The organism is Schumannella sp. GW821-FHT10F01 (genome assembly GCF_058809295.1).
On sequence record NZ_JBXASM010000003.1, the window covers coordinates 1 to 225964 of the forward strand.

At 72.8% G+C, this 225964-nt stretch carries 203 protein-coding genes, 6 tRNA genes, 1 other RNA gene and 1 pseudogene (1 of these 211 cut by a window edge); 77 read left to right on the forward strand and 134 right to left on the reverse strand.

Going from position 1 to position 225964, the window contains the following annotated elements; all coding sequences use genetic code 11:
- Window positions 1–240 precede the first annotated feature (240 nt).
- Window positions 241–1341, reverse strand: a complete 1101-nt coding sequence (locus AC1RSJ_RS04860) for a TadA family conjugal transfer-associated ATPase (protein WP_493117219.1) — start codon at window positions 1339–1341, stop codon at window positions 241–243.
- Between the two features lie 498 nt (window positions 1342–1839).
- On the opposite strand from AC1RSJ_RS04860, the gene acs reads away from it, so the two are divergent.
- On the forward strand, window positions 1840–3801 hold the full coding sequence (gene acs / locus AC1RSJ_RS04865) for an acetate--CoA ligase (protein ID WP_493117220.1): 1962 nt from the start codon (window positions 1840–1842) through the stop codon (window positions 3799–3801).
- Window positions 3802–3920: 119 nt separating this feature from the next.
- Here the strand turns inward: acs and AC1RSJ_RS04870 are convergent, their stop codons facing one another.
- Window positions 3921–4382 (reverse strand): RidA family protein, encoded by a 462-nt coding sequence (locus AC1RSJ_RS04870; RefSeq protein WP_493117221.1) that lies wholly within the window; start codon window positions 4380–4382, stop codon window positions 3921–3923.
- Window positions 4379–4543, reverse strand: coding sequence for a Sp36 family protein (gene sp36, locus AC1RSJ_RS04875; RefSeq protein WP_493117222.1), 165 nt, complete (start codon window positions 4541–4543; stop codon window positions 4379–4381). Before sp36 ends, AC1RSJ_RS04870 begins: the two co-directional genes overlap by 4 nt.
- Before the next feature lie 49 nt (window positions 4544–4592).
- Here sp36 and AC1RSJ_RS04880 point away from each other — a divergent pair, with 49 nt between their 5' ends.
- The 4 genes from AC1RSJ_RS04880 to AC1RSJ_RS04895 all read left to right on the forward strand — a co-directional run bounded on the left by AC1RSJ_RS04880 (window position 4593) and on the right by AC1RSJ_RS04895 (window position 9043).
- Window positions 4593–7163, forward strand: coding sequence for a transglycosylase domain-containing protein (locus tag AC1RSJ_RS04880; RefSeq protein WP_493117223.1), 2571 nt, complete (start codon window positions 4593–4595; stop codon window positions 7161–7163).
- A gap of 31 nt (window positions 7164–7194) precedes the next feature.
- A complete protein-coding gene (locus tag AC1RSJ_RS04885; protein WP_493117224.1) occupies window positions 7195–8157 on the forward strand; it encodes a metallophosphoesterase in 963 nt (320 codons plus the stop codon).
- A 23-nt stretch (window positions 8158–8180) separates the two neighbouring features.
- Window positions 8181–8257: transfer RNA gene (locus AC1RSJ_RS04890), tRNA-Pro, on the forward strand.
- A 108-nt stretch (window positions 8258–8365) separates the two neighbouring features.
- On the forward strand, window positions 8366–9043 hold the full coding sequence (locus tag AC1RSJ_RS04895) for a Type 1 glutamine amidotransferase-like domain-containing protein (protein ID WP_493117225.1): 678 nt from the start codon (window positions 8366–8368) through the stop codon (window positions 9041–9043).
- Between the two features lie 26 nt (window positions 9044–9069).
- Here the strand turns inward: AC1RSJ_RS04895 and AC1RSJ_RS04900 are convergent, their stop codons facing one another.
- The 8 genes from AC1RSJ_RS04900 to AC1RSJ_RS04935 all read right to left on the reverse strand — a co-directional run bounded on the left by AC1RSJ_RS04900 (window position 9070) and on the right by AC1RSJ_RS04935 (window position 17754).
- A complete protein-coding gene (locus AC1RSJ_RS04900) occupies window positions 9070–9735 on the reverse strand; it encodes a thymidine kinase (RefSeq protein ID WP_493117226.1) in 666 nt (221 codons plus the stop codon).
- 2 nt (window positions 9736–9737) lie between these two features.
- Window positions 9738–10421, reverse strand: a complete 684-nt coding sequence (locus AC1RSJ_RS04905; RefSeq protein ID WP_493117227.1) for a response regulator transcription factor — start codon at window positions 10419–10421, stop codon at window positions 9738–9740.
- A 38-nt stretch (window positions 10422–10459) separates the two neighbouring features.
- On the reverse strand, window positions 10460–11560 hold the full coding sequence (locus AC1RSJ_RS04910) for an Rv2578c family radical SAM protein (protein ID WP_493117228.1): 1101 nt from the start codon (window positions 11558–11560) through the stop codon (window positions 10460–10462).
- A 185-nt stretch (window positions 11561–11745) separates the two neighbouring features.
- Entirely contained in the window at window positions 11746–12000 is a 255-nt protein-coding gene (locus AC1RSJ_RS04915) for a hypothetical protein (protein ID WP_493117229.1), read from the reverse strand.
- The gene (locus AC1RSJ_RS04920; RefSeq protein WP_493117230.1) at window positions 11997–13652 is read right to left on the reverse strand and encodes an ATP-binding cassette domain-containing protein; all 1656 of its coding nucleotides are present in this window, start codon (window positions 13650–13652) and stop codon (window positions 11997–11999) included. Before AC1RSJ_RS04920 ends, AC1RSJ_RS04915 begins: the two co-directional genes overlap by 4 nt.
- 170 nt (window positions 13653–13822) lie before the next feature.
- Window positions 13823–15328, reverse strand: coding sequence for a malate:quinone oxidoreductase (locus tag AC1RSJ_RS04925; RefSeq protein ID WP_493117231.1), 1506 nt, complete (start codon window positions 15326–15328; stop codon window positions 13823–13825).
- A 66-nt stretch (window positions 15329–15394) separates the two neighbouring features.
- Window positions 15395–16459, reverse strand: coding sequence for an aspartate-semialdehyde dehydrogenase (locus AC1RSJ_RS04930; RefSeq protein ID WP_493117232.1), 1065 nt, complete (start codon window positions 16457–16459; stop codon window positions 15395–15397).
- A gap of 29 nt (window positions 16460–16488) precedes the next feature.
- Window positions 16489–17754, reverse strand: a complete 1266-nt coding sequence (locus AC1RSJ_RS04935) for an aspartate kinase (protein ID WP_493117233.1) — start codon at window positions 17752–17754, stop codon at window positions 16489–16491.
- A 129-nt stretch (window positions 17755–17883) separates the two neighbouring features.
- On the opposite strand from AC1RSJ_RS04935, the gene AC1RSJ_RS04940 reads away from it, so the two are divergent.
- The gene (locus tag AC1RSJ_RS04940) at window positions 17884–18393 is read left to right on the forward strand and encodes a PaaI family thioesterase (protein WP_493117234.1); all 510 of its coding nucleotides are present in this window, start codon (window positions 17884–17886) and stop codon (window positions 18391–18393) included.
- 90 nt (window positions 18394–18483) lie between these two features.
- Here AC1RSJ_RS04940 and recR read toward each other — a convergent pair whose 3' ends face one another.
- From recR to pta, 6 genes are all read right to left on the reverse strand, one after another.
- Window positions 18484–19080, reverse strand: a complete 597-nt coding sequence (recR, locus tag AC1RSJ_RS04945; protein WP_493117235.1) for a recombination mediator RecR — start codon at window positions 19078–19080, stop codon at window positions 18484–18486.
- The gene (locus tag AC1RSJ_RS04950; protein ID WP_493117236.1) at window positions 19080–21452 is read right to left on the reverse strand and encodes a DNA polymerase III subunit gamma and tau; all 2373 of its coding nucleotides are present in this window, start codon (window positions 21450–21452) and stop codon (window positions 19080–19082) included. Before AC1RSJ_RS04950 ends, recR begins: the two co-directional genes overlap by 1 nt.
- 160 nt (window positions 21453–21612) lie before the next feature.
- Window positions 21613–27639, reverse strand: coding sequence for an IPT/TIG domain-containing protein (locus AC1RSJ_RS04955; RefSeq protein WP_493117237.1), 6027 nt, complete (start codon window positions 27637–27639; stop codon window positions 21613–21615).
- Between the two features lie 383 nt (window positions 27640–28022).
- Window positions 28023–28119, reverse strand: an RNA gene (gene ffs, locus AC1RSJ_RS04960) — signal recognition particle sRNA small type.
- Between the two features lie 2 nt (window positions 28120–28121).
- Window positions 28122–29243: an acetate/propionate family kinase gene (locus tag AC1RSJ_RS04965; RefSeq protein ID WP_493117484.1), complete on the reverse strand. Its 1122-nt coding sequence runs from the start codon at window positions 29241–29243 to the stop codon at window positions 28122–28124.
- Entirely contained in the window at window positions 29240–31396 is a 2157-nt protein-coding gene (gene pta, locus AC1RSJ_RS04970) for a phosphate acetyltransferase (protein WP_493117238.1), read from the reverse strand. Before pta ends, AC1RSJ_RS04965 begins: the two co-directional genes overlap by 4 nt.
- A gap of 110 nt (window positions 31397–31506) precedes the next feature.
- Here pta and AC1RSJ_RS04975 point away from each other — a divergent pair.
- A tRNA-Ser gene (locus AC1RSJ_RS04975) sits at window positions 31507–31591 on the forward strand.
- Window positions 31592–31617: 26 nt separating this feature from the next.
- On the opposite strand, the gene AC1RSJ_RS04980 is transcribed toward AC1RSJ_RS04975, so the two are convergent.
- A complete protein-coding gene (locus tag AC1RSJ_RS04980; RefSeq protein WP_493117239.1) occupies window positions 31618–32511 on the reverse strand; it encodes a GNAT family N-acetyltransferase in 894 nt (297 codons plus the stop codon).
- Between the two features lie 113 nt (window positions 32512–32624).
- Between AC1RSJ_RS04980 and AC1RSJ_RS04985 the strand changes: the two genes are divergently transcribed.
- On the forward strand, window positions 32625–33242 hold the full coding sequence (locus tag AC1RSJ_RS04985) for a hypothetical protein (RefSeq protein ID WP_493117240.1): 618 nt from the start codon (window positions 32625–32627) through the stop codon (window positions 33240–33242).
- Between the two features lie 27 nt (window positions 33243–33269).
- Here the strand turns inward: AC1RSJ_RS04985 and AC1RSJ_RS04990 are convergent, their stop codons facing one another.
- Window positions 33270–35198 (reverse strand): helicase HerA-like domain-containing protein, encoded by a 1929-nt coding sequence (locus tag AC1RSJ_RS04990; RefSeq protein WP_493117241.1) that lies wholly within the window; start codon window positions 35196–35198, stop codon window positions 33270–33272.
- A 263-nt stretch (window positions 35199–35461) separates the two neighbouring features.
- Here AC1RSJ_RS04990 and AC1RSJ_RS04995 point away from each other — a divergent pair, with 263 nt between their 5' ends.
- Window positions 35462–36244 (forward strand): endonuclease domain-containing protein, encoded by a 783-nt coding sequence (locus AC1RSJ_RS04995; protein ID WP_493117242.1) that lies wholly within the window; start codon window positions 35462–35464, stop codon window positions 36242–36244.
- A gap of 68 nt (window positions 36245–36312) precedes the next feature.
- On the opposite strand, the gene AC1RSJ_RS05000 is transcribed toward AC1RSJ_RS04995, so the two are convergent.
- The 13 genes from AC1RSJ_RS05000 to AC1RSJ_RS05060 all read right to left on the reverse strand — a co-directional run bounded on the left by AC1RSJ_RS05000 (window position 36313) and on the right by AC1RSJ_RS05060 (window position 56276).
- On the reverse strand, window positions 36313–37608 hold the full coding sequence (locus AC1RSJ_RS05000) for a saccharopine dehydrogenase family protein (RefSeq protein WP_493117243.1): 1296 nt from the start codon (window positions 37606–37608) through the stop codon (window positions 36313–36315).
- A 49-nt stretch (window positions 37609–37657) separates the two neighbouring features.
- Window positions 37658–38884, reverse strand: coding sequence for a multidrug effflux MFS transporter (locus AC1RSJ_RS05005; RefSeq protein ID WP_493117244.1), 1227 nt, complete (start codon window positions 38882–38884; stop codon window positions 37658–37660).
- Window positions 38885–39062: 178 nt separating this feature from the next.
- Window positions 39063–40361: an APC family permease gene (locus AC1RSJ_RS05010; RefSeq protein WP_493117245.1), complete on the reverse strand. Its 1299-nt coding sequence runs from the start codon at window positions 40359–40361 to the stop codon at window positions 39063–39065.
- A 198-nt stretch (window positions 40362–40559) separates the two neighbouring features.
- Window positions 40560–42671: an ArnT family glycosyltransferase gene (locus tag AC1RSJ_RS05015; protein ID WP_493117246.1), complete on the reverse strand. Its 2112-nt coding sequence runs from the start codon at window positions 42669–42671 to the stop codon at window positions 40560–40562.
- Window positions 42668–43930, reverse strand: a complete 1263-nt coding sequence (locus AC1RSJ_RS05020) for a bifunctional glycosyltransferase family 2/GtrA family protein (RefSeq protein WP_493117247.1) — start codon at window positions 43928–43930, stop codon at window positions 42668–42670. Before AC1RSJ_RS05020 ends, AC1RSJ_RS05015 begins: the two co-directional genes overlap by 4 nt.
- A 160-nt stretch (window positions 43931–44090) precedes the next feature.
- Window positions 44091–45185: a substrate-binding domain-containing protein gene (locus tag AC1RSJ_RS05025; protein ID WP_493117248.1), complete on the reverse strand. Its 1095-nt coding sequence runs from the start codon at window positions 45183–45185 to the stop codon at window positions 44091–44093.
- 50 nt (window positions 45186–45235) lie between these two features.
- The gene (gene mmsB, locus AC1RSJ_RS05030; RefSeq protein ID WP_493117249.1) at window positions 45236–46579 is read right to left on the reverse strand and encodes a multiple monosaccharide ABC transporter permease; all 1344 of its coding nucleotides are present in this window, start codon (window positions 46577–46579) and stop codon (window positions 45236–45238) included.
- Complete coding sequence (gene mmsA, locus AC1RSJ_RS05035) at window positions 46576–48123, reverse strand: multiple monosaccharide ABC transporter ATP-binding protein (RefSeq protein WP_493117250.1); 1548 nt, start codon at window positions 48121–48123, stop codon at window positions 46576–46578. Before mmsA ends, mmsB begins: the two co-directional genes overlap by 4 nt.
- A gap of 184 nt (window positions 48124–48307) precedes the next feature.
- Window positions 48308–49327 carry a LacI family DNA-binding transcriptional regulator gene (locus AC1RSJ_RS05040; protein WP_493117251.1) on the reverse strand — a complete coding sequence of 340 codons (1020 nt, stop codon included), beginning with the start codon at window positions 49325–49327 and terminating at the stop codon, window positions 48308–48310.
- A gap of 84 nt (window positions 49328–49411) precedes the next feature.
- Window positions 49412–50572, reverse strand: coding sequence for a cystathionine gamma-synthase (locus tag AC1RSJ_RS05045; RefSeq protein ID WP_493117252.1), 1161 nt, complete (start codon window positions 50570–50572; stop codon window positions 49412–49414).
- Between the two features lie 34 nt (window positions 50573–50606).
- Window positions 50607–51968 carry a cystathionine beta-synthase gene (locus AC1RSJ_RS05050; protein ID WP_493117253.1) on the reverse strand — a complete coding sequence of 454 codons (1362 nt, stop codon included), beginning with the start codon at window positions 51966–51968 and terminating at the stop codon, window positions 50607–50609.
- Between the two features lie 41 nt (window positions 51969–52009).
- A complete protein-coding gene (locus tag AC1RSJ_RS05055) occupies window positions 52010–53896 on the reverse strand; it encodes an ABC transporter ATP-binding protein (protein WP_493117485.1) in 1887 nt (628 codons plus the stop codon).
- A gap of 337 nt (window positions 53897–54233) precedes the next feature.
- Entirely contained in the window at window positions 54234–56276 is a 2043-nt protein-coding gene (locus AC1RSJ_RS05060) for a hypothetical protein (RefSeq protein WP_493117254.1), read from the reverse strand.
- 389 nt (window positions 56277–56665) lie between these two features.
- On the opposite strand from AC1RSJ_RS05060, the gene AC1RSJ_RS05065 reads away from it, so the two are divergent.
- Window positions 56666–58294 carry a helix-turn-helix transcriptional regulator gene (locus AC1RSJ_RS05065; RefSeq protein ID WP_493117255.1) on the forward strand — a complete coding sequence of 543 codons (1629 nt, stop codon included), beginning with the start codon at window positions 56666–56668 and terminating at the stop codon, window positions 58292–58294.
- A gap of 163 nt (window positions 58295–58457) precedes the next feature.
- Here AC1RSJ_RS05065 and rplL read toward each other — a convergent pair whose 3' ends face one another.
- The 3 genes from rplL to AC1RSJ_RS05080 form a co-directional block, all read right to left on the reverse strand.
- Window positions 58458–58844: a 50S ribosomal protein L7/L12 gene (gene rplL / locus AC1RSJ_RS05070; RefSeq protein WP_493117256.1), complete on the reverse strand. Its 387-nt coding sequence runs from the start codon at window positions 58842–58844 to the stop codon at window positions 58458–58460.
- 41 nt (window positions 58845–58885) lie between these two features.
- On the reverse strand, window positions 58886–59401 hold the full coding sequence (rplJ, locus tag AC1RSJ_RS05075) for a 50S ribosomal protein L10 (RefSeq protein WP_493117257.1): 516 nt from the start codon (window positions 59399–59401) through the stop codon (window positions 58886–58888).
- A 254-nt stretch (window positions 59402–59655) separates the two neighbouring features.
- Window positions 59656–60498: an NAD-dependent epimerase/dehydratase family protein gene (locus AC1RSJ_RS05080; protein ID WP_493117258.1), complete on the reverse strand. Its 843-nt coding sequence runs from the start codon at window positions 60496–60498 to the stop codon at window positions 59656–59658.
- A gap of 105 nt (window positions 60499–60603) precedes the next feature.
- Between AC1RSJ_RS05080 and AC1RSJ_RS05085 the strand changes: the two genes are divergently transcribed.
- Window positions 60604–61215, forward strand: a complete 612-nt coding sequence (locus AC1RSJ_RS05085; protein WP_493117259.1) for a YqaJ viral recombinase family protein — start codon at window positions 60604–60606, stop codon at window positions 61213–61215.
- A gap of 51 nt (window positions 61216–61266) precedes the next feature.
- Here AC1RSJ_RS05085 and AC1RSJ_RS05090 read toward each other — a convergent pair.
- Window positions 61267–61875, reverse strand: a pseudogene (locus tag AC1RSJ_RS05090) (DUF998 domain-containing protein); the annotation flags it as partial.
- On the reverse strand, window positions 61872–62561 hold the full coding sequence (locus AC1RSJ_RS05095; RefSeq protein WP_493117260.1) for a Pr6Pr family membrane protein: 690 nt from the start codon (window positions 62559–62561) through the stop codon (window positions 61872–61874). The gene AC1RSJ_RS05095 and the pseudogene AC1RSJ_RS05090, both read right to left, overlap by 4 nt.
- Before the next feature lie 165 nt (window positions 62562–62726).
- On the opposite strand from AC1RSJ_RS05095, the gene AC1RSJ_RS05100 reads away from it, so the two are divergent.
- From AC1RSJ_RS05100 to AC1RSJ_RS05110, 3 genes are all read left to right on the forward strand, one after another.
- Window positions 62727–63692: an NADP-dependent oxidoreductase gene (locus AC1RSJ_RS05100; RefSeq protein ID WP_493117261.1), complete on the forward strand. Its 966-nt coding sequence runs from the start codon at window positions 62727–62729 to the stop codon at window positions 63690–63692.
- Window positions 63693–63823: 131 nt separating this feature from the next.
- Entirely contained in the window at window positions 63824–64180 is a 357-nt protein-coding gene (locus AC1RSJ_RS05105) for an ArsR/SmtB family transcription factor (RefSeq protein ID WP_493117262.1), read from the forward strand.
- Complete coding sequence (locus AC1RSJ_RS05110; RefSeq protein WP_493117263.1) at window positions 64177–64611, forward strand: SRPBCC family protein; 435 nt, start codon at window positions 64177–64179, stop codon at window positions 64609–64611. The genes AC1RSJ_RS05105 and AC1RSJ_RS05110 overlap by 4 nt, the downstream gene beginning before the upstream one ends.
- 143 nt (window positions 64612–64754) lie before the next feature.
- Here AC1RSJ_RS05110 and AC1RSJ_RS05115 read toward each other — a convergent pair whose 3' ends face one another.
- The 9 genes from AC1RSJ_RS05115 to AC1RSJ_RS05155 form a co-directional block, all read right to left on the reverse strand.
- On the reverse strand, window positions 64755–65768 hold the full coding sequence (locus AC1RSJ_RS05115; RefSeq protein WP_493117264.1) for a sugar phosphate isomerase/epimerase family protein: 1014 nt from the start codon (window positions 65766–65768) through the stop codon (window positions 64755–64757).
- A complete protein-coding gene (locus AC1RSJ_RS05120) occupies window positions 65765–66868 on the reverse strand; it encodes an ABC transporter ATP-binding protein (RefSeq protein WP_493117265.1) in 1104 nt (367 codons plus the stop codon). Before AC1RSJ_RS05120 ends, AC1RSJ_RS05115 begins: the two co-directional genes overlap by 4 nt.
- A complete protein-coding gene (locus AC1RSJ_RS05125; protein WP_493117266.1) occupies window positions 66865–67908 on the reverse strand; it encodes an ABC transporter permease in 1044 nt (347 codons plus the stop codon). Before AC1RSJ_RS05125 ends, AC1RSJ_RS05120 begins: the two co-directional genes overlap by 4 nt.
- Before the next feature lie 3 nt (window positions 67909–67911).
- Window positions 67912–68892: an ABC transporter permease gene (locus tag AC1RSJ_RS05130; protein ID WP_493117267.1), complete on the reverse strand. Its 981-nt coding sequence runs from the start codon at window positions 68890–68892 to the stop codon at window positions 67912–67914.
- Window positions 68889–69938, reverse strand: a complete 1050-nt coding sequence (locus AC1RSJ_RS05135) for an ABC transporter ATP-binding protein (protein ID WP_493117268.1) — start codon at window positions 69936–69938, stop codon at window positions 68889–68891. The genes AC1RSJ_RS05130 and AC1RSJ_RS05135 overlap by 4 nt, the downstream gene beginning before the upstream one ends.
- A 107-nt stretch (window positions 69939–70045) precedes the next feature.
- On the reverse strand, window positions 70046–71698 hold the full coding sequence (locus AC1RSJ_RS05140; RefSeq protein WP_493117269.1) for an ABC transporter substrate-binding protein: 1653 nt from the start codon (window positions 71696–71698) through the stop codon (window positions 70046–70048).
- Window positions 71699–71832: 134 nt separating this feature from the next.
- A complete protein-coding gene (locus AC1RSJ_RS05145) occupies window positions 71833–73011 on the reverse strand; it encodes a Gfo/Idh/MocA family protein (protein ID WP_493117270.1) in 1179 nt (392 codons plus the stop codon).
- A gap of 12 nt (window positions 73012–73023) precedes the next feature.
- Window positions 73024–74130 (reverse strand): Gfo/Idh/MocA family protein, encoded by a 1107-nt coding sequence (locus AC1RSJ_RS05150; RefSeq protein WP_493117486.1) that lies wholly within the window; start codon window positions 74128–74130, stop codon window positions 73024–73026.
- Window positions 74131–74132: 2 nt separating this feature from the next.
- Window positions 74133–74885: a sugar phosphate isomerase/epimerase family protein gene (locus AC1RSJ_RS05155; protein ID WP_493117271.1), complete on the reverse strand. Its 753-nt coding sequence runs from the start codon at window positions 74883–74885 to the stop codon at window positions 74133–74135.
- A gap of 158 nt (window positions 74886–75043) precedes the next feature.
- On the opposite strand from AC1RSJ_RS05155, the gene AC1RSJ_RS05160 reads away from it, so the two are divergent.
- On the forward strand, window positions 75044–76246 hold the full coding sequence (locus tag AC1RSJ_RS05160; protein WP_493117272.1) for an ROK family protein: 1203 nt from the start codon (window positions 75044–75046) through the stop codon (window positions 76244–76246).
- Here AC1RSJ_RS05160 and AC1RSJ_RS05165 read toward each other — a convergent pair.
- Both AC1RSJ_RS05165 and AC1RSJ_RS05170 read right to left on the reverse strand, forming a co-directional pair.
- Complete coding sequence (locus AC1RSJ_RS05165; RefSeq protein WP_493117273.1) at window positions 76243–76437, reverse strand: hypothetical protein; 195 nt, start codon at window positions 76435–76437, stop codon at window positions 76243–76245. The genes AC1RSJ_RS05160 and AC1RSJ_RS05165 overlap by 4 nt on opposite strands.
- Before the next feature lie 52 nt (window positions 76438–76489).
- Window positions 76490–77023: a GNAT family N-acetyltransferase gene (locus tag AC1RSJ_RS05170; protein ID WP_493117274.1), complete on the reverse strand. Its 534-nt coding sequence runs from the start codon at window positions 77021–77023 to the stop codon at window positions 76490–76492.
- A gap of 75 nt (window positions 77024–77098) precedes the next feature.
- On the opposite strand from AC1RSJ_RS05170, the gene AC1RSJ_RS05175 reads away from it, so the two are divergent.
- Entirely contained in the window at window positions 77099–78532 is a 1434-nt protein-coding gene (locus tag AC1RSJ_RS05175) for an NAD(P)/FAD-dependent oxidoreductase (RefSeq protein WP_493117275.1), read from the forward strand.
- A 55-nt stretch (window positions 78533–78587) separates the two neighbouring features.
- Here AC1RSJ_RS05175 and rplA read toward each other — a convergent pair whose 3' ends face one another.
- The 5 genes from rplA to AC1RSJ_RS05200 form a co-directional block, all read right to left on the reverse strand.
- A complete protein-coding gene (gene rplA, locus AC1RSJ_RS05180; protein WP_493117276.1) occupies window positions 78588–79277 on the reverse strand; it encodes a 50S ribosomal protein L1 in 690 nt (229 codons plus the stop codon).
- Between the two features lie 2 nt (window positions 79278–79279).
- The gene (gene rplK, locus AC1RSJ_RS05185; protein WP_493117277.1) at window positions 79280–79711 is read right to left on the reverse strand and encodes a 50S ribosomal protein L11; all 432 of its coding nucleotides are present in this window, start codon (window positions 79709–79711) and stop codon (window positions 79280–79282) included.
- Between the two features lie 266 nt (window positions 79712–79977).
- Window positions 79978–81129 carry a transcription termination/antitermination protein NusG gene (gene nusG, locus AC1RSJ_RS05190; RefSeq protein ID WP_493117278.1) on the reverse strand — a complete coding sequence of 384 codons (1152 nt, stop codon included), beginning with the start codon at window positions 81127–81129 and terminating at the stop codon, window positions 79978–79980.
- A gap of 44 nt (window positions 81130–81173) precedes the next feature.
- Complete coding sequence (secE, locus tag AC1RSJ_RS05195) at window positions 81174–81461, reverse strand: preprotein translocase subunit SecE (protein ID WP_493117279.1); 288 nt, start codon at window positions 81459–81461, stop codon at window positions 81174–81176.
- Between the two features lie 48 nt (window positions 81462–81509).
- Window positions 81510–81582 (reverse strand) — tRNA-Trp (locus tag AC1RSJ_RS05200).
- 186 nt (window positions 81583–81768) lie between these two features.
- Here AC1RSJ_RS05200 and AC1RSJ_RS05205 point away from each other — a divergent pair.
- Window positions 81769–82959 carry a pyridoxal phosphate-dependent aminotransferase gene (locus AC1RSJ_RS05205; RefSeq protein WP_493117280.1) on the forward strand — a complete coding sequence of 397 codons (1191 nt, stop codon included), beginning with the start codon at window positions 81769–81771 and terminating at the stop codon, window positions 82957–82959.
- A gap of 104 nt (window positions 82960–83063) precedes the next feature.
- On the opposite strand, the gene AC1RSJ_RS05210 is transcribed toward AC1RSJ_RS05205, so the two are convergent.
- The 5 genes from AC1RSJ_RS05210 to AC1RSJ_RS05230 form a co-directional block, all read right to left on the reverse strand.
- Window positions 83064–83975 carry a ribokinase gene (locus AC1RSJ_RS05210; RefSeq protein WP_493117281.1) on the reverse strand — a complete coding sequence of 304 codons (912 nt, stop codon included), beginning with the start codon at window positions 83973–83975 and terminating at the stop codon, window positions 83064–83066.
- A gap of 83 nt (window positions 83976–84058) precedes the next feature.
- On the reverse strand, window positions 84059–85159 hold the full coding sequence (locus AC1RSJ_RS05215; RefSeq protein WP_493117282.1) for a UDP-N-acetylmuramate dehydrogenase: 1101 nt from the start codon (window positions 85157–85159) through the stop codon (window positions 84059–84061).
- A gap of 11 nt (window positions 85160–85170) precedes the next feature.
- Window positions 85171–85596: a MaoC/PaaZ C-terminal domain-containing protein gene (locus tag AC1RSJ_RS05220; RefSeq protein ID WP_493117283.1), complete on the reverse strand. Its 426-nt coding sequence runs from the start codon at window positions 85594–85596 to the stop codon at window positions 85171–85173.
- Window positions 85593–86039 (reverse strand): FAS1-like dehydratase domain-containing protein, encoded by a 447-nt coding sequence (locus AC1RSJ_RS05225; protein WP_493117284.1) that lies wholly within the window; start codon window positions 86037–86039, stop codon window positions 85593–85595. The genes AC1RSJ_RS05220 and AC1RSJ_RS05225 overlap by 4 nt, the downstream gene beginning before the upstream one ends.
- 454 nt (window positions 86040–86493) lie before the next feature.
- Entirely contained in the window at window positions 86494–87186 is a 693-nt protein-coding gene (locus AC1RSJ_RS05230; RefSeq protein ID WP_493117285.1) for an HAD family hydrolase, read from the reverse strand.
- A 75-nt stretch (window positions 87187–87261) separates the two neighbouring features.
- Here AC1RSJ_RS05230 and AC1RSJ_RS05235 point away from each other — a divergent pair, with 75 nt between their 5' ends.
- The 8 genes from AC1RSJ_RS05235 to AC1RSJ_RS05270 all read left to right on the forward strand — a co-directional run bounded on the left by AC1RSJ_RS05235 (window position 87262) and on the right by AC1RSJ_RS05270 (window position 94853).
- Entirely contained in the window at window positions 87262–88497 is a 1236-nt protein-coding gene (locus AC1RSJ_RS05235; RefSeq protein WP_493117286.1) for an amidohydrolase family protein, read from the forward strand.
- 74 nt (window positions 88498–88571) lie between these two features.
- Window positions 88572–90134, forward strand: a complete 1563-nt coding sequence (locus AC1RSJ_RS05240; protein ID WP_493117287.1) for an ABC transporter substrate-binding protein — start codon at window positions 88572–88574, stop codon at window positions 90132–90134.
- Window positions 90135–90209: 75 nt separating this feature from the next.
- A complete protein-coding gene (locus AC1RSJ_RS05245) occupies window positions 90210–91082 on the forward strand; it encodes an ABC transporter permease (RefSeq protein WP_493117288.1) in 873 nt (290 codons plus the stop codon).
- Window positions 91079–91960 (forward strand): ABC transporter permease, encoded by an 882-nt coding sequence (locus AC1RSJ_RS05250; RefSeq protein ID WP_493117289.1) that lies wholly within the window; start codon window positions 91079–91081, stop codon window positions 91958–91960. Before AC1RSJ_RS05245 ends, AC1RSJ_RS05250 begins: the two co-directional genes overlap by 4 nt.
- On the forward strand, window positions 91957–92733 hold the full coding sequence (locus AC1RSJ_RS05255) for an ATP-binding cassette domain-containing protein (protein WP_493117290.1): 777 nt from the start codon (window positions 91957–91959) through the stop codon (window positions 92731–92733). Before AC1RSJ_RS05250 ends, AC1RSJ_RS05255 begins: the two co-directional genes overlap by 4 nt.
- Entirely contained in the window at window positions 92730–93515 is a 786-nt protein-coding gene (locus AC1RSJ_RS05260) for an ABC transporter ATP-binding protein (RefSeq protein WP_493117291.1), read from the forward strand. Before AC1RSJ_RS05255 ends, AC1RSJ_RS05260 begins: the two co-directional genes overlap by 4 nt.
- A complete protein-coding gene (locus AC1RSJ_RS05265) occupies window positions 93512–94564 on the forward strand; it encodes an aminotransferase class V-fold PLP-dependent enzyme (RefSeq protein ID WP_493117292.1) in 1053 nt (350 codons plus the stop codon). Before AC1RSJ_RS05260 ends, AC1RSJ_RS05265 begins: the two co-directional genes overlap by 4 nt.
- A gap of 34 nt (window positions 94565–94598) precedes the next feature.
- On the forward strand, window positions 94599–94853 hold the full coding sequence (locus tag AC1RSJ_RS05270; protein WP_493117293.1) for a hypothetical protein: 255 nt from the start codon (window positions 94599–94601) through the stop codon (window positions 94851–94853).
- On the opposite strand, the gene AC1RSJ_RS05275 is transcribed toward AC1RSJ_RS05270, so the two are convergent.
- A complete protein-coding gene (locus AC1RSJ_RS05275) occupies window positions 94850–96256 on the reverse strand; it encodes an APC family permease (RefSeq protein WP_493117294.1) in 1407 nt (468 codons plus the stop codon). The two genes, AC1RSJ_RS05270 and AC1RSJ_RS05275, sit on opposite strands and share 4 nt — an antisense overlap.
- Before the next feature lie 100 nt (window positions 96257–96356).
- Window positions 96357–97175 (reverse strand): phytanoyl-CoA dioxygenase family protein, encoded by an 819-nt coding sequence (locus AC1RSJ_RS05280; RefSeq protein ID WP_493117295.1) that lies wholly within the window; start codon window positions 97173–97175, stop codon window positions 96357–96359.
- Between the two features lie 136 nt (window positions 97176–97311).
- On the opposite strand from AC1RSJ_RS05280, the gene AC1RSJ_RS05285 reads away from it, so the two are divergent.
- Together AC1RSJ_RS05285 and AC1RSJ_RS05290 are read left to right on the forward strand one after the other, a co-directional pair.
- Window positions 97312–98091, forward strand: coding sequence for a helix-turn-helix domain-containing protein (locus tag AC1RSJ_RS05285; RefSeq protein WP_493117296.1), 780 nt, complete (start codon window positions 97312–97314; stop codon window positions 98089–98091).
- Between the two features lie 103 nt (window positions 98092–98194).
- Entirely contained in the window at window positions 98195–99304 is a 1110-nt protein-coding gene (locus AC1RSJ_RS05290) for a fatty acid desaturase family protein (RefSeq protein WP_493117297.1), read from the forward strand.
- Window positions 99305–99336: 32 nt separating this feature from the next.
- On the opposite strand, the gene ppk2 is transcribed toward AC1RSJ_RS05290, so the two are convergent.
- Window positions 99337–100248: a polyphosphate kinase 2 gene (ppk2, locus tag AC1RSJ_RS05295; RefSeq protein ID WP_493117298.1), complete on the reverse strand. Its 912-nt coding sequence runs from the start codon at window positions 100246–100248 to the stop codon at window positions 99337–99339.
- Window positions 100249–100561: 313 nt separating this feature from the next.
- Between ppk2 and AC1RSJ_RS05300 the strand changes: the two genes are divergently transcribed.
- From AC1RSJ_RS05300 to AC1RSJ_RS05310, 3 genes are read left to right on the forward strand one after another with little or no spacing between them, the layout of a single operon-like run.
- On the forward strand, window positions 100562–101236 hold the full coding sequence (locus AC1RSJ_RS05300) for a response regulator transcription factor (RefSeq protein WP_493117299.1): 675 nt from the start codon (window positions 100562–100564) through the stop codon (window positions 101234–101236).
- Window positions 101229–102533 carry a sensor histidine kinase gene (locus AC1RSJ_RS05305; protein ID WP_493117300.1) on the forward strand — a complete coding sequence of 435 codons (1305 nt, stop codon included), beginning with the start codon at window positions 101229–101231 and terminating at the stop codon, window positions 102531–102533. The genes AC1RSJ_RS05300 and AC1RSJ_RS05305 overlap by 8 nt, the downstream gene beginning before the upstream one ends.
- Window positions 102534–102590: 57 nt before the next feature.
- Window positions 102591–103193 carry a PepSY domain-containing protein gene (locus tag AC1RSJ_RS05310; protein ID WP_493117301.1) on the forward strand — a complete coding sequence of 201 codons (603 nt, stop codon included), beginning with the start codon at window positions 102591–102593 and terminating at the stop codon, window positions 103191–103193.
- A gap of 18 nt (window positions 103194–103211) precedes the next feature.
- Here AC1RSJ_RS05310 and AC1RSJ_RS05315 read toward each other — a convergent pair whose 3' ends face one another.
- Window positions 103212–103568, reverse strand: a complete 357-nt coding sequence (locus tag AC1RSJ_RS05315) for a hypothetical protein (RefSeq protein ID WP_493117302.1) — start codon at window positions 103566–103568, stop codon at window positions 103212–103214.
- A 102-nt stretch (window positions 103569–103670) separates the two neighbouring features.
- Window positions 103671–104126: a MarR family winged helix-turn-helix transcriptional regulator gene (locus AC1RSJ_RS05320; protein WP_493117303.1), complete on the reverse strand. Its 456-nt coding sequence runs from the start codon at window positions 104124–104126 to the stop codon at window positions 103671–103673.
- A 123-nt stretch (window positions 104127–104249) separates the two neighbouring features.
- Here AC1RSJ_RS05320 and AC1RSJ_RS05325 point away from each other — a divergent pair, with 123 nt between their 5' ends.
- Window positions 104250–105206 carry a serine/threonine-protein kinase gene (locus AC1RSJ_RS05325; RefSeq protein WP_493117304.1) on the forward strand — a complete coding sequence of 319 codons (957 nt, stop codon included), beginning with the start codon at window positions 104250–104252 and terminating at the stop codon, window positions 105204–105206.
- A 61-nt stretch (window positions 105207–105267) separates the two neighbouring features.
- Here the strand turns inward: AC1RSJ_RS05325 and AC1RSJ_RS05330 are convergent, their stop codons facing one another.
- The gene (locus AC1RSJ_RS05330; protein WP_493117305.1) at window positions 105268–106671 is read right to left on the reverse strand and encodes a sensor domain-containing protein; all 1404 of its coding nucleotides are present in this window, start codon (window positions 106669–106671) and stop codon (window positions 105268–105270) included.
- The gene (locus tag AC1RSJ_RS05335) at window positions 106668–107477 is read right to left on the reverse strand and encodes an alpha/beta fold hydrolase (RefSeq protein ID WP_493117306.1); all 810 of its coding nucleotides are present in this window, start codon (window positions 107475–107477) and stop codon (window positions 106668–106670) included. The genes AC1RSJ_RS05330 and AC1RSJ_RS05335 overlap by 4 nt, the downstream gene beginning before the upstream one ends.
- A gap of 137 nt (window positions 107478–107614) precedes the next feature.
- On the opposite strand from AC1RSJ_RS05335, the gene AC1RSJ_RS05340 reads away from it, so the two are divergent.
- Complete coding sequence (locus tag AC1RSJ_RS05340; RefSeq protein ID WP_493117307.1) at window positions 107615–108409, forward strand: EAL domain-containing protein; 795 nt, start codon at window positions 107615–107617, stop codon at window positions 108407–108409.
- A gap of 14 nt (window positions 108410–108423) precedes the next feature.
- On the opposite strand, the gene AC1RSJ_RS05345 is transcribed toward AC1RSJ_RS05340, so the two are convergent.
- Together AC1RSJ_RS05345 and AC1RSJ_RS05350 are read right to left on the reverse strand one after the other, a co-directional pair.
- Window positions 108424–108500 (reverse strand) — tRNA-Met (locus tag AC1RSJ_RS05345).
- 24 nt (window positions 108501–108524) lie between these two features.
- Window positions 108525–108596: transfer RNA gene (locus tag AC1RSJ_RS05350), tRNA-Thr, on the reverse strand.
- 214 nt (window positions 108597–108810) lie between these two features.
- Here AC1RSJ_RS05350 and glgX point away from each other — a divergent pair.
- From glgX to treZ, 3 genes are read left to right on the forward strand one after another with little or no spacing between them, the layout of a single operon-like run.
- A complete protein-coding gene (glgX, locus tag AC1RSJ_RS05355) occupies window positions 108811–111021 on the forward strand; it encodes a glycogen debranching protein GlgX (protein WP_493117308.1) in 2211 nt (736 codons plus the stop codon).
- A gap of 4 nt (window positions 111022–111025) precedes the next feature.
- The gene (gene treY / locus AC1RSJ_RS05360) at window positions 111026–113359 is read left to right on the forward strand and encodes a malto-oligosyltrehalose synthase (protein WP_493117309.1); all 2334 of its coding nucleotides are present in this window, start codon (window positions 111026–111028) and stop codon (window positions 113357–113359) included.
- A gap of 47 nt (window positions 113360–113406) precedes the next feature.
- Window positions 113407–115158: a malto-oligosyltrehalose trehalohydrolase gene (gene treZ / locus AC1RSJ_RS05365; RefSeq protein ID WP_493117310.1), complete on the forward strand. Its 1752-nt coding sequence runs from the start codon at window positions 113407–113409 to the stop codon at window positions 115156–115158.
- Window positions 115159–115243: 85 nt separating this feature from the next.
- Here the strand turns inward: treZ and AC1RSJ_RS05370 are convergent, their stop codons facing one another.
- The 9 genes from AC1RSJ_RS05370 to AC1RSJ_RS05410 all read right to left on the reverse strand — a co-directional run bounded on the left by AC1RSJ_RS05370 (window position 115244) and on the right by AC1RSJ_RS05410 (window position 123036).
- Window positions 115244–115525, reverse strand: coding sequence for a GIY-YIG nuclease family protein (locus AC1RSJ_RS05370; RefSeq protein WP_493117311.1), 282 nt, complete (start codon window positions 115523–115525; stop codon window positions 115244–115246).
- A gap of 210 nt (window positions 115526–115735) precedes the next feature.
- Complete coding sequence (locus AC1RSJ_RS05375) at window positions 115736–116428, reverse strand: alpha/beta hydrolase (protein ID WP_493117312.1); 693 nt, start codon at window positions 116426–116428, stop codon at window positions 115736–115738.
- A complete protein-coding gene (locus AC1RSJ_RS05380; protein WP_493117313.1) occupies window positions 116425–118383 on the reverse strand; it encodes a glycoside hydrolase family 13 protein in 1959 nt (652 codons plus the stop codon). Before AC1RSJ_RS05380 ends, AC1RSJ_RS05375 begins: the two co-directional genes overlap by 4 nt.
- Window positions 118384–118440: 57 nt before the next feature.
- Complete coding sequence (locus AC1RSJ_RS05385) at window positions 118441–119136, reverse strand: M23 family metallopeptidase (protein ID WP_493117314.1); 696 nt, start codon at window positions 119134–119136, stop codon at window positions 118441–118443.
- A 417-nt stretch (window positions 119137–119553) separates the two neighbouring features.
- The gene (locus AC1RSJ_RS05390; protein ID WP_493117315.1) at window positions 119554–120354 is read right to left on the reverse strand and encodes an inositol monophosphatase family protein; all 801 of its coding nucleotides are present in this window, start codon (window positions 120352–120354) and stop codon (window positions 119554–119556) included.
- Window positions 120355–120371: 17 nt separating this feature from the next.
- On the reverse strand, window positions 120372–121262 hold the full coding sequence (locus tag AC1RSJ_RS05395; protein WP_493117316.1) for a M23 family metallopeptidase: 891 nt from the start codon (window positions 121260–121262) through the stop codon (window positions 120372–120374).
- 126 nt (window positions 121263–121388) lie between these two features.
- Entirely contained in the window at window positions 121389–122009 is a 621-nt protein-coding gene (locus AC1RSJ_RS05400) for a GrpB family protein (protein WP_493117317.1), read from the reverse strand.
- Between the two features lie 41 nt (window positions 122010–122050).
- Window positions 122051–122623, reverse strand: a complete 573-nt coding sequence (locus tag AC1RSJ_RS05405; RefSeq protein WP_493117318.1) for a GNAT family N-acetyltransferase — start codon at window positions 122621–122623, stop codon at window positions 122051–122053.
- Window positions 122620–123036, reverse strand: a complete 417-nt coding sequence (locus AC1RSJ_RS05410; RefSeq protein ID WP_493117319.1) for an arsenate reductase ArsC — start codon at window positions 123034–123036, stop codon at window positions 122620–122622. The genes AC1RSJ_RS05405 and AC1RSJ_RS05410 overlap by 4 nt, the downstream gene beginning before the upstream one ends.
- A 263-nt stretch (window positions 123037–123299) precedes the next feature.
- On the opposite strand from AC1RSJ_RS05410, the gene AC1RSJ_RS05415 reads away from it, so the two are divergent.
- Complete coding sequence (locus tag AC1RSJ_RS05415; RefSeq protein ID WP_493117320.1) at window positions 123300–123650, forward strand: metalloregulator ArsR/SmtB family transcription factor; 351 nt, start codon at window positions 123300–123302, stop codon at window positions 123648–123650.
- 80 nt (window positions 123651–123730) lie between these two features.
- Here AC1RSJ_RS05415 and AC1RSJ_RS05420 read toward each other — a convergent pair.
- Window positions 123731–123812: transfer RNA gene (locus AC1RSJ_RS05420), tRNA-Tyr, on the reverse strand.
- Window positions 123813–123910: 98 nt separating this feature from the next.
- Here AC1RSJ_RS05420 and AC1RSJ_RS05425 point away from each other — a divergent pair.
- The 3 genes from AC1RSJ_RS05425 to cls all read left to right on the forward strand — a co-directional run bounded on the left by AC1RSJ_RS05425 (window position 123911) and on the right by cls (window position 126947).
- On the forward strand, window positions 123911–124402 hold the full coding sequence (locus AC1RSJ_RS05425) for a YajQ family cyclic di-GMP-binding protein (protein ID WP_493117321.1): 492 nt from the start codon (window positions 123911–123913) through the stop codon (window positions 124400–124402).
- A 100-nt stretch (window positions 124403–124502) separates the two neighbouring features.
- Window positions 124503–125450, forward strand: a complete 948-nt coding sequence (locus tag AC1RSJ_RS05430; RefSeq protein ID WP_493117322.1) for an N-acetylglucosamine kinase — start codon at window positions 124503–124505, stop codon at window positions 125448–125450.
- Between the two features lie 27 nt (window positions 125451–125477).
- Window positions 125478–126947 carry a cardiolipin synthase gene (gene cls / locus AC1RSJ_RS05435; protein ID WP_493117323.1) on the forward strand — a complete coding sequence of 490 codons (1470 nt, stop codon included), beginning with the start codon at window positions 125478–125480 and terminating at the stop codon, window positions 126945–126947.
- A gap of 46 nt (window positions 126948–126993) precedes the next feature.
- Here cls and AC1RSJ_RS05440 read toward each other — a convergent pair whose 3' ends face one another.
- Complete coding sequence (locus tag AC1RSJ_RS05440) at window positions 126994–127497, reverse strand: DUF4240 domain-containing protein (protein WP_493117324.1); 504 nt, start codon at window positions 127495–127497, stop codon at window positions 126994–126996.
- A gap of 79 nt (window positions 127498–127576) precedes the next feature.
- Window positions 127577–127783, reverse strand: a complete 207-nt coding sequence (locus AC1RSJ_RS05445) for a DUF3072 domain-containing protein (RefSeq protein WP_493117487.1) — start codon at window positions 127781–127783, stop codon at window positions 127577–127579.
- A 205-nt stretch (window positions 127784–127988) separates the two neighbouring features.
- Between AC1RSJ_RS05445 and AC1RSJ_RS05450 the strand changes: the two genes are divergently transcribed.
- Window positions 127989–128765, forward strand: a complete 777-nt coding sequence (locus tag AC1RSJ_RS05450) for an endonuclease/exonuclease/phosphatase family protein (protein ID WP_493117325.1) — start codon at window positions 127989–127991, stop codon at window positions 128763–128765.
- A 188-nt stretch (window positions 128766–128953) separates the two neighbouring features.
- Here the strand turns inward: AC1RSJ_RS05450 and AC1RSJ_RS05455 are convergent, their stop codons facing one another.
- The 3 genes from AC1RSJ_RS05455 to ubiE all read right to left on the reverse strand — a co-directional run bounded on the left by AC1RSJ_RS05455 (window position 128954) and on the right by ubiE (window position 132382).
- Window positions 128954–130321: an FAD-dependent oxidoreductase gene (locus AC1RSJ_RS05455; RefSeq protein WP_493117326.1), complete on the reverse strand. Its 1368-nt coding sequence runs from the start codon at window positions 130319–130321 to the stop codon at window positions 128954–128956.
- A 79-nt stretch (window positions 130322–130400) separates the two neighbouring features.
- The gene (locus tag AC1RSJ_RS05460) at window positions 130401–131465 is read right to left on the reverse strand and encodes a polyprenyl synthetase family protein (RefSeq protein WP_493117327.1); all 1065 of its coding nucleotides are present in this window, start codon (window positions 131463–131465) and stop codon (window positions 130401–130403) included.
- Window positions 131466–131506: 41 nt separating this feature from the next.
- Window positions 131507–132382: a bifunctional demethylmenaquinone methyltransferase/2-methoxy-6-polyprenyl-1,4-benzoquinol methylase UbiE gene (gene ubiE / locus AC1RSJ_RS05465; protein ID WP_493117328.1), complete on the reverse strand. Its 876-nt coding sequence runs from the start codon at window positions 132380–132382 to the stop codon at window positions 131507–131509.
- 60 nt (window positions 132383–132442) lie between these two features.
- On the opposite strand from ubiE, the gene AC1RSJ_RS05470 reads away from it, so the two are divergent.
- Entirely contained in the window at window positions 132443–133768 is a 1326-nt protein-coding gene (locus tag AC1RSJ_RS05470; protein WP_493117329.1) for an isochorismate synthase, read from the forward strand.
- Window positions 133769–133961: 193 nt separating this feature from the next.
- Here AC1RSJ_RS05470 and AC1RSJ_RS05475 read toward each other — a convergent pair whose 3' ends face one another.
- From AC1RSJ_RS05475 to AC1RSJ_RS05495, 5 genes are all read right to left on the reverse strand, one after another.
- Window positions 133962–134861, reverse strand: a complete 900-nt coding sequence (locus AC1RSJ_RS05475; protein WP_493117330.1) for a polyphosphate kinase 2 family protein — start codon at window positions 134859–134861, stop codon at window positions 133962–133964.
- Window positions 134862–134871: 10 nt separating this feature from the next.
- Window positions 134872–135390 carry a GNAT family N-acetyltransferase gene (locus AC1RSJ_RS05480; protein WP_493117331.1) on the reverse strand — a complete coding sequence of 173 codons (519 nt, stop codon included), beginning with the start codon at window positions 135388–135390 and terminating at the stop codon, window positions 134872–134874.
- Window positions 135391–135658: 268 nt separating this feature from the next.
- Window positions 135659–142753: an Ig-like domain-containing protein gene (locus tag AC1RSJ_RS05485; RefSeq protein ID WP_493117332.1), complete on the reverse strand. Its 7095-nt coding sequence runs from the start codon at window positions 142751–142753 to the stop codon at window positions 135659–135661.
- Window positions 142754–143055: 302 nt separating this feature from the next.
- On the reverse strand, window positions 143056–144972 hold the full coding sequence (locus AC1RSJ_RS05490; RefSeq protein ID WP_493117333.1) for a thiamine pyrophosphate-binding protein: 1917 nt from the start codon (window positions 144970–144972) through the stop codon (window positions 143056–143058).
- Window positions 144969–145493, reverse strand: a complete 525-nt coding sequence (locus AC1RSJ_RS05495; protein WP_493117334.1) for a PLD nuclease N-terminal domain-containing protein — start codon at window positions 145491–145493, stop codon at window positions 144969–144971. The genes AC1RSJ_RS05490 and AC1RSJ_RS05495 overlap by 4 nt, the downstream gene beginning before the upstream one ends.
- Window positions 145494–145568: 75 nt before the next feature.
- Between AC1RSJ_RS05495 and AC1RSJ_RS05500 the strand changes: the two genes are divergently transcribed.
- Window positions 145569–146054, forward strand: coding sequence for a DUF4229 domain-containing protein (locus AC1RSJ_RS05500; RefSeq protein ID WP_493117335.1), 486 nt, complete (start codon window positions 145569–145571; stop codon window positions 146052–146054).
- Here AC1RSJ_RS05500 and AC1RSJ_RS05505 read toward each other — a convergent pair.
- From AC1RSJ_RS05505 to AC1RSJ_RS05515, 3 genes are all read right to left on the reverse strand, one after another.
- On the reverse strand, window positions 146007–147056 hold the full coding sequence (locus AC1RSJ_RS05505; protein ID WP_493117488.1) for a 1,4-dihydroxy-2-naphthoate polyprenyltransferase: 1050 nt from the start codon (window positions 147054–147056) through the stop codon (window positions 146007–146009). The genes AC1RSJ_RS05500 and AC1RSJ_RS05505 overlap by 48 nt on opposite strands.
- A 191-nt stretch (window positions 147057–147247) precedes the next feature.
- A complete protein-coding gene (locus AC1RSJ_RS05510; protein ID WP_493117336.1) occupies window positions 147248–148390 on the reverse strand; it encodes an AMP-binding protein in 1143 nt (380 codons plus the stop codon).
- A 25-nt stretch (window positions 148391–148415) separates the two neighbouring features.
- Window positions 148416–149351: a 1,4-dihydroxy-2-naphthoyl-CoA synthase gene (locus AC1RSJ_RS05515; RefSeq protein WP_493117337.1), complete on the reverse strand. Its 936-nt coding sequence runs from the start codon at window positions 149349–149351 to the stop codon at window positions 148416–148418.
- Between AC1RSJ_RS05515 and AC1RSJ_RS05520 the strand changes: the two genes are divergently transcribed.
- A complete protein-coding gene (locus tag AC1RSJ_RS05520) occupies window positions 149350–150354 on the forward strand; it encodes an o-succinylbenzoate synthase (RefSeq protein WP_493117338.1) in 1005 nt (334 codons plus the stop codon). The genes AC1RSJ_RS05515 and AC1RSJ_RS05520 overlap by 2 nt on opposite strands.
- A gap of 24 nt (window positions 150355–150378) precedes the next feature.
- Entirely contained in the window at window positions 150379–151281 is a 903-nt protein-coding gene (locus tag AC1RSJ_RS05525) for a GNAT family N-acetyltransferase (RefSeq protein WP_493117339.1), read from the forward strand.
- Between the two features lie 85 nt (window positions 151282–151366).
- On the opposite strand, the gene ccsB is transcribed toward AC1RSJ_RS05525, so the two are convergent.
- From ccsB to AC1RSJ_RS05550, 5 genes are read right to left on the reverse strand one after another with little or no spacing between them, the layout of a single operon-like run.
- Window positions 151367–152359 (reverse strand): c-type cytochrome biogenesis protein CcsB, encoded by a 993-nt coding sequence (gene ccsB / locus AC1RSJ_RS05530; protein ID WP_493117340.1) that lies wholly within the window; start codon window positions 152357–152359, stop codon window positions 151367–151369.
- 56 nt (window positions 152360–152415) lie between these two features.
- On the reverse strand, window positions 152416–154206 hold the full coding sequence (resB, locus tag AC1RSJ_RS05535) for a cytochrome c biogenesis protein ResB (RefSeq protein WP_493117341.1): 1791 nt from the start codon (window positions 154204–154206) through the stop codon (window positions 152416–152418).
- Window positions 154187–154921, reverse strand: coding sequence for a cytochrome c biogenesis CcdA family protein (locus AC1RSJ_RS05540; protein WP_493117342.1), 735 nt, complete (start codon window positions 154919–154921; stop codon window positions 154187–154189). The genes resB and AC1RSJ_RS05540 overlap by 20 nt, the downstream gene beginning before the upstream one ends.
- Before the next feature lie 49 nt (window positions 154922–154970).
- Window positions 154971–155585: a TlpA family protein disulfide reductase gene (locus AC1RSJ_RS05545; RefSeq protein ID WP_493117343.1), complete on the reverse strand. Its 615-nt coding sequence runs from the start codon at window positions 155583–155585 to the stop codon at window positions 154971–154973.
- Between the two features lie 29 nt (window positions 155586–155614).
- Window positions 155615–156244, reverse strand: coding sequence for a histidine phosphatase family protein (locus AC1RSJ_RS05550; protein WP_493117344.1), 630 nt, complete (start codon window positions 156242–156244; stop codon window positions 155615–155617).
- A 59-nt stretch (window positions 156245–156303) separates the two neighbouring features.
- Between AC1RSJ_RS05550 and aspS the strand changes: the two genes are divergently transcribed.
- A complete protein-coding gene (gene aspS, locus AC1RSJ_RS05555; RefSeq protein ID WP_493117345.1) occupies window positions 156304–157635 on the forward strand; it encodes an aspartate--tRNA(Asn) ligase in 1332 nt (443 codons plus the stop codon).
- Window positions 157636–157661: 26 nt separating this feature from the next.
- Here the strand turns inward: aspS and AC1RSJ_RS05560 are convergent, their stop codons facing one another.
- Both AC1RSJ_RS05560 and AC1RSJ_RS05565 read right to left on the reverse strand, forming a co-directional pair.
- Window positions 157662–157961 carry a Dabb family protein gene (locus tag AC1RSJ_RS05560; protein WP_493117346.1) on the reverse strand — a complete coding sequence of 100 codons (300 nt, stop codon included), beginning with the start codon at window positions 157959–157961 and terminating at the stop codon, window positions 157662–157664.
- Window positions 157958–158221 (reverse strand): glutaredoxin family protein, encoded by a 264-nt coding sequence (locus AC1RSJ_RS05565; RefSeq protein ID WP_493117347.1) that lies wholly within the window; start codon window positions 158219–158221, stop codon window positions 157958–157960. Before AC1RSJ_RS05565 ends, AC1RSJ_RS05560 begins: the two co-directional genes overlap by 4 nt.
- 25 nt (window positions 158222–158246) lie before the next feature.
- Here AC1RSJ_RS05565 and AC1RSJ_RS05570 point away from each other — a divergent pair, with 25 nt between their 5' ends.
- Entirely contained in the window at window positions 158247–159062 is an 816-nt protein-coding gene (locus AC1RSJ_RS05570) for an HAD family hydrolase (protein ID WP_493117348.1), read from the forward strand.
- A 30-nt stretch (window positions 159063–159092) separates the two neighbouring features.
- Here the strand turns inward: AC1RSJ_RS05570 and AC1RSJ_RS05575 are convergent, their stop codons facing one another.
- The 3 genes from AC1RSJ_RS05575 to AC1RSJ_RS05585 form a co-directional block, all read right to left on the reverse strand.
- Window positions 159093–159191, reverse strand: a complete 99-nt coding sequence (locus AC1RSJ_RS05575) for a 30S ribosomal protein bS22 (protein ID WP_003792170.1) — start codon at window positions 159189–159191, stop codon at window positions 159093–159095.
- A 119-nt stretch (window positions 159192–159310) separates the two neighbouring features.
- The gene (locus tag AC1RSJ_RS05580) at window positions 159311–159505 is read right to left on the reverse strand and encodes a helix-turn-helix domain-containing protein (RefSeq protein WP_493117349.1); all 195 of its coding nucleotides are present in this window, start codon (window positions 159503–159505) and stop codon (window positions 159311–159313) included.
- A 248-nt stretch (window positions 159506–159753) separates the two neighbouring features.
- Entirely contained in the window at window positions 159754–160182 is a 429-nt protein-coding gene (locus AC1RSJ_RS05585; RefSeq protein ID WP_493117350.1) for an ArsR/SmtB family transcription factor, read from the reverse strand.
- Between the two features lie 105 nt (window positions 160183–160287).
- Between AC1RSJ_RS05585 and AC1RSJ_RS05590 the strand changes: the two genes are divergently transcribed.
- Both AC1RSJ_RS05590 and AC1RSJ_RS05595 read left to right on the forward strand, forming a co-directional pair.
- A complete protein-coding gene (locus AC1RSJ_RS05590) occupies window positions 160288–161736 on the forward strand; it encodes a TrkH family potassium uptake protein (protein WP_493117351.1) in 1449 nt (482 codons plus the stop codon).
- Window positions 161729–162394, forward strand: coding sequence for a potassium channel family protein (locus AC1RSJ_RS05595; RefSeq protein WP_493117352.1), 666 nt, complete (start codon window positions 161729–161731; stop codon window positions 162392–162394). Before AC1RSJ_RS05590 ends, AC1RSJ_RS05595 begins: the two co-directional genes overlap by 8 nt.
- Window positions 162395–162593: 199 nt before the next feature.
- Here the strand turns inward: AC1RSJ_RS05595 and AC1RSJ_RS05600 are convergent, their stop codons facing one another.
- Together AC1RSJ_RS05600 and proC are read right to left on the reverse strand one after the other, a co-directional pair.
- On the reverse strand, window positions 162594–164297 hold the full coding sequence (locus tag AC1RSJ_RS05600; protein ID WP_493117353.1) for a beta-N-acetylhexosaminidase: 1704 nt from the start codon (window positions 164295–164297) through the stop codon (window positions 162594–162596).
- Window positions 164298–164445: 148 nt separating this feature from the next.
- Window positions 164446–165312 (reverse strand): pyrroline-5-carboxylate reductase, encoded by an 867-nt coding sequence (proC, locus tag AC1RSJ_RS05605; RefSeq protein WP_493117354.1) that lies wholly within the window; start codon window positions 165310–165312, stop codon window positions 164446–164448.
- Window positions 165313–165386: 74 nt separating this feature from the next.
- Between proC and AC1RSJ_RS05610 the strand changes: the two genes are divergently transcribed.
- Both AC1RSJ_RS05610 and AC1RSJ_RS05615 read left to right on the forward strand, forming a co-directional pair.
- Window positions 165387–166349 carry a cation diffusion facilitator family transporter gene (locus AC1RSJ_RS05610; RefSeq protein ID WP_493117355.1) on the forward strand — a complete coding sequence of 321 codons (963 nt, stop codon included), beginning with the start codon at window positions 165387–165389 and terminating at the stop codon, window positions 166347–166349.
- A 160-nt stretch (window positions 166350–166509) separates the two neighbouring features.
- Window positions 166510–167775 carry an LCP family protein gene (locus tag AC1RSJ_RS05615; protein WP_493117356.1) on the forward strand — a complete coding sequence of 422 codons (1266 nt, stop codon included), beginning with the start codon at window positions 166510–166512 and terminating at the stop codon, window positions 167773–167775.
- Here the strand turns inward: AC1RSJ_RS05615 and AC1RSJ_RS05620 are convergent.
- The 6 genes from AC1RSJ_RS05620 to tadA form a co-directional block, all read right to left on the reverse strand.
- A complete protein-coding gene (locus AC1RSJ_RS05620) occupies window positions 167745–168473 on the reverse strand; it encodes a hypothetical protein (RefSeq protein WP_493117357.1) in 729 nt (242 codons plus the stop codon). The two genes, AC1RSJ_RS05615 and AC1RSJ_RS05620, sit on opposite strands and share 31 nt — an antisense overlap.
- Complete coding sequence (locus AC1RSJ_RS05625) at window positions 168451–170127, reverse strand: hypothetical protein (RefSeq protein ID WP_493117358.1); 1677 nt, start codon at window positions 170125–170127, stop codon at window positions 168451–168453. The genes AC1RSJ_RS05620 and AC1RSJ_RS05625 overlap by 23 nt, the downstream gene beginning before the upstream one ends.
- On the reverse strand, window positions 170120–170461 hold the full coding sequence (locus tag AC1RSJ_RS05630; RefSeq protein ID WP_493117359.1) for a hypothetical protein: 342 nt from the start codon (window positions 170459–170461) through the stop codon (window positions 170120–170122). Before AC1RSJ_RS05630 ends, AC1RSJ_RS05625 begins: the two co-directional genes overlap by 8 nt.
- A complete protein-coding gene (locus AC1RSJ_RS05635) occupies window positions 170458–171237 on the reverse strand; it encodes an ABC transporter ATP-binding protein (RefSeq protein WP_493117360.1) in 780 nt (259 codons plus the stop codon). The genes AC1RSJ_RS05630 and AC1RSJ_RS05635 overlap by 4 nt, the downstream gene beginning before the upstream one ends.
- Window positions 171238–171241: 4 nt before the next feature.
- On the reverse strand, window positions 171242–171652 hold the full coding sequence (locus tag AC1RSJ_RS05640) for a hypothetical protein (protein ID WP_493117361.1): 411 nt from the start codon (window positions 171650–171652) through the stop codon (window positions 171242–171244).
- Window positions 171653–171798: 146 nt separating this feature from the next.
- Window positions 171799–172251, reverse strand: a complete 453-nt coding sequence (gene tadA, locus AC1RSJ_RS05645) for a tRNA adenosine(34) deaminase TadA (RefSeq protein ID WP_493117362.1) — start codon at window positions 172249–172251, stop codon at window positions 171799–171801.
- 11 nt (window positions 172252–172262) lie between these two features.
- Here tadA and upp point away from each other — a divergent pair, with 11 nt between their 5' ends.
- From upp to AC1RSJ_RS05670, 5 genes are all read left to right on the forward strand, one after another.
- Window positions 172263–172895 (forward strand): uracil phosphoribosyltransferase, encoded by a 633-nt coding sequence (upp, locus tag AC1RSJ_RS05650; protein WP_493117363.1) that lies wholly within the window; start codon window positions 172263–172265, stop codon window positions 172893–172895.
- Window positions 172896–173227: 332 nt separating this feature from the next.
- Complete coding sequence (locus AC1RSJ_RS05655; protein WP_493117364.1) at window positions 173228–173983, forward strand: winged helix-turn-helix domain-containing protein; 756 nt, start codon at window positions 173228–173230, stop codon at window positions 173981–173983.
- A 76-nt stretch (window positions 173984–174059) separates the two neighbouring features.
- Window positions 174060–174311: a glutaredoxin domain-containing protein gene (locus AC1RSJ_RS05660; RefSeq protein ID WP_493117365.1), complete on the forward strand. Its 252-nt coding sequence runs from the start codon at window positions 174060–174062 to the stop codon at window positions 174309–174311.
- Between the two features lie 382 nt (window positions 174312–174693).
- Complete coding sequence (locus tag AC1RSJ_RS05665) at window positions 174694–175155, forward strand: MarR family winged helix-turn-helix transcriptional regulator (protein ID WP_493117366.1); 462 nt, start codon at window positions 174694–174696, stop codon at window positions 175153–175155.
- Between the two features lie 64 nt (window positions 175156–175219).
- On the forward strand, window positions 175220–176575 hold the full coding sequence (locus tag AC1RSJ_RS05670; protein WP_493117367.1) for a cryptochrome/photolyase family protein: 1356 nt from the start codon (window positions 175220–175222) through the stop codon (window positions 176573–176575).
- 71 nt (window positions 176576–176646) lie between these two features.
- On the opposite strand, the gene AC1RSJ_RS05675 is transcribed toward AC1RSJ_RS05670, so the two are convergent.
- The 5 genes from AC1RSJ_RS05675 to AC1RSJ_RS05695 all read right to left on the reverse strand — a co-directional run bounded on the left by AC1RSJ_RS05675 (window position 176647) and on the right by AC1RSJ_RS05695 (window position 181866).
- On the reverse strand, window positions 176647–177537 hold the full coding sequence (locus tag AC1RSJ_RS05675) for a carbohydrate kinase family protein (RefSeq protein WP_493117368.1): 891 nt from the start codon (window positions 177535–177537) through the stop codon (window positions 176647–176649).
- Complete coding sequence (locus tag AC1RSJ_RS05680) at window positions 177534–178439, reverse strand: pseudouridine-5'-phosphate glycosidase (RefSeq protein ID WP_493117369.1); 906 nt, start codon at window positions 178437–178439, stop codon at window positions 177534–177536. The genes AC1RSJ_RS05675 and AC1RSJ_RS05680 overlap by 4 nt, the downstream gene beginning before the upstream one ends.
- 205 nt (window positions 178440–178644) lie before the next feature.
- Window positions 178645–180309, reverse strand: a complete 1665-nt coding sequence (locus AC1RSJ_RS05685) for an FAD-binding oxidoreductase (RefSeq protein ID WP_493117370.1) — start codon at window positions 180307–180309, stop codon at window positions 178645–178647.
- The gene (locus AC1RSJ_RS05690) at window positions 180306–181052 is read right to left on the reverse strand and encodes a lysophospholipid acyltransferase family protein (protein ID WP_493117371.1); all 747 of its coding nucleotides are present in this window, start codon (window positions 181050–181052) and stop codon (window positions 180306–180308) included. Before AC1RSJ_RS05690 ends, AC1RSJ_RS05685 begins: the two co-directional genes overlap by 4 nt.
- 34 nt (window positions 181053–181086) lie before the next feature.
- Window positions 181087–181866, reverse strand: coding sequence for an SDR family NAD(P)-dependent oxidoreductase (locus AC1RSJ_RS05695; protein ID WP_493117372.1), 780 nt, complete (start codon window positions 181864–181866; stop codon window positions 181087–181089).
- A gap of 77 nt (window positions 181867–181943) precedes the next feature.
- On the opposite strand from AC1RSJ_RS05695, the gene AC1RSJ_RS05700 reads away from it, so the two are divergent.
- From AC1RSJ_RS05700 to AC1RSJ_RS05710, 3 genes are read left to right on the forward strand one after another with little or no spacing between them, the layout of a single operon-like run.
- Complete coding sequence (locus AC1RSJ_RS05700) at window positions 181944–182855, forward strand: hypothetical protein (RefSeq protein WP_493117373.1); 912 nt, start codon at window positions 181944–181946, stop codon at window positions 182853–182855.
- On the forward strand, window positions 182852–185185 hold the full coding sequence (locus AC1RSJ_RS05705; protein ID WP_493117374.1) for an HAD-IB family phosphatase: 2334 nt from the start codon (window positions 182852–182854) through the stop codon (window positions 185183–185185). Before AC1RSJ_RS05700 ends, AC1RSJ_RS05705 begins: the two co-directional genes overlap by 4 nt.
- 1 nt (window position 185186) lies before the next feature.
- The gene (locus tag AC1RSJ_RS05710) at window positions 185187–185984 is read left to right on the forward strand and encodes a ferritin-like domain-containing protein (RefSeq protein WP_493117375.1); all 798 of its coding nucleotides are present in this window, start codon (window positions 185187–185189) and stop codon (window positions 185982–185984) included.
- Window positions 185985–185987: 3 nt separating this feature from the next.
- Here AC1RSJ_RS05710 and AC1RSJ_RS05715 read toward each other — a convergent pair whose 3' ends face one another.
- The 3 genes from AC1RSJ_RS05715 to AC1RSJ_RS05725 form a co-directional block, all read right to left on the reverse strand.
- Window positions 185988–186530: a DUF2087 domain-containing protein gene (locus AC1RSJ_RS05715; RefSeq protein WP_493117376.1), complete on the reverse strand. Its 543-nt coding sequence runs from the start codon at window positions 186528–186530 to the stop codon at window positions 185988–185990.
- Between the two features lie 14 nt (window positions 186531–186544).
- Window positions 186545–186997: a hypothetical protein gene (locus tag AC1RSJ_RS05720; RefSeq protein WP_493117377.1), complete on the reverse strand. Its 453-nt coding sequence runs from the start codon at window positions 186995–186997 to the stop codon at window positions 186545–186547.
- A 375-nt stretch (window positions 186998–187372) separates the two neighbouring features.
- Entirely contained in the window at window positions 187373–188344 is a 972-nt protein-coding gene (locus AC1RSJ_RS05725; protein WP_493117378.1) for a quinone oxidoreductase family protein, read from the reverse strand.
- Between the two features lie 74 nt (window positions 188345–188418).
- Between AC1RSJ_RS05725 and AC1RSJ_RS05730 the strand changes: the two genes are divergently transcribed.
- The 3 genes from AC1RSJ_RS05730 to AC1RSJ_RS05740 are packed head-to-tail and all read left to right on the forward strand — an operon-like array spanning window position 188419 to window position 192308.
- Window positions 188419–189150, forward strand: a complete 732-nt coding sequence (locus AC1RSJ_RS05730; protein WP_493117379.1) for a glutamine amidotransferase — start codon at window positions 188419–188421, stop codon at window positions 189148–189150.
- Window positions 189151–189209: 59 nt separating this feature from the next.
- Entirely contained in the window at window positions 189210–190076 is an 867-nt protein-coding gene (locus tag AC1RSJ_RS05735) for an NADPH-dependent F420 reductase (protein ID WP_493117380.1), read from the forward strand.
- A 57-nt stretch (window positions 190077–190133) separates the two neighbouring features.
- A complete protein-coding gene (locus tag AC1RSJ_RS05740; protein WP_493117381.1) occupies window positions 190134–192308 on the forward strand; it encodes an APC family permease in 2175 nt (724 codons plus the stop codon).
- A gap of 192 nt (window positions 192309–192500) precedes the next feature.
- Here AC1RSJ_RS05740 and AC1RSJ_RS05745 read toward each other — a convergent pair whose 3' ends face one another.
- A complete protein-coding gene (locus AC1RSJ_RS05745; protein WP_493117382.1) occupies window positions 192501–192986 on the reverse strand; it encodes an ATP-dependent zinc protease family protein in 486 nt (161 codons plus the stop codon).
- Between the two features lie 38 nt (window positions 192987–193024).
- Between AC1RSJ_RS05745 and AC1RSJ_RS05750 the strand changes: the two genes are divergently transcribed.
- A complete protein-coding gene (locus AC1RSJ_RS05750; RefSeq protein WP_493117383.1) occupies window positions 193025–194218 on the forward strand; it encodes a RimK family alpha-L-glutamate ligase in 1194 nt (397 codons plus the stop codon).
- A gap of 84 nt (window positions 194219–194302) precedes the next feature.
- Here AC1RSJ_RS05750 and AC1RSJ_RS05755 read toward each other — a convergent pair whose 3' ends face one another.
- The 8 genes from AC1RSJ_RS05755 to AC1RSJ_RS05790 form a co-directional block, all read right to left on the reverse strand.
- On the reverse strand, window positions 194303–195922 hold the full coding sequence (locus AC1RSJ_RS05755) for an HNH endonuclease signature motif containing protein (RefSeq protein WP_493117384.1): 1620 nt from the start codon (window positions 195920–195922) through the stop codon (window positions 194303–194305).
- A 63-nt stretch (window positions 195923–195985) separates the two neighbouring features.
- Window positions 195986–197095, reverse strand: coding sequence for a methyltransferase family protein (locus AC1RSJ_RS05760; protein WP_493117385.1), 1110 nt, complete (start codon window positions 197093–197095; stop codon window positions 195986–195988).
- Window positions 197096–197120: 25 nt separating this feature from the next.
- Window positions 197121–197480, reverse strand: coding sequence for a TraR/DksA family transcriptional regulator (locus AC1RSJ_RS05765; protein WP_493117386.1), 360 nt, complete (start codon window positions 197478–197480; stop codon window positions 197121–197123).
- A gap of 95 nt (window positions 197481–197575) precedes the next feature.
- Window positions 197576–197971, reverse strand: a complete 396-nt coding sequence (locus AC1RSJ_RS05770; protein WP_493117387.1) for a PPOX class F420-dependent oxidoreductase — start codon at window positions 197969–197971, stop codon at window positions 197576–197578.
- 98 nt (window positions 197972–198069) lie between these two features.
- Window positions 198070–198843: an ABC transporter permease gene (locus tag AC1RSJ_RS05775; RefSeq protein ID WP_493117388.1), complete on the reverse strand. Its 774-nt coding sequence runs from the start codon at window positions 198841–198843 to the stop codon at window positions 198070–198072.
- Window positions 198840–199661 carry an ABC transporter ATP-binding protein gene (locus AC1RSJ_RS05780; RefSeq protein ID WP_493117389.1) on the reverse strand — a complete coding sequence of 274 codons (822 nt, stop codon included), beginning with the start codon at window positions 199659–199661 and terminating at the stop codon, window positions 198840–198842. Before AC1RSJ_RS05780 ends, AC1RSJ_RS05775 begins: the two co-directional genes overlap by 4 nt.
- Entirely contained in the window at window positions 199658–200023 is a 366-nt protein-coding gene (locus tag AC1RSJ_RS05785; protein WP_493117390.1) for a DUF1048 domain-containing protein, read from the reverse strand. Before AC1RSJ_RS05785 ends, AC1RSJ_RS05780 begins: the two co-directional genes overlap by 4 nt.
- A gap of 2 nt (window positions 200024–200025) precedes the next feature.
- Entirely contained in the window at window positions 200026–200355 is a 330-nt protein-coding gene (locus AC1RSJ_RS05790) for a PadR family transcriptional regulator (RefSeq protein WP_493117391.1), read from the reverse strand.
- A 137-nt stretch (window positions 200356–200492) separates the two neighbouring features.
- Between AC1RSJ_RS05790 and AC1RSJ_RS05795 the strand changes: the two genes are divergently transcribed.
- Complete coding sequence (locus AC1RSJ_RS05795) at window positions 200493–201491, forward strand: glycoside hydrolase family 43 protein (RefSeq protein WP_493117392.1); 999 nt, start codon at window positions 200493–200495, stop codon at window positions 201489–201491.
- 51 nt (window positions 201492–201542) lie between these two features.
- On the opposite strand, the gene AC1RSJ_RS05800 is transcribed toward AC1RSJ_RS05795, so the two are convergent.
- The gene (locus AC1RSJ_RS05800; protein WP_493117393.1) at window positions 201543–202496 is read right to left on the reverse strand and encodes a family 43 glycosylhydrolase; all 954 of its coding nucleotides are present in this window, start codon (window positions 202494–202496) and stop codon (window positions 201543–201545) included.
- 66 nt (window positions 202497–202562) lie between these two features.
- Here AC1RSJ_RS05800 and AC1RSJ_RS05805 point away from each other — a divergent pair, with 66 nt between their 5' ends.
- The 3 genes from AC1RSJ_RS05805 to AC1RSJ_RS05815 all read left to right on the forward strand — a co-directional run bounded on the left by AC1RSJ_RS05805 (window position 202563) and on the right by AC1RSJ_RS05815 (window position 204970).
- The gene (locus AC1RSJ_RS05805) at window positions 202563–203225 is read left to right on the forward strand and encodes a dihydrofolate reductase family protein (protein ID WP_493117394.1); all 663 of its coding nucleotides are present in this window, start codon (window positions 202563–202565) and stop codon (window positions 203223–203225) included.
- Between the two features lie 229 nt (window positions 203226–203454).
- A complete protein-coding gene (locus AC1RSJ_RS05810) occupies window positions 203455–204477 on the forward strand; it encodes a TerC family protein (protein WP_493117395.1) in 1023 nt (340 codons plus the stop codon).
- Between the two features lie 31 nt (window positions 204478–204508).
- On the forward strand, window positions 204509–204970 hold the full coding sequence (locus tag AC1RSJ_RS05815) for a DUF8821 family protein (RefSeq protein WP_493117396.1): 462 nt from the start codon (window positions 204509–204511) through the stop codon (window positions 204968–204970).
- A 29-nt stretch (window positions 204971–204999) separates the two neighbouring features.
- Here AC1RSJ_RS05815 and AC1RSJ_RS05820 read toward each other — a convergent pair whose 3' ends face one another.
- Window positions 205000–206037, reverse strand: a complete 1038-nt coding sequence (locus AC1RSJ_RS05820) for an SDR family oxidoreductase (RefSeq protein ID WP_493117397.1) — start codon at window positions 206035–206037, stop codon at window positions 205000–205002.
- A gap of 88 nt (window positions 206038–206125) precedes the next feature.
- On the opposite strand from AC1RSJ_RS05820, the gene AC1RSJ_RS05825 reads away from it, so the two are divergent.
- Together AC1RSJ_RS05825 and AC1RSJ_RS05830 are read left to right on the forward strand one after the other, a co-directional pair.
- Window positions 206126–206686: a TetR/AcrR family transcriptional regulator gene (locus AC1RSJ_RS05825; protein WP_493117398.1), complete on the forward strand. Its 561-nt coding sequence runs from the start codon at window positions 206126–206128 to the stop codon at window positions 206684–206686.
- A gap of 48 nt (window positions 206687–206734) precedes the next feature.
- Window positions 206735–207382 (forward strand): DUF1345 domain-containing protein, encoded by a 648-nt coding sequence (locus AC1RSJ_RS05830; protein ID WP_493117399.1) that lies wholly within the window; start codon window positions 206735–206737, stop codon window positions 207380–207382.
- 52 nt (window positions 207383–207434) lie between these two features.
- Here AC1RSJ_RS05830 and AC1RSJ_RS05835 read toward each other — a convergent pair whose 3' ends face one another.
- The 7 genes from AC1RSJ_RS05835 to AC1RSJ_RS05865 all read right to left on the reverse strand — a co-directional run bounded on the left by AC1RSJ_RS05835 (window position 207435) and on the right by AC1RSJ_RS05865 (window position 213680).
- Window positions 207435–208217: a glucose 1-dehydrogenase gene (locus AC1RSJ_RS05835; RefSeq protein WP_493117400.1), complete on the reverse strand. Its 783-nt coding sequence runs from the start codon at window positions 208215–208217 to the stop codon at window positions 207435–207437.
- Window positions 208218–208336: 119 nt separating this feature from the next.
- On the reverse strand, window positions 208337–210277 hold the full coding sequence (locus tag AC1RSJ_RS05840) for a DUF2264 domain-containing protein (RefSeq protein WP_493117401.1): 1941 nt from the start codon (window positions 210275–210277) through the stop codon (window positions 208337–208339).
- Window positions 210274–210615: a YciI family protein gene (locus AC1RSJ_RS05845; RefSeq protein ID WP_493117402.1), complete on the reverse strand. Its 342-nt coding sequence runs from the start codon at window positions 210613–210615 to the stop codon at window positions 210274–210276. Before AC1RSJ_RS05845 ends, AC1RSJ_RS05840 begins: the two co-directional genes overlap by 4 nt.
- 121 nt (window positions 210616–210736) lie before the next feature.
- Window positions 210737–211393, reverse strand: a complete 657-nt coding sequence (locus AC1RSJ_RS05850; RefSeq protein WP_493117403.1) for a winged helix-turn-helix transcriptional regulator — start codon at window positions 211391–211393, stop codon at window positions 210737–210739.
- 24 nt (window positions 211394–211417) lie between these two features.
- Window positions 211418–211852 carry a VOC family protein gene (locus AC1RSJ_RS05855; RefSeq protein ID WP_493117404.1) on the reverse strand — a complete coding sequence of 145 codons (435 nt, stop codon included), beginning with the start codon at window positions 211850–211852 and terminating at the stop codon, window positions 211418–211420.
- 199 nt (window positions 211853–212051) lie between these two features.
- Complete coding sequence (locus AC1RSJ_RS05860; protein WP_493117405.1) at window positions 212052–212438, reverse strand: hypothetical protein; 387 nt, start codon at window positions 212436–212438, stop codon at window positions 212052–212054.
- A gap of 114 nt (window positions 212439–212552) precedes the next feature.
- The gene (locus AC1RSJ_RS05865; RefSeq protein ID WP_493117406.1) at window positions 212553–213680 is read right to left on the reverse strand and encodes an epoxide hydrolase family protein; all 1128 of its coding nucleotides are present in this window, start codon (window positions 213678–213680) and stop codon (window positions 212553–212555) included.
- Window positions 213681–213971: 291 nt separating this feature from the next.
- On the opposite strand from AC1RSJ_RS05865, the gene AC1RSJ_RS05870 reads away from it, so the two are divergent.
- The 9 genes from AC1RSJ_RS05870 to AC1RSJ_RS05910 form a co-directional block, all read left to right on the forward strand.
- Complete coding sequence (locus tag AC1RSJ_RS05870; protein ID WP_493117407.1) at window positions 213972–215762, forward strand: alkaline phosphatase family protein; 1791 nt, start codon at window positions 213972–213974, stop codon at window positions 215760–215762.
- 42 nt (window positions 215763–215804) lie between these two features.
- Window positions 215805–216917 carry a glycerate kinase gene (locus tag AC1RSJ_RS05875; RefSeq protein ID WP_493117408.1) on the forward strand — a complete coding sequence of 371 codons (1113 nt, stop codon included), beginning with the start codon at window positions 215805–215807 and terminating at the stop codon, window positions 216915–216917.
- A 93-nt stretch (window positions 216918–217010) separates the two neighbouring features.
- Window positions 217011–218483, forward strand: a complete 1473-nt coding sequence (locus AC1RSJ_RS05880) for an MATE family efflux transporter (protein ID WP_493117409.1) — start codon at window positions 217011–217013, stop codon at window positions 218481–218483.
- A gap of 69 nt (window positions 218484–218552) precedes the next feature.
- Complete coding sequence (locus AC1RSJ_RS05885) at window positions 218553–219743, forward strand: FAD-dependent monooxygenase (RefSeq protein WP_493117410.1); 1191 nt, start codon at window positions 218553–218555, stop codon at window positions 219741–219743.
- Window positions 219744–219880: 137 nt separating this feature from the next.
- Entirely contained in the window at window positions 219881–220393 is a 513-nt protein-coding gene (locus AC1RSJ_RS05890) for a YciE/YciF ferroxidase family protein (protein WP_493117411.1), read from the forward strand.
- 323 nt (window positions 220394–220716) lie between these two features.
- On the forward strand, window positions 220717–221331 hold the full coding sequence (locus AC1RSJ_RS05895; RefSeq protein ID WP_493117412.1) for a hypothetical protein: 615 nt from the start codon (window positions 220717–220719) through the stop codon (window positions 221329–221331).
- 189 nt (window positions 221332–221520) lie between these two features.
- Window positions 221521–222297, forward strand: a complete 777-nt coding sequence (locus AC1RSJ_RS05900; protein ID WP_493117413.1) for a DUF6602 domain-containing protein — start codon at window positions 221521–221523, stop codon at window positions 222295–222297.
- A 27-nt stretch (window positions 222298–222324) separates the two neighbouring features.
- Entirely contained in the window at window positions 222325–223581 is a 1257-nt protein-coding gene (locus tag AC1RSJ_RS05905; RefSeq protein ID WP_493117414.1) for a HamA C-terminal domain-containing protein, read from the forward strand.
- Window positions 223582–225964, forward strand: partial view of a DEAD/DEAH box helicase gene (locus AC1RSJ_RS05910; RefSeq protein WP_493117415.1) — the 5' portion only. It continues 293 nt past the right edge of the window; 2383 of the gene's 2676 nt are visible here — the first part of the coding sequence; its start codon is at window positions 223582–223584; its stop codon lies beyond the right edge, outside the window.

Below are 225964 nucleotides of genomic sequence, written 5' to 3' on the forward strand. Positions count from 1 at the left end.
CCGCGCGGCGCAGCGCGGCGGGCGGCTCGTGCGCGGTGGGAGCGTGGAGCGAGGCGACGACCGCGGGCGCCCCGGGCGCGGTCGCGACCGCGGACCACGCGGCCGCCGGGCTCAGGCCCGCGTCGAGCAGCACCGCAAGCCGCTGCACCGTGGACGGGATGCGCGGGTCGCCGCCGTCGCGTCGGCTCCCGTCACGGCCCCTGCCGCGACGGCGGCGGCCTGCGGCTCGGCCGACGGCGCTCACACCGGACCGGCCGCCGGCCGGGACCCGGTGCGCGGGTCCGCCACGTCGGGTCGCGTCACCCGTGAGGCTTCGCTCCCCGGCGGCGCGGCGCCGGACCGCCTGTCTGCGTCGAGCACGAGCCGCTCGACCCCGAGCCGACCGGCGTCGTCGAGCACGAGTCGGCCGAGGGCGCCGAGCCGGCGTCCCGTCGGGGTGCGCTCGACGTGCGCGATCGCATGGAGCGCGCTGACCGCCTGCCTGCCCAGCGCCTCCGGCCCGAGCCCGGCGGAGGCGGCGAGCGCCTCCAGGCGCGCGGGCACGTCCTCGAGCGAGTTGGCGTGGAGCGTGCCGGCACCGCCGTCGTGCCCGGTGTTCAGGGCGGCGAGCAGCTCCCGCAGCTCTGGTCCGCGGCACTCCCCCACGACGAGCCGGTCGGGCCGCATCCGCAGGGCCTCCCGCACCAGCCGCTCGAGTCCGACGCCGCCCGCGCCCTCGAGGTTGGGCTGGCGAGCCTCGAGCGCGACGACATGCGGATGCGCGACGCGCAGCTCGCCGACGTCCTCGAGCACGACGATGCGCTCGGTCGGCGGCGCGAGCGCGAGCAGCGCGCCGAGGAGGGTCGTCTTGCCGCTGCCGCCGGCGCCGGTGATGAGCAGGTTCCGGCGGGCCAGCACGAGCTCGCGGAGCGCGGAAGCCGGCACCGCGGCGAAGAACCCGGCCGCCTCGAGCGCCGCGAGGTCCAGCGGATCCCGCCGCGCCACCCGGACCGAGAGCAGAGCACCGCCGGGCGAGATCGGCGGCAGCACGGCGTGGACGCGGAGCCCGCCGGGCAGCCGGACGTCCATGCACGGCGTCGCCTCGTCGACGTGCCGTCCGCCGGCCGAGACGAGCCGCACGGCGAGGTCGCGCGCCGCCTCCGGGCTGAGCGGTCCGCCCGGCACCCGCTCGACCCCGCCGCCGCGGTCGAGCCAGACGGCGCCGTCGCCGGTGACGAAGACGTCGGTCGTGCGGGCGTCGGCGAGCAGCGGCGCGAGGGGCCCGGTGTCGACCGGCGGGGGCGCCGGGCCGCGACGGAGGGTGCCCGGCGGGCGGGCGACGAACGGCACCTCGGACGACATGCGCCGATGGTGGCGCCGGATCGGTCCGCGCCGCGGCGCCGGGCGAGGATCCGTGGACGGGCGCGCCCGACCGTCGGCTGGGGAGGAGCGGACGTGGTGGGCCGGACCACCCTTCGACAGGCTCAGGGATCCGGAAGTGCGGCTCGGGGATCCGGACGTGGAGCTCAGGGATCCGGAAGTGGCGGCTCAGGATCCGGACGCGCCACGGCACATCCATTAAAGAGAGGGGCGGCGCCCATTGGGGGGAACGGGCGCCGCCACTGCAGATGCGGTGATTGGGGGGAATCGCGCGCACTGCGAGCCGAGATCGCGCTCGGCTGGTCCCGAGTGTACTCCAAAAGGGGGGTCCCGCAAGGCGCTCAGGGCGTGGCGTGGGGGTGGATCCGCGGCGGTCCCGCACCCGCCGTCCGGCCTCCGGCACGGGCATAGGATCGGGGCATCGACCACCCCTCGCGGCGAACCAGGCACGCCGCGATCGAACTGAGGATGACGACGTCCATGACCTCGATTGACAGCCTGCTGCACGAAGACCGCCGCTTCCCGCCGACCCCCGGTTTCACGGCCGGGGCGGTCGCCGGACCGGAGCTCGCGGAGGCGGCCGCGGCCGACCGGCTCGGCTTCTGGGCCGACCAGGCCCGCGGCCTGCTGCACTGGCACACCCCGTTCACGCAGACCCTCGACTGGTCGAACCCGCCGTTCGCGACCTGGTTCGCCGACGGCCGGCTCAACGTGGCCTACAACTGCCTCGACCGCCACGTGGAGGCGGGCAATGGCGACCGCGTCGCCTACCACTGGGAGGGCGAGCCCGGCGACCGCCGCAGCATCACCTACGCCGAGCTCACCGCGTCGGTGAAGCAGGCCGCGAACGCGCTCGCGGACCTCGGCGTCGGCCAGGGCGACCGCGTCGCCATCTACATGCCGATGGTGCCGGAGGCCATCGTGGCGATGCTCGCCACGGCGCGGCTCGGAGCCATCCACTCGGTCGTGTTCGGCGGCTTCAGCGCCGACAGCCTGCGCTCCCGCATCGACGACGCGGAGGCGAAGGTCGTGATCACGGCCGACGGCGGCTGGCGCAAGGGCCGGGTCTTCCCGCTCAAGCCGACCGTCGACGCCGCTCTCGCCGACGGGGCGAGCACGGTCGAGCACGTGCTCGTCGTGCGCCGCGGTGAGAACGAGGTGGAGTGGGCCGACGGCCGCGACCTCTGGTGGCACGAGAGCGTCGAGACCGCGTCGGCCGAGCACGAGGCGGAGGCGTTCGAGGCGGAGAACCCGCTCTTCATCCTCTACACCTCGGGTACGACGGGGAAGCCGAAGGGCATCCTGCACACGTCCGGCGGCTACCTGACGCAGACCGCGTACACGCACCGCAACGTGTTCGACCTGCACCCCGAGACGGACGTCTACTGGTCGACGGCGGACGTCGGCTGGATCACCGGCCACAGCTACGTCGTCTACGGCCCGCTCGCGAACGGCGCGACGAGCGTCATCTACGAGGGCACCCCCGACACCCCGCACCCCGGGCGCTGGTGGGAGATCGTGCAGCAGTACGGCGTGAGCCTGCTCTACGCGGCGCCGACGGCCATCCGCTCCTTCATGAAGGTGGGACGCCAGGAGCCGCAGAAGTGGGACCTGTCCAGCCTCCGCCTGCTCGGCAGCGTCGGGGAGCCCATCAACCCGGAGGCCTGGGTCTGGTACCGCGAGATCATCGGCGGCGGCGCGACGCCGATCGTCGACACCTGGTGGCAGACCGAGACCGGCGCGATCATGATCAGCGCGCTGCCGGGCATCACGACGCTGAAGCCGGGCTCGGCGCAGGTGCCCCTGCCCGGCATCTCCGTCGACGTGCTCGGCGACGACGGCACGCCGGTCGAGAACGGGCAGGGCGGCCTGCTCGTCGTCACCGAGCCCTGGCCGAGCATGCTCCGCGGCATCTGGGGCGACCCGGAGCGGTTCAAGGAGACCTATTGGGAGCGCTTCCAGGACGCGGAGGGCGGCCCGAAGTACTTCGCCGGCGACGGCGCCCGGAAGGACGAGGACGGCGACATCTGGCTGCTGGGCCGCGTCGACGACGTGATGAACGTGTCGGGTCACCGCCTCTCGACGGCCGAGATCGAGTCGTCGCTCGTCTCGCACCCCTACGTCGCGGAGGCCGCCGTGGTCGGCGCGTCCGACGAGACCACGGGGCAGGCGGTCGTCGCATTCGTGATCGTGAAGGCCAGCCAGGCGGATGTCGCCACCGCCGCAGAGGCGTCCGAGGCGCTGCGCCGCCACGTGGCCACCCAGATCGGCGCGATCGCGCGGCCGCGGCAGGTGTTCATCGTCAACGAGCTGCCCAAGACGCGCTCCGGCAAGATCATGCGACGACTGCTGCGCGACGTCGCGGAGGGCCGCGAGGTGGGCGATACCACGACCCTCGCCGACACGAGCGTGATGCAGATCATCACCGACCAGCTGCGCTGAGCGCGTCCGGTTCCTGAGCCTGCCGAAGACCCTTCGACGGGCTCAGGGATCCGGCGCGGCCGGAGGAGCCTTCGACAGGCTCAGGGATCCGGGGCGCGGGTCGGGGATCCGCGCGGCGGTCAGGCGAAGCGGAGGATGAGCTCCACCTCGACGGGCGAGTCGAGCGGCAGCACCGCCACGCCGACGGCGCTGCGGGCGTGCTTCCCGGCGTCGCCGAAGACCTCGCCGAGCAGCTCGGAGGCGCCGTTGAGCACACCGGGCTGGCCGCTGAACGACGGGTCGGACGCCACGAAGCCGGTGACCTTGACGACGCCGGTCACGCGGTCGAGCGATCCGATCGCCGACTCGGCGGCGGCGAGGGCGTTGAGCGCGCACTGGCGCGCCCAGTCCTTCGCGGCCTCCGCGGACACCTCCGCGCCGACCTTGCCGGTCTCGGGGAGGGCGCCGTCGACGAAGGGCAGCTGGCCGGCGGTGAAGACGAGGTCGCCGCTGACGACGGCCGGAACGTAGGCGCCGGCGGGCGCGGCGACGGCGGGGAGCACGAGGCCGAGCTCGGCGAGGCGGTCGGCGACGGCGCTCACGAGGCGGCCTCGTCGCTGCGGCGCTTCAGGTAGGCCACGAGCCCGCCCTCCGGCCCCTGCACGATCTGGACGAGCTCCCAGCCCTGCGCGCCCCAGTTGTTCAGGATCGCGGTCGTGTTGTGGATGATGAGCGGGGTCGTCATGTACTCCCACGTCGGCATAGGGGGTCCTTACAGCTAGGCGGGAACGGTCTTCGCGTACCCTATCGGCATGTCTGCCCAGAGAAAGTCGCCGGGTTCCAAGCTCGGCGCCCTCGTCGGGACCCTGGGCTTCTCGGCCCTCGCCGGTGTCCTCGTGACCGTCATGGCCGCGCCGGCGATCGCCGTCACCGGCATGACCGCCAACAACTCGATCAGCCTCTTCGAGAGCCTCCCGAGCTACATCACGCTCGGCCAGCAGAAGCAGGCGAACGAGATCTACCTCACCGACGCCGCCGGCACGCCGGTCAAGATCGCCACCGTGTTCGACCAGAACCGGCAGGAGATCCCGCTCGACTCCATGAGCAAGTACTTCAAGGAGGCGGCGATCGCGGGCGAGGACCGCCGCTTCTACGACCACGGCGGCGTCGACCTGCAGTCCGTCATCCGCGCCGCGATCGGCCAGGCCGGCGGCAGCAGCGACTCGGGCGGCGCGTCCACGATCTCGATGCAGACCGTGCGCAACATCAAGGTCCAGCAGATCTACAACGACAAGACGAAGACCGCGGCGGAGAAGAAGAAGCTCCTCGCCGAGCAGTACTCGCCGGACCTCGGCCGCAAGGTGCAGGAGATGCGCCTCGCGATCAGCCTCGAGAAGAAGTACACCAAGAACCAGATCCTCCAGGGCTACCTGAACATCGCGAACTTCGGGCGCAACACCTACGGCGTGCAGGCCGCGTCGATGCAGTACTTCTCGGTGAACGCCGCGGATGTGACGCCCGCCCAGGCCGCGAGCATCATGGCGATCGTGCAGAACCCGTCGACGCAGTCGCTGCTGACGGAGAAGAACTTCAAGGCGAACCAGACCCGCCGCGACCAGATCCTCCGCGACATGTACTCGCAGGGCTATCTGACGAAGGCCGAGTACGACCAGAACGTCGCCATCCCGGTCGACGCGAACTTCCTCAAGCCGACGCCGCCGAAGAACGGCTGCCGCCTGGCCGACCCGAGCGTCTCGCTGTTCTGCGACTACATGGTCAACTCCGTGCAGGACATCGCGGCCCTCGGCTCGACCGCCTCCGAGCGCAAGGCGAACTTCGCCGTCGGCGGCTACAAGCTCTACGGCACGCTCGACATGGCCGCGAACGCCGCGGCGCGCACGGCGCTGCAGAACTACGCGCCGCCGACCGAGACGCGCTTCGATCTCGGCGCCGCCGCCTCGACCGTCGAGCCGGGCACCGGCCGCATCCTCGTGATGGCGCAGAACAAGGACTTCGACGACGGCCAGGATCCGAACGCCGTCAACCCGGCCCTCACCGCGATCAACTACAACTCCGACATCTCGCACGGCGGCGCCCGCGGCTTCCAGCCCGGATCGACGTACAAGCCGTTCACCCTCATCAACTACCTGGAGCAGGGCAACGGCCTGAACCAGACGTTCGACGCGGGCGTGCGATCGCTGCCGGTGAGCAAGTTCAAGAACAGCTGCACCGGCGCCGGCGGCGGCACCTACAAGTTCAAGAACGACGCGAACGAGCAGGGCGGCTACAACGTCATCCGCGCCACGGCGCGCTCCGTCAACGCGGTGTTCCTGCAGATGGCCACGAAGGTCGACCAGTGCCGCACGGCGGAGATCGCGAAGAGCCTCGGCATCTTCCCGGCCAACGACCCGACGGCCGACCTCTCGATGTACCCCTCCTGCGTCATCGGCGGCTGCGGCAACAACGTCAGCCCGCTGATGCTCGCCGGCGCCTACGCCGCGATCGCCGACCACGGCACGTTCTGCAAGCCGATCGCGGTCGACAAGATCGTCGGACCGGACAACACCGAGCTCCCGGGCCAGCAGCAGGAGTGCACGCAGGCGATCGACTCGAAGGTGGCCGACGCCACCTCCTACGCGATGCAGGCGGTCTTCTCCTCCGGCGGCACCGCGCAGGTCGGCGGGTCGAACCCGAACGACGGCACCGACTACCTCGGCAAGACGGGTACCACCGACGACGCGATCCACACCTGGACCGTCGGCTCGTCCTCGGCCGCGTCGACCGCGGTCTGGGTCGGCAACATCCAGGGCACCCAGAACCTGCGCAAGATCTCCGTCAAGGGCACGCAGGCCGCGCTGATCCGCCACAAGCTCTTCAAGGCGGTCGGCACGGCGGTCGACAAGACGCACAAGGGCGTCGCGCTGGCAAAGGCCGACCCGTCGATGCTGACCGGCAAGCCGACGATCGTGCCGGATGTCTCCGGGCTCTCGCTCGCGGACGCCCAGTCGAAGATCGAGGCGGCCGACCTCACCTACGCGGACGGCGGCACGGTGCCCTCGACGAAGCCCGCGGGCTCCATCGTGTCGACGGACCCGCCGTCCGGCAGCTCGGTGGCGAAGGGCACGACGGTGACCGTCTTCACCAGCGACGGGCAGGGCGTCAGCGTGCCCGACGTGTCGAGCGGCAAGAACCTCTCGTACCAGGACGCGCAGTCCCAGCTGCAGACGGCCGGCTTCAGCAGCATCCAGCAGACCTGCCAGGAGGCCGGCGCGCCCACGGATGCCGCCAACAACAAGGTGGTAGCCCAAGATCCGGCGGGCGGTGTGATCACGAGCAAGTCGCAGCAGATCACGCTGACCGTGCAGAAGTTCAAGTGCAATTGAGCCGCGCCGTGACGAGCGACGGAGTCTCCGCGTGAGCCCCGCGCTCGGCCGCGCGGCCGGCGCCGCGCTCGCCACCACCGCGGTGGCGGGCGCCGCCGCGCTCGCCTACGGCGTGCTCGTCGAGCGCACCCGCTGGACCGTGCGTCACGAGGTGCTGCCGGTGCTCGAGCCCGGGTCGCGCGACATCACCATCCTGCACCTCAGTGATCTGCACATGGCGCCGTGGCAGCGGAGCAAGCAGGAGTTCATCCGCTCGCTCGCGATCTACGAGCCGGACCTCGTGGTCGACACCGGCGACAACTTCGGCCAGCGCGACGCGCTCGACGCGATCCGCTACGCGCTCGAGCCGTTCTCGGGTGCCGCCGGCGTCTTCGCGCACGGCTCGAACGACTACTACGGCCCGGTGCCGAAGAACCCGTTCGCCTACTTCGACACGAGACGGGCCCGCACGGTGCGGCCGAAGGACCTCGACACCGCGGGCCTCGACCGCTTCCTCACCGAGCGGCTCGGCTGGCTCGACCTCAACAACGCCGCCCGCGCGATGGAGGTGCGCGGCACGCGCATCGAGTTCTTCGGCACCGGCGACGCGCACGCGGGGTGGGCCCGGCTCGACCGCCTGCCGGGCGCCGTCGAGGAGCTCCGCGAGGGCGTCGAGTGGTCGGACGACGACGGCCCGGTGCTGAGCATCGGCGTCACCCACGCCCCGTACCGCCGGGTGCTCGACGCGCTCGTCACCCAGGGCGCCGAGCTGATCTTCGCCGGCCACACCCACGGCGGCCAGGTAACGATCCCCGGCCGTCCCGCCCTCGTGGCGAACTGCGACCTGCCGCTGTCGCAGGCCAGCGGGCTCAGCGTGTGGGCGCACGGACGCGCGAGCGCCTTCCTCGAGGTCTCCGCGGGGCTCGGCACGTCGATCTACGCGCCCGTCCGCTTCGGGGTGCCGCCGGAGGCGGTGGTCGTGACCCTGACCGCCGCCGACATCGGCTATCCTTGACAGGTTGCCGTCCGCGGCAGCACCGGGGTATGGCGCAGTTTGGTAGCGCGCGTCGTTCGGGACGACGAGGCCGCAGGTTCAAATCCTGTTACCCCGACCAGCACAGAGGGATCGCCGGCAGCGGCGGTCCCTCTTCCCGTTCCCGGGGCGTGTCGCCTCGCCGACCGCGGGCGCCGGCGCGTCAGGGCTCCTCGGTAGCATCCCGGGCATGAGACTCCTGCTCACCTCCGGCGGCATCCAGAACGACACGATCCGCGACGCCCTGGTCCGGCTGCTCGGCAAGCCGATCGACGAGGCCACGGCGCTGTACATCCCGACCGCCGGCCATCCGCAGCCGAACGGCGTCGAGCAGGGCTACCTCAACGTGGTCGGGCAGCCCGACGGACCGCTGACCCAGGTGGGCTGGAAGTCGATCGGCCTGCTCGAGCTCACCGCGCTGCCCTCGATCGAGCGCGAGCACTGGGTGGAGGCCGTGCGGAGCGCCGACGCGCTGCTCTCGCACGGCGGCGACGCGATCTACCTCGCCTACTGGATGCGGCGCTCCGGCCTCGCCGACCTGCTCCCCGAGCTCGACGACACGGTCTGGGTCGGCGTCAGCGCCGGCAGCATGGTGATGACGCCGCGGATCGGGCGTCCTTTCATGAGCTGGATACCGCCCGAGGACGGCGGAATCGAGCGCGACGCGACGCTCGGGCTGATCGACGAGGCGATCTTCCCGCACCTCGACAACCCCCACCTGCCCTCGAACACGATGGCCACCGCCGAGCGCTGGTTCCAGCTCATCGACGTGCCCGCGTACGTGATCGACGACGCGACGGCCCTCAGCGTGGTCGGCGGCGAGGTCGAGGTGGTCTCCGAGGGCACCTGGCGGCGGCTCGACCGCTGAGGGCGGGGTGGCGGGATCGGCCGGGCCTACATGAAGTCGGCGTCGGGAGCCGACCGGTACGAGAAGTCGATGCGCGGGCGCCAGCCGTTGTTGAGCACGCCGTCGCTCTCGTCGAGGTAGCACTGGCCGCAGAGCGACTGGTAGGTGACCGAGCCCTGGTCGATCGCGACCTGGTCGCCGTCGAACACGAACCGGCCGTCGACGACGCGGGCGTTGAAGATCGCCTTGCGGCCGCAGCGGCAGATCGTCTTGAGCTCCTCGAGCGAGTGCGACACCTCGAGCAGGCGCCGGCTGCCCGGGAAGGCGACCGTCTGGAAGTCGGTGCGGATGCCGTAGGCGAGCACCGGCACGCCCTCGAGGATCGCGATGCGCAGCAGGTCGTCCACCTGCTCCTCGCTGAGGAACTGCGCCTCGTCCACGAGCAGGCAGCTGAGGTCGCGGCCGGTGCTCGTGATGATGTCGCGCCGGCGGGCGGCGAACTCCTCGAGCACGACGGCGTCCGGCGAGATCACGAAGTCGACCGGGCGCGACACCCCGAGGCGGGAGACGATCGACGACTCCCCCTTCGTGTCGACCTCCGGCTTCGCGAGCAGCACCTGCTGCCCGCGCTCCTCGTAGTTGAACGCCGCCTGGAGCAGCGCCGTCGACTTGCCGCTGTTCATCGCCCCGTAGCGGAAGTAGAGCTTCGCCATCGTTACTGGAGATATCCGTCCTCGGCGGCCCGGCGGATGAGCTCCGCCTTCTTTCCCGCCGGTCGATTCACGCGGGCGTACTTCTCGCGCACGCGCCGCAGGTAGGTCTTCGCCGTCTCGTACTGCACGTTCATGTGGCGCGCCACCTCGGCCGTGCTGTTGCCGGCGACGTAGAGGCGCAGCGCCTCCTCCTCGCCCGGACTCAGCTTCGGGCGGGCGTCGACGACCGCGCCGGTCGGCAGCGGACGCCACTGCTTCTGCGCCAGGCCCCCGGACTCGATGCCCATGACCCGGCGCGCGGCGTTCATCACCTCGGCCATCGGCATGGCCTTCGTGAGGAACTCGGCGGCGCCGGCCGCGAGGGAGCGCTCGCGCGCCTCGCGGGTGTCGATGCTGGTCAGCACCACGACCTTCGCCCCGGCCGCGCGGCAGGTGCGCACGCGCGCCTCGATCGACACCGGCTCGCTGAGCTGGAGGTCGAGGAACACGAGGTCGGTCGGGAAGTGCGGGCTGTGCACGAGCTGCAGCCAGGTCGGCGCGCACACCACGACGTCGAAGTCCGGGGCGTTCGTCTCGATCCAGCTGGTGAGGGCGTCGAGCAGCACCTCGTGGTCGTCGAGGATGGCCAGGCGGACGGGAGCACGCGGGGCGAGCCCGCCCGCGGTCCTGCCGTCCACCGCTGTCATGGATCAACTGTATTGGGCATCGGGCCGCAGCGGACGGGTCAGAACAGCGTCGGCTGCAGGGCGCCCGCCGCCGCGGGGGTGAGCTCGGCGGCGAGCAGTCCGTCGCCGGTGAGCCGGGCCCCCGCGCGGCCCGTCGTCGCGGCATCGTGCCCGCGGCTCCGGATGGCCCCGGTCGCGGGCTCCGTGCGGGTGCGGTCGAGCCCGTGCCGGCGCAGCAGCGGGCGGATGCGCTCGGCCAGCCAGCGCCGGTAGTCCTTCGGCGCGTACGCGGTGCCGCGGTACATGTCCGCGTACCGGCCGACGAGGTCCGGATGCTCCCGCTCCAGCCAGGAGAGGTACCACTCGCGGGCGCCGGGGCGCAGGTGCAGCGCGGAGTAGGCGACGCTCGCGGCGCCGGCCTCCGCGATCCGGGCCAGCGCCGCGTCGAGGTGGGCGCGGCTGTCGGTGAGGTAGGGCAGCACCGGCATGAGGAACACGGCGGGCGCGAAGCCCGCCTCCCGGGCCGCGGAGATCGTGGCGAGCCGGGCGTCGGCGCTCGGCGCCCCCGGCTCGACGGACTTCTGCAGCTCCGGGTCGAAGACGGCGATCGACATGGCGAGATCGACCGGCACGTGCTCGGCCGCGGCCTGCAGGATCGGCAGGTCCCGGCGCAGCAGGGTGCCCTTCGTGAGGATGCTGAACGGCGTGCCCGACGCGGCGAGCGCCGCGGTGATGCCGGGCATGAGGCGGTAGCGGCCCTCCGCGCGCTGGTACGGGTCGGTGTTGGTGCCGAGCGCGACGGGCGGGCGGGCCCACGACGGCCGGGCGAGCTCACGCTGGAGCACCTCGGCGATGTTCACCTTGACCACGATCTGGTTGTCGAAATCGGCGCCCGCGTCGAGGTCGAGATAGGTGTGGGTGTTGCGGGCGAAGCAGAACGTGCACGCGTGCGTGCAGCCCCGGTAGGGATTGATCGTCCAGCCGAACGGCAGCGCCTCCGCGGTCGGCACGTGGTTGAGCGCGCTCTTCGCGAGCACCTCGTGGAACACGACGCCCGCGAATTCCGGCGTCGTCGTGGATCGCACGAGATTGCTCAGCCGGGCGAGCCCGGGCAGGGCGGCATCCGATTCGGACGTCAGCTCCTGTCCGCTCCACCGCATGCCGACATTCGAACACACGTTCGATCCGCACGCAAGGCAGCATGCCCTTCTCCGAACAATGCTGCGCATCGTCACGGATGACGCGGAACATCGTCTCGCACTCGTGCCGATGCGCAGCATTGGAACAGGTCGGGCGGACCCTGCCGGACCGCGCCGGGCCCGGAGCGGGCCCGGCGCCAGGGCGGTCAGCGAGGGCGCGGGGCGACGATCCGACGCGGCGGGGGCGCCGACTTCTGCGGACGGATGTCGTGGGCCGGCTGCGCCGGACCGGTCGCGCTCACCGAGGGCGGGGCGCCGTCGGCGCCAGGGAGCCGCACGGCCTCCTCGCCCCCGAGGCGGCGCCGAGCCGTGAGGTCCTGCTCCGGGTCCGGGGCCTTCCTTCCGAGCCCGAAGCCCTGACCCGCGCCCGATCCGCCCGTGCTGTTCTCTGCCGCGGTCATGCCGCCACCTCCTGGATGATGCGCCCGCGCTCCAGCGCGAGCTCCTGTCCGTGCCAGCGGGCCCGGAGCCAGCGGTCGTGGCTGGCGATCACGACCGCTCCGGGGTAGGTGCCGAGCGCGTCCTCGAGCTCCGAGGCGAGACGCAGCGACAGGTGGTTGGTCGGCTCGTCGAGCAGGAACACGTGCGGCGGCTTCGCCACCACGAGCGCGAGCGCCATGCGGCGCTGCTGCCCGATCGACAGGGTCCCGACGGCTCGGTCGAGGTCCGGCTCGGCGAGCAGGCCGAGATCGGCCAGGGGCAGCGTCGCGGCCCGCGCCGAGCCGACGCGGCGCTCCCACAGCGCCCGGGGCGTGGCATCCGGGCGCTCCCAGCGCACGTCCTGGCTGAGCAGCCCGACCCGGAGGCCGCGGCGGCGCCGCACGGTGCCGTCTGCGGGGAGCGTGCCCGCGAGCACCGACAGCAGGGTGGACTTGCCCGCGCCGTTCGCGCCGGTCACGAGCAGGCGATCCTCCGGCCCGATCGCGAGCGAGGGCACCTCGAGCCGCCCCGCGACGCGCACGCCGTCGAGACGGAGCAGCGCCTCCTCGTCCTCGAGCACCTGCGCGCCGGACGGGATGCCGGCGAACGCGAGCACCGGCGGCGGGGCGTCCACGCGCGACTCGAGCAGCTCGTCGCGCCGCCCCTCCGCGTTGCGGACGCGCCGCGACACCTGCTTCGCGATCCGGCCGCCCTTGAAGTCGTGCAGGAACTTGTCGTTGTCGCGCGGCGGGCGGTCGTTCTCGATCGCCCGCGCCGTGACGGCGACCGAGCGGTCGAGCCGTGCCAGCTCGGCGCCCTCCTCGGCGAAGCGCTGCTCCCAGCGGGCGCGTTCGGCGGCCTTCGCGGCGAGGTACTCCGTGAAGGCGCCGGTCCCGGCCGCTCCGGCGCCGTAGCGGGTCGCCCCGCCGCGTGCCGACGGGTCGATGTCGAGCAGCTCGGTCGCCACCTCGTCGAGGAGCGCGCGGTCGTGGCTGGCGAAGATCATCGCCCCGCGCCAGGCGCGGAGCTGCGTCGTCAGGAAGGCGACCGCGGCATCGTCGAGGTGGTTGGTCGGCTCGTCGAGCAGCAGCGCGTCCGGGCGGGCGAGCAGCAGCGCCGCCAGCGCGACCCGGGAGCGCTGGCCGCCGGAGACCTCCGTGACCGGGCGGTCGAGCGGCAGCCCGCCGACCCCCAGCCCGTCGAGCAGCTCGTCGCGGCGCGCGTCGATGCTCCAGAGATCGACCCGTTCGGCCTCGTCGAGCGCCCGGGCGTACCGGTCGTCGGCGGACGGGTCCGACCCGATCGCGAGTGCTGAGGCCTTCAGCTCGCGCTCGAGCGCCCGCAGCGGCGCGAGCTCGCGCTCGACGATGTCGCCGAGCACGGCGTCCGGCGCGACCTGCACCTCCTGCCAGAGCAGCCCGGTGCGCGTCGGCGCGGTGACGGCACCGCTGTCCGGCGACTCGACGCCGGCGAGCAGGCGCAGCAGCGTCGACTTGCCGGCCCCGTTCTCGCCGATCAGGCCGACGCGGCGGCCCGGTGAGACCGTGAGGGAGAGATCGCGGAGCACGCGGCGATCTCCGTAGGAATGGCTGATGGCGTCGGCGCGCACGACGACCGTGGTCGTTTCTCGCAATGCAGGGGTGTCCTTCGATCCGCAGAAGACCCCGCCGGGCTACGCCTCGGACGCGGGGAGGGAGAAGGAGTCAGATCCACACGGGGAGTGACTCTAGGCACCGCTCGTCGGAGGAGTCAACCCCCGGCGCCGGATCGGTTCGTATTCCGCGTGCGGAATACCGGCCCTGATCAGGCGTTCTCGGGAGCCGAGATCGCCTGTGACCCGATGCCGAGCACGCGGGCGGTCTCGCCCTGCACCCGCGCCGCGACGGCCGGGTCGTCCGAGAGCTGCGTGCCGTAGGTCGGCACCATCTCGAGGATGCGCGGGCGCCAGGCGTCCATGCGGTCCGGGAAGCAGCGCTCGACGAGCGAGAGCATGATCGGCACGGCCGTCGACGCTCCGGGCGAGGCGCCGAGCAGGCCGGCGATGGAGCCGTCGGCCCCGCTGACGACCTCGGTGCCGAACTGGATGACGGCCTTGCCGTCCGGGCCCTTCTTCATGACCTGCACGCGCTGGCCGGCCGTGATGAGCCGCCAGTCCGCGGGCTCGATGTGCGGAGCGAACTCGCGCAGCGCGTCGAGCTTGTCCTCGCGGCTCGCGAGCAGCTGGCTGACCAGGTACTTCACGAGGTCGAGGTTCTTCAGTCCCGCACCGAGGAACGTGGAGATGTTGCCGGGACGCAGCGCCTGGAACAGGTCGAGCAGCGACCCGTGCTTGAGGTACTTGGTCGAGAACCCGGCGTAGGGCCCGAACAGCAGGCTCGGGGTGCCGTCGACGACGCGGGTGTCGAGGTGGGGCACCGACATCGGGGGCGAGCCGACGGCCGCCTTGCCGTAGACCTTCGCCGAGTGCTTCGCCACGACCTCCGGGTCGTCGGTGCGCAGGAACTCGCCGCTGATCGGGAAGCCCCCGTAGCCGCGGATCTCGGGGATGCCGGCCTTCTGCAGCAGGTTGAGCGCGCCGCCGCCGGCGCCCACGAACACGAACCGCGCCGCCACGGTGACCGGCGTGCCGCCGATCTCGTGGCGGAGGCGGAGGTGCCAGAGCCCGTTCCGCCGCTTCAGCCCGATCACGCGGTGCTCGGTCTTCAGCTTCGCGCCGCGGTCGGTGAGGCCGCCGAGCAGGATGCGGGTGAGCGATCCGAAGTCGACATCCGTGCCGTCGGCGAAGCGGGTGGCGGCGATCGGCTGGCTCTTCGCCCGGCCGGGGATGAGCAGCGGCGCCCAGGAGCGGATGACGCGGGCGTCGTCGCTGAACTCCATGCCGGCGAACAGCGGGTGGTCGCGCAGCGCCTCGAACCGCTTGCGGAGGTATTCGACGTTGTCGGCGCCCCAGACGAAGCTCATGTGCGGCACGGTGCTGAGGAAGCGCGACGGGTCCGGCAGCAGACCCTGGTCGACGAGGTGCGCCCAGAACTGGCGGGACACCTGGAACTGCTCATTGACCTTGACGGCCTGCGCGATGTCGATCGAGCCGTCGGCCTTCTGCGGCGTGTAGTTCAGCTCGCAGAGGGCGGAGTGGCCGGTGCCCGCGTTGTTCCACGGGTTCGAGCTCTCGACCGCGACGTCGCCGAGCGCCTCGTAGACGGAGATGCTCCAGCCGGGCTCGAGCTGCTTCAGCAGGGTTCCGAGCGTGGCGCTCATGATCCCCCCGCCGATCAGGGCGACGTCGATCGGCTCACTCACGTCCCCCATCCTATTCCGGACGGCGGCGCGGAGCCGACGGCCCTTCGACCGGCTCAGGGACCCGGGCCGGGCGGCTCAGGCGACGGGCGCGCCGAGCCGCTGCGCGACGAGTTCCGCGATCTGCACCGCGTTGAGCGCGGCGCCCTTGCGGAGGTTGTCGTTGCTGATGAACAGCGCGAGGCCACGGCCCTCGGGGGCGCCCTCATCGCGGCGGATGCGGCCCACCAGGCTCGGGTCGGCGCCGGCCGCCTTGAGCGGCGTCGGCACGTCCTCGAGCTGCACGCCCGGCGCCGACGCGAGCAGCTCGCGCGCGCGTTCCGGGCTGAGCTCGCGGGCGAACTCGGCGTTGATCGAGAGCGAGTGGCCCGTGAAGACGGGCACGCGCACGCACGTGCCGCTCACCGGCAGGTCCGGCAGCTCGAGGATCTTGCGCGACTCGTTGCGCAGCTTCGCCTCCTCGACCGTCTCGGCGTCCGGCTCGTCGCCGAGGAAGTCGCCGGCGTGCGGGATGACGTTGAACGCGATGGTCTCCGGGAACGCCTCGGCGGCCGGGAAGTCGACGGCCGAACCGTCCTGCACGAGCGCGAGCGCGTCCTGCGCGACCGCGGCCTCCGCCTCGGCGAGCAGCTCGCGGCCGCCGGCGAGGCCGGCGCCGGAGACCGCCTGGTAGGTGCTCACGATGAGGCGGGTCAGTCCGGCCTCGGCGTCGAGCACCTTGAGCACCGGCATCGCGGCCATCGTGGTGCAGTTCGGGTTCGCGACGATGCCCTTGACGGCCTCGTCGAGCGCGTGCGGGTTCACCTCGCTGACGACGAGCGGCACGTCGGGGTCCATCCGCCAGGCGCTCGAGTTGTCGACGACGAGCACGCCCGCCTCGGCGAAGCGGGGCGCCTGCACCTTCGACATCGTGGCGCCCGCCGAGAAGATGGCGACGTCGAGTCCGGACGGGTCGGCGGTGGCGGCGTCCTCGACGACGATCTCGCCGCCCTTCCAGGGCAGCGTCGTGCCGGCGCTGCGGGCCGACGCGAAGAAGCGGATCTCGGCGACCGGGAAGTCGCGCTCCTCGAGGAGGCGGCGCACGACTGCGCCGACCTGGCCGGTGGCGCCGACGACGCCGAGGCGGATGCCGTTCGAACTCATGGCCGGAGTCTACCGGCGCGTGCGGAGGGCTACCGGCCGGTGCCGGCGTGGACGACGGCGACGTCGTCCGCGTCGAGCCCGAATGCCGTGTGCACGACCCGCGAGGCCTGCGCGAGCGTGTCGGCCCGCGTGACGACGGAGATGCGGATCTCGCTGGTGGAGATCATCTCGATGTTGATGCCGGCATCCGAGAGGGCCGTGAACAGCTGCGCGCTCACGCCGGCGTTCGTGCGCATGCCGGCGCCGACCACGCTGAGCTTGCCGATCTGGTCGTCGTACTGCAGCGACTCGAAGCCGACCACGCCCTTCTCGCCGGTCAGGGCGGTGAGCACCTTCTGGCCGTCGGACTTCGGCAGCGTGAAGGAGATGTCGGTGCGGCCGGTGGCGGCGGCCGACACGTTCTGCACGATCATGTCGATGTTCGCGCCGGTCTTCGCCACGATCGTGAAGATCTCGGCGGCCTTGCCGGGCACGTCGGGCACGCCGACGACGGTGATCTTCGCCTCGGTGAGGTCGCCGGCCACGCCGGTGATGATCGGCTCTTCCACGTTGTCTCCTTCGGGGCCGTTCCTGACGATCGTGCCCTCGTGGTTGTTGAAGCTGCTGCGCACGTGCAGTGTCACGCCGTGCCGGCGGGCGTACTCGACGGCGCGGATGTAGAGCACCTTCGCGCCGGCCGCCGCGAGCTCGAGCATCTCCTCGCTCGTGATCGCGGAGATCTTGTGAGCCCGCGGCACGATGCGCGGGTCGGCGGTGTAGACGCCGTCGACGTCCGTGTAGATCTCGCAGACGTCCGCGCCGAGCGCCGCGGCGAGCGCGACGGCGGTGGTGTCCGATCCGCCGCGGCCGAGCGTGGTGATGTCGCGGGAGTCGCGGTTGAAGCCCTGGAAGCCGGCGACGATCGCGATCGCGCCCTCATCGAGCGCCTCGCGCACGCGCACCGGGGTGACGTCGACGATGCGGGCGGCGCCGTGCTGGGCGTCGGTGATCATTCCGGCCTGACTGCCGGTGTAGCTGCGCGCCTCGTGGCCCATGCTCTTGATAGCCATCGCGAGCAGCGCCATCGAGATGCGCTCGCCGGTGGTGAGCAGCATGTCCATCTCGCGCGGATCCGGCAGCGGCGTCACCTCGTGGGCGAGATCGATGAGCTCGTCGGTCGTGTCGCCCATCGCGCTGACCGCGACGACGACGTCGTTGCCCGCACGGCGCGTCTCGACGATGCGCTTCGCGACGCGCTTGATGCTCTCGGCGTTCGCGACGGACGAGCCGCCGAACTTCTGCACGATGAGGGCCACGGCGGTACTCCGATGGTGCGGGACGGGATGGGTCGATCCTATCGAGCGGCGGAGGCCCCTCCGTGCGCCGCCGTTGGAGGGTTCGTGCAGATCCGCGCGCACGGCGCGCCGGCGTCGCAGGATCGGCGCATGACCGATCCGCTCCGCACGCGCACCTTCGACTGGGAGGATCCCGCTCCCCCGCTCGCGGCCTCCCGCGGGATGACCGGACTCGAGTTCCTGCTGGCGATGAGCCGCGGCGAGCTGCCCCCGCCGCCGATCGTGCGGCTCATGGACTTCGAGCTCGGCGAGGTCGCCGAGGGCACGGCGGTCTTCACCGTGCGGCCCCAGGAGTTCCATCTCAATCCGATCGGCGCCGTGCACGGCGGGGTGCTCTGCACGATCCTCGACTCGGCGACCGGCTGCGCCGTGCAGTCGCTGCTGCCGGCCGGGGTCGGCTACACCTCGATCGACCTCTCGGTGCAGTACCTCCGCGGCGCGCAACCGGGGATGGGCCGGCTGACCTGCCGCGGCCGGGTCGTGAAGCCCGGGCGCCGCGTCATGTTCGCCGAGGCGACGGTCGAGGACGAGGCCGGCCGGCTCATCGCGACGGCCACGAGCTCGCTGCTCGTCATCCCCCTGGACGGCGCCGCGGGCTGAGGCTCGATCCGGAAGGGAGCGCGGGTCAGTCGACTGCCGGGACGGACGTGCGGGTCAGTCGGCCGCGCTGCGGCTCTCGAAGGAGCGGGGTCAGTCGACCGCGCGGCGGCCCTCGAAGGCTCGGCCGAGCGTGACCTCGTCGGCGTACTCGAGGTCGCCGCCGACCGGCAGCCCCGACGCGAGCCGCGACACCGTCAGCCCCGGGGCGATGAGCAGCCGGCTCAGGTACGTGGCGGTCGCCTCCCCCTCGAGGTTCGGGTCGGTGGCGAGGATGACCTCGGTCACCTCGCCGTCGGCGAGCCGCTTCACGAGCTGGGTGATGCGCAGCTCGTCGGGCCCGATGCCGTCGATCGGGCTGATCGCGCCGCCGAGCACGTGGTACAGCCCCCGGAACTCGCGGGTGCGCTCGATGGCGACGACGTCCTTCGCCTCCTCGACGACGCAGATGACGTCCTGCCGGCGGCGCGGATCGCGGCAGATCGAGCACAGCTCGCCCTCGGCGACGTTGCCGCAGCGCTGGCAGAAGCGCACCTTGTCGCGCACGTCGGCGAGCACGGTGCTGAGCCGCGTCGGGTCGTAGGTCTCCGTCTGCACGATGTAGAACGCGATGCGCTGCGCGGACTTCGGGCCGACGCCGGGCAGGCGCCCGAGCTCGTCGATGAGCTCCTGCACGATCCCCTCGTACATCAGCCCTCCGACTCGGGGCTCGAGGGCTCAGGGCGCACGCGGGGCGCGACTGTCGTCTCCTCGAGGAAGCTCGCATTGAGCAGCTCGCGCACGACGGCCTCGCCGTAGCGGCTGGACGCGGGCGCGGCGGAGCGTGAGGGTCGCGTGGTCGGCGCGGGGGCGGTGCGGGCGGCCGGTGCCGGACGGGTCGTCGGCGCGGCGGCCGCGGCGCTCGGCGCGGTGCGGGCCGGGGAGCCGGTCGGCACAGCGGCGGGCGCCGCGGGGGCGCCGTCCGGGTCGTCCGGCGGGTACTCGTCGTCCGGCGGCTCCTCGTCGTCGGCGACGTCGGGCTCGGGCGCAGCGGAGGAAGCCGCCGCACCGGCCTGCGGTGTCGCGGTCGCCGGGGCAGGCGTCGCCGCGGCCGGCGCGGGATCCGAGAGCGGGGCCTTCCAGGCGGCGGGGCCGTCATCCGGGGCGCTCGCGGAGCCCCCGTCGGGCGTGGCCCCGGACGCCGAGTCGGCGGAGGCGGACGCGCCGTCCGGGATCGGCGCGACGTACCAGCCGCCGGCGTCCGACGCCGCGGGCTCGGGAGGCGCCGCGGGTGCGGGCGCCGCGGCCGCACGGGCCGCGGCCGGGCCGTCGGGCCGGGCGATGAACTTCACGCGGGTGCCGAGCACCTCGAGGATCGCGGCGCGGAGGTGCTCGCTCGCGCTGTCGGAGCCGGGCTGCGCGGTCTTGAACGCGGACACGTCGGCGGCGCTCGGGAACGTCACGGTGAGCACGTCCTCGCGCAGCTCGCGGGCCTGCGAGGTCGAGACGGCCATCCACGACTTGCGGCTCGTGCGCGAGACGGCCTCGATGACCTCGGGCCAGGCGTCGCGCACCTGCTGCAGGCTCAGCGGTCCGACGGCGGCGGGCGCCTCGGGACGCTCCGCACGGCGCGGCTCGGCGGCGGGCGCTGCCGCGGGCGGGGCGGGTGCGTCCGGGGCGGATGCGGCGGGTGCCGCCGAGTCCTCGGGTGCCGCCTTCGTCGCACTCGCCGGTGCCGCGGGCGACCGCTCGAGACGGCTCTGGCGGGCCTCCTCGGGGAGCGGAGCCGGTGCCGGAGCCGGTGCCGGTGCGGACGACGCCGTCGCGGCGGGCGCCGGAGGTGCGCTCCGACCCGGCGCCGATGCGCCGGACGCCGGAGCGGGCGCCCCGGACGGCGGCGCGGATGCACCGGCGGGCGCATCGATACCGACACGGCGCTCGAGCCGCTCCACGCGCGCGAGGGCGCCGCGGCCGGTCGCGTCCGCGGCGGGCACGAGCAGGCGGGCGAGCATGAGCTCGAGGTGGAGCCGCGGCGAGGTCGCGCCGGTCATCTCGGTCAGCGCGGCGTTGACGGCGTCGGCGGCGCGGGAGAGCTCCGCCTGGCCGAAGGAGGTCGCCTGCTGCGACATCCGGTCGAGCTCGTCCTGCGGCACACCGCGGAGCACCGCACCCGCGTCGCCGCCCGTCGCGCCGACCACGATGAGATCGCGGAGCCGCTCGAGCAGGTCCTCCACGAAGCGGCGCGGGTCCTGGCCGGTCTGCACGACGCGGTCGACGGCGGCGAAGGCGGCCGGGGCGTCGGCGGCACCGACGGCGTCCACCACCTCGTCGAGCAGGGCGGCGGGCGTGTAGCCGAGCAGGGCGACGGCGCGCTCGTAGCCGACGACGCCGTCCTCCGAGCCCGCGATGAGCTGGTCGAGCAGCGACAGCGTGTCGCGCACCGATCCGCCGCCGGCGCGCACGACGAGCGGCAGCACGCCCGGCTGCACCGAGACGCCCTCCTGCTCGCAGAGCTCCTGCAGGTAGTCGAGCATCGTCGCGGGCGGCACGAGCCGGAACGGGTAGTGGTGCGTGCGCGAGCGGATCGTGCCGATGACCTTCTCGGGCTCTGTCGTCGCGAAGATGAACTTCACGTGCTCCGGCGGCTCCTCGACGAGCTTGAGCAGCGCGTTGAAGCCCTGCGAGGTCACCATGTGGGCCTCGTCGAGGATGAAGATCTTGTAGCGGTCGCGCGCCGGGGCGAAGGCGGCGCGGTCGCGCAGGTCGCGGGCGTCGTCGACGCCGTTGTGGCTGGCCGCGTCGATCTCGATCACGTCGAGCGAGCCGCCGCCGTCGCGGGCGAGCTCGACGCACGAGGCGCACTCGCCGCACGGGGTGTCGGTGGGGCCGGTCGCGCAGTTGAGACAGCGGGCGAGGATCCGCGCCGACGTCGTCTTGCCGCAGCCGCGCGGACCGCTGAAGAGATAGGCGTGGTTCACCCGGTCGGTGCGGAGCGCCGTCCGGAGCGGATCGGTCACCTGCGACTGGCCGATCAGCTCGGAGAACGTCTCCGGCCGGTAGCGGCGGTAGAGGGCGGTGACCACCCGCTCAGACTACGCGACCCCGCCGACGCCGGCCGGGCCCCGACGGCGCCGGTGGAGAGCCCGCGCGACCACCCGTCGGGCACCCGCGCCGGACCGCGCGGAGGGCATGATGGGGCCGGGGGAGGCGCACCCGAAGCGCCGCCCCCGGCCGGGCGCCGGGCTACGAGAGCCGGCGGCGCCGAACGCCGATCATCACGGCGGCTGCACCCACGACGATGGCCGTGAGCGCCCCGAATATCCCGCCGGACGGATCGACGCCGGTGGACGCGAGTCCACCGACCGAGGTGGACGACGGACCCGAACCGCCGCCCGGAACCCCGGAGCCTGTGTAGAGGTAGGTGAGCGGAGCAGCGTCGCCGGCCGCGGTCGTGACGACCACGTCGACGGCGCCGACCGCATGCGCCGGCGCGACGACCCGGATCGTGGTGTCGTCCACGATCTCGAGGTCGGTGCCCGCGACGCCGCCGAACGTCACGCCGGTCGTGGCGAGCAGCCCGGTACCGGTGATCGTGACGAGGGTGCCGCCGGTCGCAGGACCGTTGTACGGCGAGAGCGCCGTCGCCGTGGGGGCGGGATCCGCCAGCGCGACGAAGCGGAACGCCGCGAACCGGAGCACGGGTCCCCGCGGAGTCGTGACCCGCAGATCGACGACGCCGCTGTCGTGCTCGGGCACCATCACGCTGATGGTGTCGTCGTCGATGCGCTCGATGTCGGTGCCGAGCTCGCCGCCGAAGTCGACCTCGGTCGCGTCGCCGAGCGCCTGGCCGCCGATCCGGATGCGGATGCCGCCCGTCTCCCAGGCCCAGGTCGGATCCGTCCAGTCGATGGCCGGCGGCTCGTCCCCGTCGTACGTGTAGGCGTCGGTCGCGACCACGGGACCGGTCGACAGCAGCACGCGGATCGGGACGACGCCGGGGCCGCCCGCGGGCGCGGTGACGGTCACCGCATCCGGTCCGGCCGGCGTCACGGCCGTGCCCGGCGTGCCGCCGAACTCGACGCCCGTCGCTGCCCCGAGGCCCGGTCCGCTGATGGTCACGATGTTGCCGCCGTCCTGCGGGCCGTGGTCGGGGTCGACCGCGGTGATCGCCGGCGCGGCCGGGTCGTAGGTGAAGCCGTCGGTCAGGCTCGCGTCGCCGTTCGGGTGCTGCACGGTCACGTCGACCGCCCCGGCCGCATGCGGCGGGGTGATGGCGACGATCGCGGTCGGCGACACCGACACGATGGTGCCCGCGACGCCGCCGAAGTCGATGCCGGTGGCGCCCGTGAGCCCGGTGCCGGTGACGGTGACCTCGGTGCCGCCGCCGATGCCCCCGTTCGCCGGCTGCACGCCGGTCACGGTCGGCGCCTCGGTGCCGACGTAGGCGTACGCGGCCGAGAGCGTGGAGCTGCCCGCCGGCTGGTCGACGCGGACGTCGACGGCGCCGGGTGCGTGCGCCGGGCTGATCACGGTGAGCCGGGTCGGCGAGTCCACCGTGACCGAGGTCGCGGCGACGCCGTCGAAGGTGACGATCGGGGCGCCGGAGAACCCGCTGCCCGTCAGCGTCACGGTCGTGCCGCCGGCGGCCGGCCCCGAAGCCGGAGTCACGCCGCTGAGCTGCGGCGGCGCGACGTAGGTGAACGGGGTCGCCACGGGCGCCGAGCCGGTCGGTCCGGAGACCGCGACCGCTGTCGGACCGGCCGCATGTGCCGGCGTGCTGACGGTGATGGACGTCGCCGAGGTCGACAGGATCGTCGCCGGCGTGCCGTCGAACGTGACGGTGTCGACGCGGTCGAGGTTCGATCCGCTGAGCACGACCTGCGTGCCGCCCGCGGTGGTGCCGGTCGTCGGCGCCAGACCGGTCACGGCCGGGGCCGCGAGGTAGGTGTACGCGCCGGCCAGCATGCCCGCGCCCGCCGGGGTCGTGATGTCGACGCCGACCGTGCCCGGTGCGCCGGCGGCGGTGACCGCCGTGATGAGGGTGTCGGAGACCACGGTGAAGGAGGCCACGGGAGCCCCGATCGAGACCGCGGTCGCGCCGGTGAGGTGCTCGCCGGTGATCGTGACGGTCTGGCCGCCGCTCGCCGGTCCGGAGACGGGGCTGAGGCCGGAGATCACGGGCGTCGGCGCGGGCGCGGCGAACGTGTAGCCGTCCGTCCTGGTGACCGTGCCGCCGCGGGCGGTGACGACCACGTCGACCGTGGCGGCCGCGTGCGGCGGGGTCACGACCGTGATCTCGGCGTCGCTCACCACCGTCGGCACGACGATCGCGCCGCCGAACGACACCGCGGTGGCGCCGGTGAGGCCGGAGCCGGTGATGGTCACGATCTGGCCGCCGGCCGTCGGGCCCTGGGCGGGATCGATCCCGGCCACGACCGGAGCCGGCGGCAGGTAGTCGAAGGGCGCGGTCGCCGCTCCGCCGGGCGAGACCATCCTCACCGCGACCCGGCCGGGGGCGTGCGCGGGCGATCGGACCTGCAGGTGCGTGGGATCGACCAGCAGCAGCCCGGTCGCCGGGGTGCCGTCGAAGGTGACGGAGGTGACATCGGCGAGCCCCGAACCGGCGATCGTGACCAGGGTGCCGCCGGCAGCGGGACCCTGCGAGGGGTCGAGCGTGCCGATGACGGGCACCGACGGGTCCGCGTAGTCGAAGGCCGAGGGGAGCGTCACGTCGTCGCCCGCCCAGTGCACGACGACATCCACGGGTCCGGCGGCATGCGGCGGCGTGGTCACCGTGAGCGAGGTCGCGGTGCCGCCGAGCGCGATGGCCGCCGGGACGCCGCCGAAGTCGACGCCGGTGATGCGGTCGAGCGCGGTGCCCGAGAGCACGACGGTCGTGCCGCCGGCCGTGGGGCCGGAGCGCGGCGTCAGCGCGGCGATCGCGGGAGCGCCGTCCGGCGTGAACGTGAACGCCTGCGTCAGCGTGATGTCGCCACCGGGGTTCTGCACGATCACGTCGACCGGCCCGATGGCGTGCACGGGCGTGCGGACGACGACCTGGGTGGCCGTCGCCGACACGAGGATGCCCGCGACGCCGCCGAAGGTGACGCCGGTGCTCGCCGCGAGCGCGGTGCCGGAGATGGTGACGACCGTGCCGCCCAGCTCGCTGCCGCTCTGCGGTGCGACGCCCGAGGCGCTCGGCACCGGCGGTGCGACGTAGGCGTAGCCGTTCGCCAGAGTGCCGTCGCCCTGTGCCGTCGGCTTCTGCACGACGACGTCGACGGGGCCGGCTCCGTGAGCCGGGGTGACGGCGGAGATCTGCGTGTCGCTGACGGCGGTGAAGCTCTGCGCCGGCGTGCCGTCGAAGCTGACGCCGTTCGAGCCGGTGAAGCCGGAGCCGGTGATGGTCACCGTCTCGCCGCCGGCCGTGCTGCCCGAGGGCGGCGCGACCGACGCCACGACCGGCGCGGGGGGTGCGAGGTACGTGTAGGCGCCGGGTCGCGTCGCGGTCTCGGTTCCGCGCGTCAGCACCACGTCGACGGTGCCGGCGGTGCGGGCGGCGGTGCGGGCGATCAGCTGCGTGTCGCTGAGCACCTGCACGGTCTGGGCCGGGACGCCGCCGAACGCGACGGCCGTCGTGCCGGTGAGGCCGGTGCCCGTGATGGTGACGTCGGTGCCGCCGGCCGTCGGTCCGGAGACCGGCGCGAGGGAGGCGATCGCCGGCGGAGCCGGGGCGACGTAGGAGTAGATGCCGGTGCCGGTCGCGCTGCCGAAGCAGGCGGCCGTGCCGGTGACGGTCACGTCGGCGGGGCCGGCCGAGCCGGCCGGCGTCGTGCCGGTGATGGTGCGGTCGTCGACGACCGCGAAGCCGCCCAGGGCCGCGCCGCCGACGGTCGCGCCGGTCGCGCCGGTGAAGCAGGAGCCGGTGATCGTGACGGCGGTGCCGCCCGCGGTCGGTCCGGTGGCGGGGGCGATCGAGGTCACCCGGATCACGGGCTGGTACGTGTACAGCGCGCCCGTCGACGTGCCGCCGGGCGACGCGACGACGACCGGGACGGTCGCCGGCGCGTGCGGCGGGGTGACGAAGGTGAGCATGGTGTCGGAGGAGACCTGCACGCCGGTGGCGGCGACGCCGTCCACCGTCACCGCGGTGGTGCCCGTGAAGCGCTGGCCGGTGAGGGTGACGGTCTGGCCGCCGGTCTCCGGTCCGGCCGCCGGGGCGACCGTGGTGATCGTCGGGGCGGTGGGCTGCGGGGCGACGTAGGTGAAGCCGCCGGGCAGCGGGGCCGCGTTCGTGCCGCAGGCGAGCGAGCCGCCCGCGACGGTGACCGCGACGTTGCCGGCAGCGTGCGGCGGGGTGACGACCGTGAGCTCGCTGTCGTCGACGTGCGTGAGGGCGGTGCCGGCCACGCCGTCGAAGCGGACCGCGGTGACCGTGTCCAGGCAGGAGCCCGTCAGGTGGACGGTGGTGCCGCCGGTCGTCGGACCGTCGGCGGGTGCCGCCGAGGTCACGGCGAGGCCGCGGACGTAGGTGTAGGTCAGCGGACCGGACGGCCCGGTGAGGTTGCGCACCACGACCGGCACGGCGCCGGCCGCGTGATAGGGCGTGACCACCGTCAGGGTCGTGTCGTTCACCACGGTCAGACCGGTGCCCGGGACGCCGTCGAACTCGACGGAGGTGGGCGGGTTCGAGCCGGTGAAGCCGCTGCCGGTGACGGTGACGGTCGTGCCGCCGGCCTCCGGGCCGGTGGCGGGCGAGATCGCGGATGCGGCGGGCACGGTGCCGACGGAGTTCGCCCCTACCTCGCCGACCGCGAGATCGAGCGAGGACAGCGTGGTGATCGGGCCGCGCTGCAGCAGGCTGAGCCGCAGCGCCGTCTCGCGGAAGGCGCGTCCCGCCGTCGGAGCCGGATCCTGGTTGTTGACGGTGAGGTCGATGACGCCGCGGATCGCCTGGAGGGCCGGCGCGGTGATGGTCGTGACGGGCGTGATCACCGCGGTCTGGAGCGTCGAGGTCAGCGTCGTGAGGTCGGCGGTGAGCCCCGTGGAGAGCGTCGTCAGCAGCGGCTTCAGCGCCAGCAGCAGCGCGCCGGGCGTGAGGCCGACCGAGATGCCGCCGAGGGCGGTGATGGTGACGGTCGGCGATCCCGACCCGGCGGTGCCGAGCAGCTGGGCGAGGGTGCCCGCGATCGTGACCTTCACGCTGGGCTGGATGCCGAGCACCGACGGGAGCAGCAGCTCGGCGTTGATCGAGATGGCGGTGCCCTGGAGCGCGGTGTTCAGGCGGGTCTGCAGGTCGGTGACGAGCCCGGTGACGAGGCTCGTGACGGTGTTCGAGACGCCCTGCAGCGTCGCTGCGCTGAGCAGCGAGCTGTTCGGCGCGCGGCCGTTGAGCCCGCCGGCGAGCTTGCTGAGGTCGACCGAGATGACGCCGGACGCGAGGTCGATGCTGACGCTGCCGTCCTGCGAGGTCAGCGCCGTGGGCAGCTGCGCCGCGACGGCGAGGTTCGTCGTGATCGACACCGAGTTGCCGGAGGCGGGGAACGTTCCGCCGAGACCGAGGCCGAGCCCGTTCAGGGTGCTCTGCACACCGGAGAGGAGCGTCGGCCCGGTCGCCGCGTTGCGGGCGTTGGCGGAGGCCTGGAGGGTGGCCACCGCGTTCGTCACGGACGGGGTGATCGCCTTGACCGCGTTGCTCGTGATGAGCAGCTTGCCGCCGGCGATCTCGTACGAGCCGGTCGGAACTCCGCCCTGCACGCTGCTGGCAGCGGCGCTGACCGCGCCGAGCTGGAGCTGCAGGTCGGCGAGCTCGGAGGTGAGCTGCGTGCCGAGCACGTCGTGCAGGCCGATGGTGAGCGGACCGGGCTGCCGGGCGGGCGGGACGGCGCCGACGCCGATGGCCCCGTTATCGCCGACGACGCCCGCGGCGCCGAGGCTCGAGGCGTTCGGCTGGGCCTGCGCGTAGCTGCCGAGCACGCCGACGCTCGCGCCGCCGAGCCGCAGCGGCACCTGCACGCCGTTGTCGAGCTGGAACAGCATCGTGTTGAGCAGCGACACGTCGACGTCGTCGCGGTCCGCGATCGTGCCGGTCGTGCCGTTGTTCGCCGCGGCGCTCTCGTTGAGCAGCGCGAGCTGACCGGCCGGGAGCCGCGTCAGCAGCGAGCCGCCGAAGAAGGCGCCCCGCGCACTCGACGCGTCACCCGGAGCGGCCTGGGCGGCCCCTCCGACGGCGACAGCACCCATCGCGACGACCGCTCCGGCCGCGAGCACCCGAATGGCCCACGACCGGACGCGAGCGCGCCCGAAATTCCCCTGATCCCCCACGGCACATCCTCTTCGCGTGTCGGGCTACCGTCCGGGTCCGGCGGGTGATGCGGGTGGTTGGGCCGCGGGCCGGTCCATCGGGTAGCTGACTCGAAGGTAGGCCGGTCCTGTCGGATCCTCAACCCCCCCGATCTGTCCCCCTTCTGGGGCGGAGATGTTGCGGCATCGGACATTCACGGTCCGATCCGGGCGGAATATCACGATCGAATACGGCGAAATCAACATCCGAATCGCCCGTATGCGGAGGGCATGCATCCAGCGGGGTACAGACCTGCGGTCGACTCGGCGGCCGGGGGATATCCGCGATCCGACACTCACAGCCGATTAACGAAGAAGACCCCCCGCGCACCCGCCAGAGCCCGGTTGCCCTTGCTGCGTTTCCGCCCTGGGGGAGTTGGCCTGGATGGCGCCACGCGGGGAGCCGGCACTCATAGTAGCGCGCTCGCCTGCCTGGCGATCTCGCGCTCCTCGTCGGTCGGGATGACGAGCACCTGCACCGCGGACGAGTCGGCGGAGATCCTCCGCTCGTCCCGGCTGTCCAGCTCGTTGCGGTCGCCGTCGATGCGGATGCCGAGGTGCTCGAGGCCCGCCATGGTGCGCCGCCGCAGCAGGGCGTTGTTCTCGCCGACCCCGGCCGTGAAGACGATCGCGTCGATGCCGCCGAGCTCGGCGATGTAGGCGCCGACGTAGTGGCGGATGCGGTGCCGCCAGACGGCGAGCGCCTCCTCCGCCTTCGCGTCGCCCTCGAGCGCCGCGCGCTGCACGTCGCGCATGTCGCCGCTGCCGGTGAGGCCGAGCAGGCCGCTCCGCCGGTTGAGCAGGGTGTCGAGGTCGTCGAGCGAGAGCCCGGCGACGCGGCCGAGGTGCGGGAGGATCGCCGGATCCAGATCGCCGGACCGCGTGCCCATCACGAGCCCCTCGAGCGGCGTGAGGCCCATCGAGGTGTCGATGCTGCGGCCGCCGTCGATCGCGCACATCGACGCGCCGTTCCCGAGGTGCAGGACGATCTGCTTCAGACCCGACAGGCGGCGGCCGAGGAAGGCCGCCGCGCGCTCGGAGACGTACTTGTGGCTCGTGCCGTGGAAGCCGTAGCGGCGGATGCCGTGCCGGTCAGCCAGCTCGCGGTCGATCGCGTACCGCCAGGCCGCCGGCGGCATGGTCTGGTGGAAGGCGGTGTCGAACACGGCGACCTGCGGCACGTCCGGCAGCGCCCGACGCGCGGCGCGGATGCCGAGCAGGTTGGCCGGGTTGTGCAGCGGGGCGAGCGCGGCGAGGTCGTCGATGGCGGCCTCGACCGCGTCGTCCACGATCACGGCCGATGAGAACAGCGAGCCGCCGTGCACGACGCGGTGGCCGACGACGGCGATCTCGTGCTCGGAGCCGAGCCGGCCCAGCACGTCGCTGAGGCCGGCGTCGTGATCGGGCGCGTCGCCGCCGGGCTCGCCGATCCGCTCGACGGTGCCGCTGAGCGCGACCTCGCCGGTGGCCGGATCGAGGAGGCGGTACTTGATGGAGGAGGAGCCGGAGTTGACGACGAAGGCGAGCATCAGGCCTCCCCTCCCCCGACGGTGGCCGGCGCGCCGGCCGCCGACGCGGCGGACGCGGGTGCCGTGCCCTGGGCCTGCACCGCCGTGATCGCGATCGTGTTGACGATGTCGCGCACCAGCGCGCCGCGCGAGAGGTCGTTGATCGGCTTGTTCAGGCCCTGCAGCACGGGGCCGATCGCGACGGCGTTCGCACTGCGCTGCACCGCCTTGTAGGTGTTGTTGCCCGTGTTGAGATCGGGGAACACGAACACCGTCGCACGCCCGGCGACGGGCGAGCCCGGCATCTTCGCGGCGGCGACCGTGGCATCCGCCGCGGCGTCGTACTGGATGGGCCCCTCGACCAGCAGCTCGGGCGCGCGCTCGCGCACCAGCGCCGTGGCCGCCCGCACCTTCTCGACGTCGGCGCCCGAGCCGGACTCGCCGGTCGAGTAGCTCAGCATGGCGATGCGCGGCTCGATGCCGAAGCGCTCGGCCGTGCCCGCGGAGGAGACCGCGATGTCGGCGAGCTGCTCGCTCGTGGGGTCGGGGATGACGGCGCAGTCCCCGTAGACGAGCACGCGGTCGGCGAGCGCCATGAGGAACACGCTCGACACGACCGCCACGCCCGGTGCCGTCTTGATGATCTCGAACGACGGGCGGATGGTGTGCGCCGTCGTGTGCTTCGCACCCGAGACCATGCCGTCGGCGAGGCCGGCGTGCACCATCATCGTGCCGAAGTAGCTGACGTCGGTGACGATGTCGGCGGCCTGGGCGAGGGCGATGCCCTTGTGCGCCCGCAGCTGCGCGTACTCCTCGGCGAACCGGCCGCGAAGCTCCTCGTCGAAGGGGCTGATCACCTTCGCCCCCGAGATGTCGAGTCCGAGCTCGGCGGCGCGGCCGCGCACCTCCTGCTCCTCGCCGAGGATCACCAGATCGGCGACGCCGCGCGCGAGCACGGTGCCGGCGGCGCGGAGGATCCGGTCGTCGTCGCCTTCCGGCAGCACGATCCGCTTGCGGTCCTGCCGCGCCCGGTCGAGCAGCAGGTGCTCGAACATCAGCGGCGTCACGACCGCGCTCGGCGCCACGTCGAGGCGGCGCAGCAGCTCCGCGCCGTCGACCCGCGCCTCGAACAGCGCCATCGCGGCATCGCGCTTGCGGGTCGAGTCGGCCGCCAGCCGGCCGCGGGTGCGGGTGATCCGCACCGCCGTGTCGAACGTGCCCGTCTCGCAGCGGGCGATCGGCAGGGGCGAGCCGAGTCCGTCGAGCAGCTTCTCGATGGAGGCCGGCACCTCGAAGCCGCCGTTGAGGATGATGCCCGCCAGCGACGGGAAGGTGTCGGACGCGTGCGCGAGCAGCATCCCGACCAGCACGTCGGCGCGGTCGCCCGGCACGACGACGGCGGCGCCCTCGGTGAGCCGCGGCAGCGCGTTCTCGAACGTCATCGCCGCGATCACGGTGCCGAGCACCTCGCGGTCGAGCAGCTCCGGGTCGCCGCGCAGCACCTCGCCGTCGAGCGCCTCCACCACGGCGCGGAAGCTCGGCGCGACCAGGGTCGGGTCCTCGGGGATCGCCCAGACCGGCACGCGCTGCGACTCGTCGTCGGCCGCGGCGTCGACGGCCGCGATCGCGGCGTCCTCCGTGCCCGGTTCGGCGCGGTTCACGACGATCGCGAGCAGGCCGGCGTGCTGGCCGCGCAGCTCGGCGGTCGTCACCTCGGCGACCTGTCGCAGCTCGTCGGGCGTGCGGGCGGCCGAGCCGTCCGCGGTACGTCCGCCGAGCACGAGCAGCACGGGCGCGCCGAGGTTGGCGGCGACGCGGGCGTTGAAGCTCAGCTCGGTCGGGCTGCCGATGTCGGTGTAGTCGGAGCCGACGATGACGATCGCGTCGCAGCGCCGCTCCACCGCCGAGAAGCGCTGCAGGATCTGCGCCAGCGCGGCCTCCTGATCGGCGTGCACCTCCTCGTAGCTGGCGCCGATCGCCTCGTCGTAGGCGATCTCCACCTGGGTGGAGCCCAGCAGCAGCTCGAGCACGTAGTCGCGCTCGGACGTCGAGCGGGCGACCGGCCGGAACACCCCGACCCGGGTCGCGGAGCGCTGCAGCGTCTCCAGCACCCCCAGCGCGACCGTCGACTTGCCCGTGTGCCCCTCGGCCGAGGCGATGAAGATCCGCGTCGTCACGCCGCCAGCCTAGGGACGCCGAGTGGACGGGCGGCTGGGAATCCGGAGGCGGATCGAGGCCCTCCCGCGGGCCGCTATGATCTTCCAAGGCCTCCTGCGGGCGGCCTGCTGGAGGATTCGCCTAGTGGCCTATGGCGCACGCTTGGAAAGCGTGTTGGGTGAAAGCCCTCGGGGGTTCGAATCCCCCATCCTCCGCACCTGATCCCCCTGGTGGGCGCCGCTCAGCCGAGCAGCTTGCCCAGCTGCCAGAACGCGTCGCCGACGATCGCGCCGCTGACGCGCGCGTAGAAGGGGAGCGCGTCCTCCGCGATCCAGCCGATCTGCGCGGTGCGGATGCCGGCGTCCCGCATGGCGGCGAGCGAGGCGAGCGTGAGCAGCCCGCCGACGCCGGCACCGCGTGCGGCCGCCACCGTGCCGAGCGGGCCGAACGACACCGGGCGGTAGACCGAATGCCCGACGAAGCCGAGCACCTCGCCGTCCCGGACGGCCGCGAAGCCGCCGGAATCGGGCTGCGCGACGGCGAGTCCGATCTCCTCCCCCCACGCCGGGCTGAACGCCCGGGCCGCCGCGACGGCGGCCGCATCCACGTCGGCGTCGGAGCCGAAGGCGACCAGCTCGACACCAGGAGCCGGAGCGGGCACCGGTGGCAGCGCAGCGAGGTCCGAGGTCATGTTGAAGGCGATGCCGGTGCGCTCGAAGCCGTGCCGCAGCAGGAGCGAGAGCGCCGCGGTGCGCCGCGCGGCGACGCCGGGCCAGAGGTAGCGCCGTGTGCCGCCGCCGGCCGTGATCCGCTCGGCGCCGAGTCGGCGCGCGGCGGCCTCCGCCTCCGCGAGCAGCGCGCGTCCGACGCCGCGCCCATGGGCATCCGGCTCGACCGCGATCAGCTCGATCGCGAGGGTGCGGGGGGCCGCATTCTCGACGAGCCCGGCGACGAGCAGTCCGACCGGCCGTCCGTCGTCGTCGCGGGCGACGAGCCGCACGGCGGTCTTCCCGTCGACGTGCACCAGGATGGAGGCGAGCAGCGCCGCGCGATCCTCCTCGTCCGGGAGGGCGCGCTCCACCGTCTCCGACATCTCCGCGAGCACCGCGGCGGGCTCCTCGATCACGACCGTCACCCCTCGATCCTGCCCCGAACGGGGACGACCCGAAGGGGGATGACCCGAAATGGGACGCGTCGCGGCGCGGTCGGGATGCGAGCATCGAGGGGATCCCCGGGAAGGACGGTGGCATGTCGAGCGACACCCCGCTCGTCCGTGTGCGCCCGCGCCGGTCGGTCCTCGTCATGGCGATCGTGTCCCTGGCAGCGGCCCTCGTGCCCGTCACCGTCATGCTCGCCTTCCTCGCCTCGGCGAGCGGCAGCTGGGTCGCGGCCGGCATCGTCGAGGCCGCCGTGATCGTCGTCTGCGTGCTGCTCGGCGTCCGCCAGCTCTCGCTGTTCGCCCGGGTCACGCCGACCGCGATCGAGGGCAACGGCTTCATGACGCCGACCATCAGCGTGCCGCTCGACCGGATCGCCTCCGTGCACCTCGTCGACACCTGGGTCGGCCAGAGCGCCGAGGTCGTCACGCAGCTGCTCGCACTCGACGCGGCCGGCCGGCGCCTGTTCCGCCTCCGCGGCAACTTCTGGCCGGATGGCGCACTCGAGACGATCGCCGCGGCGCTGCCCGTGGCGGCGACCCGCTCCGAGGAGCCGGTCAGCGTGTCCCGCTTCTTCGCCGACTACCCGTCGAGCGAGTACTGGTTCGAGAACAAGCCGTGGGTCAAGGTGGTCGCGATCGCCGTCGGCTGCGCCGGCGCGATCGGCGTCGCGCTCTGGGTCATGACGGTCATCGGCACGAGCGCCTGAGCCGGCGCCGAGCGCTCAGCGGCCCGGTCAGCGGCGCTTGAGGGTGCCGAAGATGCCGCGCACGAGCTCCCGCACGATGGTGCGGCCGGTCGTCGAGCCGAGCACCTCCTCGACCACGGTCTTCTGCTTGCGCGTGGTCGTGCGGCTCGCAGTCGTGCGGGTCGTCGTCTGGGCCCGGCGCGCGGCCGCGACCTGGCGGTCGTACTCCTTCTGATCCCGCGCGCGCTGTGCGGCATCCGCCTTCGCCTGCGCGGCATCCGCCTTCGACTTCTCGGCGGCGGCCTTCTCGGCGGCCTCCCGCTCCTCGACCGCGCGGTCCGCGTCGGCCGCGGCCTGCATCTTCGCGGCGAGCATCTCGCGGGCGGACTCGCGGTCGATCGCGGTGCCGTACTGCGCGGTCAACGGCGAGGCGGCGACGGTCGCGGCCATCACGTCCGCCGGCGTCGGCGACATCGATCCGCGGGGCGCGCGGAGCCGCGTCCAGGCCACCGGCGAAGGCGCGCCCTTCTCGTTCATGACGGTGACGATCGCCTCGCCGGTCGCGAGCGACTGCAGCACCTCGGCGAGGTCGTAGCCGGAGTTCGGGTAGGTCGTCACGGTCGCCTTGAGCGCCTTCGCGTCCTCCGGGGTGAAGGCGCGCAGCTGGTGCTGCACCCGGCTGCCGAGCTGGGCGAGCACATCCGACGGCACGTCCTTCGGCGTCTGGGTGACGAAGAAGATGCCGACGCCCTTCGAGCGGATGAGGCGGACCGTCTGCGTGATCTGCGAGACGAAGTCCTTCGATGCGTCCTTGAACAGCAGGTGCGCCTCGTCGAAGAAGAACACGAGCTTCGGCTTGTCCTGGTCGCCGACCTCCGGCAGGTCGTTGTAGAGGTCGGCCAGCAGCCACATGAGGAACGTGGAGAACAGCTCCGGCTGGTTCGCGACGCTCGGGATCTCGAGCAGGCTCACGATGCCGCGGCCGTCCGCCGCCGTGCGGAGGAACTGCGCGGTGTCGATCTCGGGCTCGCCGAAGAAGACGTCGGCGCCGGCGTCCGCGAAGCCGACGAGCTCGCGGAGGATCACGCCCGCCGTCGCCTTGCTGAGCCCGCCGAGCTCGGCGAGCTCCTCCTTGCCGTCGTCGGAGGTGAGGAAGCTCAGCACCGCGCGGAGGTCCGAGAGGTCGAGCAGCGGCAGCCCCGCACGATCGGCGTAGTGGTAGACGAGCGCCAGGCTCGACTCCTGGGTGTCGTTGAGGCCCAGCACCTTGCTCATGAGCAGCGAGCCGAAGCTCGTCACGGTCGCGCGGATCGGGATGCCGGTGCCGAGCCCGCCGAGCGTGTAGTACTCGGTCGGCGCGGCCTGCGGCGTCCAGTCCTGGCCGATGCCCTTCGTGCGCGCGAGCAGCTTGTCGTTCGGCTCCCCCGCGCTGGCGATGCCCGACAGGTCGCCCTTGATGTCGGCCGCGAACACCGGCACGCCGGCCGCGCTGAGCTGCTCGGCGAGCACCTGCAGCGTCTTCGTCTTGCCGGTACCGGTCGCGCCGGCGACGAGACCGTGGCGGTTCGTCATGGCGAGCGGGATGCGCACCGGCACGTCGGCGAGCGCCTCGCCGTTCACGAGGGCGCCCATCTCGAGGGCGGGCGCGTCGAACGCGTACCCGGCCCGGATCGCGTCCACCTGGTCCGCGTTGAGCGGACCCGGCAGGGGGACGGAGGGGGCGGCGGGCGCTGCGGGTGCGGGCGGAGCTGCAGCGGGAGCGCTCGGCTGCACGGCGGGGGCGGCCGGCTCGGGGGCGGCGGGGGCGGCCGGTGCGGCGGCGGCCGGTGCGGCGGCGGCCGGTGCGGACTCGGGGGCGACGGCCTCGGACGGGCCGGACGGCGGGGGTGTGGCCTCCGCCTCTGCGGCGGCCAGCGCCGCCTGCGCGTCCTCGAGGGCCTTGCGCGCCGCAGCGACCTTGTCGTCGGAGTCACCCATGCCGGTCACTCTAGTGAGTCATCGATTCGTGCCATCCGGGCGTTCTGGGCTGCCCAGAACGCCCGGATGGCACGAATCGTCGAGCTCGCTGGGGACAGCCCCCGCGAGCGCGGACGCGATCCCGGCACACTGCGTCGATGCGGATGCCCAGGCCCTTGCCCGCGGGTGCTTCGGCCGGCCCGTTCCGCTCCCGCGATGCGGTCCAGCTCGGGCTCTCGCCGGACCGGCTCCGACGGGCTGACGTGCGGCATCCGTTCCACGGCGTGAGCACCCTGGACCGCGTCGCGGGGTCCGTACTCGATCGCTGTCGCGAGTTCGAGCCGACGATGCTCCCCGGTCAGGTGTTCAGCCATGTCACCGCGCTGGCCCTCCTCGGCGCGCCGGTCGCCCACGGCGATCGGCTTCACGTCTCGGTCGCGTTCCCCCGCACACCACCGCGCGGCGTCGGGCTCCACGGGCACTCGCTCCAGCTGATCGACCCGACGATGCTGCGGGCGCTGCCCGTCTCCCACCCGCGGGCGGCCTGGCTCGAGTCGGCCTCGCTCGTCTCCCGGGAGGAGCTGGTCGCGCTGGGCGACTTCATCCTGGAGCAGACCGCGGTGCCGACCTCGGCGGCGGATCTGCTCGCCGCGACGGAGCGGGTGGGCGTGCCAGGGGTCCGCCGGGCTGCGTGGGCGGCGACGCGGCTCCGACGCGGCGTCCGATCGCGGCCCGAGTCGCTGCTGCGGCTGGCGATCGTCGCGGCGCGGATGCCTGAGCCGCTGGTCGCGCATCCCGTCCCGGTGGGCGGCGGGCTGGTGCTCCATCCGGACCTCGCCTTCCCGGACGTGCGGGTCGCACTCGAATACGAGGGCGAGTTCCACCGCGTGGATCGCCGGACCTGGCAGCGCGACCTCGAACGACGGGAGCTGCTCGAGGCGGCGGGCTGGCGCGTCATCCGCGTCACCGCGTACGACCTGTTCGCCGGTCAGGCGGCGTTCCTCGCCCGACTCCGCGGGCTGCTGGTCGCCCGCAGGTCATCGATTCGTGCCATCAGGGCGCTCTGACATCGGCAGAGCGCCCGGTTGGCACGAATCGATGGAGGTGTGGTGCGGGAGGAGAGCGGGGAGGCGGCTCAGCGCGCGACGGGGGTGCGCTCCTCCTGGCCCCAGGCCTGGCCGTAGCCGCCCTCGGACTCCGGTCGCGCCATCAGCTCGAGGAACGGCTTCGCGTCGAACGCCTCGGGGCCGAGCACGCCGATGCCCTCCCACGCGCCGGTGGCGAGCAGCTCGAGCGCGATGACCGGGTTCAGCGCCGTCTGCCAGACGACGCACTGGCTCTCGTACTCGCGCATCGTCCACTCGTTGTCGGCCACGTGGTACAGGTACACGGCGCGCTCGCGGCCCTCGAACTCCGTGCCGTCCGCGCCGATGCCCGTCACCCACACGCCCGCGCAGGTCTTGCCCGTCATCCGGGGTCCGATGGTCGCCGGATCCGGGAGCGCGGCGGCGACGACGTCGCGCGGCGCGACCTCGACCGGGCCTGCCGCCGACCGCACGCGCAGCGGCGACGTCGAGTCGAGCCCGAGCGTGTGGAGGGTGCGCAGCACGCCGATGAACTGCTCGCCGAGGCCGTACTTGAAGGTCACGCGGCGCGCGTCGAGCCAGCGCGGCATGAGCAGCACCTCCTCGTGCTCCACGTTCACGCACTCGACCTCGCCGATGCCGTCCGGGAACAGGAACGTCTCGGGCTCGCTGAACGGCGGCGTCGTGAACCAGCCGCGGTCCCGCTCGAACACCACGGGCGGGTTCAGGCACTCCTCGATCGTCGTCCAGATGCTGAACGACGGCGCGAAGATCTCCTCGCCGCTCTCGTCGCGCACCACGAGGTTCGCGCCGTCGCGGGTGCCGAGCTCGTCGATCGAGGCGAACAGCTCGTCGGAGGCGTACCGGGCCAGCACGTCGGACAGTCCGGGCTCGACGCCCATGCCCACCAGCGCCAGGCGGCCCGCCGTCTCCCAGTCGGGTCCCTGCGCGAACTGGTCGTCGCCGAGCTTCACGCCCGTCTCGGAGTACGGATCGACGGGATGCGGCTCCGACAGGCTCATCGCCATGTCGAGGTAGTCGGCGCCGGCGTCGAGCGCGCCGCGGAACACGGTCGGCACGAAGCGCGGCTCGACCGCGTTCATCACGTGCGTGACCGCGTGCTCGCGGGCCACCCGCGCGACATCCGCGGGATCGGAGGCGTCGATCCGGGCCGTCGCGATGCGGTCGCCCTGCGCGCCGTGGTGCGCCTCGATCCAGTCCCGGGTGCGCTCCGCCCGCGCAAGGTCGTAGTCGCTGATGACGAGCGTCTCGAAGAAGCCGCGGCGGGCCGCGATCTTGGCGATTGCATCGCCGACGCCGCCGGCGCCGACCAGGAGGATCCTCATGCCCCGACGCTAGCGGTCGGATGCCGGCGGCGGCATCCCGGGGCCGGTGCTACTCGATCGGCGGCACCGACCGCGGACGCACGATGAGCCAGAGGGAGAGGTGGAGGACGATGAGGCAGCCGAGCATGACGCAGGCCATCGGCAGCGCGCTCGAGATGCCGATGAGCCCGACGATCGGCGAGATGAGCCCCGCCAGCCCGAAGTTGACCGCGCCGAGCAGCGAGGCCGCCGTGCCGGCCTCCGCGCCGTGGTGGGCGAGGGCGAGCACCTGCACGCAGGGGAACGCGAAGCCGCACGACGTGATGAAGAAGAACAGCCCGACGACGATCACCCACATCGATCCGCCCACGAGCGCGTCGATCGCGATCGTGGCGGCGGCGATCACCGTGACGCAGTGCACCACCGCGAGGATCCACTGCGGCCCGACCCTCCGCATCAGCCGCGCGGACACCTGGTTGCCGATCACCAGCCCGACGGAGTTGATGCCGAAGAGGATGCCGAACTCCTGCGCGCTGAGCCCGTAGATGTCCTGGAACAGGAACGACGACGAGGACAGGTACGCGAACAGCGCCGAGAACTGCATGCCGCCGATGAGCGCGACGCCCACGAACACCCGGTCGTGGAACAGGTGCGAGTAGCGCTCGCGCGCGGTCGTGCGCGGCGCGTCGATGTGATGGCCCTTCGGCCGCGTCTCCGTGACGAGGAACACGGCGGCGGCCAGCGCGACGGCGCCGTAGACGGCGAGCACGACGAAGATGCCGCGCCAGTCGATCACCGCGAGCAGCTGGGAGCCGATGACCGGCGCGATCACCGGCGCGAGGCCGGTGACGAGCGCGAGCCGCGAGAGCATCCGCACGAGGGAGTGGCCGGCGAAGAGGTCGCGCACCATCGCCATCGCGACGACGCCGCCGCCCGCCGCGCCGACGCCCTGCAGGATGCGGAAGACGCCCACCCACTCGACGGTCGGGGCGAGGGCGACGCCGACGCTCGCGGCGACGTGCACTGCGGTCGCGAGCAGCAGCGGGAAGCGGCGGCCGACGCGGTCGCTCCACGGCCCGACGATCAGCTGGCCGAGGCCGAACCCGATCGTCGTGGCGGTGAGGGTGAGCTGCACGGCGGCGTCGGTCGTGCGGAGCTCGTCGACGACGTTCGGGAACGCCGGCAGGTACAGGTCGATGGTGAACGGCCCGAGCCCCACGAGGGCGCCGAGCATGAGGATGACGGTGATGCGCTGGCTACGGGAGAGCGCATCGCCGGGGTGCACGACAGAGGTCACGAATGGGTCGTCCCAAGAAGGATCGCAGAGCGGGAAAGGGGTGATCCGGAGAGAACCGGCCCGACCATCGTATCGATTCGATCGGACCTCGGGTCGGCTTTCGAGGGCGGCCCGGCGGGTCGCACGTCGGGGCGCGCGGCGGGTCACACGGCTGGGCCCGGCGGTCGGCCCGCGACGGTCAGCCCGTGGCGCCGTCCCCGCGCCGGCGGGTGCGGCGCACGATCGTGACGGCCAGTGCGACGGCGCCGAGCACCCCGGCGACGAGCAGGTGCACGCCGGCCAGCACGAGCAGCCCGACGCAGAGCACCAGGGCGACGACGCCCAGCCACCACGACAGGGAGCCGCGCGGCAGCAGCCGCACGGCCGCCAGCATGCCGACGACGTAGACCGACACCATCGACGCGGTGTGGATGAGGATGAAGCCCTCGAGCGGCAGTACCCCGACCGCGCCCGCGACCGTGAGCGACAGCGATACGACGGCCGTGAGCAGCAGGCCGCGGCGCGGCACCTCCCCGGCCGCGTGGCCGCGCGCGAACCAGCGCGGCAGATCGCCGTCGCGGCCGAGCGACGCGGCGAGCTTCGCGAACGCCGGCACGTAGACGTTGAGCACGCCGAGCACGAGCACGGCCGCGACGCCCGCGACGACGGGCGGGCCGAGCTCCGGCGCCCGGGCGGCGACCAGGTCGAGCAGCGGCACCGTGCCCGGGTGGTCGCCGAGCACGAGCACGGTGACGACCTGCAGCACGAGGTACGCGGCGCCGACCACCACCACGGCGACCGCCGTCGCGATCGGGATGGTGCGTCGCGGCCGCCGGAACTCCCCCGCGATGTGCGTCACGGCCTCCCAGCCGGCGAAGGCCCACACCATGAGGCTGATGGCCGTCGCGACGCCGCCCCAGCCGTGCGGCAGGAACGGCTCGAGGTGCTCCGGCCGACCCGCGGGGGCGGCGACCGCGAGCACGCCGACCACGACCGCGAGCAGCACGGCGGTGAGCACGAGCTGCACGCGGCCGCTGAGCCGCAGCCCGACCACGTTGAGCGCGAGCGCCGCCGCGACGAAGCCGAGGCCGAGCACGCCCTGGGCGGCGCGGTCGAGGCCGAGCACGGTGCCGAGGTAGCGGCCGCCGAGCAGCGCGACGACCGGGCAGCCGAACTGCACGCCGAACAGGAACCAGTACCCGGCCGCGCGGGCCGCCGTCGGGCCGAGCGCGAGGCGGGCGTAGTGCGCGACGCCGCCGGCATCCGGATGCCGTGCCGCCAGCGCCGCGAACGTGCCGGCGAGCGGCACGGACAGCGCGAACAGGATGACGACCGCCACGATCGAGGCCGGCCCCGCCGCGTCGGCCGCGAGGCCCGGCAGCACCAGCACGCCCGTGCCGAGCACGGCGGCGATGTACAGCGCCGACGCCTGCACGACGCCGAGCCGGCCCTCCGCCGCCGCGGCGACCGGGCCGGCCTCGGCGGGTGTCGTCGTCATGCGGACAGGATCCCGCGGCCATCCGACACCCGGCGATGCCGTTCCTGCCAGCGGAGGCCGGTGGACTGCCGAATGCCGGGGATCCGGCCCGGATCCCCTGCCGAATGCAGGAGATCGGGCCCGGAGCACAGCCGGATGCAGGAGATCACCGCGTCTCGCGTGCGATCTCCTGCATCCGGCAGCCGGGGCGTCCGCCGGTCAGCTCGACAGGTCGTAGAGCGTGGTGCCGTCGACCGTCGTCGCCTCGTAGGTGGCGGCGACCCAGGCGGAGATGCTGCTGGCGGCATCCGATCCGCCGTTCGACTGACCGGAGACCCCGCTGGCGATGAACCAGTGGATCTGACCCGACTTCACCAGGGCCTGGAACTCGGCGAGCGTCGGCGACGGATCGCTGCCGTTGAAGCCGCCGATCGCCATCACCGGCAGCTCGGTCGCGAGCTGGTAGCCGGCCGCGCTGTTCGAGCCGATCGTCGCGGCGGCCCAGGTGTAGCTGTCGGCGTCCTCGCTGAGGGCCGCCTCCACCTCGGTGCTGACGCTCGAGGAGCCGAGGAGGCCTCCCGCGCCGCCGCCACCGCGGGTGCCGGCGCCGGTCGTGCCGGTCGTCCCGCCGGGCGCGGCCTGCACGCCGGTGCCGGTCCCGGTCCCCGTGCCGGCTCCGGTCCCCGTGCCGGTCCCGGTCTGCCCGGTCCCGGTCTGCCCGGGCGCGCCCGTGCCGCCGCCCGGACCGCCGCCCCCGCCGGGACCGCCCTGGCCGCCGCCGCCGCCGAAGCCGCCCATGCCGCCCGAGACGCTCGGGCCGGCGGTGACGATCGAGCCGGTGTGGGCCGTGGTGACGGTCTGGATCGTGTACGCCGTCGGAGCGAGCAGCGCCGCGGTCAGCGACACCGCCGCGGTGATGGTCGACAGCCGCTTCCCGACCGGATCGACGAGCAGGAGCGCAGCGCCGACGACCGCGAGCCCGGCGACGACGAACTCGAGCCACGGCATCCAGTCGGACGCGCGCTCGAGCAGCACCCACGCCCAGGTCGCGCTGCCGAGCAGCGTCAGGGCGAGCACACCGCGGGCCCAGATGGCCGCACGCGCCTTCCACACCGTGACGGCGCCGATCGCGAGCACCCCGGCGAGCGGCGGGGCGAGGGCGACCGTGTAGTACGCGTGGAAGATGCCGGCCATGAAGCTGAACGCGAGCGCGGTGACGACGAGCCAGCCGCCGAAGAGCAGCAGCGCCGCGCGCTCCCCCGAGACCCGCGGCGCCCGCCGGAGCAGCCAGAGCGCGACGGCGCCGAGCACGAGCGCGGCCGGCAGCAGCCAGGTGATCTGCCCGCCGATCTCGTTCTCGAACAGCCGGGTGATCCCCGTCGAGCCCCACATGCCGCCGGCGGCATTCGCTCCGCCGCCGCCCGTCACGCTGCCGGTCTCATTCCCGGTGAGGCGGCCGAGGCCGTTGTAGCCGAAGGTCAGCTCGAGGAACGAGTTCGTCTGCGAGCCGCCGATGTAGGGCCGCATCGAGGCGGGCACCAGCTCCACGATCGCGACCCACCAGCCGGCCGAGACGATCACGGCGCCGAGCGCCGCGAGCGAATGCCAGATGCGCGTGAGGATCGGGCGGGGGGCGGCGATCAGGTAGACGATCGCGAGCGGCGGCAGGATGAGGAACGCCTGCAGCTGCTTCGTGAGGAAGCCGAAGCCGACCATCGCACCGGCGAGCAGCACCCATCGGACGCGGCCGTCCTCGATGCCACGCAGCGTGAAGTACACGGCGAGGGTGAGCAGCAGCACGAGCAGTGCGTCCGGGTTGTTGAACCGGAACATCAGCGCCGCGACCGGGGTCAGCGCGAGCACGCCGCCCGCGAGCAGCGCGGTCTGGGCCGAGAAGCGGCGGCGCACGGCGGCGTACAGCACGCCGACGGTGACGACGCCCATGATCGCCTCGGGCAGCAGGATGCTCCACGAGCTGAGCCCGAACAGGCGCACCGACAGCGCCATGAGCCACAGGCTCGCGGGCGGCTTGTCGACCGTGATCGAGTTGGCGGCGTCCGAGGAGCCGTAGAAGAAGGCCTCCCAGTTCTGGCTGCCGGCCTGCACCGCCGCGGAGTAGAAGGAGTTGGCCCAGCCGCTCGCGCCGAGATCCCAGATGTAGAGGGCGGCGGTGACGGCGAGCAGGCCGAGCAGGGCGGGACGCTCCCAGACGAGGGCGCCGCGGCGCCCGAGCACCAGGCTGCGCCCGGCCTCGCGGAGCCGGGTCCCGAGGTCGGGACGGGTGGAGCCGGCGGTGCCGGCGGGGATCCGGGTGGACGTGGTCGCGGTCATGCCGCCGCCTCCTCGTGGTCGCGCACCGCTGAGCGGTGCAGGTCGGTCGCAGCGGCGGGTGCCGCCAGGGTCGTGCGGGCGCGCCGGCGGTCGCGGAACACCCACCAGCGGAGGGCCACGAACCGCAGCGCGGTCGCGACGAGGTTCGCCGCGGTGAGGGCCACGAGCTGGGTGGTGGCCCCGGCGCCCGGGTCGAGCGCGTGCACCCCGGCGAGCGCGGCGGCGGTGAGCCCCCACGCGATGCCGAAGACGATGAGGCCGCGCACCTGGTGCCCGGCGAAGCCGGCGCTCCCCCGTACGCCGAACGTGAAGCGGCGGTTGGCCCAGGTGTTGGCGACGGCGGTGACGAGCAGCGCGAGGAAGTTCGCGACCTGCGCCTCGATCGCCGTCTGCAGCCCGAGGTAGAGCAGCGCGTAGGCGAGCGTGGACAGGACGCCCACGATCCCGAAGCGCAGCACCTGGCCGAAGAAGCCGGGACGTCGCGCCTGCTCGAACGGATGCCGCCCGAGCTCGGCGTAGATGGCCTCGACCGGGATGCGGCCGCGCATGATGCCGGTCGTCACGCGGACGACGCCGCGGAGGTCCGCCATCGCGGTCGCCACGATGTCGACCTTGCTGTCCGGATCGTCGACCCAGTCGACCGGCACCTCGTGGATGCGGAGGCCGGCGTGCTCGGCGATCATCAGCAGCTCCGTGTCGAAGAACCAGCCGGTGTCCTCGACGTGGGGCAGCACCCGCTGCGCGACGGCCCGGCGCATGGCCTTGAAGCCGCACTGCGCGTCGCTCGCCCGCACGCCGACGGCGCGGAGGATGACGTTGTACGAGCGCGACACGAACTCGCGCTTCGGGCCCCGCACGACCCGCGACGACGGCGCGAGGCGCGTGCCGATCGCGAGGTCGCTGTGCCCGCTGAGGAGCGGCGCGACGAGCACGGGGAGGGCCGCGAGCTCGGTGGAGAGGTCGACGTCGAGGTAGGCGACCACCTCGGCGGGCGAGTCGAGCCAGACGCGCTTGAGCGCGCGTCCCCGGCCCTTCGCCTGGAGGTGCACCGCGACGACGGAGGGCAGCTCGCGGGCGAGCCGGTCGGCGATCGCGGCCGTCGCATCGGTGGACGCGTTGTCGGCGATCGTGATCCGCCAGCTGAGGTCGAGGTTCTCGCTCAGGCTCGCGGACAGCGTGCGGATGCTGTGCTCGAGCGCCGCCGCCTCGTTGTAGACGGGGACGACCACGTCGAGCCGGAGGCTGTCGTGCTGTTCCATGCTCGACAGGATCGGCAGGGGCGCTATGCCGGACCGCTCCCGGTCCTGCGCCCCGCCCGGGAGTGCCTATGGGGCGGCTATGACGACGGCCCGTCGCCTCCCGGAGACGGCGGAGGCCCGCCCGCGCGATGCGCGGACGGGCCCCTCGTGCGGTGCTGGGTTACTTCTGGGTCAGCGGCTCGAGGTCGTCGTTGCCCTTATAGGCCTCGGCGGCGTTCGCGGCGGTGACGGCGACCGGGGCCAGGTAGTACGTCGGCACGTCGGTCTTGCCGTTGTTCTCCTTGTCCGTGGTCTCCGGGGTGTCGCCCTTCGACAGCGTGGTGATCATGTCGACGGTCTGCGCGATGAGCTTGCGCGTGTCCTTGTAGATCGTCATGTACTGCTCGCCGCTCATGATGAGCGGGATCGAGGCGGCCTCGGAGTCCTGACCGGTCACGACGATGCCGGGACGGCCGGCGTCGGAGACCGACTTGAGGACGGCGCGGGCGAGGTTGTCGTTCGGCGCGAGCACGCCGTCGAGGTCCTTGCCGCCGTAGTTGCCCTGCAGGAGGGTGTCCATGCGGCTCTGCGCGTTCTCAGCGGCCCAGTCGGCGGTCGCGGTCTGCTCGACCGAGGTCTGGCCGGACACGACGGTGAGGGTGCCGTCGTCGATCTTCGGCTTCAGCACCTCCATGGCGCCGTTGAAGAAGACCTTCGCGTTCGGGTCGCCCGGGTCGCCCGAGAAGAGCTCGATGTTGTACTTGCTCTTGTCCGGGAACTTCGCCTTCAGGCCGTCGAGCAGCGCCTGGCCCTGCAGCTGGCCGACCTTGAAGTTGTCGAACGCGACGTAGTAGTCGACGTACGGGCTGGCCTCGAGGAGACGGTCGTAGGCGATGACCTTGATGCCGTTCTCGTGCGCCTCCTTCAGCTGCGTGGTGAGCTGCGAGGCGTCCTTGGCGCCGATCACGATGACCTTCGCGCCGCTGGTGATCATCGACTCGATCTGGCTCTGCTGGTCGGCGACCGTGTTGGTCGCCGCCGCGCCGACGACGGTGCCGTCGAAGCCGGCGTCGTCGAGCGCGCCCTTGAACTGGTCGATCGCGATCTTCCAGTTCTCGCTCGTGGCGTCCGGGAGGGCCACGCCGATCTTGCTGCCCTTGTCGAAGCCCGCCTTGGCGTCGTCGCCGCTGTCGGAGCCGGACCGCTGCGAGCAGCCGGCCAGCACGAGTGCGGCGGTCGCTGCGACGGCCATCGTCGCGAGTGCGATCTTGCGCATGTGATTTCCTTCTCTGTTGGTGGTGGTGATGGGGATCTGTGGGGGTCGGATCAGCTCGGGGTGCGCTCGGCGTCCGCGGGACGCGAGCTGGCCTCCGCCGCGTCGGACGTCGGCGTGATGCGGGGCGCCTCCGGCGCCTCGGCGGTGCGCCGGGAGAAGCGCGACAGGATCGAGCGGCCGCCGGAGCGCTTGCTGATCACGTCGACGGCCACGGCGCCGAGGAGCACGAGGCCCTTGATGATCTGCACCTGGTCCTGACCGGCGCCGAGCAGCTGCAGGCCGTTGTTGAGCACCGCGATGACGAGGCCTCCGACGATGGAGCCGACCACGGTGCCGATGCCGCCGGAGACGGCCGCGCCGCCGATGAAGACCGCGGCGATCGCGTCGAGCTCCCAGCCGTTGCCGTCGAGCGGGCCGGAGGCCTGCGACCGCGAGACGAAGATCATGCCGGCCAGCGCCGCGAGCACCGACATGTTCATCATCACGAAGAAGTTGACGCGCTTGATCTTCACGCCGGACAGCTCGGCCGCATGCCAGTTGCCGCCGACCGAGTAGATGTGGCGGCCGAACACCGTGCGGTTCGTCACGAAGCCGTAGATGAGCACGGCGCCGATGAGGATGAGGCCGGAGACCGGCACGCTCGTGCCGACTCGGCCGCCGCCGAACAGGGTCGACGCGTAGCCGATCACGCCGACGAGCACGACGATCTTGAGGATGCTGACCCAGATCGGCGCCTGGTCGGCGCCGCTGCGGGCCTGCTTGCGGCGCAGGAGCACCTCGCGCACGACCACGGCGACCGCGGCGAGGAAGCCGAGGATGAGCGTCCAGTTGTTGAAGCCGGTGTCGGGTCCGATCTCCGGCAGGTAGCCGCCGCCGACCACGCCGAAGTCCTCGGGGGTGGTGCGGCTGGTGGAGTCGCCGAAGAACAGGTTGAGGCCGCGGAACAGCAGCATGCCGGCCAGGGTCACGATGAACGCGGGGATGCCGACGTAGGCGACCCAGAACCCCTGCCAGGCGCCGACCAGCGCTCCCAGCGCGAGGCCGATGATCATCGCGATCGGCCAGGGGAGGTTCCAGTCGGTCATCGCGATCGCCACGATGATGCCGACGAACGCCGCCACGGAGCCGACCGAGAGGTCGATGTGGCCGGCGATGATCACCATCACCATGCCGATCGAGAGGATCAGCACGTAGGAGTTCGCGTTGACGATGTTGATCACGTTGCCGGGGAGCAGCGTGCGCCCCTCGGTGAGGATCTGGAAGATGATGACGATCGCGACGAGCGCGCCGAGGATGCCGAACTGGCGCAGGCTCGACTGTCCGCCGCCGAACATCTTGCCGAGGTCGCGGAGGCCTCCGCGTCGCGTCGGGATCTGGGTGGTGTCGGTGCTCATCGGACCGGCTCCTTCGCTCGGGACGTCATGTTCTTCATGAGGGTCTCGGGGGTGGCGTCGGCGGCCGGGATGTCGGCCGTGATCTCACCCTCGAAGATCGTGTAGATGCGGTCGGAGATGCCCAGCAGCTCCGGCAGCTCGGAGGAGATCACCACGACGGCCTTGCCCTCGCTGGCGAGCCGCTGGATGATCCCGTAGATCTCGTACTTGGCGCCGACGTCGATGCCGCGGGTGGGCTCGTCGAGGATCAGCAGGTCGGGGTCGGTGAACATCCACTTCGCCAGCACGACCTTCTGCTGGTTGCCGCCGGACAGCTTGCCGACGCCCTCGTCGACCGTCGGGGTCTTGATGCGCAGGTCCTTGCGGTACGAGTCCGCCGCCGCGCGCTCCTTGTCCTCGTCGACGACGCCGAGCGGCGCGATCTTCGAGAGCTTCGCGCTGACGGTGGAGCGCTTGATGTCGTCGAGCAGGTTCAGGCCGAGCACCTTGCGGTCCTCGCTGACGTAGGCCATGCCGTGGTCGATCGCCTCGGAGACCGAGCGCACCTGGATCTCGCGCCCCTCCTTGAGGATCGTGCCGGAGAGCCACGTGCCGTACGACCGGCCGAACAGGCTCATCGCGAGCTCGGTGCGGCCGGCGCCCATGAGGCCGGCGAAGCCGACGATCTCGCCGCGGCGCACGGTGAAGCTCTCGTTCTTGCAGACCAGGCGATCGGGCACCTGCGGGTGCTGCACGTTCCAGTCGCGCACCTCGAAGAGCACCTCGCCGATGTTCGGCGTGTGGTCGGGGAAGCGGCTCTGGAGGCTGCGGCCCACCATCCCGCGGATGATGCGGTCCTCGTCGACGCCGTCGGCCTTCACGTTCAGCGACTCGACCGTGTGGCCGTCGCGGATGATCGTGATGGTGTCGGCGATCGCCTCGATCTCGTTGAGCTTGTGGCTGATCATGATGCTCGTGATGCCGCGGCCCTTGAGGCCCCGGAGCAGGTCGAGCAGGTGCTGCGAGTCGTTCTCGTTGAGCGCCGCGGTGGGCTCGTCGAGGATGAGCAGCTTCACGTTCTTGTTCAGCGCCTTGGCGATCTCGACGAGCTGCTGCTTGCCGACGCCGAGCGTCTTGATCGGGGTGTCCGGGTCGTCGCTGAGGCCGACGCGGGCGAGCAGCTCGATGGCGCGGAGGCGCGCGACGTCCCAGTTGATGATGCCGAAGCGCTTCGGCTCGTTGCCCAGGAAGATGTTCTCGGTGATCGAGAGCTCCGGGATGAGCGCGAGCTCCTGGTGGATGATCACGATGCCGGCGGCCTCGGACTGCTTGATGTCGCGGAAGCGCTGCTCCTCGCCCTGGAAGACGATGTCGCCCTCGTAGGTGCCGTGCGGGTAGACGCCGGAGAGCACCTTCATCAGCGTCGACTTGCCGGCGCCGTTCTCGCCGCAGATCGCGTGGATCTCGCCCGCGGAGACGGTGAGGTTGACGTCGTCGAGCGCGATCACGCCGGGGAAGCGCTTCGTGATGCCGCGCATCTCGAGGATGGTGCGGGGGTCAGACATGACGGCCCCCGATCCGGGCGGGGGCGACGCGGTGCGGGCTCACCTGGCTCCTTCGCTTCTCGACGGCGTTGTCGACGCGGTCGGATCGATCCGCGTTCGTGTGACCGTTCACACGGTCAATCGAAAAGTAGTGCCCGCTCCGGGGCATGTCAAACCGGACCATGCGTTCGTCACCGTCTCGTGATCATCGTCGTCCCGGCGCGCCGGTCGACGCGCGCAGCACGAGCTGGGGGCGGATGGAGGCCGTCTCGGCGACCGGCTCGCCGCCGAGCTGGGCGAGCACCAGCGCGACCGCGCGGCGCCCGATCTCCACGAAGTCCTGGCGGATCGTGGTGAGCGGCGGCGAGTAGTGGGCGGCATCGGGGATGTCGTCGAAGCCGACGACGCTGACGTCGGCCGGCACGCGGATGCCGGACTCGCGGAACGCGTGCAGCAGGCCGAGCGCCATCTGGTCGTTCGACGAGAACACCGCGGTGAAGTCGGCCCGGTTGAGCATCTCGCGGCCCGCGCGGTAGCCGAACTCGGCCGTCCAGTCGCCGAGCACGGGCGGGATGACGCCGAGGTCGTTCTCGTCCATCTCGCGCAGGAAGCCGCGCATCCGGGAGTCCGCCTCGATCCAGTCCTGCGGGCCGGCCAGGTGCACGACCCGGCGGTGCCCCAGCTCGATCAGGTGCCGGGTGGCCAGGCGGGCGCCCTCGAACTGGTCGACGGAGACGCTGTGCACCTCGTCGCGGCGCTCCGAGTCGAGCATCACGAACGGCACGCCCGTGGGGCTCGAGACGAGCGCGTCGAAGACCCGGGCCTGCGGCGCGACGACGACGATCGCCTCCGCCGCCTGGCCGACGAGCTGGTCGATCGACTCCCGCACGGAGGCCGCGTCGCTCTGGCAGCTGGCCACGGCGAGCCGGTAGCCGGCGGCGCGGGCGGCGTCCTCGATCTCGGTCAGCACGGTCTGCTGCCCGTAGGCGGCCATCCGGGAGGCCATGAGCACGCCGAGCAGGCCGGACCGGCTCGTGACCAGGGCGCGAGCAGCCTGGTTCGGCCGGTAGCCGAGCTCGTCGATCGCCTCGAGCACGCGCTGCCGGGTCTCCGGCCGCAGGCTCGGGGAGTCGTTGAGCACCCGGGAGACGGTCTGGTACGACACTCCGGCGGCGCGCGCGACGTCACGGATGTTCGGGGCACGGGTGCCCGGCTGTGTCGTCACGAGGTTCCCGACGTCATCGGCGGATGTGTACGTTCACATCTCGACAGCCATTATGCACGCTCGGACGCGCGCGACGACCCGCGATCAGACGCGGCCGAGGGCCTGCCGCAGGTCGGCGAGCAGGTCGTCCGGCGACTCGAGCCCGACCGACAGGCGCACGATCGAGTCCGGCACCTCGAGCTCGGTGCCGCGCACCGACGCGTGGGTCATCTCGGCCGGGTAGTTCACGAGCGACTCGACGCCGCCGAGCGACTCGGCGAGCGTGAACAGCTCGAGCGACTCCGCGAACGCGCGGGCCGCGGCGCCGCCGGCGGCCAGGTCGAGCGAGATCATGCCGCCGAAGCGCCGCATCTGCCGCGCCGCCAGCTCGTGGCCGGGGTGGCTCGGCAGCCCCGGGTACAGCACGGCGGCGAGGGCCGGGTGGCCGACGAGGGCCCCCGCGATCGCGGCCGCCGAGTCGGAGTGGCGCTCCATCCGCACGGCGAGGGTCTTGATGCCGCGCGTCGTGAGCCAGGCGTCGAACGGCGCGGACACGGCGCCGGCGGCGAACTGGATGAAGCCGATCCGCTCGGCCAGCTCGCCGTCGCGGAGCACCACGGCGCCGCCGAGCACGTCGCTGTGGCCGCCGAGGTACTTCGTCGCCGAGTGCACGACGACGTCGGCGCCGAGCGACAGCGGCTGCTGGAGGTACGGCGACGCGAAGGTGTTGTCGACGACGACCGTCGCCCCGGCCGCGTGCCCGAGCTCGGCCAGCGCCGCGATGTCGCTGATCTTCATGAGCGGGTTGCTCGGCGTCTCGACCCAGAGCACGGTCGTCGGCGTCGCCAGCGCGGCGCGCGCCGCGTCGAGGTCCGAGAGGTCGGCCGTGACGAGCTCGACGCCCCACGGCACGTGCAGGCGGTTCACCAGCCGGTGCGTGCCGCCGTAGACGTCGTTGCCCATGACCACCCGGGCGCCCGGCGACAGCAGCGCGCGCAGCACGGCGTCCTCGCCCGCGAGACCGGAGGCGAAGCTGAGGGCGCGGTCGGCGCCCTCGAGCGCGGCGAGCTGCGTCTGCAGCGAGTCGCGCGTCGGGTTCGTGCCGCGGATGTACTCGTAGCCCTGGCGGAGGTTGCCGATCCCGTCCTGCCGGTGCGTCGTCGACAGGTGCAGGGCCGGGATCACGTCGCCGGTGGCGGCATCCGGCTCCTGTCCGGCATGGACGGCGCGGGTGGCGAAGTCGTCGTTGGACGCGGTGGTGCTCATGGTGCTGGTCTCTTCCGGATCGTGGCGCCGAGGATCAGGCGCTGAGGTAGGCGAGCAGGTCGTGGCGCGTGATCACGGCCGCCGGCTTGCCGTCGCTGGTGACGAGGAGGGCGGGAGCGCGGGTCAGCGCCTCCTGCGCCGACTCGACGGTCTCCTGCATGCCGATCAGCGCGAGCGGCGGGCGGATGTAGGCGGCCAGCGCGTCGGTGAGCTGCGCGCGGCCGGAGAACACGGCCTCGATGAGGGTCTGCTCGTCGATCGAGCCGACGACCTCGCCCATGACGACGGGCGGCTCCGCCGAGAGGACCGGCATCTGCGAGATGTCGTACTGGCGCATCTTGTCGATCGTGTGGCGGACGGTGTCGCTCGGGTGCACGTGCACGAGGCCGGCGACGTCCGGCGACTTCGTGCCGACCATGTCGGCGATGGTGCGGTCGGCGCTCGGCGGGAGGAAGCCGTAGGAGCGCATCCACTGGTCGTTGAAGATCTTGCCGAGGTAGCCGCGGCCGCCGTCGGGCAGCAGGATGACCATGACATCGTCGGGCCCGAGGTCGCGGGCGGCCTTGAGCCCGGAGGCGACGGCGAGGCCGCTGGAGCCGCCGACGAGCAGTCCCTCCTCGCGCGCGAGGCGGCGGGTCGCCTCGAAGCTCTCGGCGTCGCTCGAGGCGATGATGTCGTCGACGACCGTCGCGTCGTAGGCGGTCGGCCAGAAGTCCTCGCCGACGCCCTCGACGAGGTACGGGCGGCCGGTGCCGCCGGAGTAGACGCTGCCCTCGGGGTCGGCGCCGATGATCCGCACCGCCGGGTTCTGCTCCTTGAGATACCGCCCGACGCCGCTGATCGTGCCGCCCGTGCCGACGCCGGCGACGAACTGCGTGATGCGCCCGTCGGTGTCGGCCCAGATCTCCGGCCCCGTGGTCTCGTAGTGGCTCAGCGGCCCGTTCGGGTTCGAGTACTGGTCGGGCTTGAACGCGCCCGGGATCTCGCGAGCCAGCCGGTCGCTGACGCTGTAGTAGGACTCCGGGCTCTCCGGCGGCACCGCGGTCGGGCACACCACGACCTCGGCGCCGTATGCGCGGAGGGTGTTGACCTTGTCGTCGCTGACCTTGTCCGGGCACACGAAGACGCAGCGGTAGCCGCGCTGCTGAGCCACCAGCGCGAGCCCGATGCCGGTGTTGCCGCTCGTCGGCTCGACGATCGTGCCGCCCGGCGCGAGCCTGCCCTCGCGCTCGGCCGCGTCGATGATCCGCACCGCGATGCGGTCCTTCGACGAGCCGCCGGGGTTGAGGTACTCCACCTTCACGAGCACGGTCGCGGCGATGCCCTCGGTCACCCGGTTGAGTCGGATGAGCGGCGTGCCGCCGATCACGTCGAGCACGGAGTCGGCGTAGTCCATGCTCGAAAGCGTACCCGCGGGCGGTGTCCGATGACCGGGCGTCAGACCGCCGGCGCCGGAGCCCCGTCGCCCGCGCTGGCCGCCGCCAGCTGCTCGGCGAACAGGCGCGCGTACACGCCGCCGGCGGCGAGCAGCTCCGCGTGCGTGCCGCGCTCCGCGATCCGCCCGCGGTCGACGACGAAGATCACGTCGGCCGCCACCACGGTCGAGAGCCGGTGCGCGATCGCGAGCGTCGTGCGGCCGCGCGACGCGGTGTCGAGGGCGCGCTGCACGATCCGCTCGCTCACCGTGTCGAGCGCGCTCGTCGCCTCGTCGAGGATCAGCACGGGCGGGTCCTTCAGCAGCACGCGCGCGATCGCGACGCGCTGCTTCTCGCCGCCGGAGAGCCGGTAGCCGCGCTCCCCCACGACGGTGTCGTAGCCGTCGGGGAACGACGCGATGGTGTCGTGGATGTTCGCCGCGCGCGACGCCGCCTCGAGCTCCGCCTGCGTGGCATCCGGCTTCGCGTAGCGGAGGTTCTCGGCGATGGTGGCGTGGAAGAGGTAGGTCTCCTGGCTGACGATGCCGATCGAGCCGACGAGCGAGTCGGCGCGCAGCTCCCGCACGTCGTCGCCCGCGAACAGCACGCGGCCGCCCGCCACGTCGTAGAGCCTCGGCACCAGGTACGACACCGTCGTCTTGCCGGCGCCGGACGGGCCCACGAACGCCGCGTACTGCCCGGGCTCCACGCGGAGGCTCACGCCGTCGAGCGTCGGCGGGGTGTCCGGTCCGGCGTCCGGGTAGCGGAACTCGATGGCGTCGAACTCGACCTCGCCGAGCCGGTCGGCGCGCACGTCGTGCGCGTCCGGCGCGTCCTCGATCGCCGGTACCAGGTCGAGGTACTCGAAGATGCGCGCGAACAGCGCCTGCGAGGTCTGCAGGTCGAGCGCGACGCGGAGCAGGCCGAGCAGCGGGAAGGTCAGCCGGGCGAGCACGGTCGTGAACGCGATGATCGTGCCCGCGGTGACGTCGACGCCGCCGGTGAGCAGCCAGGCCGCCACCAGGTAGATCACCGCCGGGATGACGGAGAGGATGACGTTGACGAGCCCGAAGAACCACTGCCCGCTCATCGCCTGACGGATCTGCAGCCCGATCTGGGTGCGGTTCTCGGCCTCGTAGCGCTCCACCTCGGCGTGCTGCCGGGTGAAGCTCTTCGTGAGCAGCACGCCGGAGACGCTGAGGGCCTCCTGCGTGATGGCGGTCATCTGCGACAGCGACTCCTGCGTCTGGGTCGCGATGCGGGCGCGCACCTGGCCGACCCGGCGCTGCGCGATCACGAGCAGCGGCAGCAGGATGACCGCCACGATCGTCATCTGCCAGCTCAGCACGATCATCGCGACGAGCGCCGCGAGCACCGTGACGGTGTTGCCGACGATGCTCTGCACCGTGTTGCTCAGCACGCCGGCGACGCCGCCGACGTCGTTCTGCAGGCGGGACTGGATGACGCCCGTCTTCGTGCGGGTGAAGAAGCCGAGCTCCATCGCCTCCAGGTGGCGGAACAGCTTCACGCGCAGCGCGCCCATGACGCTGTTGCCGACCCGGGCCGTGAGGTAGGTCTGCGCGACGCCGACCGCGGCCGAGGCGAGGGCCGCCGCGACCATGAAGCCGACGATCTCGACGAGCACCGGCACGTCGACCTTGCCGTCGGCGGGGAACAGCCCGCGGTCGAAGGCCTGCTGGGTCAGCAGCGGCGAGACCACGTTGATCGCGGCGCCGACCAGCACGAGCACGAGCGTGCCGGCGAGCGGCGCCCGGTACGGGGTGAACAGCTCGGCGATCCGGCCGACCAGGTTCGGGATGCGCGGTGCCTGCGCGTTCTCCGCGCGCTGCACGGCGGCGTCGGATGAGCCGATGCGGCCGCCGCCGCGACCTCCGCCTCCACCGCGCATGCTCATCTCGGTCAGCCTAGGGCCGCGGCGGGGACACCCGCCGGTGGCGGTGGGACGGGCCGGCGGCATCCGGAGGGGAACGGGTGAGCCGGTGGAGCGGGCCCGGGAACACGGAAGGCCGAGGGACCGGACGCCCTCCGCGACATCCGATCCCCCGGCCGGTCCGGGTGAGTCTGCCCGGAGCATAGCGTCTCCGGACGGACGTGGCACGGTGCGGGTGACGGGGCGGGCATCGGAGGTGCGGCCCGTGAGCCGCACCTCCGACCAGCTGATCGTCCCCGTCAGCTGCGGATCCTCACGCCGATCGTCCCTTTCGGCGTAGAGCGAGGATCCGGGTCTAGCCCCGCGCCTCCTTGCGTCGGCGGAGCACCGTCAGGACGGTGAGCAGTGCTCCCAGGGAGAGAAGGGAGACGCCGGCCGCGAGCGGCAGCGCCACGTCGGCGCCGGTCGTCGCGAGGGCCTCGATGGTCACGCCGCCGACCTCACCGGGGGTGGAGGGCGTGTTCGGCGTGGTGGGCGGGGTGACCGCGCAGTTCACGGGCACCTCCTCCTGGACCACGATGTTCGACGGGGTCGACGTCAGCGTCACCCGGTAGGTGTCGCCGTTCGTGACGTTCGCGAAGGTGAGGTCCGACGGGTTCACGGTCGCGACCGACCGGGTCGAGACGTTCGTGAAGGTGCCGTCGGCGTTGCGGTGGTCGAGGTCGATCCGCCACGACTGCTGACCGGGGGTCAGGTCGCTCAGGGTCACGACGATCGACGGCGAGGAGCCCGCGACGCAGGCGATGCTGACGCCGCCGACCTCGGGCTGCGGCGGGCAGTCGTCGACGACCACGGTCGTGGTCGCGGTGGCCCGCGACTCGAGCGTGTCCGTCACGACGATCGTGTAGTCGCCGCCCTTGGTCAGTCCGCTGAAGGTCAGGTTCTTCGAGACCGCGTCGGCCTGGAAGGTCTGCGCCGGCTGGCCGGTGACCGGCTCGCCGTCATCGGTGATCGTCACGGTGTACGAGCGGCCGGTGGTCAGGCCCGAGACGGTCGCGGTGATCTCGCCGGCGCCGTTCGGCACGGTGCACGGGTCGAGGTGCGTGGTGATCTTCGGCACGGAGGCGCAGGACTCGGCGACGAACGCCGCGGTCTGCGTGGAGGCCGACGACACCGTGTCGACGACCGTCAGCGTGTGGCTGCCGAACGCGAGGTTCTTCAGGCCCTCGGTGATCGACGCGGTGCCCGACTCGGCCACGAACGTGGTCAGGGCCCTGCCGTCGAGCGTCACGTCGTAGCTGCGTCCGGGCACGAGGCCGGAGAGGTTCGCGCTCACGGCGCGGGTGGTGTCGCCGATCGTGCAGGGTGCGGGCTGGATGGCGATCGCCAGGACGCCGCTCGGGCACGGCTGCACGAGCACCTTGGCGGTCTGCGTCGAGTCGGCGTTCGTGCCGAAGGCGACGGTCAGCGTGACCTCCTGCGCGGCGGTGCCGGTCGGGAGGACGTTCACGATGAGGGTCTTCGCGGCGGTCGCGGTGTAGCTGCTGCTCGTGTTGAGCGAGGTGGTCACCACGTACTGCTTGCCGGGCACGAAGGCGTCGGACTTGACCGTGATGGCGGCGGGGCCGCCGGGCGCGGTGCAGGCGCCGGCCTCGAGCGAGATCGTGCCGACGGTCGGGCAGGGCTCGGACTTGACCGTGGTGGTCGCCGTCAGCTTCGGCTTCTGCGTGTCGGTGACGGTCACCGTGTAGGTGCCGCCGGTCTTCGTGCCGGCGAAGGTCACGGTGTCCGTGGCGCCCTTGGCCGTGATGGCCTGCGCCGTCAGGCCCGTCGCCGTGACGGAGTAGGTGCGCCCGGCGGTGAGGTTGCCGAGCTTCACGGTCAGCGGGATCGTCGCGTCCGGGCTGGTCACCGTGCAGGTGTCGGCCGACGCGGAGATGGTCGGCGTCGTCGGCACGATGCAGCCCGTGGTGATGCCGCTCTTCGTGTAGTGCCAGCGCGGGTCATTGTCGCCGGCCTTGACCTCGACGGTCCAGTTGTAGTTCTTGGACGAGTCGGGGAACGTGATCGTCTTGCTCAGCGCGTTGCCGAACGAGAAGGTCTGGTCGAACGCCGCGACGGCGCCGGTCGTCTCCGTGTAGGAGATCCGCATCGTGTTGGTCTTCGAGCCGTCGTAGTTCTTGTAGTTGGCCAGGATCTGGGTGCAGTCGACCGTGACGGTGCCGTCGTGCGCTTCGGCCGGCGCCGCGGCGGACGTGACCGCGAGGACGCCTCCGGAGAGCAGGGCGACAGCGAGCGCTGCGGCGCCCGCGATCACGCGGTGGCGTCGCGAGAAGCGCGACAGGACGCCCTCTCGGGCGTCATCGGGCAGGGGTGACTTCTGGGACGAGAAGCGCATCGGGGGAGCGGGCTTCCTACTACTGCCGCGCGATCCCCTCGGGGGTTCACCTGCTCATCGTCCGGCTGGGTGGGCCAGACGCAATTCGGGCTTCGGGCTCGGCAGAGGGTAAGGCTGACGAGACCGGTGAACACGTCGGGGGAACGTGCGGTCATCGGGTCCGATCGTGGGGGGCGATCGGAATCCGGGAGCGCGGGGACGACCCGGATGTCCTCATTGTGGTGGACACTGCTCGTCCCGCGCAAGTACTGTGGAGAGAAGGACAGACTGTCCGCTCCGCGTGTGCTGGGATTCCGCGCGGAACGGCCTGCGAACCCGTCGCGCCGCCTGCCCTGACGTGATCCGGTCCCCGCCGGAGACCCGCCGCAGTCCACGAAAGAGTCCCTTCAGTGATCCGCCATCCGTCCCCGGATTCGCTCCGCACGCTCGTCGCCCGCGCCGTCGGCGAGGGCGATCATGCGAGCGCCCTCCGTGCCGTCGCCGAGTCGTGGCGGCCGCTCGCCGCGGCGCACGGCGCCGCCCTGCGCGACATCATCGCGCTGCTGCCCGAGGACGCCTGGGCGCGCGAGCCCGACGTCGCCGTCGCGCTCGGCGCAAGCTACCGCGCGGGCGGCGAGAGCGCCTCCCCCGCGCTCGCCTACCTCGCCGCCGCCCGGGCCGGCGCCCGCGAGCTCGGCGCCCCGGCGCCCGTCCGCGTCGACGCCGAGCTGCACTCCGCCGCCGCGCTGCGCCAGGTCGGCCGCATCGACGACGCGGCCGGGCACCTCGACGAGGCCGAGCGGCTCGTCGAGTCCGCGGCCGGTGAGAGCATGCCGTGGCGCGTCGGCGCGCAGGCGGCGATCGCGATGCAGCGCGGCATCGTCGCCATGCACCGCGGCGAGCTGGCGGATGCCGAGCGGCAGCTCCTCTTCGCCGACGGCCTCGCCGACCGCCATCTCCCCCTGGCCGAGCGGCTCGAGTGCCGTGGCGCCCTCGCGCTGTGCTCGATGAGCTCCGGCGACCTCGACGCGGCAGAACGCCGCGCCGACGCCGTGCGCGAGGAGGCCGGCGACAGCGGCCTGCTCGCGGGCGGGTACGGCGCCGCCGCCCTGCTCGCGGAGCTCAACACCGCGATCGACCGGTTCTCGACTCCGAGGGCGGCCGAGCTGCTGCCCGAGGCGCTGGCCGCCGCGGCCGGCACCGAGTGGGAGCCGTTCGCGCTCATGCTCGGCGGGCGGCTCGCCCTCGTCGAGACCCGCTACGTCGAGGCGCTCGACTTCCTCCGCCGCGCGGCCGTGCTGCTCGACGGCTGGCACGCGGAGCGGATGTGGTCGCTGCTCGGCGGCATGATGCGCGCGCAGGTGCTCATCCGGGTCGGGCAGGGCGACGAGGCCTGGCGCCTGCTCAGCCGGCTGCCCTCCACTCCGCAGCACGAGGCCTGCAGCGACCGGTTCGTGGCCGAGCTGCGGCTGCTCAACGGCGACGTCGAGGGCGCCTCCGCGGCCCTCGAGCCGTGCGAGGAGCTCGGCGACCTGCACTCGCCGCGGCCGCTCATCGAGGTGCAGCTGCTGCGCAGTGCGATCGAGCTCGAGCGCAGCGCCCTCGCCGCGTCCGACCACTGGGCCGACCGCGCCCTGCTGTCGATGTCGGAGAGCGGCTCGCTCATGCCGCTGCTGTTCCTGCCGGACGGGCTGCTCGACCGGGTGCGCGACCGCGCGCTCGCGCGACGCCAGCCGGAGGCCGTCCGCGCGCTGCTCGAGCGCGTGTCGCAGCATCCGCGCCCCGAGACCGGCCCGAAGCACGAGCAGCTGACCGCCCGCGAGACCGCCGTGCTCGACCGGCTGCGGCTCGGCGAGACGATCTCGGGCATCGCCGCCGCCCTGTACCTCTCCACGAACACGGTGAAGACGCACCTGCGCAACATCTACCGCAAGCTCGGCGTCGGCTCCCGCGAGGAGGCCGTGCGCAAGGCCTCGACGCTCGGGCTGTATCTCGGCTTCACCCCGGGATCACCCCCCGGCGGCCGACCGGCCGGCTGACGGACGTGGTCTCATGGTGCTCCGCGGAGCGCCGACCTGATCCGTCAGCCCCGCGGCGGCGGGGCGCGTCGAACGACGCGTCCCGCTCGCACGACGAAGGGCGCCGCCCCACCCGGAGGTGGAGCGGCGCCCCTCGTGTCTCCGGACGGATCCGGAAGCGGGATTACTTGAGGGTCACCGTGGCGCCGGCGGCCTCGAGGGCCTCCTTCGCCTTCTCGGCGGTCTCCTTGTTCGCACCCTCGAGCACGTTCGACGGCGCGCCGTCGACGAGCGCCTTCGCCTCGCTGAGGCCGAGGCTGGTGAGGGTGCGCACCTCCTTGATGACCTGGATCTTGGACGCGCCGGCGGCCTCGAGGACGACGTCGAAGGAGTCCTTCTCCTCGACCTCCTCGACCGGGGCGGCAGCGCCGCCACCAGCGGCGGCGACGGCGACCGGCGCCGCGGCGGTGACCTCGAAGGTCTCCTCGAACTTCTTGACGAAGTCGCTGAGCTCGATGAGCGAGAGCTCCTTGAAGGCGTCGAGCAGCTCGTCGGTGGTGAGCTTGGCCATGTCTTACTCCTTGTGGTTTCTGGTCTCGGCCGTCGCGTGGACTACGCGGCGGACTCCTGCTTGGCGCGGAGCGCGTCGACCGTGCGGACGGCCTGCGCGAGCGGCGCGTTGAACATGTACGCGGCACCGAACAGCGAGGCCTTGAAGGCGCCGGCCAGCTTCGCCAGCAGCACCTCCCGGGACTCGAGGTCGGCCAGCTTGGTGACCTCGTCGGCGGTGAGCGGGGCTCCGTCGAAGAAGCCGCCCTTCACCACGAGAAGAGGGTTCGCCTTGGCGAAGTCACGCAGGGCCTTGGCCACGGCCACGGTGTCACCGTGGACGAAGGCCATCGCGGACGGACCGGCGAGGTCCTCGTCGAAGGCGGAGATCCCCGCCTCGTTCGCCGCGATCTTGGTGAGCGTGTTCTTCACCACGGCATAGGTCGCGTCCTCACGGATCTTCTGGCGCAGCTCCTTGAGCTGCGCCACCGTGAGGCCGCGGTACTCGGTCAGCAGAACCGCGTTCGAGTCGCGGAAGTGATCCGCGAGCTCGGCGACGGTGGCTTCCTTGTTCGCCATGGCGCTCCTTGTGTGTGGATTCGATTGCTGAGAGACCGCGCCGACGGAAAAGGCTCCGGCACTGCTGTGACGACTGCACAGACGGGCGGAGCCTCTCATCGCGGTTCGCGACGAATCACTTCACACGCCTGCGCAGGCCCTCCCGAGGGAGTCTTGGTCCGTCGCGACGAGCACCTTGCGGTGCGGGCACGACGAAGACCGGCGGTCTTCGGCTCCGTCAGGGTACCCGAGACGCGCGTGCGGCGCAAAACCGGTCAGGCGCCGTCCCGCCAGCTGTGCCGCGGGTCGTAGCCGAGCAGCCGGCGGGCGCGGTCGATAGAGAGCAGCGTCTGCCGCCCCTCGACGGGCCGGAACTCCACCCCGGGGAACTGCTCCGCCACGAGCTCGGCGCTCGGGCGCTCCATCACGGTGTCGGCCGCGGCGATCACGAACGTGTCGTAGCCGGGCTCGGCCCGCTCGAGCGCGAGCCCGATCGCCTGGGCGCCGTCGCGGGCGTCGATGTAGCCCCAGAGGTTCCAGCGGCGCAGCGCCGCGTCGTGCTGCCAGTCCGCGAAGCCCTGGTAGTCGGCGGGCACCATGACGTTCGAGAAGCGGAGGCCCGTGATGCTGAGCTCGGGGTTCCAGCGCACGAGCTTGCGCGCCAGCTCCTCCTCGAGGTGCTTCACGACGGAGTACATGCTCTCCGGGCGCGAGGGGTAGTCCTCGTCGACCGGGATGTACGGCGGGTCGGCCGTGAACGGCAGGCCGAGCAGCGTCTCGCTCGACGCGTGCACGATGCGCCGGATGCCGGCGCGGCGGGCGGCCTGGAACACGTTGAAGGTGGCCGTCATGTTGTTGTGGAAGGTGGCGGAGTCGGGGCGGATGCCGCCCGCCGGCACCGCGCCGAGGTGCACGACCGCCTCGATGCCGGAGAGCCGGTCGTCGAGGCCGGACAGCACGTCGACCACCTGGCCGTAGTCGGTCAGCTCCACCTGCACGAAGTCGCCGCCCCGCTGCCCGACGGCGTCGAGCCGGAGGACGTCGTGGCCGGCGGCGGCGAGCTCCGCCGCGACGACCGTGCCGAGCTTGCCGGTGGCTCCCGTGACCGCGATGCGCATGCACCCATCCTGCTCCGCGTCTCGACCGCGCGCGCACGCGCTCGGCGGATGCGCACCTTCGGCGGGGCGTCGGCGGGTGTCGGCGCGGCGGCTCACAATGGAGGGGTGAACCGCCTGCAGCCGACGCTCTCCCTCTGGGATGCGCCGCCGGTGCCCTGGCGGGAGCGGATCGTCGCCGACTCCGACGACCGGGTCGCCTGGCTCCGGGCACGCGCCCACGGCGTGACGGCGACCGACGTCGCCCGGCTCTCGAGCGTGCGGGCGGTGCCCGCGCTCGCGACCGAGAAGCTGCTCGGCAGCCGGTTCTCGGGCAACGCCTTCACGGAGCACGGCCGCACCCGCGAGCCGGAGATCGGGCGCTGGGTCGGGCGCGTGCACGGCATGCGGCACAGCACGAAGCTGTTCCACGCGGACGGCGAGACCCGCCACCTCGCGACGCCGGACGGCCTCCGCGAGCGCGAGGGCCGCCTCGAGCTCTGCGAGATCAAGACCACGAAGTCAGCGTGGCGCAGCATTCCCCGGTCGTACCTGCGGCAGGTGTGGTGGCAGCAGTACGTCCTCGGCGCGGAGCGCACGCTCGTCGTCTGGGAGCAGCACCGCGACTTCGTGCCGGTCGCCACCGAGCCCCAGTGCAAGTGGGTCGACCGGGACGAGAACGAGATCCACGGGCTCGTCGTGCTCGCCGACCGGCTGCTCGACCTCATGGCCCGCCGCTGACCGGCCCGTCGCCGTTGTCCGAGCCGTCGCCGCGGTGACGATCCCGAGCGCCGCGATCCAGGCGATGCCCGCGGTGGTGGCGACGAGCTCGAGCCGGCTGCCCAGGTCGGAGTGGAATCCGAACGCCGACATGAGGCCGCCCGCGCCGGCGACGACCGCCACGAAGATCGCCGCCGCGAGCGAGATGCGCCGGAGCACCGGATGCCCGGCCGCGCGCGAGCACTGCAGCATCGCGACCGCGGCCGCGGCGAAGGCGAGGGTCGCGCAGAGGGTGTGCACGAAGTCCTGCAGGGTGAACGTCGCGCCCCACGGCACCGGGCAGCCCGACGTGCAGGTCACCCGCGAGGCCACCAGGAAGAACCCGCACGACACCGCGAGCGTCGCGCTCGGGGCGACCAGCCCCACGATCCGGCCGCGCGCCCGCAGCCCCCGGCAGGCCCAGGCGATCGCGAGCCCGCCGGCGACCAGCAGCGTCAGCGCGAGCTGGAACCAGCCCGCGGTCGGCATGCCGACGGCGCCGAGCTCCGACACGTAGAGGTCGCGCGGGATGCCGGCGCGCGCGATCCAGATGATCGCCAGCGCGGCGAGCGCGGCGAGGGCCCCGGCCGATGCGGCGACGGCGAGCGGCGCGGCGCCGGCGAGCGGGGTGCGGCCGGTCATCGACCGCGCAGCGGCCAGCGGCGGCCGCGCCGCGACACCCAGATCGCCGCGGCCCCCACCCCGCCGATGACGGCCGCGATGAGCACCATGTAGAAGAACACGGACACGTAGCCCTCGGGCGCGGTGTTCGGGTTGAGGAACGGGTACGGGTACCAGAACGGATTGCCGGAGACCTGGTCGTCCACGAGCGGACCGCGGATCATCGTGTAGACGGTCCACACCAGCGGGAAGGCCACGACCACCCCGATGTGCTTGAACTCGAGCCGGTTGCGGCCGGGAGCCAGCAGCCAGTCGAGCACGACGAGCAGCGGCGCGATCACGTGCAGCACCTCGTTCGACCAGGCGACCGTCGTGCCCTGGGGCAGCTCGATGCCGCGCAGCAGCGTGTTGTAGACGATGCCGGTCGTCGCCATGTAGGCGGTGACGCACGCCCGGAACACGGTCCAGTTCCGAGTCTCGCCGCCCCGCCCGCCGCGGAGCAGGATGACGGCGCCGGCCGCGAACGACACCGCGCTGAGCAGGTTCGAGTCGATCGTGAAGAAGCTGAAGAAGTTCGTCACCTGGGTGGCCGGATCGGTGATGCCGGCGGCCGCCCAGACCTCGAGGCTGCGGAGCAGCTGCGCCACCACCGCGGCCACGATGAGGACGAGTCCGCCGATCCGGATCGCGATCGCCAGCGCGCGCATGTCCACCCCTGCCTGCCGGCGCGAGGGCGCCGTCCCGATGCGGCGCGGAGCCGCCGTCGTCGCATCGTATCGGCGGGCGGCGCATCGTTTCCAGCGCGGTGACCTGCCCGAAACACCGGCGACTCACGGAGCCGGTTCACTGTGGGAGAGATACGGGGAGGGCCGATGACGACCGACATGCGGGCGATGACGATCGCGGGATCCGGTGACCCGGACGTGCTGACGCCGGCCCGGGTGCCGATGCCGATCCGCGCGAACGCCGAGGTGCTGGTCAAGGTGATCGCGGCGGGCGTGAACCCGGTCGATGCGAAGACGCGGTCGGGGGCCGGGGCGTTCGCCGCCATCGACGCGTTCCCGGCGATCCTCGGCAACGACTTCAGCGGCATCGTCGTGGAGGCGCCGTACGAGGCGCACGCGCTCCAGCCCGGCACCGAGGTGTTCGGCATGGGCATGGTGCCGCGCATGAGCGGCGCGTACGCGGAGTACCTGTCGGTCACCGAGCTCAGCGTCATCCGCAAGCCCGCCGTCCTGTCGCACGTGGAGGCGGCCGCCGTGCCGCTCGCCGCCCTGACGGCCTGGGGCATGGTCGTCGAGACCGCGAAGGCGCACGAGGGCCAGCGGATGCTCATCCACGCCGGCGCGGGCGGCGTCGGGCACTTCGCGGTGCAGTTCGCCGCGTACTTCGGCGCGCACGTGATCGCGACCGGCTCGACGCGCAACCTGCCCTGGCTGCGCGAGCTCGGCGCCGCCGAGACGATCGACTACACCGCCGCGCCGTTCGAGCAGCAGATCGCGGAGGCGGATGTGGTCATCGACCTCGTCGGCAACCTCGGCGACCGCACCTCGTCGCGCTCGCTCGCCGTGCTGCGCACCGGCGGCCTCATCGTGACCGGGCCGTCCGGCGGCTGGCCGACGATGCGGGCGGAGGCGGAGGAGGCCGGCGTCCGGGCGACCGGCTACCGCGTCGCGCCCGACGGGGCCACCCTCGCCGTGATCACCCGCCTGCTCGAGTCGGGCGCCGTGAAGGTCTTCGTCGATCAGGTCTTCGATCTCGCCCACGCCGCCGATGCGCATCGCGCGGTCGAGTCCGGGCACACGCGCGGCAAGATCGTGCTCACCGTCGCGGGCTGAGCGGGCCGCCGCGCCGCCGCGCCATCCTCGCGGATCGAGTCTTGACGCGCGCCGTCCGCCGTCCTATATTCAACTCATCGGTTCTGAACCGAAACGTTGAATACGATCAAGAGCAGGACGAGGAGGACGACATGGCCGACGACCGGCTCAGCCGCACCTTCGCCGCCCTCGCCGACCCCACCCGCCGGGCGATCCTCGCGCGGCTGTCCCGCGGCGAGGCGACCGTCGGGGAGCTCGCGGAGCCGTTCGACATGAGCTTCGCGGCGGTGTCGAAGCACCTCCGGGTGCTCGAGACCGCGGGTCTCGTGACCCGCGGGCGTGACGCGCAGTACCGCCCCGCCCGGATCGACGGCCGCCCGCTGCGGGAGGCCTCGCGCTGGATCACCGACTACGAGCGCTTCTGGGGCGACAGCCTCGGCGCGCTCGACACATACCTGTCGAGCATCTCGCCCGACATGCCCACCCCACCGGAAGGACAGGAACCATGACCGACCTCACCGTCACCCGCACGTTCGCCGCCCCGCGCCAGCTCGTCTGGGACGCCTGGACCCAGGCGGAGCACTTCTCCGTGTGGTTCGGCGGCGACGCCGTCGCCGTGCCGCTCGACAAGCTCGACTACGTCGCGGAGGCCGGCCGCGCCTGGGCCGCCACCATGGAGATCCCCGGCGGCCCGACCATCGACTGGGTCGGCGAGTTCCTCGAGGTCGAGGCGCCGGACCACCTGCGGCTCACCATCACCGACGACGCGTCGAGCCCCGAGCGGTCGCAGCTCATCGTCGACTTCGCCGACGTGGACGGCGGCACCGAGGTCACGATGACCCAGTCGCCCATCCCCGAGGGCCAGGAGGAGCCGCTGCGCCAGGGCTACGCGCACTTCTTCGACACGCTCGAGGCGGAGCTCGGCCGGATGGCGGCCTAGCCGCGGCATCCGATCGGGATGCGACGAAGGGCGGCGACCGGACGTTCGCCGCCCTTCTGCATCGAGTGCTGCAGGATGTCACGAGCGCGCCGGAACATCGCGACGCACTCGCACCGATGCGCAGCATCGGTGCAACAGGTCGGTCAGTCGGCGTTGTGCGAGAACGCCGCGTCGAAGCTCGCGGTCGGCAGGTCCCAGAGCAGGCTGCGGACGAACTTCTCGGCCTCGGCCGCACCGTGCAGGCGGTCCATGCCGGCGTCCTCCCACTCGACCGAGATCGGACCCGCGTAGCCGATGTGGCGCAGCGCGCGGAAGGCGTCCTCCCACGGCACGTCGCCGTGGCCGGTGGACACGAAGTCCCAGCCGCGTCGCGGGTCGCCCCACGGCAGGTGCGAGCCGAGGATGCCGGCGTGGCCGGTGTTCGGGCGGATGCGCGTGTCCTTGCAGTCCACGTGGTAGATCCGGTCGGCGAACTCGGTGATGAAGCCGACGACGTCGTTGCCCTGCCACATCATGTGCGACGGGTCCCAGTTGAAGCCGAAGGCTTCGCGGTGGCCGATCGCCTCGAGCGCACGCTGGCAGGTCCAGTAGTCGTAGGCGATCTCGGACGGGTGCACCTCGTGCGCGTAGCGCACGCCCTCGCCGTCGAACACGTCGAGAATAGGGTTCCAGCGGTTCGCGAAGTCCTCGTAGCCGGCGTCGATCACGTCGGCGCCGACCGGCGGGAACATGGCGACGTACTGCCAGATCGACGAGCCGGTGAAGCCGGTGATGACGTCGACGCCGAGCTTGCGGGCCACCTTCGCGGTGAGCTTGAGCTCCTCGGCGGCGCGCTGGCGCACGCCCTCGGCCTCGCCGTCGCCCCACACCTTCGAGCGGAGGATCGCCTGGTGGCGGAAGTCGATCGGGTCGTCGCAGACGGCCTGGCCGGTGAGGTGGTTCGAGAGCGCCCAGGTCTTCAGGCCGTGCTGCTCGAGCACCGCGCGGCGCCCGTCGAGGTAGGCGTCGTCCTCGGCGGCGCGCCAGACGTCGAGGTGCTCGCCCGAGCAGGCGATCTCCAGGCCGTCGTAGCCCCATCCGGCCGCGTGACCCGCGACCTCGTCGAGGGTCAGATCGGCCCACTGGCCCGTGAACAGCGTCACCGGGTTCGTCGTCATGCTCGTGTCTCTCCTCCCGGGCGCACGCCCAGCTCGAGCGGGACCGGACCCGGCGACACCGCCGGGTCGTTCAGCAGGCAGGCCACCTGCCGATGCGGCTCCGCATCCGCGAACGCCGTCGGTCCGAGCTCCGGATCGATCGTCGCGCACTGATCGAAAGCGTACGGACACCGCGGGTGGAACTTGCACCCGCTCGGCAGGTTCACCAGATCCGGCGGCGACCCGGGGATGCCCTTGAGCTCCCGCTTCGGGCCCCGCAGCGGCGGGAACGAGTGCAGCAGGCCGGCCGTGTACGGATGCCGCGGCATCCGGTACACCTCCTGGGCCGTGGCGTCCTCGACGATGCGGCCGGCGTACATGATCGCGATGCGGTCGGCGAGCTCGAGCAGCAGCGACACGTCGTGGGTGATGAAGATGACGCTGAAGCCGAGGTCGTCCTTGAGCTGCATGATCTGCTCGACGATCTGGCGCTGCATCACGACGTCGAGCGCGGTGGTCGGCTCGTCCATGATCACGATCTCCGGCTCGAGCGCGAGCGCCATCGCGATCATGACGCGCTGGCGCATGCCGCCGGAGAGCTGGTGCGGGAACGAGCTGAGCCGGTCCTTCGGGATGCCGACCATGTCGAGCAGCTCGAGCGAGCGCGCCTTCGCCGCGTCGCGGCTGCCCCGCGGCGAGTGCGCGAGGATGCCGTCCGTCAGCTGGCGGCCGATCGTGTAGACGGGGTTGAGCGAGTTCATCGCCCCCTGGAACACGATCGCCGTGTCGCGCCAGCGCTGGGCGCGCAGCTCGGCGTCGCCCATCCGCAGCAGGTCGCCGCCGTGGCCGTCGCGGGCGGAGGTGAAGAGCACCTCGCCGCCGGTGATCACGCCGGGCGGCGGCAGCAGCCGGGTGGCCGCGTAGGCGAGCGTCGACTTGCCGCAGCCGCTCTCCCCCGCCAGCCCGAGCACCTCGCCGGCGTGGAGGGTGAGGTCGATGCCCTGCAGCGCGTGCACCGCGGAGTCGTCGTAGCCGTAGTCGACGCTGAGGTCGCGGATCTGCAGCACGGGCTGCCGGTCGCTGCTGACCGGACGAGCGGGGGCCGGGTCGATCAGGGTCATCGGGTCGTCTCCTCGACGCGGGTGATGTCGACGGGGGTGGCGGCGGGGGCGCGGTAGACCGGCGTGAAGCCGATGCGCGCGCGGATCCGCTTGCGACGGAGCACGCCCGCGTTGGCGGCGGTGGACCGCAGCCGCGGGTTGACGAACTCGTCGATGCCGAAGTTGATGAGCGTGAGCGAGGTGCCGACGGCCGCGATGCAGAGGCCGGCCGGCACGAACCACCACCAGGCGCCCTGAACGAGCGCCTGCGAGCTCTGCGCCCAGAACAGCACGGTGCCCCAGTTCCAGGTGGAGATGCTCGTCACGCCGATGAAGGCGAGCGTGACCTCGGAGAGGATCGCGAACGTCACCGTGCCGATGAAGCTCGACGCGATGATCGCGGTGAGGTTCGGCATGATCTCGAAGAACACGATCCGCCAGAGCGGCTCGCCGTTCGCCCGGGCGGCCTCCACGAAGTCGCGTCGGCGCAGCGAGAGCGTCTGGGCGCGCATGACGCGCGCGCCCCAGGCCCATCCGGTCAGCGCGATGACGAACGCCACCGTCAGCCCGCCGGCCGAGGGGAGCAGTCCGGTGATGATGATGATGAGCGGCAGCGCCGGGATCACCAGGAAGATGTTCGCGACCAGTGACAGCACCTCGTCGCCGAGGCCGCCGACGAACCCGGAGACCACGCCGACCACCACGGAGATGAAGGTGGCGACGATCCCGGCCGTGAGGCCGACCAGCATGACGCCCTGGGTGCCGACGAGCAGCTGCGAGAAGATGTCCTGCCCGGTCGCCGTGGTGCCGAGCCAGTGCGCACCGGACGGCGGCAGCAGCCCGGCGTCGCGGTTCACCTGGCTGGGGTCGTAGGGCGCGATCCACGGCCCGATGATCGCCATGAGCACGAAGAACGCGAGGATGACGACGCCGACGAGCGCCTTGCGGTTGCCGAGGATGCCGAGGCGCACCCGGCGTCCGCGCTTCGAGGTGCGCGGCGCGGTCGCGAGCGTGACGGTGGCCTGCGGGTCCGCGGCGACGGGATCGATCTGCACGGACATCGCTCAGCCCTCCTGTCGGGTGCGCGGGTCGAGGAACGCGTAGGCGAAGTCGGCGACCATGTTGGCCACCAGCACGCTCAGCGTGATGATGAGGAAGATGCCCTGCATGAGCGGGTAGTCCTTCGAGCCGATCGCCTGGAACAGCGTCAGCCCGATGCCCGGGTAGGAGAACACCATCTCGGTGACGAGCGTGCCGCCGACGATGAAGCCGAGGCTCAGCGCGAAGCCGGAGATGCTCGGCAGCACCGCGTTGCGGGCGGCGTAGCCGAACATGACCTTCCGCTCGGGCAGGCCCTTCGCCTGCGCGACTGTGACGTAGTCCTCGCTCGAGACCGTCACCATCATGTTGCGCATGCCGAGGATCCAGCCCGCGATCGAGCTGATCACGATCGTGAGCGCCGGCAGCAGGCCGTGGTACAGCGCCGAGCCGATGAACTCGAGGGAGAAGTCCGGCAGCAGCCCGCCGTCGTAGCCGCCGCTCGAGGGGAACAGCGGGATCGCGACCGCGAAGATCGCGATCGCGATGAGGCCGAGCCAGAAGTACGGGATGGCGGAGAAGAAGTTGGCGACCGGGAGGAGCGCGTCCGCCCAGGTGCCGCGGCGCCAGCCGAGCCCGACGCCGGCCAGCGTGCCGAGCACGAAGCCGATGATCGTCGAGAGGCCGACGAGCACGAGCGTCCAGGGCAGCGACTGCGAGATGACCTCGGAGACCGGGGTCGGGAAGAACGTGAACGAGATGCCGAAGTCGCCCTTGAACAGGTTGATCCAGTACTGCCCGTAGTCCTCCCAGATGGTGGTCTTCTTGTCGAGCCCGAAGAGCACGTAGAGCGACTTGACCGCGTCGGTGGAGAGGCGCCCCTGGTACTTGTTGATGAGCGACTGCACCGGGTCGCCCGGCAGCAGGCGCGGCACGAGGAAGTTGATCGTGACGGCCGCCCAGGCGGTCACGATGTAGAAGACGAGGCGGCGGAGGAAGAACTTCATCGCGCGGCCTCCCCGAACGCCGCCTCGCGCTCGGCGGCGCGGTCGTCGTCGTAGAGCCAGCACGCCGCCTTGTGGCCGGAGTCGGTGTCGAACATCGGCGGCCGCTCCTGACGGCAGACGTCCATCGCGAACGGGCAGCGGGGGTTGAACCGGCACCCGGCCGGCGGATCGATGAGGCTCGGCGGCTCGCCCTGCGCGGGGCGGTCCTCGCGGCCGGTGAGCTGATCGGCATCCGGCGCGGAGGCGATGAGCAGCTGCGTGTAGGGATGCCGCGGCCGCTGCGTGACCTCCTCGCTCGGTCCGCGCTCGATGATCTGCCCGGCGTACATGACGACGGTCTCGTCGGCGAAGTACCGGGCCGACGCGATGTCGTGCGTGATGTAGAGGATCGCCAGGTTCAGGCGCTCCTTGAGGTCCTTGAGCAGGTTCAGCACGCCGATGCGGATCGACACGTCGAGCATCGAGACCGGCTCGTCGGCGAGCAGCGCCTTCGGACTCGCGCCGAGCGCACGGGCGATCGCGACGCGCTGCCGCTGGCCGCCGGACAGCTCGTGCGGGAACTTCGACAGATAGCGCTCGGCGGGGCGGAGCTCCACCTGCTCGAGCAGCTCGCGCACCTTCTGCTCGCGCGCCTCACCCCGGAGCGACGGCTGGTGGATCGAGACGGATCGCGTCAGCACGTAGCGCACGGTGTGGATCGGATTCAGCGAGGCGAACGGGTCCTGCAGGATCATCTGCACGTTGCGCACGTAGCGACGGAAGCCGCGCCCCATCCGCACCTTCACGGAGCGGCCCTCGAGGAGGACGTCGCCGGAGGTGCGGGGCAGCAGCTGCGCGATGAGCCGCGCGACGGTCGACTTGCCGGAGCCGGACTCGCCGACCAGGGCGACGACGGCGCCGGCTTCGAGTCGCAGGTCGACGCCCTCGACGGCGTGGACGACCCGGCCGCGGCCGCCGCGGACGGGGAAGTGCTTGGTGAGATCGACCGTCTCGATGACGACGGGGCGATCGGGGACGGCGGAGCCGTCCGGCGTGGTGGTGGTCATGGGTCCCTCGGGCACGACGTCGGGAACGGGGAGGAGAAGAAGGAGGGCGGGGCTTCGACAGGCTCAGCCAGCCGGGGCTGCTGAGCCTGCCGGAGCCCCGCGTCACATCACTTGACCGGCTTGAGCTTGATCAGGATCTGCGAGATGGAGGGCTGGGTCGGCTGCGACACCGCGTACGGATCGCTGTCGTCCGGCCATCCGGTGTAGTACTTCGTGCTGTACTCGGCGCCCATCGGCCCGGAGGCCAGCGGGATCGCGGGGGTCTGCTCCACGAAGATCTTCTGGAGCTGGTCCATCGCCGCGGTGCGGGCCGACTCGTCGGTCGTGTTCGCGTACTCGGACAGGGCGGCGGTGGCCTCGGGGCTGTCGAAGCGCCCGAAGTTCCAGCTCGCGTGCTCGCCGATCGGCTTCAGCTGCGCGCCGTCCATGATGTTCGAGTAGATGTCCCACGGGGTGGCGCCGGTGTTGGTCCAGTGCAGCGTGGCGTCGAAGTCGCCGTTGGCGACCGCGTCGTTCCAGGCGTCGACGGTCGGGGTGTCGACCTTGGTGTCGATGCCGAGGGCCTTCACGTTGTCGCCGATGATCTGCAGCGAGGCCAGGTAGTCGGACCAGCCGGCCGGGTCGATCATCGTGAAGCTGACCGCCTCGCCCTTCGGGCTGACCAGCTTGCCGTCCTTCAGCGTGTAGCCGGCCTCGGCGAGCACCTTCTTGGCGCCCTCGACGTCGATCTTCTGCTTCTTGCCCTTGTAGTCGGCGGAGGCGAAGGCGTCGCCGGCGGGCGACGGCAGGCCGTTCACCGTGTCGACCTCGCCCTTGAAGCCCGAGTAGCCCTGCTCGTGGATCGCGTCGCGGTCGATGACCATGTTGATCGCGGTGCGCACGGCGACGTCGTCGAACGGCGCCTTCGTGGTGTTGAGGAAGAGCGCGTCGATGCCGAGGCCGGTCGGGCCCCAGTACTTGTTCGTCGACGACTTCGAGACGTAGGTCTTCTCGATGTCGGGGATGAAGACGTAGCTCCACTGGGCCTGGCCGTTGAGCAGCGCGGTCAGCTGCGCGTTGTTGTCGGAGTACGACGTCCAGCGCACCTCGGGCACCTGCGGCTTGCCGCCCCAGTAGTCGTCGTTCGGCACGAACGAGATGGCCTGGTTCGTCCAGGTCTTCAGCGTGTACGGGCCGGTGCCGACGGGCTTCTGGTTGGTGTCGGTCTCCGGGTTCTTGATGTCCTTCCAGATGTGCTCCGGCACGATGATCTGGTTGATCACCTTCGTCTGGTTGGTGAACTCGGAGGTCGAGAACTTCAGTGTGACGGTGTCGCCGTCGCTGGAGATGTCCTCGAACGGCAGCGCGTTCGCGTTGAACGCGTCGTACTTCTCGAGCATCTCGAACGTGTAGGCGATGTCGCCGGCGGTGAACTTCTCGCCGTCCGACCACTTCACGCCGTCACGCGCGGTGATGGTGACCGACTTGTAGTCCGGCGCCCACTCCCACGACTTCGCGAGCCACGGGGTCGGGTCCTCGGCCGGACGCGTCGGGTTCACCTGCGCGAGGGGCTCGTACATCATGAACTTGTAGCCGAGCACCGTGGCCGACGAGGTCGGCGAGAACGGGTTCGAGTTGTTGGTCTGCGGTCCGTTCGGCATGCCGATCGTCAGCGGGTGGCTGCCCGATCCGCCGGCGCTCGAACAGCCGGTCAGCGCCACGGCGGTCGCGATCGCGGCCGTGATGCCGACGGCGATCTTCGCCATCATGCGTCTCTTCATGACTGGTGTGCCTCCTTGCACGTGTGGTGGTGGCGCGTGAGGTGCGCGAGTCCTGGTGCTGGTGATGCGGGTGGTGCTGCGCCGCCGGCGACGCGATGTGGTGGTGCGCTGCCGGCGGCGATGACGCCGTCTTGCTAGGTGCTCGCCCCGATCGAGTCGGGGACGCTGTCGGATGCGTTCTCGACCGCCGCGCCGCTCAGCTCCGAGCTGCGCACGATCGCGTCGAGGACGCGCTGGACGGCCAGGCCGTCGTCGAAGTCGGGCACGACCGGCCCGTGGTCCTGCACGGCGTGGAGCAGGTCGCGGATCTCGTGCACGAACGAGTGCTCCCAGCCGATGATGTGCCCCTGCGGCCACCAGGCGTGCACGTAGGGGTGCTCCGGCTCGGTGACGAGGATGGTGCGGAAGCCGCGGGTGGCGATGTCCTCGGTCGCGTCGAGGAACTCGAGCTCGTCGAGGCGCTCGAGGTCGAACCGCAGCGCGCCGAGCTCGCCGTAGACCTCGATCTGCAGGGCGTTCTTGCGGCCGGTCGCGGTGCGCGACACCTCGACGCTCGCGACGGCGCCGGAGGCGAAGGTCAGGTTCGCCCAGGCCGCGTCGTCGACCGTCACGGCCTCCGGGCCGTCCGGCCCCGGCCGCTCCGGCGTGAAGGTGGTCAGCCGGCCCGAGACGGTCGTGATCTCGTCGCCGGTGATCGCGCGGAGCTGGTCGACGGCGTGCGAGGCGAGGTCGCCGAGCGCGCCCGATCCGGCCGTCTCCTTGCGCAGGCGCCAGCTCATCGGCGACGTCGAGTCGACCAGCCAGTCCTGGAGGTAGCTCGCGCGGAGCTGGCGGATCGCGCCGAGCTTCCCGGCGCGCACCAGCTCGCGGGCGAGCGCGAGCGCCGGCACGCGGCGGTAGTTGAAGCCGACCATGGCCACCCGGCCCGAGGCACGCGCGGCGGCGGCCATCCGCTCCGCCTCCTCGAGCGTGTTCGCGAGCGGCTTCTCGACGAGCACGTGCTTGCCGGCCTCGAGCGCGGCGATCGCGATCTCCGCGTGGAGGTGGCCGGGGCCGCAGATGTCGACGATGTCGATGTCCGGACGCGCGATCACCTCGCGCCAGTCGGTCGCGGCCTCGGCCCAGCCGAGCTGCTCGGCGGCGGCCGCCACGCCGGCCGCGTCGCGGCCCACGATCACGGCGCGCTCGTACGCGGGCACGTCGAAGAACGAGGCGACCTGGCGCCAGGCGTTCGAGTGGGCCTTGCCCATGAAGGCGTAGCCGATCATCGCCACGCGCAGCGGACGGCCCTCGGGGCGGGGGGTCATGGTCATGGTGCGGTGCTCCTACAGGGTGGCGGCGGCCGGGTCCCAGTCCTCGGGGAGGGCCGGGATGCGGTCGACGGTGCTCTCGAGGGCGACGAACTCGTTCGTGTCGATCGACTCGGTGATCGACACCATCGCGTCGACGACGTGGAACGCCTGCTCGCCGGGTGCGCGGTGCGGACGGTCGGCGCGGATGGCGCGGGCCATCTCGAGCACGCCGGAGCCGCGGCCGAACGTCGAGCCGACCGAGTCGAACTCGCGCCACTCGTCGTCGCCGGCCGTGCGCAGGCCGATCTTCCCGTCGAACCCGTTCGGGTCCGGCACGCTGAGCACGCCCTCGGTCCCCGTGATCTCGACGAGCGGCGGGCGGCCGGAGTGCGAGTCGAAGCTCAGGATCGACTGCGAGGTCTGGCCGCTGCGGAAGCCGGCGATCGCGCTGACGTGCGTGGGCACGGTGACGTCGAAGACCTCGCCGGCCTTCGGGCCGGAGCCGATGGTGCGCTGGAGGCGCGAGCGCGAGCCGAACGCGGCCACCCGCTCGATCGCGCCGAAGAACTGCACGAGCGCGGTCAGGTAGTACGGGCCGATGTCGAACAGCGGGCCGGCGCCCTCCTGGAACAGGAACGCCGGGTTCGGGTGCCACGACTCCGGGCCGGGCGACTGCATGATCGTCAGCGCGCTCTGCGGCTCGCCGATGTCGCCGCGCTCGACCATGCGGCGCGCGGTCTGCAGGCCGGCGCCGAGGAACGTGTCGGGGGCGCAGCCGAGCCGCACGCCCTTCGCCGCCGCGTGCGCGAGCAGCGCCTGGCCGCTCGCCCGGTCCATCGAGAACGGCTTCTCGCTCCAGACGCTCTTGCCGGCGTCGACCGCCTGCGTGGCGACCTCGACGTGCGCCGTCGGGATGGTCAGGTTGATGACGATCTCGATGTCCGGGTGCGAGAGCACGGCATCCGGTCCGCCGGAGGTCCCGATCCCGAACTCCGCGGCGCGGGTCTTCGCCGCGTCCTCGAAGATGTCGCCGACGGCGTGCACCTGCACGTCGGGGAACTGCGTGAGGTTCTCGAGGTACTGCGTGCTGATGACGCCCGCGCCGATGATGCCGACGCCGACGGGGCCGCTGCCGGTCATGGTCACGCGCCCGTCGTGAGGTAGGCGTACGAGTCGGTCACGGCGTCCCACATGTCGCCGGCGAAGTCGTCGAGCTCGACGACCCCCACCTCGACCTGCGGCGCTGCGGCGAGGATGTCCCAGACGGGCATCTTCCCGGCGCCGACCGCGACCTGCGTCGCGGGCGTGTTCTCGATCGGGCCGTCCTTGATGTGGAGGAACCGGACCCGGTCGCCGAGCCGCGCGAGCAGCTCCGGCACGTCCTGGCCGCCCGCGGCGGCCCAGTAGGTGTCGAGCTCGAGCACGACGGCCGGGTCGAGCTGCCCGGCGAGCACCTCGAGCGCCGTGGTGCCGTCGATGAGGTTCGACAGCTCGTGCGCGTGGTTGTGGTAGCCGATCCGGATGCCGTGCTTGGCGGCGAGCTCCGCCGCGCGGTTCAGCTTCGCGGCGGTGCCGGCGACGCCGTCGACGGTCGTCCACTGCTCGTCGGCGATGTGCGGGTCGATCACGGTGGGGATGCCGAGCGAGACGGCGGTCTCGAACGCGGCGTCCCAGCCGGCCTCGGGGGTGTCGAGGAAGTTGAGGTGGGTGCTCTTCGCCGACAGGCCGTGGGCGGCGAATCCGGCGCGGAGCTGGTCCGCCTGGTTCACGAAGTCGAAGGGCTCCACGAGCGTGAAGCCGATGTCGGCGACGCGGCCGAGCGCCGCGTCGTAGTCCGCGGCGAGGGCCTCGCGGATCGTGTACAGCTGCAGTCCGAGCGGGGGCGTGGAAGGCACGTGCTTCTCCTGGTCGAGCGTCATCGGTCATTTCCGGATGCGTTTCCGGTCGCTGCCGGAAACGCTAGCGCACTTCTGACGGGAGTCAAGCAAAAGCCGCGCGCCGCCCGACGGGGTTGCGCTGGCGCGACGGCCGGAAGCGGTGCTATCCATGTCGGATGACCGTGACGAGCTCGAGCGCTCCGGCGCCGACCGTCGCTCCCGCCGGCACCGGTGAGCTGCTGCAGCTGCTGCTCGACGGGGTGCCGCGCACCCGTGCCGAGCTGGCGACGCAGTCCGGCCTCGCGCGCTCCACCGTGGCGGCCCGGGTCGACGCGCTGCTCGAGGCGGGCCTCATCGCGGGCGTCGGCGAGGCGGCCTCCTCGGGCGGGCGTCCGCCCTCGCGCTTCGCGTTCGAGCCCCGCGCCGCCGTCGTCGTCGCGATCGACCTCGGCGCGACGCACGGGGTCGTCGCGATCACCGACCTGACCGGCGACGTGCTCGAGTCGCAGCGCGCCGAGCTGACCATCGCCGACGGTCCCGAGCGCGTGCTCGACCGCTCGCTGGCCCTCGTGCTCGAGCTGCTCGGCCGCGCGGGTCGCGAGCCCGACGAGGTGCTCGGCATCGGGATCGGCCTGCCCGGCCCCGTGGCGCACGACACCGGCCGCCCCGCGAACCCGCCGATCATGCCGGGCTGGCACGACTTCGACGTGCCGGCCTACGTGCGCGCCGTGCTCGACGTGCCGACGTTCGTCGACAACGACGTCAACATCATGGCGCTGGGCGAGCAGCGCATCCACTGGCCGGATCGCGGCGACCTGCTGTTCGTGAAGATCGCCACCGGCATCGGCGCCGGGCTCATCTCCAACGGGCGCCTGCAGCGCGGCGCGGACGGCACGGCGGGCGACCTCGGCCACGTGCGCGTCGCACGCGGCTCCGACGTCGTATGCCGGTGCGGGAATGTCGGCTGTCTCGAGGCCCTCGCCGGCGGCCCCGCCCTCGTCGCCGAGCTGGCGGCGCAGGGGCTCGCGGTCACGAGGGCGGCGGATGTCGTGCGCCTGATGGCGGACGGCGACCCGGCCGCCGTGGCCGCGCTGCGCCAGGCCGGACGCGACCTCGGCGAGGTGCTGGCAACGTGCGTCAACCTGCTGAACCCGTCGGTCATCGTGCTCGGCGGCGTGCTCGGCGAGGCGGGCGACCAGCTGCTCGCCGGCGTGCGCGAGGTGGTCTACCTGCGCTCGCTGCCGCTGGCGACCCTCAACCTCGTCATCGTGCCGACGGTCGCCGGCGACGACGCAGGCGTGATCGGCGCGAGCATGCTCGTGCTGCAGAGCGAGCTCACCGCCGAGGCGATCGACGCCCGGCTCGCCGCCCGCAGCTAGCCGGGCTCGGTCTCCTCGAGTATCCACACCGCGAGCGCGCGGAGCTGGTCGTCCTCGAGCTCGAGCACCCCGGAGGCGACCGCGTCTCCGATCTCCTCGAGCTCGGCGGCGACGTCCTCAGGCTCGAACGAGCTGCGGCGATCGGGATCGCCGCGACGAAGGCCGCGACGGCCGGCACCATCAGCGCCCACCCGACGATCCGCGCTCGGCCGCGCGAGTCCGGCGCAGTCGTGGCGGTCGGCGTCAGAGCACCAGCTCGCGCACGAAGTCGTCCTCGAGGCGGTCGCCGACCTGGAAGTGCTTCGTGCCGACCTGCGCGAAGCCGTGCTTCGCGTAGAAGCGGTTCGCGCGCACGTTCTCCTCGTTGACACCGAGCCAGACCGCGGCCGACCCGCGCCGGCGGGCCGCGTCGAGACCGGCCGCCATGAGCAGCGACGCGACACCGCCGCCGTGGTGGTCCGGGTGCACGTAGCACTTGCTCAGCTCGGTCGTGGGGCGGGTGGTGATGGCCGCGGCGACGTCGGGGTCGGTCGGCTCGCCGTGCACGACCATCACGTAGCCGACCGGCACCCCCGTGCCCTCCTCCTCGGCGAGGAACAGATCCCGATCCGGGTCGGCGAGGTAGACCGCGAAGCTGTCCTGCCCGAGGTGGCGGGCGATGAAGTCGGCCTTCGCCGCGTCGGAGGTGTGCGGCGGGCAGGCGAGCGGGAACGTGATCGCGGCGATGCCGGCGAGGGCGCGGGCGTCGGCGGAGCCCGCGGGACGGATCGAGACCATGCGGCCAGGCTAGCGAGCACGGCGCGGCGCGCGGCGCCGGGCTCCTCCCGACGCACGTCGGCCTAGGCTCGTGCCATGGGCACGACGGTCTTCGAGCGCTACCCGCCCGCCGCGAGCGTCGTCGACCACGCGCTGCTCGAGACCCGCCAGTCCGTCTTCTGGATCGACTCCCTCCCGCACCGCCGGGCGCACCGCGCCCTGGCCGGCGACCACGCCTGCGATCTCGCCGTGGTCGGCGGCGGCTATACCGGGCTCTGGACCGCCGTCCAGGCGAAGCTGCGCGACCCCGACCGTCGTGTCGCGCTCGTCGAGGCGCGCCGGATCGGGTGGGCGGCCTCCGGTCGCAACGGCGGCTTCGTCGACGCGAGCCTCACCCACGGCGACGCGAACGGCCGCGCGCGCTGGCCGGAGGAGGCGCACCGGCTGGAGTCGCTCGGGCGGCAGAACCTCGACGCGTTCGAGCGGGATGTCGCCGACCTCCGCCTCGACGTGGAGTTCGAGCGCACCGGCGCGATCGACGTCGCGACCGAGCCGCACCAGCTCGCCTGGCTCGAGGGCGAGCCTCGCCGGCCCGACGGCAGCTGGCCGGACACCGTGCTGCTCGACACGGCCGGCATCCGCGAGCTCGTCGACTCCCCCGGCTTCCTCGCCGGCACCTGGCGGCGCCGCGACTCGGCGCTCGTGCACCCGGGTCGGCTCGCGCTCGAGCTGGCCGCCGCGGCGGAGCGGCTCGGTGTCGAGATCTTCGAGCAGTCGCCCGTGCGCACGCTGCTCGACACCGCGTCCGGCGTCGACGTCGTGACGACCGACGGCCGGCTGCGGGCCTCGAAGGCGGCGCTCGCGACCGGGCCGTTCCCGCCGCTGCTCGTGCGCGCGAAGCTGCTCGCCGTGCCGGTCTACGACTACGTGCTCATGACCGAGCCGCTCAGCGCCGCGCAGCTCGCGTCGATCGGCTGGGAGGGGCGCCAGGGCATCGGCGACCTCGCGAACCAGTTCCACTACTACCGCCGCACCGCCGACGACCGCATCCTGTTCGGCGGCTACGACGCCGTCTACCACTACGGCGGCCGCATCCGGTCGCACTACGAGGACCGCCCCGCCAGCTTCAGGATGCTCGCCGCCCACTTCTTCACGACATTCCCGCAGCTGGAGGGCCTCCGGTTCAGCCACAAGTGGGCGGGCGTCATCGACACCTCCACCCGCTTCAGCGTCTCCTTCGGCACGGCCCGGCGGGGTCGCGCCGCCTACGCGGTCGGCTACACCGGGCTCGGCGTCGGCGCGAGCCGCTTCGCCGCGGAGACCGTGCTCGACCTGCTCGAGGGCGAGCCGACCGAGCGCACGGAGCTGCGGATGGTGCGCGAGCGCCCGGTGCCGTTCCCGCCCGAGCCGGCGGCCTACGCGGGCATCCAGGCGACCCGCCGGGCGCTCGACCGCGCCGACCACGACGACGGGCGGCGCGGCCCGCTGCTGCGGAGCCTCGACGCGCTCGGCCTCGGCTTCGACAGCTGACGCAGAAACGGCCCCGCACCATCCGGTGCGGGGCCGTTCCGTCGATCGGGATCGATCAGAGCGAGGCGACGTCCAGCGGCACGCCGGGGCCGAACGTGGTCGACAGGCTGCCCTTCTGGATGTAGCGGCCCTTCGACGAGCTCGGCTTGAGGCGCTGGATCTCGTTCAGCGCCGCAGCGAAGTTCTCGCTCAGCTGGTCCGCGGTGAAGCCGGCCTTGCCGATGACGAAGTGCACGCTGTTGTGCTTGTCGACGCGGAACTCGATCTTGCCGCCCTTGATGTCGGACACGGCCTTGGCCGGGTCCGGGGTGACGGTGCCGGTCTTCGGGTTCGGCATGAGGCCGCGCGGGCCCAGCACCTTGCCGAGACGGCCGACCTGGCCCATGAGCTCCGGGGTGGAGACTGCGGAGTCGAAGGCGGTGTACCCGCCGGCGACCTTCTCGATGAGCTCGCTGCCGCCGACCTCGTCGGCGCCCGCGGCGATCGCGGCCTCGGCCGCGGCGCCCGTCGCGAAGACGATGACGCGAGCGGTCTTGCCCGTGCCGTGCGGCAGGATGACGGTGCCGCGCACCATCTGGTCCGCCTTGCGGGAGTCGACGCCGAGCTTCAGCGCGATCTCGACGGTCGAGTCGAACTTGGTCGACCCCGTCTCCTTCGCGAGCGCGACGGCCTCGTCGGCGTTGTAGTAGCGGCCGGCCTCGATCTTCTCGGCAGCGGCGCGGTAGGCCTTGGACTTCTGAGCCATGATTACGCCTCCACCGTGATTCCCATGGAGCGGGCGGTGCCCGCGATGATCTTCGACGCCGCCTCGATGTCGTTCGCGTTGAGGTCGGCCTGCTTCTGCTCCGCGATCTGGCGGACCTGCTCCTTGGTGAGCTTCGCCACCTTGAGCGACTGCGGCGTCGGGGAGCCCTTGGCCACACCGGCGGCCTTCTTGATGAGCTCGGCGGCCGGCGGGGTCTTGAGGATGAACGTGAACGAGCGGTCCTCGTACACGGTGATCTCGACCGGGATGACGTTGCCGCGCTGCGACTCGGTCGCGGCGTTGTACGCCTTGCAGAACTCCATGATGTTCACGCCGTGCTGACCCAGCGCCGGGCCGATCGGCGGGGCGGGGTTCGCGGCGCCGGCGTTGATCTGGAGCTTGATCAGGCCGGTCACTTTCTTCTTGGGCGCCATGCGGCATCCCCTTCCTGTCGTGCGCCGACCCTGACGGACCCTGACGCGCTTCCACGAACCGGGCGGTCCCCGGCAGTGGTGATTCGTCGTGGATCCCGGCGAGGGGATCGACACAACCGCTCTAGCTTACGCGATCGGGAGCGCCCGCGCGAGGTCGGGATGCCGAAGGCCCCGCCGGCGGACCGGCGGGGCCTTCGTGCGCCCTTCGACAGGCTCAGGGAGCCGAGACGGCCCGGGGAGCCGAGGGGCTCAGCGAGCCGAGGGGCTCAGAGCTTGGTGACCTGGTCGAACGAGAGCTCGACCGGGGTCTCGCGCTCGAACAGCGAGACGAGCACGGTGAGCTTGCCGCTCTCCGGCTTGATCTCGTTGATCGTGCCGGGCAGGCCCGCGAACGAGCCCTCCTTGATCGTGATGGTCTCGCCGATCTCGAAGTCGACCTCGGCCGGGATGACCCGGGCCGCGCCGCCGCCGCCGGAGGACTTGCCGCCCGCCGACTTGCTCGGGGCGACCTCGACCGGCTGCACGAGGCTCTTCAGCATGCTGAAGGCCTCCTCGAAGCGCAGCGGGGTCGGGTTGTGGGCGTTGCCCACGAAGCCCGTCACACCCGGGGTGTGGCGCACGACCGACCAGCTGTCCTCGTTGAGCTCCATGCGCACGAGCACGTAGCCCGGGATGCGCACGCGCGTCACCAGCTTGCGCTGGCCGTTCTTGATCTCGACGACGTCCTCCATCGGCACCTGGACCTCGTAGACGAAGTCCTCCATGCCCATCGACTGCCGGCGCGACTCGATGTTCTGCTTCACGCGCTTCTCGAAGCCGGCGTAGGAGTGGATGACGTACCACTTGCCCGGGCGGATGCGCAGGTCGAGGCGGAACTCCTCGTACGGGTCGACCTCGGCCTCCTCCGCGTCGTCGGGCAGCTCGCCGTCGGTCTCGACCGCGGCCTCCAGCTCGGCGGCGGCGGCCGCGTCGGCGTCCACCGGGGCGTCGGGAGCGGCGTCGTCGCCGAAGGCGAGACCCGACTCGCGGTCGTGCTCCTGGTCGGGCGAGCCCTCGTAGTCGGTCACGTCGTCCTCTCCGTCGTCGTCGCCGTCCTCGACCTCCTCGTCCGAGGTCGCGGCCACGGAGGCCTCGCTCTCGTCGGCCGAGTCGATGTCGAGCGCGTCGTCGACGATGCGGTCGGCCTCCGGGTCGGCGGCGGCATCGAGGGCGTCGAGCAGCCCGTCGAGGTCCGGGGTGTCGTCCCCGTCGTCCTCACCGGCCTCGTCGTCCTCCTCGATGTGGAGGGCGCGGTGCTCGGCGGGCTCGGAGGCGCGCTCGTCCCACTCGTTGACGTCGCCCGTCTGAGCCTCGTCGTCCTCTGACGACTGCTCGGCGGCGGTCGCGAGATCGATGTCGCGGCGCTCGGATTCAGACACTTCGAACCATTCCTTACGTTGAGATCCGGCCGATGGCCGGGGCGTCAGCCGGTGACGCCGGTGAGCGATCCGTCGCCGAAGACGAGCGACACCAGGTAGCCGAATCCGTAGTCGAGACCCGTGACGAGGGCCATCATGACGACGAGGAAGCCGAGCACGATCGCGGTGTAGCTGATCAGCTCGCGGCGGGTCGGCGTGACCACCTTGCGCAGCTCGCCGACGACCTGGCGGAGGAAGAGGGAGATGCGTCCGAACGGACCGCGCCGCGTGGCGCGCTCCCGCTTCGCGGTCGCGACGATGTCCTCACTCGGCTCGTCGACGATGTTCGCCATCCTGTTCCCTTCGACCGGATCATCCCGGCGCTTCCGCGCCGGGAATCGCAGGGCGGACAGGACTCGAACCTGCAACCTGCGGTTTTGGAGACCGCTGCTCTACCAATTGAGCCACCGCCCTAGGCGTGCTTCCCGCATCCTCGCGACCGTTCGACGGGCATGGCGAATGATGGCGGATGAGCCAACCGCGGACCAGTGTACGACATCGCCGAGGGCCGCCGTCGCGGCCGCGGGCCGACGCCGGTCGCGGTCCGCGACCCCCGCATCGGCCCTGAGCGGGGCGCGTCCGGCTGGCTAGGCTGGGCACGTGGCACGGATCTCCCAGCGGATCGGCGCGATCGCCGAGTCCGCCACCCTCAAGGTCGACGCGAAGGCGAAGGCGCTCAAGGCCGCCGGTCGCCCGGTGATCGGATTCGCCGCGGGCGAGCCCGACTTCCCCACCCCCGAGCACATCGTCGAGGCGGCCGTCGCGGCCGCCCGCGATCCGCGCAACCACCGCTACTCCCCCACCGCGGGACTGCCGGAGCTGCGCGAGGCGATCGCCGCGAAGACGCTCCGCGATTCGGGTCTCGAGGTCTCGCCGTCGCAGGTGCTCGTGACGAACGGCGGCAAGCAGGGCGTCTTCCAGTCGTTCGCGACGCTGCTCGACCCGGGCGACGAGGTGCTCGTGCCGGCGCCGTACTGGACGACCTATCCGGAGGCGATCGCGCTCGCCGGCGGCGTGCCCGTGCCGGTGCTCGCGGGCGCCGAGCAGGACTACCTCGTGACCGTCGAGCAGCTCGAGGCGAAGCGCACCGATCGCACGAAGGTGCTGCTGTTCGTCTCGCCGTCGAACCCGACCGGCGCGGTGTACCCGCCGGAGCAGGTCGCCGAGATCGGCGCCTGGGCGCAGGAGCACGGGCTGTGGGTGATCGCCGACGAGATCTACCAGAACCTGACCTACGACGGCGTGGTGGCCCGCTCGATCGTCGACGCGGTGCCCGAGCTGGCGGAGCGCACCCTCCTCGTCAACGGCGTCGCCAAGACGTACGCGATGACCGGCTGGCGCGTCGGGTGGATGGTCGGCCCGGCCGACGCGATCGCCGCCGCCTCGAACATGCAGTCGCACTCGACCGGCAACGTCGCGAACATCTCGCAGCGGGCCGCCGTGGCCGCGCTGACCGGCCCGCAGGATGCCGTCGCCGAGATGCGCACCGCCTTCGACCGGCGCCGCCGGCTCATCGTCGACGGGCTCAACTCGATCGACGGCTTCGTCACGCCGACGCCGACCGGCGCCTTCTACGTCTACCCCGACGTGCGCGCGCTGCTCGGCCGCGAGTGGCGCGGACGCACGCCGGAGTCGACCAACGAGCTCGCCGACCTCATGCTCGAGGAGGCGGAGGTCGCCCCCGTGCCCGGCGAGGCCTTCGGCCCGTCCGGCGCGCTGCGCTTCAGCTACGCGCTCGGCGACGACCAGATCACCGAGGGCGTCGAGCGCCTCCGGGCGCTGTTCTCGTAGGCGACTCGGGTCCCCGAGCCTGTCGAAGGGGCTTCGACAGGCTCAGCCATCCGCACGGCGGGCTTCGACGGACTCAGTCATCCGCACGGCGGGCTTCGACGAGCTCAGCCGGCCGCCGGCGCCGTGCCGCCCAGCACGGCCTCGATCTCGGCGAGCGTCGGCATCGAGCTGGTCGCGCCGTTGCGGGTGACCGCGATCGACGCCGCGGCGGAGGCCGTCGTCAGCGCGCGCTCGAGGTCGTCGCCGGCGGACAGCCGCGCCACCAGCACGCCGACGAACGTGTCGCCGGCGGCGGTCGTGTCGACGGCGCGCACCTCGCGGGCCGGGATGTCGAGCACGATCCCGCCGCCGCTGGCGACGATGGCGCCGCGCGCACCGCGGGTCACGATGACGGTGGCGCCGTGCTCGCTCAGGGCGCGCGCGGCGTCGACCGCGTCCTGGCGCCCGGCGAGCTCGCACGCCTCGGCGGCGTTCGGCACGAGGATGTCGACCTTCTGCAGCAGTCCGGGCTCGGGACGCTGCACCGGCGCCGGCGTCAGCACGGTCGTCGATCCGGCGGCCCGCGCCGCGCGGACGCCCTCGAGCAGCACGCGCTGCGGCAGCTCGAACTGCATGACGGTGTAGCGGGAGGCGGCGATCGCCGCGGCCCCGGCCTCCGTGAGCTCCAGCACGGTCGCGTTGGCGCCGGAGACGACGACGATGGCGTTCTCGCCGCCGTCGAGCACCGAGATGTGGGCGGTGCCGGTCGGCACGGGCACATCGGCGAGCGCGGCGGTGTCGATCCGCTCAGCGCGCATCAGGTGCCGGAGCTCCGCACCGTGCGCGTCCCGCCCGACCGCGCCGGCGAAGGCGACGGAGGCGCCCGCCCGGGCGGCGGCCACCGCCTGATTCAGGCCCTTGCCGCCGGGGAAGGTGGCATAGCCGGTGCCGAACATCGTCTCGCCCGGCCGCGGCAGCCGGGGCTGCGTGACCACGAGGTCCATGTTGGCGCTGCCGAGCACCACGATCTCGCTCATGCGGCCAGCCTAGGAGCCCGGAGGGCGTCGACCGACCGCTCCGCCCACCCGAATCCGGGGGCCAGCGCGCCGGCGGGATGCGCTCAGAGCGACGTGCCCACCACGACGGGCTCGGGCTGGAGCACGATGCCGAACTCGCTCGCCACGCGCGTCTGGATGAAGGTCGCCAGCTGCAGCACCTCGAGCGCCGTCGCGTCGCCGCGGTTCGTGATCGCGAGCGTGTGCTTGCTCGAGACGGCCGCGCGGGAGCCCGGCAGCGCGAAGCCGCGGCGGATGCCGGCGTGCTCGATGAGCCAGGCGGCGGAGAGCTTCACGAGGAACTCGCGCGGCGGCGCGGGCGAGCCCGGCTCGGAGCCGAGCGGCAGCACCTGCGGCGCCTCCTCCGGCTGCAGCGGCCAGCGCGGCAGCTCCGCCGGCAGCGCTCGCGCCGTGTTCTCGGTGACGATCGGGTTCGTGAAGAAGCTGCCGGCGCTCGTCGAGTCCGGATCGGCCGGGTCGAGCAGCATCCCCTTCGACGCGCGGAGGCGGAGCACCGCCTCGCGCACCTCGGCGAGCGGCGCACGATCGCCGATCGCGACCCCGAGCGCGTCCGCGAGCTGCGCGTACTGCACCGGGGCGCTGAGCTTGGTGCGGTCCACGGTGTCGACGAGGTCGAGCTCGACGGCGATCACGACGCCCAGCCGGCCCTGCTTGATCGAGCTGGTCCGGTAGCCGAGGCCGAGCTCGCCGGCGGGGATCCGGAGGCGGTGCCCCGTCTCCCAGTCGAGGAAGTCGACGGCGGCGAGCACGTCGGAGAGCTCCTGGCCGTACGCGCCGATGTTCTGGATCGGGGCCGCGCCGGTCGAGCCCGGGATGCCGCTCAACGCCTCGATCCCCGCCCAGCCGTTGTGCAGCGCGAGCTGCACGGTCGCGTCCCACGGCTCGCCGGCCTCGACGCGGATCCGGGCGCGCCCCTCGGGCGCGCCGTCGATGCGCCGAGCGCCGCGGGTCGCGACCCGCACCACCGTGCCGTCGAAGCCGTCGTCGGCCACGACGACGTTCGAGCCGCCGCCGAGCACCAGCCAGTCGTGGTCGGCCCAGGCGTCCTGCGCCGCGTGCACGAGGTCGAGCTCGGTGCGCGGCTCGAGGAGGCGCGCCGCCGGTCCGCCGACGCGGAGCGTGGTGAGCGTGGAGAGATCCGTCACGGGCCGCTCCGTCAGCGCAGGTCGACCACGACCTGCGCCTTGCCGAGCACGGTCTGGTCGGCGAAGGTCACGGTGAGGTCGATGCGGGCGCGGAGCTCGTCGGCGTCGAGCGTGCCGACCTTCGCGGTCACGGTCAGGTCGGCGCCGTCGCGCGGGTCGACGACGACGGGGCGGGTGAAGCGGGTCTGGTAGTCGATCACTCGGCCGCTGTCGCCGCCGAGCCAGTCGACGACCGGCTGCACCGCGACGCCCATCGTGAGCATGCCGTGGGCCAGCACGCCCGGCAGACCGGCGCCGGTCGCGACGTCGTCGCGGTAGTGGATCGGGTTGAAGTCGCCCGACGCCCCGGCGTAGCGGACGAGGCTGTCGCGGGTGAGGTGCACCGCGCGCTCGGCGACCACCTCGCCGACCGTGAGGTCGTCGACGCGGGGGCTCACTCGTCGCCTCGCACGACGAGCGTGGACGTGGCGGTCAGCACGAGCTGCCCGTCGAGGTCGACGACCTCGGTCTGCGCGGTGACCATGCTGTGCCCTCCGAGGGACTTGACCGCGGTGACGGTGAGCGCGGCGAGCAGCTCGTCGCCGGCCACCACCGGCCGCGTGAAGGTGAAGCGCTGGTCGCCGTGCACGACGCGCGAGAAGTCGATGCCGGTGTCCGGCGCGGCGAGCAGCTGCGCGAGCGTCGCCTCCTGGATCACGACGGGGAAGGTGGGCGGCGCCACGACATCCGCGTAGCCGGCCGCGACGGCCGCATCCCGGTCGGTGTTGAGGGCGCTGTGCGACTGCACCGCGCGAGCGAACTCGCGCACCTTCTCGCGCCCCACGAGGTACGGCCCGACCGGCGGGAGCCGGAGGCCCTGGATCTCGGGGTTCACTGCCACGGGTCGGAAGCCTATCCCGGCGGACGGTCGCGCTCCCGGCCGGGCCGCTCCCGGGCACGGGAAAGGCCCGCCCTCCCGGAACGGGAGGACGGGCCTTCGAAGTCGGCTATCGACCGAGGATCACTGGCAGCTGTCGCACTGCAGCATGTCCATCGGGTCCATGGGGATGTCGTAGCCGTCGATGCTGTCGTTGTCCATCTCAGGACTCCTTCCCGTGTCGTGGTCGCGGTGGTTCCGCCGCGAGAGTCATCACTATATAGCGGTAATCACACGGATGTCATTCCCCTAGATGTAGTGGTTCGGCGTGTCGCGGCCGATGCCCCCAGAATACGGGGCACCACCGACAGGCGAGCCCGCGACAGAGCGTCGGAAGCGCCGGTTCCGGCGCTTGCGGACCGGTGTGCGGCGCCGGAAGCGCCGGAACCGGCCGAGATGCCGTCGCCGGCGAACCGGATCAGGCCGAGAGGCGCGCGATGAGATCCGGGAGGTCGGCCATGTCGTCGAACGTGACGACGGCGCCGGCCGCCTCGAGGTGCGCCGGGGAGCTGTGCGCCGGATCGTCCGGCGTGTAGCCGAGCACGAGCGCGCCGGCCGCGACTCCGGCGGTCACGCCGGCGACGCTGTCCTCCACGACGACGCAGCGTGCGGGATCGACGCCCAGCGCCGCGGCGGCCGCGAGGTAGACGTCCGGCGCCGGCTTGCTGCGCGGGGTCTCCATGCCGCTGAAGATGCGGCCGGCGAAGGCGTCGAGCAGGCCGGTCTTCGTGAGCTGCAGCTCGACCTTGTGGCGGTCGGCGCCGCTCGCGCAGGCGACCCGGCCGTCGAAGCGCTCGGACAGCGTCCGCACCGCCGCCTCGGCGCCCGGCACCGCCTCCAGCTCGCGCAGCAGCGCCGCGTCGCGGCGCTCGCGGAACTCGAGCAGCCAGTCGTCCGTCATGCGGAAGCCGGTGTGCTGCTCGATCACGTCCGCCTCGTCGCGGAGCGCGCGGCCGACGAACCGGCTGAAGCACTCCTCCGGCTCGATCTGCCAGCCGAGCTCGATCAACATCTCGCGGAGCACGGTGTTCGTGATCCGCTCCGAGTCGACGAGCACGCCGTCGCAGTCGAAGAGCACGGCGTCGAGCGGGCGGGGAGCGATCGGAGGCACGTGCGCGAGGGTACCGGGCACGTCGGAACCGCCGGAGCGCGTCCGGTGCGAGAAGGGCGCTCGTAGGCTGTGGCCGTGGCGGATCCGGGATCGCTCGTGCTCACCGGAGCGGCCGTGCTCGACGAGCGCGGATCGTTCGCGGACGGGCTCGACGTCGTCGTGCGCGACGGGGTGGTCGTCGAGCTGGCGCGCCCCGCCCGCCGCGACCCGGACGCGACCCACGTCGACCTGACCGGCCGGTGGCTGATGCCCGGCGTCGTCGACTGCCACGACCACATCTCGTGGAACCAGTTCCACGCGGCCGACCGCGAGCGGCTGAGCCCGGCCGAGCGGCGCGAGGGCGCCGAGCGCGCGCTCGCGACGACGCTCGCCGCCGGGGTGACGCGCGTCCGCGACGCCGGCGGGGCGGATGCGGACCTCCAGGACGCCGTGCGGTCGGGCGCGATCCCCGGCCCCCGCCTCGCGATCTCGGTGCGGATCCTCGACGGCACGGGACTCGCGCCGGGCGACGCCGACGGCCTGCGGCGCCGCGTCCGAGCGGCCCTCGACGAGGGCGCCGAGTGGATCAAGCTCGCCGCGACGGGCGGGGTCACCGCGCCCGAGGGCGCCGAGCTGGAGCCGACGCTCGACGCCGGGCAGCTGCGGGCGGCGGTCGAGGAGGCCGCGCGCGGCGGCGCCCGGGTCATGGTGCACGCTTGGGGCGGCCCGGCGATCGACGACGCCATCGCGGCCGGCGCGGGCTCGATCGAGCACGCGATCTTCCTCACCGAGGAGCAGGCGCACGCGGCCGCGGCCGCCGGGGTGACGATCGTGCCGACGCTGACGATCTACGACGAGGTGCGCCGGCTCGCGCTCGCCGGCGAGCTGCCGACGATGGTCGCCGAGCGGACCGCGCGGGTCGCGGCCGCGCATCCGCTCGCCGTGCGGCGGGCGCGGGACGCGGGCGTGCGCATCGCGCTCGGCAGCGACTTCGGCACCCCCGGTCAGCACGGCAGGAACCTCGCGGAGATCGCCGCGCTCGCGGAGGCCGGGCTCGGGATCGAGGGGGCGCTGCTCGCGGCGACGAGCGCGGGGGCCGAGCTGCTCGACCCTTCGACAGTCTCAGGGATCCGAGGTGAGGGCTCAGGGATCCGAGGCGGGGGCTCAGGGATCCGAGGCGGGGGCGGCGGGATCCGACCGGGCGCCGTGTTCGACGCGATCGTGCTCGGTGCGGACCCGTCCGACCCGGCCGTCTTCCGCGACCCGGCCACGGTGACCGCGGTGTTCCAGGGCGGAATCGCCGTGGCCTCAGCAGGGTTGATTACGCGATGAGACTCCCCCGTACCGGCCGCCGCGAGCGCGGTCGTACCGTGGAGCCCATCCCGTCCGCCGTCCCGAGGTCTCCCGTGTCCGCACCGCGCATCCGCACCCGTCTCCTGCTCACCTCCGCGCTCGCGATCGGCGCGCTCGCCCTGGCGGGCTGCGCCGGCGCCACGCAGAGCGCGTCGGGATCCGCCACGCCGGTCTCCGGCGGCACGCTGACCTTCGCCCGCACGGCGGCGGTCACCTCGCTGAACCTGCACACCGAGATCACGGCGAACAACGCGTTCGCGATCGACAAGGTGTTCGAGCCGCTGCTCACGTTCGACGCGAAGGGCGCCCTGCAGCCCGCCGTCGCGTCGAAGTACACCGAGAGCGACGACGGCCTCACCTGGACCTTCACCATCCGGAAGGGGATCGAGTTCTCGGACGGCACGCCGGTCACGCCCGACGACGTCGTGTTCTCGCTGCAGACCCACCTCGACGCGGAGGACTCCCCGCTGCCGTTCTCGGCGCCGATCTCGTCGATCGCGGCCGCCGGCGACGACCAGGTCGTCGTCACGCTGTCGTCGCCGTACACGCCGTTCGCGGCCGAGATCGCCGAGTTCTCGAACGGGATCATCCCGAAGGACTACGCCGGGAAGACCGAGGAGGCGTTCTTCGAGAAGCCGATCGGCACCGGCCCGTTCACCGTGTCGTCGTGGAAGTCCGGCGGCGACATCACGTTCGCGAAGAACGCGAACTACTGGAAGCAGGGCGAGCCCTACGTCGACAAGGTCGTCTACACGACCGTCGACGACGACAACCAGCTCGTGTCGCAGCTGCGCGGCGGGCAGGTGCAGGTGATCGACGACGTGCCGCAGGCGAACGTCGCCGACCTGAAGGCCGACTCCTCGCTGACCGTGCACAGCACCGACTCCTGGAACGTCGAGGAGCTGTTCTTCAACACGCGCGACCCGCACTTCTCCGACCGCGGTGTGCGCCGCGCCGTCGCCTACGCGATCGACCGCGAGGGCATCGTGAAGGCGACCTCGTTCGGCACGGCGAAGGCGGCCGACTCGCTGCTGCCCCCGACCATCCCCGGCTACTCCTCCGACATCGACGCCCCCTCGTACGACGTCGCCACGGCGAAGGACGAGCTGGCGAAGTCGGGCTTCCCCACCGGCTTCGAGACGACGCTGCTCATCGCGAGCGACAGCGCGCTCGAGGCGCAGGAGGCCCAGGCCATCCAGGACCAGCTCGGCAAGATCGGCATCACGGTGAAGATCGAGTCGATCGACCGGGCGTCGTTCCGCGAGCGGTTCAAGGCGTTCGACTACTCGTTCATGCTGAACAGCGCGACGAGCGACTACGCCGACCCGAACAGCATCATCGAGTTCCAGGCCGACCCGGAGGGCTTCTCGCAGAGCTACTGGACCGGCTACTCGAACCCGGAGGTGACGACCCTGCTGACGGAGGGCCGGTCGCAGCCGGACGGCGCCGAGCGCGACGCGACCTACAAGCAGATCCAGACGCTCATCGCCGCCGACGCCCCGTACATCCCGCTCTCGTACCCGACGGCGCTCAAGGCGACCAGCTCGAAGGTGCACGGCCTCGTCGTGCTGCCGAACGGCAGCACCGACCTCTCGGGCGTGTGGATCGAGCAGTGATGCACTCTGTCTAGGCGGCCGCTGCTGCGGTGGACGGGGAGGACGCTCGCGCGCGTCCTCCCCGTCGCCGTCGGCGTGGTGCTCGCGACGTTCCTGCTGCTGCGGATCGTGCCGGGTGATCCGGCCCAGTCGATCCTCGGCGACCGAGCCACCGACGAGTCGGTCGAGGCGCTCCGCCGCAAGCTCGGCCTCGACCGGCCGTGGTGGGAGCAGCTCGGCGCGTTCGCCCTCCAGGTCGTGACGCGCTTCGACACCGGCGACTCGCTGCAGTACGGCGTCTCGACGCGCGACCTCGTGCTCTCGCGTGTGGGCCCGAGCCTCGCGATCGTCGGCCTCGCGATCATCGTGACGCTCGTGATCGCGGTGCCGCTCGCCCTCGCCGCGGCGACCCGCAAGGACGGCGTGATCGACCACATCGTGCGCATCATCCCCGCCGTCGGCTTCGCGATGCCGGTGTTCTGGCTCGGCCTGCTGCTCGTGCTCGTCTTCGCGGTGAACCTGCACTGGCTGCCGGTCGGCGGATCGGATCGGGGCCTCGCGTCGTTCCTGCTGCCGGCGATCGCGGTGTCGCTGGCGCTGGCGCCGCCGCTCATCCGCTCGCTGCGCGCCCAGCTGCTCGACGTGCTCGACTCCGACTTCGTGGTCACGGCCCGCGCGGCCGGGCTGGCGCGCGGTCGCGTGCTCGGCAACCACGTGCTGCGGAACGCCGCGCTGCCGACCCTCACGCTGTTCGGGCTCAACATCGCCTACCTCGTCGGCGGCACGCTCGTGGTCGAGAAGGTGTTCGCGATCCAGGGCGTCGGCGCGCTGCTGTTCCAGGCGATCAGCACCCGCGACTTCCCGGTCGTGCAGGGCGTCGCGCTGTACACGGCCGTGCTCGTCGTCATCGTCACCGTGCTGACCGACCTCGCCGTCACACGGCTCGACCCGAGGCTGCGGCGGCCGTGAGCGACCTCCACGCCGCCGCCGTCACCGCCGTCCGCACCGCGGACGCCGCGCCGTCGACCTCGCTCGGGCGGCGGATGCTGCGCTCCCCCGCCTTCGTGGCCGGCGCGGTCATCACCTTCGGCGTCGTGCTCGTCGCGGTGATCGCGCCGGTGATCGCCCCGGTCGGCCCGACCGCGCAGGACCTCGGCGCGAGCCTGCTCCCGCCGTTCTCGCCCGGGCATCCGCTCGGCACCGACCAGCTCGGCCGCGACATCCTCGCCCGGCTCGTCGTCGCCGCCCGCACCGACCTCCGCATCGCGGTGCTCGCCGTGATCGCGCCGTCGGTGGTCGGCACGCTCGTCGGCACGATCTCCGGCTACGTCGGCGGCCCCGTCGACTGGGTCATCGGCCGCATCACCGACACGGTCGTCGCGTTCCCCTTCTATGTCATCGTCATCGCCGTCGTGTTCGCGTTCGGGGCGGGCGAGCTCGGCATCCTCGCGGCCATGGCGCTCGTCGGCTGGGTCACCTACGCCCGGGTCATCCGGAGCACCACGGCCTCGCTCCGCGGCGCGGACTGGGTGCTCGCGGCGCGCGGCGGCGGGCTCTCGGCGCCGCGGGTGCTCGTGCGGCACGTGCTGCCGAACACGATCAGCCAGGCGATCGTGCTGCTCATGAACGACATCGTGTTCGTCATGGTCGCCGTCGTGACGCTGAGCTACCTCGGTCTCGGCATCCAGCCCCCGACGCCGGACTGGGGCACCATGATCCTCGACGGGCAGGCGTTCGTCGCCACCCGCTGGTGGATCTCGGCGATCCCGGGCGCCGCCGTGCTGCTCACGGGCATCGGGCTGTCGCTGCTCGCGGACGGCATCGCGGACGCGGGGCGGACCCGATGAGCGCGCCCCCGGCCTCCGCGCCCGTCGCCTCCGCGCCCCTGGCCTCCGTGTCCGGCCTCGTGCTCGAGGCCGGCGGTGCTCGCGTCGTCGACGGCGTGGACCTCGAGGTCGGCCGCGGCGAGGCGCTCGGCATCGTCGGCGAGTCCGGCTCCGGCAAGAGCCTGACGCTGCGCGCGCTGCTCGGCCTGCTGCCCCGCGGCGTCGTGCAGACGGGCGGGACGGCGGTGGCCGACGGGCGGATCGGGATGGTGTTCCAGGATCCGCTCAGCGCACTCGATCCGCTGCTGCCGGTCGGCGCCCAAGTCGGGGAGGTCTGCCGGCACGTGCGCGGCATGTCGCGGGCTGCGGCCCGTGCGCGGGTGCTGGAGCTGTTCGCCCAGGTCGGCCTCCCGGATCCCGTCGACCGCGCGCGCCGCTATCCGCACGAGCTCTCCGGCGGCCAGCGCCAGCGCGTCGTGATCGCCCTCGCGCTCGCGACGGAGCCCGACCTGCTGCTCTGCGACGAGCCGACGACCGCACTCGACGTGACCGTGCAGGCACAGGTGCTCGACCTGCTCGACCGGCTGCGCCGCGAGCTCGGACTCGGCCTCGTCCTCGTGAGCCACGACGTCGCCGTGGTCGCGCGGATGTGCCCGCGCCTGCTCGTGATGCGCTCCGGCCGGGTCGTCGAGCGCGGCGCCACGGCCGACGTGATCGCGGCGCCGCGGGAGGCGTACACGCGCGAGCTGCTCGACGCGGTGCTGCCGATCCCGGAGCCGGGAGGTGCCGCATGACCGGATCGTCCTCCGCCGCCCCGCCGGTGCTCGCCGTGCGCGACCTCGGCGTCCGCTTCGACGGACTCGACGCCGTGCGCGGCGTCACCCTCGGGCTCGCGGCGGGCGAGGTGCTCGGGCTGGTCGGCGAGTCCGGCTCCGGCAAGACGACCATCGCGCGGGTCGCGACCGGCTTCCAGGCGGCGACGTCCGGCGCCGTCGAGCTCGACGGCGTGCCGCTCGGCGTCCGCCGGGATCGGGAGCAGCGCCGCGCGGTGCAGATGGTGTTCCAGGACCCGTACGCATCGCTGAACCCGCGGCGCACCGTGGGCTCGACGCTCGCCGAGCTGCTGCGGGCACACGGCATCGCGCGCTCGAGGCAGGCGGTCGCGGCCCGCAGCGCCGAGCTGCTCGAGCTCGTCGGGCTGCCGGCATCGGCGCTCGACGCGTTCCCCGGCGGCTTCTCGGGCGGGCAGCGCCAGCGCATCGCCATCGCCCGTGCGCTCGCCGTCGAGCCGCGCGTCCTCGTCGCGGACGAGCCGACCAGCGCGCTCGACGTGTCGGTGCAGCGCCGCGTGCTCGACCTGCTCGACGACCTGCGCGAGCGCCTCGACCTCACCGTGCTGCTCATCACCCACGACCTCGGCGTCGTCGCCCGGCTCTGCGACCGCGTCGCCGTGCTGCGGGCGGGCGAGCTCGTCGAGCTCGCGCCGGCCGCGGCGTTCTTCGCCGGACCGGCCACCGACTACGGCCGCACGCTGCTCGACGCGGCGCCCCGACTCGACAGGAGCCCCGCCCCGTGACCGATCCCCTGCTCGACCCGGAGCCCCTGCGCGCGGAGGACGTCGCGCGCGCCGAGGACGGCGTCGCCCGCCTGCTCGGAGTCGATCGGCCCGGCGACGACGGGGCCGGGAGGCGCGACGTGCTCCTCGTGCAGGCCGAGGCCATCGCCGCGCTCGAGGCGGTCGCCCGCTCCGTCGCGGCCCCGGGCACGACCGCGGTCAATGTGGTGACCGGTCCCTACGGCGCGCTGTTCGGCGACTGGATGCGGGCCTCCGGCGCGCGGGTCGTCGACGTGCGCGTGCCGTTCGACCGGGTGGTGAGCGCCGACGCCGTGCGCGACGCGCTCGACGCGGAGCCCGCGGCGAGCGTGCTCGCCCTCGTCCACGCGGAGGCCGCGACCGGCGGCACGAACCCGGTCGCGCCGATCGCGGCGCTCGCCCGCGAACGCGGCCTGCTCACGGTGCTCGACGCGGTCGCCTCCGTCGGCGCGGAGCCGGTGCTGCCGGCGGACTGGGGCATCGACGTCACCGTCATCGGGCCGCAGAAGGCGCTCGCCGGACCGGCCGGCGTCAGCGCTGTCGCGGTCTCGGATGCCGCCTGGGCCGCGATGGACGCGAATCCCGCGGCCCCGCGCGCCTCGTTCCTGTCGCTGCTCGACCTCCGCGACGCCTGGATCCGGGGCGGTCGCGACATCGTGCCCGGCACGCCGAACGTGCTCGAGACGCGCGCTCTGCTCGCCGCGCTCGACCGGGTGGCCGCTGAGGGCCTCGACGCGGTGATCGCACGCCACGCGGCGGCGCGATCCGCCCTGCTGACGGGCCTCGGCGAGCTCGGACTCGCGCCCTGGCAGGCGGAGCCCGGCGCCCGCGCCGCCGTCGCCACCGCGGTCCGCCTCGAGCCGGGACTCGAGCGCGCGATCGGCGGGATCGTCGGCCCGGGGAACGGGCCGCTCGCCGCCGATCTGCTCCGGATCAACCACACCGGACGCGCGGCGACGCCCGCCGCGGTCGCCGACGCGCTCGCCCGGCTCGGCGCCGCCGTCGGGCGCGGGCCGGGCCGTTCCGCGTAGCGGGCCGTCGCGCGCGCCGCGTACGGTCGAGACCATGAGCCGCCGAGCCCCGACCGCCGTCACCGTGACCGGGCTCGTCGTCACCGTGGCGGGCATCGTGCTCGTGGCCCTGTTCCTGTTCCAGCCGTGGCGCGTCTGCCCCGGCGGCGCGGCGGTGTGCGGCGCGGGGGCGGGCGGCGCACTCGGCCTCGTGCTCGGCGTGGTGCTCGCCGTCGTCGGGCTGATCGTCGCGATCGCGGGGGCCCTGCGCGCGGCGGCCGCGCCGCGCGACGATCGGACCGGCCGCTAGCGCGACTCGGGCTCCGGCTCGGCCTCGACGACCTTGTTGAACCCGGTCACCGGCTGGGCCTCGTCGAAGCTCTGCGGCTGCCGGCGGAACCCGCGGGTGAGGATCAGCAGGTAGGCCAGGCCGACCGCCGCCCAGACGACGCCCGCGATGATCGCATCCGGCTGCAGCTGCGACCAGAGGATGCCGGTGAGCAGCATCGCGACGCCCGGGAGCACGATGTTGCGGGCGACATCCCGCACCGTCTCGCGCTCCCGCTGCCGCACGGCGTAGTACGCGATGACGGACGCGTTGACGAAGGTGAACGCGATGAGTGCGCCGAAGTTGATGAACGAGGAGATGAGCTCGAGCGAGAAGGCGCTCGCGAGCAGGGCGACGATGCCGACGATGACCACGTTGAACAGCGGCGTGCGGGTCTTCGGATGCACGTAGCCGAACACGCGCCGCGGCAGCACGCTGTTGCGGCCCATCACGAGCAGCATGCGCGCCACGCTCGCGTGCGAGGCGAGCCAGGACGCGAGCGTCGCGACGAACCCGGCCGCGACGAAGACGGCCTGGAAGACCGGGCCGCCGACGATGAGCCCGATCTGCGGCAGCGGGTCGTCGGTGAACTCGCCGAACGGCTCGTTGTCGGGGAAGCGCAGCTGGGTGAAGTACGACGCGACCAGGAAGATCATGCCGCCGAGCAGCACGGTGAGCAGGATCGCCCGCGGCATCGTCGAGGTGGACTTCGCCTCCTCGGTGTACATCGTCACCGCGTCGAAGCCGATGAACGAGAAGCACACCACGGTGGCGCCGGTGAGCAGCGCCGGGAGCGCCACCCCGCCGTGCACGAACGGGGTGATGCTCGCCACCGTGCCGGCGCCCGCGCCGCCGGCGAGCTGCACGACCACGATCACGACGAACACGGTCATGACGAGCAGCGCGCCGACCAGCAGCAGCATGTTGAGGTTCGAGGTGCCGCGCATCGTCAGCGCGATGAGCGTCGTCACCAGCGCGCTGAGCACGAGCACGGTCAGCCAGCCCGGGATGGCCGGGAACAGCTGCTCGATGTAGAGGCGCAGGATCAGCGCGTTCACCATCGGCAGCAGCAGGTAGTCGAGCAGCGACGCCCAGCCGACCATGAACCCGAGGTTCGGATGGATCGACTCCCGCACGTAGGTGTACGCCGAGCCCGCCGCCGGGAACACCCGCACGAGGCGGCCGTAGCTGATGGCCGTGAGCAGCATGATCACGAGCGCGATGCCGTACGAGGCCGGCACGGCGCCGTCGGTCTTGTCGGAGACGATCCCGAACGTGTCGAACACGACGGTCGGCGTCATGTAGCCGAGGCCGAGGCCGACGACCGCGGCGAGTCCGAGGCTGCGCTTGAGGCCGCCGCCGGCGGTCGCGGTCGATTCGGGCATCCGGACTCCGTCGGGTCGAGGGCTGGGGATGCCCCATCATGGCGGAGTCGGCGGCCGCGTCAACAGCCCCGGCGGCCGCCCCCGTCGACGGCCCGGGCGATCAGTGCGGACCGGCGGGCAGCCAGCCCTCCCCGCACGCGCCGCCGTCCTGTGCCTCGGCGATGACGACCTCGCGGCCGTCGAGGTCGAGCAGCGGGTTGTAGAACCGCGCCACCTCGAAGCTGTCGACAGGCACGTAGTGGAAGATCAGCGAGCGGCGGAAGCGGTCGGCGGAGCGGTTCGGCCCGGAGCCGTGCACCATGCTGCCGTGGAACAGGAGCACGTCGCCCGGGTCCATCTCCGACTGCACGACCTCCATGCCGTCGGGCAGCCGGATGCCGTTGCTCGTGAACGACTCCTCCGGATCCGCGTCCTCGGTGCACTGGATCTCGATGCGGTGCGAGCCGGGGACGACCTTGAGCCCGCCGTTCTCGCCGTCGACCCGGTCGATCGCGATCCAGGCCGCGATGCAGGTCTCCGGGTGGGCCTGCAGGAACAGGTTGTCCTGGTGCATGGCCTGGCCGCGGGCCGTCGGGGGCTTGAAGTAGAACATCGACTGCGCGGCGTAGACCGGGCCGACCGCGTCGACGACCGGACCGGTGATGCGCGGATCGAGCATCCACTGCCGGGCGAGGCGGCCGACCTCGAGCTCGGTGCGGCGGTGCGGATGGACGAACCGCGGATAGCGCGCGAGCACGTCATCGGCCGCGAGGTGGTCGTCGTGGCCGACGGAGCGGTCGCGCTCGACCTGCTCCATGAACACGTCGCGGATCGCGGACACCTCGTCCGGGGCGAGCAGGCCCCGGAGCTGGACGATGCCCTCGCGGGCGTAGTCGTCGGCGAGGGTCTCGGGCGTTGACGTCATCGTCGCGGTCTGCATGCGTCCATCGTCCGCTTCCGGCGCCGGGCCGACCATGGCATGATGCCGGACGATCATGGAAGATCCGACGACGGCGGCACGAGCCGCCTCCCCCGTCACCCCCCGGCGCGAGGCCGTCCATCCGCGCGTCGTCCGCGTGGCTGCCGGAGAGTTCCGCGCCCGCGCCGACTACGACACCTGGCGCGAGCGCGGCACGAGCGACTGGCTGCTGCTGTACACGATCGACGGAGCCGGCCGCATCGTCACCCGGTCCGGCCGGCTCGAGACGGCCCCGGGCGACGTCGTGCTGCTGCGGCCCGGCGCCCGGCACGACTACGGCACCGCCGGCGCGTCGTGGTCGCTCGCGTTCGCGCACTTCCATCCGCGGGCCGAGTGGACGCCGCTGCTCGAGTGGCCGGAGCCGGCGCCGGGCGCCTCGCGCGTGCCGGTCGCCGCGGCCGTGCGGCCGCGCGTGCTCGCGGCGCTGCGGGCTGCCGTCCGCGCCGCGAGCGGCTCGCTGCCCCGGTCGCAGCTGTTCGCCGTGAACGCGCTCGAGACGGCGCTGCTCTGGATCGACACCCAGAACCCGCTCCGTGGCGGCATGGACCCCCGGCTGCTGCGCGTGGTCGAGCACATCGGCGCCGAGCTCGCGGGCGACCTCTCGGTGCCGGCGCTGGCCCGGGTGGCGCACCTGTCGCCGTCGCGGCTCGGCGAGCTGTTCCGCGCCTCGCTCGGGGTGTCGCCCCAGCGCTACGTGGAGCGCGAGCGGCTCGCGCGGGCCGCCTCCATGCTCGCCTCGACCTCCCGCTCGATCGCCGATGTCGCGCGCGACGTCGGCTGGGACGACCCGCTGTACTTCTCCCGGCGGTTCCGCGGCCTGCACGGGCTGAGCCCCACCGCCTTCCGCGAGCGGGAGGCCACACGGGAGACCCCCTGACGGGGCAGGGCGGTATCACAGCAACGTCCTCTAGATTCGATGCAATCGCATCAGCGTGAACTCCAAGTTCGGCCGAAGGGCTGTTCCCCACGGAAGCAGCCGCATGTCGAGCACTGCCGTACCCGCATTCCGTCGCACCGGCCGCCGCGAGAACCTCCGCGACACCGGCACATCGAGCTACGCCGAGCTGCTGGAGCGCGTGCGGGCCGCCGGCCTCCTCGAGCGCCGCACCGGCTTCTACTGGAGCGTGTTCGGCGTGCTCGCGGCACTCACGATCGGCGCCGGCGCCGGTGTCGTGCTGTTGCACGACAACTGGCTCGTGCTGCTCGTCGCCGGCGGGCTCGGCGTGATCCTCACCCAGTTCGCCTTCCTCGCGCACGAGGCCGCGCACAGCCAGATCTTCGCCTCGCGCAAGTGGAACACCCGAGCGGCGCAGTGGCTCGCCACCTTCGTCGTCGGCATGAGCTACTCGTGGTGGCAGAACAAGCACACCCGCCACCACGGCAACCCGAACACGGTCGGCAAGGATCCCGACATCGAGCAGGACACCGTCTCCTTCCTCGAGGAGGACGCGGCCCAGCGCCGTGGTCCGCTGCGCTGGCTGACCCGGGTGCAGGGCTGGGCGTTCTTCCCGCTGCTCACGCTCGAGGGCGTCAACCTGCACTGGCACTCGGTGCGCGCGCTCGTGACCGGCCGCGGCCTCAAGGGCACCCGCCGCGACCGCGCCCTCGAGATCGCGCTCGTGCTCGTCCGCTTCGGCCTCTACGCCTGGGCGATCTTCACGTTCCTCCCGTTCGGGATGGCGTGGGCGTTCCTCGGCGTGCAGCTCGTCGTCTTCGGCATCATGATGGGCGGCTCGTTCGTGCCGAACCACACCGGCATGCCGATCATCGCGGCGACCGCCCGCATCGACTTCTTCTCCCGCCAGGTGCGCACCTCGCGCAACATCGGCGGCCCCGGCCGGTTCATGGAGTTCGCCATGGGCGGCCTGAACCACCAGACGGAGCACCACCTGTTCCCGAGCATGGCGCGCCCGAACCTCCGTGCCGCGTCGCACCACGTGCGCGAGCACGCGCTCGCACAGGGCGTGCCCTACACGGAGACCGGGCTGGCCGAGGCCCTCGGCATCGTCGTCCGGCACCTCAACAAGGTCGGCCTGGCCGCTCGCGACCCGTTCGCCTGCCCGGTCGTGGCCCAGTACCGCATCACCTGATCGGGCGCGGGGCGGCGACGCCCAGCGCGCGACTACTCGACGTCGGGCTCGGTCTTGCCGCGCCCGACGATGAGCGGATCCGGGATGCCGACCACGTCGTGGTCCTTGCCCGGGTACTCGAACTGCGTCAGGAAGTACCGCATCGCGTTGAGGCGGGCGCGCTTCTTGTCGTTCGAGCGGATGGTCACCCACGGCGCCGAGCGCTTGTCGGTGCGCGCGAACATCTCCAGCTTCGCGGCCGTGTAGTCGTCCCAGCGGTCGAGCGACTGCACGTCGATCGGCGACAGCTTCCAGCGCCGCACCGGGTCGAGCTGGCGGATCGCGAAGCGCGTGCGCTGCTCGCGCCGCGTCACCGAGAACCAGAACTTCGTCAGGTGGATGCCGGAGTCGATGAGCATCCGCTCGAACTGCGGCGCCTGGCTCATGAACGTCTCGTACTGCTCGTCGGTGCAGAAGCCCATCACGCGCTCGACCCCCGCCCGGTTGTACCAGGAGCGGTCGAACATGACGATCTCGCCGGCACCCGGCAGGTGCTCCACGTAGCGCTGGAAGTACCACTGGCCCTGCTCGCGCTCCGTCGGCCTGCTCAGCGCGACCACGCGCGAGGTGCGCGGGTTGAGGTGCTCGGTGAAGCGCTTGATCGTGCCGCCCTTGCCCGCCGCGTCGCGCCCCTCGAACAGCACCACGACCCGCTGGCCGGTGTCCTCGAGCCAGTACTGGCACTTCAGCAGCTCGATCTGCAGGTAGTACTTCGCGCGCTCGTAGCCCTCGCGGTCCATCCGCTCGTCGTAGGGGTAGTCGTCGCGCCAGGTCAGCACCGGATCGCCGTGCGGATCGATGAGGTCCGGGTCGGGCGTGTGCCCGTCCGACACCGAGTAGCCGGCCTGCCGGAGCTCCTCGATGTACTCCCGCATCGACTGCGAGTAGGGGTCCGTGACCGTCATGCTGGCGCTCCTCCGCTCGGCCCGGTCGTGCCGGGTCGAGCGGGATCGTAGCGACCCGCGGTGCACGGGAGGTTGCCGGGTACCGGCCGGCGGAGCCCGGCGACGGCGTCTCGCGCGTCGGCGTCCGGAAGCGGGTCGCCCGCGAGCCGACGCCGGTGTTCAGATCGACGACGGCTGCCCCCTTGGAGCAGATCACCGACCCGTGCACGCCCCCTGCCGCTCGGCCTCGGCCAGCGCCTGGCGCGTCCGAGCGCGAGACGACCATCCCGTGCGCTTCAGCACGGGTTCAGCACCCGCACGCCACACTGTCCGCATGCGGGTGCTGCTGGTCGACGACGAGGTGCGCCTCGCCGACGGCGTCCGTCGCGGCCTGGAGGCCGAGGGCTTCGGCGTCGACGTCGCGTCGAACGGCGTCGACGGGCTGTGGTTCGCGCGCGAGCACGACTACGACGCGATCATCCTCGACCTGATGATGCCCGGCATGAGCGGCTACGTCGTCTGCCGTACGCTCCGCGACGAGGGCGACTGGACGCCGATCCTCATGCTGACAGCGAAGGACGGCGAGTGGGACGAGGTCGGGGGCCTCGACACCGGCGCCGACGACTACCTTGTGAAGCCGGCGCGCTTCTCGGTGCTGCTGGCGCGGCTGCGCGCGCTGGTCCGCCGCGGGGCTCGGGAGCGCCCGGCAGTGCTGGAGGCCGGCGACCTCGCACTCGATCCCGCGACGCGGCGGGTGACGCGCGGGGAGCGACCCATCGAGCTCACCTCGCGCGAGTTCTCGGTGCTGGAGTTCCTGCTCCGCCACCGCGGCTCGGTGGTGTCGAAGCGCGAGGTGGTGGCCGGGGTCTGGGATGCCGCGTACGACGGCGATCTCAACATCGTCGAGGTCTACGTCGGCCGCCTGCGCGATCGTGTCGACCGACCGTTCGGACGTGCTTCGATCGAGACGGTCCGCGGGGCGGGCTACCGGATCGCGGACGATGGCTGACCGTCCTCGCCGCGGCGCGACGCTGCGCATCCGGGTCACGGCGGCGTCCGCCGGGGTGATGCTGGTGCTGCTCGCGCTCGGCGGCGCGCTGTTCGTGGTCGCGCTCGACGCACGACTCGCCGATTCGGAGCGCGCCGTCGCCGGGGATCTCGCCGACACGGTCGAGACGCGGATCGGCGACGGCGACGATCCGCTCCTCGGCGTGGACGATGACGCGATCGTCCAGCTGCAGCGCGACGGCGAGGTGACCGCGCAGACCGAGGAGGCGGCCGACGAGACGGACGGACCGCTGCCGGCGTCCGACGGCGCCCGTGTGGTCCTCGACGGCGAGCCCTATGTCGTCGCCGCCGAGGAGGAGGACGGCCGGCACGTCGTCGTCGCCCGATCGCTCGAGTCCGTGGCGGAGGCGACGCACGCCGCCGCCGGACTGCTCGCCATCGCCGTGCCGGCCGCGACGGCCCTCATCGCCGCGCTGGTCTGGATCGTGGCCGGGCGGGCGCTGCGGCCGGTCGAGCGCCTCCGCGCCGCGGTCGAGGGCATCCCGGCCGACGATCTCGCGGCGCGGGTCGAGCCGCCGGCGGGCGCGGCGGAGCTCGGCGCCCTGGCCGACACGCTCAACGGCCTGCTCGACCGGATCCGTTCGTCGCAGCACGCGCAGCGGCGTTTCGTCGCGGACGCGTCCCACGAGCTCCGGTCGCCGATCGCGAGCCTCCGCCAGCACGCCGAGCTCGCGGCCGACTACCCCGACGCCACGGACCTGGCGTCGTTGGCCGAGGTCGTCGATGCCGAGTCGTCGCGCCTGGCGGACCTGGTCGATGCCCTGCTCGTGCTCGCGCGCTCCGGGGAGGACGGCGGCGTCCGGCGCGAGCCGGTCGATCTCGACGACCTCGTGGTCGCGGAGGCCGCCCGCCTTCGCGTGCTGGGCGCGACCGTCGAGGCCGAGGTGGTCGCGGTCCGCGTCGTCGGCGATCCCGGGCTGCTCGCGCGAGCGCTGCGGAATCTCGGCGACAACGCCCGCCGACATGCGCGGGCCCGGATCCGCCTCGAGCTGACGGTCGGACACGGCGCGGCCCTCATCGTGGTGGAGGACGACGGCGACGGCATCCCCGCCGAGGAGCGACGCCGGGTGTTCGACCGCTTCGTTCGCCTCGACGAGGGGCGGTCGCGCGATGCCGGGGGCTCGGGGCTCGGCCTCGCCATCGTCGCGGAGGCCGCGGCACGGCACGGCGGCACGGCCTCCGCCGCGGAATCGACGCTCGGCGGGGCACGTCTCGAGCTCCGGCTGCCCGCTTCCTGACCGCCGGTTCAGGCCGATTCAGCGCGGCGACAGCATCGGCTGGGCAGTCTCGATGGCATGGACACCACCACCAGCACGATCGGCCGTCCCGCCCGCCGGATGCTCGCCGCCCTGCCCGTCATCGCCGTCGCCGGAGCGCTGCTCGCCGGCTGCAGCATCGCGCCGGGGACCGAGGGCGCGCCCTCCGGCTCCTCCTCCACGAGCTCCCGCTCATCAGGCTCGACGGCGGACGCGCTGCTCGACATCGGCGCCGCGGCGGAGCGGGCGGTGCCGGCCGGCACGATCATCTCGATCGAGCGCGAGGACTCCGGCACCTGGGAGGTGCTCCTCGCCGATGAGGCCGGAGCGGAGACCGAGGTGCATCTGACCTCGGACGGCGCCGTCACGACGGGCCCGACCGCGAAGCCCGATGACGAGGACGACGCCGTCGAGAACACGGCGTTCCTCGCCGCGGCGAAGGTCACCTACAAGGAAGCCGCCGGGAAGCTCACCGACGCGCAGGCCGGTGAGATCGTCGAGCTCAACCTCGATGACCACGCCGGCGCGATCGTGTGGGAGGGCGACGTGATCGACTCGTCCGGCACGAAGCACGGCCTGCGTCTCGACGCGGCATCCGGCTCCGTCGTGAGCCGGAGCACCGACAGCACCGACGAGGACTGAGGGCCGCGCCCCGCCGAGTCAGGCGGTGAGCAGCTCGTCGGCGACGATCGACTCGCCCACGCCGAGCGCGATGCCGACCTGGGCGTGGCGGCGCAGCTTCTCGGTGAGCTTGTCGACGTGGTCGACGTCGACCGCGACGCGCACGCCGTCGCGGAGGATCGAGATCGTGTTGCCGGGGAAGTGGCTGCCGCTCGCCCCGACGACGACCGCCTCGGCGCCCGACAGCAGGTGGTCGGCGAACTCGTTCCAGCCGTCGTGCGCGGCGGCGGGAGCGGGGGCGTCGCGGAGCATGCGGAGGTCGTGCGCGGCGAGCGTCATCGCGCCGATCGCGCGGAGGAAGACGCCGTTGACCCGGTCGTCGGAGTGCTTCTGCATCGGAGTTCCATTCGGCGAGGAGGGCGACGCGGGATCGCGGTTCGGCACCGCGTGCGTCTCGTCCCGACGCTAGCAGATCGCTAGAAGTTTTAGATAGTTCTTCTAGGCGTTCGGCCGGGCATCCGTGGAGGGGAACGCTCTGGACATCCGCCGGATCAGCGCGGTCGCCGCGGCGACCGCGTCCGGGTCCCAGCCCTCCGCCACCGCACCGGCCGCGCGGTCGAACGCGGCGAGCGACGACCACGGCTCGGTGTGCGGGTCGACCGTGGCGTGGACGAGCCGCGTGCGCCGGTCGGACTCCGACGACTCCCGCCGCAGCAGGCCCTTCGCCGCCAGCCGGTCGATGAGCACGGTCGTCGACGCGCTCGAGATGCCGAGGTGGCGGGAGATGTCGCCGGCCCGCGTTCCGGGATGCTCGAGCACGAAGCGGACGGCCTTGAGGTCCATCTCCCGGATCTTCAGGGCGACCAGCCCGGGCAGCGAGGCCTCGCGGGCGGCGGCCGCGTAGTCGCGCAGCGCGCCGAGCAGCTCGTGCGCCGGCGTCTCGTGGTCTGTCACCGATGTCCGCTTCCGTCGGGGCTGAAGGTGTGGCTCCCCGAGTCACGATAGGAGATGCCCGCTCGTCCGCCGTGCGCCCGCGCGTGTTCGGAGCGCGTTCCCGGTCTCGCTACGATCGCACTCGTGCAGTCGGAGGAGGGGCCCGGACCCGCGGATGGCGCCGCGCCGGCTCCGGATGGCGCAGCACCGGCCCCGGACGGCGCAGCACCCGCCCCGGACGGCGTCGCGGGAGCGCCGCTGCTGCTCGGCCGCTACCGGCCGCTCGCGCCCCTCGCGCAGGGCGGCATGTCGACGGTCTTCCGCGGGCGCGACGAGTCGATCGGGCGCATGGTCGCCATCAAGGTCTTCAGCGCCGGCGACAACGCCGATATCGTGCGCTTCCGCGACGAGCTGCGGGTGCTCGCGAGCCTGAGCCACCACGGCGTGGTCTCGATCGTCGACGCCGGGATCGACCAGTCCACGCCGGACGACAGCAGGCCGTTCCTCGTGATGGAGCTGGTGCAGGGGCAGACGCTGCGGTCGCTGCTCGATGCGCGTCCGCTCTCGGTGCCGGAGATCGGCGGGATCGTGTTCGAGATCGCCGAGGCGCTCGACTATGTGCACTCCCAGGGCGTCGTGCATCGCGACGTCGGGCCGGCGAACGTGATGATCACCGACTACGGGTCGCGCTCCGCCAGGCCGCGCGCGCGGCTCACCGACTTCGGGCTCGCGCTCGAGACGAGCGCCGCCACGGCCCGGGAGCCCGACGAGCCGCTCCTCGGCACGGCCGCCTACGTCAGCCCCGAGCAGGTCTACGGCGACGCGCTGACGTCCGCCTCCGACATCTACTCGCTCGGGCTCGTGCTGCTCGAGTGCTTCACCCGCACCGTCGAGTTCGAAGGCGATGCCGTCGAGTCGGCTCTGGGGCGGATCGAGCGCGACCCGCGCATCCCCGACTCGGTGCCCGCCGACTGGGCGGACCTGATCCAGGCGATGACCGATCACGAGCCCGGCTCGCGGCCGGCCGCGGCCGACGTGGTCGAGGCGGCCCGCGCCGCGCTCGCGCGCCCAGCGCCGCGGCACGCGTCCGACCCGGCGTGACAGCTGCGCCGCGGGGCGGATCCGCAGGCGTGCCGACCCTCGGGTAGTCGGTCACGGCCGCTCAGGCGGTCGCGCCGACCACGTCGAGTGTGATGCGGTCGCGACCCTCCCGCTTGGAGCGGTACATGGCGGTATCGGCGCGGATGAGCAGCTGCTCGGCGGTCAGGCCGTCGCGCGCCGCCGCGTCGGCGACGGCGACGCCGACGCTCGCGCTCACCGCGCGGCCGATGCCCGGCAGCGGACGGCGCACCGCATCGCGGATCCGCTCGGCGACGTCGCGCGCCGTCTCGGGCGACACCTCGTCGCAGAGCACCACGAACTCGTCGCCGCCGAGCCGGGCGATGGTGTCCGACGCGCGCACGACCTCGCGCACCCGGTCGGCGACCTCCCGCAGGGCGGCGTCCCCGGCTGCGTGGCCGAGCTCGTCGTTGATCGTCTTGAAGCCGTCGAGATCGAAGAAGATCACCGCGATCGTCGTCGCGGTGCCCGCGGCGCGCAGGTCGAGCTCGTCTCGGAACGCCGACCGGTTCGGCAGCCCGGTCAGCTGATCGTGCCGTGCGAGGCGCTCCAGTTCGTGCTGGAGACGAAGACGGCGGAGCGTCTGGGCGGCCTGCAGCGCGAGCAGCCGCTGCACCTCGCCGGTGCCGTCGTCGAGCTCGGGCCGTCGGCGGTGGAACAGCACCAGGACGCCCAACGCGGCGCTGCCGTCGGTGAGCGGCACGATGGTGACGGACTCGTACCGCGCGCGCCGCAGCGACGCCGCGATCCAGTCGAATCGGCCGTCCGTCGTCTCTGCCAGCACCTCGATCGGCTGCCCGGACACCATCGCCTCCGCGCCGGCACCCGAGGGCCGGGCCTCGATGTCGAGCGGGTTCGCCCCGCCGGCGAGCGTCAGAGATCCCGCGCCGTCGTCGAGGAACACCGCCGTCTCCGTCGCCGCGAACCCCCGCCGCGCGTGATCGGCGAGGCGCTGGGCGAGCTGCTGCTCCGAGGCGCTCGCCCCGAAGTCCGTCTCCGCCTCGTAGAGCACGCGGAGCCGCTCCGCGCCGGCCTCGGCGGCGCGGCGGGCGGCGACCAGCTCTCGCTCGAACTCGGTGCGCGCCGACGACTCGAACACCGACGTGCGGATGATCGGCCCGTCGCCCGCCGCTCCGCGGTCCTCGAGCACCGAGGTGACGAGCACGGGCACGTCGGCGCCATCCGGCCGGCGCAGGCTCAGCGCGACCTCGTCGATCCGCCCGGTGAGCGTGAGGACGGGCAGGTGCCGGGTCTCGTAGAAGAGCTGGCTCGGCGGGCTCAGCAGCGTGCGGAACAGGGCGCCGGGCAGTGCGGCAGCGTCGCGGCCGGAGAGATGGGCCAGGGCGCGGTTCGCGCGCACGATCCGGCCGGCGGCATCCGTCACGAGCAGTCCGCTCGGCGCGCGGTCGAACGGCCCGTCGTCGTCGGGCGAGGAGGACCCGGTCATCCGACGAAGCCGCGGATGGTCGAGGCCAGCTCGTCCGGGTCGGACAGGTTCGGCGTGTGCCCGCTCGTCTGGAGGACGACGAGCTCGCTGTCGGCGATGCGCTCGCTCACGAAGCGGCCGACCTGCTCCGGCGCGATGACGTCGTCGGTGCACTGGATCACGAGGGTCGGCACGCGCACCTGCTCGAGGTCGTCGCGGTTGTCCGACAGGAAGGTGACGTGGGCGAACTGGCGCGCGATCGCGGGGTCGGTGCGGCAGAAGCTCTCGGTGAGCTCCGCGCCGGCCTCCGGGTTGGCGTCACCGCCGGCGATCATCGGGGCCGCGACCTGAGCCCAGCCGAGGTAGTTGGCGTCGAGGGCGTCGAGCAGCCCGTCGATGTCGGAGCGCGACCATCCGCCGACGTAGGCGCCGTCGTCGACGTAGCGGGGCGACGGGCTCACGAGCACGAGCGACGTGATGCGCTCCGGCTCGCGCACCGACGCGAGCACCGCGATGATCGCCCCGACGGAGTGGCCGATCAGCACGACGTCGTGGAGGTCGAGCTCCGCGATCACCTCGACGGCGTCGTCGGCGTAGGCGTCGAGGGAGTCGTAGCGGCCGGGATCGTAGGCCGACAGGTCCGACCCGCCCGCGCCGACGTGATCGAAGAGGACGACCCGGAAGCGGTCGGCGAACTGGGCCGCGACGTGCGCCCAGACCTCCTGGCTGCACCCGAACCCGTGCGCGAACACGAGGGGGCGCCCCGTCGGATCGCCGGTGACGGTGACGTTGTTGCGCCGCAGCACACTCGAGGCGGTCGCATCCACCGGCACTCCCTTCCCTCGCAAGTATGAGTCACCTGGCGACACGGGGGGCAGGCCTTGGCATCCGGTCGGATGTGTGCATTCCCTGGACGTCCCCCGTCCGCGTTGACGGCCGCGGGACGGGGCCGCACCATGAGGCGGTGACCGGCACCGAGCAGACCTCCCTCGAGGCGCGCGATCGGTTCATCGACGAGCTGCGCCAGGCGGCCTCGTCGGGCGGGATCGTCGCGTGGTTCCAGCCGCAGGTGGACGCCCTGACGGGTCGACCGGTGGCCGTCGAGGCGCTGGCGCGCTGGCAGCACCCCCGTCTCGGGCTGCTCGGACCGGAGCGCTTCATCGCGCTGGCGGAGTCGACGGCCGCCATCCACGGGATCGGCGCCGCGATGATCGACAGCGCCTGCCGCGCGGTGCGCGGGCTCCGCGAGCTCGGCCTCGGCATCCAGGCCTCGGTCAACGTGTCCGCGGTGCAGCTGCGCTCGCGGACGCTGGCCGAGGAGCTGCGCTCGTCGATCGTCGGCTGCGAGCTGGAGCACGGCGACCTCACCATCGAGCTGACCGAGTCGCGGCCGATTCTCGATCTGCCGGCCGCGATCTCGCGTCTCAGCGACCTGGCCCGCGCCGGCATCGGCATCTCGCTCGACGACTTCGGGCGAGGGCACGCGGTGCGCGCGCTCTCCGACCAGCTGCCGCTGACCGAGCTCAAGCTCGACATGAGCCTGGTGATGGCCGATGACCGGGGCCCGCGCGAGCTGCCCGACCTCATCGCCCGGCTCCGCGAGCGCCACGTGCGCACGGTGGTCGAGGGTGTCGCGAGCCGGGAGCACGTGGAGCACGCGCGCCGGCTCGGCGTCGACCGGATGCAGGGCTTCCTCTTCGCGCGGCCCATGCCGCTCGCGGAGCTGACCGACTACCTGCGGAGCGCGGGCGCCGCCTGAGGCGGATCGCGTCGTGGTAGCTGAGGCGGGATTCGAACCCGCGACCTCACGATTATGAGTCGTGCGCTCTCACCAACTGAGCTACTCAGCCACGGCATCCGCGAGGCGGATGCGGAGCCCCCTGTGGGAATCGGACCCACTACCTCTTCCTTACCAAGGAAGTGCTCTACCAATGAGCTAAGGGGGCGCGCGACGAACCGATCCGGCCCGCGGCAACCGTAGAACTCTAGCATCCGGGATCGGCGTGCCCGAACGAGCGCGAGCCCCGTCTTCGGGGTCGGTCGCGACGCTCCCGGCACGGCGGCGACGCGGGGCTGGGAGGAGCCTGACCGGCATCAGCGCGACGGGCTAACCTCGTCAGGCAGCGTCGCACCGTCCCATCCCTCCTCGGAAAGGCGCCCATGCAGGCCTGGCCCGGCACCCCCTATCCCCTCGGCGCGACCTTCGACGGCAACGGCACGAACTTCGCGCTGTTCAGCGAGGCCGCCGAGCGCATCGAGCTCTGCCTCTTCGACGACGACGGCGCGGAGACGTGCGTCGAGCTGACCGAGGTCGACGCGTACGTGTGGCACGTCTACCTGCCGAGCGTGCAGCCCGGCCAGCGCTACGGCTACCGCGTGCACGGCCCGTGGGATCCGAAGAAGGGCCAGCGCGCGAACGCCGCGAAGCTCCTGCTCGACCCGTACGCGAAGGCGATCGCAGGCGACATCACCTGGGGACAGTCGATGTTCTCGTACACGTTCGGCACCGAGGACGAGATCGACGAGTCCGACTCGGCCGACGCCATGTTCCGCGGCGTCGTCGTCAACCCGTTCTTCGACTGGACCGGCGACCGCGCCCCGCGCATCCCGCTCGCCGAGTCGGTCATCTACGAGGCGCACGTGAAGGGCCTCACGGCGCTGCACCCGGAGGTGCCGGAGGAGCAGCGCGGCACGTACAGCGCGCTCGCGCATCCGGCGGTCATCGAGCACCTGCAGCACATCGGCGTCACCGCGATCGAGCTCATGCCGGTGCACCAGTTCGTCGACGACGACACCCTGCAGCAGAAGGGCCTGTCGAACTACTGGGGCTACAACACCATCGGCTTCTTCGCCCCGCACGCGCACTATGCGGCGGCCGGCGACCGCGGCCAGCAGGTGCAGGAGTTCAAGGGCATGGTGAAGGCCCTCCACGCCGCCGGCATCGAGGTCATCCTCGACGTGGTCTACAACCACACGGCCGAGGGCAACCACCAGGGCCCGACGATCTCGATGCGCGGCATCGACAACGCGGCGTACTACCGGCTGGTCGACAAGACCCCCGAGTACTACATGGACTACACCGGCACGGGCAACTCGCTCAACGTCGGCAACCCGCACTCGCTGCAGCTGATCATGGACTCGCTGCGCTACTGGGTCACCGAGATGCACGTCGACGGCTTCCGCTTCGACCTCGCCGCCACCCTCGCCCGCGAGTTCTACGAGGTCGACCGGCTGTCGGCCTTCTTCGAGCTCGTGCAGCAGGACCCGGTGGTGAGCCAGGTGAAGCTCATCGCGGAGCCGTGGGACGTCGGCCCCGGCGGCTACCAGGTGGGCAACTTCCCGCCGCAGTGGACGGAGTGGAACGGCAAGTACCGCGACACCATCCGCGACTTCTGGCGCGGCGAGCCGGGCACGCTCGGCGAGTTCGCGAGCCGGATCACCGGATCGGCCGACCTGTACCAGCAGGACGGCCGCCGCCCGGTGGCGAGCATCAACTTCCACACCGCGCACGACGGATTCACGCTGCGCGACCTGGTGTCGTACAACGAGAAGCACAACGACGCGAACGGCGAGGACGGCAAGGACGGCGCCGACGACAACCGCTCGTGGAACAGCGGTGCCGAGGGGCCGACCGACGATCCGGCCGTGCTCGAGCTCCGCGCGCGCCAGCAGCGCAACTTCCTCGCGACGCTGCTGCTCGCCCAGGGCGTGCCGATGATCCTCCACGGCGACGAGCTCGGCCGCACGCAGGACGGCAACAACAACGTCTACGCGCAGGACGCCCCGATCTCGTGGGTGCACTGGGACCAGGCCGACCGTCCGCTCATCGAGTTCACTGCGGCGCTGACGAGGCTGCGGCGCGAGCACCCGACGTTCCGCCGTGCGCGGTTCTTCGACGGACGGCCGGTCGAGCGCGGCGAGGGCGAGAGCCTGCCCGACATCGAGTGGCTGAAGCCGGACGGCACCGCCATGAAGCCCGCCGACTGGGACGCCGGCTTCGGCCGCACCATCGGCGTGTACCTCAACGGCCAGGGCATCGCCGGGCAGGACCGTCGCGGCCAGCGGATCGTCGACGACAGCTTCCTCGTCTACTTCTCCGGCAACGACCAGCCGGTGGAGATCACGCTCCCCGACGCGGACGAGGCGGCGGGCTGGGACGTGATGGTCGACACCTCGGGCGAGGAGACGGACGGCGGCGTGCTGCACGCGGGCCGCACCTTCCCGCTGAACCCGCACTCGCTCGTCGTGCTCCGCGAGCACCACGACGAGGTCGTCGCCGACGACTCCGTCAGCGCCTCGCTCAGCGCCTCCCTCTCCAACCAGATCGCCGCGGCGAAGACCACCCCGGAGGTGACCGGGCCCTCGGCCTGATGCCATGACCCGCATCCCCGCGTCGACCTACCGGCTGCAGATCTCGTCGGAGCTCCCGCTCGCGGACGCCGCCGCGCTCGCGGACTACCTCGTCGCCCTCGGCGCCGAGTGGTTCTACCTCTCCCCGCTGCTCGAGGCGACACCCGGGTCGATGCACGGCTACGACGTCGTCGACCACCGCCGGGTCGATCCGGCCCGCGGCGGCGCCGAGGGGCTCGACGAGCTGTCCCGGCGGGCCCGGGAGTCGGGACTCGGCGTGCTCGTCGACATCGTGCCGAACCACGTCGGCGTCGCGCTGCCGGAGGTCAACGCCTGGTGGTGGGACGTGCTGCGGCACGGCGAGGAGTCGATCAGGGCGCGCATGTTCGACATCGACTGGGAGTACGGCGAGGGCCGGCTCCGCATCCCGGTGCTCGGCGAGAGCGTCGCGGAGGCGGTCGACTCCGGCGCCCTGCGGGTCGTCGACGGCGAGCTGCGGTACTGGGACCACCGCTACCCGCTCGCACCGGGCACGGCCGACGACGGCGCGCCCGCCGACGTCGTCCACGGCCGCCAGCACTACGAGCTCATCGACTGGCGCCGGGCCGACGGCGAGCTCAACTACCGGCGCTTCTTCGCCGTGAACGAGCTCGCGGCGATCCGCGTCGAGGACGCCGAGGTGTTCGAGGCCAGCCACGTCGAGATCATCCGCTGGGTGCGCGAGGGGCTCGTCGACGGCATCCGCGTCGACCACCCGGACGGCGTGCTCGACCCGGGCGGCTACCTCGACCAGCTCGCGGCCGCCACCGGCGGCGCCTACGTGCTCGTCGAGAAGATCCTCGAGTCCGGCGAGCAGCTGCCGGCGTTCTGGGCAGCGGCCGGCACCACCGGCTACGACGCCCTCGCCGAGATCGACCGCGTGCTGGTCGACCCGGAGGGCCGTCAGGCGCTCGACCGCCTCGACGCCTCCATCCGCCGCGGCGGCCGCATCCTCTGGGCCGACCTGATCCACGGCACCAAGCGCGGCATCGCCGACGGCATCCTCGGCTCGGAGGTGCGCCGGCTCGTGCGCGACCACTTCGCCGAGACGACGAGCGACTTCGGCGAGTGGGAGGTCGGCGACGCGATCGCCGAGCTGCTGGCCTGCTTCCCCGTGTACCGCAGCTACCTGCCCTACGGGCACGAGCACCTCGACCGGGCGGCCGCGGAGGCGATCCTGCGCCGGCCCGACCTCGACGCGGTGATCGGGGAGCTGCACGCGGCCCTGAGCGACCCGTCGCGCGCGGTCGCCCGGCGGTTCCAGCAGACCTCCGGCATGGTGATGGCGAAGGGCGTCGAGGACACCGCGTTCTACCGCACCTCGCGGCTCGCCTCCCTCACCGAGGTCGGCGCCGATCCGAGCGAGTTCTCGCTGAGCATCGACGAGTTCCACCAGCGCCAGCAGACCCGGCTCGCGGCCTCCCCCGCCTCGATGACGACACTGTCGACGCACGACACGAAGCGCGGCGAGGACACCCGCGCGCGCATCTCCGTGATCTCGGAGGCGCCGGAGGAGTGGGCCGCGTTCATCGCGCGGCGCCGCTCGCGCCGCAACCTCGCCGACGGCGCGCTGGAGAACCTGCTCTGGGAGTCGATCGTCGGATCGTGGCCGCGGGAGCGCGAGGCGCTGCACGGCTACGCCGAGAAGGCGGCGCGCGAGAGCGGGCTGTCGACGACCTGGTCCGACCCGGACGAGCCGTGGGAGGTGCGCCTCCACGCCCTCGTCGACGACCTGTTCGACGACGAGGAGACCCGCACCGACGTCGAGGGGATCGTGGAGCGGATCCGCTCGGCCGGCTTCTCGAACGGGCTCGCGGCGAAGATCATCCAGCTCACGGCGCCCGGCGTGCCCGACGTCTACCAGGGCAGCGAGCTCTGGGAGCGGTCGCTCGTCGACCCGGACAACCGGCGCCCCGTCGACTTCGACGAGCGCCGCCGCCTGCTGCGCCAGCTCGACGACGGCTGGCTGCCGCCGGTGGACGAGTCCGGGGTCGCGAAGCTGCTCGTGACCTCGCGGGCGCTCCGGCTGCGCCGCGACCGGCCCGAGCTGTTCGACCGCTACGCGCCCGTGCCGGCGCTCGGCTCGGCCGCAGATCACGCCGTCGCCTTCGACCGCGGCGGCGCCGTGACCGTCGCGACCCGCCTGCCGCTCGGCCTCGCCCGGTCGGGCGGATGGGGCGGCACGAGCATCATCCTGCCCACCATCCCCGTCGTCGACGTGCTCACCCGGCACGTCTACCCGGGCGGCGAGCTCGCCGTCGGCGAGCTGCTCGCCCGCTACCCCGTGGCCCTGCTGGCCAGATTGGACGAGCTCCCGTGAGCGACTCTCGGACCCCTGAGCCTGTCGAAGGGTGGATCGACTCCGCCGTGCGGGCTTCGACGGGTTCGGCCACCCGAGGGTCCGGCGATCGCCCGAGCGTCTGGGCGCCGCGCGCCGCGACCGTCGCCATCGAGATCGACGGGGAGCGGCATCCGCTCGTCGACGCCGGCGGCGGATGGTGGGGCTGGGACGGCGCACCGCTCGCCCCCGGCACGCGCTACGGCTTCGTGCTCGACGACGGGGATGCGGTGCTGCCGGATCCGCGCGGGCGGCGGCTGCCGGACGGCGTGCACGGCCTCAGCGAGGTCGTCGCGCCCGCCGAGCCCCCGGTCGACCGCTGGGCCGGCCGCGCCCTCGAGGACGGCGTGATCTACGAGCTGCACATCGGCACGTTCACCGACCGCGGCACCTTCGACGGCGCCATCGAGCGGCTGCCGCACCTCGTGGAGCTCGGCGTCGACTTCATCGAGGTGCTGCCCGTCAACGCGTTCAACGGCGAGTGGAACTGGGGCTACGACGGCGTCGCCTGGTTCGCCGTGCAGGAGAGCTACGGCGGGCCGGCCGGCTACCTCCGCTTCGTGCAGGCGGCCCACGACGCCGGCCTCGCCGTCATCCAGGACGTCGTCTACAACCACCTCGGCCCGAGCGGCAACTACCTGCCGCTGTTCGGTCCGTACCTCCGCGACGGCTCGCGGAACACCTGGGGCGACTCGGTCGACTTCGACCAGCCCGAGGTGCGCGCGTACGTGCTCGACAACGCGCGGATGTGGCTGGAGGAGTACGGCGTCGACGGGCTCCGCCTCGATGCGGTCCACGCGCTCGTCGATCCGGACTCGCCGCGCCACATCCTGCGCGAGCTGGCCGACCAGGCCGCCGACATCGCCGAGCGCACCGGACGGCCGCGCACGCTCATCGCCGAGTCCGACCTCAACGACCCGGTGATGATCTCGCCGGACGGGCACGCCATGACCGCGCAGTGGTCGGACGACTACCACCACGCCGTGCACGTCGCGCTGACCGGCGAGACGGCCGGCTACTACGCCGACTTCGCGCCGCTCGGGGCGCTCGCGAAGGCCTGGGGCCAGGGCTTCTTCCACGACGGCACGTACTCGTCGTTCCGCGGCCGGGACCACGGGGCGCGCATCCCGGACGAGGTGCCCGCCGCCCGCCTGGTGACGTTCGGACAGGACCACGACCAGATCGGCAACCGCGCCGCCGGCGACCGGCTGTCGGCGACCCTGCCGCCGCGCCGGCTCGCGCTGGCCGCGGTGCTCACGCTCGCGAGCCCGTTCACGCCGATGCTGTTCATGGGCGAGGAGTGGGGTGCCTCCACCCCGTGGCAGTTCTTCACCTCGCACCCGGAGCCGGACCTCGGGAAGGCGACCGCCGAGGGCCGCATCGCCGAGTTCGAGGAGATGGGCTGGGACCCGGACGTCGTGCCGGACCCGCAGGATCCGTCGACGTTCAAGAACTCGAAGCTCGACTGGCACGAGCTCGGCGAGCCGTCGCACCGCCGGCTGCACGCGCTCTACCGGGAGCTCATCGCCCTCAGGCGCACGCTGCCGGAACTCGGCGAGGCGCTCGTCGGCGAGCTGTCGGCGGAGGCCGACGAGGCCGCCCGCACGATCGCCCTGCGGAGCCGGGACGTGGTCGTGTTCGCGAACCTCGGCGAGGCCGACTGGACGGTGCCCGCGGACGAGCTGCTCTTCCGCACCGGCGACGACGTCTACTCGAACGCGGACGGCGACCTGACGCTCCCCCCGGACAGCGCGGCGATCGTGCGCCTGGCGCCCCGCTGATCCGCTGCCCCACCCGGATGGCTGAGGAGGCGCGCCAGCGCCGTCTCAACCGGATGGCTGAGCCTGTCGAAGCCCCCGCGCCGATTCACGGAGTCTGACGATTCCGGCTCAGCCCAGGAAGCAGCTCGAAGCGCCCGGCGATGAGCGCCTCCTTCTTCGCGCGCGACCATCCGTGGATCCGTCGCTCGCAGGCCCAGGCCTGGTCGACCCGGTCGAACTCCTGCGACCAGACGAGCTCGAGCGGCCGTCGGGTCGACGTGAAGCCGACCAGTCCGCGCGAGTGCTGCTCGAGTCGGTGGTCGAGGTTGTCGGCACCGCCGGTGTAGTAGAAGCCGTCCGAACAGCGCAGGATGTAGGCCGCGATCACCGCGGCATTCTGCGCCCGAAGATCGCCGAGGTGGTGAGCGCTCCCTCGCGGCTGTCGACTACGGCTCGCGACGGGCGCCTGTGGACGAGGCTTCGACAGGCTCAGCCATCCGGGAACCAGGGAGGCTTCGACAAGCTCAGCCATCCGAGGAACGGGCTCAGCCATCCGAAACCAGGGAGGCTTCGACAGGCTCAGCCATCCGGACCGCCCTCAGTCGACCGCCGACCGGACCCGGTCGAACACCGGGGCGTCGGGGTCGATCACGTCGAAGTGGTCGGCGCCGTCCAGCACCTCCAGCACCGCGCCGGGATGCGCCGCCGTGTACGACTCCGCCACCGCGAGCGGCACCACGTCGTCCGCCGTGCCGTGCAGCACGTGCACCGGCACGCGCGGCGCCGGGAGCCGTGTCGGATCCAGGTCCGGACGCGACTCCCCCGCGCCGCCGAGGAACGCCCGCACCGCGCCCGACCCGAGGCCCAGCTCGTCGGCCAGCACGAGATCCGCGACCGGCGCGAGCGCCACGACCCGAGACACCCCGGGCTCCCCCGCCAGCAGCAGGACCAGGTGCCCGCCGGCCGAGTGCCCGATCAGCGTCGCCGACTCGGCGCCCGCATCCGCCAGCGCGGCCGCGATCGCCGTGCGCACGTCCGCGACCGTCGCGTCCGGGTCGCCGGGGACGCGCCGGTACTCGATCGTCGCGACGACGGAGTCCGCCGCGAGCGCGTCCGACATCCGGCCCGCGTGGGTGCGATCGGTGCCGGGCCGCCAGTAGCCGCCGTGCACGACCACGACGAGCGCCGAGCCGTCGGCGCCGCGGACGTCGACCACCTGGTCCGGATGCGACCCGTACCGCACCGTGCGTCGCGGCGCGCTCCCCCGCGACGACAGGATCGAGTCGCTCACGACTCCCGCAGCTCCTCGAGCTCCTCGAGGATCTCGGCGAACGCCTCCGGCTGCAGCTCCGGCGTCACGTCGCCGAAGCCCGCCTGCTCCGCCGGGTCGGACGACACCGGACCCCACGCGAGCTCCGGGATGCCGGGCAGCAGCCAGGCGCCGAAGCCGATCCCCTCGGTGCTGAGGCGGCCGCCCTCGAAGGAGGCCTCGCCGAACAGCCGCCGCACCGGCGCCCCGACGGACCCGTCCGGCAGCTCGACGTCGACCGCGTCGCGGGCGGCGAGCACGAGCACGCACTCGTCGACGCGCTCGCGCACGAAGGCGAGGGCGTCCGCCGACACGTGCACCCAGCGGACGCTGCCGCCGCTGAGGGCCGGATGCTCGCGCCGCAGCCGGATGAGGGCGGCGTAGAGGTCGATGCGCTCGGCGATCTCCGGCTCGTCGACGCGGTCCCACGGGATGGGCGTGCGCGAGTGCTCCCCGTCGAGGCCGGTCAGGCCGAACTCGTCGCCGGCGAAGACGACCGGGATGCCCGGCAGCGTCACGGCGAGGCCGAACGCGACCGGCACGGATCCGGGGCGGGCATCCGTCACGAAGCGCGGGGTGTCGTGCGTGTCGAGGGCGTTCATGGTGTGCAGGCGCACGGTCCACGACAGCTCGGCCGTGAACTTGCGATGCTGCTCGTAGAACTCCTCGCCGCTCCAGTCCTCGGTGCGCCCGAGCGTCACATTGATGCCGCCGGCTGCCGACGACCCGGGCGTGCGGAGCCAGTTCCAGAGCGGCCGGGTGAAGTTCGCGTAGGTCATCGCGCCGTGCCAGGCGTCGCCGGTGAAGTCGAGCGCGGCGTCGTTGGTCGACTCGGCCAGCAGGAGCGTCTGCGGGTCGACCTCGACCATGGTGCGGCGGATGGTGCGGCGCACCTCCTGGTTGAAGTCGTCGTCGAGGTAGCGGCCGGTCATGTTCGCGACGTCGATGCGCCAGCCGTCGAGCGAGAACGGCGGCTTCAGCCATTTCGCGACCACCGAGTCGCCGCCCTCGATGAAGCGCCGGCGCAGCTCGTCGGAGGCCCAGTTGAACTTCGGCAGGCTCGGCACGCCGAGCCACGACACGTAGCCGAGGTGCTCGTCGTCGAGCCAGTAGTAGAACGCGCTCTCCGGGGCCTCGGGGTGCCCGTGCGCGGCCTGGAACCACTCGTGCGCGTCGCCGGAGTGGTTGCTGGTGAGGTCGCCGATGAGCTGCAGGCCGCGCCCGTGCGCCGCCTCGACGAGCCGGATGAGGGCCTCGTCGCCGCCGAGCAGCGGGTCGACCGCCTCGAAGCTCTGCGCGTCGTAGCGGTGGTTCGACCGCGCCGGGAAGACCGGTGTCAGGTAGACGCACGTGGCGCCGATCCGCTCCACGTGGTCGAGGTGCTCGGTGATGCCGTCGAGGTCGCCGCCATAGAACTGCGCGGGGGTGGAGGGGCCCTCGTGCACGACGGGGTCGGTCCAGGCGGCGGGCTCGGCCCAGTCCGGCACCTCGCGGCCGTCGGCGGCCGCAGAGCGCGCGAACCGGTCGGGGAAGATCTGGTACAGCACGGTCCCGGCGCCCCAGGTCGGCGGCTCCGGGTAGCTGACCACGCGGAAGTCGTCGACGTCGCGGGTCTCCGTGCGCGACAGCCCGCGCGCGGAGAGCCACCAGGTGCCGCCGTCCGCGTGCTCGATCAGGAACCGGTAGCCGTGCACCGGGTTCTCGACGTTGACGTCGGCCTCCCACCAGATCGCGCCCGGATCCTCGGCGACGATCGCCGCGTCCGTGTAGCGCGGCTCGTGGTTGGGGTTCGACCGCGTGCGCACGAGGCGGGCGGCACCCCAGGCGCGCGGCACGCGGACGCGCACGCGGATGCTGGAGCCGAGCTCGGGATGCGCGTCCGACACGTACAGGGGCGACCCGTCGTGATGGGGACGGAGGGCGACGTGGGTCTCCATGTCGGCCACGCTAGCGCGGCCGGACGCACCCCCGGATCCGCGGAGGTTCGGGGGCGCTCAGCCGGCGCGCGCCTGGAGCCAGGTGTACGGGTCGACGTGCGCCCCGTCCACCTCGATCTCGAGGTGCAGGTGCGGCGCCGTCGCGGCGCCCGTCGAGCCGACGGAGCCGACGAACTGGCCGACGGCGACGCGGTCGCCGACGCGGAGCGGGCTGGAGCCGCTCGCCATGTGCGCGTACATGCTCGTGACCGTCCGGCCGTCGACCGTATGCGTGATGGTGAGGTGGTTGCCGAGGCTGCCGCTCTCGTCATGGGCGGTGACGACGCCGTCCGCGATCGCGTAGATGCTCGCGCCGGCGCCGGCGAGGAAGTCCTGGCCCTGGTGCACGGCCTGGCAGCCGCGGCAGGTCGAGGGGGCGCCGTAGCCGGGTCCGAGCGGCACCGAGGTCGGGAACGGCCAGCGCACCGGCCCGGTGCCCGAGGGGTTGAAGGAGCCGCGCTTCGCGGCCTGGGCCGCTGCCGCGGCGTCCGCGGCCGCCTGCGCGCGGGCGGCCGCCGCGGCCGCCGCATCGAACTGGGCCTTCGAGGTGACGCCGTAGGTGTCGCGCGCGACGGCGCTCTCCTCGGCGGAGTCCGCGACGGCGAGGGTCTGCGACTCGTGCGCCTTCGCCGCCGTGACGACGCCGCCGGAGCCGGAGCCGAACGCGCTGGCCGGGATCGACATGCCGATCGTGAGCAGGGCGACGAAGGCCATGGCCCCGAGCGTCAGGGCGCGCGTGGCGAGGCCGCGGGCCAGCCCGCGCGCGGTCGTCCGTGCGCCGGCGGCACGCCGCCGCGGACGGGACACCGGGATGCCGAAACGCTCGAGCTCGCGCCGCTCCCGTCGACTCGCCACCGCCGTCGAGGGCGGTGCCGAGGGGCCGGAGGGCGCGGGAGCCATCGCTAGACGCCCTCGCTGGGTGTCGAAGAGGCGCTGCGTGTCGAGGCGCCGGCGCGGGTCGACGACGCGGTCGATCCCTCTCGGGCGACTCGGGTCATGGTGCGTCTCCTGGTGCGGGGCGGAACCCGACCACTGTAAGCGCTCCCGACCGCCTCGACCAGGCCCGCAGTCGAGGGACGGGTGCACCGGCCGGTCGGAGCACCGCGAGCGCTTCCGGAGCGATGACCGGGCTCAGTACCCGGTCTCGCCGACGAGCGCCTCGAGCGCGTCCGCGACCTCGGGATGCGCCGCGATGAGCAGCTCGCGGTCGGCCGGCCGGCGGTCGACGCCGAAGACGGCGCCCCCCGCCTCGATGACGAGCAGCGCGCCCGCGGCGTGGTCCCATGGGCTCAGCGTGCGCTCGACGTAGCCGTTCAGACGACCGGCGGCGACGAAGGCGAGGTCGAGCGAGGCCGCGCCGGCGCGGCGGATGTCGCGCACCCGCGGCAGCATCCGCGCGACCGCCTCGCCCTGCTGCCGGCGGGTGTCCGCGGCATAGGCGAAGCCGGTGCCGATGAGGGCGACGTCGAGCGGCACGGCCTCCGCGACCCGGATGGGGCGTCCGTCGAGCCGCGCGCCCTCGCCCGCTGCCGCGGTGAAGAGCTCGCCCGACGCGGGGTTGAGCACCGCGCCGGCCAGCGCGCGCCAGGTGAGCGGATCCGGCTCGCCCTCGACGACCGCGATGCTCACGCCGTACTGCGGGATGCCGTAGAGGTAGTTGACGGTGCCGTCGATCGGGTCGACCACCCAGGTCAGGCCGCTCGAGCCGCCCGAGACGCCGCCCTCCTCGCCGAGGATGCCGTCATCCGGCCGCGCGGCCGCGATCCGGTCGCGGATCAGCTGCTCGGTCTCCCGGTCCGCCGCCGTGACGATGTCGACGGGGCTCGACTTGCTGGCGGCGACCTCCACCCCCTCGGCGCGGCGGCGGGCTGCGAGGGCGCCGGCCTCCCGCGCGATCGAGGCGGCCAGGTCGAGCAGCTCGGAGGTCACCATCCGAGGCTAGCGTCCGCCTAGTGCGGGGCGGCGCCGCCCGCGGGGTTGCCGCTGATGTAGGTGATCGTGTCGACGAGCTGGCCGTCCTGCACGATGCGGAGGTAGAGCAGGTTCGCGGTGGCTGCGCCGGTCGAGCCGACGAGGCCGATCGTCTGGCCGGCGGTCACGGACTGGCCGGCGGAGACGGGGCTCGAGCCGAGCTGCATGTGCGCGTAGAGGCTCGTGACCGTGTGCCCGCCGACGCTGCTCTGGATGACCACGTACTGGCCGTAGCTGCCCTGGGTGGTGCTCGTGAGCACGACCCCGTCGGCGATGGCGTGCACCGGGGTGCCGCCCGCCATGAGCAGGTCCTGGCCGCGGTGGCTGTTCGTGACGCGCTTGCCGGCCTCCGGCGAGACGTCGGTCGGCCAGAGCACGGGTCCGGGAGCGGCGATGAACGCGACGCCCGAGGTCGAGGGCTCGCCGGCGGACGCGTTGCCGCTGCCGGCCTTGGCGGCCTTCGCGAGGGCGGCGGCCTTCGCCGCGGCGGCCTCCGCGACGAGGTCGGTCCAGGTGTAGCCGTCGCGGCTGGCGACGCCGTCGAGGGCGGTCGCGGACACGGTCATCGACTGCGTGCCGGCGATCACGGTTCGGCGGTCCAGCCCGGACTCGCCGGCGGAGGCGGTGCTCGGCACGGCCTGCGCGGGGATCGACATGCCGGCGACGAGGGCGCCGACGAAGAGCATGGCCCCGACCGGGAGGATGCGTGCCGCGGCGCCGCGCAGAGCGGTGCCGACGGAGGCGGCGGGCCGGCGACGCGTGCGCGTCAGGTCCTGCACCGGAGGGCGGACGGCCGCGACGCGGTCCCGCGAACGCAGGTCCCGCCGCGTCAGCGGAGTCGTACCCCCGGACGCGGAGAGCTCGGTCATGCGGAAGTCCTCAATACGTCGGGTAAGACGACAGTTTACGAAACCGTTATCGAAATGGCCACCCCGGGACGCATCTCAGGGCTCGAGATGCACCTCGGGACCGATGCGCGACGCGCTCGGGAGCGCTCAGTCCAGCATGCCGTGCGCCCGGAACATGCGGTCGAGGATGTCGCGGATGGCGGCCTCCTTGTGCAGGTTGTAGTCGCGCATGTCGCCGCCCGGCGCCCGCACGGCCTCCGCCGCGGCTCGCTTCGCCGCGACGTACCGCTCGCGGTCGTCGGCGTGCTCGAGCAGCCAGTCGCGGAACATGCGGTGCCGAACCGTCTCGGGCGATCCGGGGCTCCAGACGTGCACGTTCGCGGCCTGGCGGACCCCGACGAACAGCCGGTGGCCGTGCCAGTTCGGCTCCCGCAGCCGGAGCACCGTGCCCGCGGATTCGAGATCGGCGCGGTAGGCGTCCTCGTCCGCGTTGTCGGCGACCGTCAGGTCGATGTCGATGATCGCCTTGGCCGGCAGGCCTGGCACGCTCGTGGAGCCGACGTGGTCGAGCGCGAGCACCCGGTCGCCGAGAGCGGCGCGGATGCCGGCGGCGAGCGCGGCGAAGCGGTCCGGCCAGGCCGGATCGGGCTCGACGATCTCGATGCGCGGCGGCAGCGGGTCGTCGGCGACCCACTCGACACCCTCGGAGTCGTAGTCGGCGTGCTCGGTCACGGCCGCGGCGGATGGCGGAGCCTGCTCCTCGTGCATGCCTCCAGGCTACGAGCGCGCGGCTGCCGCGGATGCCGGGATCAGGCGGGCCCGCCGGTCGAGGCCCAGGCGCCGAGCGGCGCATCCGCGACCGGCTCGTCCGTCTCGACCTCCGCGTACGGCTCGAGCCCGCGGGCGCGGTAGTTCGCAAGGGCGGCGGGGCCGTCGAGCGAGCACGTGTGCACCCAGACGCGCGATGTCGGCGGCAGCGGATGGCGGTCCGCCAGCGACCAGGCGGCGGCGATGCCGTGCTCGAGCAGCGGACCGCCGAGCCCCTGTCCGATCGCCCCCTCGGCCAGCCCGAAGTAGCGGATCTCGACGTTCGTCGCGCCGTCGACGACCTCCGGGTGCAGCTGCACGTAGCCGGCCGGCGCACCGGCGCGCACCAGCACCCGGAACTCCGAGCCCGGCACGGCCAGCTCCGCCGCCCACGCTGCCCGCGACCAGCCGAGCCGGTCGGTCCAGTGCCACGGCCCGCCGACGAGGGCGTAGAGGAAGCGCGCGTACTCCGGCGTGATGCCGGTCGCGAGGTCGAGGCGGCAGCCGTCCGGCAGCGGGCGCGGCGGCGCGGCGGGCGGGGCGAGCTGCTGCAGCGACGTGGTGACGACCCTCACGCGGTCGCCTCGCGGGCAGGGAGCAGCTCGCCGAGGAGCCGGGCCACGCGCTCGCGGATCTCGTCGCGGATCGGCCGCACGTCGTCGATCGCGAGTCCCGCCGGGTCGCGGAGCTCCCAGTCCTCGTAGCGCTTCCCCGGGAACACCGGGCAGGCGTCGCCGCACCCCATCGTGATCACGGCATCCGCCGCCCGCACGTCGTCGACATCGAGGATCGAGGGCAACGCGCCGGCGATGTCGATGCCCTTTTCCGCCATCGCGGCGACGGCGACGGGGTTGATGGCGTCGCCGGGCTCCGAGCCGCCGGACAGGACGCGCACGCGGTCGCCGCCCAGCGCGCGGGCGAAGCCGGCGGCCATCTGGGAGCGGCCCGCGTTGTGCACGCAGACGAACAGCACGGTCGTGTCGGTCATGGGTGGATCCTCTCAGTCGACGCCGACTCCTGGCGGATGCCCGGCACCGAGGGAGCGCCCGGACCGTCGTCGCGCGCCGACGGCCCGGGCGGTCGATCAGCAGCAGCCGCTCGGAGCGCAGCAGTGCTCGGGGCAGTCCGGCAGGCAGGCCACCGGATCGCAGCAGTCGTGCATGGCGATTCCTCCTTCCATCGACGGGCGTCGATGGAAGGAGGGTCCCGTTAAACATCGATGGATGTCAATATATGTGCGAGACTCGGCCCATGCCGGTCGCCGAGCTCCTCCCCATCCGCGATCTCGCCGCGTGCTGCGCGCCGATCACCCGCGAGCCCATCGGGGAGGACGCGGCCGCGAGCCTCGCCCGCTCGCTGAAGGCGCTCGCCGATCCCGCCCGCCTGCGGATCGTGTCCATGGTGGCCGCGCACGCCGATCAGGAGGCCTGCGTCTGCGACCTGCAGGAGCCGCTCGGACTCTCGCAGCCGACCGTGTCGCACCATCTCAAGGTGCTCACCGAGGCGGGGTTCCTCGAGCGCTCGAAGCGCGGCACCTGGGCGTACTACCGGCTCGCCCCCGGATCGCTCGACGGCATCGCGGGACTGCTCGCCACGGTGTGAGCGGGATCCGGCGGCACTGGCCGGGACGACGACGCCCCGGCATCCGACCGGATCCGGGGCGTGCTCCGCGACTCGCGAAGTGGCGGGTGAGGGATTCGAACCCCCGAATGCGTAGCAGTCTGATTTACAGTCAGATCCCTTTGGCCGCTTGGGTAACCCGCCGAGGCGCTCCCGACCCGTGTGGTCACCGACCGGACGCGCTGGACAAGGATACAGGCTCGCGCGACCGCCGTTGAACCGGCCACCGCTACCCTGGTCGCATGGCTGATTCCTCTTTCGACATCGTGAGCAAGGTCGACCAGATGGAGGCCCAGAACGCGGTCAACCAGGCCCAGAAGGAGATCGCCCAGCGATACGACTTCAAGGGCGTCGGCGCCTCGATCGACTGGTCGGGCACCGAGAAGATCGTGCTCAAGGCCAGCGCCGAGGAGCGCGTCAAGGCGGTGCTCGAGGTGCTCGAGCAGAAGTTCATCAAGCGCGGCATCGGCATCCGCTCGCTCGACGAGGGAGACCCCTTCGCGAGCGGCAAGGAGTTCCGCATCGAGGTGAGCCTGAAGAACGGCATCGCCAGCGACGACGCGAAGAAGATCTCGAAGATCATCCGCGACGAGGCGCCGAAGAGCGTGAAGAGCCAGATCCAGGGCGACGAGCTGCGCGTGCAGTCGAAGAGCCGCGACGACCTCCAGTCGGTGATCGCGCTGCTCAAGGGCAAGGACCTCGACGTGGCGCTGCAGTTCATCAACATGCGCTGACCCCTCGACAGGCTCGGGGATCCGAGCGACCCGCTCGCGCGGAGTGCGCGTTTCGGGTGCGGAGTTGCCGCGGTGCCGCCATCCCCGGCACCCTGACCGGATGGCGCTCTACCTCGGCATCGACGGCGGCGGCACGAAGACCGGCTTCCTCGTCGTCGACGGGACCGGCGCGGCCGTCGCCGAGTCGCGCGAGCGCAGCAGCTACTACTTCGGCAGCGAGCGCGGCGTTGAGCTCGTCGGCGACGTGCTCCAGGAGGGTCTGGCGTCGATCGAGCGGGCGAGCGGCATCACCCCCGACCGCTTCGACTCCGTGTTCTACGCCGTGCCCGGCTACGGCGAGGCGAGCGGCGACACGGCCGCGATCGACGCCCTCCCGGAGCGCATCCTCGGCCATCGGCGCTATCGCTGCGGCAACGACGCCATCAGCGGCTGGGCCGGATCGCTCGGCGGGGCGGACGGCATCAACGTCGTCGCCGGCACCGGCTCGATCGCCTACGGCGAGCGCGGCGGCGCGGCGCACCGCACCGGCGGCTGGAGCGAGCTGTTCGGCGACGAAGGGTCGGCGTACTGGATCGCCGTGCGCGGCCTCGGCGCGTTCAGCCGGATCTCGGACGGCCGCCTGCCGATGTCGCCGCTGCACGGCCTGCTGCGCGCGCGGCTCGGCGTGGAGTCGGATCTCGACGCGATCGCGGTGGTGATGGACGACTGGGGCGCGAAGCGCGATCGGGTCGCCGACCTCGCGCGGACCGTGTCCGAGGCGGCCGCGGCCGGCGACGCGACGGCGGCGGCCATCCTGCGGGAGGCGCAGCTCGAGCTCGTCGAGCTGGTCGCCGCCACCCGCGCCGCGCTCGGCACGCCGGCGGACGAGGTCGTGCCGGTGTCGTACTCCGGCGGGGTGTTCAGCGCCCCGGGCTTCCTCGACGGCTTCGCGCACGCACTCGCCGAGCGGCCCTTCCCGTCGGACCTGCGGGCGCCGCTCGCCGACCCGTCCCGCGGCGCGGCGCTCTACGCCATGCGGATCGCCGGAGCGGCGCTGCCGCCGGCGTAGTCCGCCGATCCGCCTAGAGTTCCAGTCATGGGAGAGGGGTGGGTCGGCTGGCTGACGCTGACGATCGTGGTGGCGCTCCTCGTGATCGACTTCGCGGCGCGCATCGCGGCGCTCGTCGTCATCCCGCGCAACCGCCGCCCGCAGACCGCGATGGCGTGGCTGCTCGCGATCTCGCTGCTCCCCTACGTCGGGCTGCTGATCTTCCTGCTCTTCGGGTCGCACCGCCTGCCCCGTCGGCGTCGGCAGAAGCAGCGCGAGATCAACCAGTACATCCTCGAGTCGACCGAGGGCATGGACCGCGTCGTGCAGGACCATCCGTGGCCGGCCTGGCTCGCGCCGATCGTCGAGCTCAACCGCAACCTCGGCGCCATGCCGCTCGTCGGCGACAACTCGGCGACGCTCTACGACCACGACGACGACGCCCTCGCGGCGATGACGGAGGAGGTCCGCCGCGCGCAGCACCTCATCCACTGCGAGTTCTACATCCTCAGTGTCGACTCGACGACCGAGCCGTTCTTCCAGGCGCTCGAGGACGCGGTGGCCCGCGGCGTGACCGTTCGCGTGCTGCTCGACCACCTCGGCAACTTCAAGTACCCCGGCTTCGGCCGCACCAAGCGGCGCCTCACCGCGATGGGCGCGCAGTGGCACCTGATGCTGCCGGTGAACCCCTTCAAGGGGCACTGGCGCCGTCCCGATCTGCGCAACCACCGCAAGCTGCTCGTCGTCGACGGCGCCGTCGCCTGGACCGGGTCGCAGAACATCATCGAGACGGCCTACCAGTCGCGCAAGAACCGCCGGACGGGTATGCACTGGAAGGACTTCATGGTGCGGTTCGAGGGGCCGATCGTCGCCGGCATCGACGCGCTCTTCGTGACGGACTGGTACTCGGAGACCGACGAGCTGCTCGAGCGGGAGACGCCGGAGGCGCGGAGCACCGCACGCGGCACCCTGGACTGCCAGGTCGTGCCGAGCGGTCCGGGCTTCCCGGGCGAGAACAACCTGCGCCTGTTCAACTCGCTCCTCTACGCGGCGCAGACGCGCGCCGTCGTGGTGAGCCCGTACTTCGTGCCCGACGACTCGATGCTCTACGCGATCACGACGGCCGCGCAGTCCGGCGTCGACGTGCAGCTGTTCGTCTCCGAGATCGGCGACCAGTTCTGGGTCTTCCACGCGCAGCGCAGCTACTACGAGGCGCTGCTGCGGGCCGGTGTGCGGATCTTCCTCTACGAGAAGCCGACGATCCTCCACGCCAAGCACATGACGGTCGACGACGAGGTCTCGGTGATCGGCTCGAGCAACATGGATATGCGCTCGTTCACCCTCGACCTCGAGATCTCGGTCATGGTGCGCGACCGCGGATTCGTCGACCGCCTGCGCGAGATCGAGGACGACTACCGCGCCCACAGCCGCGAGATCACGCTCGAGCAGTGGCTCGCGCGCCCGCTGCGGCGCCGCGTGCTCGACAACATGGCCCGGCTGACGGCGGCGCTGCAGTAGGCCCGCGCGGACGACCCGCGTGCCCGCCTCCCGGCAGTCCCGGAGCTCAGCTCCGGCGCGCCCAGGCGGCGAGCTGCGGGTAGTGCGACTCGACGTCGTCCTCGTCGAACTCCTCGCCGACCGGGTCGCCGTCCGGCTCGATCTCGCCGGGGTCCACCTCGAGTCCGCGATCGTCGAGCAGGTCGAGCGCGACGTACTCGAGCAGCTCGTTGTCGAGCTCGTCGTCCGCCTCGCCGAGGGTCTCCACCAGCTCGTCGGGCGCGCTGAGTGCGACCGCGACGGCATCCGCGCCCTTGCCGATCAGCCAGGATCGGAAGTAGTGGAAGGCGTCGTCGCTCATGCCGCGGGCGGCCGCCCAGCCGGCGCCCCAGACGCGCCAGTCGTTGAGGCGCTCCAGCTGGCGCAGGTATGCGAGGTGGAACCCGATCAGCTCGTCGTCGCCGAGCTCGTCGAGCACGTCCGACAGCGCGGCGGGGTCGGCCGAGGGGGCCGTCGGCGCCGCATCCTCGCGGGCCTCGTCGATCAGCTCGTAGAAACGGGACTCGTCCACGCGCCGGAGGCTAGCGCACCCGGATGCACGGCGGGAGTGCGCGGGCGCGTCAGCGGCGCGCGGCTCGGCGGCCCTGCGCTCAGCCGCGGCCGGTGAGACCCTGCAGCCGGTCGATGTGCTCGGAGGCCTCCGCCTTGGTGATGTCGGCCGGGATCTCCTCGCCGGCCTCGCGGGCGAGCGTGTCGAGGTAGCTGCGCTGGGCCGCCGTCATCGGCTCGTCGCCGGTCACCCAGTCCTCGGGGTCCTTGCTCGCTGCGCTCGCGTCGTCGCCGCGGGCGCCGAGCATCTCCTGGCCTGCGGTGTCGCGCTGGGTGTCGTCGGACTCTGCGTTCTCGGGATCGGTCATGGGCCACGGTAGGCACGCGCCACCGACACGCACCGGCTCGCGGCCCCACTGTCAGTCGGTGCGGAGGCGCGCCCGGAAGGATGGAGCGCATGCGCTGCGGCATCCTCCGACCCACGTCCGTCCGCGAGACCGAGGGGGCCGTCCGATGAGCGTCACGATCGCCACCGCGAACGTCCGCGGACCCGCCGACCCGGGACCGGCCGCCTGGGCGGCGCGACGCGACCTGCTCGCGCGCGTGCTCTCCGCCTCCGGCGCCGACGTCATCGGCACGCAGGAGACGACCGGCGAGCAGCGCGACGATCTGCTCGCGCGGATGCCCGGCTGGGCCTTCGCCGGCCGCGACCACCAGGGCGGCGACGACGCGGAGCACACCGGCCTGCTCTACCGTGTCGACCGCGCCGAGCTGCTCGAGCAGGGCGACTTCTGGCTGTCGGACACCCCGGACGAGGTCGCCACCGGCACCTGGGGCAACCCCTCCCCGCGCGTGACGACGTGGGCCCGCTTCCGGATCGAGGGCGCCGAGCTGCTGCTCGCGAACAGCCACTTCCCCTGGCCGTCCGACACCGCCGGCGAGGAGGGCCGCACGCGCAGCGCCGAGGTGCTGCGCGAGCAGACCTGGCGGCTCGCGGCCGGCGGCCCGCTCGTGCTCACCGGCGACTTCAACACCGGTCCGTCGAGCGCGGCGCACGCCGTGCTCGCCGACGGGCTCGAGGACGCCGTCGGCGTCGCGGTGCCCGCGGGCGCGCACGCCGGTCCGCTCGCGACCTTCCACGGCTTCAGCGGCGAGCCCGACGACCGGATCGACTGGATCCTGCAGCGCGGGTTCACCACGATCTCGACGCGGACGATCGACGAGCACGAGGGCGACGTCTGGCCGAGCGACCACTTCCCCGTCGTCGCGGTGCTGGACCCGGTCGCCTGACGGCGTCGCCGGGTGGCTGAGCCCGTCGGAGCCTCGTGCGCGAGGCGGGCTTCGACAGGCTCAGCCGGCCGGGGTGAGCTCAGCCGGCCGGGGTGAGCTCAGCCGCCCGGGGTGAGCTCAGCCGCCCGGGGGGAGCTCAGATGCTCGGGGTGAGCTCAGCCGCCCGGGGTGAGCTCAGACGCGCGGGGTCAGGCCTCGCGGCGGGAGATCGCGACCATCTCGTCGCGCGGCACGACCTTGATGCGCGCGCGGCCCTCGGGCTCGCCGAGGGCGATCTCGTGGTCGTCGAGCGCGTGCCAGCCGTCGAGGTCCGTGTAGCGGATGCCGCGCCCGTCGAGCAGGGCGACGACGCTCTCCTCGTCCGGGTGCGCGGGCGTCCACCAGGACGCCTGGTCGTTGACCAGGTGCTTCACGGTCTCCATCGCGTCGGACTTCGTGTGGCCGATGAGCCCGACCGGGCCGCGCTTGATCCAGCCGGTGGCGTAGACGCCGGGCAGCAGGTCGATGCCCGTGCCCTCCGGGTCGAGCACCTGGCCCTCGTGGTTCGGGATGACGCCGCGCAGCTCGTCGAACGGCACGCCCGGCAGTGGCGAGCCGAAGTAGCCGACGGCGCGGTAGAGCGCCTGGATCGGCACCTCGCGGATCTCGCCGGTGCCGCGGATGCCGCCGGCGCCGTCCGGCTCCGTGCGCTCGTAGCGGAAGGCGCTGACGCGTCCGTCCTCCCCTGCGACCACCTCGAGCGGGTTCGCGAAGAAGTGGAGGTGCAGGCGGCGCGACGCCTGGCCGGTCTCGCGGGCACGCCACTGGGTGAGCACCTTGTCGATGACGAAGACCTGCTTGTTGCTGGCGATCGCGGCCTGCGAGGCCTCGTCGTAGTCGAAGTCCTCCTCGTGCACGATCATGTCGACGTCGCGCAGCTCGCCGAGCTCGCGCAGCTCGAGCGGGGTGAACTTCACCTGCATCGGACCACGGCGTCCGAAGACGTGCACGTCGGTGACCGGCGACGCGGCGAGCCCCTCGTGCACGTTGGCAGGGATCTCCGTGGGCAGCAGGTCCTCGGCGTGCTTCGCCAGCATCCGGGCGACGTCGAGCGCGACGTTCCCGTTGCCGATCACGGCGATGCTCTCGGCCTCGAGCGGCCACTCGCGCGGGAAGTCGGGGTGACCGTCGAACCAGCTGACGAACTCGGCGGCGCCGTAGCTGCCCGGCAGGTCGATGCCGGGGATGTCGAGGGACGCGTCGCGCACCGCGCCGGTCGAGAAGATGACCGCGTTGTAGTGCTGCTTGAGGTCGTCGAGCGTGATGTCCTCGCCGAAGCGGACGTTGCCGAAGATGCGGATGTCGCCGCGGTCGAGCACGTCGCGCAGCGCCGTGATGATGCCCTTGATGCGCGGGTGGTCGGGCGCGACGCCGTAGCGGACCAGGCCGTAGGGCGCGGGCAGGTGGTCGAACAGGTCGATCGAGACGTCGAAGGCGCGCTCGTGCTTGAGCAGGATGTCCGCGGCGTAGATGCCGGCGGGTCCCGCCCCGACGATCGCGAGTCGGAGCTTGGGCAAGGGTGTCCTCGTCTTCCGGTCTGGGTGCTTCAGGTGTTCGGAGCGCTCGGCTGGTCTGCTCGCAGCGCTCGCGGGGTTGTCAGCTGCTGCGCTCGACGACGGCGTCGGCGAAGCGGCTCAGGGCCTTCTTCACCGGCCCGCGCGGCAGCGGCTCGAGCGCGGCGACGGCCGACGCGGACCAGCGCCGCGCCTCCGCCAGGGTCTCCTGCGTGACGGCGTGGGCGCGCATCTCGGCGACCGCGTCGGCGAAGGCGGCCGAGCCGTCCTCATCCGCTGCGGCGGTCTGGATGCGGTCCAGCAGCGCGGCGGACGACGGGTCCTCCAGCGCGGCGCGGCGGAGGTGGATGAGCGGCAGCGTCGGCACACCGGCACGGAGGTCGGTGCCGGGCACCTTGCCGGTCTCGTCCGGGTGCGACGACAGGTCGAGCACGTCGTCGACGAGCTGGAACGCGACGCCGACCCGCTCGCCGAACGCCTCCACCGGGTCCGCGTACTCGCGCGGCGCACCGGAGTGCATGACCCCGGCGCGGGCGGACGCGGCGATGAGCGAGCCCGTCTTGTCGGCGAGCACGCCGATGTAGTGCTCGACCGCATCCTCGTCCGCGCGCGCGCCCGTCGTCTCGTGCAGCTGGCCGAGGCAGAGCCGCTCGAACGTGCGCGCGTGCAGCCGCACGGCCTCGTCGCCGAGCCCGGCCACGAGCGACGCCGCGCGCGCGAACAGCAGATCGCCGGTGAGGATCGCGACGCTGTTGCCCCACACCTCGTGGGCGCTCGGGACGCCGCGGCGGGTGTCCGCGTCGTCCATCACGTCGTCGTGGTACAGCGACGCGAGATGCGTCAGCTCCACGGCCTCGGCGGCCCGGATCACGTCCGGCGAGGCGCCGTCGCCGAGCTGCGCGGTGAGGAGCGCAAGCGTCGGGCGGATGCGCTTGCCGCCCGCGTCGAGCAGGTAGCGGGTGGTGACGTCGGCGAGGTCGTCGGCGAAGTCGAGCTCCGCGGTGAGCCCCTGCTCGACGAGCACGAGGCCGTCCTCGATCGCGGCGAGGAAGCGGCGCTCCTCCGTCGACGCGAACAGCTTCTCGCCGAGGCCCAGCGAGGCGCTGAGACTGCTGCGCCGGGTGAGCGGGGCGCTGCTGGAGTTCACGTCGGTGGGCCGTTCTTCGGTGGGCGGTGGGTGCTGGGTGCTCAGCTGGAGGGAGCGGCGGGGGTGGTGCCGGTGGCCGGGGTGGCGCTCGTGTCCGGGGCGGCGCTCGTGTCCGGGGTGGCGGTCGTGTCCCGGGTGGCGGCGGCGGTCCCGTTCTGGGCGGCGCGGCCGGCGCGACGGCGGGCGGCCGAGCGGCGGGCGGCGGAGGCGCGGACCGCCGGATCGATCGGCTTGCGACCGCGGTGGAGCGCGACGACGCCCATCGTGAGGTCGCGGTGCGCGACGCGCGAGAACCCGATGCCGCGAAGCCAGGCGCTCAGTGTCCCCTGGTCCGGCCAGTCGTCGATCGACTCGCGGAGGTAGGCGTACGCCGAGGCGTTCGTGCTCGTGAGCCGCGTGATCACGGGCAGCACGGCGCGCAGGTAGACGGCATAGCCGAGGCGCATGACCGCGAGCCGCGGCGTCGAGAACTCGCAGATCACGACGCGTCCGCCGGGCTTGAGCACGCGGAGCATCTCGGCGAGCGCGACCTGCGGATGCGACACGTTGCGCAGCCCGAAGCTGATCGTCACCGCGTCGAACTCGTCGTCGGCGAAGGGGAGCTGCTCGGCGTCCGCCTCGACGAACTCGAGCTCGGGATGCCGCTTGCGGCCCTCCGCGATCATCCCCGGCGAGAAGTCCGCGGCGATCACGGTCGCGCCGGAGCGCGCCAGTGCGGCGGACGAGGTGCCGGTGCCCGCGGCGATGTCCAGGATGCGCTCGCCCGCGCGCGGCGCGACCGCCCGCACCGTCGCCGCACGCCACAGCGCGTCGCTGCCGAGCGACAGCACGGTGTTGGTGCGGTCGTACCCCGGGGCGACGGCGCTGAACATGCCGGCGACCTGCTCCGGTCGCTTGCTCAGATCGGCCCTTGTCACGGTGCCCCATCCTATCGGCGGCAGACAGGGGGTTTCCCGGGTCGCGACTAGGCTGTCCAGGTGAGCGAGACCCCGTCCCTCCGCGTCGCCACCACCCCGGCTGATCCGGTCCGCTCCCTGATCCCGCTGGCCGACGGCCGCCGTCCGCTGCTGTTCGTGCGCCGCGGCGACGGGATCGTCGGACTCGGCGAGGCCCTCCGCCTCGAGTTCCACGGCCCGGACCGCATCCGCCAGGCCGCGCAGGCCTGGCGCGACGTCGTGGCCCGCGCCCGGGTCGACGACCCGGTCGGCATCGCCGGCACCGGACTCGTCGCGTTCGGTGCATTCGCGTTCGCCGACGAGTCGGAGTCCGCGTCGGTGCTCGTCGTGCCGCGCGTGATCGTCGGACGCCGCGACGGCATCGGCTGGGTCACCCGCGTCGAGGGCGGGGCCGGCTCTGGTGACGGCGCTGGTCCGGCCGACCTGGCGGCTGCCGGGGTGGGTGCCGGGGTCGGTTCGATCGGAGGCGCTCGTGCCGGAGCTGGTGCCGGGGGCGGTGGGCTCCCGGAGGCGTCCGCGCTCGGACCCGAGTACCGCATCCCGCTCCTCCCCGGCGACCTCGACGCGGACGGCTACCGCGCCGCCGTCGGGGCCGCGCTCGCGCGCATCCGCACCGGCGAGCTCGACAAGGCGGTGCTCGCCCGCGACCTGATCGGCCACCTGCCCGCCGAGGCGGACCTCCGCCGCGTGCTGCTCGACCTCGCGCTCGGCTACCCGGACACCTGGACCTTCGCGGTCGACGGCCTCATCGGCTCGAGTCCGGAGACGCTCGTCCGCGTCGGCCACGGCCAGGTGACCGCCCGCGTGCTCGCCGGGTCGACCGGACGCGGCGCCGACGCCGAGGCGGACGCCGCCATGGCGCTCGCGCTCGCCACGAGCCAGAAGGACCTCGACGAGCACCGCTTCGCCGTGCAGAGCGTCCTCGGCGCGCTGCAGACCCACTCCCGCAACGTCGTCGCGAGCGAGCTGCCGTTCGCCCTCAAGCTGCCGAACCTGTGGCATCTCGCGTCCGACGTCGAGGGCACGCTCTCCGACGGATCCACCGCGCTCGACCTCGTCTGCGAGCTGCACCCCACGGCCGCCGTCGCCGGCACACCCAGGGCGACCGCGCTCGAAGTGATCCGCGAGCTCGAGCCGTTCGACCGGGCGCGCTACGGCGGCCCGGTCGGCTGGGTCGACGGACGCGGCGACGGCAAGTGGGCCGTCGCGCTCCGCTCCGCCGAAGTCGGCCACGACGGCACGGTCCGGGCGTTCGCGGGCGCCGGCGTCGTGTCGGAGTCCGACCCCGATCGCGAGCTGGCGGAGACGAAGCTCAAGTTCCGCCCGATCGTCGAGGCGTTCCGCTAGTCGGGTCGATCGAGACGGCGCGGCTGGTCCGGTCGCGACGGGTCGGGGCGGGCCGCGACCCGCTGCAGCGCGCGATCCCGATGCCGCGCCGGTGGCGGATCGAGGAACGCGCGACGGAGCCGGTCAGCGAGTGACGGTCACGATCCGCCTGCGCGCGGGGATCTTCACCAGTCGCCCGCGCCGCTCGCGCCCTTCAGCTCGCCGCGAGCCGGGCCTTCTGCGCTTCGACGTCGTAGTCCGCCGCGGGCCACTGCGGGTCGATCGAGCGCAGCGCGTGCACGAGCAGGTGCTGCACGGCGAGCCGCGCGTACCACTTGCGATCCGCGGGCACGACGTGCCAGGGCGCGGAGTCCGTCGAGGTGCGGTCCATGGCGATCTCGTACGCCTCCATGTACGCGGGCCAGAGGGCGCGCTCGTCGAGGTCGCCGGGGTTGAACTTCCAGTGCTTCGACGGGTCGTCGAGCCGGGCCGCGAGCCGCTGCTTCTGCTCGTCGGCGCTGATGTGGAGCATCACCTTCACGACGACCGTGCCGGCATCGGCGAGCTCGCGCTCGAAGTCCACGATCGCCCCGTAGCGTCGCTCGATCTCCTCGGGGGTCGAGAATCCGCGGACGCGGTGGATGAGCACGTCCTCGTAGTGGGAGCGGTCGAAGACCCCGATGCGGCCCGGCGTCGGCAGCTCGCGACGGATGCGCCAGAGGAAGTCGTGGGACCTCTCCTCGTCCGTCGGCGCCTTGAACGCGTGGAGCTGCACGCCCTGCGGGTCGACGGCGCCGATGACGTGCTTGGAGATGCCGCCCTTGCCCGCGGTGTCCATGGCCTGGAGCACGAGCAGCACGCGGCGGGTGCCGCCGGCGGTGGAGTCCGCGAACAGCCGCTCCTGCAGCTCCTCGAGCTCGGCCACGCCGTCCGCGAGCGCGTGCTGCCCCGCCTTACGATCGCCGTCGAAGCCGGGCGTGCCGCGGGTGTCGATCTCGGCGAGCTTCACGCCCGCGGGGGCGCGCAGCAGATCGGAGACGCGATCGGACAGGTCCAGCGACCCGTTCGAGTCGTGCGACCCGTGCGAGCCGTGGTGCTTGGAGGAGTGCGGCATGGCGGAGACGCTACTGGCGCGGCAGTCGCTTCACCATCTCGAGCTCGAAATGCGTCGGATCGAACGGGTAGGGACGGGTGCGGCCGGTCTGGACGAATCCGCGGCGCTCGTAGAACGCGCGGGCACGGCCGTTCAGCTCGTGCACCTCCAGCACCACGGTGTCGGAGCGCATCGCAGCCCAGCGCTCGATCGCATCGAGCAGGGCGTCCGCGACGCCGGAGCGTCCACCGCGGGCGCGCGGCGTCACGTAGACGGCGACCACGAACGGCACGGAGCCGCCGGCGGGGATGTACGCGCCCATGGTGCCGAGCCACGGACCCGAGTCCTCGATCGCGACCAGCGTCGTCGCGGTCGCGCCCGAGCCGCGGGCGGCGCGCATCCGCCACTCGGACTCGGATCGGCGCTCGGCGTTCGAGAGCCGCTCCTCGAAGGCGATCGGGGTGTCCGCGAGCATCTCCAGCCGGAGGTCGCGGACCTCCTGCCAGTCGGACTCCACGGTCGGGCGGATGCTGAACGGCCCGACGGTCATGCTCCGAGCCTACGCATCGGCCCGGGGCGCCGCGCTCTCTGCAGCTCTCCGCACGCGCAGCGCGCAGCTCTCCCCGCTGCCCACCGGCGACGTTCCGCGAGGTCGGCCAGCAGCTCTCCGCGCCGCTGTCGCGCGGACCGAGAGCCGGCGCCGATCGGGAGTGGATCCGATCGGCGCCGGCGGTCCGGCGACGAGCTGGGCCCCGTCGCAGGTCGTCACGCGTCAGCCCTGCTGCAGCCAGGCGGCGAGTCGGCTGGCGCCCTGCCGGTCACGCCTCCTGGCGGGCGGCGCGGCGGCGCAGGAGCACCAGCATCGCGCCCACGAGGAGGGCGAGCAGGCCGCCGAGGAGTCCGGCCGTCGGGCTGGTGCCCGTGAAGGCGAGGGCCGTCGGCGACGAGCCGGGAGCCCCCGCCGCCACCGTGAAGGTGACGGTCGAGGCCGAGCTCTGCAGTCCGTCGGCGTCCACGACCGCGTACTGCACCGAGGCCACACCGGAGAACCCGGCGGCCGGAGTGAAGGTGATCACGCCGCTGGCCGGATCGATGACCGTGGTGCCCTGCGCCGCGGACGGCTGCGACACGATCACGTAGCGGAACGGCGCGCTGCCGACCGGGGTCGGCGGGGTGAAGCGCTCCGGCTGGCCGGCGGGTCCGCTGACCGCACCGCCTGTGCTGGCCGAGGAGCCGGTGCCCGACGTCCGCGGCAGAACCTTGACGGTCCAGGTCTGCGAGACCGGGGTGCCGTCGGCGTCCGTGACCGTGAACGGGATCTGGACGATGCCGCTGAAGCCGTCGGCCGGCGTGAAGGTCAGGTGACCGGTGGCCGGGTCGATCGTCGCCGTGCCGGCCGAGGCGGCCGGGAGGGTGTCGATGCTCCACACGGCCGGACCGCTGCCGGAGAACGCCGGGTCGGCCGTGGCCGGGGTGGCGCTCGAACCGGGGAGGGTCGCGGTCAGGGTGGCGTCGGAGACGGCACCGAGCACCGGGGTGACCGTGACGACCGCGTGACGCACGGCGCCCGTGGTGCCGGAGCCGTCGCGGACGGTGAAGTCGACCGTGCGGGTGCCGCTGAAGCCGGCGTCGGCGACCACGGTCAGCTTGCCCGTCGCGTCGACGACCGCCGAGGCGATGCCGGCCGGGAGGGGCCCGACGACGGTCCAGGTGAACGGGCCGGTGCCCGAGGCGGGCAGCGTCACGGTGCCGGAGCCGCCGCTGGGGACGGTGACCGCGGCGTCCGTGCCCGACGGCAAGACCGTCAGGGTCGCGGTGGCCGGGGTCCGGCTGGTGAGCCCGGAGGCGTCCGTGGCGGTGTAGCGGACGGCGATGACGCCGCTGAAGCCGGCCTTCGGGGTGAAGCGGATCAGGCCGCCGCTCACCGAGACCGTGCCCTTGGCGGCCGCCGCGGCGACGTCCGCGGCGTTCAGCGCGTAGCCGAGGCCGGTGCCGACGCCCGCCGGGGCGATCGTCGTGGCGACCGGGGTCGCGGAGGTCGTCGCGGTCGCGGCGACGTCGGCCACGGTCGGGTACACGTCGATGTGGCGCTCGACCGGGGCCGAGGCGACGTGCGCCGCGCTGTCGTCGACGGCGCGGACGGTGACCGAGTCGGCTCCGCTCGTGCCGGCGGCCGGCGTGTAGTGGATCGCGCCGGTGGCCGGGTCGATGGTCGCGCCGCCGCTGGTCGGGCCGGCGACGATCTGCCAGGTGAGGGCCGGCGTGCCGGAGCTGGCGACCGGGGCGAGATCGACCGCGGCGTCCGGGGTGGTCTCGGCGTCGCCGGTGCCGACGTACGGGCGGACCGTGAAGGTCGCGGTGTGCGGCGTGCTCGTGCTGGCGCCGTCGCTGACGGTCCAGGTCGCGGTGAAGACGCCCGAGGTGCCGGCTGCCGCGACGTAGCGGATCGCGCCGGTGGCCGGGTCGATCGTCGCGATGCCGGAGGCCGGGGCGCCGGTGAGCGCGTAGGTCAGGGTGCCGCTGCCCGACGAGGTCGGGGTGGCGACGAGCGTCGCGTGACCCGAGGCGTCGAGGCTGCCGGTCGCGGCGGTGTCACCGGCGGTCGGCACGACCGTGACCTCGAGCAGCGCGGCGGCGCTCGCGATGCCGTCCTTGCCGGAGGCCGTGAACGGGATGCTCACGGTGCCGGAGAACCCGGCCGCCGACGCGAAGGTCAGCGTGCTGCCGGCCAGGGTGACGGTGCCGACCGAGGCCGCCGGGGCGGTCCAGGTCCAGCTCAGCGTCGGGCTGCCCGACGTGAGCGCGGCGAGGTCGAAGGCGGCGGACGCTCCGCTCGCGATCGTCGCCGTGTCGCCGGTGACGGCGGGGCGGACGTCGAGCAGGAGCGTGGTCGGCGCGCTGGTGACGCCGGCGGCGTCGGTCACCGAGTACGAGAGCACGTGGCGTCCGCTGCGGCCCGCGACCGCGGTGGCGGTCAGGGTGCCGTCGGCGGCGACCGAGACGGTGCCGTCGGCGGCGGACAGGCCGGTGACGGTCCAGGTGAACGGACCGGTGCCGACCGGCGCCGGGAGCACGGCGGAAGCGGTGGATCCGCTGGTCACGGCTGCGGCGGCGGTCGAGGCGGCCGGCGCGACGACGAGCGTGGCGGTGGCCGGGGCGCTGACGAGTCCCGCGGCGTCCTTCGCGGTGTAGGGCACCGTGAGGCGACCGGAGGCGCCGGCGGCGGGCGCGATCACGATCGCACCGGATCCGTCGACGGTCGCCGAGGCGACGCCGGCACCGGGGGTGCCGAGCTGCACGGTCACGCCGGTGCCGACCGTGGAGGTCGGGACCGCGGTGCCCGCCGGTGCTGCGGAGGCGGTGGCGGTGCCGCTGACATCGGCCGCGGACGGGTGGACGTCGATGCGGATGCTCACGTCGCCCGTGCTGAGCCCGTGGGCGTCGGTGCCGCGGATGACCACGATCTCGCTGCCGGAGACGGTTGCGGACGGCAGGTACGAGACGGCGCCGGCCGGGCTGATCTGCGGCACGGAGCCGTGCTGCGGCTGGGTGACGATCGTCCAGGTGAACGGCCCGTCGCCGTGCAGCGCCGGAGCGATCGCGACGACCTCGGGTCCGTTCACGACGGCCTGCGACAGCGTGCCGGCGGCCGACGGGTCGACCTCGATGGTCGCGGTGCGGATGACGCTCTCGCGGTTCGCGGCGTCCTTCACCTTGTAGGTGACCGTGTACGTGCCGGACACGTCCGCCGCGGCACTGTAGGTGACGACGCCGGTGCTCGCGTCGATCGTGGCGAAGCCGGCGGTCGGCTGGGCGACGATCGAGAACGTCGGGCTGACCGCGTCCGTGGTCGGAGCGGGCGTCGAGACAGTGGCGTGGCCGGTCGCGTCGAGGCGCGTCTGCGCGGACACGTCGCCGAGCGACGGGCCGACGTGCACGGTCAGCATCGACGAGGCGCTGAGGCCGTCGCCGTCGGTCACCGTGAACGGGATCACGACGTCGCCGCTCGTGCCCGGGGCGGGCGCGAAGGTGAGCGTGTCGCCCGAGCGGGTCGTGACGCCGAGCGTCGCCGAGGGAGCGGTGTAGGCGTAGGTCAGCGGGGCGCTGCCGGAGCCGCGCGCGGCGAGGTCGAACACGGCCGGGCTGGTCGAGGACGCGGTCGTCGCGGCGGCGGTCGCGGTCGGCGGCACGTCGATGGCGACGGTGACGGGCGCGCTGGCGACGCCGTCCGCGCCGACGACGCGGTAGGTGAGCGAGCGGGAGCCGCTCGTGCCCGCGGTCGGCTTGACGGTGAGCTGGCCGCCCGAGGTCAGCGTGGCGGTGCCGGCGGAGGCCGGGAGCCCGCTGACGATCTCGTACGCGAGGCCGGAGCCGGTCGCCTGGAGCTGCGAGATCGCGGTGCCGCCGCCCTGCACGGTGATCGCGAGGGGCTGGGCGACCGGGATGACGGTGAGCGTCGCGGTGGCGTCGGCGGTCTGGCCGGTGGTCGGGTCGGTCGCGCGGTAGGTCGCGGTGAAGACGCCCGAGGCGCCGTCGGCCGGGGTCAGCAGGAGCTGCCCGCCGCTGACGGCCGCGCCGGCGAGGCGCGGATCCGCGGTCACGATGGAGTAGCCGAGGCTCGTGCCGGTGCCCGCCGGGGCGATGGACACGGCGGCGCCGGGGGTCGCGGCGGTGCCGCTGCCGGTGACATCCGCGGCCGTCGGGGCGACGTCGATGGTGACGGCGACGACCGAGCTGGTCACGCCGGCCGGGTGGTCGGTGGCCTGCACGTGCACGACGGAGCGGCCGCTGGCGGTCGCGGACGGCGTCCAGGTGACCTTGCCGGTGGCGGGGTCGACGGTGGCGCCGGTCGCGTCGCCGGCCTGCGGCACGAGCGCCCAGGTGAGCGAGCTGCCGGAGGAGGCCGGCGCCGGGGTCGTCACGGCGGGACCGCCGACGACGCCGGTGGCCGTCACGCCGGCGGCGTACGGGGCGATCGTGATCGTGGCCGTGTGGACGGCGGTGGCGATCGACCCGGCGCCGACGGCGCGGTAGGTCGGCGCGAACACGCCGGACTCGCCGGTGTGCGGGGTCACGGTGACCTTGCCGGTCGCGGTGTCGATGGACGCGCGGCCGCCGAGGCTGTCGACGAGCTGGTAGCTCAGACCCGAGCCGACGCCGGCCGGGGCCGGGGTGGTCACGGTCGCCGTACCCGCCGCCGAGAGCGTGCCGGAGGCCGCGACGTCGGTGGTGGTCGGGGTGACGGTCAGGGTCGCGAGGGCCGGGGTGCTCGTGAGGCCCGAGGCGTCGGTCGCCGTGTACTGCACCGTGAGCACGCCGCTGACGCCGGCGCCCGCGGTCAGCGAGAGCGAGCCGCCGGAGACGGCGGCGGTGAGCCCGGTCGAGGCGGTGCCGCCGACCAGCGCGTAGGTCAGGGACGAGCCGGTGCCGGACGCGGCGACCGGGACGGTGACGGCGGAGGTCGAGGCGGTCGCGCTGCCGCTCACGGCGGCGACGGTCGGGGCGACGTCGATGTGCACGGTGACGTCGACGGTGTTGCCGTCGCCGTCGGTGCCGCGCAGCACGACGGTCTCCGTGCCGGACTCGGTGGTGCTCGGCGTGTAGGTCACACGACCGGTCCCGCTGACGGCGCCGGTGGTGCCGTGCCCGGCCGGCGTGACGACCGTCCAGGTGAGGTTCTTGCCCTTCTGCGCCGGCGCGGTGGTCTGGAACTGCGCGGCGCCGACGGTCGTCGAGACGCTGACGTCGGCGGCGTACGGCCGCACGACGAGCGTCGCGGTGTGCGCGACCGTGGTCGAGGTGCCGTCGGCGGCGGTGAACTTCGCGGTGTACGTGCCGGAGACGCCGTTCGCCGCGGTGTAGGTGATGACGCCGGTGCTCGCGTCGATGACGGCGGAGCCGGAGGCCGGCTGCTGGGTGATCGCGTAGACGAGCCCGGTGCCGTGGCCGGCGGGGGCGCCGGTGACGACGGTCGCGTCGCCGGCGGCGCTGAGCGACCCCGCACCGGCGGTGTCGCCGGTGGTCGGGGTCGTCGTGATGGTCACGGTGCGCGAGACGCTCGTGTGCGAGGTGCCGTCGGTGGCCGTGTAGGTGAAGGAGGAGACGCCGGACCTGTCGGCGGCCGGCGTGAAGGTGACGACGGAGCCGCTGATCGACTTCGAGCCCTGGCCGGTGAGTGCCGAGGTGCTGTACGTGAACGGACCGGTGCCCCGGACGAGCGTCGACAGGTCGACGGTGACGGGCGTGTTCACCGGAGTCGTGGCGGACGAGTTCGCCGCGGAGGGCACGACGTCGACCGTGACGGTGGCGGGTGCGCTCGTCGCGCCGTCCGCGGTGACCGTGTACTGGTAGGTGAACGTGCCGCTCGCGTTCGCGGCGGGCGTGTAGGTCATGGCGCCGGTGGAGGCGTTGATCGTGGCGCTGCCGGTGGCCGGGGCGGTGGAGATCGCGTAGACCGGGGCGCCCGTGGTCGAGGCGGCGGCCGCGGTGATCGCGATGGCGGCGGGCGAGGCGGCGGCGGTGCCGGATCCGGTGCCCGGGTTCGCGACCGGCGCGAAGGCGACGGCGGCGGTCGCCGAGGCGGCCGGCGAGACCGAGTTGTCGGCGGAGGTGACCGACGCGGTCACGGTGCGGGTGCCGCTGCGGGTGCTCGTGACGGGCACGCTGAGCTCGGGGAGCGTCGAGCCGGGCACGATCGGGTTCGACGCCGAGACGGGCGAGTAGCTGCAGACGCGGCTCGTGACGCCCGCGGCGACGGCGGGGCAGGACCAGCCGGTGCCGGTCGGGGTGCCGGCGAACGAGGTCTCGGCGGGGACGCTGACGGTGACGTCGACGCGCTGGTCCTCGGCGCCGTCGTCGCTGTCGGTCGTGACCGTGAACTTCGCGTTCTGCGCGGAGCCGGCGGCGACCGGGGTGGCGTTGCCGGTGCCGGTGATCCGCAGCGCCGGCGCGATGGAGACGAGCGACTTCACGAGCAGGCTCGAGACCTCGTGCACGTCGTTCGAGCCGCCGGTGGAGGCCGACCAGCCGAACTTGAACGTGCTGGCGCTCTTCAGCGCGGCCGGCTCCGCGACGGTGATCGTCGGGGTGGTGGCGCCGTTCCAGTAGACGTTGACCATCGGGTTGGCATCGGTGGACGGGTCGACCGTGATGCGCACCGGCACGCCGGCGCCGCGCGTCGCGGTGTGCATGCCGGTGACGACCGTCGGGGTGTTCAGCAGGCAGTAGCCGGCGTTGGAGCCGGTGTCGCTGGCCACGTCGCCCGACGGGCCGCGCACGGTGATGGAGTTCTTGACGAGGCCGGTCGGCTTCGTGACGCCGGTGCACTCGGCGGAGTTGTACTCGTACCCGAAGTTGCCGTAGACGTCGAGGCCGACCCCGAGCACGCCGTGCGCGAGCCCCTTGCCGCCGGTCGCGCTCTTCGCGTTGTAGCCGAGTCCGCCGCCGTTCGAGCCGACCGAGGTCAGCGGGTAGGACCCGTCGGTCAGGAAGAAGACGATGCCGTCCGCCGAGCTGCCGCCGTACTGGTACTGGGTGAAGGAGATGTCGAGGCCGCCGCGCGTCGGGAGCGCGTGGTTGAAGAGCGTGTAGCCGGCCTGGCTGCCCACGGCCTCCGTGAGTCGGAGCGTGCCGCTGCCGGACGCGTCGGATGCCGTCGAGCAGCTCGCCGGCACCTGGCCGGCGGGCGAGCCGGCGACCGTGAGGCACGGCGTGAAGTTCGAGCCGCCCACGGCGAAGTACTTCGACGTCACGGTGCTCGTCGTGAAGTCGTCCTGCAGGAGCGACGAGGTGCTGGCGGTCGCCGGGGCGACGGCGACGAGCACCGCGCCGATCGCGAGGACGGACGTGACGAGCAGGGCTGCCGCGCGGCGCAGGGCGCGCGCCGCCGGACCCTTCCGGGCGTGACGAGACATCGGGTGCTTTCGGGTGTTCGGCTTCAGCACGGATTTCGGGTCCAGTGCCGCACGGAGGTTCGGGCCGTGCTGCGCTCGGGTAAGCGGTACCTCCATGGTGCGGGATGAAATGACGACAGACCACCCGTTCTGCCTCCCCAGTCCGGGGGCTGTGTCCGCATTTCGGGGGACGGATCAGCTCCTGACGGGCCATTCCGGGGGACAGTGCTGCAACCGGTTGCAGTCGGTGCGGGTTCCGGGCGGGTCGGCGATGCGCGGCATGACGCAGGGCGGTCCCGGCCGCGTCGACGCGGCGACCCGGATCAGCGGTCGAGCACGACCTCGACGATCGTCGGTCCCGGCGGCGCGGTCAGGGCCTGATCGAGGTCGGACCGGGTCGCGACGCGGCGGTGCACCCAGCCGTAGGCGGCCGCGAGGGCCGCGAGATCCGCCGACTGCGGGGTGAACAGCACCCGGTCGATCGCGGCCGGGTCCGCCGTCCCGGCGACCTCGAGACCGTCGAAGATCGTGCCGCCGCCGTCGTTGCCGACGATGAGCTGCACGCGCGGGCGGGGCTCGCCGTCCGGGAAGAGCAGCGCCCCGGCGTCGTGGAGCAGCGCGAGGTCGCCGAGCAGCACGCGGGTCGTGCCGGCGCGGGCCGCGCGCGCGCCGGCCTCGCGGCCGGATCCGCCGTCGCCGCCCGCCTCCGCCGCGAGCGCGATGCCGACGGCGGTCGCGATCGTGCCGTCGATGCCGGCGAGACCGCGGTTCGCGTGCACCCGGAGCCGCTTGCCGGGCACGACGGAGTCGAGCACGCGGATCAGCCGCGACGCTCCGAGCACGAGCCGGTCGTGCGGCCAGCTCGCGGCCCACACCGCCTCCGCGAGGTCGCGGCGGGTCACGGGAGCTCGGAGCCGAGCCACCTCCCGCCGTCCCCAGGCCGCCATCGCGGACGGGCTGCCGTCGACGGAGGCGACGCTCGCCTGCTCGACGTCGAGCAGCGTCCGCGAGGCCGACACCCAGCGGCCGACCCAGGCGCGCGCATCCGGGTCCGCGGGCGCGGAGGGATCGACGGCGACGGCGTCCACGACCCGCGCGGCGCTCCCGGGCGGTGCGAAGGCGTCGCGGCCGCGGCCGCGCACGACGATCGTCTCGACGTCGGAGCGAACGAGCAGCGCCGGCACCTGGCGCGAGAGCGTCGGATGCCCGACGACGATCGCGCGGCGCACCCGGTCGCCGAAGCCGGGCTCGTCGAGCAGCTCGCGGTAGGCGGGCACGGCGTGCGGCCCGAAGCGCGCGCCGCTGTCCGCCTCGGCGAGCAGCGGTGCGCCGAGCTCGCGGGCGAGGCGCTCGGCGTCCTCCCCCGCGCCGGCGCCGGCCACGACGACCGTGCCGGGCTCGGGGACGAGCAGCAGCGGCTCGGCGGCCGGGTCGCCGACCGGGGTGCCGATCAGGGTGCCGACCGGTGCGGCGGGTGTCGAGCCCGACGCCGACCCGGCCCGGGTGCCGGCGTCCGTGGCATCGTGGCGCGCCCGGGCGTGCATCGCGCGCGGGGTGACGACGTCCCGCGCATCGAGCTGCACCCCGCGCAAGGCGGCGGGCTCGGTGGGCTCGGGTGCGGACGCAGACGCAGACGCAGACGCACTCATGATCGAGGACCCGCCGGCCGACGCCGACGCCGACGCCGCGGCCGAGTCGCCGGATCCGGCATCCGACAGCGGCTCCCGGAAGGCGAGGTTCACGTGCACCGGCCCGGTCGCGCCGACGATCGCGTCGGTCACCGTCGCGACGACGGCGGCGAGGTCGGTGCCGTCGTCCGGGGCGGGGAGGTCGAGCTCGCGGGTGACGGCGGAGCCGAACATCCCGGGCTGCACGGTGGTCTGGTTCGCACCCGTGCCGCGCAGCTCGTCCGGGCGGTCGGCGCTGAGCACGACGATCGGCACCCCGCTGTGCGACGCCTCGAGCACCGCCGGGTGGAGGTTCGCGACCGCGGTGCCCGACGTCACGATGATCGGCACCGGCAGCCCGGTCTCGACAGCCAGCCCGAGCGCGAGGAATCCGGCGACGCGCTCGTCGATCCGCACGCGCAGGCGCAGCGCCCCGGCGTGCTCGAGCTCGGCGGCGGCGAGCGCCAGCGCCTGCGAGCGCGAGCCCGGGCACAGCACGACGTCGCGGATGCCGGCGGCGACGAGCTCGGCGAGCAGCGCCCGCGCCAGAGCGCTCGCGGGCGAGGCGGTCACTCGGGCGCGCCGCCCTTCGCGGCGTCGCCGGAGGCTGAGCCGCTCGATCCGGGACCCGACGACCCGCCGGAGCCGGACGATCCTGACCCGCCGTCCGCGGCGCCGCCGGCTCCTCCGGTAGACGAGCCGCCCGACGATCCGCCCAGCGCGCCGCTCGAGGTCCCGGGCGTGTCGAGCTCGGCGAGCCGCGCCTCGAGGCTGCGGATGCGCTCCTCCTGCTCGCGCTCGCGGCGCAGCTGGAGGAGGAAGTCCGGGTCGTCGTCCGGGGCGAGGCTGCGAGCCCGCGACGTCACCGTCGGCGGCTCGCTGTACCGGCCGTGGTTCCGGGTGGCCGGCGAGTGCTCGCGGCCGACGAGCAGCCAGAGCAGCGGCCCGAGGAACGGGAAGACGATGATGAGGGCGATCCAGGCGCCCTTCGGGATGTGCCGCACGCGCGAGGAGTCGATGGTCACGACGTCGACCAGCGCGAACACCAGCAGCCCGATCCCGACGAGCGCGATGAACGGCGCGAACTTGGCCATGTGAGGGATTCTAGGCGCCGGGTCTGGGAGTCGCTCCCGCACGGCCTCCCAGCACCCGATCCCTAGACTGACCCGGTGCCCGTCTGGCTCCGCTACACCCTCCTCCGCATCCTCGTGTTCGCGGTGCCGCTCGCGGTGCTGCTGTTCCTCGGGGTGCACTGGCTGTGGGCGGCGCTCGTCGCGTCGGTCGTCGCCTTCTGCGTGTCGTTCATCTTCCTGCGCCGGCGCCGCGACGAGGTCGCCGAGGCCTGGGCGGCCCGGCGCCCGGTGCGCACGCGCGACGACGTCGCGGAGGACGAGGCCATCGAGGCGGCCGAGGGCACCGCATCCGCCCGGTCGACGACGGCACCCGCAGACGGCACCGCGGACCTGCCGACGGACGCGGACGCCGACCTGACGACCAGCGCGGACGCGGACGCCGACCTGACGACCGGCGCGGACGCGGACGCCGACCTGACGACCGGCACCGACGCGGACCAGCCGGCCGGCACCGGATCGGGCGACCCGGACCGCTCAGGCGCCCGCGATCGCCCCGCCGACCAGCGCGGCGCCCAGGCCTAGCCCGAACAGCAGCGCGGTCAGCGTCGTCAGCTGCAGCGCGGTGACGAGCTCGCGCGCGCTGCGGGCGAGCACCACGATCACGGCCGCGGGCAGCGCCGCGATCAGCGCGAAGTAGACGAACCCGGTCAGCGGGTACAGCACCACGAACAGCGCCAGGATGCCGAACGGCGCGAGCAGCAGCACGACGTAGAGCACCCGGGTCGGGATGTCGCCGATGAGCACCGTCAGGGTGCGCTTGCCGGCGGCGCGGTCGCGGGTGCGGTCGCGGAGGTTGTTGACGAGCAGCACGGCGCAGGCGAGGCAGCCGGAGGCGACGGCGGCGAGCCAGGTCTCCATGCGGATCGAGAAGCCGCCCTCGCCGACCGTCTGCACGAAGGTCGTGCCGACCGTCGCGACGAGCCCGAAGAACAGGAACACCGCGACCTCGCCGAGCGCCGCATACCCGTAGGGCCGCTTCCCGCCGGTGTAGAACCAGGCCGCGACGATGCACACGGCGCCGACGGCGATGAGCCACCACTGCCCGGTGCGCCAGGCCAGGAACAGCCCGCCGACCGCGGCGACGGCGAAGAACACGATCGCGACGGTGAGCACCTGCCGCGCGGGCGCCCGGCCGGAGCCGACGAGCCGCATCGGTCCCTGGCGGTCCGCGTCGGTGCCGCGGATGCCGTCCGAGTAGTCGTTGGCGTAGTTCACGCCGATCTGCAGCGCGAGCGCGATGCCGAGGCAGACGAGCGCCCGCACCCAGTGCTCCCAGGGCTGATCGAGCACGAGGGCCGCGGTGCCGGTTCCGAGCGCGACGGGCATGATGCCGAGCGGCAGGGTGCGGAGGCGCGCGCCGGCGATCCAGTCGCCCGCCGTCGCGCGGCGCGGGGCCGGCGATCCGGAGCGCTGCGAGCCTGCCGGTCGGCGGTTGGTGGACTGATGACCGGCTCCGCCGGGGGCCTTCGTGGCCGACGGCGCCGAGGCGGCTGTCCGGGCCGCGGCCGACGTCGCGCCGCGCACCGGCGCCTTCTTGGCGATCGTGCCGTCGCGCTTGGGCGTCGGCACGCCCTTCTTCGGCGTCTGCGCCGCGTTCTTCCTCGATGGCGTCGAGGTCGTCGACGACGTCTCGGGGGTCGGCGATCCGCTCACCGCCTCCTCGACTCGTCGGGGGTCGATGCGCTGCTGCCGGGGTCGTGCCACGGGATGGAATCCTAGGGGAGCGTGCTCTGCCGCTCGTCCGCGCGAGCCCGGAGCGAGCGCCGATCGACCTTGCCGGAGACGAGCAGCGGCAGCTCGTCGAGCCGGATGATCGCCGCCGGCCGCGCCGCGGCGCCGAGCTCGTGGCCGATCGCCTCGCGCGCCGCCTCGTCCGTCTCCGCCATGCCGGGACCGGCCGTGAACGCGACGGGCACCTGGCCCCAGCGGGCGTCGTCCGCGGCCACCACGACCGCGTCGGCGAGCCCGGGCAGCTCGTGCAGCGCGCGCTCCACGGCCGACAGCGCGACCTTGACGCCCCCGGAGATGATCACGTCGTCGCGGCGGCCGGAGACCGCGAGCACGCCGTCCGACCACGATCCGGCGTCCGCCGTGCGGAACCAGCGGATGCCGCCCTCCTCGGCGAAGCGGTCGGCCGTCAGGGCGGGGTCGCCGAGATAGCCCTCCGCGATGCTCGGGCCGCCGAGCTGCACCTCGCCGTCGACGACGCGCACCTCGGTGCCGCCGATCGGCACCCCGTCGTAGACGCAGCCGCCGCTCGTCTCGCTCGAGCCGTAGCTGCGCGCGACCTCGATGCCCTCGTCGCGAGCCCGGTCGAGGAGCGCGAGCGGGGTGGCCTGCCCGCCGACCAGCACCCGGCGGAAGCGGCGCAGCGCCCGGCGCCCGCGCGGATCGTCGAGCAGCGTCTGCAGCTGGGCGGGCACGAGGGCGGTGAAGGCGGCGGGCTCGACGAGCCGATCGGCCGCGGCCGCGAAGGCGGGGGCGCTGAAGCGCTCGCCGTCGAGGCCGACGGGGTCGAGTCCGGCGGAGATCGAGCGCGTGAGCACGTTGAGGCCCGCGATGTAGTGCGTCGGCAGTGCCAGCAGCCACTGGCCGGGCCCGCCGAGCGCCGACTCGCTCGCCGCGGCGTTCGCGAGCAGGGCGTCGGCCGACAGGGCGACGCGCTTCGGGCGTCCGGTCGATCCGCTCGTCTCGACGACGAGCGCGACGCGCTGGGCGACCTCGGCGGGCAGGTCGCCGTCGGCCGCCGGGTCGGCGCCGGGGGCGGCGGGCAGGATCGCGTCGCCGCCCGACAGCGCCGACCGGAGCGCGGCGAGCACGTCCTCGTCGGCGCCGACGACCCGGAGCGCGCGGCTCACCGGGTGGCCCCGGTCTGCTCGGTCATCAGAAGTGCCACGGGTAGGGCCCCCAGTCGGGATCGCGCTTCTCGAGGAACGCGTCGCGCCCCTCGGCGGCCTCGTCGGTGCCGTAGGCGAGCCGCGTGGCCTCGCCGGCGAACACCTGCTGGCCGACCATGCCGTCGTCGACGGCGTTCATCGCGAACTTCAGCATCCGGATCGCGGTCGGGCTCTTGCCGAGGATCGTGCGGGCCCACTCGAGCGCGGTCGTCTCGAGCTCGGCGTGCGGCACGGCCCGGTTCACGGCGCCCATCTCGTAGGCCCGCTGCGCGTCGTAGGTCTCGGCGAGGAAGAACACCTCGCGTGCGGTCTTCTGCCCGACCTGGCGCGCGAAGTAGGCGCTGCCGTAGCCGGCGTCGAACGAGCCGACGTCGGCATCCGTCTGCTTGAAGCGCGCGTGCTCGCGGCTCGCGATCGTGAGGTCGCAGACGACGTGGAGGGAGTGGCCGCCGCCGGCCGCCCAGCCCGGCACGACCGCGATGACGACCTTCGGCATGAAGCGGATGAGGCGCTGCACCTCGAGGATGTGGAGGCGCCCGGCGCGCGCGGGATCCTGGACCCCGCCCTCCTCATCCGAGTACTTGTACCCGTCGCGACCCCGGATGCGCTGGTCGCCGCCGGAGCTGAACGCCCAGCCGCCGTCCTTCGGGCTCGGCCCGTTGCCGGTGAGCAGCACGACGCCGATCCGCGGATCCTGCCGCGCGTGGTCGAGCGCGGCGGCGAGCTCGTCGACGGTGCGCGGCCGGAACGCGTTGCGCACCTCCGGGCGGTCGAAGGCGACCCGCGCGATCCGTCCGGACGCGTCGTGGTGGTACGTGGTGTCGGTCAGCCCGTCGAATCCGGGCACCGCCCGCCACACGGACTCGTCGAAGAGCTCGGAGATCGGCACGGCTCCGAGCCTACGGCGGCACACTGGTGGCATGTCCCCCGCTCCGGCACCGCCGCCGCCCCCGCTCGCCGACCTCCTCGCCGGGCTGCGCGTCGTGGCGCTGCCGCTGGCGACCCGGTTCCGCGGCATCGAGGTGCGCGAGGCCGCGCTGCTCGAGGGGCCTGAGGGCTGGACGGAGTTCTCGCCGTTCCTCGAGTACGACGACGAGGAGTCGGCGGCCTGGCTCGCCGCCGCGATCGACTTCGGCTGGACGCCCGCTCCCCCGGCCGTGCGCTCGACGATCCCGGTCAATGCCACGCTGCCCGCCGTCGACGCCGACGACGTGGCCGCCGTGCTCGCCCGCTACGGCACGGTGCGCACCGTGAAGGTGAAGGTGGCCGAGCGCGGCCAGACCCTCGCCGACGACCTCGCCCGGGTCCGCGCCGCGCGCGCCTGGCTCGGGCCGGAGGGCCGCATCCGGGTCGACGCGAACGCGGCCTGGAACGTCGACGAGGCCGAGCACGCCGCGCACGCGCTGGCCCCGTACGACCTGGAGTACCTGGAGCAGCCCGTCGCGACCGTGCCGGAGCTCGCCGAGCTGCGCGCCCGCCTGCACGACTGGGACCTGCCGATCGCCGCCGACGAGAGCGTGCGGAAGGCGGGGGATCCGGTCGAGGTCGCGCGGGAGGGCGCCGCGGATCTGCTCGTGGTCAAGGCGGCGCCGCTCGGTGGCATCCGCTCGGCACTGGCGATCGTGGCGGAGGCCGGACTGCCGGCGGTCGTGTCGAGCGCGATCGACACGAGCGTCGGGCTCGCGATGGGCGCCCACCTCGCCGCGGCGCTGCCGGAGCTGCCCTACGACTGCGGGCTCGGCACCGCGGCGCTGCTCGCCGCGCACATCACCCGCGATCCGCTCCGCCCGGTCGGCGGTGCGATCGAGGTGCGGCGGGTGGTGCCGGATGCCGCCCTGCTCGCCGCGCACGACGCGGGGACCGAGCGGACTGCCTGGTGGCGCGAGCGGCTCGTCCGCTGTCACGCGGTGCTGGCGGCGCGATGAGGGAGCTGCGATGAGGGACCTGCGATGAGCGGCCCGATCACCCTCGCGACGCCCGGCGTCGACGGGATCGCCGAGGCCGTCGACGCGCTCCGCGGCTGGCAGACGGAGGCGAGCGCCTTCCAGCTGCATCCCGGCGACGTCGGGTGGTTCCAGCGGCTCGGGGCGCCGGCCACGGCGGCCGCGCTGCGGGTCTGGCGGCGGGACGGGCGCATCGTCGCGGTCGGGCTGCTCGACGGTCCCGAGATGCTCCGGCTCACCACGGACCCGGCGGCGCGTCGGGATCGCGAGCTCGCGGAGGCGATCCGCGACGACGTCGCCGAGCCGTCACGCGGGGTGGATCCGACGGGCCGCACGGCGCTCGAGGTGCCGTCGGACGCGGTGCTGCACGAGGTGCTCGACGAGGCCGGCTGGGCCGCGGGCGAGCCGTGGACGCCGCTGGTGCGGGACCTGGCCGCGCCGGTGCCGGCACCCGACCTCGCACCGGAGCACACGCTGCGCATCGAGACGCTCGCGACCGCGTCCGCCTCGCCGGAGCAGCGCGAAGCCTGGGCGCACGTGCTGCGGGGCGCGTTCGGCAACCCCGCGTCGACGGCGGAGCGCTGGGACGCGATGGCGGCGGGTCCGGCCTCCGCCGAGTCGCGCACGCTGGTCGGCGTCGACCCGACGGGTGCGCCCGTCGCGACGATCACCGTGTGGTCGGCGGGGCCGGGACGCCCGGGCCTCATCGAGCCGATGGGCGTGCATCCGGACGGGCGGGGACGGGGTGCCGGCCGGACGATCTGCCTCGCGGGCGCCGCGGCGCTGCGTGAGCTCGGCTCGTCGAGCGCGACCGTGGCGACCCGGAGCGCGAACACCGGCGGGATCGCGGCCTACGCGTCGGCGGGGTACCGGCCGCAGGTCGAGCGGCTCGACCGCGTGCGGGGCTGAGGGGGCTTCGACAGGCTCAGCCATCCGCGGGGAGCTCAGCCGGCGGGGGCTTCGACAGGCTCAGCCATCCGAACCCGGTCCGGGATCAGAGCCCCGAGTAGGCGTGCAGTCCCTTGAAGAGCAGGTTGACGGCGGTGAAGTTGAACAGCACCGCCGCGAAGCCGATCACGGCGAGGTACGCGGCGCGCGAGCCGCGCCAGCCGCGGGTCGCGCGGGCGTGGATGTAGCCCGCGAAGATCGTCCAGATCACGAAGGTCCAGACCTCCTTCGTGTCCCAGCCCCAGTACCGGCCCCAGGCGTAGCGGGCCCAGATCGCGCCGGCGATGAGCGTGAAGGTCCAGAACACGAAGCCGACCACGATGAGCCGGTACGCCATGTTCTCGAGCGTCGCCGAGGACGGCAGGGTCGCCAGGAACGGGAGGCGCCGGAGCCGGCCCTCCTCGCGCCGCGCCTGCAGCAGCTGCAGCACCGACAGGCCCGCGCCGACGGCGAAGAACCCGGTGCCGAGCGTCGCGACGAAGACGTGGATGACGAGCCACGCCGACTGCAGCGGCGGCGGCAGCGGCGTCACGTCGACGTAGAAGTTCACGGTCGCGAGGCCGAGCAGGATCGCGACGATGCCGGTGATGTACACCCCGAGGAAGCGGATGTCGCGCCACAGGTTCACGGCGAGGTAGACGCCGACCATGATCGCCGTGCCGGTCATCGCGAACTCGAACATGTTCGACCACGGCACGTGGCCGTCGGCGATGCCGCGGAGCACGTCGGCCGTGACGTGGAGCAGCCAGGCGATGATCGTCAGCGCGACGCCGACCCGCTGGAAGCGCGCCTCGCGCCGCGTCGGCGGTGGTGCGGTCGTCGTCCGCTCGAGCACGGCGGTGCCGCCGGCCGCACCGGCGGACCGGACAGCGGCGGATGCCGCGCCGGCGGACTCCGCCTCGCGCGCATCCTGCGCCGCGGTCGCCCGAGCGGACCGGGCCGCGAGGTCGAGGGTGAACGCGATGAACGCGAGCACGTACACCGCGATCGCCGAGTACACGGCGACGAGCGAGTAGTCCGCGAGCTGGTCCGTCGTCACCGGGTCATCCTACGTCCGGCGCGAGCCGGATCCCTGAGCCGGTCGAGGGGGCCGGCTCACCCGTCCGTGCCGCCGCGTCCGACCGTCCACGCGGGGCGCTCCCCGAGCCGATCCAGGTGCTGCCAGGCGATCGACGCCACCGCCTCCTCGAGCCGCGGATCATCGCCGCGGGCGAGGCCCGCGTACTCCAGGCGCGTGCCGTCGCCGTCGTCCGCCGCGGTCACCCAGATGCGGCGCCGCGGGATGAACAGGCTCGTCAGCAGCCCGAGCACGGCGAGCACCGCGAACACGGCGACGTAGAGCTGGCTCGGGTCGTGGTGGGTCTCCAGGCTGACGAAGCGCTTCCAGCCGGTGAGCTCGACGCTGCCGAGGCCGTCCGGCAGGTCGACCGACTTGCCGATCGCGAGCCGGAGGCCCTTGTCGGTCGAGTTCGGCCCGACCAGCTCGGTCATGCCGGTCGTGTCGAGCGAGTACGCGTTGACGGGCACCCCGTCGTCCAGCTTGAGGTCGCCGGTGTACACCTGCAGGCTCAGCATGCTGTTCTTGCCGGCGGTCGGCGAGAACGAGGAGAGCAGGCCGCTGTCGCCGACCTCCACCGGGTCCGGGTAGAAGTAGCCGCGGAGCCCGACCTGCTTCGCCAGGCCGTCCGGGATCTTGATGACGCCGAGGCTGTCGAGCTGCGCGTTCTGCGGCAGGAACGGCGTGGTGAACGTGCCGATGACCTTCCCGTCGGGATCGCGGACCGTCACCTCCGGCGCGTAGCCGTTGCCGAGCAGGTAGATGCTCGTGTCGCCGATCTCGAGCGGCGAGTTCACCTTGATGTCGTGCGACTCCCACGTGCCGCCCGGCGTGCGGGTGGAGACGTGCGCCGTGAAGTCCTTCGGGTGCGGCGTGAGGTCCTTCGGGTCGATCTCGTACTTCGCGTCGAAGTCGTCGAGCCGCACCGAGTACGGCTGCAGCTGGCTGTCGTCGAAGAAGCGTCCCGGGTCGAACGAGTCGTAGCTGATCTGCGCGTTCGTGAAGCTCGTGCCCTGCACGACGACGCGCTGGCCGTTCCACGTGAAGCCGCCGCCGATGCCGACCGCCACGAGCACCCCGATGAGCGCCGTGTGGAAGAGCAGGTTGCCGGTCTCGCGCAGGTAGCCGCGCTCGGCGGAGACGGTGAGCCGGCCGCGCTGCGGGTAGAGCTGCACCCGGTAGCCGGCCCGCTTGAGCACCTGGCGCGCGACGTCGATCGCGCGGTCGGCATGCGCTGCGCTGGTCTCCACCCGGTGCCCGACGAGACGTCCGAGCCGCACCGGCGTGGCCGGCGGGGCCGCGCGCAGCGCCCGCACGTGGTGGATCGTGCGCGGGATGATGCAGCCGATCAGCGAGACGAACAGCAGCAGGTAGATCGCCGAGAACCAGAACGACGTGTACGTCGAGAACAGCTGCAGCGCGTCGAAGAACTGGAACAGGTCCGGGTGCTCCGCCTGGTACTGCACCACCCCGTTCGGGTCGGAGCTGCGCTGCGGCACGAGCGAGCCGGGCACCGCGGCGAGCGCGAGCAGGAGCAGCAGCACGAGGGCGGTGCGCATGCTCGTGAGCTGGCGCCACACGAACCGGATCCAGCCGGTCGCCGACAGCCGCGGGTTCTGCGCGCCTGCACCCGCAGCCGGGGCGGGAGTGTCGGCGTGGTCGTCCGGGCGAGCGCCGGAGCGCGCGTCGGTGGCGACCGCCTCGGCGGCGTCCTCGGCTGCCGCGTCCTCTGCTGCGATGTCCTGTGCCGCCCTCTCCTCGAGGGACGCCTCGGCCTCGGGGCCGGACGCCTCCTCCGGCCCCGATCGATCAGAGCGCCGGGACGACACTGCCGATCACCGCCCCGAGCTGCAGCAGGAGGCCGCCCCAGACGCCGGTGACCATGAGCAGGCCGATCGCGACGAGCAGCACGCCGCCGGCGATGTTGACGGCGCGGATGTGGCGGCGCACCCAGCGGATGGAGCCGCCGACCCAGCCGAAGCCGAGCGCCACGAGCAGGAAGGGCACGCCGAGTCCGATGCAGTAGGCGGCGCCGACGAGCAGCGCGCGGAGCGGATCCCCGCCGATGCCGGCGAGGAAGAAGGTCGCGGTGAGCGTCGGCCCGATGCACGGGGTCCAGCCGATCGCGAAGACGGCGCCGAGCAGCGGCGCGCCGATGAGGCCGGAGCGGGGCTGCCAGCGCGGCTTCAGGGTGCGCTGCAGCACGGTCACCTGGCCGATGAAGACGAGACCGAGCACGACGATGAGCACGCCGCCGACCCGGAGCAGGATGTCCTGCCACTGCAGCACGAAGCGGCCGACCGAGCCGGCCAGCAGCGAGACCGCGAGGAAGACGACGGAGAAGCCGGCCACGAAGAGCGCGGCGCCGGCGACCATGCGCGACCGGCTGCGCTCACGGCCCGCGGTGATGCCGCTCACGTAGCCGAGGTAGCCGGGCACGAGCGGCAGCACGCAGGGGCTGAGGAACGAGAGCAGTCCGGCGGCGAGCGCGATCGGCAGGGCCAGCCAGAGCGCACCGCCCGCGACGATGTCGCCGGGGCCCATCAGCGCCGGACCGCCCGCGTCGCCGCCGGGCCGGTCGGGCTCGTGCCGGTCACTTCTCCGCCTCGAGGTCCTGCACGACGTCGACGACGACCGACGGGCTCTCGATCTCGCCGCTGAACCGCGCGGCCACGCGCCCGCGCTTGTCGAGCACGAGCGTCGTCGGCACGGCCTTCGGCGGCACGTCGCCGGCGAAGGCCAGCTGCATCTCGTTGTCCGCGTCGTCGAGCACGGTGGGGTAGGCGAGGCCGTACTTGTCGATGAAGCCGCGGGCGATCGACTCGGAGTCGCGCACGTCGACGCCGAGGAACTCGACGCCCGTCGGGGAGAGCTGCTCGTGGAGCGCCTTGAGGTCCGGCGCCTCGCTCCGGCACGGCGGGCAGGACGCGTACCAGAAGTTGATCACCACGATCCTGCCGGCGTACCCCTTGGTCGAGACCGCGTCGCCGTCGATCGTCGTGGACTTCCAGCTCGGCGCGGCCTGGCGCTTCGCGGCGTCGATCGTCACGACCGACCCGTCGCCCGAGATGTAGCCGGACCCCTTGCTCTTCGCCTCGTCGTACTGCGACGAGAGCCCGTCACTGCCGCCGGTGCAGCCGGCGAGCGCCAGCGCGACGGCGAGGACCGCGGCGGGCAGCGCGGCCCGGCGGGACAGCCGGCCCGGCATCGGACGCCCCTGCATCACACGGCCCTGCATCACACGGCCCCCAGATCGATCGAACGCGCCAGCAAGTCTGCCGCCGGTTCCTGATAGCCGACCTCCACGACGCGGCCGTCGCGGCGCTCGAGCGAGGTGATGCTCGAGAGCGAGCAGCGGCGGGTGCGCGGGTCGTGCGCGAGCGGCTTGCCAGCGACGGTGCGGGCGACCATCCAGATCGGCAGCTGATGGGTCACGATCGCGACCTCGCCCGCCGGCACGGCGTCGAACGCGTCGCCGACGGCGGCCATCATCCGGCTCGCGATGCGGGAGAACGGCTCGCCCCACGACGGCCGCCACGGCGCGATCAGGTACGGCCAGTTGCGCGGACGCCGCAGCTCACGGCGCACGCGGGAGCCCTCGAAGCGGTTCGCCCCCTCGATGACCCGCTCGTCGTCGACCGGGTCGAGCCGGAAGCGGGCGGCCCACGGCTCGGCGGACTCGTGCGTGCGCTGCAGCGGACTCGTCACCAGCCGGACGATCGGACGGCCGGCCATGCTGTCGCAGGCGGCAGCCGCCATCTGACGGCCGAGCTCGCTGAGCCGGTAGCCGGGCAGGCGGCCGTAGAGCACGCCCTCGGGGTTGAAGACCTCACCGTGGCGCACCAGATGGACGCGGTCCGCAGGCACCGGATCAGGGTAGCCCGCCGCGGCTGGGCGCCGATCCGGCGCGGCTAGACTCGTGCCCCGTGACCACCCGCACCCTCGTCAAGCAGCTCGCCTCCCTCCCCGACGGTCCCGTCCGCGTCGCCGGCTGGGTGGAGACGGTGCGCGATCAGAAGAAGGTGCAGTTCATCGTGCTCCGCGACGAGTCGGGCGCGGTGCAGCTCGTGCACCCGCGCGCGGCCGCCGCCGAGGACGGCACGGTCCCCGAGGACGCCGTCGCCGACGCGATCAGCGGTGTCGCCCACGGCAGCTTCGTCAGCGTCGAGGGCGAGCTGAAGAAAGACGAGCGCGTCAAGCTCGGCGGCCTCGAGGTGAAGATCGGGTCGATCGACGTCGTCGGCCCCTCGCTCCCGGAGTCGCCGATCGCGGACGACTCGTCGATCGACAAGCGGCTCGACTGGCGCTTCCTCGACCTCCGCCGCCCGGAGCAGAACCTCATCGCGCGGGTGCAGACGACCCTCGAGCACGCGCTGCGCACCTGGTGGGTCGAGCACGACTTCATCGAGATCCACACGCCGAAGCTGATGGCGTCGCCGTCGGAGTCGCGCGCCGAGCTGTTCACGGTGCCGTACTTCGACTCCACCGGCTACCTCGCGCAGAGCCCGCAGCACTTCAAGCAGATGGCGCAGCCGGCCGGGTTCGGCAAGGTGTTTGAGATCGCACCGGCGTTCCGCGCCGACCCGTCGTTCACGTCGCGGCACGCCACCGAGTTCACGAGCGTCGACGCCGAGTTCAGCTGGATCGACTCGCACGAGGACGTGATGGCCGTGCACGAGGAGCTGCTCGTCACCGCGCTCACCGCCGTGCAGGCGAAGCACGGCGACGAGATCCGCGAGCTGTTCGGGCTCGAGGTGACCGTGCCGACGACGCCGTTCCCGCGCATCCCGCTCGCGGAGGCGAAGCAGATCGTCGCCGACCGCGGCTACGTCGTGCCCCGTGCCGACGCCGACATGGACCCGGAGGGCGAGCGCCGCATCGCCGAGTACGTGCGGGAGCAGTACGGCTCCGACTTCGTGTTCCTCACCGACTACGACGCGTCGATCCGGCCGTTCTACCACATGCGCCACGCCGACCAGCCGGGCCTGACGCGCAGCTACGACCTCATCTACCGCGGCACCGAGATCTCGACCGGAGCGCAGCGCGAGCACCGCATCGACGTGCTGCTCGAGCAGATCGCCGAGAAGGGCCTCGACCCGGCCGGAATGGAGTCGTACCTCACGTTCTTCCGCTACGGCGTGCCGCCGCACGGCGGCTTCGGCATGGGTCTGGCCCGCGTGATCATGCTGCTGCTCGAGCAGCCCTCGATCCGCGAGGTGACCTACCTGTTCCGCGGCCCCAACCGACTCGAGCCGTAGCCGGCGTTGAGCCGGCGCGGAGTGGCCTAGACCTCGAAGTCGATCGCGGCGCGGGTCGCGATGACCGAGCCGATGTACTTCGCCACCTCGACGTGCGCCGGGTGGTCGATGTAGGCCTGCAGACCCGCGGCGTCGTCGAAGTCCGAGTCGATCGCGAAGTCGCCGTTGCGATCGATGCCCGTGCTGTCGGCGGGCACCGCCATCCGCTTGATCTCCGGGATGACGTCCATCAGCCCGACGAGGCGCCGGCGCACCTCGGCCGTCTGCTCCGCCTTCTCGGCCGGGTCGTCGGTCGCGAGCGTGAAGATGAGCACGTGGCGGATCATGCGGGGGTCCCTTCTGCGGCCGCGAGGGCCGTGCGGAGGCGGTCGGGCTCGACGCGCCAGATCGTGTGCACGCGGTCGTCGATCAGCACGACGGGGATCTCCTCGGCGTAGCGGTCGAGCAGCTCCGGATCGTCGAGGATGCTGCGCTCCACGAAGGCGACGGCCGGGTGCTCGGCGAGCACCGTCTCGACCACCGCGCGGGCGTCGTCGCAGAGGTGGCATCCCGGCTTGCTCAGCAGCGTCAGACGGGGGGCGGGCACGGCATCACCCTAGACTGGACGGGCCATGGCCGACGGAACCGCGACCCCGAGCGACCGGCCCATCGTGGCCTTCTTCGACGTCGACAACACGCTGATGCGCGGCACCAGCCTGTTCCACGTGGGGGTCGAGGCGTGGCGGCGCAACGTGATCGGCTGGCGCGACGTGCTGCCGTTCGCCTGGCACCAGATGCGGTTCATCCGCAAGGGCGAGAACACCGCGCACCTCGGCAGCGCGCAGGAGCGCGCGCTCGGGCTCGTCGGCGGTCACACCACCGCCGAGATCGAGGAGATCGCCGAGAGCATCTGGGAGGAGCGGATCTCGACCCGCCTCTGGCCGGAGAGCGTCGCCCTCGCGAAGGAGCACCTGGCGAAGGGCCACGAGGTGTGGCTCATCTCGGCGACGCCCGTCGAGGTCGGCGACCTCATCGCCCGCCGGCTCGGGCTGACCGGCGCGCTCGGCACACGGGTGGAGAGCGTCGACGGCGTCTACACCGGCAAGCTCGTCGGCCACGTGCTGCACGGCGAGCAGAAGGCGGTCGCGGCACGCGAGCTCACCGGCGCGATCGGCGCCCGTCTCGAGGACTGCTGGGCCTACTCCGACAGCCGCAACGACATCCCGCTGCTCAGCCTCGTCGGCAACCGCGTCGTCGTGAACCCGGACCCGATCCTGGCCCGCCACGCGAAGCACGAGGGCTGGCCGACCCTGCTGCTCAAGCGCTCGAGCATCACGGAGGCGCAGCGCCGGGTGAAGCGCGAGGCGCGCGCCGTGCGCAAGGAGGCCCGCCGCGAGGCCGCGAGCAAGCCGGAGACGAAGCCGGACACGAAGAAGCGCCGAGCCTGACGGCCCGGCGCTTGCAGCGGAGTGGTCCGCTTACTTCTTGTTGCGACGCTGGTGGCGCGTCTTGCGCAGCAGCTTGCGGTGCTTCTTCTTCGCCATGCGCTTGCGGCGCTTCTTGATGACGGAGCCCATAGTCTCACCTCGGAATCTCGATCGGATGCGGACGCCCAGGCCTCGCAGCCGCGGGAAGTCAACCGGGCGAGTCTAGCGCAGGCCCGTGGGGGCCTCGTCCGCGGGCGGCGGGGGCGGGGTCAGCCGGCCTGCGCGCCGCCGATGCGGAGCATCGCCTCGACGTCGGCCTGCGGGATGCGGTACGACCGACCGAAGCGCACGGCGGGCAGGTCGCCGGCGTGCACCATGCGGTACACGGTCATCGACGAGACGCGCATCATCTCCGCGACTTCGGCGACGGTGAGGAAGCGCACGTCGCTGAGTTCGCCCGCCATCGTTCTCCCCGTCTTCCCAGCGGCGTCGGCCCGGCACGCGGAACCGCTCCCCCGCCGAACGAGCACGTGGCCGCTGTTACTGGAGTGCCCAGTGTGGTCGATGTGCTCGCCGCGAGCATAGGGGATCCACTGGACGCCCAGCAATCCCCCCGAGCGCGTCCAGATCCGCACGGTTCCGGGCGATCCGGGTGAGGGATCGCGTGGGCGATCGCGTGACGGCGTCGGGCGACGCGATACGACGCGGCGCGTCAGCGGCGGGCGAGGCGGTCCGACACGTTGCGGGCGCCGTGGGCGGCATCCGCGGCGACCCGGCCGAGGCGTCCGGCGAGGGCGACGCCGCGCCAGTCGGTCGCCGACTCGCGCGGCAGCTCGATGACCGCGCCCGACAGCGGCTCCGGCTCGGCCACGAACGGCTCCACCCACGCGGCGACCTGGTCGAGCGGCGCCGGGTCGAGCCGGTAGTAGCGGTGCTGGCCCTCCTCGCGCACCTGCACGAGGCCGTGCTCGCGGAGCGTCTTGAGGTGCTTCGACACCGTCGGCTGACTGATGCCGAGCTCGACGACGAGGCTGCCGACGCTGATCTCGCCGAGCGACCCGCCGGCGTGCGCCAGCGCGAGCAGCCGGCCGAGCAGCTGCCGCCGAGTGGGGTCCGCGACCACGTCGAAGATGTCCGCCATGCGGATCAGGGTAGCCAGTCCCCCCGTCGTGCGCGCGACTGCCGCACGCACGGGAGGGATAGCATGACCGCGCGACGGGCCGACGGCCCGGCTGGGGAGGGAAGGATGCGCACGGTCCCCGTTGCGCGCGAGCGGGGCCTCCCCTCGCCGGACGAGCCCCTGCTGAGCCGCCTGCGCGACCGCCTCGACGACTTCGCGGGCGGCACCCCGGCCCGGTTCGCCATCCTCGTCTTCGGGCTGCTCGTGATCGTGTTCACGCTCCTGCTGTCGCTGCCGATGTCGAACGCGGCCGGCGAGTGGACGAAGCCCGTCGACGCCGTCTTCACCGCGATCAGCGTCGTGTGCGTGACCGGCCTCTCCACCGTGGACATGGCGGATCACTGGTCGGCGTTCGGCCACGTCGTGATCTTCGTCGGCGTCGAGATCGGCGGCATCGGCGTGCTGACGCTCGCCTCCATCCTCGGCCTCGTCATCAGCCGCCGGCTCGGCCTGCGGCAGCGCCTCATGGCCGCCGGCGACGCGAACCCGCTCCGGATGCGGCGCGGACCGGTCGCCGAGAACCAGGGCGTGCGCCTCGGCGAGACCGGCGGGCTGCTGCTCACCGTCGCGGTCAGCGCGCTCGTCATCGAGGCGGTCGCCGCGATCCTGCTGTACCCGCGGATGCTGCTGCAGGGCGTCGACCCGTGGGACGCCGCCTGGCAGTCGTTCTACTGGTCGGCCATGGCGTTCACGAACACGGGCTTCGTGCCGACGCACGAGGGCCTCGCGCCGTACGCGGAGGATCCCTGGTTCCTCGGCGTGCTCATGCTCGCCGTGATCTCGGGCGCCATCGGCTTCCCGGTGATCTACGCGCTGCGGCGGGGCCTGCGCCGGCCGCGGCGTTGGCCGTTGCATGTGAAGCTCACGCTGACCACCTACGCGCTGCTGCTCGTGCTCGGCGCGATCGCGTTCCTCGTCATCGAGGCGGGCAACCCGCGCACGTTCGGCTCGATGGACGCCGGGCAGACCGTGCTGCAGACGCTGTTCCTGTCGACGATGACCCGGTCGGGCGGGTTCTCCACGCTCGACATGTCGCACCTCGACGGCGCGAGCCTGCTCGTCTCCGACATGCTCATGTTCGTCGGCGGCGGGTCGGCGTCGACCGCGGGCGGCATCAAGGTGACGACCCTCGCCATCCTGTTCCTCGCCGCGTTCGCGGAGGCGCGCGGCGTCGACGACATGGAGGCCTTCGACCGCCGCATCCCCGGCGACGTGCTGCGCCTCGCCGTCAGCGTCGTGCTGTGGGGCGCGACCACGGTCGCCGCCTCCACCATCACGCTGCTCATGCTCACGAACGAGCGGCTCGACTACGTGCTGTTCGACGCGATCAGCGCGTTCGCGACCTGCGGGCTGACCGTCGGCTTCACCGCGAGCACGAGCGAGCCGGCGCAGTACGTGCTCGCCGCGACCATGCTGATGGGACGCATCGGCACCGTCACCATCGCCGCCGCCTTCGCCTCGTCGAAGACCCGGAGGCTGTTCCGCCACGCAGAAGAGAGGCCCATCGTTGGATGACCGCATCGCCCCCGACGCCCCCGTGCTGGTGATCGGGCTCGGACGCTTCGGCGCCGCCACCGCCGGCCAGCTGCAGCGTCAGGACCGCGACGTGCTCGCGATCGACACCGACGCGGAGCTCGTGCAGAAGTGGTCGGAGCGGGTGACCCACGCCGTGCAGGCGGACGCCCGCGACATCGACGCGCTGCGGCAGCTCGGCGCGAAGGACTTCTCGATCGCCGTCGTCGGCGTCGGCAGCCACATCGAGTCGAGCGTGCTCATCACCTCGAACCTCGTCGACCTCGGCATCACCCAGGTGTGGGCGAAGGCCGTCAGTGCCGCGCACGGCAAGATCCTGTCGCGCATCGGCGCCCATCACGTGATCTACCCGGAGGCGGAGGCCGGCGAGCGCGTGGCGCACCTCGTGTCGGGCATGCTGCTCGACTTCATCGAGTTCGACGACGGCTTCGCGCTCGTGAAGCTGCACCCGCCGCGCGAGGCGTGCGGCATGCCGCTCGGGGAGGCGAAGCTGCGCAAGCGCTTCGGCGTCACGATCGTCGGCGTGAAGCCGCACGGCGGCTCGTTCGGCTACGCGACCGCGGACACGGTGCTCGCCCCGGGCGACGTGGTGATCGCCTCGGGCACCTCGAAGGACCTGGACCGCTTCGCCGGGGCGTGAGCGGTCCAGCGGCTGAGCAGCGCCGACGGCGCCCACCACCGATGGCCGAGCAGCGCCGACGGCGCCCACCACCGATGGCTGAGCAGCGCCCTCTGGGGCGCGTATCGAAGCCCCCGCCGCGCGCGGGTCGGGGCTTCGATACGACCCTCGTTCCTCGGGCCTACTCAGCCATCGGGGTGGTGAGCCTCGTGCCTCGGGCCTACTCAGCCAGCGGGGACGCGATGTTCGCCGTGATCTCGTCCACCCAGGCCTTGCGCTGCTCGCGCGTCGACGGACGCCCGGCGATGCCCGGGATCCGCTCCCACGGCCGCGGTCCGTCCGCGTGCCGGTACTCGACCCCGAGCACGTCCAGCCGCTCGAGATGCACGTCGAGCCGGGCCGAGAACTCGTCCCAGTCCCGGTCCGCGCCGCCGACCCACAGCGCCTCGGCGAGCGCGCACGCCCGCGGCCAGAGCTGGTAGTCGACCCGGCGGGGTCCGTCGAGGTGCTCCGACCACAGGTTGCCCTGCCCGCCGAGCACGTGCTCGGCCTGCGCCGGCGTCAGCTCGGCCGGCACCGGGTCGAACGCCCAGACGTCGCGCACGGTCAGCGGGATGGCGACCGGGATCGGCTCGTCCGGGTCGTCGGACTGGCGGTAGTCGAGGTACACCTGGTCGTCCGGGCAGGACACGACGTCGTGGCCCGCCCGCGCGGCCGTGATGGCTCCGGCCAGTCCGCGCCACGAGGCGACCGTCGCCCCCGCCGCCAGGCCGCCCTCGAGGATCTCGTCCCAGCCGAACGTCCGGCGTCCGGCAGCGGTGATGTGCTCGTCGAGCCGGCCGATGAACCAGCTCTGCAGCGCCTCCTCGTCCGCGACGCCGAGCTCGCGCATCCGCTCCTGGGTCCGCGCGTCCGCCTGCCACTGCACCTTCGGGCACTCGTCGCCGCCGATGCCGATGTACTCGCCCGGGAACACGTCCATCACGGCATCGAGCACGTCCTTCACGAACGCCACCGTCGACTCCTCGACGTTGAGCACGTCCTCCGCGACGCCCCACCGGGTCCAGACCTCGATCTGCTCGCCGGTGACGCCGAGCTCCGGATACGCGGCGATCGCGCTGCGGGTGTGACCCGGCACGTCGACCTCGGGCACGAGCCGGATGGACCGCTCCGCGGCGTAGGCGACGAGCTCGCGCAGCTCGTCCGTCGTGTAGAAGCCGCCGTGCGGGCGGTCGTCGCCGGGGGCGTCCGCCGCCGCGCCGAGCTGCGACTCGCGGCGCCAGGATCCGATCTCGGTCAGCCGCGGCCAGCCGGGCACCGGGATGCGCCAGCCCTGGTCGTCGGTGAGGTGCAGGTGGACCGTGTTGAAGCGGTGCAGGGCGGCCAGGTCGATGGCGCGGCGCACCTCGCGCGCCGGCAGGAAGTGCCGGGCGACGTCGAGCATGATCCCGCGCCAGCCGAAGCGCGGCGCGTCGGCGATCTCGACGGCGGGCACGATCCAGTCGACCCCCTCGACCCGCGCCGTGCGGAGCACCGCCGCCGGCAGCAGCTGCCGGAGCACCTGCACGCCAGCGGTCGCTCCGGCCGCGTCGCCGCCCGTGATGGTCACGCCGAGCTCGTCGGCGACCAGCCGGAACGCCTCGGACCCGAGCGCGTCGTCGAGCTCGAGGCGGATGCCGCGGGCCGCGGCGCCCGATCCGGTGCCCTCGGCTGCCGCAGCGCCCGCGGCCCTGTCCGTGCTCTCGGCCGACGACGCCGCGCCGGCCAGGTCGAACCCGGTCGCGGGACGCAGGGCGCCCTGCAGCAGGCGGCGCACCCCCTCGAGCCCCGGCACGGCGGAGACGGTGGTGGCGGCGTCGATGCGGTAGCCGGCTCCGCCGGTCTCGCGCAGCTCCCGTGGGGCGGGGACGATCGCGACGGTCATGGTGGGCTCCTTCGCTCGAACCGGGACGGCCTCCGGCGGGGCACCGGATGCGCTCCGGCGGGCGGGTGGTCATGGTGATCCGGGCGGACGGTGCGTGGCGGCGCCGCGGGCTCGCGGTGAGGCCCGGTCGGCCCGGCCGGACCCGGGTTCAGCTGCCGGCGGCGATCTCCGCGGCCCGGGCCATGGCGGCCCGTGCCGCACGCTCGAACAGCGCGGCGAGATCCGCCTCCTCGAGCACCGCGACGGCGCGCTCGGTGGTGCCCTTCGGGCTGGTGACGCGGCGGCGGAGCTCGGCGGGGTCGATGTCGGCGGCGGCGAGCAGCTCGCTCGCGCCGCGGAAGGTGCCGCGCACCATCACGGCGGCCTGCTCGGCGTCGAAGCCGAGCTCGCGAGCCGCGCGCTCGAGCTGCTCGATGAGGAGGAAGACGTAGGCCGGCCCGGATCCGGAGATCGCGGACAGCGGGTCGAGCCGGGCCTCCGGCACCACGACGACGTCGCCCACCGTCGCGAAGACGGCGCTGACGGTGGCGATCTCGGCCTCGCCCGCGCGGCTGCCGGCCGCGACGCCGGTCACTCCGCGGCCGACGGTCGACGGCGTGTTCGGCATGCTGCGGACGACCGGGTTCGGCACCAGCGCCTCCATCGTCGCGCTCGTGACGCCGACTGCGACGCTGACGATGATCGCCGCGGAATCGAGGTGCGGCGCGATCTCGCGGAGCAGGTCGGGCACCATCGCCGGCTTCACCGCGACGAGCACCACGCCGGCGCCCTCGACGGCCCGGGCGTTCGCGTCTGCGTCGCGCTCGAGCGCGAGGGACTCCACGCCGGGCAGGTCGATCGCGTCGGCCTTCGCGGCCGTGCGGTTCGTGACGACGAGACCCCCCGTGCTGACGTCGGGCGCGGCGAGCCCGCTGAGGATGGCCCCGCCCATCGAGCCGGCGCCGAGGATCGCGATCCGGGGCAGGGGCGCGCTGCCGGATCCGGTGGAGGAGCTGTGCGGCGTCGAAGCAGTCACCCGTCCATCCTGCCCCAGCTCCCCTGCCCCAGCTCCGCCGTGACCCGGCGGATCGCGCGTGTAGCGTGGGGCGCGTGAGCTCGAGCGGTGGGAACAAGGCGATCCTCGCGGCGATGGGGGCGAACTTCGGCATCGCGATCACGAAGTTCGTCGCGGCCTTCTTCTCAGGGTCGGCGTCGATGCTCGCGGAGGGCGTCCATTCGCTCGCGGACACCGCGAACCAGATCCTGCTGCTCGTCGCCGGACGCCGCGCCGTCAAGGCCGCGGACGCCGAGCACCCCTTCGGCTACGGCCGCACCCGCTACCTGGCCGGCTTCGTCGTGTCGATCATCCTGTTCACGATCGGCGGCGTCTTCTCGCTCTACGAGGGCTGGGAGAAGCTGCACGACCCGCACCCGCTCGAGAACGTCTGGCTGCCGGTGCTGGTGCTGGTCATCTCGATCGTGCTCGAGGGCTTCTCGCTGCGCACGGCGGTGCGCGAGTCGCGGCCGTTCAAGGGCACCGGATCGTGGGTCTCGTTCGTGCGCCGGGCGAAGGCACCCGAGCTGCCCGTCGTGCTGCTCGAGGACACCGCGGCGCTCACCGGCCTCGTCTTCGCGCTGTTCGGCGTCGGACTGACCGCGGTCACCGGCAACGGCGTCTTCGACGCGATCGGCACCCTGCTCATCGGCGTGCTGCTCGTGCTCGTCGCGATCATCCTCGGCCTCGAGACCCACAGCCTCCTCATCGGCGAGGGCGCCTCCCCGGAGGACGTCGTGCGCATCCGCAACGCGTTCACGGAGCACCCGCAGGTGGAGGCGCTCATCCACATGAAGACGCTGTACCTCGGACCCGACGAGCTGCTCGTCGCGGCGAAGGTCGCCCTGCCGCGGGCGAGCCGCCTGCCGGAGATCGCGACCGCCATCGACACGATCGAGTCCGACATCCGCGCCGCCGTGCCGGTCGCCCGCGTCATCTACATCGAGCCGGACATCTACACGCCGCCGGGCGAGGGCGCCCCGCCGACCGACGCGATCGTCATCAAGTCCTCGGACTGATCGGGAGCGGAGCGGTCCTCGGACCGATCCCGCGGGCGGAGCGATCCTCGGACCGACGTCCCGACCACGACACGGGACCGCGGCACCGCACCGCGACACCCGGCGCCGTCCCGGCCGTCGTTCACCGTCCTCTCGGCCTCTGCTTGCTAGCGTCGAGCGCATGTCACGGGGGTCGAACGCGCCGAGCACCGTCGCGCGCCACGGCCGCCAGCACCGCCGCGGCTGGGTCAACTCGCTGCTGGCGCTGCTCGGCATCACCGTCGTCGTGACGCTCATCGCCACCGGATCCGTCGCGGCGATCGCCGTCTACAGCGTCAGCGAGACCCTGCAGAAGAACACCGTGTCGATCGGCTCCGGCAAGAAGACGATCTCCGGCGTCGGCGCGATCGACCAGCCGGTGAACCTGCTCCTGGTGGGCAGCGACTCCGGCGGCGGCAACTCCGCCTACGGACGCCGCGGCGAGACCCTCAACGACGTCACGATCCTGATCCACATCTCCCCGACCTCGAGGTCGGCGACCGCGATCAGCATCCCGCGCGACCTCTGGGTGCCGCAGGCGGCCTGCACGAGCGACGAGGGCAAGAAGGTCGGGGCGGCTGGCGCGCGCCGCTTCAACGAGGCGCTCTCGCGCGGCGGGCTGTCGTGCGTCGCGGCTGCGGTCACCGGGCTGACCGGCCTCGACGTCGACTACGCCGCGCTCATCGAGTTCGACGGCGTCGTCTCCATGTCGAACGCCCTCGGCGGCGTCACGGTCTGCCTCACCTCGCCGATGAAGGACCGCTACACGGGCCTCAACCTCCCCGCCGGCGAGAACACGATCGAGGGTGCGACCGCGCTCGCCTTCCTCCGCTCGCGGCATGGGCTCGCCGAAGGCAGCGACCTCGCGCGCATCAGCAATCAGCAGGTCTTCCTCTCCGCGCTCATGCGCCAGGTGAAGAGCTCGGAGACCCTGAGCAACCCGGGCACGCTCTACAACCTCGCGACCGCCGCCGCCCAGCACATGACGCTGAGCCGCGAGCTCGCCTCGCCGACGACCATGGTGTCGATCGCGCTCGCGCTGAAGGACATCCCGCTCGACCGGATCGCCTTCATCCAGTACCCGAACACGCCGAAGGACATCGACGGCAAGAGCGTGACCGTGCCGCTCACCACGCTGGCGAAGGCGCTGACCACCGCCGTCGCGGACGACCGGGCCGTCATCGCCGGGTCCGCCGGCGCCGCCCAGGTCACGCAGACCCCGGCGCCGGGCACGACGAACGCGCCGACCACGCCCGCCACCGGCACCCCGACGACGCCCGCCACGGGCAGCCCGACCGGCACCGCCACGACTCCGGCCGACGACGGCACGGGACCCGTGCAGCTGCCGGACGGCGTCACGGGCCAGTCCGCCGCCGATCAGACCTGCTCGCGGGGCAGCTCCGGCTGAGAAGGCGGCGCCCGCGCTCCTGACCCGGCCTCGCGCCAGGCGGTGCGATCCGCGCCCGGCAGCGCGAGGGATACGAGATGCCCCGCGGCGATGAGGACGATCGCGACCGACTCGGCCGGGAAGGTCGTGGCCAGCGCGACGGCCGCCGGTGCGAGCACGAGCGGGGCGAGGGGGCCGGCGGCGGTGACGGCCCGATCCGCTCGCGCGGGCAGGGGCTTGCGGACCAGGACCGCGCCGATGCCGCGGACGGCGACGGCACCGGATGCGCTCGGTGCGAGCAGCCGGTAGGCCGTCACATGGCCGAGCTCGTGCACCACGGCCGCCAGCACCGCGAGCCCGGCGATCGAGAGCCCGTGCGCGATCACGGCCGACCCCGCGAGCGCCGCCGTCGACGCCCCCGCGCCGAGGACCGCGAGCGCCGGGAGCGCCGCACGTCCGAGCACCCAGAGCGTCGCGGCGACCGCAGGCCACAGTCGGGCGGGGAGCGGCGAGCCCGCGTCCGGACCCCGGGCCGACCCGCGCGGCGCGGAAGCGCCCTCGCGCATCGACACCGACGCAGTCGCCGACGCCGGCGCGCGCCCCGACTCCGTCTCCGTCTCCGACTCCGGCACCGGCTCCGGCACCAGCTCCGGCACCAGCTCCGGCACCAGTTCCGGCACCGGCTCCGGCTCCGGCTCACTCGATCGAGAGGGCGTCATCGCCGCGCCTCCGCACCAGCAGCCAGAGCGCCACGAGCACGCTCGCGGACAGCGCGAGTCCCGCGAGCTCGACCCCCGACGCCCCGGCCGTCGCCGGCAGGGCGGCGAGGCCGAGCTGCAGCGGGATCACCGCGACGCCGAACAGCAGGAACGTCACCGCGCTCGTGACCGTCGTCGACTGCGGACTCGTCGTGGAGCAGGGCGCCACGATCCCGCCCGAGGCGGCGGCCAGCCCGAGCACGACGCCGAGTCCGAACCGGGACGCGGCGTCCGCCGGCTCCGCCGCGCCCGACGCGACGAGCACGGTCGATGCCGCGAGCGCGGGCACCGCGCCGCCGAGCAGGCCCGCGACGAGCCGCTGCTCGGCGATGCGCGCCCGTGTCGCGCCCGCGAGTCGGGCGAGCCACGACGACGGCGCAGTCGTGCCGAACGCGAGCATCCCGGCCGCGAACGGCAGCGTCGGCGGCACCCCGGCGAGCGCGTCGAGCACGGGACCGGCCTCCCGAGCGAGCGGCGTCGCGGTCGCCGCCGCGATGCCCGCCGCCAGCAGGATCGGTCCGCCGGCCATCACGAGGTACTGCGGCAGGCGGACCAGCTGGAGCAGCTGCACGGCGACGCCCGCCGTCGCCCGTCCGCGCGGGATCCGGACGCCGACGAGCAGGCGCGTGACGACGGCGCCGACGGGGCTCGGCGACCAGGCCGCGGCCGCGATCGCGGCCGCGAGGGCGAGCAGGACCCAACCGAGGAGCACCGCCGCGGGGAGTCCGGTCTCGAGTCCGATGCCGAGCCCCGACCGGACACCCGGCGGCAGGCCGGCCGCGAGACCGGGCGCGAGGCCGGCGGCGGATCCCCCCGAGGCGTCGCCGACGCCCGTCGCCGCGGCCGCGCGGCTGCCCGCGATCGCGAGCCGGGCGACGGCGGAGACCGGCCCGAGCAGCGAGAGCCCGCCCCGCAGTCCGGCCGGTCCCGACCCGTCGCCCGGCCGGGGGACCGCGTCGGGCAGCGTCAGCGCGGCCGATCCCGCGAGCACGATCAGCGCCGCGACGGCGACCGCGTACGGCGGCGCGAGCCGCAGCCGGTCCGCGGCGGTGCGGAGCAGCTCGACGGCGGCCGGGACGCCGACGGTCGCGATCCCGAGCAGCAGGAGGTGCAGCGCGAGCACGCCGGCCAGCCGCGCCGGGTCGTGACGGAACAGCACGACGAGCAGCGGGACGGTCGGCGCGGAGAGCACCGCCGCCGTCCCCGCGCCGAGCAGGATCGTCGGCGCCCGCTCGCCGATCACCCGGCCCGGCGTCGACACGGGCAGCACCGCGGCGAGATCGGCGAGGGCGCCGCCGGGGCGCCGTGTCGCGGCGAGCAGCACCTGCACCAGCGCGCCGGCCGCGAGCACGCCCGCCGCCGTGATCCGCACGAACGGGGAGCGGTCGGCGTCCGGCGGCAGGTCGACGGCGCCCCCGAGCAGCGTCGCGACGAGCGCGGCGATCAGCACGGCGAGCCCGACCGCGGCGGCACCGGCGATCACGAGCCCGGCATCGACGACCCGGGCGTCCACACAGAGCACGCGGGCGGCCTCGCGACGCCAGATCCGCCACGAAGCGCCGGCGATGGCCCGTGCACCGGCCACGATCGGTCCGCCGGCGCCGTGGTCAGTCATCGCGCCCGTCCTTCCCTGCCGACCCCGACTCCGCCCCGGCCGAACCCGCCCCAGGCGCGCCCCCGCCACACGGCCTCCGTCCCGCCGCGGCACCGAACCCCGCCGCCGCCGCGGCCCACACGGCGAGCGCGAGCCCCATCCCCGGCGCGTCCGGCACGAACCGGAGCTGCGGGATGCCGTCGACGCTCGCGAACCATGCCCGGAACACGCCGGGCAGCTCGGCGGCGTCGCGGGTCGCGAACGCGACGACCAGGCAGACCGCGCACGCGATCACGAGGCCGACCACGCCGGTGAACGCGCCGAGCAGCGCGCCGGTGACCCCGCCGCGGATCACGAGGCCACCGTCCGCTCGCCGTCGAGCGCCGCCTCGAGCAGCGCGTCCTCGCGTCCGCGCTCGTCGGACGTGCCGGTCAGCGCGGCGAACGCCGTCTCGAGGTCGTCGGCCCGCGCGGCCGCCCGCACCTCCGCGGGAGTGCCGTCCGCGACGACCCCGCCCCGGTCGACGAGCCAGAGCCGGTCGGCGTCGCGCTCGGCCCTTGCGAGGTCGTGCGTGGCCACGAGGACGGCGCGCCCGGACGCCACCACCCCGTCGAGCAGCCGGCGCAGCAGCCGTGCCGAGCGGGGATCGAGCCCGCGGTAGGGCTCGTCGAGGACGAGCACGAGCGGCTCGTGCATCACGGCCGCGACGAGCTGGAGCTTGCGGCGCATCCCGTGCGAGTACTCGGCGACCTGGCGGGGCAGTGCGTGCTCGATCTCGAGCAGCCGGCAGAGGGCGTCGGCGCGCTCGCGGTCGTCGCGGCGGCGCAGCCGGTCGTGCAGCCGCAGCAGCTCGGCGCCGGTCAGCGCGGCGGGCAGCGGCAGGTCGTCCGGCGCGAAGCCGACGAGCGCGCGGGCGGCCGGCTCGCGGACGTCGATGCCGGCCACCGCGATGCGGCCGACGTCGGGCGGCAGCAGCCCGACGAGCATGGACAGGATCGTCGTCTTGCCGGCGCCGTTGGGTCCGAGCAGGGCGCAGTGCTCCCCCGCCCGGACCCGCAGGTCGACCGGCTGCACGACGGTTCGGGAGCCTCGCCGGAGCGTGATCCCCGCGGCCTCGAGCAGCGCGGTCATGGGATCAGAACCGCCGGCAGCCGAAGTAGTAGAACCCGGACCGCACGGTCGGCACGCCGACGGTCGGCCACCAGCGGGGGCCGAACGTGCTCTGGCAGAAGTACAGCCAGGCGGCCGCGATGCCGACCACGAGGATCAGCGCGACGGCCGCGGCCACCGCGATGACGGCGATGAGCACGAGCGGCGCGACCTCGTTGCGCACGGTGGCGGTGTCGCCGGCGCGTGCGACGGTCGGATCCGCGGTCCGGCCGGCGGTCGGATCCGCGGGCCTGATCACCGGCCGGACCACGGACCGGATGTCAGGGCACGCGACGGCGGACGACGCCGCGGTCGCGGCGCCGAAGACGAGCCGGCGCGCGAGCGCGTCGACCCGGACGGCCGCACCGAGCACCGGCGCGGGGGTGAGAACGGACATGGAGCACTCCTTCGAGGATCAGCGGATGCCGGATGCATCACGCTTTCATCGCTCATGGTTACCAGCGCCATAGCATGCTCGCACCGCGAAGGCGAGATCTGTGGATAACCCGACGGCGGGAGGAGAACCCCACCCGCACCCGGGCCTCAGCCCCGACGGCCTCCGAAGAACTCCGCGAGCGGCGCGGCGCACTCGTCCGCCAGCACGCCGCCGACCACCTCGACGCGGTGCAGCGATCGGCGGTCGCGCAGCAGGTCGTGCACGCTCCCCGCCGCGCCCGCCTTGTCGTCCCAGGCGCCGAACACGACCCGCGCGACCCGCGCGGCCATGATCGCGCCCGCGCACATCACGCACGGCTCGAGCGTGACGACGAGGGTCGCGCCGTCGAGGCGCCAGTCCCCGGCGACCTGCGCGGCACGGCGGAGCGCCACCACCTCGGCGTGGGCGGTCGGGTCGCCGAGCAGCTCGCGCTCGTTGCGGCCGCGCGACAGCTCCCGCCCCTCGGCGTCGAGCACGACGGCACCGACCGGCACGTCCCCGGCGGCCGTGGCCAGCACGGCCTCGGCGATCGCCGCACGCATCGGGTCCTCGAACGCCATAGCCTGAGGGTATGCGAGTGCACGTGGCCGACCATCCGCTGATCACCCACAAGCTCACCGTGCTGCGCGACGAGCGGACGCCGTCGCCGACGTTCCGCGCCCTCGCGGAGGAGCTCGTCACGCTGCTCGCCTACGAGGCGACGCGCGGCGTGCGCGTCACCCCCGTCACCGTGCAGACCCCGGTGTCCGAGGCGACCGGGCTCGCGATCGCGGATCCGCGTCCGCTGGTGGTCCCGATCCTCCGCGCGGGGCTCGGGATGCTCGAGGGCATGGTCAAGCTCGTGCCGACCGCCGAGGTCGGCTTCCTCGGGATGGTCCGCAACGAGGAGACGCTCCAGCCCGACATCTACGCCGAGCGCCTGCCCGACGACCTCTCCGACCGCCAGTGCTTCGTGCTCGACCCGATGCTCGCCACCGGCGGCTCGCTCATCGCCGCGATGGAGTACCTGTTCGCCCGCGGGGCCGTCGACATCACCGCCGTGTGCCTCATCGCCGCGCCGGAGGGCCTCGCCGCCGTCGAGGAGGCCATGGTCGGCCGCGACGTGACGGTCGTCGTGGGCGCGCGCGACGAGAAGCTCAACGAGCTGGGCTATATCGTCCCGGGCCTCGGCGACGCCGGCGACCGCCTCTACGGCACCGTCTGACCGGTCGGACGATCCGATCCGCGGGTTGACATCCGCGTTGGTATACCGGCAGAATCTCCGGCATGACCGCGATCGCGCACGCCCAGACCTCCGTCGAGGCCGTCGGGGATGCGGGCATGATGATGCCCGCGCGTGCGGTCATGTGCTGTCGAATGTGCGCCTGAGCCGTCCTCTCGCCGATCCCGCTGTCTGACCAGCGCCGATCCCCGGATGCCGATGCCGACATGAGCACCGCATCCGATCCCCGCACCGACTCGCATCGCCCGTCCGACGCGATCCCCTCCACCGCCGGAGCGGACCGCGTCGACGACTCCCCGAAGGACCTTCCGACCATGTCTCTCGCCACCGCCATCGATCTCGCACCCGCCCGCACCGCGACCCGCCCGCAGCCGGTCGCCGCCCCGGCAGCCCCGGCGCAGCCCGCGGCCGCCCAGCCCGCCGCCGCCCAGCCGGCGCCGCAGCGCCGCCTCCGCCCCGTGCCGGACGGCACCGAGGCCCGCGGTTTCGCCCTCTACGTCGGCATCGACGAGGAGGCCGCCCAGGCCGCCGGCACCGACCTCGCCGCTGTCGTGCAGCAGCTCCGCCGCCTCGCCGCCGAGCTCGTGCCGGGCACCGAGACCTACGCCGCCGTCGCCCTCGCCCCGTCCGGCGCCGGCGGCCGCGCCATCGACGTCGTGCGGCTCGCGCTGCAGGACCCCGCCGCCCTCGCCAAGCAGCGGGAGGCCGCGCCGACCGCCGAGCCGGAGCCGAAGGGCGGCGTCGTGATCGACATCTCCCGCAAGCGCGTCGTGCTCGACGGCGAGACCGCCCCGCTCACCTACAAGGAGTTCGAGCTGCTGCAGTTCCTCGTGCTCCGCGAGGGCCGCACGATCGAGCGCACCGAGATCATCTCCACCCTGTGGGCGGACTCGATCGACGACGAGGTGCCGAACGAGCGCACCATCGACGTGCACGTGCGGCGCCTGCGCTCCAAGCTCGGCGCGTACGAGGACATCGTCCGCACGGTGCGCGGCGCCGGCTACCGGTTCGACCGGCACGCCGACGTGGCGATCCGCTGGGCGTCGACCCCGTCGCCCGACCTGTTCTGAGCCGATCCGCCCGCCGGCGGCGATCCGCCCGCCGGCGACCCGGCATCGGCGACCCCTTCCGACCTACCCTGGTCGGATGATCACGATGTACGGCGCCGACTGGTGCGCAGACTGCCGACGCTCCAAGTCCCTCCTCGACCGTCTCGAGGTCGGCTACGAGTACATCGACGTCGAGCGGACCGACGGCGCGGCCGACGCCGCCAAGGAGGCCGCGAGCGGGCGGATGAACATCCCCGTGATCGTCTTCCCGGACGGCGCCGTGCAGATCGAGCCGAGCGATCGGGACCTCTCGGGCAAGCTCGCCGAGCTCGGACTCGCCGCGGTCTGAGGCGCGTCCGGACGCCGTGCACGACGGGTCGGACGGCGTCCAGAGCGGAGCCCGAGGCGGCACACGGGCAACTCGCAGGAAGAATAACGAAACGATAACTAGACACCGTTACCTCGCCGTTATACCTTCGACTCAGCGCCCACCGTTTGCTGTGGCGGAGGGTGCGGAATGTGATTGCAGGACACTCTTGGTGCAAGGGAGAAGGCCGGCCGCTCGCCTCAGCGGCCGGCCTTCAATCATGTCCGGCCGCGCTTGCGCATCCTGACCGGCGAGCACCGGGCGCCGCTCCGGACCCGACCACCTCGGGACGCGACCATCCGCGATGCGAAGCCCCGTGGCACCCCCGAGGATCCGCGTCGCACGCCGCCGATAGGCTGACGCGATGACCGATCGCCGGGATGCCGTCGACGCCTGGGAGTCGCTCTACCGCGCCCAGGTCGCCGTGCTGCGCCATCTGCGCGATCACTTCCCGGCCGGGGTGAGCTTCAGCGAGTACGACCTGCTGTTCAACCTGTTCCGCGCACCGCTGCGCTCCGCGCGCATCCGCGACCTCGTCGAGCAGCTGCTCATCACCCAGCCCAGCGTGAGCCGGCTCATCGACCGCCTGCAGGCGCGCGGCCTCGTGTCGAAGAGCGCGGACCCGAACGACGCCCGCGGCACGGTCGTCACGCTGACCGCCGAGGGCGAGGCCTTCTTCCGCCGCGTCGGGGCCGAGCACAGCCGCGTCATCGCCGACCGGATGCTCGCCGCCCTCCCCCCGGACGACCTGCGGGCGCTCGGCGGCCTCAGCGAGCGGCTCCGTGGCGGGGCCTCGCCGCGCATCCCGGCCGAGCCGGAGCGGTGAGCCGCGCCCGACGCACCTGCCGATGAGCGACTGCTGAAGAGAACCTCCCGATGAGCACTTCCCGATGACCCCCCGCGATCCGGCGATCGTCTGGCTGCGCGACGACCTGCGCCTCGCCGACAACCCCGCCCTCCGCGCCGCGGTCGACGGCGACCGTCCCGTCGTGGTCGCCTTCATCCTCGATGAGGACAGCACCGAGACCCGGCCGCTCGGCGGCGCGAGCCGGTGGTGGCTGCACCACTCGCTCACGGCGCTCGAGCGGGAGCTCGAGGCGCGCGGCGCGCCGCTCGTGCTGCGGCGCGGCGCCGCCGAGGCGGAGCTGCGGCGGCTCGTCGACGACACCGGCGCCGCCCGCGTGCTCTGGAACCGGCGCTACGGCCGCACCCGCGAGATCGACGCCCGCCTGAAGCAGGGCCTCCGCGACGACGGCGTCGAGGTGGAGAGCTTCTCGGCGAACCTGCTGGCCGAGCCGTGGACGGTGCAGACCGGCGACGGCGGCCGCTACCGCGTGTTCACGCCGTTCTGGAAGGCGCTGCGCCAACTCGACCTCCGCCGCCCGGTCGCGGAGCCGCGCGAGATCGACGGGCTCGCGGTCGACGGCGACGCGCTCGACGACTGGGGGCTGCTGCCGACCCGGCCGGATTGGGCGGGCGGCCTGCGGGAGACGTGGGAGCCGGGCGAGCACGGCGCGCACCGCCGGCTCGAGGCCTTCGCCGGCGACGCGCTCGAGCGCTACGATCGCCGCGACGAGCCGGCCGCGGACGCGACGAGCATGCTGAGCCCCCACCTCCGCTTCGGCGAGGTGTCGCCGATCCAGATCTGGCACCGGCTCCACGCCGGCCTCGACGCCCCCGCACGCCGGCACGTCGATCAGTTCCTGCGGCAGGTGGCCTGGCGCGACTTCAACACCGGCATCCTGTTCGACAACCCGAACCTCGACACCGTCAACTACCGGGAGGACTGGAACCGGTTCCCCTGGCATCCGGGGCGCCAGGAGGAGCTCGAGCGCTGGCAGCAGGGCCGTACCGGCATCCCCCTCGTCGACGCGGGCATGCGGGAGCTCTGGCACACCGGCTACATGCAGAACCGGGTGCGCCTCGTGACCGCGAGCCTGCTCGTGAAGAACCTGCTGGTGCACTGGCGCACCGGCGAGCGCTGGTTCTGGGACACGCTCGTCGACGCCGACGAGGCGAACAACCCGGGCAACTGGCAGTGGGTGGCCGGCAGCGGCGCGGACGCCGCGCCCTACTTCCGGGTGTTCAACCCGGAGACGCAGGCGAAGAAGTTCGACGCCGACGGCGCATACCTCCGCCGCTGGATCCCGGAGCTCGGCACGGATGAGTACCCCGAGCCGATCGTCGACCTCCGCGAGTCGCGGGAGGCGGCGCTGGAGGCGTACCGGGGCCTGCGCGGCGCGTAGCCGGCTCGGAGGGCGGCCCTTCGACAGGCTCAGGATCCCGAGATCGGCGGCCAGGGCTCCGAGGGGGCGGCTCAGACCGCGGGGCGGCCGCCGACCGCTAGCACCGCGCGGGCCGCGACCATGGCGCCCGCCTCGAGCGCCGCGCGGATGCTGCCGTCGCCGAGCAGCCAGCCCGAGATGAACCCGGCCGCGAACGCGTCGCCCGCGCCCGTCGGATCGACGAGCCGCACGCCGTGCGCCGGCACGTGCACGCTCGGGCCGCCGCGCTCGCGGGCGGTCGCGCCGTCCGAGCCCTGGCTGACCACGACGATCCTGAACCGCTCGCCGAGCACGTCGAGCATCCGCTCGATGTCCGTCTCGCCCGACAGCAGCTCCGCCTCCGCCTGACTCGGGAAGATCACGTCGGCGCCCTCGACGGCGTCGAGGAAGCGCCCCGGCCCGAAGTCGGCGAGGTAGCCGACCGATCCGGGGTTCACGCCGATGCAGACCCCGGCAGCGGACGCCCGATCGATGAGGTCGCGGGCGCCCTCGACGCCGAACCCGTCGAGGATGCTGTAGCCGCTGATGTGGAGCATCCGCGCGTCGGCGAGCAGCTCGTCCGTCACGCGGGCGGTGTCGAGCAGCGAGTTCGCGCCGCGCTCCGTCAGCATCGTGCGGCGCTCGCCCTCGACGACGATCACGATCACGCCCGTCGGCATGCCGAACTCGACCTGGAAGTGCGGCGTGACGCCCTGGTCGACCAGGATGCGCCGGTGCGACTCGGCGTCGTGCGAGCCGACGGCGGCGACGAGGTCGACGGGCGCGCCGAGCGTTCCGAGCCAGGCCGCGGTGTTCGCCCCGGAGCCGCCGGGACGCGGCCGGATGGTGGCCGGCGCGTCCGTGTCGGGGCGCAGCGGCCCGCGCGGCGTCGCCACGATGTCGTTCACGAGGTCGCCGACGACGACCACCCGGTCGCGCGTCATCCGGCGGCCAGCGCGATCGCGATGTCGGCGGCGACCCGCACGTTGTTGCGCGCCAGGTCGAGGTTCACCTCGAGGCTGCGCCCGGCGGACGCCTCGACGATCCAGCCGAGCAGGAACGGGGTGACCGCCTTGCCGCGCACGCCGGCCTCGTCCGCGGCGGCGAAGGCGGCGGCGAGGATGCGGTCGTGCTCGTCCGGATCCCACTCCTGGCCGGCCGGCACCGGGTTCGCGACGATGAGACCGGAGCGCGAACCGGCATCGAGCGAGGCGCGCAGCACCGCCGCCGCCTGCTCGGGGCCGTCGACGGTCCAGTCGAGCTCGTAGCCGGACTCGCGGAGCCAGAACGCCGGGAACTCGCGGGTGCGGTAGCCGACCACGGGCACGCTGAGGGTCTCCAGCCGCTCGAGGGTGGCGCCGATGTCGAGCACGCTCTTCACCCCGGCGCTGACGACGGCGATCGGCGTCTCGGCCAGAACGGTCAGGTCGGCGGACTCGTCGAAGCTCTCGGACGCGCCGCGGTGCACGCCGCCGAGCCCGCCGGTCGCGAAGACCCGGATGCCGGCGCCGGCGGCGAGGTGCGCGGTCGCCGCGACCGTCGTGGCCGCCGAGCGCCCGAGCGCGGCGAGCACGGACAGGTCGCGCACGCTGGCCTTGGCGAGGTCGTCCTCGGCGATCCGGCGGACGCCGTCGGCATCCAGTCCGACGTGCGGCACGCCGTCGAGCACCGCCACCGTCGCCGGCACGACGCCCCGGTCGCGCAGCAGCTGCTCGAACTCGCGGGCGGCCCCGTGGTTGCGCGGGCGCGGCAGCCCGTGGGAGATGATCGTCGACTCGAGCGCGACCACCGGGCGGCCGGCCGCGAGTGCAGCGGACACCTCGGGGGAGAGCACGGCGGCGGACATCGAGAACACGCTAGCGACCGACGGGCGTCGGACGGCCTGTCCACCCCGTGCGACGCGCCGCTCGACTTCCGGGATCGGGAATCGGACGCGCGGACGGGACCCTTCGACAGGCTCAGGGAGCCGGAGGCCGGGCTCGGCTCAGGGACCCTTCGACAGGCTCAGGGAGCCGGAGGCCGGGCTCGGCTCAGGACTCCGAAGCGCCGGGTCAGGGGATGATCTTGCCCGGGTTGAAGTTCGAGCCCGGGTCGGCGGAGGCGAACAGCCCGCCCATGACCTTGACGGCCTCCGGCGAGATGTCCTCGGCCAGCCACGGGGCGTGCTCGAGGCCGACGCCGTGGTGGTGCGAGATGGTGGCGCCGGAGTCGACGAACGACTGCTGGATGGCCTGCTTGACCGTGTCGTACTCGCCGATCGGGTCGTCGCCGAAGACGAAGGCGAACGTGAAGTAGAGGCACGCACCCGAGTGGTACGAGTGCGACATGTGCGACATGATCCAGCCCTGGCGGCCGAGCTCGGCGTACGCGCGGTGGGCCGCGGCGTACGCGTTGTCGTGCACCTCGACGAGCTTCGACCAGGGTGCCGCCGTCTCGGACACGTCGCCGGCGGCGCCGCGGTCGAGCAGGAAGTCGCGCAGGTACGGGGTGTCGAACTTCTTCTGGTCGTAGAGCACGCCGGGGCCGGTGCCGACGCCGAGCCCGTGGTGGCGCTTCACGATCCGGTCGACGATCGCCTTGTCGCGCTTGACGAGCTCCGAGCCGCCCTCGTAGCCGATGAACGAGAGGCACATCTCGTCGAGCTTCCAGCCGCGGCCCTGCAGGAACGACATGAGCGAGTCCTGCACGAACTTGCTGACGCCCTTCGACTCCTTGCTCGTCGCGAGCGAGAAGCCGGTCTCGTTGCCGTCGCTGATGCGGGTGATCGAGGGGCGGGCGTCGCTCGCGGCGATCTCCTGCATGGCGGCGATGCCGTCCTCGAACGTCTTGAAGAAGTAGGCGTGGATGACGCGGTTCGCGGGCACCCGGTGCACGTTGACCGTCACCTCGGTGATGACGCCGAGGCGCCCCTCGCTGCCGACGATCATCTCGCGCACGCTCGGACCGGTGGAGGCGGACGGGATCGCCGGGATGGCGAGGATCGCGCCGGGACGCACGACGCGGATGCCGCGGGCGATGTCCGCGATGTCGCCGTACTTGTCGGACTGCATGCCGGAGGAGCGTGTGGCGACCCAGCCGCCGAGCGTGGAGTGCGTGAAGCTGTCGGGGAAGTGGCCGAGGGTCCAGCCGCGCTCCGCGAGCTGCGCCTCCAGGTCCGGGCCGAGCGCGCCGGCCTGGATGCGGGCGAGGCCCGAGTCGGCATCGATGTCGAGCACCTTGTTCAGGCGGCCGAGGTCGACCGAGACGACGGGCCGCGACTCGTCGCCGCGGGGCTCGAGGCTGCCGGCGATGTTGCTGCCGCCGCCGAACGGGATGATCACGGCGTCGGCGGCCACGGCGGCGTCGACGACGGCCTGCACCTCCGCCTCGTCCGACGGGTACACGACGATGTCGACGGTGCGCTCGATGGCGTTGGCGCGGATGCGGACCAGGTCGCGGAGGCTCTTGCCGTACGTGTGCACGACGCGCTCGAGCGCGTCGGTGGTGACGTCCTCGGGGCCGACGGCCTTGCCGAGCGCGGTGACGAGCGCCTTCGGCGCGACCGCGTCCGCGACGTCGAGCTCGTCGAACGCCGGCGGGTCGAGCTGCTCGGCCTCCCAGAGGTCGAGGCCGACCGCCTTCTTCACGAAGGGCGCGAAGCCGGGCTTGTCCTCGTGGTGGAAGCCGACGCCGTCGACACCCCACCCCCACCACTTCATGTGCTTGACGTCGGTCACTTCTCTCCTCCGCCGGACTCGGCCGGGCGCCGTCCGTCCGGGCTCAGCAGCTGGGGCTCGCCCAGGATGTCCGGGCTGTGCTCGTTGATCAGGTCGATGATGCGGACGCGGATGCGCTCCATGAACTCGCTGGACCCCTCGCCGTCGTCCGCGTGCATGGGCTCGCCGAAGACGATCGCGACCGGCAGCCGGCCGGGGCCGGGCCAGCTCGAGCCCTTCGGATGCGCCATGCCGGTGCCGATCAGCGCGATGGGCAGCACCGGGGCGCCGGCCGACTTCGCGATGGCGGCGGCGCCGGGGTTGAACGAGCGGACGGTGCGGCCGTTGTCGCGGCCGCGCGTCGCCTCCGGGAAGACGAGCAGCGAGACGCCGCGGCCGAGGAGGCCCTTCGCGCTCGCGCCGCGACGCTGGCCGCCCTCGCGCTCGATCGCGAACGCGTTGAAGAAGAGCTTCGTGAGCCCGCGGCGCCACCAGACGTCGAAGAAGTAGTCGGCGGCGACGCCGGTCGAGATGTGGCGCGCGAGGCGCCACGGCAGGCCGCACATCACCATCGGCGCATCGAGGTGGCTGGAGTGGTTGGCGACGGCGACATACGGGCCGTCGAAGCCCTTCAGCCGCTCGGTGCCGAGCACCGAGACCCGCACCGCGCTCCACGCCGCGGGCTTGAGGAGCATCCGCTGGGCCACGAACCGGGCTGCGGCCCGGGGTCGCGAGGTGAAGCGATCGCGCTTCATCGCAGCCATCGGCAGTCCTCCCCGCGGGGGTCGCCCGCACCGGTCACTGAGAGAGACTATCCCGCCGTCGGCCCGAGAACTTGCGCGAGATCCAGCGGATCCCGCTCCTCGGCGCATGCCGGGCGATCCAGATGAGCACCCCGTACCGAACACTCGGTATGGAGATCACCCGTCCGCGCTCGGCGTCGCGCAGCGACGTCTCGACGAGCGGGTCGGCGTCGAGCCACAGCGAGCTCGGGATGCTGGACTCCGGGATGCCGGCGCGCTGATGGAACTCCGTGTGCACCCAGCCAGGGCAGAGGGCCGTCACCGTGACGCCGCTGCCGTGGAGCTCGTTCGAGAGCCCCTCCGTGTACGACGTCACCCACGCCTTGATCGCGGAGTATGCCCCCATCGTGATGAATCCGGCCGTGCTCGACACGTTGATGATGCGACCCGATCCCCGCGGGCGCATGGCCCGCGCCGCGGCGCCGCCGAGCACGAGCACCGCGCGGATCATCACGTCGATCGCGCGGTCGTGCTGGGCGAGGTCCCGGCTGGCGAGTGTCGTGTGCACGCTGAAGCCGGCGTTGTTGACGAGCATCTCGATCGGGCGGGCCTCGTCCTCGATGCGCTCGGCCACGCGCTCGACGTCGGCGCGCACCGAGAGGTCGGCGGGCAGCACCTCCACGTCGACGCCCAGCGCACCGAGCTCGGCGGCCATGGCGTCGAGTCGATCGAGGTCGCGGGCGACCAGCACGAGATCCCAGCCGCGCCGCGCAAGCGCCCGCGCGAAGGCCGCGCCGATGCCCGACGTTCCGCCGGTGACCAGAGCGATTCCCATTCTGCTTACGATACGGTGATCCGGGATCGCGATCTTCTCGCGCGCCCCGACGCCCCTTCCGGAGAGGGCCCCAGACCATGACCGCGACGCATTCGAGCAACGACACGGCCGCCGTGCAGTCCGTCGACGACGCCGCCGGCATCGTCGGCGGCGCCGCGCACGCCGAGACCGCGAGCACCGAGCTGGTCGACATCGAGGCGGCGAGCGCCTTCGACGTGCGCGAGTTCGCCCGCACCGCCCGCGGCAGCCACCGCGCCGAGCTCGACCTCGAGCGCGTCGCCGAGGAGGGCCTCGAGCCGGATGCCGCTCGCCTCGTGCGCGCGCTGCGCGACATCGAGCGCTCGACCATGCAGCGCATGCGCAACCTGCTCGTGACGGCGACGCACAAGGACGCCCGCGTCACCGCGTTCCTCACCACCTGGGCCTACGAGCGCTTCTGGCTCGCCGACGCCCTCGACGCCGTGCTCGACGCCTCGGGCGCCGAGCCGGGCCTACCCGCGGACACCGGCAGGCCGCGCCGCGACCGCCGCGAGCGCACCGAGCACTACGGGCCCATCCGCCGCGCGTTCCTCTCCAACTTCGCCGGACCCCAGCTGGTCGCCGCGCACGTCACCACCGGCCTCATCGACGAGTGGGTCATGCAGGCCGCCTACCGCCGGCTCGCCTCGCTCGCGTCCGGCCTCGGCTCGCTGGTCGACACCGTGATGGAGATCAAGGACCGGCACATCCGCTTCCTCTCCGAGGACGCCACCCGGCGCCTCGCCGAGTCGCCGCGCGCCGCGGCGCTCACCCGCAAGGAGATCGTGCGGTCGGCCTGGCCGATCGGCTCGATCGAGCGCCCCGAGGCCGAGCGCGGCTTCTTCGAGCGCATCGTCTTCGGAGGGCCCGAGGGGGCCGCCGAGGCTGGCAGGATCGCCACGCTCATCTCATCCCTCCCCTCCATCCCCCAGACGGTCGGCAGGACCGTCGAAGCGAGGCTCGCTCCGTGACATCCGCCCCCGCGAAGACCGATCTCGGGTCGGCGCACGTCTTCCTCACCGGCGCCACCGGCTTCGTCGGACAGGCCGTCCTCGAGCGGCTGCTCGTCGACCACCCGGGCACCCGGGTCTCGGTGCTCGTGCGCGGGAAGGGCAGCCAGACCGGCGAGGCGCGGCTCAAGCAGCTGCTGCGCAAGCCGGTGTTCGACCAGCTCCGCGAGCAGACCGGCGAGGGGCTCGACGAGCTCATCGCCCGCCGCGTCACCGTGCTCGACGGCAGCCTCAACGAGATGCCGGAGCTGCCCGCCGACCTCGACGTCGTCGTGCAGAGCGCCGCGAGCGTGTCGTTCGACCCGCCGATCCACGAGGCCTTCGAGGCGAACGTCGGCGGCGTCATCGAGCTCTACGAGGCGGTCCGCCGCTCGGGCGGCGACCCGCACGTCGTGCACGTCTCCACGTGCTACGTCGGCGGCTTGAAGAAGGGCATCCAGCCCGAGGCCCGCCTCGTGCACGACGTCGACTGGCGCGCCGAGCTCGACGCCGCCCGCGCCGCGCACCAGAACGCCGAGCTGACCTCGCGCAAGCCGGAGGTGCTCGAGGGCTTCATCGGCGCCGCCCGCGCGCGTCACGGCAAGGAGGGCCCGCAGGCCGTCGCGAAGGCGGCCGAGCAGGCCCGCAAGGACTGGGTCGAGGCCGAGCTCGTCGCGGCCGGCCGGCTGCGCGCGCGCAGCCTCGGCTGGACCGACGTCTACACGCTGACGAAGGCGTTCTCCGAGCGCGCCGCCGAGGAGCTCTGGGGCGAGGACGGCCATCGGCTCAGCGTCGTGCGCCCCGCCATCATCGAGAGCGCGCTCCTGCATCCGTTCCCGGGCTGGATCGACGGCTTCAAGGTCGCCGACCCGCTGATCCTGGCCTACGGCCGCGGCCAGCTGCCCGAGTTCCCGGGCCTGCCCGACAGCATCCTCGACCTCATCCCGGTCGACTTCGTGGTCAACGCGATCCTCGCCGCCGCGGCGAACCCGTCGCCGAAGGACGCCCCGGAGTACTACCAGATCGCCTCCGGCAACTCGAACCCCATCCCGTTCCACCGGATGTTCGAGAACGTGCACCGCTACTACACCGAGCACCCGATGCCGCAGGGCGACGGGATCGTCAAGGTGCCCGTGTGGAAGTTCCCGGGCGAGCGGGTCGTCGCCCGCAACCTCGCGCTCGCGAAGAAGAAGGCGGAGCTGCAGGAGGTGGCGATGCGCCGCATGCCGGTCAGCGACCGCTCCCGCACGATGCAGGCCGACCTCGCGAAGCTGAAGTCGGGCATCGAGAGCCTGCAGAACTTCACCGACCTGTACCGCGCCTACGTGCAGACGGAGATCATCTTCGACGACGCGAACGCCCGCTCCCTCCACGCCGCCCTGCCGGCGGAGGTGCGCGACGACCGCGGCTTCGACGTGGAGCGGATCGACTGGGAGGACTACCTCCAGAACGTCCACTTCCCGGCGATCACCGAGATGACGAACGCCTTCCGCCGCCGCAAGCAGGCCGCCACCCGCGCCGCTGCGCCGAAGCCGAAGCGCGACCTGCCCAAGCGCACCGACGTCGTCGCCGTCTTCGACCTCGAGGGCACGGTCGTCGACTCGAACATCGTCGAGCAGTACCTCTGGGTGCGCTCCGCCGGCTTCCGCAAGGCCGCCTGGCCGGGCGAGGTCGTGCGGCTGCTCGCCTCCGTGGGCACCTACCTCCGCGCCGAGCGCCGGGATCGCGGCGAGTTCATCCGCGCCTTCCTCCGCCGCTACGCCGGCATGCCGCTGGGGCGCCTCGAGAAGATCGTGTCGCGCGGCGAGTACCGCAACGCGATGCTGTCGCACGCCAGTGCGGATGCCATCCGCCAGATCCGGGCCCACCGCGCCGCCGGCCACCGCACCGTGCTCGTCACCGGGTCGATCTCGCTGCTCGCGGCCCCGCTCGCCGAGCTCTTCGACGAGGTCGTCGGCTCGAGCATGCACGAGCGCGACGGCGTGCTCACCGGCTACCTCGCGAAGCCCCCGCTCGTCGACGAGGCGCGCGGCGCGTGGCTCAGGCAGTACGCCGACGCGCACGGGCTGAACCTTTCGCAGTCGTACGGCTACGGCGACAGCCACTCCGACCTCCGCTGGCTGGAGCTGGTCGGGAATCCGAACGCTGTGAACCCCGACTCCGAACTCTCTCGGGAGGCGCATCGTAGGCTGTGGAGCATCCACAGCTGGAAGCGGGGCGGCTCCGAGGCCCGCCGTGATGCGCTGGCCTCGACGCCGGCGGCACCCGCCGCGGCGGAGGGCACTGCGGAGCCGGTGCAGAAGGAGGCCTGACATGGCATTCGACATCGCGAAGTACGCCGAGAACTCGGATGCGGTCCACTGGGCCGACCTCGACTTCTCGGAGTTCGAGACGAACCCGCTCAGCGAGACCACGCTGCGCAGTCTCCGCTACATGTGCGACGTCGAGTACCACACGGTCTGCTACCTCCGCGACATGCTGACGACCCCGTCGCACAAGGAGCCCGAGGTGGGCGCCTTCATGACGATGTGGAACCGCGAGGAGTTCTGGCACGGCGAGGCGCTCGCCTCGGTGCTGAACAAGCACGGCCTGTCGGTGGACTTCGACCAGCTCAAGGCGACCCGCCTCAAGCTGGGCTGGAAGGACCGCCTCGACCCGATCAAGCAGTCCATCCTCGGCAAGCTCGCCGGCAACGACTTCGTCGCCGTGCACATGGCCTGGGGCGCCGCGAACGAGTGGTCGGCGAACGCCGCGTACCACCGCCTCGCCGCGATGGAGCACCACCCGACGCTGTCGCCGCTGCTGAAGCGGATCGCGCAGCAGGAGACGAAGCACGTCGCGTTCTACGCGTCGCAGGCGCGTGAGCGGCTCGCGTCGAGCAAGAAGGCCCGCGTGCTCGCCCGCTGGGTGCTGAGCAACTTCTGGGGTCCGGTCGGCTCGACCATCAGCACCGACGAGGAGGTGACCCACGTGATGGGCCACCTGTTCCAGGGCGCCGACGGGCGCAAGCTCGTGCGCGACATCGACTCGCACATCGCCAAGCTCCCGGGCATGGAGGGCCTCACGATCGTGGAGGACTCGCTCGACAAGCGCGGCATCGCCGCCGCCTGAGGTCTAGCCCTCCGCACTCCTGCGGTAGCTCGATCCGTCGGCGCTGCGGACGAGCCGTCCGGTGTCGACGAGTCGTCGGCGCAGCAGCGCCGGATCGACGGCCATCTCCTCGAGCAGCGCCGTGATGCCCGGCTCGTCGAGCTCGTCGAAGTCGGGCAGCGCCGCCGCGGCCGCAGCGAGCAGCTGATCCTGCAGCTCGGGATCCGGCGGCAGGTGGTCGATCACGCCGTGACGCAGAGCGGTCTCGAGGCGCGGGTTCTCCGCGGCCAGGCCGCCGAGCGGCAGCATCCGCTCGGCGCGGTCGGCCAGCGCGGTCAGGCTCACCGAGCCGACGGCGACCCGCGACCCGGTCGCCCAGCGCGCGAGCCCGGCCTCGACGAGCGGGGACAGGTCGCGCTGCAGGTGGCGCGGCGGGATGCCGAGCGCGAGCGCGGCCTCCGCGATCGGCACCGGGGTGCCGCGCTCGACCAGCCAGAGCCAGACGTGCACGCGGCGCGGCGACTGCAGCGCGCGGAGCACCGCGGCCAGCTCCGCGCCCAGGGGCATGTCGGAACCGGCGGTCAGGACCGCAGCATGTTCGCCGCGGTGCCCATGAGCCCGCTGGCGTAGGCGCGGATGGCCTCGTCGGTGGAGGCGATCGAGCCCGCGATGAAGGCGATGACGAGCTGCTGGTCGGTGAGGAGGCTGGGCATCCGGCGGGCGACGGCCGGCGCGCCCTGCGCGTCGACGGTGCGCTTCATGGCCCAGAGCGTGTGGAACGCGAGGTAGAGCGAGAGCAGCTCGACCGGGGCCTCGGCCGCGATCTCGGTGTCGATGACCTTCGCGCCGCCGTCCGCGCCGCGCGCGACGAGGGCGAAACGGCCCTGGTCCTCGACCACGGTCACCGGCTCGGCATAGGGGCTGCGCACGACGACGCCGTCCGCCTGGGAGCCGTGCACGATCTCGACCGTGTGCCCGATGCCGAGCCCGCCCAGACGCCGGGTCAGCTCGGTGCTGACGGCCTGCGCGTCCATGCCCCCACGATAGGCGGGTGCCGCCGAAGCGACCTCAGGGGAGCCGCTGGGGGCCGCGGGCGCACCGGGGTACCAGTACGCGGGCCCGTCGGGCCTGCCCGCTTCACGGGCGACGGAGCTGCTGGGGTCGGACATGATCTTCCTGGAAGGATGCGGAGGGGGATCGGCGCGCCGGTGGACGCACCGAGCCTCCCGATGGTATCGGACCCCGGCGGCCTCCCGGAAGGACCCGGATGGGGGTCGCGGCCCGCTCAGGGCCTGCACTGAGCGCGGCGCGGGCGGCGACACGGCCGATGCCCCGCCGTCGTCGGGCCGTCGTCGGGCCGCCGTCGGAGCCGTCCGCCGGAGGCCTGTACCGGGATGGGCTCGCGGCGCTCAGGGCGCGAGCATCACCTTGCCGCCGGGGTGTCCTCCGGCGACGAGCGCGAGCGCCTCGCCCGCCTGCTCGAGCGGGAGCACGGCGCCGATGCGCACGCTGAGCACGCCGGACCCGAGCAGGTCGAGCAGCGGACCGCGCGCGGCGCTGCGGAGCTCGCTGCCGCGATCCGCCCCCGGTCCCGAGCCGACGGCCCGGATGCCCAGCTCCTGATTGCGCGGGAAGCCGGCCGCGGTGACGATCCGGCCGCGGTCGCGCACGAGCGCGACGGAGGTGTCGAGGGCCTCGTCGGTGCCGACCGCGTCGAGCGCGGCATCCGCGCCGTCCGGGAGCAGCTCGCGCAGTCGCGCCTCGAGCCCGTCGCCGTAGACGACCGGGGTCGCGCCGAGGCTCGCCACGTAGTCCTGGTTCGCGGCGGAGGCGGTGCCGAAGACCGTCGCCCCGCGGTGCACGGCGAGCTGCACGGCGGTGGCCCCGACCCCGCCGCTCGCGCCCTGCACGATCACGAGGTCGCCCTCGCCGACGCCGGCCGTCTCGACCAGGTGCCACGCCGTCGTGCCGACGAGCATGAGCCCGGCCGCCTCGTCGAAGGACGCGGACGCCGGCTTCGGGAACACGTTCTTCCCGGCCGCCACGACCTGCTCCGACCAGCCCGCCGAGACCCGGAAGCCGACCACCTCGTCGCCGACCTCGAGCGGCCCGACGGCACCCTGCGCGCCGCCCTGGCCCGCGCCGTCGAGGTGCGGGCCGACCTCCTCGATCACGCCGGCCACCTCGCCGCCGAGGCGGAGCGGCAGCTTCGCCGCGTCGTCCCCGTACGCGCCCTGTGCCGTGCGGACCTCGTAGGGATTGATGCCCGACGACCGCACCCGGATGCGCACCTGGCCCGGCTCGAGGGGCGGGAGCTCCTCGTCGACCACCTCGATGCCCTCGGGCACCGCGTACCGGCTCACGATCACTCTGCGCGTCATGCCCTCATCCTGCCCGCACCGCGCCGGGTCCCGCCGGGTCCAGTCCGGTCCCGCGGTCGACGTAGCCTGAGCGCATGCGCCGGGTCCTGCTCATCACCACCCGCGCCGACGACCACCTCGTCGCCGAGGAGGTGGAGGCCGTGGCCCGGTTCTCGGGGCTCGGCGGGGAGAGCCTCCGCCACCATCGTGGCGAGCGCGACGACATCTCGCCCGCGCTGCTCGACGGCGTGGACGCGGTGATCCTCACCGGCAGTCCGTTCACCACGACCGACCCGCAGTCGGCGAAGACCGCGACGCAGGTGCGGGTCGAGATGCAGCTCGGCGCCCTGCTCGACCGGGTGATCGCCGATGACGTGCCGTTCCTCGGCGCCTGCTACGGGGTGTCGACGCTCGGCATCCACCAGGGCGGGGTCGTCGACCGCACGTTCGGCGAGCCCGCCGGCGCGGTGCGCATCGCACTGACGACGGAGGGCGCGGTCGATCCGGTGTTCGGCGCGCTGCCGGCCTCGTTCGACGCGTTCGTCGGGCACAAGGAGGCGGTGCGGGAGCTGCCGCCGGACGCGGTGCTGCTCGCGACGGGCGACGCGTGCCCGGTGCAGGCGTTCCGGATCGGGACGCGGCAGTACGCGACGCAGTTCCACCCGGAGCTCGACGTCGAGGGGCTCGTCGCCCGGGTGACGAGGTACCGCGACAGCGGCTACTTCCCGTCGGCGGAGCTCGACGCGGTCATCGCGTCGGCCCGGGCCGCGGACGTGACCGCCGCGCACGCGCTGCTGCGCTCGTTCGCGGAGCGCTTCGCGGGGTGAGCCGGGCCGTCGGCGCCGTCGGCGGGAAGGCTCCCCCGCACCCGGACGTTGCAGGGGATGTGAGCACCACCCCCGACCACGCCGATCATCCCGATCACGCCGAACGCCCCGACCGGGCCCACCGCGCCGAGCTCGGCGAACGCGCCGAGCTCGGCGCCTCGGGGCGTCTGCTCCCGGTCGTCGGCATCCTCGGCGCCGGCAAGGTCGGCACCGTGCTCGCACGGCTCGCGATCGCGGCGGGGTACCGCGTGCTGATCGCCGGCTCCGGGGCGGCGGAGCGCATCCGCCTCATCGTCGACGTGCTCGCCCCCGGCGCCGAGGCGATGACGAGCGCCGAGGTCGCCGCCCGCGCGGACCTCGTGATCCTCGCGCTGCCGCTCGGCAAGTACCGCTCGCTGCCGGTGGCGGAGCTCGACGGGAAGCTCGTCGTCGACGCCATGAACTACTGGTGGCCGGTCGACGGCGACCGCCCGGACCTCGTCGATCCGCGCACCTCCTCGAGCGAGATCGTGCAGTCCTTCCTCGCGGGCTCGCACCTGGTCAAGGCGTTCGCGCACATGGGCTACCACGACCTCGAGGAGGAGGCCCGGCCGGCCGGTGCCGCGGGCAGCGTTCCCGCTGCGGGGGGCGGTGCCGCGGGCGGTGCCGAACGCAAGGCGCTCGCCCTCGCCGGCGACCGCGCCGAGGACCGGGCGGCCGTCGCCGAGCTCATCGACCGGGTCGGCTTCGACGCGGTCGACGCCGGCCCGCTGGCCGAGGGCGTCCGCTTCGAGCCGTTCACGGAGCTGTTCGGGGCCGACGTCGACGCCGCCGAGGTGCGTGCCATGCTCGCCCGGTTCCCCGATTCGGCGCGCGGTCACGTGGTCGCGCGGGCCCGGACGGCGGCGCCCGCCCGAGAGCCCGTCACGACCCCGACGGATTCCTAACGCATCCCTAACGCCGCGGGCCGATCCGCGGATGCCGCCCGCTGGTAGGCAGGATCCATGGCATCCTCCGCTCGCCCCTCGGCGCGCTCGGGAGCGGCTGCGGCCGGCTCCCCCACTCCCTCCTCCAGCACCCATGGCGCGTCAGACGGCCTCCGACAGGACGTCGTCGCCGCCGCAGCCTCGGCCTCCGCCGGCTCCGCATCCGATTCCTCGACCCGCTCCGCTGCCGATTCCCCCGCGGCGGCCCCCGCGGCCTCCGACGGCCGCCGCTGGACCGCCGCACCGCCGTCCGCACCGCCCTCCGCGCTCCGTCGCTGGCTGCTGTCCGGACTCCGCGAGACGGCCGGCGCGCATCCCGGACCCCACGCCCGCGGTCGTGAGCGCACGGCGAGCTGGTGGCGGGTCATGTGCCTCACCGGCGTCGACTACTTCTCCACGCTCGGCTATCAGCCCGCGATCGCCGCACTCGCCGCCGGGCTGCTCTCGCCGCTCGCCACGATCGTGCTCGTCGCGCTGACGCTGTTCGGCGCACTGCCGGTCTACCGCCGCGTCGCCGGCGAGAGCTTCCGCGGCGAGGGCTCGATCGCGATGCTGGAGCGCCGGCTGCCCTGGTGGGGCGGAAAGCTGTTCGTCCTGGTGCTGCTCGGATTCGCGGCGACCGACTTCATGATCACCATCACCCTCTCGGCCGCCGACGCCTCCGCCCACGCGATCGAGAACCCGTTCGCGCCCGAGTGGTTCCACGGCGCGAACGTGCCGATCACGCTCGTGCTCGTCGCGCTGCTCGGGGCGGTGTTCCTCCGCGGCTTCCGCGAGGCGATCGGCATCGCGGTCGTGCTCGTCGCGGCGTTCCTCGCCCTCAACGCGGTCGTGCTCGCCGTCGCCCTCGGCCACGTGGCCGCGAACCCGGTCGTCGTCGGCGACTGGTGGACGGCGCTGAACCGGTCGAACGCCGGCCCGCTCGGCATGATCGGCGTCGCCCTGCTGGTCTTCCCGAAGCTCGCGCTCGGCCTCTCCGGCTTCGAGACCGGCGTCGCCGTGATGCCGCAGATCTCCGGCGAGCGGACGGATGCGCAGGGCCGCCCGATCGACCGCATCCGCGGCGCGCGCCGGCTGCTCACCACCGCCGCCGTGGTCATGAGCGCGTTCCTCATCACGTCGAGCTTCGCCACGACGCTGCTGATCCCGCAGGCCGAGTTCGAGGCGGGCGGCAGCGCGAACGGGCGGGCGCTCGCCTACCTCGCGCACGAGTACCTCGGCGCCGGCTTCGGCACCGCGTACGACGTGGTGACGATCTGCATCCTCTGGTTCGCCGGCGCCTCCGCGATGGCGGGCCTGCTGAACCTGGTGCCGCGCTACCTGCCGAAGTACGGGATGGCGCCGCAGTGGGCCGCCGCGGTGCGGCCGCTCGTGCTGATCCTCACACTCGTCGCGGCGATCATCACGCTCGTGTTCCGCGCGGACGTCGACGCCCAGGGCGGCGCCTACGCGACCGGCGTGCTCGTGCTCATCACGTCCGCCAGCATCGCCGTGTTCCTCTCGGCGTTCGAGAAACGGCAGCGCGCCGCGGCGATCGCGTTCGGCGTCATCGCGGTCGTGTTCCTCTACACGACCGTCGTCAATGTGATCGAGCGCCCGGACGGCGTGCGCATCGCGGCGCTGTTCATCCTCGGGATCGTCGTCGTGTCGCTCGTCTCGCGCGTGCGGCGGTCGTTCGAGCTCCGTGCCCGGTCGGTCGAGTTCGACGAGCAGTCCGCCGCCTGGGTCGACTCGGACGCGGACTCGGTGCACGGCATCCGGCTCATCGCCCACGAGCCGGGCGAGGGCACCGCCGCGGAGTACACCGCCAAGCTGCGCGCGAAGCTCAGCGAGGAGCGTCACGACAGCGGCATCCCGCAGCGCGCGCGGGTCATGTTCGTCGAGGTGCACCCGCGCGACTCGTCCGACTTCGAGGAGGACCTCCGCGTCGAGGGCGTCGACGAGCACGGCTACCGTGTGCTGCGCGTGACGGCCGGCAACGTGCCGAACACGCTCGCGGCGCTGCTCATCGCGATCCGCGACCGCACCGGCGCCGTGCCCGACATCTACTTCGAGTGGACCGAGGGCAGCCCGGTGTCGAACATGTTCCGCTACCTGGTGACCGGCGTCGGCGAATCGGCGCCGATCACCCGCGAGGTGCTGCGGCGCATCGAGCCGGACCGGGCGCGCCGCCCCGAGGTGCACGTGAGCTGAGCCGGGCGAGGTGGCGGCCGGGTGAGTCTGGCGGGCCTCGCTCCCGGGGCGCGGCTCCGGTGATGGCGTCGGCACCGTACTTCCGGACCGCGGTCGCGCGGGTCGCCGACCCCGCGCCTTCACGCCGCGGCTCCGGCGGGTCACGCGGGCCGGAGCCTCCAGACCACGGCCCCGGGCCGGATCCGCCGGCGCTCAGACCTCCAGGCCGCGGTTGCGACGGCGGGACGATCGGGGCGCACGGCCGCCGATGTAGGAGCGGCCCGAGTCGACGATGAAGCCCTGGCGGAGCGCCTCGCGGCCGATCAGCATCCGGAACCCCATCGCGTCGCGATTCGTCAGCGTCACCTCGACGAGCACTTCGCGGGCGACGAGCAGGAGCCGCATCTCCACGACGTAGCGGGTCTGCACGTGGCCGGACGAGCTGCGCACCCGGCGGCGGTCGCGCACCGGGCACTCGACGACGACCTCGTCGTCGGCTGACTCCTGCCAGGGCCGCAGGCCGAAGCGCACCCAGTCCTCGCCGTCCTTCTCGAACGGCCGGATGTCGAACGCATGGATCGACGACGTACGCGCGCCGGTGTCGAGCTTCGCCTTGATCCACGGGATGCCGACATCCGGAAGCTGCACCCACTCGCGCCACCCGGCGAGGGTGTTTGAATGGAGAGGGGAATCGCCCACGGTCCCATCTTGTCAGCCTCGAGATCCAGGGCTCATCGATGAAGCTAGCCATCCTGTCGCGCGCACCGCGCGCCTACTCCACGCAGCGCCTCCGCGCGGCCGCCGATCAGCGCGGACACGAGGTGAAGGTGCTCAACACCCTGCGCTTCGCGATCGACCTGGCGGGCGAGGAGCCGGACCTCCAGTTCCGCGGACGCCGCCTCAGCGACTACGACGCGATCCTGCCCAGGATCGGCAACTCGATCACGTACTTCGGCACCGCCGTCGTGCGCCAGTTCGAGCAGATGGATGTCTACACGCCGAACACCGCGAACGGCATCTCGAACGCGCGCGACAAGCTCCGGGCGACGCAGATCCTGTCGCGCCACAACATCGGGATGCCGGCGACCACCTTCGTGCGGAACCGCGCGGACATGCGCCCCGCCATCGAGCGCGTCGGCGGCGCGCCAGTCGTGATCAAGCTGCTCGAGGGCACGCAGGGCATCGGCGTGATCCTCGCGCCGGAGGTGAAGGTCGCCGAGGCCATCATCGAGACCCTCCACTCCACCAATCAGAACGTGCTGATCCAGCGCTTCGTCACCGAGTCGCGCGGCCGGGACATCCGCGCGCTCGTCGTCGGCGACCGGGTGGTGGCCGCGATGCGCCGCACCGCGAACGGCGACGAGTTCCGGTCCAACGTGCACCGCGGCGGCTCGGTCGAGCGCGTCGAGCTCTCGCCCGAATACGAGCAGACGGCCGTCCGCTCCGCCCAGATCATGGGTCTGCGCGTCGCCGGCGTCGACATGCTCGAGGGCGCCGAGGGACCGCTCGTGATGGAGGTCAACTCCTCTCCGGGTCTGCAGGGCATCGAGACCGCGACCCAGCTCGACGTCGCCGGGGCGATCGTGGACTACATCGCCAACCAGGTGGCGTTCCCCGAGATCGACGTGCGGCAGCGCCTCAGCGTCTCGACCGGGTACGGCGTCGCCGAGCTGCTCGTGCACAACAACGGCGACTTCGTGGGCAAGCGGCTCGACGAGACCGACCTGGCCGAGCGCGACATCTCGGTGCTGACCGTCCACCGCGGCACGACCGTGATCCCGAACCCCCGCAAGGGCGTCGTGCTCGAGGCCGGCGACCGCCTGCTCTGCTTCGGCAAGCTCGAGGAGATGCGCTCGATGATCCCGGAGCGCCGCCGTCGCCGCGCGAAGGTGCGCAAGCTGCCTGCCGAGCCGCTCCCCGCCGCCGAGTAGGCGCGGCCCGGGCCCGACCGCGCGGGCGGCTCTTCTCGCCTCACGAGCTCCCGGCCTCGGGCGCCCGAGCGGCAGCCCCTCCCGTCATCCGCTCATGGCTGCCTCCCTTCTCATGGCGCGCTCGACGATCCGGCTCTTGGACGGGAGCGGGATCGCTCGGCGCAGCGGGTCGCGCTCGGCGGGTGGGATGAGCGCAAGGGAGTCCGCATCGCCCGTGCTCGCCCGGTCGATCCGCCAGCCGTTGTCGTGCAGCAGCAGGTGATGGTGCCGGCAGAGGAGCACGCCGTCGGCGACGTCGGTCCGGCCGCCGTGCGACCACGGCACGATGTGGTGCGCCTCGCACCAGGAGGGCGGGCGGTCGCACCCCGGGAAGCGGCAGCCGCCGTCTCGAACGGAGAGCGCGATGCGCTGCCGTGGAGTGAACAGCCGCTGCGCACGCCCGACATCGAGGACGCCGCCGGAGTCGTCGATGACGATCGGCACCGCGCCGTCGGCGCAGATCCGCCGTCCGGCGGTGCGCGCGGAGACAGCCACCGGCTGCCCGTCGATCCGGGCGAGACCGGATCCCGAACCTGCACCGGCACCGGCACGGGCACCGGTGACACCACCCACACCGAGACCGCCGAGGCCGAGACCGCCCGCACCGGCCCGGTCGCTCGCCGCACTCCGCTCAGCGCTCCGCTCAGCGCTCCGCAGCTCCCGTGCGGTGACGACGACCTGCACCGGTGCACCGCGTCGTCCGAGCATCCGGGACGGGTCGACGGCCGCGCCCGCGACCAGGAGCGCGACGACGGCGTCGAGTGCGAGCTGCGGCGTGGTGCGCGGGTCGTTCTCGATCGCCGCGGCGCGGGACCGCTCAGCAGGGTCGACGAAACGCGGGCCACCGCGTCGCGGCGAGGTCGCCGCGTCGACGACCGCCACGACCTGCGCGGCGGACTCCGGATCGAGGAGGCCGACCATGCGGGTCATGCCGTCGTCCTGCGGAACGAGGTGGAGGAACCGGCGATCGCGGAGCTCCCGTTCGCGGTCGAGCACACCGGCGCTGTCGAGATCGTCTCGGACCTCCCGGGCGCGAGCACGCAGCTGCTCGACGGTACGGCCGTCGGCCTCCGACGCCAGCGCGGCGGCGGCATCGTCGAGCGCCGGGGCGGGGACCGACTCCGTCGCCTCGCCCAGACCGCCGGTGATCGCCGAGGCGGCGGCGACCGTCAGGTCACCCTGCCGGACGGCGAGTCCGACCGGCGACTCGGTCGCGAGCATGCGCCCCACACCGACCAGCTGCCGCGCATCGGCGGACGAGCCGCCCATGATCCGCTGGACCAGGCGGTCCGGGGTTCGCGCGCCGAGCCGCTGAGCAAGGCCTGCGTAGCCGAGCTCCCGAGACGACCGCCGCGCGATCTCCGCGGCCAGCGCGGCCGTCAGGATGTCCAGGCGACGGCGCGCGCGGGCGGCATCCGCTGCCAGGGCGAGCAGGTCCGCATCCGAGAGGGGCTCGGCGCGATGGACCCCGGCGGTGCCGTCGACCCCGGCGGCGCCCGAGACGTCGGCGGCCCCGGCCGCCCTCGAGACGCCCGCCGCCCTGGCCGCCCCCGCGTCACGCGCGAGACCCGCTATCCCGGAGACGCGCGCGACCCTCGCCACACCGCAGACGTGCGCGACGTCGACGGCGTCGAGCGCCGCGAGCACCGGTTCCAGAAGGGTCATGGAGCCATGATCGCGAGACTTCTCGCACCTGTGTGCGAATCTGTGGAATCTGTGGATAACCGGCTATCGAACAGGAGGACGAGAAGCGGTCAGGGATGCGCGGGCAGGAACCCAGCACCGGACCCGCGCGCGGTACTCGCGGAACTCCGCACCGAACCGCGACTCGAGGTCCGCCTCCTCGTGCGGGCGGACCGCGTAGTTCCAGATCACGGAGCCGATCACGGCGTAGGCGACGACCAGCCACGAGCCGAGGATGAGCCCGACGGCCGCGCCCTGCACGATCCCGGCCACCGCCATCGGGTTGCGCACCCATCGGTACGGGCCCACGATGACGAGCCGCTGCGCGGTCGCGGACGGCAGCGGCGTCCCACGGCCGACGAGCGACATCGACACCGCCGACCACACGCCGAGCGCGCTCGCGAGCACCAGCAGCACCCCACCGGCGACGGCGACCGGCACGGGGACGCCGAACGGCATCCAGCCCGACCCGCCGACCCCGACCCCGCCGACCCCGACACCGCCGGCTCCGACCCCGCCTTCACCGACCAGCACGCCCCCGCCGGACCACACGATCCCCAGCCGCCACCGCCGCTCCACCCACGCCAGCACCAGCGGCACGACGACGAGGAACACGCCCCAGAAGACCGCCATCTGCACGAGCGTGACGGCGAGGTGCCCGCCCTGACGCCGCGGCCGCGCGACGCGGAACGCGAACGGCCCGGCGATGATCCAGCGGGTCGGCACGCCGCCGAGCAGCACGAGCGAGAGCGCGATGACGGATGCCGCGGCCGCGGCCGCCATGACGAGCGCGCCCCAGCCCGCCAGCGTGGTGACGGTCGCGGAGACGGCCATGCCGATCGCGACGAGCGCCGTCCATCCGGTCGCGATGATCGCGGCGATGCGGATGCCGGCGGCCGCGAGCGCGGATCCCACGACGAAGAGGGGGACGTCCGCGATCGCGACGGCGACCGGGTCCAGCCCGCCGAGAGTCAGCTCGCGGACGACGGGCGACAGCGCGACGGCCGCCCACCATCCGGCCCCGGCGACGGCCTGCACGGCGAAGTACGCGCGACCCCACGACGCGCCGCCTCGCGAGGCGCCGCCCCATGACGGACCCTCCCACGACGCCCCGCCCTGCGACGCCCCGCTCCGCGAGACCCGGCCCCCGAACACCCGGGCACCGTAGCAGGGCACGCCCTCAGCGCCGGGGAGCGCCCCCGCGACCGGAGCAGGCGACGTGCGTCCGCCGCGCCGGGCGCGCTCGCAGCTGCTCGACCGGGATGGCCTGCCCGCACCGCTCGCAGATCCCGTACTCGCCCGCGTCGATGCGGCGCTCCGCCGCCTCGAGCTCCGTGAGCTCGCCGCGCAGCTCCTGCCGCGTGCCCTCGGCCGACGACCACTCGTGCGTCAGCGCGAAGCCCTCGGGATCGTGCTCCTCGTCCGACCAGTCCGCCCGCGCCGCCCGCACGCTCGACAGGCGCGCGTCGATCGCGGCCAGGCGTCCGTCGATCACCGCGCGCCGCTCGGCGATCAGCTCGCGTGCGACCCCCGGCAGCACCGGCCCCGACGCTACCGACCCCGGCGCTACCGACCCCGGCGGCACCTGCCCCGGCACCATCGGCCCCGGCACCACCTCATCGGCCGGCACGGGCCTCACCCCTGGGTGGTGGTGCTCTCGACGCTCATCACGAGGATGACGCGGTCGGCGGAGTCGGCCGGCGCCTCCGGGCTCTCGTTGCCGTAGCGGGCGCTGAGCCGCTGGTAGAAGGCGCCGGTCGGATCGGCGATCGTCTCCACGAGGCGGCCGCGCACCTCCAGGTAGCGGTACTCGTCGTCGGGATCGACGATCGAGATCGCCATCGACGGGTTCGCCTGCAGGTTGCGCCACTTCGCGCGCGTCGTGGTGTGGGTGAACCGCACGTGCTCGCCGTCGAACTCGAACCACATCGGGTTCACCTGCACGGTGGCGTCGGGGCGCACGGTGCCGAGGTGCGCGAACACCGGCAGGTCGAGCAGTCGGCGGAAGGCGGAGGGGATGACGTCGCTCACCCCGCCATGCTGGCACGCGAGTCGGACAGCACGCCGGGCGCACGGGAGACGCCCCGGTCCAGTCGGACCGGGGCGCCGCGCGACGAGCGAGCCCGCCCTCACCCGACCCGCTTGCGGTACACCGCCATCGACACCGCGTACGCGACCACGAGGATGCCGACGCACCACGCCAGGGCGACCCAGATGTCCGCCCCGACGGGACGCTGCTCGAACAGCGCGCGGATCGTGTTCACGATCGACGTGACCGGCTGGTGCTCGGCGAACCAGCGCACCGGGCCGGGCATCGACGCCGTCGGCACGAAGGCCGAGCTGAGGAACGGCAGGAGGATCAGCGGGTACGAGAACGCGCTCGCGCCGTCGACCGACTTCGCCGTGAGTCCCGGGATGACCGCCAGCCAGGTCAGCGCCAGGGTGAACAGCACCATGATGCCGAGCACCGCGAGCCAGGCGAGCGGACCCGCGCCGGTGCGGAAGCCCATGAGCAGGGCGGCGCCGATCACGAGCACGAGCGACACGAGGTTCGCCACCACCGAGGTGAGCACGTGCGCCCACAGCACGGACGACCGCGCGATCGGCATGGACCGGAACCGCTCGACGATGCCGCCCTGCATGTCGAGGAACAGCCGGTAGGCCGTGTACGAGATGCCGGACGCCACGGTGATGAGCAGGATGCCGGGCAGCAGGTAGCTGACGTAGCTGCCCCGGCCGACGCCGGCTCCCGTGTCGATCGCGCCGCCGAAGACGAACACGAACAGGAGCAGGAACGCGATCGGCATGAGCGCGGTCGTGATGATGGTGTCGGGACTGCGCACGATGTGCGTCAGCGATCGGCGGGTGAGGGCCGTGGTGTCGGCCAGCACGTGGGTGCTCATGATCGGGCCTCCTTCTCGGCGTCGACGTCGTCGGCGCGCTCCTCGGTCTCCCCCGTGAGCGCGAAGAAGACCTCCTCGAGGCTCGGACGCCGCTCCACGTACTCGACGGTCGCCGCGGGCAGCAGCGCCGTCAGCTCGGCGAGCGTGCCGTCGACGAGGATGCGGCCGCGGTGCAGGATCGCGATGCGGTCCCCGAGCTGCTCGGCCTCCTCGAGGTACTGGGTGGTGAGCAGCACGGTCGTGCCGCCTGCGGCGAGCTCCTTCACGACGGCCCACACCTCGTTGCGCGCCTCCGGATCGAGTCCGGTGGTGGGCTCGTCGAGGAAGATCACCGACGGGCTGCCGATGAGGCTCATCGCGATGTCGAGCCGCCGCCGCATCCCGCCCGAGTACGTGCCGGCGAGCCGAGCACCGGCCTCCGTGAGCGCGAAGCGGCCGAGCAGCTCGTCGGCCGTGCGCGCGGGGTCGGCGACGTGCCGCAGCCGACCGACGAGCACGAGGTTCTCGCGGCCCGTGAGCTTCTCGTCGACGGCCGCGAACTGTCCGGTGAGGCTGATCGCCGCCCGGACTTCGGCGGCCTGCGACGCGACGTCGAAGCCCGCGACGCGGGCCGATCCGGCATCCGACGCGAGGAGCGTCGAGAGGATGCGGATCAGCGTCGTCTTGCCGGCGCCGTTCGATCCGAGGAGGGCGAGCACCGTGCCGGACTCGACCGCGAGGTCGACGCCGCGGAGCACCTCCAGCCTGCGGAAGGACTTCCTCAGGCCGGTCACCCGGATGGCCGGGACGGTGGCGGGAGCGGGGGCCGTGAGCGTCATGACCCGGCCCCCCGCTCCAGCGCCCGGTCGATGGTCGAGGCGAGCCGGTACCGCTCCGAGCGGATCCAGCTGCCGCCGGCGTAGTTCGCGAGGAACTCCTCCGCGAACTCGACCGGGTCGTCGCCGACGAGGTCGCGAACGGCGATGCCGTCCGCCTCGCTGCGCTCGAGCAGGTCGGCGAGGTCGACCAGCATCGACACCAGGCCCTTCCCGTCGTTGGATGGGCCGAAGTACATGAGGTACCGCTCGAGCGCGGCGCCCGTGGTGCGGTAGGGCTCCGGCAGCGCCTTCACGCGCGCCTTGTACTCGCGGTACCGCTTCTTGTCGCCGAGGTCGCCGACGAGCTTCTCGATGACGGACATGGTCATTCCCCTCCCTGTCGGAGCTGCTCCAGCCGCTCTGCGAGGAACGTCCAGTTCCCCCAGAACTCGTCGAGGTACTCGCGTCCGCTGGCGTTGACGGAGTACACCTTGCGCGGCGGGCCCTTCTCCGAGGGCACCTTCTCCACGTCGACGAGGCCGCGCTGCTCGACCCGCACGAGCAGGGCGTAGACCGTGCCCTCCGCGATGTCGGTGAAGCCCTGCTCGCGCAGCCACGCCGTGATCTCGTAGCCGTAGGCCGGCTTGCCGACCAGGACGGCGAGCACGATGCCCTCGAGCGTGCCCTTGAGCATCTCGGTGATCTGCTTCGGCATCGCGCCCCTCCGGTCGACATCCCGCTACTGAGCGTCACTGGTATTCAGTGACGTTGACTACCAGTACATAGTAACGCCGACTAGCGGATGCGCAAGGGGGAGTTGCGCGCGCACGGGCACCCCCGGAGGATGGCTCTGTGAGCGATAACATGCGGACCCTCGACGAGTTCTGGGTCCACGACCCGTTCATCCTGCCGAGGCCCGACGCGGGCGAGTACCTGCTCTACTCCGCGTCGAAGGAGGCGCCGGCCGTGCAGGTCTTCACGAGCACCGACCTGCGCCACTGGTCGGAGCCGCGCGAGGTCTTCCGCGTGCCCGAGGGGTCCTGGGCCGACCCGGACTCCGGACCGTGGGCGCCCGAGGTGCACGAGCACGGCGGCCGCTTCCACCTGCTCACCACGCTGCACGATCCGCGGCGGAAGCTGCCGGAGGCGCGATCCGGCGGCACCGCGATCCGCGCCGGCGCGCTCGACGGCCGCCACTCCTACGAGCCGGTGCCGCGCGGCACGGTCATCGCCGTGTCCGACAGCCCCTACGGGCCGTTCGAGCTCGTCGATCCGACCGCCCCCGTGCCCCCGGCCGAGTTCATGACGCTCGACGGCACGCTGTTCGTCGACGACGACGGCCGCCCCTGGATGGTCTACGCCCACGAGTGGGTGCAGGTCATGGACGGCACGATGGAGGCCGTCCCGCTGACTGCGGACCTCTCGCGCGCCGACGGCGATCCGATCCTGCTGTTCCGGGCGTCCGAGGCGGCGCACCTCAAGCGGCTCAAGCCCGGCACGGAGTCGTACGTGCCCTATGTCAGCGACGGCCCGCAGCTGCGCCGGCTGCCCGGAGGGGCCCTGCACATGCTGTGGGCGACCTACGACCACATCCCCGGCGGCACGGAGTACGTCGAGACCGCGGCGATCTCGCGCAGCGGCGCGCTCGCCGGGCCGTGGGAGCAGCTCGACCTCGTCGTCGGCGGCAATGCCGGCCACGGCATGAGCTTCGAGACGTTCGACGGCACGCTCATGCTCGTGCTGCATCGCGGCATGGGCACCCCGCACGTGCGCGCCGAGCTCCACGAGCTCGCCGAGGACGCGGGCGGCCTGCGGGTCGTCACCCGGCGGACGGATCTCGACCAGCGCTAGGCGCACGCCGCCCGGCGCGGCGCCGGGCGAGCCGGCGCCGGGCGAGCCCGGTCACGCCGCGGGTCCCCCGAGCGGCAGCAGCGGCACCGGCAGCTCCGCGTCCCGGTCGCAGACCAGCTCGCCGTCGACGACGCGCAGGATCGCGGCCTGCACCGACGAGCGGCGCTCCTCGAGCGTGATCCGGTCCGCGTCGAAGCGGCCGCCCGGGTGGGTGAAGTAGACGATCGCGGCCTCCGTGTCCGAGACCGGCACGACGTCGGCGTGGTTGCCGATCGCGCCGTCGTCCGCCCGGGTGCCGGGGGCGTCGAGCACGAGCCCGCGCTGCTCCCAGGTCTGCTGATCCTCGGATCGGAACACGACCTGTCCGCGCCAGGCGTCGACGATCATCCACCACAGCCCGGCGAGCCGGAACACGTTCGGCCCCTCGTGGCCGCCCGGCGTCGCGACCGCCGAGCCGCGCACCGTCCAGGCGTGCAGGTCGTCGCTCTCGGCGACCCACGTCTCCGACTCGTTCCCCTCGTCCTTGTACCAGAGCCGCCATCCGCCATCCGGACGGGCGGCGACGCAGGCGTCGATGACGCGGTCGGTGGAGAGCTCCAGCACGGCGACGTGCTCCCAGACGATCAGATCGTCGCTGACGTAGTGCCGGATGCGCCGGTCGTGACCGGCCCACTGATCCGGCACGCCCCGGATCACCGAGACGTACATGTGGTATCGCTCGCCGTCGTCGATGATCTCCGGCGCCCAGTACGTGGTGCGGCCCCACTCGGTGTCGAGCCCCTCGACGACGCCGCGGTAGGTCCAGGTCTCGCCGCCGTCCGCGCTCGAGGCGACGCCGAGGTCCGTGCCGTGCACCCATGCCACGCCGGGCATGGCCGGATCGTCGGCGCGGCGCTGCGTGTAGACCATCCACCAGGCCTGCTCGGCGCGGTTGAAGATGAGGGTCGGATCGGTCGCGCCGTCGTGGAGCGGATCGCGGTACAGCGGCGGCGCGGAGGCGGTCATGCGCGCCAGTCTGTCATCCGGCGCCGGATGTGGACGGCGTCTACATGTGCTGGATAGGCTCGCCCCATGCCGAAGCTGCGCGCCCACCACATCGCCGTCTCGCTCGACGGATTCGCCACGGGTGCGGAGCCCTCGCTCGAGGCGCCGTTCGGGCATGCGGGCAGCCGGCTGATGACCTGGTTCTTCCCGACGCGCACCTTCGTCTCCGGCAGCGGCCACGAGGACGAGTCGGTCGGGTCGGGCACGACCGGCGTCGACGACGCCCTCGCCGCGGCCACGAACCGCGGCATCGGCGCCGAGATCATGGGCCGCGGCAAGTTCGGCCCGCAGACCGGCCCATGGGAGGACGAGTCGTGGCAGGGCTGGTGGGGCGAGGAGCCGCCGTTCCACTCCCCGGTCGTCGTGCTGACGCACCACCCGCGGCCCGACCTGACGCTCGGGGAGACGACGTTCCACTTCCGCGACTCGTCGCCCGCCGACGCCCTCGCCGAGGCGTTCGAGCTCGCCGGCGGGCTCGACGTGCGGCTCGGCGGCGGGCCCACCGTCATCCGCGAGTTCCTCGACGCCGACCTCGTCGACCACCTGCACCTGGTCGTGTCGCCGATCGTGCTGGGCCGCGGCACCCGCATCTGGGACGGCCAGGAGGGGCTCGAGGAGCGCTTCGACATCGAGTCGATCTCCTCGCCGAGCGGCGTCGTGCACGTGCTCTTCAACCGGAAGCCGCGCTAGGCGTTCGTGCGGCGGTCGCCCGGCATCCGCTCAGCTTCCTCGCCGGGTCCGCCCACCCCGGCTCCCTAGATTCGAGGGAGTTCAAGGGGAGTACTCCGGCGGCAATCGCGGCCGGCCCGACATCCACGGATCCGGCGGCGTGCCGCGCGGATCCCGGGCCGACGGTCCCGCATCAGCGGGATGAGGAGACCTTGGCGGACCTGTCCGACCACCCCTCAGGAGACCCCCGGTGACCATCTCACCGCTCGTCTGGTTCATCACGATCGCGATCACGATCGGCTTCTTCGTCTACGAGTTCTTCGTGCACGTGCGCAAGCCGCACGCGCCGACCATCGGCGAGGCGGCCCGCTGGTCCGCCTTCTACATCGGCCTGGCCGTGCTGTTCGGCGTGGGCCTCGGCCTGATCTCCGGATGGGAGTCCGGCGGCGAGTACTTCGCCGGCTACCTCACCGAGAAGGCGCTCTCGGTCGACAACCTCTTCGTCTTCCTCCTCCTCATGACGGCCTTCGCCGTGCCGCGGGAGTTCCAGCAGAAGGCGCTGATGATCGGCATCGTCATCGCCCTGATCATGCGCGGCGCGTTCATCGCCGTCGGCGCGGCCCTCATCGAGAACTTCTCCTGGGTCTTCTACATCTTCGGCGCGTTCCTCGTCGTGCTCGCCGTGCAGCAGCTGCGCGGCGGCCATACCGGCGATCCGTCCGACAACGCGTTCGTGCGCTTCGCGCGCCGCATCCTGCCGATGACGGACGAGTTCCACGGCGACCGCCTCACCGTCAGGGAGGGCGGGCGGCGGCTCGCCACCCCGATGCTGCTCACGATCATCGCGATCGGCGCCATCGACCTCGTGTTCGCGCTCGACTCGATCCCGGTCATCTACGGCCTGACCGACGAGCCGTACATCGTGTTCACGGCGAACGCGTTCGCGCTCATGGGCCTGCGCCAGCTGTACTTCCTCATCGGCGGCCTGCTCGAGCGGCTCATCTACCTCGCCCAGGGCATGGGCGTCATCCTCGCGTTCATCGGCGTGAAGCTCGTGCTGCACGCGCTCCACGTGAACGAGCTGCCGTTCATCAACGGCGGCGAGCCGGTCACCTGGGTCCCGGAGATCCCGACCTGGCTGTCGCTCATCGTGATCGCCGGCATCGTCGCCATCGCGACCGTCGCGAGCCTGCTCCGCACGCGCGGCGGCCGGCACCTGGCCTCGCACGGGACGACGGACGCCGAGCCGGTCTCGAGCCGGCCCTCGCCCTAGGGTGGACCTCATCCGTCCCGAAGGAGCGCCCATGTCGTACGTCGTCGACTTCTCCGAGGTGTCGACCGTCGGGCTCGAGTCGTCACCGGTGGCGGACGCGCTGGCGGGCCTGCGGGCGAACGAGGCGCGCTACTTCAGGAACAAGTACGACCACGTGTTCACGACCCTGCCCGCCGCCGACGCCGCGCCGATCGTCGACTGGATCGCGGGCATCCTCGACGACGAGCGCGGCATCGTGATCGCGTCGCCGGTGCTCGAGGCGACCGAGTTCGAGGTCGACGGCATCCGCTGGGCGTACGCGTTCTACGAGAGCGGGCTCTCGATCAACGCGCTGTACACGCTCGCCGACGCGGGCAAGCGCGCGGTCGGGTTCAAGCTCTCCGACGGCATGGACGTGCCGGAGGAGCTCGCTGCCTTCAAGTTCGCGCGGCAGCGCTCGAAGCTCGCCGGCACCATCCGCGGCTCGTACTTCGTCATCAAGCACGAGCACTGAGAGCGCACCGCCACGGCGGCGCTCCCGGCTCAGACGGCGCCGTGCGCGAGCAGGCTCTCGGCGGTCTCCTGGATGCTGTCCTCGATCGGACGCGGACGCCATCCCAGCATCCGCTCGGCCTTCGCACCCGTCGCAGGGAAGTCCTTGCCGAGCTGCGGGCGGATGGCCTTCAGCGCGGGATTGACGGCTCCGAGCAGGCGGGCGACCGTCACCGGGATCTCGCGGGTCGGCACCTTCGCGGCGCGGTCGCCGAGGCGGTCGCGCAGGATGCGGGCGACCTCGACGACGCGGAGGCTCCGGCCGGAGATGGCGAGGAAGCGCTCGCCGGCCGCGGCGGGGTCGGTCATCGCACGGAGGTGGAGGTCGGCGACGTCGCGCACGTCGACCCAGCCGGTGCCGAACGGCGGGCAGACGGGCATCGCGCCGCTGAGCAGCCCGCGGATGGTGCGGAGCGACGGCGGGTCGTCCTGTCCGAGCAGCGGGCCGATCACGGCGGTGGGGTTGACGGCGGCCAGCTCGAGGCCGCCGCCCTCCTCGGCGATGAAGGCCCAGGCCGCGCGCTCCGCCAGCGTCTTCGACTTCTGGTACGGCGCGATGCCGGGCGCGTCGACGTCCGTCCAGTCCTCCTCGGTGAAGGGCACCGCCTCCGACGGGTGGCCGTAGACGATCGCCCCCGAGGCGCTGGTCAGCACCACGCGGCCGACCCCGGCGTCGCGGGAGGCGCGGAGCACCCGCAGCACGCCGTCGCGCGCCGCGGCGATCATCTCCGCCTCCTCCACCGGCCCGTTCCGGAGCGTCGGCGAGGCGACGTGGAGCACGAAGTCGCATCCCTCGACAGCCTCGGCCCAGCCGGCGTCGCGCTGCAGATCCGCCCGCACGACCGTGAGCCGCGCGTCGTCGAAGTCGGCGGCGGCGTGCAGCTGCGCGCGGAGCGCCTCGCCCTTCCGGACGTCGCGGACGGTGGTGCGCACCTCGTGCCCGGCCCGCAGCGCGGCGAGCGCGCACCAGCCGCCGATGAAGCCGGATCCGCCGGTCACGAGCACGCGGGCGGGGTTGCGATTCGACATGGGATCTCCTTGAATGGGCCAGACGGAGAACTCTCCGCTTGATATCGACGACGGTAACGGAGAGTTCTCCGTTTCGCAAGGACCCATCATGGACGACCCGATCCCGCCTGCCGGCCGGCGCTCCGACGCGCAGCGCAATCGAGCCCGCATCCTCGAGGTCGCGACGGAGGTCTTCACCGCGGATCCCGAGGCGTCGCTCAATGCGATCGCGAAGCGGTCGGGCATCGGCGCGGGCACGCTCTACCGCCACTTCCCAACACGCGAGGCGCTGCTGCTCGCGGTCTACAAGGAGGAGATCGACTCGCTCGGCGACGCGGTGGGGCGCTCGCTCGCGGAGCGCGATCCGCTCGACGCCTTCCGCGACTGGTCGCGCCGGCTCGCCGCGCTCGTCCGCACGAAGCACGGCCTCGGCGACGCGCTCTCGACGCCGGCGACGCAGGCCGTCATCGATTCGACCTACGGCCCGGTCATCACGGCGATCGGCCGGCTGCTCGATGCCGCCGCCGCGCGCGGCGAGGTGCGGACGGGCATCGACCCCGCGGACGTGCTGCTCCTCCTCAGCGGACTGTGGCGCGTGCCGCCGGGCGAGGACGGCCTGGCCCAGGCGGACCGGCTGCTCGAGCTGGTCGTCGACTCGCTGCGCGCCTGACCGGCGGCGCTCCCGCCTCCCGGGCCCGTCCCGGTCGATGATGAGGGCGTGAGCTCACCCCGCGCGACGTCGCCCATGAGCAGCGCCGTGCTGCGGCTGACCGTCATGGCGGCGGTCGGCGTGATCGTCGCGGTCGTCGTCGGCCTGCTCGGCGCGTCGTGGCTCTACTCGATCGTGGCGGGCTGGATCGCCGCGGCGCTGACCTTCGTGCTCGCCATCTGGATCGGCGTGGGCCGCTTCGACGCCGAGAGCACCCGGACGCACGCGACCCGCGAGGATCCGGGCATCTTCCCGAGCCAGGTGCTCGTGCTCGGCGCCTCGGTCGCGTCGGTCGTCGCTGTCATCCTGCTCATCCTCGACTCGCGGGTCAGCGGCGCGAAGCTCGGCGCGGCGGCGCTCGCCTTCGGCAGCGTCGCGATCTCGTGGACGCTCATCCATACGCTCTACATGCTCCGCTACGCCCGGATCTACTACACCGATCCGATCGGCGGCATCGACTTCAACGGCGACGAGCAGCCCCGCTACGTCGACTTCGCCTACATCTCGTTCGATCTCGGCATGACCTACCAGATCTCGGACACCTCGCTCCGCACGTCGCAGCTGCGCTCGGTCGTGCTGCGGCACACGCTGCTGTCGTACGGCTTCGGCACCCTCGTGCTCGCGTCGATGGTGAACCTGGTGCTCGGCCTGGCCTAGCGGATGCCGCGCCGCGGCGGCATCCGCTCGGCCGTGCCTGCTCGATACCTGCTCAGTACGCGGCGGACTGCCCGCCGTCGATCGGCACGACCGTCGCGTTGACGTAGCTCGCGTCGTCGGAGAGCAGGAACGCGACGACCGCCGCGATCTCGGGCGCCTCGCCGTAGCGCTTCGCCGGGTTCGCCTGGATGAACTGCTCGGCGGCCTTGCGCGGATTCTCCGGGTCGAGCTGCTTCATCGAGTTCTCGACCATCGGCGTCCAGATCGCACCGGGCGCGATCGCGTTGATGCCGATGCCGTAGCGGGCATACTCGACGGCCGAGTTGCGGGTCAGGCCGACGACGCCGTGCTTGGCGGCGGCGTAGCCGGACTGGTTGCCGATGCCGCGGATGCCGCCGACGCTCGCGGTGTTCACCACGCGGCCGGAGCCCTGCTCGCGCATGATCTTGAGCACCTGCTCGAGCCCGAGGAACACGCCGCGGAGGTTGATCGCGACGACCTTGTCGAACTCGGCGGCCGTGAAGTCCTCGGTCGGGTTCTGCTTGCCCTCGATGCCGGCGTTGTTGAAGAAGCCGTCGATGCGGCCGTACTTCTCCAGCGTCGCGGCGACGTAGCCCGCCACCTCGTCCTCCTTCGAGACGTCGGCCGTGAGCGTGAGCACCTCGGCCTGCGGTGCGGCCTCGGCGATGGCGGCGACGGAGGCGGCGAGGCCCTGCTCGGAGACGTCGACGAGCGCGAGTCGAGCGCCCTCAGCGGCGAGCCGGACGGCGGTGGCGCGGCCGAGGCCGGAGCCGCCTCCGGTGATAAGGACGACGCGGTCGGAGAAACGGTCCATGGTGGACGACCCTTCGTGAGGTGGTCGCACCCGGGGCGCCCGAGCGCGACGGCGGTGCACTCGGCTGGGCGGCTCGCGCGCCGGCGATGGCGGGGGCCGTGGTCGGGTGGTCGGACTCGTTATCCGACATTTGTCGTACTGACTCTACCGTCCGGCCAGCGGACGCGCACGGCGAGGCCGTCGGCCCGGGGCAGCAGGTCGACCGTCGCGGGAAGTGCGACGGCACCGCCCGCCCCCGTCAGCTCGAGCAGCGCACCCGCCCAGTTCCCGGCGCGCAGTGAGAACGTCAGCGTCGGCACCCGGCTCTCCGGCCCGAGGGGCGAGGCGTCGCCCCGGACGACGATGCCGGCGTCCGCGCGGCCGACCACCGCCGTCGCCGAGCTGCCGAGCCGCCCGGATCGCACGCGAGCGGACGACGGCGACCGCTCCGCGCGGAACCCGCCGCCCGAGACGGCCGCGCCGCCGATCCGGAGGTCGACGAGCTCGGACTCCGCCTCGTCGACCCGGACGAGCCGCACCTCCCACGGCCCGCGGACGAGCGAGTGCGCCGTCAGCCGCGCGACGTGCCGGGCGGCGCCGGCGAGCCCCGATCCGTGGCCCTCCTGCTCCGCCGCGGGCGCGACGGTGTGCGCGCTCCACGTCGAGCTCGCGACGCCCACCTCCGGCTCGCCGCCGGTCGGATCCCCGGTCGCGATGCGGGTCGCGAGCAGCCGCATCCCGGTCCGGTGGGTCGGCCCGTCGATGGTGAGGATCGCGATGCTCCCGTCGAGCGGCTCGGCCCAGGCCGCGGCGTCGAGCAGCGGGAAGGTCGCGGTGGAGTAGCCGAACCGGGCGTACAGCGGGGAATCGCCGGTCGCGTCGCCCTCGTGCGCGTGGTCGGCGCCGTGATTCACGACGCGGACGATGCCGTCCGAGCGCGTGCCGCTGACGATCCAGCCGGGCGCCGCGATCGCGACGAGCGCGTCGCCCTGCACCACCGGCGGCGGCACCGCCGGCGCCGACCAGACCGGATGCCCCGCCGGCAGCATCACGCCGAGCAGCCCGAGCACGTTCCAGTACGACGACGACGGGCCCGAGTAGGCCTGCACCATGCCGGGCCAGGGCGCCAGCCAGCCGAGCGGGAAGAGGCCGACGGCATCCGGCACGCCGCGGTCGGCGAAGAAGCGGACGACGGCCTCGGCCGCGCCGCGGAGCTCGCCCGCGGTGCTCGACGGCACGCCCTCGAGCACGCCGACCCAGAACGCCTTCGCCGCCGCGAACCGGTAGATCAGGCTCCGGCCCTGCGCGAGCGGCGCGCCGTCGCCCCCGATCAGCGCCCGCGCATCGAGCAGGAACCGGTCGAGCCGGGCGAGGTCCGCCGCGGTCCGGCCGGCCGCGAGGTCCTCGGCCCCGCGCATCCGGGCCCAGAGCAGCGGGTAGGTCTGCAGCACCCACGCGTTGTAGTGGTCGAAGCCGCGGCCGCCGCCGTCGGCGATCCAGCCGCCCTCGCGATCGAAGGCGTCGAGCGTCCGCAGGTCGGCCGCCACGTCCTCCGCCGACCACTCCGCGCCGACCGAGCGCAGGAAGGTCTGCACGACGATGCGGAACCACAGCCAGTTCGTCTGCGGGTACGTGCGATCGTGCACGGCGGGCGCGAGGTAGTCGACGACGCGCTGCCGCGTGAGGTCGTCGAGCCGATCCCAGATCCACGGCCGCGTCAGGTCGAGCGCGAGCGCCAGCGACCCGGCCTCGACCTTCGCCTGCCCGTGCTCGTCGAGCCGCACCCAGCGCTCCGCATGCGACGGGTCGACGCCGGCGGCGATCCCCGCCCGGTAGCGCTCGGCGAGCGCCGCCATCGCCGGGTCGCCGATGCCGCCCTCGCCGACGAGGCGGAACGCGGCGAGCAGGAACGTGCGCGCGAACCCCTCGAGCCCGTCGACCCGGCGTCCGTATCCGCCCTCCGGACCGGGCGGCACGATCTGCGCCCCGGACGGCGTCGCGTACGACCACGCGCCGTCGAGGATGCGGTCGGCCAGTCCCGTCCAGTCGGCGCGGGTCCAGGGCGCGTCCAGGCTGGTCACCCGGCCGCCGGATGCACGAGCGGCCAGACCTCGATGACGCCCTGGGCGACGGCGCAGGGCGACTTCGCGGCGAGCTCGATCGCCTCCTCGAGCGAATCCGCCTCGAGCACGCCGAAGCCGGCGATGGGCAGGTCGGCGCGGAGGTAGGCGCCCGCCGTCGTCGTCACCCCGGCGCCGTCGTGGTTGCGCACCTGTACCGGATCGCCCGCGATCCCGCCGACGAGCTGGTGACCGCTCTCATCGAGCCAGGCGTCGTGCGCGTGCGCGGCGTCGCGCACCGCGGCATCCGTCCGGTCGTAGCCCGCCCGGTCTCCGTAGGCGATGGTGACGAAGCGCATGCCGGACCTCCCTGTCCGTCGGCGACGCCGGCGGAGGCCGGCGCCTCCTCCGAGGCAACCACGTCCCGTCGCGGGACGCGAGGCCGGATCCGTCTAGGCCGCCCCCGATCCTGCGCTGCGGCTACGCCGCCAGGTGGAACGTGCTCGCGAAGCGGCCGAGCAGCTCGCCGCTCCCCCGGAGCACCTCGACCGCGCCCGTGGCGATGGCGCGGTCGGCGGCGAGCTCGCCGGAGATGAGGCGCCGCAGGTCCGGTCCGGTCGCGAAGGCGAGATCGGCCGCGCCGTCGCCGTGCGCCGGGTCGAGCCGGCGGACATCGAGCGCCGCGCCGTCGACCCGGACGAGCACCCCGGACGTCCCGAGGTGCGCCGCGTACGCCGTCGCCGGCAGGTCCGCCGCGATCCCCGGCAGGAAGGCGGTGCGCAGCGTCATCGCCATGGCATCCGCGGTGAGGATCTGCTCGTCCCGCGGATCGCCCATCGCCTTGAATCCCCAGGCGCCGAGGGCGAGCACCACCGGCTCGAGCTCGCGGCCGTAGGGCGTCAGCTCGTAGACGATGATGCGCGAGCGCGGCGCCCTGCGGATGATGCCCGCCTGCTGCAGCTCCTTGAGGCGAGACGCGAGGATGTTGGTCGGGATGCGCGGGAGGCCGGCCGCGAGCTCGCCATAGCGCCGCGGCCCCACCAGGAGGTCCCGGATGAGGAGCAGCGCCCAGCGCTCGCCCACGAGCTCGAGCGCGTGGGTGACGCCGTCGTACTGCCCGTAATCGCGTGCGGCCATGCGCCGCGTCCCGCGCCCGCGGCCTCAGGACTGCTGGGAGGCGTACGCCTCGGGGCCCTGCTCCGCCGCGACCGGGTCCATCCAGCCGAACTCGATCGAGTTGCCGTCCGGGTCGCTGAGGCCGCGCTGGTACATGAAGCCGTAGTCGGAGGCCGGGCGCGGCTCGGTGCCGCCGGCGGCGAGCCCCTTCGCGGCGATCGCGTCGACCTCGTCCTTCGTGTCGTAGAAGACCGACGTCGACGAGGTCGGGTTGACCGCCGGGTCGCCGATGGTCAGGTCGGTGAAGGTCTGGAAGAACTCGCGCACCGAGATCATGAGGAAGCTGTGGTCCGCCTCGACGACGAAGCAGGCGGCGTTGTGGTCGCTGAACGCGGGATTCAGCGTGAAGCCGATCGCGGTGTAGAACGCCTTCGCGCGCTCCAGATCGGTGACGGGCACGTTGACGAACATCGCGGTCATGGTGGGCTCCTTCGCTCGGGTCCGATGTGGACGGTGTCCACACTTGCAAAAAACAAGCACCGGGTCAAGAGCGGATCCTGTCTCACCGCCGGCGCCGGACCCGAACACGCCGAAGGCGGGCGGATCACCCGAACCGGATCCGCCCGCCTTCAGCAGGTGCCGCGCGGCGATGCCCCGCGGCGAGCTCAGCCCCCCGCGCTCAGCTGCGGCGCCGGAAGAACGCGTTCGCGCCGCCGACGTAGGCGAGCACGATCGCGAGCACGTAGAGGATCAGCGTCACCCACGACGTCCCCTGACCGTTCGAGCCGTTGTTGATCGCGCCGATGATGCCGAGCACGCCGAGGATCGTGAGGATGATGCGCGCCCAGTTGCGCCCCTGCGCGAACTTCACCAGGAGCACGATCTGCACGATCGCGATGACGAGGGCGATCACGGCGCCGACGACGAGCGCGGCACCGGCGGCGCCACCCGCGACCGCACCCGCGGTGCTGAGGCCGACGAATGCCAGGATCGCGCCGACGATGCCGAGGATCGAGGCGAGGATCCAGAGGACCAGGGAGGCGGTGACGGTACCGGGGCGGGACATGACGGGCTCCTTTCGGGGTGCGCGATGCACCGCCCCGACGGTAGCGACCACCCAGCTGACGCGGCATCCCCGCTCAGGCGGCACTCAGGAACCTGTGGGACCGGAACTCGTCGCTCAGTCCACCTCCCGCAAGAGGGCGTCGAGCTCGTCGGCGATGAGCCGGGGCTCCTCGAAGGCGAGGAAGTGCCCGCCGCTCGGCGCCGCCGAGTACCGCCGGATGTCGGTCGCGGCGCGTTCCGCGATGGAGCGCGGGAACAGCGGCATGTTCCACTCGCGGCTCTGGGTCACCGCCACCGGGACGGTGATCGTGGGCCGCTTCCCGCCCAGCACCGCGTCGAGGTCCTGCTGGAACGAGGTGCCGATCGAGCCCGTCGCCCAGAACAGCGTCAGGATCGTGCAGAGGTCGTCCCGGCTGAACCGCGACTCGAGGTCGCCGCCGCAGTCGCTCCACGCCCAGAGCTTGTCGATGACGAAGGCCGCGAGCCCGGCCGGCGAGTCCGTGACGGCCGTGGCCAGCGCGTCGGGGCGCCCGGCGAGGATGGCGCCGTACCCGCCGTCCTGCTCGTCGCGCGCGTCCTCCGAGTCGAGCCAGAGCTGCTCCTCGGGGGTGGGCGGCGTCGTCCACTCCGAGGGGAAGGGACCGTGGATGACGTGGAGGCCGGCCACCGCCTCCGGGTGGAGCGCCGCGGCCCAGCCGCACGCCGATCCGCCGATGTCGCCCCCGAACGCGACGTAGCGCTCGTAGCCGAGCGTCTCGGTCATGAGGCGGTGGAACGACTCGCCGATCGCGCGACGGGTCATCGGCACGTCGAGCAGCTCCGACCAGAGGTAGCCGGGCAGCGACGGGATCACGATGTCGACGTCGAGCAGGTCCGCGAGCGGGAGCAGCTCGACGAAGGTGCTCGGCCAGCCGTGGGTCAGGAGGACCGGAGGCCGCGTCGAGTCACGTCGGAGGTGCACGAAGTGGGCGCCGCCCTCGCGGAACTGCGGGTAGGCGTTGAGCCGGGCCTCGGCGGCTCTCCAGTCGAATCCGTCGGCCCAGTACGCGACGAGCTCGCGCAGGTAGTCGGGGTCGACGCCGGCCTCCCAGCCGGGCGCCGTCGGGTGCGGGAAGCGAGGATCGGTGCGCACGGCGAGCAGCTCGGGTGAGACACGGCTCCGGGCGGCGAACCGCGTGCGCCGGAGGCGGTCGCGGAGGTCGTCGAGCGCGTCGTCGGCGACGTGGATGGTGAAACGGGACATGGAAGGACTCCTTGCGAGAGGGTGACGCTGCGTCGCGTGCCGGCGGTGCGGCACGGGGGCTGCGATCAGCGGGCGGACCGCTGCCGCGCGACGGCGGACGCGGCAGTGCGCCGGTGGGCCGTGGCGGAGCTCCGGCACCCGGGAGCGGGCGCGGCGGAACTCAGCACGCCGGCGCGGAGCGCGTCCCGGCGTGCCGGAGCGGGATCACGGCCGTGCGAGGGAGGTCACGCGTCCATCGTGCGCCCGATGCTGGTCCGCGTCCACCCCCGCCGGAAGCGCTACTCTCCCGGCATGGCGGACGACCTCCCCGGTGCCGGCTCGGGTGCGGGCTCAGACCACGGCGCGAGCGAGGTCGCCGAGGACGGCGGCACCCGCTCCCGCCGCCGCTTCCTCCGCGCCACCGGGATCGGCGCGGCGGGCGTGGCGGCCGGTGCCCTCGCCGCCGTCGCGACCGGCCGCGCGCTCGGCTCCGGACCCGGCGATGACCCGGATGTCACCTACGGCTTCACCCCGCTGCCCGCGCGCGCCGAGCCGGGCTTCGATCACCTGGTCGTGCTCATGTTCGAGAACCGCAGCTTCGACCACATCCTCGGCCGGCTGTACACCGCCGACACGGTGCCGCCGGGGCAGCACTACGAGGGTCTCCAGTCCGGCGATCACGCCAACACCGCCCCCGACGGCACGGTCGTCCCGGCGCACGCCTACACGGGCACGACCGACTGGATCATGAGCCAGCCCGACCCGGACCCGGGCGAGTTCTACCCGCACGTCAACACCCAGCTCTTCGACCTGGTCGAGCCGGCGACGAACGCCGACCTCCGCGCGCACCAGCTGTCGGAGCCGTGGAACGCGCCGGAGGCCGAGGCGGCGCCGTCGATGTCGGGCTTCGTGCGCGACTACGTCACGAGCTTCCAGCTGGAGCGCGGCCGCGAGCCGACGCCCGAAGAGTACGCCGTGGTGATGGGCGGCTTCGCCCCGGAGATGCTGCCGGTCGTCTCGACGATCGCGCAGGGCTTCGGCGTCTACGACCACTGGCACGCGTCGGTGCCGTCGCAGACGTTCTGCAACCGCTCGTTCTTCCACGCGAGCACGTCGCACGGCTTCGTCACCAACGCGCACGACGGCGGACAGGCCAAGTGGCTCACCGCGCCCGCCGTGCCCACCATCTTCAACCGGCTCTCGGATGCCGGGAAGACCTGGCGCGTCTACTACGACGCCGACCAGGTCGTCTCGTTGACCGGGATGCTGCACGCACCGTCGATCGAGAAGTACTGGCTGACGAACTTCCGCAGCATGGCGCAGTTCCACCACGACGCGAAGACCGGCAACCTGCCCGACTACGCGTTCATCGAGCCGCGGATGGTGTTCGACCACAACGACATGCACCCGCCGGTGAGCCGGCCGAAGACGGTCGACGTGCCAGGCGAGGCACCGTACGACAGCGCCGTCTCGGACATGCGCGCCGGCGAGGCGCTGCTCGCGGAGGTCTACACCTCGATCCGAGGCGCCGCGAGCACGAGCGGATCGAACGCGATGAACACGGCGCTGCTCGTCACCTTCGACGAGCACGGCGGCATCTACGACCACGTGCCGCCGCCCTCGGCCGAGCATCCGGACGAGCAGGCCGAGCCCGGGGAGATGGGCTTCCGGTTCGACCGGCTCGGCGTGCGCGTGCCCGCCATCGTCGTTTCGGCCTACACGGATGCCGGCTCGGTGATCAACGAGGAGATGCAGCACACCTCGCTCATCAAGACGCTCTGCGAGCTGCACGGGCTCGCGCCGCTGACCCGTCGTGATCGCAGCGCGCCGAGCCTGCGGAACGCGGTGACGCGGAGGATCCCGCGCCAGCCCGCCCTCTGGCCGGATGTGCACCGGCCGTATGTGCCGACCAACCCGGAGTCCGGCAAGCCGCATCCGGCGACGGATGTCGACCGCGACCGCCCGCTCACCGCGCCGGCGCTCGGGCTGATCAGCCTCCTGCTGGCGAAGTACGAGCCGTCCGCGCCGACGCCGACCACCTACGGCGACGCGTACGACGTGCTGCACAGGCACGGCGACGGGCTGTTCGGCACGCGCGACTGACGGCGTCGCCGCGGGACAGCGGGACTGCGGCAGACTTCCGGCGTGAGCACCATCGTCGTGGCACCGGACGGGTTCAAGGGCTCGATCAGCGCCGCCGCTGCGGCCGAGGCGATCGCGTCCGGCTGGTCCGCGGGTCGCCCGGGCGACCGCATCGTCCTCCTGCCGATGGCGGACGGCGGCGAGGGCACCCTCGACGCGATCGCCGCGGCGAGCCCGAGATCCGCCCGGATGGCGCTGACGGTCCGCGGCCCGGCCGGAGCGCCCGTCGACGCGGTGTGGCTCCGCGTCGAGCACGACGGCACCGCGACGGCGGTGGTCGAGCTCGCGTCGGCGAGCGGCATCGAGCACCTGTTCGCCGGCGACGGACTCCGCCCGCTCGATGCGGACACGACCGGCGTCGGCGAGCTCATCGCGGACGCGGTGCATCAGGGCGTGGACGAGGTGGTCGTGACGCTCGGCAGCAGCGCGTCGACCGACGGCGGGGTCGGGCTCCTCCGGGCGCTCGGTGCGCGGTTCCTCGACGGCGCCGGTCACGACGTCGCGCCTGGCGCGCGCGGACTCGCGGGCATCCGGTCGGTCGAGCTGTCCGGGCTCGTACCGCTGCCGCCGGGCGGGGTCGTCGCGATGGTCGACGTCGACAATCCGCTCACCGGCACCGATGGCGCGGCCGCCGTCTTCGGACCCCAGAAGGGCCTGACCGGGGACGCGATCCTCGCCGCGGATGCCGCCCTCGCCGCGCTCGCCGCCCTCCTCGGCATCGACCCCGGCACGCCCGGACTCGGCGCGGCCGGCGGCACGCCGCTCGCCCTCACCGCCTGGGGCGCGACCACGCGCGGCGGCGCGGAGACCGTCGCCGAGCTCGTCGGGCTCGATGCCGCGATCGCCGACGCCGACCTCGTCATCACCGGCGAGGGGTCGTTCGACGAGCAGAGCCTGCGCGGCAAGACGCCGATCGCCGTGCTCGCCGCCGCGACGCGGCTCGGCGTGCCGACGGCGATCATCGCCGGGCGGATCGCGGCGGACGCGCGGGCCGCGGGCTTCGTCGACGCCGTCTCGCTCACCGAGCTCGCCGGCCACAGCGGTCCCGCGATGTCGCGCGCGGCGCACTGGCTCTCCGCGGCCGCCGAGCAGCTGGCCGACCGGTTCGCCGGCTGAAACCGGTCCGGTGCGCCCGGCGGCGCGGGCCACCCCCGTGACACGGCATGATTGGTGTCGACCTGAATCGTTGCAACTCGGAGCCGCTCGCCGTTGGCCACCTCGCTCACCGCCGGAACACCCTGGCGCGTCATCGCCGTCTTCTCACTCCCGCTGCTCATCGGCAACGTGGTGCAGCAGCTGTACCAGGTCGCGGATGCCGCGGTCGTCGGCCGCACGCTCGGCGTCGATGCGCTCGCAGCCGTCGGCGCCACCGGCAGCCTGATGTTCCTCGTGATCGGCTCGGCGTGGGGCCTCGGCAACGGGTTCGCGATCCCGACCGCGCACGCGTTCGGCGCGGGGGATCACGCCGGAGTCCGTCGCTCGTTCGCGACCGGTATCCTGCTCGTCGCCGTGGCGAGCGTGCTCGTCACGGTCGGCGGTCCGCTGCTCGTCGAGCCGGCGCTCATCGCGCTCCAGACACCACCCGAGCTGCTGGCACCGGCCACCGCGTTCGCGCAGGTCAGCCTGCTGGGCGGCAGCGCGCTGCTCTACTTCAACTACCTGGCCGCGGTCATCCGGGCCATCGGCGACTCGCGCACGCCGCTCGTGTTCCTGACGATCTCGTGCCTGATCAACGTGGTGCTCGTCATCGTCATGGTGGTCGGGCTCGGGTTCGGCATCGCCGGCGCGGCGCTCGCCACCGTCGTCGCCCAGGCGCTCTCCGCCGCGCTGTGCGTCATCCACATCGCCAGGCGCGTGCCCGTGCTGCACGTGCACCGCCCCGACTGGCGCATCACCCGCCACGACGTGGCCCGCCACCTCCGGCTCGGCATCCCGATGGGCTTCCAGATGTCGATCATCGCCATCAGCACCCTCGCCGTGCAGGTGCGCCTCAACGAGATCGGCGCGGATGCCGTGGCCGCCGCCACGACGGCGGCCCGCGTCGACGGGCTCGCGATCGCGCTCCTGCAGTCGCTCGGACTCGCAGCCTCCATGTACGTGGCGCAGAACCTCGGCGCGCGCAAGCTCGACCGCATCCGCCAGGGCGTCCGGCAGGCGCTCGTGCTCGCGGTCATCGCGTCGATCGTGCTCGGCGGCGTGGTCATCGCGATCGGACGCCCGCTGCTCGGCTTCTTCGTCGAGGGCGCCGACGACGTCGTCGACCTGGCGATGATCATGCTCATCGTCAGCGCCGCGTTCTACCTCGTGCTCAGCGTGCTGTTCGTGCTCCGCGGCGCCATCCAGGGACTCGGGCTGTCCGGCATCCCGACGATCACCGGGGTGGTCGAGCTCGTCATGCGCTTCACCGCCGCGCTGCTGCTCGGCGCGCTGTTCGGCTTCGTCGGCGTCGCGTGGAACGCGCCCCTGGCCTGGATCGGCGCGGTCGTCATCCTCATCCCGGCCTGGGTGCACGCGGTGCGCCGCCTGCCGGAGATCGCGGCCCGCGCCGGCCTCGAGCCGGTCGATCTGCCGACGGTCACCGCCCCGATCTCGATCATCGCCCCGACCACGGCGACGATCGACATCATCCCGACCCACGACCACGAGGACGAGCGGACCGGGCCCATCTCGACCGTGCGGTGAGCCCCCCGCATCCGGATGTCACCGGTCCGGGAGCAGAATGTCGTCGATCACGAGACGAGCGGAGGCGACATGGACGGCGTCCGAATCCTGGTGTCCGGAGCGAGCATCGCCGGACCGGCGCTCGCGCACTGGCTGCGCCGACGTGGCGCCGTGGTGACCGTCGTGGAGCAGGCGGCGGGCCTGCGCCCGGGCGGGCAGGCGGTCGACGCCCGCGGCGTGGCGAGGGAGGTCATCCGCCGGATGGGCCTCGACGACGCCGTGCGCGCCGTCCTCACCGACACGGCGGGCGCGTACACGGTCGATGCGGACGGTGGCGTGCTCGAGACGTTCCGCGCCGAGGACGACGGCGGCGACGGCTACATCTCCGAGATCGAGGTGCTGCGCGGCGACCTCTCCCAGGTGCTCTTCGACGACACCCGCGACGAGGTCGAGTACGTGTTCGGCGACCGGATCGCGGAGCTGACGCAGGATGCGGAGGGCGTCGACGTCGCGCTCGCGTCCGGCGGCCGACGGCGCTTCGACCTCGTGATCGGCGCCGACGGCCTGCACTCCGCGCTGCGCGGCATGGTGTTCGGACCCCGCGAGCGCTTCGTGCGCCACCTCGGCCTCGTGCTCGCGTTCTACACGGTGCCGAACGAGTTCGGGCTCGACCGGTGGCTGCTCGACTACCAGCACGAGGGCCGCTCGGCGGGCCTGCGTCCCATCCGCGACGCCTCGCGCGCGATCGCGATGCTGTCGTTCCCCACACCGGACTTCGCGATCGACCACCGCGACATCCCCGCCCAGAAGCGGCTGCTGCGCGAGCAGATGGCCGGGTTCGGCTGGGAGACGCCGCGCATCCTCGCCCACCTCGACGACGCGCCCGACTTCTACCTCGACCAGGTCGCGCAGGTCGTGCTCGAGCGCTGGTCGCGCGGACGCGTGGGCCTGATCGGCGATGCCGCGTACTGCGCCTCGCCGATGTCCGGCGCGGGCACCGGACTGGCGCTGGTCGGCGCGTACCTGCTGGCCGGCGAGCTCGCCGCCGCCGACTGGGATCCGGAGGTCGGCTTCGCCGGCTACCAGGCGCGCATGCAGGACTACGTCGACGCGAACCGGGAGATCGGCCGCATGCACGTGGAGATGCTCACCGCTCCGGCGCCGGATCCCTCCGAGCCCGCACCCGAGCCGGACATGGAGGCCTTCGGCGCGCTGATCGAGCGCGCGGTCGGCGGCCCGGAGCTGCCGGACTACGCGGGTCTGCCCGACCTCGCGGGCTGAGACCGCCGCAGTGCGCCTGGTCGTTGCCCGAGGATGACGGGCGTCCGGCCGGATCGTCAGGGTCCGGCGCGCATGCTGGGCCGAGTCCGGGTGGCGGTGCTCTGGTGCCGCCGAACCGCCCGGCACGGAGGCAGTCCATGTTCGAGCACTTCACCACCCCCGAAGAGATCTTCAGCTTCAAGCTGGGATCCGCACTGACCGGTGAGCGCGACAACCTCGCGCTGCTCGAGTCCCTCTCGGCGACGACCCAGCGCCCCGAGTTGAAGCAGCTGTTCGACGACCACGCGGCCGAGACCCGTCATCAGATCGAGAACATCGAGAGCGCGTTCGCGCTGCTCGGCGAGGCCGTGAACGACGCCCCGTCGCCGACCACGAAGGGCCTCGCGAAGGAGGGCGCGGCGACGATCAAGAAGACCGACCCGTCGATCGTCGACGCCGTCCTGCTCTCCGGCGGCCTCGAGGCCGAGCACTACGAGATCGCCGTCTACCAGGTGCTCGTCACGAACGCGAAGGCGCGCGGCGCCCATGACGTGGCGGCACTGCTCCAGGAGAACCTGGACCAGGAGCTGGCGGCTGCGGCGCGCATCGCGGAGGTCGCCGAGAAGATCTCCAACGAGGGCATCGCCTACCCGGCAGGTGCCGCCGCCTGATCGCCGTCGCCGCCGTCGGTCATCCGACGGAGCGGTCGAAACGGAAGCCCCGGAATCGTGATGACTCCGGGGCTTCTCGTGGCGGTACCGGTGGGATTTGAATCAGGAGCGCCGCTGCGCGGGGCGGCCGAGCGGAACGGAACGTCAACAACTGCGGCTCAGCGAGATCACTTCGAAACGACTGGACTCGCGCCAGTTGTTGCCGAAGCGTTGCCACGGCTCGCTCGAGTCCCGGCGACTCTGAGGATCGTCGGTTCGGACGTGGGTACCCACGTGACGAAGACCGACGGGTGCGGCCATGAGTGCCGGCCTACGATCGGCGCATGAACGTCGACTGGACACCGCTGATGCAGGTTATTGCGGCGGTCTTCACAGCGCTTGCGACGACGGTCGTGGTCGAGATGCTGGCCAAACCCCGCCTAGATGCACGCAAAGAGCGCATTGTTCGCGACCGCCGTCAGATCGACGAGGTCATCTTCGGTTTTCAGCGACTCGGCATGCAGTTCGGCTTGATCGTGACGGACGGGCCCGAGGGGTCGCTACAGCACGAGGTACGACAGCGACAGATCGCAAAGCTGAAGCCGCTCGCCCAAGAGCTGCTCGACGCGTTTGCTCGCCTCTCACCTCGATACGCGGACAGGCACGCCGAGCACATCGGCTGGACTTCCCGCTTCCTTGGATTCGTCGTCGCTCGAGGTGAGGTCGCGGAGGGCGGCTTCCCGGTGAGTGATGACAATCTCGCGAAGCTCGCCGATGACCTCCACGAGTTTGACGTCTATTTCCGCGTCTGGGTTGAGGTGCGCGACAGTCAGGAGCCGCTCATCAAGCGGCTTTTCTGGAGAGCCTTCAACGCGAAGAAGTACCGTGAACAAGCACAGCGCGTTAGCGCTCGCTACAGCGGGCTGGGCGCGCGGGATTCAACGGAGTCGGGCGGCTGAGCCCTGAGGGCGAGATCGGCGCGGCGGATGGCCTTGCTGACATCGTCCATGAACCGCCGCTCGCCGGTCGGATGGCGGAGATTAACGTAGCGGCGCCGTGACGGGCCACTCCGTACATCCGGATCGGCTCACCGTCGGTATGCGCGCGTCTCCCGCCTTCGCCGGGCCGGACGCGCCACTCTAAATGCCATGGCCACAGCTCAAGAGCGTCTCGGCGGCTCGTTCACCGCGCAGACCGCGCGGCTTCAGCACCGATTGGCCGAAGCCCGCTCGGCATTCGAGCACCACGGAAATCGGGGCGACGCCGTCGAGCGGGAGTGGCGGACGTTCCTGGGCGCCCACCTCCCGAGCCGGTTCCGGGTAGGTCACGGGGAGGTCATGGACTCCAACGGGCGCGGCGGCGGACAGCTCGACGTCATCATCTCCAACGACGACCAACCCCTGAACTACCCTGCAGAGGAACCCGGCCTATACCTCGCCGAGGGGGTCGCCGCGGTCGCCGAAGTCAAGAGCACTCTTCGGACCGCCGACCTGGATTCGATCTTCGCCAAGGGCAGAAAGCTCCGAGAGATCCATCGACCGCTGCTGGCCTCCGACATGACGACGGTGCCGGACGAAGACCGGTACCGGTTCGTCGAGTCGGTGCCGTACTTCGCGGTTGCAGTCGACTCGGACATCGCCGACGACACCATCCTCACCAGGCTCCAGGAACAGTCGGATGTCGAGGCGCCGTCGGGCGAGATGCTGCCGGTCCTCGACGCGCTGTTCGTCCTCGATCGTCCCGCGTTCATCCACGTCGGCCACGGGATGGGACGGCTCGGCATTGTCGGCGAGAACAGCACGGTGAGAGAGGACTGGGTGCGCCTCGACGGCCGTCAACCACTCGCGTCACTCTTCCTGTGGCTGAACATGATCATTCCCGCGGTGAGCCGCGACATCCCTGTGGCTGGCCGTTACCCGTTCTGAGGCTCGCCCACCCGCATCAGTGGAGCCGTGCAGGTGGAAGGCCCCTTGTGCCCGCCCCAGGTCATTCCGCAGCAGTTCGTCGAGGAGGCGAGGATCAACCCGGCGGCGAACTGGAAAACGCCCAGCGGCGCACAATGCGCACCATCTCGCACCCGCCAACGCAACAGCGCAGCATGGATGCCGGCATACATGAGTATCGTTCGTCGCGTCGCGCGTGGAACCGCCCCGCCGCCTGTCATTCTGGGCGTCCCTGCCCTGCCCGGCCCCGAACGGAGACGAATGCCGGACGCATCTAAGCCCGTCCTGCCGCTGTCGCTCGACGAGTCGATTCGCGACGAGTTCAACGCGCTCTTCTACGTGCCGACGTCCGTCGCGTTGCAGAAGAAGTCCAACCTCTATCTCCACGTATTACGCGTGATCAACGGCGACTTCAACCTGGCCGGGCTCTACGATGCGCTCCAGAACAACAGCGTGCCCTACGTGCTGTCACGACAGAAGTATCAGCAGGCAAAGAAGAACCCCGCCCACATGGGCACGATCGTCGCGAAGGTTCAGAAGCAGTTCCGCGCGCCGGATCCGAAGGCCGGCGAGGGCGGAGAGGTCATCCTCTACTCCCTGCTTGAGGGGCATCTCGGCGCACCCAAGATCCTGTCGAAGATGGAGCTCAAGACTGATCCAGAGCACTACGTCCACGGTTCGGACGGCGTGCACCTGCTTCACATCGGCGAGAACTCGTTCCAGCTGATTTTCGGTGAGTCGAAGATGTACGGTGACGCCGGGAAGCCGGGTCAGAGCGCCAAGCGCGGGATCAAGGCGGCCTTCAAGTCGATCGCCGACGTGCTGCAGGAGGGCTTCGAGTTCGACACCTGGCTGGTCGAATCTGAGTTGCTCAAGGAAGAGCTGGACGGCGAGGCGCTGTCGGTCCTGTCTGCCATTCTGCTGCCGGCCACAAGGGGTGGCGACGATGCGATCAGGAAGCACAACGCCTTCGGGATCTTCGTCGGGTACGAGGTCGATGTCTCGGACATGAAGCCTTCGGATATGGAGCTCGACGAGATCGAGGCCGAGCTCCGCAAGCGAGCGACGGATGCTATTGAAGGCGAGCACGAACTGATCAAGCAGGAAATCAACGACCGGAACCTGGGTGGCTATCCGATCCATGTGTACGCCGTGCCATTCGTCAAGCGTGGCTCGGGTGATGACGACCCCGGCATTGAAAAGGTGCGCATGGATCTGGCGGCGCTGCTCAGCAACAAGCCCAGCAAGAAGAAGGAAAAGAAGTAGATGGGGCGCATCGCGGCCGATGCGCTCGGCGACATCATCATCGCGCGCAACGACTACCAGTCAGACCTGGAGACGCTGCAGCTTGCGGTCTCCGAGGCCTTCCTCACCGGCAGCACCACGGCCGAGGTCGACGACGAGCTCGTCAAGCGGATGCTCCGCTACGCCGACATCCTTTCCCACTCGACAGTTCCGGAGTACCGCGAGGCCGCCTATAGCATTCTGGCGCTGGTGCGGGAGGTGGAAGACCTGATTGGCCTGGACGACGGCCTCAGACAGCGTGCCAATGCGGTAACGGAAGCGGCCCTCATCGAGCTCGGCAACTTTCCCGGGCTCCGGACGCTCACCGCTGGTTCGGATCTGCCGTTCCCGCTCCCCGTCTCGCGCGGGATTTTGCGCGCGGCCAAGGAGGTCGTGCAAGCGACCAAGCACGGGGACGCGACCCTGACCGACACGCAGTTCGAGATCGCCGAGCGACTACGGGGGCAGGACTACTTCAGCTTCTCCGGCCCCACCTCGCTTGGGAAGTCCTTCATCCTGAAGGGCGTCATTTACGACATCGTGCGCAGCTCGGAACTCGACCAGCACTGCGTCGTCGTGCTCGTGCCGACGAAGGCGCTAATCGGTCAGACCGCCGCGGACCTTCGCGACCTACTGCGCGATGTGCCCGAGGTCAACGTTGGGACCTTCCCGTCGCTCCCGCTCTTTCTGCGCAAGACCTACCCCCGCACGATCTTCGTGCTGACCCCCGAGCGGCTTCTTCGCTACCTGTCCAATCCGGAGCGGGACATTGACTACTTGATCGTCGACGAGGCGCAGAAGGTCATCGCCAAGAACGACGCCCGCTCGTCGATCTACTACCACGCCATCGTCGAGACGACCCGGCGGTTCGCGACCAAGCTCATCTTCGCGTCCCCAAGCATCGAGAACCCCGAGCTATTCTTGGAACTCTTCGGCAAGGCGAAGAACGGCGCGCTGGCGGTGAAGGAGCGCACCGTCGCGCAGCAGCGCTACTTCGTGGACCTCGTCGACCGCCAGCAGTCTTATCTGTCGGGCGAAAGCGAACAGATCACGAACCTCGAGTCGCCACCGACGGCGAAGAATCTCGTCGAGCTAGTCACTTCGTTGAGCCGCCGCCGGCAGTCCATCGTCTACATCAACAGCTCCGCCAAGTCAGCAGAGTTCGCGCTCGAATTGGCCGCTACCCTCCCCCTCGTTGAGGATCCGGAGATCGACGCCCTCATCAAGTTCGTCAAGGAGCACGTCCACAGGGCCTACTATCTCGTAACCACGCTCGCGCATGGCGTCGCGTTTCATCACGGCAAGATGCCGCAGGAAGTGCGGGAGAAGATCGAGGCTTGCTTCTCAGAGCGCGGATCGAGGCTGCAGTACGTCGTCTGCACGTCAACCCTCCTCGAGGGCGTGAACATGCCGGCGAAGAACATCTTCGTGCTCAATGACACGCACGGATCGGCCGGTTTCGGGAAGATCGATTTCGAGAATCTCGTCGGCCGGGCGGGCCGACTGACCTACGACTTTTCGGGCAACGTCATATGCGTGCGGCACGAGGACAACATCTGGACGGAGACCAAGCGGGAGCTCATCCCACGCGGACGGCCGATCGTCGCGCGGAGCTTCCTCGTCGATCCGGGGCGCACCCGAAAAGACTTCACCGACATCAGCGCGGTGCTCAAGAACGGCACCATTCCAGGTAGCCCCTCAGAAACGGCCAAGCGGGCGATCGAGCAGTACTCCGCGATCCTGCTTCTGCACGTCCTCGGCAATCAACAAACGCCGCTTCGCTCGTTCTTCCTCGAGAAGGTGAAAGACGGCGCCAAGGTCCTCGAGCGGGCCGTCGAGCGATTCGCAGGCTCCGAAGACGTGCTGCGCGCGACTCCCGGTATTCAGCCCAAGTACCAGTCCCGAGTGTGGGAATCGCTGACCGACGGCAGCGCAGCGGCGCTCGTTCCGTCAGACACTGACACTGACGCGCTCGACTACGACCTCTTCCTGAGCGTGCTACAACGCCTCGGTGGGCTCTACAACTGGATCGCCGAGGAATCGCTCGGCAAGGAGCCGTTGGTCCCGAAGCAGGAGCCCGGTTACAGCGATCGCCTGAAGTACTGGGCGGTGCTGATGGAGTACTGGGTCGACGGTGAGCCCCTGGTCCTCGTGATCAGCAAGGTCATCCGTTATCACGTCCGGCAGGGCTTCATTCGGTATCAGGATTTCACGCAGTCCCCGTATCCGATCCGGGAGAGCTTCGACGGCCGAGACTCGCGGCAGATCAACCGGGTCATCGAACAGACCCTGCGCGATCTCGAGACCGGCCTGCGCTTCAAGATCATCAGCTACCTCGAGAACTACTACGACCTGTCGGTGCAGG

Excerpts from the sequence above, each read along its gene's own strand:
- AC1RSJ_RS05675 (WP_493117368.1), bottom strand. The coding sequence starts at position 177,537 with ATGACGCGCGACCGGGTGGTCGTCGTCGGCGACCTCGTGAACGACATC.
- AC1RSJ_RS05400 (WP_493117317.1), bottom strand. The coding sequence starts at position 122,009 with ATGCACGAGGAGCAGGCTCCGCCATCCGCCGCGGCCGTGACCGAGCAC.
- rplJ (WP_493117257.1), bottom strand. The coding sequence starts at position 59,401 with ATGGCGAACAAGGAAGCCACCGTCGCCGAGCTCGCGGATCACTTCCGC.
- AC1RSJ_RS05900 (WP_493117413.1), top strand. The coding sequence starts at position 221,521 with ATGGCCACAGCTCAAGAGCGTCTCGGCGGCTCGTTCACCGCGCAGACC.
- AC1RSJ_RS05415 (WP_493117320.1), top strand. The coding sequence starts at position 123,300 with ATGCCGGTCGCCGAGCTCCTCCCCATCCGCGATCTCGCCGCGTGCTGC.
- AC1RSJ_RS04990 (WP_493117241.1), bottom strand. The coding sequence starts at position 35,198 with ATGGGTGACTCCGACGACAAGGTCGCTGCGGCGCGCAAGGCCCTCGAG.
- AC1RSJ_RS05385 (WP_493117314.1), bottom strand. The coding sequence starts at position 119,136 with ATGGCCTTCGTCGCCCTGCTCACGATCGGCATGTCGATCCCGGCCAGC.
- AC1RSJ_RS05060 (WP_493117254.1), bottom strand. The coding sequence starts at position 56,276 with ATGCGCTTCTCGTCCCAGAAGTCACCCCTGCCCGATGACGCCCGAGAG.
- AC1RSJ_RS05850 (WP_493117403.1), bottom strand. The coding sequence starts at position 211,393 with ATGGCCGCACGCGATTACGGGCAGTACGACGGCGTCACCCACGCGCTC.
- AC1RSJ_RS05395 (WP_493117316.1), bottom strand. The coding sequence starts at position 121,262 with ATGACCGAGCTCTCCGCGTCCGGGGGTACGACTCCGCTGACGCGGCGG.
- AC1RSJ_RS05790 (WP_493117391.1), bottom strand. The coding sequence starts at position 200,355 with ATGCCGAAGCAGATCACCGAGATGCTCAAGGGCACGCTCGAGGGCATC.
- AC1RSJ_RS05010 (WP_493117245.1), bottom strand. The coding sequence starts at position 40,361 with ATGACGACGACACCCGCCGAGGCCGGCCCGGTCGCCGCGGCGGCGGAG.
- AC1RSJ_RS05750 (WP_493117383.1), top strand. The coding sequence starts at position 193,025 with ATGAAGCTAGCCATCCTGTCGCGCGCACCGCGCGCCTACTCCACGCAG.
- AC1RSJ_RS05815 (WP_493117396.1), top strand. The coding sequence starts at position 204,509 with ATGTCGTACGTCGTCGACTTCTCCGAGGTGTCGACCGTCGGGCTCGAG.
- AC1RSJ_RS05450 (WP_493117325.1), top strand. The coding sequence starts at position 127,989 with ATGAGCGTCACGATCGCCACCGCGAACGTCCGCGGACCCGCCGACCCG.
- AC1RSJ_RS05305 (WP_493117300.1), top strand. The coding sequence starts at position 101,229 with ATGGCTGACCGTCCTCGCCGCGGCGCGACGCTGCGCATCCGGGTCACG.
- AC1RSJ_RS05300 (WP_493117299.1), top strand. The coding sequence starts at position 100,562 with ATGCGGGTGCTGCTGGTCGACGACGAGGTGCGCCTCGCCGACGGCGTC.
- AC1RSJ_RS05655 (WP_493117364.1), top strand. The coding sequence starts at position 173,228 with ATGTCTCTCGCCACCGCCATCGATCTCGCACCCGCCCGCACCGCGACC.
- glgX (WP_493117308.1), top strand. The coding sequence starts at position 108,811 with ATGCAGGCCTGGCCCGGCACCCCCTATCCCCTCGGCGCGACCTTCGAC.
- AC1RSJ_RS05520 (WP_493117338.1), top strand. The coding sequence starts at position 149,350 with ATGTCCCCCGCTCCGGCACCGCCGCCGCCCCCGCTCGCCGACCTCCTC.
- ppk2 (WP_493117298.1), bottom strand. The coding sequence starts at position 100,248 with ATGACGGTCACGGACCCCTACTCGCAGTCGATGCGGGAGTACATCGAG.
- AC1RSJ_RS05045 (WP_493117252.1), bottom strand. The coding sequence starts at position 50,572 with ATGAGCACCACCGCGTCCAACGACGACTTCGCCACCCGCGCCGTCCAT.
- AC1RSJ_RS04915 (WP_493117229.1), bottom strand. The coding sequence starts at position 12,000 with ATGACCGCGGCAGAGAACAGCACGGGCGGATCGGGCGCGGGTCAGGGC.
- AC1RSJ_RS04900 (WP_493117226.1), bottom strand. The coding sequence starts at position 9,735 with ATGGCGAAGCTCTACTTCCGCTACGGGGCGATGAACAGCGGCAAGTCG.
- AC1RSJ_RS05310 (WP_493117301.1), top strand. The coding sequence starts at position 102,591 with ATGGACACCACCACCAGCACGATCGGCCGTCCCGCCCGCCGGATGCTC.
- AC1RSJ_RS05055 (WP_493117485.1), bottom strand. The coding sequence starts at position 53,896 with ATGCGCGGTGGAGGCGGAGGTCGCGGCGGCGGCCGCATCGGCTCATCC.
- AC1RSJ_RS05670 (WP_493117367.1), top strand. The coding sequence starts at position 175,220 with ATGACCCCCCGCGATCCGGCGATCGTCTGGCTGCGCGACGACCTGCGC.
- AC1RSJ_RS05000 (WP_493117243.1), bottom strand. The coding sequence starts at position 37,608 with ATGAGGATCCTCCTGGTCGGCGCCGGCGGCGTCGGCGATGCAATCGCC.
- AC1RSJ_RS05660 (WP_493117365.1), top strand. The coding sequence starts at position 174,060 with ATGATCACGATGTACGGCGCCGACTGGTGCGCAGACTGCCGACGCTCC.
- AC1RSJ_RS05575 (WP_003792170.1), bottom strand. The coding sequence starts at position 159,191 with ATGGGCTCCGTCATCAAGAAGCGCCGCAAGCGCATGGCGAAGAAGAAG.
- AC1RSJ_RS05720 (WP_493117377.1), bottom strand. The coding sequence starts at position 186,997 with ATGGACGCGCAGGCCGTCAGCACCGAGCTGACCCGGCGTCTGGGCGGG.
- rplL (WP_493117256.1), bottom strand. The coding sequence starts at position 58,844 with ATGGCCAAGCTCACCACCGACGAGCTGCTCGACGCCTTCAAGGAGCTC.
- AC1RSJ_RS04880 (WP_493117223.1), top strand. The coding sequence starts at position 4,593 with ATGTCTGCCCAGAGAAAGTCGCCGGGTTCCAAGCTCGGCGCCCTCGTC.
- AC1RSJ_RS05620 (WP_493117357.1), bottom strand. The coding sequence starts at position 168,473 with ATGACGCCCTCTCGATCGAGTGAGCCGGAGCCGGAGCCGGTGCCGGAA.
- AC1RSJ_RS05140 (WP_493117269.1), bottom strand. The coding sequence starts at position 71,698 with ATGAAGAGACGCATGATGGCGAAGATCGCCGTCGGCATCACGGCCGCG.
- AC1RSJ_RS04905 (WP_493117227.1), bottom strand. The coding sequence starts at position 10,421 with ATGACAGCGGTGGACGGCAGGACCGCGGGCGGGCTCGCCCCGCGTGCT.
- AC1RSJ_RS05280 (WP_493117295.1), bottom strand. The coding sequence starts at position 97,175 with ATGCAGACCGCGACGATGACGTCAACGCCCGAGACCCTCGCCGACGAC.
- AC1RSJ_RS05115 (WP_493117264.1), bottom strand. The coding sequence starts at position 65,768 with ATGACGACGAACCCGGTGACGCTGTTCACGGGCCAGTGGGCCGATCTG.
- secE (WP_493117279.1), bottom strand. The coding sequence starts at position 81,461 with ATGGCGAACATCGTCGACGAGCCGAGTGAGGACATCGTCGCGACCGCG.
- AC1RSJ_RS05885 (WP_493117410.1), top strand. The coding sequence starts at position 218,553 with ATGGACGGCGTCCGAATCCTGGTGTCCGGAGCGAGCATCGCCGGACCG.
- AC1RSJ_RS05160 (WP_493117272.1), top strand. The coding sequence starts at position 75,044 with ATGACCGTGACGAGCTCGAGCGCTCCGGCGCCGACCGTCGCTCCCGCC.
- mmsA (WP_493117250.1), bottom strand. The coding sequence starts at position 48,123 with ATGTCTGACCCCCGCACCATCCTCGAGATGCGCGGCATCACGAAGCGC.
- recR (WP_493117235.1), bottom strand. The coding sequence starts at position 19,080 with ATGTACGAGGGGATCGTGCAGGAGCTCATCGACGAGCTCGGGCGCCTG.
- AC1RSJ_RS05700 (WP_493117373.1), top strand. The coding sequence starts at position 181,944 with ATGACCGCGACGCATTCGAGCAACGACACGGCCGCCGTGCAGTCCGTC.
- acs (WP_493117220.1), top strand. The coding sequence starts at position 1,840 with ATGACCTCGATTGACAGCCTGCTGCACGAAGACCGCCGCTTCCCGCCG.
- AC1RSJ_RS05825 (WP_493117398.1), top strand. The coding sequence starts at position 206,126 with ATGGACGACCCGATCCCGCCTGCCGGCCGGCGCTCCGACGCGCAGCGC.
- AC1RSJ_RS05380 (WP_493117313.1), bottom strand. The coding sequence starts at position 118,383 with ATGGAGACCCACGTCGCCCTCCGTCCCCATCACGACGGGTCGCCCCTG.
- AC1RSJ_RS05755 (WP_493117384.1), bottom strand. The coding sequence starts at position 195,922 with ATGACCCTTCTGGAACCGGTGCTCGCGGCGCTCGACGCCGTCGACGTC.
- rplA (WP_493117276.1), bottom strand. The coding sequence starts at position 79,277 with ATGGCTCAGAAGTCCAAGGCCTACCGCGCCGCTGCCGAGAAGATCGAG.
- AC1RSJ_RS04985 (WP_493117240.1), top strand. The coding sequence starts at position 32,625 with ATGTCGAGCGACACCCCGCTCGTCCGTGTGCGCCCGCGCCGGTCGGTC.
- AC1RSJ_RS05430 (WP_493117322.1), top strand. The coding sequence starts at position 124,503 with ATGGCGCTCTACCTCGGCATCGACGGCGGCGGCACGAAGACCGGCTTC.
- AC1RSJ_RS05895 (WP_493117412.1), top strand. The coding sequence starts at position 220,717 with ATGAACGTCGACTGGACACCGCTGATGCAGGTTATTGCGGCGGTCTTC.
- AC1RSJ_RS05100 (WP_493117261.1), top strand. The coding sequence starts at position 62,727 with ATGACGACCGACATGCGGGCGATGACGATCGCGGGATCCGGTGACCCG.
- AC1RSJ_RS04860 (WP_493117219.1), bottom strand. The coding sequence starts at position 1,341 with ATGTCGTCCGAGGTGCCGTTCGTCGCCCGCCCGCCGGGCACCCTCCGT.
- AC1RSJ_RS05145 (WP_493117270.1), bottom strand. The coding sequence starts at position 73,011 with ATGACCATGACCCCCCGCCCCGAGGGCCGTCCGCTGCGCGTGGCGATG.
- AC1RSJ_RS05150 (WP_493117486.1), bottom strand. The coding sequence starts at position 74,130 with ATGACCGGCAGCGGCCCCGTCGGCGTCGGCATCATCGGCGCGGGCGTC.
- AC1RSJ_RS05680 (WP_493117369.1), bottom strand. The coding sequence starts at position 178,439 with ATGTCCGCCGCCGTGCTCTCCCCCGAGGTGTCCGCTGCACTCGCGGCC.
- AC1RSJ_RS05570 (WP_493117348.1), top strand. The coding sequence starts at position 158,247 with ATGGCCGACGGAACCGCGACCCCGAGCGACCGGCCCATCGTGGCCTTC.
- AC1RSJ_RS05820 (WP_493117397.1), bottom strand. The coding sequence starts at position 206,037 with ATGTCGAATCGCAACCCCGCCCGCGTGCTCGTGACCGGCGGATCCGGC.
- AC1RSJ_RS05105 (WP_493117262.1), top strand. The coding sequence starts at position 63,824 with ATGGCCGACGACCGGCTCAGCCGCACCTTCGCCGCCCTCGCCGACCCC.
- AC1RSJ_RS05625 (WP_493117358.1), bottom strand. The coding sequence starts at position 170,127 with ATGACTGACCACGGCGCCGGCGGACCGATCGTGGCCGGTGCACGGGCC.
- AC1RSJ_RS05870 (WP_493117407.1), top strand. The coding sequence starts at position 213,972 with ATGGCGGACGACCTCCCCGGTGCCGGCTCGGGTGCGGGCTCAGACCAC.
- AC1RSJ_RS05275 (WP_493117294.1), bottom strand. The coding sequence starts at position 96,256 with ATGCCCGAATCGACCGCGACCGCCGGCGGCGGCCTCAAGCGCAGCCTC.
- AC1RSJ_RS05425 (WP_493117321.1), top strand. The coding sequence starts at position 123,911 with ATGGCTGATTCCTCTTTCGACATCGTGAGCAAGGTCGACCAGATGGAG.
- AC1RSJ_RS05445 (WP_493117487.1), bottom strand. The coding sequence starts at position 127,783 with ATGCTCGGCGCCCGCGGCGACGACGCGAGCGCAGCGAGCAAGGACCCC.
- AC1RSJ_RS05260 (WP_493117291.1), top strand. The coding sequence starts at position 92,730 with ATGACCGGATCGTCCTCCGCCGCCCCGCCGGTGCTCGCCGTGCGCGAC.
- AC1RSJ_RS05485 (WP_493117332.1), bottom strand. The coding sequence starts at position 142,753 with ATGTCTCGTCACGCCCGGAAGGGTCCGGCGGCGCGCGCCCTGCGCCGC.
- AC1RSJ_RS05590 (WP_493117351.1), top strand. The coding sequence starts at position 160,288 with ATGCGCACGGTCCCCGTTGCGCGCGAGCGGGGCCTCCCCTCGCCGGAC.
- AC1RSJ_RS05095 (WP_493117260.1), bottom strand. The coding sequence starts at position 62,561 with ATGCGCGCGCTGGCGATCGCGATCCGGATCGGCGGACTCGTCCTCATC.
- AC1RSJ_RS05785 (WP_493117390.1), bottom strand. The coding sequence starts at position 200,023 with ATGTCCGTCATCGAGAAGCTCGTCGGCGACCTCGGCGACAAGAAGCGG.
- AC1RSJ_RS05410 (WP_493117319.1), bottom strand. The coding sequence starts at position 123,036 with ATGACCGACACGACCGTGCTGTTCGTCTGCGTGCACAACGCGGGCCGC.
- AC1RSJ_RS05780 (WP_493117389.1), bottom strand. The coding sequence starts at position 199,661 with ATGACGCTCACGGCCCCCGCTCCCGCCACCGTCCCGGCCATCCGGGTG.
- AC1RSJ_RS05800 (WP_493117393.1), bottom strand. The coding sequence starts at position 202,496 with ATGACCGCCTCCGCGCCGCCGCTGTACCGCGATCCGCTCCACGACGGC.
- AC1RSJ_RS05125 (WP_493117266.1), bottom strand. The coding sequence starts at position 67,908 with ATGTCCGTGCAGATCGATCCCGTCGCCGCGGACCCGCAGGCCACCGTC.
- mmsB (WP_493117249.1), bottom strand. The coding sequence starts at position 46,579 with ATGAGCACCGACACCACCCAGATCCCGACGCGACGCGGAGGCCTCCGC.
- AC1RSJ_RS05110 (WP_493117263.1), top strand. The coding sequence starts at position 64,177 with ATGACCGACCTCACCGTCACCCGCACGTTCGCCGCCCCGCGCCAGCTC.
- AC1RSJ_RS05805 (WP_493117394.1), top strand. The coding sequence starts at position 202,563 with ATGCCGAAGCTGCGCGCCCACCACATCGCCGTCTCGCTCGACGGATTC.
- AC1RSJ_RS05515 (WP_493117337.1), bottom strand. The coding sequence starts at position 149,351 with ATGCCACCAGTGTGCCGCCGTAGGCTCGGAGCCGTGCCGATCTCCGAG.
- AC1RSJ_RS05255 (WP_493117290.1), top strand. The coding sequence starts at position 91,957 with ATGAGCGCGCCCCCGGCCTCCGCGCCCGTCGCCTCCGCGCCCCTGGCC.
- AC1RSJ_RS05695 (WP_493117372.1), bottom strand. The coding sequence starts at position 181,866 with ATGGGAATCGCTCTGGTCACCGGCGGAACGTCGGGCATCGGCGCGGCC.
- AC1RSJ_RS05015 (WP_493117246.1), bottom strand. The coding sequence starts at position 42,671 with ATGACCGCGACCACGTCCACCCGGATCCCCGCCGGCACCGCCGGCTCC.
- AC1RSJ_RS05860 (WP_493117405.1), bottom strand. The coding sequence starts at position 212,438 with ATGTCCCGCCCCGGTACCGTCACCGCCTCCCTGGTCCTCTGGATCCTC.
- rplK (WP_493117277.1), bottom strand. The coding sequence starts at position 79,711 with ATGGCGCCCAAGAAGAAAGTGACCGGCCTGATCAAGCTCCAGATCAAC.
- AC1RSJ_RS05600 (WP_493117353.1), bottom strand. The coding sequence starts at position 164,297 with ATGACCGTCGCGATCGTCCCCGCCCCACGGGAGCTGCGCGAGACCGGC.
- AC1RSJ_RS05560 (WP_493117346.1), bottom strand. The coding sequence starts at position 157,961 with ATGATCCGCCACGTGCTCATCTTCACGCTCGCGACCGACGACCCGGCC.
- AC1RSJ_RS05665 (WP_493117366.1), top strand. The coding sequence starts at position 174,694 with ATGACCGATCGCCGGGATGCCGTCGACGCCTGGGAGTCGCTCTACCGC.
- AC1RSJ_RS04940 (WP_493117234.1), top strand. The coding sequence starts at position 17,884 with ATGACCGATCCGCTCCGCACGCGCACCTTCGACTGGGAGGATCCCGCT.
- AC1RSJ_RS05585 (WP_493117350.1), bottom strand. The coding sequence starts at position 160,182 with ATGGCGGACATCTTCGACGTGGTCGCGGACCCCACTCGGCGGCAGCTG.
- AC1RSJ_RS04895 (WP_493117225.1), top strand. The coding sequence starts at position 8,366 with ATGAGACTCCTGCTCACCTCCGGCGGCATCCAGAACGACACGATCCGC.
- AC1RSJ_RS05580 (WP_493117349.1), bottom strand. The coding sequence starts at position 159,505 with ATGGCGGGCGAACTCAGCGACGTGCGCTTCCTCACCGTCGCCGAAGTC.
- AC1RSJ_RS05730 (WP_493117379.1), top strand. The coding sequence starts at position 188,419 with ATGCGCCGGGTCCTGCTCATCACCACCCGCGCCGACGACCACCTCGTC.
- AC1RSJ_RS05690 (WP_493117371.1), bottom strand. The coding sequence starts at position 181,052 with ATGGCTGCGATGAAGCGCGATCGCTTCACCTCGCGACCCCGGGCCGCA.
- AC1RSJ_RS05210 (WP_493117281.1), bottom strand. The coding sequence starts at position 83,975 with ATGAGCGAGATCGTGGTGCTCGGCAGCGCCAACATGGACCTCGTGGTC.
- AC1RSJ_RS05845 (WP_493117402.1), bottom strand. The coding sequence starts at position 210,615 with ATGCGCTTCGTCACCATCGCCTACGGAGACCGGGCGGGCTACGACCGG.
- AC1RSJ_RS05175 (WP_493117275.1), top strand. The coding sequence starts at position 77,099 with ATGGGCACGACGGTCTTCGAGCGCTACCCGCCCGCCGCGAGCGTCGTC.
- sp36 (WP_493117222.1), bottom strand. The coding sequence starts at position 4,543 with ATGCCGACGTGGGAGTACATGACGACCCCGCTCATCATCCACAACACG.
- AC1RSJ_RS05080 (WP_493117258.1), bottom strand. The coding sequence starts at position 60,498 with ATGCGCATCGCGGTCACGGGAGCCACCGGCAAGCTCGGCACGGTCGTC.
- AC1RSJ_RS05290 (WP_493117297.1), top strand. The coding sequence starts at position 98,195 with ATGTCGAGCACTGCCGTACCCGCATTCCGTCGCACCGGCCGCCGCGAG.
- AC1RSJ_RS05525 (WP_493117339.1), top strand. The coding sequence starts at position 150,379 with ATGAGCGGCCCGATCACCCTCGCGACGCCCGGCGTCGACGGGATCGCC.
- AC1RSJ_RS05545 (WP_493117343.1), bottom strand. The coding sequence starts at position 155,585 with ATGCCGGGCCGGCTGTCCCGCCGGGCCGCGCTGCCCGCCGCGGTCCTC.
- AC1RSJ_RS05715 (WP_493117376.1), bottom strand. The coding sequence starts at position 186,530 with ATGCCCCTGGGCGCGGAGCTGGCCGCGGTGCTCCGCGCGCTGCAGTCG.
- AC1RSJ_RS05480 (WP_493117331.1), bottom strand. The coding sequence starts at position 135,390 with ATGACCGTCGGGCCGTTCAGCATCCGCCCGACCGTGGAGTCCGACTGG.
- AC1RSJ_RS05740 (WP_493117381.1), top strand. The coding sequence starts at position 190,134 with ATGGCATCCTCCGCTCGCCCCTCGGCGCGCTCGGGAGCGGCTGCGGCC.
- AC1RSJ_RS05020 (WP_493117247.1), bottom strand. The coding sequence starts at position 43,930 with ATGGAACAGCACGACAGCCTCCGGCTCGACGTGGTCGTCCCCGTCTAC.
- AC1RSJ_RS05270 (WP_493117293.1), top strand. The coding sequence starts at position 94,599 with ATGAGCCGCCGAGCCCCGACCGCCGTCACCGTGACCGGGCTCGTCGTC.
- AC1RSJ_RS05775 (WP_493117388.1), bottom strand. The coding sequence starts at position 198,843 with ATGAGCACCCACGTGCTGGCCGACACCACGGCCCTCACCCGCCGATCG.
- AC1RSJ_RS05050 (WP_493117253.1), bottom strand. The coding sequence starts at position 51,968 with ATGGACTACGCCGACTCCGTGCTCGACGTGATCGGCGGCACGCCGCTC.
- AC1RSJ_RS05495 (WP_493117334.1), bottom strand. The coding sequence starts at position 145,493 with ATGGCCAAGTTCGCGCCGTTCATCGCGCTCGTCGGGATCGGGCTGCTG.
- AC1RSJ_RS04910 (WP_493117228.1), bottom strand. The coding sequence starts at position 11,560 with ATGCGGTGGAGCGGACAGGAGCTGACGTCCGAATCGGATGCCGCCCTG.
- AC1RSJ_RS05135 (WP_493117268.1), bottom strand. The coding sequence starts at position 69,938 with ATGACCACCACCACGCCGGACGGCTCCGCCGTCCCCGATCGCCCCGTC.
- AC1RSJ_RS05635 (WP_493117360.1), bottom strand. The coding sequence starts at position 171,237 with ATGACCGCGCTGCTCGAGGCCGCGGGGATCACGCTCCGGCGAGGCTCC.
- AC1RSJ_RS05390 (WP_493117315.1), bottom strand. The coding sequence starts at position 120,354 with ATGGTGACCTCCGAGCTGCTCGACCTGGCCGCCTCGATCGCGCGGGAG.
- AC1RSJ_RS05315 (WP_493117302.1), bottom strand. The coding sequence starts at position 103,568 with ATGCAGAAGCACTCCGACGACCGGGTCAACGGCGTCTTCCTCCGCGCG.
- AC1RSJ_RS04925 (WP_493117231.1), bottom strand. The coding sequence starts at position 15,328 with ATGGGGGACGTGAGTGAGCCGATCGACGTCGCCCTGATCGGCGGGGGG.
- AC1RSJ_RS05835 (WP_493117400.1), bottom strand. The coding sequence starts at position 208,217 with ATGGACCGTTTCTCCGACCGCGTCGTCCTTATCACCGGAGGCGGCTCC.
- AC1RSJ_RS05615 (WP_493117356.1), top strand. The coding sequence starts at position 166,510 with ATGTCACGGGGGTCGAACGCGCCGAGCACCGTCGCGCGCCACGGCCGC.
- AC1RSJ_RS05120 (WP_493117265.1), bottom strand. The coding sequence starts at position 66,868 with ATGACCCTGATCGACCCGGCCCCCGCTCGTCCGGTCAGCAGCGACCGG.
- upp (WP_493117363.1), top strand. The coding sequence starts at position 172,263 with ATGCGAGTGCACGTGGCCGACCATCCGCTGATCACCCACAAGCTCACC.
- AC1RSJ_RS05130 (WP_493117267.1), bottom strand. The coding sequence starts at position 68,892 with ATGAAGTTCTTCCTCCGCCGCCTCGTCTTCTACATCGTGACCGCCTGG.
- AC1RSJ_RS05170 (WP_493117274.1), bottom strand. The coding sequence starts at position 77,023 with ATGGTCTCGATCCGTCCCGCGGGCTCCGCCGACGCCCGCGCCCTCGCC.
- AC1RSJ_RS05475 (WP_493117330.1), bottom strand. The coding sequence starts at position 134,861 with ATGCCGCACTCCTCCAAGCACCACGGCTCGCACGGGTCGCACGACTCG.
- AC1RSJ_RS04930 (WP_493117232.1), bottom strand. The coding sequence starts at position 16,459 with ATGAGTTCGAACGGCATCCGCCTCGGCGTCGTCGGCGCCACCGGCCAG.
- treY (WP_493117309.1), top strand. The coding sequence starts at position 111,026 with ATGACCCGCATCCCCGCGTCGACCTACCGGCTGCAGATCTCGTCGGAG.
- AC1RSJ_RS05865 (WP_493117406.1), bottom strand. The coding sequence starts at position 213,680 with ATGTCCCGTTTCACCATCCACGTCGCCGACGACGCGCTCGACGACCTC.
- AC1RSJ_RS05890 (WP_493117411.1), top strand. The coding sequence starts at position 219,881 with ATGTTCGAGCACTTCACCACCCCCGAAGAGATCTTCAGCTTCAAGCTG.
- AC1RSJ_RS05540 (WP_493117342.1), bottom strand. The coding sequence starts at position 154,921 with ATGGGCCCCGGCGACATCGTCGCGGGCGGTGCGCTCTGGCTGGCCCTG.
- AC1RSJ_RS05710 (WP_493117375.1), top strand. The coding sequence starts at position 185,187 with ATGGCATTCGACATCGCGAAGTACGCCGAGAACTCGGATGCGGTCCAC.
- cls (WP_493117323.1), top strand. The coding sequence starts at position 125,478 with ATGGGAGAGGGGTGGGTCGGCTGGCTGACGCTGACGATCGTGGTGGCG.
- AC1RSJ_RS05855 (WP_493117404.1), bottom strand. The coding sequence starts at position 211,852 with ATGACCGCGATGTTCGTCAACGTGCCCGTCACCGATCTGGAGCGCGCG.
- tadA (WP_493117362.1), bottom strand. The coding sequence starts at position 172,251 with ATGGCGTTCGAGGACCCGATGCGTGCGGCGATCGCCGAGGCCGTGCTG.
- AC1RSJ_RS05330 (WP_493117305.1), bottom strand. The coding sequence starts at position 106,671 with ATGACCGGGTCCTCCTCGCCCGACGACGACGGGCCGTTCGACCGCGCG.
- AC1RSJ_RS05640 (WP_493117361.1), bottom strand. The coding sequence starts at position 171,652 with ATGTCCGTTCTCACCCCCGCGCCGGTGCTCGGTGCGGCCGTCCGGGTC.
- AC1RSJ_RS05025 (WP_493117248.1), bottom strand. The coding sequence starts at position 45,185 with ATGCGCAAGATCGCACTCGCGACGATGGCCGTCGCAGCGACCGCCGCA.
- AC1RSJ_RS05725 (WP_493117378.1), bottom strand. The coding sequence starts at position 188,344 with ATGACGCGCAGAGTGATCGTGAGCCGGTACGCGGTGCCCGAGGGCATC.